137 protein-coding genes, 1 tRNA gene and 1 other RNA gene (1 of these 139 cut by a window edge) are annotated in these 176,771 nt (G+C 61.2%); 51 read left to right on the plus strand and 88 right to left on the minus strand.

All coding sequences use genetic code 11. The annotated features are described in order from the left end of the window. From T370_RS0100525 to allE, 8 genes are all read right to left on the minus strand, one after another. Nucleotides 1–812: the 5' portion of an ABC transporter ATP-binding protein gene (locus T370_RS0100525; protein ID WP_029434373.1), read on the minus strand. 172 nt of this gene lie to the left of the window's left edge; the window shows 812 of its 984 coding nt (coding positions 1–812); its start codon is at nucleotides 810–812; its stop codon lies off the left edge, out of view. A 36-nt stretch (nucleotides 813–848) separates the two neighbouring features. Then, entirely contained in the window at nucleotides 849–1,724 is an 876-nt protein-coding gene (locus tag T370_RS0100530; protein WP_005026443.1) for an ABC transporter permease, read from the minus strand. Nucleotides 1,725–1,726: 2 nt separating this feature from the next. Beyond that, entirely contained in the window at nucleotides 1,727–2,707 is a 981-nt protein-coding gene (locus tag T370_RS0100535; protein WP_029434374.1) for an ABC transporter permease, read from the minus strand. A gap of 136 nt (nucleotides 2,708–2,843) precedes the next feature. Beyond that, nucleotides 2,844–4,436, minus strand: coding sequence for an ABC transporter substrate-binding protein (locus T370_RS0100540; protein WP_029434375.1), 1,593 nt, complete (start codon nucleotides 4,434–4,436; stop codon nucleotides 2,844–2,846). Between the two features lie 50 nt (nucleotides 4,437–4,486). Next, nucleotides 4,487–5,836 (minus strand): allantoinase AllB, encoded by a 1,350-nt coding sequence (gene allB, locus T370_RS0100545; protein WP_029434376.1) that lies wholly within the window; start codon nucleotides 5,834–5,836, stop codon nucleotides 4,487–4,489. A gap of 263 nt (nucleotides 5,837–6,099) precedes the next feature. After that, nucleotides 6,100–7,053: a carbamate kinase gene (locus T370_RS0100550; protein WP_029434377.1), complete on the minus strand. Its 954-nt coding sequence runs from the start codon at nucleotides 7,051–7,053 to the stop codon at nucleotides 6,100–6,102. Between the two features lie 156 nt (nucleotides 7,054–7,209). Continuing rightward, a complete protein-coding gene (locus tag T370_RS0100555) occupies nucleotides 7,210–8,235 on the minus strand; it encodes an aspartate/ornithine carbamoyltransferase family protein (protein ID WP_029434378.1) in 1,026 nt (341 codons plus the stop codon). Between the two features lie 75 nt (nucleotides 8,236–8,310). Beyond that, nucleotides 8,311–9,087 (minus strand): (S)-ureidoglycine aminohydrolase, encoded by a 777-nt coding sequence (gene allE, locus T370_RS0100560; RefSeq protein WP_029434379.1) that lies wholly within the window; start codon nucleotides 9,085–9,087, stop codon nucleotides 8,311–8,313. A gap of 487 nt (nucleotides 9,088–9,574) precedes the next feature. Between allE and T370_RS0100565 the strand changes: the two genes are divergently transcribed. Then, nucleotides 9,575–10,276, plus strand: coding sequence for a FadR/GntR family transcriptional regulator (locus tag T370_RS0100565; protein ID WP_005026419.1), 702 nt, complete (start codon nucleotides 9,575–9,577; stop codon nucleotides 10,274–10,276). A gap of 198 nt (nucleotides 10,277–10,474) precedes the next feature. Here the strand turns inward: T370_RS0100565 and T370_RS0100570 are convergent, their stop codons facing one another. From T370_RS0100570 to T370_RS0100625, 12 genes are all read right to left on the minus strand, one after another. Next, nucleotides 10,475–11,647, minus strand: coding sequence for an aminotransferase class I/II-fold pyridoxal phosphate-dependent enzyme (locus tag T370_RS0100570; RefSeq protein ID WP_029434380.1), 1,173 nt, complete (start codon nucleotides 11,645–11,647; stop codon nucleotides 10,475–10,477). Beyond that, complete coding sequence (locus T370_RS25330) at nucleotides 11,599–12,141, minus strand: hypothetical protein (protein WP_029434381.1); 543 nt, start codon at nucleotides 12,139–12,141, stop codon at nucleotides 11,599–11,601. Before T370_RS25330 ends, T370_RS0100570 begins: the two co-directional genes overlap by 49 nt. Further along, nucleotides 12,134–13,345 carry a beta-ketoacyl-[acyl-carrier-protein] synthase family protein gene (locus T370_RS0100580; protein ID WP_029434382.1) on the minus strand — a complete coding sequence of 404 codons (1,212 nt, stop codon included), beginning with the start codon at nucleotides 13,343–13,345 and terminating at the stop codon, nucleotides 12,134–12,136. The genes T370_RS25330 and T370_RS0100580 overlap by 8 nt, the downstream gene beginning before the upstream one ends. Continuing rightward, entirely contained in the window at nucleotides 13,338–13,724 is a 387-nt protein-coding gene (locus tag T370_RS0100585; protein ID WP_005026410.1) for an acyl carrier protein, read from the minus strand. Before T370_RS0100585 ends, T370_RS0100580 begins: the two co-directional genes overlap by 8 nt. A gap of 7 nt (nucleotides 13,725–13,731) precedes the next feature. Next, the gene (locus T370_RS0100590) at nucleotides 13,732–14,460 is read right to left on the minus strand and encodes an SDR family NAD(P)-dependent oxidoreductase (protein WP_029434383.1); all 729 of its coding nucleotides are present in this window, start codon (nucleotides 14,458–14,460) and stop codon (nucleotides 13,732–13,734) included. Further along, nucleotides 14,457–14,825, minus strand: a complete 369-nt coding sequence (locus T370_RS0100595) for an ApeI family dehydratase (RefSeq protein WP_029434384.1) — start codon at nucleotides 14,823–14,825, stop codon at nucleotides 14,457–14,459. The genes T370_RS0100590 and T370_RS0100595 overlap by 4 nt, the downstream gene beginning before the upstream one ends. Before the next feature lie 238 nt (nucleotides 14,826–15,063). Next, nucleotides 15,064–16,332 (minus strand): TRAP transporter large permease, encoded by a 1,269-nt coding sequence (locus tag T370_RS0100600; protein WP_005026405.1) that lies wholly within the window; start codon nucleotides 16,330–16,332, stop codon nucleotides 15,064–15,066. Nucleotides 16,333–16,335: 3 nt separating this feature from the next. Next, entirely contained in the window at nucleotides 16,336–16,845 is a 510-nt protein-coding gene (locus T370_RS0100605; protein WP_029434385.1) for a TRAP transporter small permease, read from the minus strand. Between the two features lie 235 nt (nucleotides 16,846–17,080). Continuing rightward, the gene (locus T370_RS0100610; RefSeq protein WP_005026399.1) at nucleotides 17,081–17,494 is read right to left on the minus strand and encodes a hypothetical protein; all 414 of its coding nucleotides are present in this window, start codon (nucleotides 17,492–17,494) and stop codon (nucleotides 17,081–17,083) included. A 347-nt stretch (nucleotides 17,495–17,841) separates the two neighbouring features. Further along, nucleotides 17,842–19,302, minus strand: coding sequence for an SLC13 family permease (locus tag T370_RS0100615; protein WP_005026397.1), 1,461 nt, complete (start codon nucleotides 19,300–19,302; stop codon nucleotides 17,842–17,844). 179 nt (nucleotides 19,303–19,481) lie between these two features. Further along, nucleotides 19,482–21,170 carry an FAD-dependent oxidoreductase gene (locus tag T370_RS0100620; protein ID WP_029434386.1) on the minus strand — a complete coding sequence of 563 codons (1,689 nt, stop codon included), beginning with the start codon at nucleotides 21,168–21,170 and terminating at the stop codon, nucleotides 19,482–19,484. Nucleotides 21,171–21,251: 81 nt separating this feature from the next. Next, nucleotides 21,252–22,919, minus strand: a complete 1,668-nt coding sequence (locus tag T370_RS0100625) for an FAD-binding protein (RefSeq protein WP_029434387.1) — start codon at nucleotides 22,917–22,919, stop codon at nucleotides 21,252–21,254. A gap of 160 nt (nucleotides 22,920–23,079) precedes the next feature. On the opposite strand from T370_RS0100625, the gene T370_RS0100630 reads away from it, so the two are divergent. Beyond that, nucleotides 23,080–24,015: a LysR family transcriptional regulator gene (locus tag T370_RS0100630; protein WP_029434388.1), complete on the plus strand. Its 936-nt coding sequence runs from the start codon at nucleotides 23,080–23,082 to the stop codon at nucleotides 24,013–24,015. 255 nt (nucleotides 24,016–24,270) lie between these two features. Here T370_RS0100630 and ppdK read toward each other — a convergent pair whose 3' ends face one another. Beyond that, on the minus strand, nucleotides 24,271–26,919 hold the full coding sequence (ppdK, locus tag T370_RS0100635) for a pyruvate, phosphate dikinase (RefSeq protein ID WP_029434389.1): 2,649 nt from the start codon (nucleotides 26,917–26,919) through the stop codon (nucleotides 24,271–24,273). A 421-nt stretch (nucleotides 26,920–27,340) separates the two neighbouring features. On the opposite strand from ppdK, the gene lipB reads away from it, so the two are divergent. The 3 genes from lipB (at nucleotide 27,341) to T370_RS0100650 (ending at nucleotide 30,034) form a co-directional block, all read left to right on the plus strand. Further along, nucleotides 27,341–27,985 carry a lipoyl(octanoyl) transferase LipB gene (gene lipB, locus T370_RS0100640; RefSeq protein WP_029434390.1) on the plus strand — a complete coding sequence of 215 codons (645 nt, stop codon included), beginning with the start codon at nucleotides 27,341–27,343 and terminating at the stop codon, nucleotides 27,983–27,985. Then, complete coding sequence (gene lipA / locus T370_RS0100645) at nucleotides 27,927–28,862, plus strand: lipoyl synthase (RefSeq protein ID WP_029434391.1); 936 nt, start codon at nucleotides 27,927–27,929, stop codon at nucleotides 28,860–28,862. The genes lipB and lipA overlap by 59 nt, the downstream gene beginning before the upstream one ends. A 221-nt stretch (nucleotides 28,863–29,083) precedes the next feature. Further along, nucleotides 29,084–30,034, plus strand: a complete 951-nt coding sequence (locus tag T370_RS0100650; protein WP_029434392.1) for a glucokinase — start codon at nucleotides 29,084–29,086, stop codon at nucleotides 30,032–30,034. Between the two features lie 15 nt (nucleotides 30,035–30,049). Here the strand turns inward: T370_RS0100650 and T370_RS0100655 are convergent, their stop codons facing one another. The 15 genes from T370_RS0100655 to T370_RS0100725 all read right to left on the minus strand — a co-directional run bounded on the left by T370_RS0100655 (nucleotide 30,050) and on the right by T370_RS0100725 (nucleotide 57,843). Then, nucleotides 30,050–30,589, minus strand: coding sequence for a methylated-DNA--[protein]-cysteine S-methyltransferase (locus tag T370_RS0100655; protein WP_005026376.1), 540 nt, complete (start codon nucleotides 30,587–30,589; stop codon nucleotides 30,050–30,052). Between the two features lie 13 nt (nucleotides 30,590–30,602). Further along, nucleotides 30,603–30,902 carry an MGMT family protein gene (locus tag T370_RS0100660; RefSeq protein ID WP_029434393.1) on the minus strand — a complete coding sequence of 100 codons (300 nt, stop codon included), beginning with the start codon at nucleotides 30,900–30,902 and terminating at the stop codon, nucleotides 30,603–30,605. Nucleotides 30,903–31,440: 538 nt separating this feature from the next. Then, the gene (locus T370_RS0100665) at nucleotides 31,441–33,174 is read right to left on the minus strand and encodes an ABC transporter ATP-binding protein (protein ID WP_029434394.1); all 1,734 of its coding nucleotides are present in this window, start codon (nucleotides 33,172–33,174) and stop codon (nucleotides 31,441–31,443) included. Further along, complete coding sequence (locus T370_RS0100670; protein WP_029434395.1) at nucleotides 33,167–34,918, minus strand: ABC transporter ATP-binding protein; 1,752 nt, start codon at nucleotides 34,916–34,918, stop codon at nucleotides 33,167–33,169. Before T370_RS0100670 ends, T370_RS0100665 begins: the two co-directional genes overlap by 8 nt. 1 nt (nucleotide 34,919) lies before the next feature. After that, on the minus strand, nucleotides 34,920–35,819 hold the full coding sequence (gene epsC / locus T370_RS0100675; RefSeq protein ID WP_016360809.1) for a serine O-acetyltransferase EpsC: 900 nt from the start codon (nucleotides 35,817–35,819) through the stop codon (nucleotides 34,920–34,922). A gap of 47 nt (nucleotides 35,820–35,866) precedes the next feature. After that, nucleotides 35,867–36,964: an adenine nucleotide alpha hydrolase family protein gene (locus T370_RS0100680; protein ID WP_029434396.1), complete on the minus strand. Its 1,098-nt coding sequence runs from the start codon at nucleotides 36,962–36,964 to the stop codon at nucleotides 35,867–35,869. 93 nt (nucleotides 36,965–37,057) lie between these two features. Then, complete coding sequence (locus tag T370_RS0100685; RefSeq protein WP_248604180.1) at nucleotides 37,058–41,485, minus strand: acyl-CoA dehydratase activase; 4,428 nt, start codon at nucleotides 41,483–41,485, stop codon at nucleotides 37,058–37,060. Then, nucleotides 41,482–42,651: an SDR family oxidoreductase gene (locus T370_RS0100690; RefSeq protein WP_029434398.1), complete on the minus strand. Its 1,170-nt coding sequence runs from the start codon at nucleotides 42,649–42,651 to the stop codon at nucleotides 41,482–41,484. Before T370_RS0100690 ends, T370_RS0100685 begins: the two co-directional genes overlap by 4 nt. 2 nt (nucleotides 42,652–42,653) lie before the next feature. Then, nucleotides 42,654–43,082 carry a hypothetical protein gene (locus tag T370_RS0100695; protein WP_029434399.1) on the minus strand — a complete coding sequence of 143 codons (429 nt, stop codon included), beginning with the start codon at nucleotides 43,080–43,082 and terminating at the stop codon, nucleotides 42,654–42,656. After that, on the minus strand, nucleotides 43,079–44,182 hold the full coding sequence (locus T370_RS0100700) for a saccharopine dehydrogenase NADP-binding domain-containing protein (RefSeq protein ID WP_029434400.1): 1,104 nt from the start codon (nucleotides 44,180–44,182) through the stop codon (nucleotides 43,079–43,081). Before T370_RS0100700 ends, T370_RS0100695 begins: the two co-directional genes overlap by 4 nt. Continuing rightward, nucleotides 44,179–46,575 carry an efflux RND transporter permease subunit gene (locus T370_RS0100705; protein WP_029434401.1) on the minus strand — a complete coding sequence of 799 codons (2,397 nt, stop codon included), beginning with the start codon at nucleotides 46,573–46,575 and terminating at the stop codon, nucleotides 44,179–44,181. Before T370_RS0100705 ends, T370_RS0100700 begins: the two co-directional genes overlap by 4 nt. Before the next feature lie 128 nt (nucleotides 46,576–46,703). Then, nucleotides 46,704–48,827, minus strand: a complete 2,124-nt coding sequence (locus tag T370_RS0100710; protein ID WP_029434402.1) for a TonB-dependent receptor — start codon at nucleotides 48,825–48,827, stop codon at nucleotides 46,704–46,706. After that, complete coding sequence (locus T370_RS0100715; protein WP_248604181.1) at nucleotides 48,824–55,114, minus strand: non-ribosomal peptide synthetase; 6,291 nt, start codon at nucleotides 55,112–55,114, stop codon at nucleotides 48,824–48,826. The genes T370_RS0100710 and T370_RS0100715 overlap by 4 nt, the downstream gene beginning before the upstream one ends. 18 nt (nucleotides 55,115–55,132) lie before the next feature. After that, nucleotides 55,133–57,100, minus strand: a complete 1,968-nt coding sequence (gene feoB, locus T370_RS0100720; protein WP_029434404.1) for a ferrous iron transport protein B — start codon at nucleotides 57,098–57,100, stop codon at nucleotides 55,133–55,135. Between the two features lie 2 nt (nucleotides 57,101–57,102). Continuing rightward, nucleotides 57,103–57,843: a FeoA family protein gene (locus T370_RS0100725; RefSeq protein WP_029434405.1), complete on the minus strand. Its 741-nt coding sequence runs from the start codon at nucleotides 57,841–57,843 to the stop codon at nucleotides 57,103–57,105. Nucleotides 57,844–58,226: 383 nt separating this feature from the next. Between T370_RS0100725 and T370_RS0100730 the strand changes: the two genes are divergently transcribed. The 4 genes from T370_RS0100730 to T370_RS0100745 all read left to right on the plus strand — a co-directional run bounded on the left by T370_RS0100730 (nucleotide 58,227) and on the right by T370_RS0100745 (nucleotide 62,050). Next, nucleotides 58,227–58,946 carry a 4'-phosphopantetheinyl transferase family protein gene (locus T370_RS0100730; protein ID WP_237911061.1) on the plus strand — a complete coding sequence of 240 codons (720 nt, stop codon included), beginning with the start codon at nucleotides 58,227–58,229 and terminating at the stop codon, nucleotides 58,944–58,946. 14 nt (nucleotides 58,947–58,960) lie between these two features. Next, on the plus strand, nucleotides 58,961–59,749 hold the full coding sequence (locus T370_RS0100735) for an outer membrane lipoprotein-sorting protein (protein WP_009378992.1): 789 nt from the start codon (nucleotides 58,961–58,963) through the stop codon (nucleotides 59,747–59,749). Nucleotides 59,750–59,751: 2 nt separating this feature from the next. Beyond that, nucleotides 59,752–61,056, plus strand: coding sequence for a DUF1302 domain-containing protein (locus T370_RS0100740; RefSeq protein WP_029434407.1), 1,305 nt, complete (start codon nucleotides 59,752–59,754; stop codon nucleotides 61,054–61,056). Between the two features lie 64 nt (nucleotides 61,057–61,120). Then, complete coding sequence (locus T370_RS0100745) at nucleotides 61,121–62,050, plus strand: helix-turn-helix transcriptional regulator (RefSeq protein ID WP_029434408.1); 930 nt, start codon at nucleotides 61,121–61,123, stop codon at nucleotides 62,048–62,050. A gap of 135 nt (nucleotides 62,051–62,185) precedes the next feature. Here the strand turns inward: T370_RS0100745 and T370_RS0100750 are convergent, their stop codons facing one another. Continuing rightward, nucleotides 62,186–62,950 carry an SDR family NAD(P)-dependent oxidoreductase gene (locus T370_RS0100750; RefSeq protein WP_005026345.1) on the minus strand — a complete coding sequence of 255 codons (765 nt, stop codon included), beginning with the start codon at nucleotides 62,948–62,950 and terminating at the stop codon, nucleotides 62,186–62,188. 416 nt (nucleotides 62,951–63,366) lie between these two features. On the opposite strand from T370_RS0100750, the gene galE reads away from it, so the two are divergent. Beyond that, a complete protein-coding gene (galE, locus tag T370_RS0100755; RefSeq protein WP_029434409.1) occupies nucleotides 63,367–64,371 on the plus strand; it encodes a UDP-glucose 4-epimerase GalE in 1,005 nt (334 codons plus the stop codon). A 38-nt stretch (nucleotides 64,372–64,409) separates the two neighbouring features. Continuing rightward, a complete protein-coding gene (locus T370_RS0100760) occupies nucleotides 64,410–65,558 on the plus strand; it encodes an iron-containing alcohol dehydrogenase (RefSeq protein ID WP_029434410.1) in 1,149 nt (382 codons plus the stop codon). 149 nt (nucleotides 65,559–65,707) lie between these two features. Here T370_RS0100760 and T370_RS0100765 read toward each other — a convergent pair whose 3' ends face one another. Next, on the minus strand, nucleotides 65,708–66,133 hold the full coding sequence (locus T370_RS0100765; RefSeq protein WP_005026336.1) for a hypothetical protein: 426 nt from the start codon (nucleotides 66,131–66,133) through the stop codon (nucleotides 65,708–65,710). A 217-nt stretch (nucleotides 66,134–66,350) separates the two neighbouring features. Further along, complete coding sequence (locus T370_RS0100770; RefSeq protein WP_029434411.1) at nucleotides 66,351–67,586, minus strand: aromatic amino acid transporter; 1,236 nt, start codon at nucleotides 67,584–67,586, stop codon at nucleotides 66,351–66,353. A gap of 725 nt (nucleotides 67,587–68,311) precedes the next feature. Here T370_RS0100770 and T370_RS0100775 point away from each other — a divergent pair. Continuing rightward, a complete protein-coding gene (locus tag T370_RS0100775) occupies nucleotides 68,312–69,745 on the plus strand; it encodes a DHA2 family efflux MFS transporter permease subunit (RefSeq protein ID WP_029434412.1) in 1,434 nt (477 codons plus the stop codon). 194 nt (nucleotides 69,746–69,939) lie between these two features. Here the strand turns inward: T370_RS0100775 and T370_RS0100780 are convergent, their stop codons facing one another. The 7 genes from T370_RS0100780 to T370_RS0100810 form a co-directional block, all read right to left on the minus strand. Then, nucleotides 69,940–71,229 (minus strand): (Fe-S)-binding protein, encoded by a 1,290-nt coding sequence (locus tag T370_RS0100780; protein WP_029434413.1) that lies wholly within the window; start codon nucleotides 71,227–71,229, stop codon nucleotides 69,940–69,942. A gap of 245 nt (nucleotides 71,230–71,474) precedes the next feature. Then, a complete protein-coding gene (locus T370_RS0100785) occupies nucleotides 71,475–72,866 on the minus strand; it encodes an FAD-linked oxidase C-terminal domain-containing protein (protein WP_029434414.1) in 1,392 nt (463 codons plus the stop codon). A 45-nt stretch (nucleotides 72,867–72,911) separates the two neighbouring features. Next, on the minus strand, nucleotides 72,912–74,156 hold the full coding sequence (locus tag T370_RS0100790) for an NAD(P)-dependent malic enzyme (RefSeq protein WP_029434415.1): 1,245 nt from the start codon (nucleotides 74,154–74,156) through the stop codon (nucleotides 72,912–72,914). A 448-nt stretch (nucleotides 74,157–74,604) separates the two neighbouring features. Further along, entirely contained in the window at nucleotides 74,605–75,489 is an 885-nt protein-coding gene (locus T370_RS0100795) for an HpcH/HpaI aldolase/citrate lyase family protein (RefSeq protein ID WP_005026329.1), read from the minus strand. 55 nt (nucleotides 75,490–75,544) lie between these two features. Then, complete coding sequence (locus tag T370_RS0100800; RefSeq protein ID WP_005026327.1) at nucleotides 75,545–76,441, minus strand: succinate--CoA ligase subunit alpha; 897 nt, start codon at nucleotides 76,439–76,441, stop codon at nucleotides 75,545–75,547. Between the two features lie 48 nt (nucleotides 76,442–76,489). Beyond that, nucleotides 76,490–76,777: a hypothetical protein gene (locus T370_RS0100805; RefSeq protein ID WP_005026326.1), complete on the minus strand. Its 288-nt coding sequence runs from the start codon at nucleotides 76,775–76,777 to the stop codon at nucleotides 76,490–76,492. Between the two features lie 4 nt (nucleotides 76,778–76,781). Continuing rightward, nucleotides 76,782–78,059, minus strand: a complete 1,278-nt coding sequence (locus tag T370_RS0100810; protein ID WP_029434416.1) for an ATP-grasp domain-containing protein — start codon at nucleotides 78,057–78,059, stop codon at nucleotides 76,782–76,784. 828 nt (nucleotides 78,060–78,887) lie between these two features. Between T370_RS0100810 and trpS the strand changes: the two genes are divergently transcribed. Then, a complete protein-coding gene (trpS, locus tag T370_RS0100820) occupies nucleotides 78,888–79,982 on the plus strand; it encodes a tryptophan--tRNA ligase (RefSeq protein ID WP_029434418.1) in 1,095 nt (364 codons plus the stop codon). Nucleotides 79,983–80,138: 156 nt separating this feature from the next. Here trpS and T370_RS0100825 read toward each other — a convergent pair whose 3' ends face one another. The 4 genes from T370_RS0100825 to T370_RS0100845 all read right to left on the minus strand — a co-directional run bounded on the left by T370_RS0100825 (nucleotide 80,139) and on the right by T370_RS0100845 (nucleotide 83,660). After that, nucleotides 80,139–81,260: an MBL fold metallo-hydrolase gene (locus T370_RS0100825; RefSeq protein ID WP_029434419.1), complete on the minus strand. Its 1,122-nt coding sequence runs from the start codon at nucleotides 81,258–81,260 to the stop codon at nucleotides 80,139–80,141. Nucleotides 81,261–81,390: 130 nt separating this feature from the next. Next, entirely contained in the window at nucleotides 81,391–82,362 is a 972-nt protein-coding gene (locus T370_RS0100830; RefSeq protein ID WP_005026319.1) for a DUF362 domain-containing protein, read from the minus strand. A 195-nt stretch (nucleotides 82,363–82,557) separates the two neighbouring features. Beyond that, entirely contained in the window at nucleotides 82,558–82,992 is a 435-nt protein-coding gene (locus tag T370_RS0100835; RefSeq protein ID WP_034505463.1) for a (R)-mandelonitrile lyase, read from the minus strand. A gap of 581 nt (nucleotides 82,993–83,573) precedes the next feature. Then, nucleotides 83,574–83,660 (minus strand) — tRNA-Leu (locus tag T370_RS0100845). Nucleotides 83,661–84,089: 429 nt separating this feature from the next. Between T370_RS0100845 and T370_RS0100850 the strand changes: the two genes are divergently transcribed. Beyond that, nucleotides 84,090–85,493 (plus strand): M23 family metallopeptidase, encoded by a 1,404-nt coding sequence (locus T370_RS0100850; protein ID WP_029434421.1) that lies wholly within the window; start codon nucleotides 84,090–84,092, stop codon nucleotides 85,491–85,493. A 214-nt stretch (nucleotides 85,494–85,707) separates the two neighbouring features. Here T370_RS0100850 and T370_RS0100855 read toward each other — a convergent pair whose 3' ends face one another. Continuing rightward, on the minus strand, nucleotides 85,708–86,262 hold the full coding sequence (locus T370_RS0100855; protein WP_029434422.1) for a nucleoside deaminase: 555 nt from the start codon (nucleotides 86,260–86,262) through the stop codon (nucleotides 85,708–85,710). A 367-nt stretch (nucleotides 86,263–86,629) separates the two neighbouring features. On the opposite strand from T370_RS0100855, the gene T370_RS0100860 reads away from it, so the two are divergent. From T370_RS0100860 to ssrA, 10 genes are all read left to right on the plus strand, one after another. Further along, nucleotides 86,630–87,565 carry an ABC transporter substrate-binding protein gene (locus tag T370_RS0100860; protein ID WP_029434423.1) on the plus strand — a complete coding sequence of 312 codons (936 nt, stop codon included), beginning with the start codon at nucleotides 86,630–86,632 and terminating at the stop codon, nucleotides 87,563–87,565. Continuing rightward, nucleotides 87,562–88,332: an ABC transporter ATP-binding protein gene (locus T370_RS0100865; RefSeq protein ID WP_029434424.1), complete on the plus strand. Its 771-nt coding sequence runs from the start codon at nucleotides 87,562–87,564 to the stop codon at nucleotides 88,330–88,332. Before T370_RS0100860 ends, T370_RS0100865 begins: the two co-directional genes overlap by 4 nt. After that, nucleotides 88,320–88,820 (plus strand): AbrB family transcriptional regulator, encoded by a 501-nt coding sequence (locus tag T370_RS0100870; RefSeq protein WP_009379015.1) that lies wholly within the window; start codon nucleotides 88,320–88,322, stop codon nucleotides 88,818–88,820. The genes T370_RS0100865 and T370_RS0100870 overlap by 13 nt, the downstream gene beginning before the upstream one ends. Nucleotides 88,821–89,062: 242 nt before the next feature. Beyond that, a complete protein-coding gene (locus tag T370_RS0100875) occupies nucleotides 89,063–89,821 on the plus strand; it encodes an ABC transporter permease (protein WP_005026275.1) in 759 nt (252 codons plus the stop codon). After that, nucleotides 89,821–90,195, plus strand: coding sequence for a fluoride efflux transporter CrcB (gene crcB, locus T370_RS0100880; RefSeq protein WP_029434425.1), 375 nt, complete (start codon nucleotides 89,821–89,823; stop codon nucleotides 90,193–90,195). The genes T370_RS0100875 and crcB (T370_RS0100880) overlap by 1 nt, the downstream gene beginning before the upstream one ends. 13 nt (nucleotides 90,196–90,208) lie before the next feature. Continuing rightward, nucleotides 90,209–90,616: a fluoride efflux transporter CrcB gene (crcB, locus tag T370_RS0100885; RefSeq protein ID WP_029434426.1), complete on the plus strand. Its 408-nt coding sequence runs from the start codon at nucleotides 90,209–90,211 to the stop codon at nucleotides 90,614–90,616. 80 nt (nucleotides 90,617–90,696) lie between these two features. After that, entirely contained in the window at nucleotides 90,697–90,978 is a 282-nt protein-coding gene (locus tag T370_RS0100890) for a hypothetical protein (protein WP_005026269.1), read from the plus strand. Nucleotides 90,979–91,248: 270 nt separating this feature from the next. Then, nucleotides 91,249–92,268 (plus strand): AI-2E family transporter, encoded by a 1,020-nt coding sequence (locus T370_RS0100895; protein WP_009379019.1) that lies wholly within the window; start codon nucleotides 91,249–91,251, stop codon nucleotides 92,266–92,268. Nucleotides 92,269–92,894: 626 nt separating this feature from the next. Further along, entirely contained in the window at nucleotides 92,895–94,337 is a 1,443-nt protein-coding gene (locus tag T370_RS0100900; RefSeq protein ID WP_029434427.1) for a DegQ family serine endoprotease, read from the plus strand. A 260-nt stretch (nucleotides 94,338–94,597) separates the two neighbouring features. Further along, nucleotides 94,598–94,951, plus strand: a transfer-messenger RNA (tmRNA) gene (gene ssrA, locus T370_RS24030). A 462-nt stretch (nucleotides 94,952–95,413) separates the two neighbouring features. Here ssrA and gltX read toward each other — a convergent pair. The 5 genes from gltX to T370_RS0100930 all read right to left on the minus strand — a co-directional run bounded on the left by gltX (nucleotide 95,414) and on the right by T370_RS0100930 (nucleotide 102,402). After that, entirely contained in the window at nucleotides 95,414–96,808 is a 1,395-nt protein-coding gene (gene gltX / locus T370_RS0100905; protein WP_005026263.1) for a glutamate--tRNA ligase, read from the minus strand. 18 nt (nucleotides 96,809–96,826) lie between these two features. Next, nucleotides 96,827–98,329: a small ribosomal subunit Rsm22 family protein gene (locus T370_RS0100910; protein WP_248604182.1), complete on the minus strand. Its 1,503-nt coding sequence runs from the start codon at nucleotides 98,327–98,329 to the stop codon at nucleotides 96,827–96,829. Next, nucleotides 98,326–99,504: a phosphoglycerate kinase gene (locus T370_RS0100920; protein WP_005026260.1), complete on the minus strand. Its 1,179-nt coding sequence runs from the start codon at nucleotides 99,502–99,504 to the stop codon at nucleotides 98,326–98,328. Before T370_RS0100920 ends, T370_RS0100910 begins: the two co-directional genes overlap by 4 nt. An 89-nt stretch (nucleotides 99,505–99,593) precedes the next feature. Continuing rightward, nucleotides 99,594–101,246 (minus strand): ASKHA domain-containing protein, encoded by a 1,653-nt coding sequence (locus T370_RS0100925; protein ID WP_029434430.1) that lies wholly within the window; start codon nucleotides 101,244–101,246, stop codon nucleotides 99,594–99,596. Then, nucleotides 101,239–102,402 carry a tRNA nucleotidyltransferase/poly(A) polymerase-related protein gene (locus T370_RS0100930; RefSeq protein ID WP_034505467.1) on the minus strand — a complete coding sequence of 388 codons (1,164 nt, stop codon included), beginning with the start codon at nucleotides 102,400–102,402 and terminating at the stop codon, nucleotides 101,239–101,241. Before T370_RS0100930 ends, T370_RS0100925 begins: the two co-directional genes overlap by 8 nt. Between T370_RS0100930 and T370_RS0100935 the strand changes: the two genes are divergently transcribed. The 4 genes from T370_RS0100935 (at nucleotide 102,401) to ispG (ending at nucleotide 112,392) form a co-directional block, all read left to right on the plus strand. Beyond that, nucleotides 102,401–103,465, plus strand: a complete 1,065-nt coding sequence (locus T370_RS0100935) for a biotin--[acetyl-CoA-carboxylase] ligase (RefSeq protein ID WP_051643705.1) — start codon at nucleotides 102,401–102,403, stop codon at nucleotides 103,463–103,465. The two genes, T370_RS0100930 and T370_RS0100935, sit on opposite strands and share 2 nt — an antisense overlap. 149 nt (nucleotides 103,466–103,614) lie before the next feature. Then, nucleotides 103,615–107,325: a pyruvate carboxylase gene (locus T370_RS0100940; protein ID WP_029434433.1), complete on the plus strand. Its 3,711-nt coding sequence runs from the start codon at nucleotides 103,615–103,617 to the stop codon at nucleotides 107,323–107,325. A gap of 44 nt (nucleotides 107,326–107,369) precedes the next feature. After that, the gene (locus T370_RS0100945) at nucleotides 107,370–110,939 is read left to right on the plus strand and encodes a PEP/pyruvate-binding domain-containing protein (RefSeq protein WP_029434434.1); all 3,570 of its coding nucleotides are present in this window, start codon (nucleotides 107,370–107,372) and stop codon (nucleotides 110,937–110,939) included. A 373-nt stretch (nucleotides 110,940–111,312) separates the two neighbouring features. Beyond that, nucleotides 111,313–112,392, plus strand: coding sequence for a flavodoxin-dependent (E)-4-hydroxy-3-methylbut-2-enyl-diphosphate synthase (gene ispG / locus T370_RS0100950; RefSeq protein WP_029434435.1), 1,080 nt, complete (start codon nucleotides 111,313–111,315; stop codon nucleotides 112,390–112,392). A 163-nt stretch (nucleotides 112,393–112,555) separates the two neighbouring features. Here ispG and T370_RS0100955 read toward each other — a convergent pair whose 3' ends face one another. From T370_RS0100955 to T370_RS0100965, 3 genes are all read right to left on the minus strand, one after another. Continuing rightward, the gene (locus tag T370_RS0100955; protein WP_005026245.1) at nucleotides 112,556–113,563 is read right to left on the minus strand and encodes an ABC transporter permease; all 1,008 of its coding nucleotides are present in this window, start codon (nucleotides 113,561–113,563) and stop codon (nucleotides 112,556–112,558) included. Further along, on the minus strand, nucleotides 113,563–114,321 hold the full coding sequence (locus T370_RS0100960) for an ATP-binding cassette domain-containing protein (protein WP_016360799.1): 759 nt from the start codon (nucleotides 114,319–114,321) through the stop codon (nucleotides 113,563–113,565). Before T370_RS0100960 ends, T370_RS0100955 begins: the two co-directional genes overlap by 1 nt. Nucleotides 114,322–114,680: 359 nt before the next feature. Continuing rightward, nucleotides 114,681–115,655 (minus strand): sugar ABC transporter substrate-binding protein, encoded by a 975-nt coding sequence (locus tag T370_RS0100965; RefSeq protein ID WP_005026239.1) that lies wholly within the window; start codon nucleotides 115,653–115,655, stop codon nucleotides 114,681–114,683. A gap of 1,047 nt (nucleotides 115,656–116,702) precedes the next feature. On the opposite strand from T370_RS0100965, the gene tmcD reads away from it, so the two are divergent. The 12 genes from tmcD (at nucleotide 116,703) to T370_RS0101025 (ending at nucleotide 128,206) form a co-directional block, all read left to right on the plus strand. After that, nucleotides 116,703–117,947, plus strand: coding sequence for an electron transfer complex subunit TmcD (gene tmcD, locus T370_RS0100970; RefSeq protein WP_029434436.1), 1,245 nt, complete (start codon nucleotides 116,703–116,705; stop codon nucleotides 117,945–117,947). Nucleotides 117,948–117,974: 27 nt separating this feature from the next. Further along, nucleotides 117,975–118,634, plus strand: a complete 660-nt coding sequence (tmcC, locus tag T370_RS0100975; RefSeq protein ID WP_005026235.1) for a TmcC family electron transfer complex membrane anchor subunit — start codon at nucleotides 117,975–117,977, stop codon at nucleotides 118,632–118,634. Between the two features lie 15 nt (nucleotides 118,635–118,649). Then, a complete protein-coding gene (gene tmcB / locus T370_RS0100980) occupies nucleotides 118,650–119,966 on the plus strand; it encodes an electron transfer complex ferredoxin TmcB (protein WP_005026233.1) in 1,317 nt (438 codons plus the stop codon). A 106-nt stretch (nucleotides 119,967–120,072) separates the two neighbouring features. Next, entirely contained in the window at nucleotides 120,073–120,441 is a 369-nt protein-coding gene (gene tmcA, locus T370_RS0100985) for an acidic tetraheme cytochrome c3 TmcA (protein ID WP_005026232.1), read from the plus strand. A gap of 9 nt (nucleotides 120,442–120,450) precedes the next feature. Next, a complete protein-coding gene (locus T370_RS0100990) occupies nucleotides 120,451–120,969 on the plus strand; it encodes a hypothetical protein (protein ID WP_005026230.1) in 519 nt (172 codons plus the stop codon). A 4-nt stretch (nucleotides 120,970–120,973) separates the two neighbouring features. After that, nucleotides 120,974–121,891, plus strand: coding sequence for a universal stress protein (locus T370_RS0100995; RefSeq protein ID WP_005026228.1), 918 nt, complete (start codon nucleotides 120,974–120,976; stop codon nucleotides 121,889–121,891). A gap of 1 nt (nucleotide 121,892) precedes the next feature. Then, nucleotides 121,893–122,300 (plus strand): response regulator, encoded by a 408-nt coding sequence (locus tag T370_RS0101000; RefSeq protein WP_005026226.1) that lies wholly within the window; start codon nucleotides 121,893–121,895, stop codon nucleotides 122,298–122,300. Nucleotides 122,301–122,322: 22 nt separating this feature from the next. Continuing rightward, nucleotides 122,323–122,712: a DVU0259 family response regulator domain-containing protein gene (gene divK, locus T370_RS0101005; protein ID WP_005026224.1), complete on the plus strand. Its 390-nt coding sequence runs from the start codon at nucleotides 122,323–122,325 to the stop codon at nucleotides 122,710–122,712. A gap of 51 nt (nucleotides 122,713–122,763) precedes the next feature. Continuing rightward, a complete protein-coding gene (locus T370_RS0101010; protein WP_248604183.1) occupies nucleotides 122,764–124,626 on the plus strand; it encodes an ATP-binding protein in 1,863 nt (620 codons plus the stop codon). Between the two features lie 14 nt (nucleotides 124,627–124,640). After that, on the plus strand, nucleotides 124,641–125,822 hold the full coding sequence (locus T370_RS0101015) for an ATP-binding response regulator (protein ID WP_029434439.1): 1,182 nt from the start codon (nucleotides 124,641–124,643) through the stop codon (nucleotides 125,820–125,822). Further along, nucleotides 125,819–127,732 (plus strand): hybrid sensor histidine kinase/response regulator, encoded by a 1,914-nt coding sequence (locus T370_RS0101020; protein WP_029434440.1) that lies wholly within the window; start codon nucleotides 125,819–125,821, stop codon nucleotides 127,730–127,732. Before T370_RS0101015 ends, T370_RS0101020 begins: the two co-directional genes overlap by 4 nt. A gap of 63 nt (nucleotides 127,733–127,795) precedes the next feature. Continuing rightward, entirely contained in the window at nucleotides 127,796–128,206 is a 411-nt protein-coding gene (locus T370_RS0101025; RefSeq protein WP_029434441.1) for a cytochrome c3 family protein, read from the plus strand. A 275-nt stretch (nucleotides 128,207–128,481) separates the two neighbouring features. On the opposite strand, the gene T370_RS0101030 is transcribed toward T370_RS0101025, so the two are convergent. The 3 genes from T370_RS0101030 to T370_RS0101045 form a co-directional block, all read right to left on the minus strand. Beyond that, nucleotides 128,482–129,546 carry a nucleoside hydrolase gene (locus T370_RS0101030; protein WP_029434442.1) on the minus strand — a complete coding sequence of 355 codons (1,065 nt, stop codon included), beginning with the start codon at nucleotides 129,544–129,546 and terminating at the stop codon, nucleotides 128,482–128,484. Between the two features lie 277 nt (nucleotides 129,547–129,823). Further along, nucleotides 129,824–131,917, minus strand: a complete 2,094-nt coding sequence (locus T370_RS0101040) for a diguanylate cyclase domain-containing protein (protein ID WP_029434444.1) — start codon at nucleotides 131,915–131,917, stop codon at nucleotides 129,824–129,826. Nucleotides 131,918–132,211: 294 nt separating this feature from the next. After that, the gene (locus T370_RS0101045) at nucleotides 132,212–132,694 is read right to left on the minus strand and encodes a type IV pilin protein (RefSeq protein ID WP_029434445.1); all 483 of its coding nucleotides are present in this window, start codon (nucleotides 132,692–132,694) and stop codon (nucleotides 132,212–132,214) included. 346 nt (nucleotides 132,695–133,040) lie between these two features. Here T370_RS0101045 and T370_RS0101050 point away from each other — a divergent pair, with 346 nt between their 5' ends. Next, entirely contained in the window at nucleotides 133,041–137,420 is a 4,380-nt protein-coding gene (locus T370_RS0101050) for a PAS domain-containing hybrid sensor histidine kinase/response regulator (RefSeq protein WP_029434446.1), read from the plus strand. Between the two features lie 170 nt (nucleotides 137,421–137,590). Here the strand turns inward: T370_RS0101050 and T370_RS0101055 are convergent, their stop codons facing one another. The 3 genes from T370_RS0101055 to T370_RS0101065 form a co-directional block, all read right to left on the minus strand. Continuing rightward, nucleotides 137,591–138,154, minus strand: a complete 564-nt coding sequence (locus T370_RS0101055) for a flavodoxin family protein (RefSeq protein WP_005026204.1) — start codon at nucleotides 138,152–138,154, stop codon at nucleotides 137,591–137,593. 81 nt (nucleotides 138,155–138,235) lie between these two features. After that, the gene (locus T370_RS0101060) at nucleotides 138,236–138,763 is read right to left on the minus strand and encodes a macro domain-containing protein (protein WP_029434447.1); all 528 of its coding nucleotides are present in this window, start codon (nucleotides 138,761–138,763) and stop codon (nucleotides 138,236–138,238) included. A 349-nt stretch (nucleotides 138,764–139,112) separates the two neighbouring features. Further along, nucleotides 139,113–140,465 carry a sodium-dependent transporter gene (locus tag T370_RS0101065; protein WP_029434448.1) on the minus strand — a complete coding sequence of 451 codons (1,353 nt, stop codon included), beginning with the start codon at nucleotides 140,463–140,465 and terminating at the stop codon, nucleotides 139,113–139,115. Nucleotides 140,466–140,733: 268 nt separating this feature from the next. Here T370_RS0101065 and T370_RS0101070 point away from each other — a divergent pair, with 268 nt between their 5' ends. After that, nucleotides 140,734–141,252, plus strand: a complete 519-nt coding sequence (locus T370_RS0101070; RefSeq protein ID WP_005026199.1) for a rhodanese-like domain-containing protein — start codon at nucleotides 140,734–140,736, stop codon at nucleotides 141,250–141,252. 353 nt (nucleotides 141,253–141,605) lie between these two features. Here T370_RS0101070 and T370_RS0101075 read toward each other — a convergent pair whose 3' ends face one another. Continuing rightward, nucleotides 141,606–142,106 (minus strand): hypothetical protein, encoded by a 501-nt coding sequence (locus tag T370_RS0101075; protein WP_005026197.1) that lies wholly within the window; start codon nucleotides 142,104–142,106, stop codon nucleotides 141,606–141,608. Nucleotides 142,107–142,353: 247 nt separating this feature from the next. Between T370_RS0101075 and T370_RS22520 the strand changes: the two genes are divergently transcribed. The 6 genes from T370_RS22520 to T370_RS0101105 all read left to right on the plus strand — a co-directional run bounded on the left by T370_RS22520 (nucleotide 142,354) and on the right by T370_RS0101105 (nucleotide 147,663). Continuing rightward, nucleotides 142,354–143,040, plus strand: coding sequence for a DUF134 domain-containing protein (locus T370_RS22520; protein ID WP_034505472.1), 687 nt, complete (start codon nucleotides 142,354–142,356; stop codon nucleotides 143,038–143,040). A gap of 7 nt (nucleotides 143,041–143,047) precedes the next feature. Beyond that, nucleotides 143,048–143,935, plus strand: a complete 888-nt coding sequence (locus T370_RS0101085; protein WP_005026193.1) for a 4Fe-4S binding protein — start codon at nucleotides 143,048–143,050, stop codon at nucleotides 143,933–143,935. Further along, nucleotides 143,928–144,812, plus strand: coding sequence for an ATP-binding protein (locus T370_RS0101090; protein WP_005026190.1), 885 nt, complete (start codon nucleotides 143,928–143,930; stop codon nucleotides 144,810–144,812). Before T370_RS0101085 ends, T370_RS0101090 begins: the two co-directional genes overlap by 8 nt. A 54-nt stretch (nucleotides 144,813–144,866) precedes the next feature. Further along, entirely contained in the window at nucleotides 144,867–145,247 is a 381-nt protein-coding gene (locus tag T370_RS0101095; protein ID WP_005026188.1) for a NifB/NifX family molybdenum-iron cluster-binding protein, read from the plus strand. Between the two features lie 189 nt (nucleotides 145,248–145,436). Further along, entirely contained in the window at nucleotides 145,437–145,796 is a 360-nt protein-coding gene (locus T370_RS0101100; RefSeq protein ID WP_029434450.1) for a response regulator, read from the plus strand. 244 nt (nucleotides 145,797–146,040) lie between these two features. Beyond that, nucleotides 146,041–147,663, plus strand: a complete 1,623-nt coding sequence (locus tag T370_RS0101105; protein ID WP_005026183.1) for an RNA repair transcriptional activator RtcR family protein — start codon at nucleotides 146,041–146,043, stop codon at nucleotides 147,661–147,663. A gap of 275 nt (nucleotides 147,664–147,938) precedes the next feature. On the opposite strand, the gene T370_RS0101110 is transcribed toward T370_RS0101105, so the two are convergent. From T370_RS0101110 to aroC, 16 genes are all read right to left on the minus strand, one after another. Beyond that, the gene (locus tag T370_RS0101110; RefSeq protein WP_005026181.1) at nucleotides 147,939–148,565 is read right to left on the minus strand and encodes a LysE family translocator; all 627 of its coding nucleotides are present in this window, start codon (nucleotides 148,563–148,565) and stop codon (nucleotides 147,939–147,941) included. 230 nt (nucleotides 148,566–148,795) lie between these two features. Then, nucleotides 148,796–149,398, minus strand: a complete 603-nt coding sequence (locus T370_RS0101115; protein ID WP_029434451.1) for an indolepyruvate oxidoreductase subunit beta — start codon at nucleotides 149,396–149,398, stop codon at nucleotides 148,796–148,798. Nucleotides 149,399–149,411: 13 nt separating this feature from the next. Continuing rightward, on the minus strand, nucleotides 149,412–151,280 hold the full coding sequence (gene iorA, locus T370_RS0101120) for an indolepyruvate ferredoxin oxidoreductase subunit alpha (protein WP_029434452.1): 1,869 nt from the start codon (nucleotides 151,278–151,280) through the stop codon (nucleotides 149,412–149,414). Between the two features lie 111 nt (nucleotides 151,281–151,391). Then, nucleotides 151,392–152,624, minus strand: coding sequence for an MFS transporter (locus T370_RS0101125; RefSeq protein WP_005026175.1), 1,233 nt, complete (start codon nucleotides 152,622–152,624; stop codon nucleotides 151,392–151,394). After that, entirely contained in the window at nucleotides 152,621–153,694 is a 1,074-nt protein-coding gene (buk, locus tag T370_RS0101130) for a butyrate kinase (protein ID WP_029434453.1), read from the minus strand. The genes T370_RS0101125 and buk overlap by 4 nt, the downstream gene beginning before the upstream one ends. Nucleotides 153,695–153,711: 17 nt before the next feature. Then, nucleotides 153,712–154,617, minus strand: a complete 906-nt coding sequence (locus T370_RS0101135) for a phosphate acyltransferase (RefSeq protein WP_029434454.1) — start codon at nucleotides 154,615–154,617, stop codon at nucleotides 153,712–153,714. Between the two features lie 262 nt (nucleotides 154,618–154,879). Continuing rightward, nucleotides 154,880–155,869, minus strand: a complete 990-nt coding sequence (locus T370_RS0101140; protein ID WP_029434455.1) for an NAD(P)-dependent oxidoreductase — start codon at nucleotides 155,867–155,869, stop codon at nucleotides 154,880–154,882. 147 nt (nucleotides 155,870–156,016) lie between these two features. Beyond that, on the minus strand, nucleotides 156,017–157,933 hold the full coding sequence (locus tag T370_RS0101145; RefSeq protein ID WP_029434456.1) for a TRAP transporter large permease subunit: 1,917 nt from the start codon (nucleotides 157,931–157,933) through the stop codon (nucleotides 156,017–156,019). A gap of 66 nt (nucleotides 157,934–157,999) precedes the next feature. Continuing rightward, nucleotides 158,000–159,088 carry a TRAP transporter substrate-binding protein gene (locus T370_RS0101150; protein WP_005026166.1) on the minus strand — a complete coding sequence of 363 codons (1,089 nt, stop codon included), beginning with the start codon at nucleotides 159,086–159,088 and terminating at the stop codon, nucleotides 158,000–158,002. A 75-nt stretch (nucleotides 159,089–159,163) separates the two neighbouring features. Further along, entirely contained in the window at nucleotides 159,164–160,324 is a 1,161-nt protein-coding gene (locus T370_RS0101155; RefSeq protein WP_029434457.1) for a pyridoxal phosphate-dependent aminotransferase, read from the minus strand. A gap of 4 nt (nucleotides 160,325–160,328) precedes the next feature. Then, complete coding sequence (locus T370_RS0101160; protein ID WP_005026162.1) at nucleotides 160,329–161,300, minus strand: hydroxyacid dehydrogenase; 972 nt, start codon at nucleotides 161,298–161,300, stop codon at nucleotides 160,329–160,331. Nucleotides 161,301–161,311: 11 nt separating this feature from the next. Further along, nucleotides 161,312–161,524 (minus strand): 4Fe-4S dicluster domain-containing protein, encoded by a 213-nt coding sequence (locus T370_RS0101165; protein ID WP_005026161.1) that lies wholly within the window; start codon nucleotides 161,522–161,524, stop codon nucleotides 161,312–161,314. A 28-nt stretch (nucleotides 161,525–161,552) separates the two neighbouring features. Continuing rightward, nucleotides 161,553–163,202, minus strand: coding sequence for an FAD-binding protein (locus T370_RS0101170; protein ID WP_029434458.1), 1,650 nt, complete (start codon nucleotides 163,200–163,202; stop codon nucleotides 161,553–161,555). A 693-nt stretch (nucleotides 163,203–163,895) separates the two neighbouring features. Then, nucleotides 163,896–165,383, minus strand: coding sequence for an NlpC/P60 family N-terminal domain-containing protein (locus tag T370_RS0101175; protein ID WP_248604184.1), 1,488 nt, complete (start codon nucleotides 165,381–165,383; stop codon nucleotides 163,896–163,898). Beyond that, nucleotides 165,380–167,611, minus strand: coding sequence for an SF1B family DNA helicase RecD2 (recD2, locus tag T370_RS0101180; protein ID WP_005026158.1), 2,232 nt, complete (start codon nucleotides 167,609–167,611; stop codon nucleotides 165,380–165,382). The genes T370_RS0101175 and recD2 overlap by 4 nt, the downstream gene beginning before the upstream one ends. A gap of 3 nt (nucleotides 167,612–167,614) precedes the next feature. Next, the gene (gene aroC / locus T370_RS0101185; protein ID WP_005026157.1) at nucleotides 167,615–168,697 is read right to left on the minus strand and encodes a chorismate synthase; all 1,083 of its coding nucleotides are present in this window, start codon (nucleotides 168,695–168,697) and stop codon (nucleotides 167,615–167,617) included. Nucleotides 168,698–168,924: 227 nt separating this feature from the next. Here aroC and T370_RS0101190 point away from each other — a divergent pair, with 227 nt between their 5' ends. Further along, nucleotides 168,925–170,205, plus strand: coding sequence for a homoserine dehydrogenase (locus T370_RS0101190; RefSeq protein WP_029434460.1), 1,281 nt, complete (start codon nucleotides 168,925–168,927; stop codon nucleotides 170,203–170,205). 396 nt (nucleotides 170,206–170,601) lie between these two features. Here the strand turns inward: T370_RS0101190 and T370_RS0101200 are convergent, their stop codons facing one another. Beyond that, nucleotides 170,602–171,444 carry a DMT family transporter gene (locus tag T370_RS0101200; RefSeq protein WP_009379242.1) on the minus strand — a complete coding sequence of 281 codons (843 nt, stop codon included), beginning with the start codon at nucleotides 171,442–171,444 and terminating at the stop codon, nucleotides 170,602–170,604. A 220-nt stretch (nucleotides 171,445–171,664) separates the two neighbouring features. On the opposite strand from T370_RS0101200, the gene T370_RS0101205 reads away from it, so the two are divergent. Next, nucleotides 171,665–172,405: an alpha/beta fold hydrolase gene (locus tag T370_RS0101205; protein ID WP_009379244.1), complete on the plus strand. Its 741-nt coding sequence runs from the start codon at nucleotides 171,665–171,667 to the stop codon at nucleotides 172,403–172,405. A gap of 231 nt (nucleotides 172,406–172,636) precedes the next feature. Here the strand turns inward: T370_RS0101205 and rimM are convergent, their stop codons facing one another. The 5 genes from rimM to T370_RS0101230 form a co-directional block, all read right to left on the minus strand. Beyond that, a complete protein-coding gene (gene rimM / locus T370_RS0101210; protein ID WP_211250445.1) occupies nucleotides 172,637–173,161 on the minus strand; it encodes a ribosome maturation factor RimM in 525 nt (174 codons plus the stop codon). 21 nt (nucleotides 173,162–173,182) lie between these two features. Beyond that, a complete protein-coding gene (locus T370_RS0101215; RefSeq protein ID WP_005026147.1) occupies nucleotides 173,183–173,413 on the minus strand; it encodes a KH domain-containing protein in 231 nt (76 codons plus the stop codon). Nucleotides 173,414–173,661: 248 nt separating this feature from the next. Then, nucleotides 173,662–173,913: a 30S ribosomal protein S16 gene (gene rpsP, locus T370_RS0101220; protein WP_005026145.1), complete on the minus strand. Its 252-nt coding sequence runs from the start codon at nucleotides 173,911–173,913 to the stop codon at nucleotides 173,662–173,664. Nucleotides 173,914–174,064: 151 nt separating this feature from the next. Further along, nucleotides 174,065–175,603 (minus strand): signal recognition particle protein, encoded by a 1,539-nt coding sequence (gene ffh, locus T370_RS0101225; RefSeq protein WP_029434462.1) that lies wholly within the window; start codon nucleotides 175,601–175,603, stop codon nucleotides 174,065–174,067. A 70-nt stretch (nucleotides 175,604–175,673) separates the two neighbouring features. Continuing rightward, complete coding sequence (locus tag T370_RS0101230; protein WP_029434463.1) at nucleotides 175,674–176,075, minus strand: winged helix-turn-helix transcriptional regulator; 402 nt, start codon at nucleotides 176,073–176,075, stop codon at nucleotides 175,674–175,676. A gap of 112 nt (nucleotides 176,076–176,187) precedes the next feature. Here T370_RS0101230 and T370_RS0101235 point away from each other — a divergent pair, with 112 nt between their 5' ends. Further along, complete coding sequence (locus tag T370_RS0101235; protein ID WP_005026139.1) at nucleotides 176,188–176,706, plus strand: nitroreductase family protein; 519 nt, start codon at nucleotides 176,188–176,190, stop codon at nucleotides 176,704–176,706. Nucleotides 176,707–176,771: the final 65 nt, after the last annotated feature.

Consider the following 176,771-nt stretch of genomic DNA (forward strand, 5'->3'; position numbering starts at 1 on the left):
CGCCCGCTTGTGGGCGTCCGCTGGAGGTGCGGAATACAGCCCTTGAGCGCTTTCGTATACGGATGCTGCGGGTTGAACAGAATCTGCTCGACCGAGCCTTCCTCGACCTTGCGGCCCGCGTACAGCACGGCGACCTTGTCGGACACCTCCGCGACCACGCCCAGATCGTGGGTGATCATGATGATGGACGCGCCCACGCGGTCCTGCATCTCCCGCAGCAGGTCGAGGATCTGCGCCTGCACGGTCACGTCGAGGGCGGTGGTGGGCTCGTCCGCGATGAGGATGTCGGGATCGAGGCACAGGCTCATGGCGATCATCACGCGCTGGCGCATACCGCCCGACATCTGAAACGAATAGTCGTGCATCCGCTTCTCGGGGGAAGGGATACCCACCGCCTTGAGCATGTCGACGCTCTTGTCCCACGCGTCCCGCCTTGTCATGTCCTCGTGCCGCAGCAGCGTCTCGACGAGCTGATTGCCCACGGTGAACACAGGGTTCAGCGAGTTCATGGGCTCCTGAAAGATCATGGCGATCCGCTTTCCCCGGATGTCGAGGATGGCGTCTTTCTCCAGTGTGAGAAGGTCGGTCCCGCGGTACAGGATTTCGCCTCCGGCGATCCGGCCCGGCGGGATGGGCACGAGCCCCATGATCGAAAGGGCCATCATGCTTTTGCCGCACCCGGATTCCCCGATGATGCCCACGGTCTGCCGGGGATCGACTTTCAGGTTCACCTTGTCGAGGACCCTGACGATCCCCATCTTCGTCGAGAACTCCACCTGAAGGTCCCTGACTTCAAGCAACGTATCTTCCATGGTTCGCCTCGTTTCGAAATCGGTTTGCGGGCCGCGCTAGCGTCGCCGCAGGCGGGGGTTGAACGCATCGTTGATGCCGTCGCCGATCAGCCCGATGGCAAGTACCACAAGGAAAATGGCCAGGCCGGGGAACGTGACCGCCCACCAAGAATTCATGATGTAATCCTTGTTGGAGCCGATGATCATGCCCCATGTCATGATGTTGGGGTCGCCGAGGCCAAGGAAGCTCAGGCCAGACTCGAACAGGATGGCCGACGAAATGGTCAGGGTGGCCACGATGACCAGCGGCGGGATGGCGTTGGGCAGGATGACCCGGCACATGATGGTGGCGTTTCCCGCGCCCATCGTCCTCGCGGCGGCCACGTAGTCCATTTCCTTGATCCGCATGAATTCGGCGCGGGTGACGCGGGCGACCTGCGGCCAGCTCACAATGCCGATGGATACGGCCACGCTGGTCAGCGAGGGGCTGAACAGGGCCACCACAACCATCGCAAGCAGAAGGGGAGGCAACACCTGAAAGAATTCCGTGGCCCGCATGAGCAGTTCGTCCCAGATGCCCTGCCGGTATCCGGCCAGCGCCCCGATGGTAATGCCGATGCACAGCGTCACCAGCGTGGCGAAGCCGCCCACCGCCATGGTGGCCTTGCCCCCGGCGATGATGCCCGCGAAGATGTCGCGGCCCAAGTAATCGCTGCCGCAGATCAGGCCATATTCACCGGGCGCGCTCATGGGCGGAGCGACCATCTCGAAGGGATCCACCGGGTAGACCAGCGGGCCCACGCAAGTGAGCAGCAGGACGGCCCCGAGCAGAACCAGCCCAAGCACGGCGGCCCGGTTTTGCAGGTACATCTTCCACGCTTCACGCAGGGGGGACTCTTCCTTGTATTCCCAAGCGGCGCTTTGTTCGGACATGGCTACCTCCTCCCCACTCTCATTTTGGGATCAAGAAACCGGTAGGCGAAGTCGGTCAGGACGTTGGCGATGATGACCACGAACACGGAGCAGAAGAGGATGCCGAGCAGCGTGGGATAGTCCTTGCGCAGGATGGACTCGTAGGCGAGCCGCCCCATGCCGGGCCAGTTGAATACCGTTTCCACGAGCACGGCCCCGGCGAACACCTGGCTGAATTGCATACCCGCCAGCGTCACCACCGGGATGAGCGCGTTCTTCAAGGCGTGCTTGTACACGACCGTCCGTTCTCTCAGGCCCTTGGCCCGTGCCGTGCGGATGTAGTCCGTGCCGAGGATGTCGATCATGGAGGCGCGTTCCATGCGGCTGTACTGGGCGATGTAGAGGATCGCCAGCGTCACCACCGGCAGGATGAGGTGATGGGCCACGTCGAGGACATAGGCGAACCCCGTGTAACCCGCGCCGATGGTCGTCATGCCCGACACGGGCAGGATGGGGATCCACGATGCGAACAGGATGAGCAGCATCATGCCGGTCCAGAACGCGGGGGCGGAAAAGCCGATCAGGGCCACGATGGTCACCAGATGGCTGGTCCAGCTGTTCGGACGCCGCCCGGCCTGCACGCCGAGGCAGACGCCGATGAGGACCGCCGCGCACACGGCGGTGACCACGAGCAGCAGCGTCGCGGGCAGGCGATCCTGAATGAGTTCCATCACCGGAAGATTGAAGAAATAGGAGTAGCCGAGATCGCCGTGCAGCACCTTGCCGAAATAGGCGACGAACTGGTTGAACAGGCTCTGGTTCAGCCCGTACTGCTCACGGATGGAGGCAAGCAGTTCGGGGCTGGCACCGCCCATTTCGCCAGCGATGGTCACCGCCGGATCGCCGGGAGCCAGCCGGATGAGGAAGAAGTTCAGGCACAGTACCAGAACGAGCAGGACGGCCGCCCAGAACAATCGTTTTCCTACGGCACGCAAGAACGTCATAAGAACTCTCCGCGTATGTTGCGAATGGGCCGGGGCCCCATTCCGAGAATTGACAGACAGGCACGTCCGGAACAGCCCCTGTCCGGGAGGACGCCGGGCCGCGCAAAGTTTCCCCGCCCGGCCCGGTCAAGCGCGGCTACTTCTTCAGGTAAACGTCCATATACGGAGCGAGGAAGCCCCAGATGGACGCGGGCACGTTGCCGACACGCTTGTTGTAGATGGTGTGGTAGGCGGTGGTGGTCATGAAGTAGATCGGCACGTCGTTCATGACGATCTGCTGGAATTCCTTGTACAGCTTCGCGCGCTTCTCGTTGTCGACCTCGGAGGCCGCCTGTTCCATGATCGCGTCGACCTTGGGATTGCGGTACTGCTGGGTATTGGAGAAAGGAACGCCCTTCACGATGTTGGCGGAGGAATACGTGCGGTGCACGCCGATGACGGGATCGCCCCAGTTGAACACGTTGTCGGTGGTGATGTCGAAGTTGTAGTTGGACACCCGTTCGGCCCACGTGCCGAAGTCGGGAGAAATGCGGATCTTGGCGTCGATGCCGACCTTGGCGAGCTGCGGCTTCAGGTATTCGGCCATCATCCTGGTGGTGGGGGAACCGGGGGCGTAGTCCACGGTCACGGTAAAGCGGGTGCCGTCGGCCTTGACCGGATACCCGGCCTCGTCGAGCAGCTTCTTGGCCTTTTCGAGGTTCACGTCATACATGTTCACGTCCTTCGTATAGAAGGGGCTGAACGGCGTGATCGGGGTGGCGGAAGGCATCACAAGGCCCATCATGATGACCTTGGCGAAAAAATTGCGGTCGATGGCGTAGGCCGCTGCCTGACGGACCCGCACGTCGTCGAACGGCTTCTTGCCTGTGTTGAAGGCCACCCAGTCGAGGGAGCCGATACCGGCGTAACCCTTGTTGGTGACCACGAGGTTCTTGTCGCCGGAGAGACGCTTCACTTCGCGGAGGCTGTCAAAGAAGGGCATGGCGTCCACTTCGCCGCGCTCGACGGCCATGACGCGGTTGTTCATATCGGGAATGATCTTGATGATGACGCGGTCGACGTGCGGCTTGCCCTTAATGAAAAAGTCCTTGTTCTTCTCGAGCATGATGTAGTCGCCGGGCTTCCATTCCACGAACTTGAACGGCCCGCTGCCGATGGGAGCCTTGTTCGCGGGATTTTGGCGGATGTTGGGATCGGTGTCGTAGACGTGCTTGGGCATGATCGGGCACAGCACCGGGGACATGCACAACAGGATGGCGGGATGCGGCTTGGAGAGCCGGATGACCGCGGTGTACGGATCGGGCGTATCCACGCCGGATACGGGCGCGTACATGGCCTTGAAGGGATGGTTGGCCTTGATCGCCATGATGGAGAACGCCACGTCCTCGGAGGTGATCGGCGTGCCGTCATGGAACTTGGCCCCCTTGACCAGATGCAGGGTCAGGCTCAGGCCGTCGGGGGCCATCTCCCACTTTTCGGCAAGGTAGGGATGCGGATTCCACTGGTCGTCGTACTGGAGCGGGCTCGCAAAAAGCTGCGCGCCGGGGATGCCCGAGGAGATGCCGGAACTCAGGCCGGGGTTCAGCGAAACGGGGTTCTGCGCCCAGGTCACCGTGAACGTGCCCCCGTCGGGGATGGCTTCGGCCTTTGCGGGCACCGCCGTAAAGAGCATCGCCGCCGTCAGCGCGGCAGCGGAAAAGAGCTTCCAACCGTTCGTGAGACTTGCCATCGTTGTACTCCTTATGAGTTAGCGTTGCCTTGGCAACGGGTGGGACGCACTCAGGGCTTGCGGGGCTGGAAAAGGCCGTGCCCGAACGGGGCCAGTACATTGCCCTCGCGGGCTACCACCCTGCCCCGCACGACCGTGCAGACGGGGAGCCCGACGCCCTCAAGCCCTTCGAAGGCCGAGAACGGATTGAGATACCGCAGGGAATGAGCGGTGATCGTCCAAGCCCTGCCCGGATCGATCAGGACGGCGTCCGCGTCGAGCCCGACGCCGAGCGCGCCCTTGCGGCCGTCGAGGCCGAACACCCTCGCGGCGGAGGAGGCGAACCGGGCCAGCAGGCTCGGGCTGCACCCGCGCCGGGTCACGGCCTGATCGAACATGACCTGCACGAGGCTCTGGAGACCGCTGAGGCCGCCCCACGCGCCCATGACGCCGTGTACCGCCTCGTCCTTTTCGTCGGGACGCGACGGCGAATGATCCGAGCCGATACAGGACAGGGTGCCGTCCAGCACGTATTCCCAGAGCCCGTCTCGGGCCTCGGCGGTCCGCAGGGGCGGAGCACACTTGAAGACCGTACCGCATGACAAGAGGTTTTCTTCTGTAAAAACAAGGTAATGTGGGCAGGTTTCGCCAGTGACGGACAAACCATCGGCCTGTGCCCGGCGGACGAGTTCGGCCACGCGGGGATGGCTGACGTGGCAGATGTGCACGCGGGCCCCGGTTTCGCGGGCCAGTTCGATGACGTTCGCCGTGGCGATGACTTCCGCGACCACGGGGCGGCTGTCCAGAAAGGCCCGTCGGGTCCCGCCCCCGGCCTTCGCTTTCGCTTCACCAGCGCAGATAAGCGCGTGATCCTCACAGTGGAACCCGGCGAGGCCGCCGAAAGCCTTGATCCGGAACAACGCCTCACGCGCCAGCCCCATGTCCACACTGGAATACCCGAGGGACACGGGCGCGATGAAGGCCTTGAAGCCCACGGCCCCGGCCGCCTCCATGCCCGCCAGTTCGGCGGCGTTGTCGGTCACGAGCCCGCCCCAGAGCGCATAGTCCACGAGGCTGCGGCCCTCGAACACGGCCAGCTTGTTCGCGAAGGCATCCGCGGAGGTCAGGGGTGGCGTGTTTTGGAGAGGCATGTCGATGAGGGTCGTCACCCCGCCCACCGCCGCCGCTTCCGAGGCGTGCGGCAGGTCTTCGCGCCAAGTGAAGCCGGGATCGTTGATATGGGCGTGACAGTCCAGCATACCGGGCAGCACATACAATCCGGCGGCATCCAGCTCCTCGCGCGCCGGCAGCGTTCCGTCATCGGAGATCGCCGCGATTTTCCCGTTCCTGACGTACAGATGCCCGCCGAAAACCCTATCGGCGGTGACCAACATTCCGTTCCTGATCGCTAAATCGAACATGCGGGCTCCGAGAGGCGGCGGCAGGCGCCGGAGAGATGTGCAGAGGGATCGTACGCCTACATAGTAAGATGGTTAAGCTGTCTGACCAGCTTAAATAAAACAAAAAATTACAGCAAGTTATTTATCTATTTTGGTTTATCATAACGTATTAGCCCTCTCTCCGCAACCCCTTGCCGTTTTTTCTCCTCATAAAACCTTCCGGAGCGTTCCCGAGACGCGCAAGGCGCGGCAGACATCCGTCCTCTCGAAAGATTGGGCACCGATCAGGGGACGATATGCGTCCCCTTGCCTTCCACGACCGCGGCGCGGACGTTTTCCGGCGAGGTGATGATGGCCTCCTTGCCGGTTGCCTTGACGAAATCCACCGCCGCCAGGACCTTGGGAAGCATACTGCCCGGAGCGAAGTACCCGGCTTCCACGCAGGCCATCGCCTCTGCCACGGTCATCCGGGAAATATTTTCCTGCTCGGGCGTTCCGAAATGGATGGCGACGTTGGACACCGCCGTGGAAATGACAAACAAGTCGCTCTTGATGCGTTTGGCGAGCAGGCAGGAGGTCAAATCCTTATCCACCACGGCATCGACGCCCTCATAGCCCCCTTCCGTACGGAACACCGGGATACCGCCGCCACCGCCCGCGATGAGGTGCAGGCCCGAGGCAAGGAGCGTTTTCAACCCGGCCTCCTCGACGATCTCCAAAGGGCGTGGAGAGGGTACGTAACGCCGGAAGCCGCGCCCGGCGTCTTCCCTGAGCACCCACGAGGGATTTTCGCGGCGGAGGACCTCGGCCCGCTCGGGCGGGTAGAATTCGCCCACGGGCTTCGTGGGATTCCGGAAACCGGGATCGTCCTTGTCCACGACCACCTGCGTCAGCACGGCGATGGAATCCTCGCACAGGCCGCGCCGGAGGAACTCGTTCTTCAGCGTCTGCTGAATCTGGTACCCAATGCCGCCCTGCGTGTCCGCCACGCAAGTCACCAGCGGCAGGCCGTGCAGCCCGGACGTGGCGTGCGCGACTTCGCTCCGCCACAGCAGGAAGCCCACCTGCGGGCCATTTCCATAGGTGACAACCACCTGATATCCCAACTCCACGAGGCTCACGATATGCTTTCCGGTGACGCACAGGGCCCTGTACTGATCCTGTACGGTCTGGGCGTCCTTACTAAGGATGAGCGAATTTCCCCCGATGGCGATAACTGCGACCTTGCGTGTCGGCATGTCTGCTTCTCCCGATGGCGGGTCCCGGGATACGGCCCCACCGGCTGATGGATAAAAAGGATCCGGACGAGATGGCGACCGGCCCGGAAGCGGGCCTCACGGAAACGTGCCGGGGAGGGAGGCCGCCGAAAACGGCCCCGCATCTCCCGTACAAGGCTAGTTCACGCCGCAAATGGACGCGAGCAGAGCCATGCGCAGTGGGATGCTGAACCCGATCTGCTTGAAATACAGTTCGAATTCGCTCTTATCGAGGCTCTGTTCGAACTCGAAGTCGTTGCGCGGCAGGGAATGCATGATACCGACCACGCGCCCGGTCTTCTTCTTGATGTATTCGAGATCGTTGAGGTACAGATAATGGTTGGCGACCTTCCGCATGAAGTCCTCGCGGTTGGGATCTTCCTTCTTCAGGGAGCTGCCGGGCAGGTACAGCAGATCGGCCCTGGCCATGAGCTCGACATTTTCGTCGTGCGTCAGATCGAAATGTTCCTCAAAGCTCGCGCCCATGCTCTTCAGCTTGTCGATCAGGACCTGCGGGGTCCGCAGCCCGCTTGAGCCAGTGTAGATGATGTGCGCACCCATGCGGGCCGCGCCGAGGGCGAAGGATTGCCCGGAACGTGCGCGGGACAGGTCAGGCGTGGAAATGATGATGCGCATGTCCTCAAAGGGCTTCTTCAGGGCGCGCAGGGCGGTGTACATGTCCAGCAGGCCCTGCGTGGGATGGGTCACGTGCCCGTAGCCGCCGGAAATGATCGGGCAAGCGTCCGAACCGAGGCGTTCCAGCGTGGACAGGACCTGTTCGCTGTCCCCGTGGCGCAGCACCAGCACGTCGGCGTACTGGGAAATGACCCGGATGCCGTCGTACAGGGATTCATTCTTCGCCATCGCGGAATGGCCCATCGGATCAGTCTCGGTGATCACGCGCCCCCCGAGGCGGTGCATGGCTACCTCGTGGCTGCACCGGGTACGCGTGCTCGGCTGGAAAAACAGTGTATACAGGAGCTTGTTGGCAAGCAGAGGAATCTGGTTCCTGGAGTACGGCTCCAGCAGTTCGGCGGCCTTGAAGAGATGCCCGAGCTCCTCCTTGCTGTAGTCGTCGAGGAAGGTCAGGTTTTTGCCCTTCATGTTGGCGGCTTCAAGTTCGTCACGAAGGTCCAGCGGCTTGAGGCTTGCGGAAATGGTCATGATAACGCTCCATTGTATGACGGCGGTGTTGTGGGGAAAGCGGCCCGCCGCCGGAAACGCGGCGGGCCTCCGGCATCAAATCTCCGCGTCGCGGTGGCAATCCTTGGAGTAGATGTAGGAAAGGCGGGTGAGGCCCACACCGTAGCAGCACTGCTTGCAGTACGCGCCCATCCAGATGAAGTCTTCAGCTTTGACCGGAACCCAGTCGTCGTTCAGCAGGTACAGGCCCTCCCCTTCGTACAGGTACGCGCCGTGCTCCTGCACGTGCGTTTCCACGAAGGGATGGCAGCCGCCGGGCGCGAAGGACAGGATGTGCATGTTCATGTCGAAGCGTTCGTCCACGGGCAGCAGATCGCGCACGAACACGTTTTCCATGTTGTCGTAGATGCGTTCTTCGATGTCGTTGGTGTTGCCGAACACGGCGTAGGGTTGCATCGCGGGATCGGGATGCGGGATGTAGCGCTGCTTGTAGAGCAGGAAGCGCAGGGGCTTGTCCGTCTCGTTACGGAAGGAGATGCCCACCCCGGCGGGCGCATAGGCATAGCCGCCCTGCGGCATGACTTCGGTGCGTCCGCCTACAGTGACGGTCAGCGAGCCTTCACCGTCAAGCACGTAGATAAAGGTTTCGATCTGGCCGGACGCTCCGTAGGGCACGGTGGTCCCGCCGCCGGGCAGGGCCGTGCCGATGTGCTGGACGAAGCCCGCACCCATTTTAGGGGTGCACAGGATGGTCATCCGGCAGCCTTCGATGCCGGGGATCACGTTGAACACACGGCCTTCCGGAGGGATGATCGCGTACATGCCCGGCTTCACCACGGCTCTGGAACTCAACAGATCGCTCGGATACCCCATACTCTTCTCCTTCCGCGGGCGGCCCGCTCGCCGCGTCCCGCCCGGTTGCGCCGCCCGCGCCTTCGCGGGGGCCTGTTCCCTTTCGCACGCGCCGCGGCATCGGCGTATGCAGTTGGTTTCCGGATGTCCCATCCACTGTTTCCTGCCTTCCGGGGCAAGGCATACCCTCCGGAAGGCCGCCTTTGACGTTTTATTGGACAGATGGTCTTACCAAAAACAGCAATAGCCCCCTGTACAAAATCTGTCAATCTTCTTTTGATATTTTTTCCGTTACCAGTTCATAAAAACATATATTTCAATATGTTTCATAAAATATACTCTATTTGCTTCTTCCCGGTAAAACTGGACTCTTCCCGCCTGTTCCGATAGGATGAAAGACAGCATCCCGCTCCGCCACCCACCCAGGCGGGCCGGAACAGCGTTTTTCCCGACGGCCAAAAAACGTTGGCCCCGTCATCAACCTTTTGGACTCAAAAAAGAGTGGGATATGTTCGATAAAGTCGTCAAAAGCACCGTTCCGGGGCAGGTCATTGAGCAGATCAAGGAACTGCTGGTCAAGGGAGAACTCAAACGCGGGGATCGCCTCCCGCCCGAACGCCAGCTTGCGGATATGCTCGGCGTGAGCCGCCCTTCCCTCCGCGAAGCCCTTCGTGCGCTGGAATACGCCGGTATGCTGGAAACCCGTGTGGGCGAAGGCATCTTCGTGGCCGACGGGGACAGCATTATGATGAACAATCTCCTGATGCTGCACCTCATCAAACAGTACGCCCTCGAAGAGATGATCGAGGTCCGCAAGGTCCTTGAGACGTCCAACGTGCGTTTTGCTGTGCTCCGGGCACGCGACGAGGATCTCGCCGCGCTCAAGGAAATTCTCGAACAGTCACGCGGCCAGATCGCTAACAAGGCGGCCTTCATCAAATCCGACTACGCGTTTCACCAGGCCATCGCCGTGGCGTCCGGGAACAGCATCCTTGCCACCATGCTCCAGACCATGCGGACAATGATGAGCGACTTCAACTCGCAGCTCCTCACGTCGCAGGAAGGCCGCCAGCAGGTCTACGCACACCACAAAAAAATCGTCGAGGCCATCCTTAACCGCGACGAGAAAGCGGCTCAGGACGCCATGTTCCTGCACCTCGAAAACGTCGTCCAGAGCATGAAGAAGGCCTCACCCAGCAAAAGCAAATAACCCGAATGGGGCTCGTTCCCCCGCTCCGGCAACGATGCCGCCATGCACAATTTGCCATGACGAACTCGGACACGACGCCCCGGCTTACATGCGCCCGCGGCCTCATTTCCGAGTATCGTCATGCCAGCATTATAATACTGTAATATCCGTTCATTTTTTTGTGAAACGGATACTGAAACAGCCATCTCCTCCGTATACTTACCCCCACAGATCCGCAAGGAGGCGGGCCGTCCGCTCCAACATGCCCTGCGTATGCAAGGCGGTGAGCCCAAACCGCAGCAAACCGTCGCCGTAGGGAACCGTAGGATAGCGGGCCGCCAGTGCCAGCACGCCCCTTTCCGCCAGCTGTTCCCCAAGATGGGTCGTCCTTGCTTCCCCGCCTGTAGGTACCGCAACGATATGAGCGGTGCCGCGTGTAGGAATCCCAAGCTCGCACAGGCGGGTGCGAAAAAACACGGCATTATCCCGAAGCCGGGCACGTTCAGCGTCAAGCAGCGGCAAGCGTTCCAACAGCTTCAAAACAGCCGCAGCATGGGCCGGAGGCATGGCTGTGGAATGCATGACCGCCGAGGAAAGGCTTTCGAAAAAGGCGGCAAACCCCTTGGGGAGCAGCAGGAACGAACCGAACAGCCCAAGCGATTTGCCGAATGTTCCCAAGACGATGTCCGCCGTACCCGGCACCCCGGCGCACAGCCCGCGCCCTCCGGGGCCGAGCGCGCCCACCGCATGGGCCTCATCCACCATCAGGAAAAAACCATACTTGCTGCGGAGTTCAGCCATACGGGACACATCGAGTTCCGTACCGTCCATACTGAACAAGGACTCCGTCATCACCAGCGGCTGTACCGTGGCGGGAGGGGCGGAAGCGAGCCGCCGTTCCAAATGCCCATAATCCGCATGGGCATATGTCCGCACATCGGCTTTCCCCAATACGAGCCCTCGGGCGATGCTGGCATGTACCCGGCGATCCACAAAAACGGGCTGTCCAGCATGGATCAACGCCATAGCGCAAGCGAGGTTGCCCTGATAGCCGCTCGGCAGGAACAGGCATTCGTCAAACCCGAAATACGCCGCAACCGCCTGCTCCGCTTCTTCGGTGATCCGGCTCCGTCCGCCGGCCAGACGTGACGCCGAAGCCGACGGCGGGAACGCCGCGAAACACTCCCCGACCTCAGCGCGCCATTCCGGAGATGAGGCCAACCCCAGCCCGTCGTTGAGCGTAAAATTCAGGAAGGCCCTGCCCCCCATGTGCACGACAGGGCCTTCGCCCGCCATGTCCAGCAAAGGCGGCCGCCGTTCAAGCCCTCGGGCCCGGCCTTCCTTCAGCCTTTCATCGAGACATTCGCGGAGGGTGCGTTTTGCGTCAGCCATTGAAAAAGCCGCCTGTATCGAGGTTCCAACATATCCCTTCTAAAGGTATCGTCATAAGGAGCCAGCCCGATGCCGAGGGAAACCGACCATGCCGGAACAGCCTCTTTCCCACATTCCATTCCGAAAAGGCCTTTCTCCGTTTTCGCCGCACTCCACGTTTCCGACAAAGGGAGAGAGCACGCCGGACAAACATCCACCCGATACGTTGCCGCCCGTAAGGACCGCCCCAGCAAAACCGCACGGAATACCATCAAGCCATCGAGCGCATCTGTGGGGAACCGGCATTCATCCACCGACAACAGGAAGGCATGGCACGAGAATCCCGCAAGGAACCGCTGATGCAGGGCGGCGGCCTGTGCCGCGGCCTCCAGCCCTTGCCACATGGGGGCTGATCCGAAACGGCGCCACGCGGTGAGGTGATCCGGTTCTGCCGCGCTCACCCCGTCCAGCAGGACAAAGGGCCGGGGTGCGTCTCCGGGAAGGGCATCAGTCATCGCCGCACCGTACTACCAAGGCCGCGTTTTGCCCGCCGAATCCAAAATTTTCCAATACCCCCACCGGGCCGGGAAACGGACGCGTTGCAACGGCAAAGTCCAACAGCCCGGAACAAGGTGCGCGCAGGTTCCGGATGGGCGGCAACCGCCCGGATCGCCATGCGGCGAGCATCAAGGCCAGCTCCATCCCCCCGCAGGCGGCGGAGCCATGCCCGATCCATGACTTGAGGGCGGTTACGGCGGGGCGCGCCTCCGCCTGCGCAAAAACCCTCTCCAGCAATACGGCCTCACTACGGTCATTAAGGGGAGTCCCAGTACCGTGTGCGGAAACCCAATCAACGGCATGGGGCTCAAGGCCCGCATCGGCAAGCGCCCCCCGTACCGCCTGCTCCGCAAAGCGGGCCGATTCGTCAGGCGCGGTGAGCGCACCTCCGTCCAGAGAAGCCCCAAACCCGAGGAGCTCCGCAAACACCGCCGCCCCGCGCGCCCGCGCCGACTCCAAGGATTCAAGCACGAATGCGGCTCCACCCTCGCCGGGAACAAAACCGTCACGGGCCTCGTCAAAGGGGCGGGACGCTTCCGATGGCACGGGGTTCCGGCTGAGCGCGTGGGCTTTGGCATACCCGAGCATCCCGCCGCGGGAAAGGCGGGAATCCCCGCCTGAGCAAAGGACGGTTTCCGAAAGGCCGTACCGCACGCGCCGGAAGCCCTCCCCTATGGCCTGCAGCGCGGACGCGCACGCCGTCCCGAGCACGAGGCCCTCTCCGTGGATATCGAGAAAACGCGCCAACGCGGTGTTTCCGGTATTAGGCAGCCAACGCAAGAGCCATAGGGCGTCGAGCGCCTCAGAATCCGCTGGAGGAAGCCCGTTTTCCCGATCGAAATCCAGCATGGGGCCGGATGCCCCTATCAGGCAGGTCTGTGGAGGCATGTGCGGATCGAATCCCGCCGAAGCCGCCGCCCGGAGGCCGGACAAGACGGCAAACGCCGCACCCCGGTTCAGATAGCGGCGGTGCCGCCATGCCGAAAAACGGGAATACGCCGCATCATCTCCCAAATCGGAAACGGGGCAGGCAGAATACCCCGGCAAGGCTTCGCTTGGGGCGAACGCCGGGCATCCGCCGGCAAACGCCCGCGCGATGCCGCCCTGCTCCCATCCGAGGCTGGTACAGCAGCCTATGCCGGTGATGACGACCCTATTCATATTCCTGCGAAGGCAGCGCCGCGCGGATGTACGCCGCAATGTCATCAAGGCAGAGCTGCGGGACGGCATCCGGGTTGGACAAGCCAAGGGCGAGCGCCTTTACGCGCTCCGGGGAAAGGTAGGGATATTCACGGCGGATAACCGCTTCCGGTTCTCCGCCATGCGCCACGTGGTAACGCAGGGAACGCAGAAACACCACGTCGTCATCAATCAGAATGTGGAATGTCTGGCCCAGCCGCGCGCCGATCTCCAACAGGTCGATGGATTCACAAGGCAAATCCGTCATGAGCCGGGTTTCGCCGGAAAGCGCCCGGGGGTCGCATTCAAAAATATCGGCAACAATGCCGCACACCTTATCCGTTATTTCCGAGTAATCCATTCTATCCTCAAAATGTGGTTTTCGTCGCCGAAAGCCCGCCGTCCAGCGTCACTACAGTGCCATTGACCGAGGATGCCGAAGCTGAAAGCAAAAACAACACTGTTTCAACGGCCTCATCCATGCGGACCAGCCGTCCGATAGGCATCCGTTTTTCTACGGCCTCCCTCCTGCGCTCCAAAAATACCGCGCCCCGCCCGGCATCCAGCCAGCTCAGGCGCAAGGAACAGGCGGTGACTCCCCTTCCGGACAGCTCCACGGCAAGGCTCCGGTACAGAGCCTCGCCAGCCAGTTTGGCGGCCGCATAATACCCCTGTCCTTCAGCCGGGCACTCGGCGGCGCTGGATGAAACGAACACGCAACGCCCGAACCGGCGGGCCAGCATGGAGCGTCCCACCGCGCGGACGAGGCGGGCACGCAAGCCGATATCCACGGCGGCCCATTCCATAATCGCTTCCGGCGCGGCTCCGGCAATCAGGCTTTCGAAGCGCGAATGCATCAGGTCGACCAGATGGGCGGGCGGTTCACCGAGCAGCCCCCGGCATCGTTCCGGCAGGCTTTCCGGTTCATCAAGGGGAAGGCAGGAAAGCCCCGCTTCCCCGCAATGTGCGAGCCCTTCGGACGAACGGCAAACGGAAAGCGTTTTCGCGCCTTCCTCCCGGAGAGCACGGGCCAACGCCATACCGAGCTGGCTGCTTCCCCCCGTAATGATGACCGGCCCTTTGAAAAGCAACTTCATGCCTCCCCCCGCGCAGGATCCGCCGCAACAAGGAGCGTGCCTTCGGCCATCCGCCGCTCGCCGGACAGCAAGACGCACCGGATCGCCGCCGCATCGGGTTGAGGGGTAAACGCGTAATCATACGCCCCCGGCTCAATGAAATGCCGAAAACGGAACCGCTTCACGCCCAGAACACGCCAGCCGGGGAAGAGAGCTTCCGCCCCGGCCCGCATGGCCTCAATGACGAGCGTCCCCGGAACCCTTGGGGCACCGGGGAAATGTTCATCAAACAGAGGGTGTTCCCCAGAAAACCGCCATGTGCCCCGCACCTCGCGGTTCCCGGAACCATCCACCCGTCCGCCGGGAATAGCCTTTTCATTTTCCATGCTTTTCGTGTACCCATACCAATCTGAAAAAGCAATCCGTCCCCCGCATACCCCAGAAATCCGGGATACGTATTCCATCCGGCCCCGTTTGCCCCATGCCGCTAAAGCTTGGGCAAGCGGCTCAAGCCCTCCATGAACTTCCATTCTCCTGAAAGTGCGAACCGGAAACATCCGGTTCGCACTTTTATTTGCTCATACAGCATCTGCCCATGTCAGGCAGACATCGCCGCAGGCTTGATTACATCAAGAGCCGCGGCAGGAACATGACGAAGTCCGGGCAAGCCGCGACAACGATGATGAGCAGCCACATCGCCAGGAGATAAGGGAACGCCCTCAACGCCACTTCCTCAAGCTTCACATCCGTAATCTTCATGGTAATAAACAGGTTCGCACCAAAGGGAGGCGTCAGGAACCCGGTTTCGCAGCATACCACAAACAGGATGCCAAGCTGGATCGGATGGATGCCGAGGGCGTTCGTGATGGGCAGGAACACCGGCGCGAGCACCACGACCATCGCCAGCGTGTCGGCCACGAAGCCGCACAGGAAGATGAAAAACGCGATGAGCAGCAGGGTGATCGTCGGGTCCGTGGAGATGGAACCGAGGAACGCACCCACGGTCTGGGGGATATGGTACAAGGTGAGCAGCCGCGAGAAGGCCATCGAAACGCCGACAAGGATGGTGGCGGAACCGGCAAAGGCCGAGGTACGGATAAGCGCCGAGGAAATGTTCTTCCACGTCAGCTTGCGGTAAACGAACAGGCCGACGAACAGCGTCCAGAGTACGCCCACTTCGGCGGCTTCGGTGGGAGTGAACACGCCCCAGTAGATGCCGCCAAGGATGATCGCCGGGGTCGCCAGCGCCCACTTGCCGTCCCAGATGGCCTTGCACAAGCCGACAATGGAGAACTTTTCGTTCGTGCCCTGATAGCCGCGCTTCTTGGCGATGCAGTACGCGGTGATGCACATAAGGCTCGTCAGCACGAAGCCGGGGATAAATCCGGCCATGAACAGCCCGGCGATGGATGTGTTTGCCACGACGCCGTAAATGATCATCGGGTTGCTCGGCGGGATCAGGATGCCGAGCGTACCGCCCGTGGCGGAGACGGCCGCGGCGTCGTCCTTACGATATCCGGCGGCGATCATGCCGGGGATCATGATGCTGCCGATGGCGGCTGTGGTGGCGGGGCCGGAGCCGCTGAGCGCCGCGAAGATCATGCAGGCGAGGATGGTCACCATGGCGAGGCCGCCGCGGATGTTGCCCACCGCCTTCTTGGCGACTTCAATGATTTCACCGGTGATCCCGGCGGGTTCCATGAGGAACCCGGCCATTACGAAACCGATGGTGGCGATGAGCGGGAACTGGTCCATGCCGGTGTACAGGTTCTGAGGGATGAACTCCATCGGGAACGGCATCCCGATCATCGAGATGATGGAGGCCAGACCGATTACCCCAAACAGGGGCAAGCCAAGCAGCATGAAGACGACGAAGGATATGACGAGCAACATGGGTTAGTCCTCCCGGCTTTCGAACTCAAGCGTGTTGTTCCGGATATCGCGGTACAAGCCCTGAAGCGTCCGAAAGATGGTGAGGGCCATGCTGATCGGAATGATGAGATACGCGTACATGACGTTGATCTCGAGGGCGGCGGAAACCTGCTTGAACCGGATCATATTCTCAAGCATACCAAGGCTGTAATAGAAAACCAGGGCGCAGAATACGGTGAACGTGAGCTCGGAAACGACGTACAGGATCCTGACCAGCTGCGGGAAACGCTTCTTCAGCACATCCATGAACATAAGGATGCGCAGCTGCTCCTTGTGCTTCACGGCGATGGCGACGCCGATATAGGATGACCACACGAACAGATAGCGGCACAGCTCCTCCATCCACGAGAACGACTTGCCGAGCAGGAAGCGCGAGAACACTTCCATGCCGAGCAACAGGACGAGCAAAGCCAACATGACGGAAACACAAAACTCTTCAGCCCAATCATCGAGCCAGCGCAATATTCCTGACATGACTTCTCCAATAAACGGATTCCGTTTGAAGAATGTGGGGAAGGCACCGTCTTCGGATCACTGGAAGGAGGGTACGAGAGAAGACTCCGGGCGCAATCCGGGATTCCCGGCAAACATCCCTGCCCTGCCATGACGAAAGATGGCATGGAGGAGAAAATGCCGCAGGATACCCGCCGCAATCCTTTCGGACCGGGTCCGCTCCTTCAATGACCGAAGCGTGGGAGACAGAGACGGATCAGGAAAAACACAAGCCGGACGGGGGAGCGAGAGGAAGGGGCAGCATTCCTCTGATGTCCGAGAGATGGGGTACGAGGAGGGACTCGGAAAAACGCGTCCGCAGAACCTTTGTACACAGAGGGAAGAGAAGCAGAAGAAAAACGACAAGCCGCATATTCGGCAACTTGTTGGGTACGGCCTCCGTTGCGGACAGGACAGCCTTGCCTTCTCCAATGAGCTGTTCGGCGGCTTCCTGATGCATGGGGAAGAAACTGGACGTATCACGAATCATGAAGTTCGTGATGCTGATGTCAGGAATGGTGATCTGCTTCGCCTGAATCATCCACGGGCCGTACAGAAGCATCAGCAACAGCAAGATGCCCCAGCACCCGAAGATAAAAAAGCGAATGTATCGCAATACCTGACTCTGCATACGATCTCTTCCCTTTGATTTGAATCCAATCTATAGCCTGCTGTTTTTTCTGTCAATATAATTGTGATTTAAAGAACGCTTTCTTTTCCATTTTCCATCGAAAAACAACGACCCCGTGCCATTCATAACGTATTTCCCCTTACTCTCCCGATACCGTCCATCTGAGGCAATGCGCTATCCTCCTCTTTCCAAAGAAGTTCTAAAAATATTCTGCCATCACCAATGGCCTCTGAACAGTTCCGATACAATGTCGACAAAGGAAAAAACTGCCTCCGCATTCTTTTTTCCAAACGAAAAACGCCGGGGAAAGCTCCCCGGCGCCCTTCATTGCCTTAGAGGGGCCATGCCTAGAACAGCACTCCGCCCAACACGACGGTCACAACCGCAATCGCTATCCACGACAGCAGGATAACCAGGGGTGCCGTCTTCCAGATGCTTCCCGAATCCGACCACTCGTTGCCGTGCAGGAGCGCGGCGCTGGCGCTGGCGGCGGGCGTCAGGAAGGCGAGGTGTACGCCCATGACGACCATGATGAGCGGCAGCTCGGGGGCCACGTTCATGCTTGAACAATAGCTGAAGATGACGGGCATGAGGGCCACGCCGACGGCGCCGTTGTTCATGACCTGCGTGAGCGCGGTGGCCACAAAGCCGATGAACAGCGCGAACACGACGGGAGAACTGCCGCCGAAAATCGGCTCGACGATCATCATGAGGAAGTTCGTGATCCCGCTCTCCTGCGCGGCCATGGCCCCGGAAAGCGGCTGCACCACGGCGAGCAGGAGGATGATGCCCCACGCGACCCCGGAGTCGATCATGGCCTTGAACTTCAGCAAAGGCTTGCCGTCCACCTTGAGGAAACACATCACGGTGACGAGGAACACGCAGATCCCCGTGTTGCCGATGGACTTCAGGAATTTGGAAATGAACAGGTCGGCGGGCAGGAAGTTCGGGAGCAGCAGCAGGGCGACCAGCGCGAAGAGGAAACAGAGGATGAGCTTCTGCACCTTGCTCAGCTTGAGCGCGCCGTCGGTGTCCAGCTTGCTCGCGTCCAGCTTCTTGAGCTTTTCCATGTCCGGCTTGAACACGTACTTGCCGAGCGCGATGAACAGGAGCGAGCACAGCACACAGGAACAGGCCGCTATGAGCATGTACTTGGCGTAGTCGATCCCCACGCCGGACATGGTCTCGTAGGCGCTGAACACGGTGAGGGCGGCCTGCTTGAAGGGGATCAGGGACATACCCACCTGCGACGCGAAGACGATGCCGAACACCATCATGGTCGGATAGCCGTCCCCCTTCTTGTAGCCGCATACGTCACAGATCCCGTACAGGATGCTCCAGCCGATGATGGCGGCGGGCGAAGCGCTGGTCAATCCGCCGAGGATGAACATGGAGGCCAGGAACGTAAAGGTGAATACCCACGGCCTGCCCGCAACGAACTTCCGGGTGATGAACCACAAGGAGATGAACCGCGACAGGCCATAATGGTTGATGGTCGCGCAGAACACGAAGATGAAGAACATCATCACCACGATGGGATCGCCGAAGCTGCGGTTGAGCAGCGCTACGGGCTTCATGCCGCCCACCAGCATGAGCGCAAGCAATCCGGCCATGCTCGGCCAGACGATGTCGATAAAAATCCAGCCGTACAGCAGGCCGAGAAAAATCCCGATCAGCCTCATGCCGAGCGCCGTCAACGGCTCGACAGGCGGCAGTTGACCAAAGCCGAACATGATCAACAGGCAAAGAAAAGAATGCACATAATACATGGCATCGCCTTTTGCCGTCATCTGAGCATTCGCGGACATGGCGTCATCCTTCTTTCGATTCGGTTACATTCGATTCTGGAGAAACGGAGGCGGGAACCTCTCAGCGCACCGGTCTTCTCATAGAGAGAAGGAGCATCCCCGCTCGACACGATTCCCCGGCACGCCCCAGCATTTCCCGTGGAACAGGGGCTTCCCTCATGAGGAAAGCCCCCGCGTCCTCACACCTGCATCCGCAACGGGAACGAGAAGCCGATGGCCCCGCAGGGGCAGCTGGTACGGCAGTTGGCGCAATGCCAGCATTCGTCCCCAAAGGCCACTTCCGGACGATCCCGCTCCTCAAGATGCTTCAGCTCAAGCACATAGCCGGGGCAATCGTCCACGCACGTCCCGCACCCCTTGCAATGCCCGCAGTGCATACAGCGCGCAGCTTCGTCCCGCGCCTGTTCCGGCGTGTAGCCTTCGTTGATCTCCCGAAAGGACAGCCCTTCCCGGATGCCCTGACGCTGCGGTTCGGCCCGCCCGTACTGCGCCACCCCGTAGATTTCCTCAAAGGGCACCACATAGGGAGGCTGAGATGCGGCGAGGCGGTCGCGCGCCTCGATCCGGCCTTCTTCATTGATGATATAGACTCTGGAGTTTTCCCCGGTCAGGTAGGCATGAACGCCGAAAGCGGCCCTGCGCCCTGCCCCGACGGCCCCTGCGATGGACGACGGCCCCGAAGCCACGTCGCCCGCGGCAAACACACCCTCAAGCGACGTCTTCTGGGCGGCGTCCGCCACAATCCACTGGCGCGGAGTACACTCCGGCACTTCACCCTCAAAAAAACCGAGGTCCGTCTTCATGCCCACGGCGAAAATCACGGTGTCGCAGGCAAGGACATGCTCCCCACCGGGAACAGGGATGAGCGACAGGCGGCCCTGTTCGTCGAAACGGCATTCCTGCACATCGAAATAGTCCACACCGGAAACGCGATCGCCGTCCTTGCGGACGCCGGACATCGTACAGCTGTTATGGACATGGACACCTTCCCGGCGGGCCTGTTCCAGATCCTCTTCCGGGGCGCGCATGGCGCCTTCCGCCTCAAGGCACAGCACATGCACATCGGCCGCGCCGAGGCGCCGGGCCGTGAACGCACAGTCGAAGGCCACCCCTCCGCCGCCCATGATCACGACCGTCCTGCCCACGTCGGGACGCTGGCCGAGCGCGGCCTTGCGCAGGAATTCCACCGCTTTGAGGCCGCATTCCGCGTTGGGTATGGGCAAGGCGTTCTCTTTGGGCGTGCCGGTGGCGACGACAACGGCATCCGAGGAAGCACGCAGTTCCGCGAAAGAAATGTCCTTGCCCACGGTGACGTTGACACAGGCGCGTACACCCGTTTCCAGTATCCAGCCGATCTCGCGGTCAACCACGTCGCGGGGCAGACGAAAATCCGGGACGGCGTAGCGGGGAATCCCCCCAAGCACGGGGCCGGATTCGTACACGGCCACGTCATGCCCGAGGAGGGACAGGAAATAGGCCGCCGTCATCCCGGCGGGACCGCCGCCCACCACGGCGACATGCTTGCCCGTTTCCGGCGCGCGGGTGAAAGGTTCGATGCCCTTGGGGGCGTGATCGTAGGCGGCGCGTTCCAGCGCCCGCGTGTTCACGCAGCCTTCCAGCCGATCCCGGTTGCACTTCGCCTGACAGAAGTGGGGGCACACCCGCCCGGTCACGCCGGGGAACGGGTTTCTGGCGCGCAGATAGCGCAACGCTTCACCAAAGCGCCCCTTTTCCACAAGGGACTGCATCTTCTGGATCGGGTTTCCCGCAGGACAGGACACCTCGCAGGGAGACGTGCGGAACTGGTCCTTGAGGCTGTCGCCCATGACGATGGGCTGTTCGATTTCTCGGCTATATCTCGGGGGCATAAAAAACTCCTTGGCGCTCAGGGCGCATTCGACGACATCCGCGCATCGGCCTCCCCTGCGGGAGACGGCGCGCCATGAACCTTACAGAAGCGGGGCCTTGCCCCACTGATAGACCGGGCCATTCTCGCCGCGCATCAGCAGGAGCGGCTTCGCCATCTCGGGATTGATCTCGGGATAATCGGTCAGGCGGTAGACGCAGCGCCCCGACTCCTTGCGCTCCATGGTGGCCTGAATGGCCAGCTCGCATATGGTGAGCACATCCTTCGCCTCGTGGCAGCGCATGAGATCGCGCAGCGTATCGGCGTGCAGTCGGGAAGCCTGATCGGACAGGAAGCGGATCTTTTCCAGCGCGCGGGCCATGCCGCTCATGGAGCGGCGGAATCCCATGTAATAATTCATGACATTGCGGGCGGCCTCTTCCAGTTCCTTATAGGAAAGCGTCTCCTCGTTTCCGAGCGGCGCGAAGATTTCGTCACGCACGCGGGCGGCCAGAGCCTCGTCCACCGCGCCAGCCGCGGACATGCCGGACGCCTTCAATGCAGCCTGCCTGCCCGCCTCGAACCCGCCGCACATCGCGCCAGAACAGTAGAGGAAGATGCTGCCACAGAACAGGCCGGGCACGGACGTCTCAAACTGGTCGTTCACGGCGATGGTCCCGCCGAAGATCAGTTCGCCGATTTCCACTTCGAGAAGCTTGTGCTGGAAGTCGGTGCCGGTGCATTCCGCCCAGTCGCCGAACGTGGCCTTGTCGCCGGGCATCAGGATGTCCTGCAGCTCGCGAACCACGGCTTCGTCCACATGCCGCATATCCATATAGAAAGGCGGGCCGGACCCTTCGAGCTGTTCCTGGAAGGTGCCCTGAATCTGGTTGTTGCGCACGCCGTTTTCCCACATGGGGTCGTACTTGCCCATGAAACGCTCGCCGAGGGCGTTGATTTCGTGCGCGCCGGAGCTGTTGATCCCGTTCATGCCCGGACAGCCGTAGCCCTTGGGCAGCATGGTCGCGCGCTGGTAGGTATCCAGCTCCGTCACGGCTGCCCCGGCGTCGTAACCGAGCACAACACCCGCGCTGGTGTTGTAGGGATACATCCACACGTTGTAAGGATTGTGCGTGGAGTTGTCGGTGCCGCGCGTAGCGGAGCGGCCCTGCGCCGACACAACCGTCTTCGCACGGATGATGTGGAATTCTCCGGTACTCACGTTCCAGCCGAGCGCGCCGCAGGCCTTCCCGCCGTCCGTGAGGATCTTGACCGCCATCACGCGGTCGAGCACATCCACCCCGCTCTCCCGGACGATCCGCGCCATCACGCGCTTGATGGTCATGCCGTTGGCGATGTGCACCCACCACGTCCCCGGCTGCCCGAAGCCCTGCGTGCGGAGGTAGCGGCCGTCCGGCGTCCTGCCGAATTTGACGCCCGCCGCCTCCAGCTTTTCAAGCATGGGCCTCATGTGGGCGTACCAGCCGTTGCGCAGCATGGCTGGGGTCCAGCCGTTCAAAGGCTTGGCGTAGAACTTGATCAGATCCTCGGCGGCATCGTGCGCGACGCCTTCCTCATCGAGGACCGCCATATAGTGGTCATTCCCGCCGCCGATGCAGCCGGAGCTTTCCAACTTGCCCTTGTCCATGAGGAGGACGCGCAACCCCTGCTCGCGCGCGCCGAGAGCCGCGCCGCAGCCGGACGCACCGGAGCCGATGACGAGCACGTCCGTTTCGATGAGCGTACCGAGAGGATGAGTTGAGGTATTCATGGTTCCTTCCTGTTGTGAGGTTCGCTGCGGGGGCGGGCCGCGCCGAGGATCGGCGGCATCCCACGCCTCCTTTTGTGAAAAAAACATCATCAAAAACACTTGTATTGTCAAATCGAAAAAAAACACTTATCATTCGAAAAATTCATACAGTGAGACCGCCATGATTGAAGAGCTGAACGGCGATTTCCTCCAATGGCTACGAGGCTTTTACTACGTCTCCCAAACGGGGAGCATCCGCCGGGCCGCCCAGATGATGAACAGGAACCCTTCGACCATCAGCTATCAGATCCGGTCGCTGGAAGAGGAACTCAACACTGTCCTCTTTGATCGCTACAAGAAAAGCCTCCGGATCACTCCAGAGGGTAAAAAACTTTTTGAATGGACTGTTTACACGTTTGAAACGTTGCGCGGACTCCGTTCAGAGGTCGGAACGCTGAGCGGAAAACTGCAAGGGACGGTCACGTTTTCCAGCAATTTGCCCTTTGCCGCACAAATTGTCGGGATCATCTCCGGATTTCGGGAGCGGCACCCCGACGTCAACATCCGCATCAGGCGCGCCCTGACCTACGAAGTGGTTGACGACGTGGAAAGCTCCAAGGTGGACTTCGGCCTCACCGGAGTTACGGTTCTTCCCGAGAACAGTGAACTGGAAGAACTTTTTCAAGCGCGTCCCCTGCTCATCGTCCACCGGGACAACACCTATCACCTTCCCAAGAAACCGAAACTCAGCGATTTGGAACGCCTGCCCTTCGTTTCGTTCCTCTCGGAACGAATGGACGACAGCGGCGAACCCTACTTTGAAAACATGGACGCAACCCTTTTCGTCAAAAACACCGTGCTCAGCGTCAACAACTACCACTTGATGCTGCGCTACGTCCTCCACGGCGTAGGGGCGGCGATCATGGATGAAATGTGCCTCAAGGCCAGCTCCTACGGGACGGACTGGCGGCCTCTCGTCAGCTATCCGCTGGACGAATTCCTCCCCACAGTCCGCTACGGCATCCTTGTCCGCAAACGCAAACACCTGAGCCCGCAAGCCAAAGGGCTCATCGAGAATATCCGTGAAGAGCTGGCAAAAACGAACCTGCCCGCGTAATCCCGTTCCTCTTCCTTTCTACCCGCACACAAAAAAAGAGCCCCGAACATACGTCCGGGACTCCTTTTAGAGAGTAACTAAACCTTGAAAGAGGTATAACCAGATAAAAACGGAAAACCTTCTCCCTGCCGGGACGAACTCCCTCCGCGCCGCCTCCCCATCAGTCGAAAGTCTTAGGAAAGGTTGGGGGGTCCGGGGGGAGGGAAACCCTTCTCCAGAAGGGTTTCCCTCCCCCCGGTTCCTTCAAAAACGCACTCACCCCACCGGGCGGGGATGCTTCAAGGCCGCCTGCGCGGCGGCAAGGCGGGCGATGGGGATGCGGTACGGCGAGCAGCTTACCAAATCCAAACCGATTTCGTGGCAGAACTCAACGGAACTGGGGTCGCCGCCGTGTTCGCCGCAAATACCGATCATCAGATCCGGCCGCGTCTTACGGCCTTCTTCCACCGCAATCCGCATCAAACGGCCCACGCCCTCGCGGTCGAGCACGGCAAAGGGGTTGTCCTTCAGGATATGCTGGTGAATATAGGCCGGGAGGAACTTGCCCTCGGCGTCGTCACGGCTGAACCCGAAACATGTCTGCGTGAGGTCGTTGGTCCCAAAGCTGAAGAACTCCGCCGACTCCGCGATTTCCCCGGCCAGCAGGGCCGCGCGCGGCAGTTCGATCATGCTCCCGCACAGGTAGGTGAAGGAAACGCGGTGCAGCTCCATGCACTCCCTGGCGATCCGGTCGCACCGCCCCTTCAGGATCTCCATCTCCGCCTTGCTGATGGTCAGCGGAATCTCGATTTCCGGCAACACGGTGTACCCGTCCCGCGTCAGGCGGGACGCCGCGTTGAAGATGGCGTGCATCTGCATCTCGTAGACTTCGGGATAGGTGATCCCAAGGCGGCAGCCGCGATGCCCCATCATGGGGTTGGCCTCGTGCAGCTTGACCACCTGCGCGAGAAGGCGCTCCTTCTCTTCCAGAAGTTGCGGATTGTCCTTGCGTATCCGAAGCTCGGTCGTCTCGACCAGCAGCTTTTCCAAGCTCGGCAGGAATTCATGCAGCGGCGGGTCCAGCAACCGGATGCACACGGGCAAATCGTGCATTGCCTTGAGGATGCTGTAAAAATCGTTCTCCTGCATGATCCTGAGCGGCAGGAGCGCACCCATGCGCTCCTCGGTGGTCGTCGCCAAAATCATCCTCTGGACGTAGGGAAGCCGTTCCTGCGCCATAAACATGTGCTCGGTACGGGTCAGGCCGATGCCCTGCGCACCGAACTTGCGGGACTTTTCCGCGTCTTCCGGCGTGTCCGCGTTGGCCCGGACCTGTAACGTCCGCACCTCGTCCGCCCATTCCAGAATCGTCTGGTATTCCTTGGAAAGTTCCGGGTCCTTCAACGGCACGGCCCCCAAAATGACCTGCCCCGTGGTCCCGTCGATGGAAATAAGCTCACCCTTCCTGACGACTGTCGAACCGACCGTGAACAGCTGTTGCTCATAATCGACCTTGATGGCCTCGCAGCCGCACACGCACGGCTTGCCCATGCCACGGGTCACGACCGCCGCGTGGCTGGTCATGCCTCCCCGGCTGGTCAGGATGCCCTGTGCCTGCACGATGCCGTGGATGTCGTCCGGCGTCGTCTCCACACGCACCAGAATCACCTTGGAGCCGATACGTCCCAAATGCTCGGCCTCGTTGGCGTCGAACACCACGGATCCGAACGCCGCGCCCGGAGAGGCCGCCAATCCGGCGGCAAGCACCGTGAGGTCCGCAGAACTATCGATCTGTCGGTGCAGCACGTGGGCCAGATGCTCCGGATCGATGCGCAACAGGGCTTCCTTCTTGTCGATTAACCCCTCGCCCACCATGTCGTGCGCGATCTTGAGGGCCGCCTGCGCCGTACGCTTGCCGTTCCGGGTCTGGAGGATATACAGCTTGCCGCGCTCAATGGTCAGCTCAATGTCCTGCATGTCCCGGTAATGTCGCTCAAGCTTCTCGGCAATGGACCGGAACTGTTCGAAAATCTCCGGCATATCCTCGCCGAGTTCGGCGATGGGCCGGGGAGTGCGCACGCCCGCCACCACGTCCTCACCCTGCGCGTTGATCAGGTATTCGCCGTACAGCTTCCTCTCGCCGGTGGAAGGGTTGCGCGAGAAGGCCACGCCGCTGCCCGAGTCTTCGCCCATGTTGCCGAAGACCATTGTCTGGATATTGACGGCGGTCCCCAGATTGTGGTCGATCTTGTTCAGATTGCGGTAGACGATGGCCCGGTGGTTGTTCCACGAGCGGAACACCGCCTCAATGGACAGGAAAAGCTGCCGCGTCACGTCTTCCGGAAAATCTTCTTCGATTTCCTGCCGATACAGCGCCTTGCTCTTATCGATGACGGCAAGCAGCGACTCGACGCTGAGCTCCTGATCCTGCGTGACGCCTTGCGCGGCCTTCTGCTCCTGCAGGATATGCTCGAACTTGTCCTTGGGGATTTCCATGACCACATCCGAGAACATCTGGATAAACCGCCGGTAGGTGTCGCAGGCGAACCACATGTTTCCGGTATGCCTGGCCAGCGCCTTGAACGTGGCGGCGTTGAGGCCGAGGTTCAGGATGGTGTCCATCATGCCGGGCATGGAGAAGACCGCACCGGAACGGACCGAGAGCAGCAAGGGATCATCCTCGTCCCCGAAGCGCTTGCCCGCCTCCGCCTCGATGGCCTTCAGATTCCGTGTGACCTCTTCGACGAGCCTTTCCGGCAACTTCTTGCCGTTGTTGTAATACTCCCGGCAGGCGTCCGTCGTGATCGTCATGCCGCAGGGAACCGGCAGGCCGATGTTCGTCATTTCCGCAAGGTTGGCCCCCTTGCCGCCCAAAAGCTCCTTCATCCGCGCATTGCCTTCATGAAACAGATACACGTACCGCATGGGCGATCTCCTCATTGATGAAGACGACAGGTTTTTTCTTTTTGTATACGAAACACGGCGCATTCGGTCAACATCACTTCGAAAAAAAACGGAAACGTGCACCATCCGTTCCCGTCAGGCCCATTTCCGGCGGCCTTTCCGCAACCATCACGCGACACGATGCGTATCATGCCCCGACGGAATCCGTTTTTATACATACCGTGAAACCCGCTCCGGGCACTATGAGAAAGAATACAGCCGTATGTTCCATGCACATAAAAACGGCCTTGCCTTCATTTCTCCGATAAGATGTTGCCCGGGCATATTGACACCATACGAGGATTATTGCAGGTCATCCCGTGACACTAGGAGACGCATGGAAAGGGCGGCGGGCCTCGGCCGTTTCCGTGCAACGGCACTTACGTAACGCAGGCAAGGCAATGTGAACATCGTCGATCTGGGCGTGATGCCCTACAGCGAAGCGCTGACCGTTCAGCTCGAATGCCATGAGCGCGTACGGCAAGGCGAAGAAGATACGTTATTTCTGGTGGAGCACCCGCCCGTGATCACCTTCGGACGTCACGGCGGCGAGGAGAACCTGCTCCTCGGCCGGGCGGAACTGGCGGCACGCGGCGTCGAAATCGTCAAGACAGATCGCGGCGGCAACATCACCTGCCATTTTCCGGGCCAGCTCGTAGCCTATCCCGTGTTCCGCGTCGGCAAGCGCACGAACGGGCTGCACGGTTTCGTCCGCACGCTGGAAGAAATCGTCATCCGCTCCGCCGCCGCGTTCGGGGTCGAGGCCGCCCGCTGGGAAGGCCGCCCCGGCGTATGGATCGGCAACCGCAAGCTGTGCTCGCTCGGCATGTGCGTGCGCCACTGGGTGTCCTTCCACGGCTTCGCGCTCAACGTGGGGAACGATCTTTCCCTTTTCAGCGCCATTACCCTGTGCGGCCTCCACGATGCCGAGGCCACATCCCTGTCCCGCGAGTGCGGCGACGATTCCCTTTCCATGCAGGAGGTCAAAGATGTCTGCACCCGAGAATTCCAAACCCTCTTTGCGGATCCCCCCGTGGCTCCGTGTTAAGCTGCCCTGCAACCACACCTTCTCCGATACCCGCGCCCTCGTGGAAGGGCTTGATCTGCACACGGTCTGCCACAGCGCCAAGTGTCCGAACATGTTCGAATGCTTCTCACGCAAGACCGCCACGTTCCTCATCCTCGGCAACACCTGCACCCGCAACTGCGCCTTCTGCAACATCGGCGGCGGCATCATCCTCGCGCCCGATCCCGGAGAGCCCGCCCGCGTGGGCAAGGCAGCGGCGGCCCTCGGCCTGCGCCATGCCGTGGTGACGTCCGTGACGCGGGACGACCTGCCGGACGGCGGATCGGCCCACTTCGCGGCAACCATCCGGGCTATCCGGGACAGCGGCGAAACCTGCCCCACCATCGAAGTGCTCATCCCCGATTTTCGCGGCAGCCGCGAGGCCCTGCGAACCGTCATGGACGCCGAGCCCCACATCATCAACCACAATGTGGAAACCCCTCCCGCGCATTACAGCCGCATCCGGCCTCAGGCCGACTATCAGCAGAGCCTTGAGCTCCTGCGCCGCGTCAAGGAAGCCGGGCGCGTCAGCAAGAGCGGCCTGATGGTCGGGCTTGGGGAAACGGATGAGGAAGTGCACGGCGTACTGGCCGATCTCGCCGCCGCGGGATGCGACATCGTGACCATCGGGCAATACATGCGCCCGTCCCAGAAGCACCACCCAGTGGAGCGCTACGTCCATCCCGACATCTTCGAAAGCTATGCCCAAAAGGGGCGGGAACTGGGCATCCCCTTCGTCTTTTCGGCCCCGCTGGTCCGCAGCAGCTACAACGCGGAACAAGCCTACGCGTCCCTGCTCAACCGGCAGCAACACATGCCGTCCGAAGCGGCGGAGCCGCGCGGCAGCGAACAGCCCTAAAGGGTCCCGAGCAACCCGGGGCTCCCGTTGCGGAAGATTTCAGCCCGCCACAGGCCCTCTTTTGCGGGCATTCCGTATCGTTACGGGGTGCCCGCCTGTTTGAGACGCCCACCCGCCCCCATCAGGGGGCACTCTCTACCCGCTTGTCTCCGGCCCGCATCAGCTGGCATACTTCCCTTTATGCTTCGGGGTTGCCACGGCAATCCCAAGAGGAGGCCCCCATGCCGTACATTATGGCCGTCGATCTCGGCGGCACCAATTGCCGTTTTGCCGGGTTCACGCTGGACAAGGGGATCCTCTCCCTGCACCGCATGGGCAAGCGCAAAACGGCGGAACTCCCGGACACGGGCGCACTCATCAGCGCCTGCGGAACGGCCTTGGATCGGCATCCCCGCACCGCCGACGCGTTCGTCGTCGGCATGGCTGGCCCCGTCGCCGATCCGCTGAAAGCCCGGCTGACCAACGCGCCTCTGGAAGTGGATCTGACCGACGCCGGGGAGCGGTACGGCATCCGCTCTTGCCGGATAATCAACGATTTCACGGCGGAAGCCTGCGCGTGCCTGACCGAAGCCGGTTCGAGCGCCCATTGCGTGCTCGGCGCTCCCGGCCCCCGTCCCGCCGGGCCCATCGGCATTATCGGCGCAGGCACGGGGCTGGGCACGGCCTCGCTCATCCGGGACAGCCACGGCTCATGGCTCCCCCTTCCAGCCGAGGGAGGGCATGTCATATTTCCTTTCATCGGCAAAGAGGAGGCGGCGTTTCAGGATTTCGCGGCGCGGGAACTCGGGCTCGCCTGCTTGAGCGGCGATGATGTGCTGTCAGGGCGCGGGCTTCGCCTGCTCCATCTGTTTCTCACCGGAGAACGCCGGGAGGCTCACGAAATCGCCGCCGAAGCGCTCGGGAGCGAAACCGGGACGCTGCGCTGGTACGCCCGTTTCTACGCCCGGGCCTGCCGGAACTGGGCGTTGTCCACACTTTGCACGGGCGGGCTGTTCATCACCGGCGGCATAGCCCTCCGCAACCCCCTCGTGACCGAGTGCGCCGCTTTCCGGGAAGCCTTTTATGAAGGCCCGCACCGGAGGCTGCTCGAACGCATCCCCGTACGCCGTTTCACCGACATGAACAGCGGGCTGTGGGGATCGGCATGGTTCGGGATGCGGATGACAGCATAGCGCGAAACCAGTGGGTTATGGGGCGGTACTCTTTTTCGGCACAAAAAAGCTTTCCGAATATGCCCCCTCATGGGTCAGCAGTTTTATTTTTTTATCGATCCCACCGGCATAGCCTGTCAAACTTCCGTTAGCCCCGACGACACGATGGCAAGGAATGATGATGGAAATGGCATTGTGCCCCACTGCGCCGCCTACCGCTTGCGCGGACATCCGTTCCCTATTGTGGAGCACGGCCATTTTTTGGGCCAGTTCCCCATAGGTTACGACTTCGCCATAGGGAATCTGGCAGAGGGCTTCCCATACCGCCTTCCTGAATTCACTTCCTGCCGGCTCAAGCTTCAACTCTGATATACGAGGTTTCTCGCCGGCAAAATACCGATCGAGCCATTCCTTGGCCTGAACGAACACCGGGAAATCGTCCTGTTCCCGGGCTTCCCCTTTCAAGCCATCCGCGAAATATTTCTGGCCTTCAATCCAGAGTCCGGCAAGAGCATCGCCTTTCGCCGCAAGCATGACCCGTCCCAAGGGCGTTGTGTGGTACGTTATGCGGTTCACCGTCCCCTCCTTTTCAGTAATCCCATCGGCATTTTTTCAAGTCCACATGCCTGTCGTCCTTCATGACGACCTGTTCCGCTTCCAGTAAAAGACGCTGTTCCAGCCATCCGGGTACAAGACGCCCCGCATGATTGACGACCCTGTGACACGGATAGTCACCATAATATTCCGCCATGCTCAGGACCTTTCCCACCAGCCTGGAGTTCTTGTCCCTGCCGATCAGCCGCGCAATCTGGCCGTACGTGGCAACACACCCTTCCGGTATTTCCTCAACAACAGAAAGTATCTCGTATATCAAATCCTTGTGTACCATGCGGCACCCCACGGCATATTCCCTACCCTTGACGGGAACAGGGCGTTTTTCCTTACCCCCTCAATCTCCACCAATCTGCGTTTTTTGTCCACGCCGACCAAATACCCGGTAGCGTATCGGGGGCTACGGGTTGCCACGTTTACGACACATCAGCAGCGTACCCGTTATTTACTGGAGAGACATGATCTGCTCCAAATTCCCGGTGGAGGTAACGGACCGTACACTTTAACAGAATGAAAATTTTCCCGAAAAAAGCCCCCATCAGATTTTCAACGTCGCGCCGCGTCAGGCCCGCGTTGCCTATCCGATGGGGGCATCGCCCCTTCTTCCCTGTTAGCGAAAAGCCCGGCAAACCCGTTTATGCCGTTCCCTTCAACCGGAACCGGCTTATCCGTCCACGCTGGGCGAGGTTCCATGCGTTCTTTTCGGCCGTCTGCCTTCTCTCTTTGGTTGGCGGAAGCCCAGTTACGTTTAAAGATAAAACAGAAGGCGGCTCACCGGGGGGGAGGCTTCTACCCCTTCCAAGCATTGCCCAAGCTCACAGCGACCAGCCGACAGCCTGTTCCCTGATGCGGATGAAGTCCGCATAGAGGCCGCCCTGCTCCATAAGCTCCTCATGCCGCCCGCGCTGGATGATCCGCCCCTTGTCGAGCACGAGGATCTGATCCGCCTTGCGCACGGTGGAGAGACGGTGCGCGATCATGATGACCGTCTTGTCGCGGGTCAGGGCTTCAAAGGCTTCCTGAAGCTGGCGTTCGTTTTCGGGGTCCACGCTGGCCGTGGCCTCGTCCAAGATGATCACGGGCGCGTCCTTCAGCATGGCGCGGGCCAGCGAAATGCGTTGCCGTTCCCCGCCGGAAAGCGATACGCCCCCCTCGCCCACGGGCGTCTCATACCCTTCGGGCAGGGCCATGATGAAGTCATGGCAGCGGGCCTTGCGCGCGGCTTCGCGGACTTCCTCCATCGTGGCGTCGGGCTTGCCGAAGCGGATATTGTTCAGGATGGTGTCCTCAAACAGGTATACGTTCTGAAACACCATGCTGATGTTGCGCAGCAGGCCGTCGCAGGTGTATTCCCGCACGTCGCGCCCGCCGAACAGCACCCTGCCCTCCTGCACGTCCCAGAACCGGGCGATCAGGCTGCACAGGGTCGTCTTGCCGCTGCCGGAAGGCCCGACGATCGCGGTGGTCGTCCCCTGCGGGATCACAAGATTGATCCCTCCGAGGAGGCGCGTCTCGTCGTAGGAAAACACCACATCCTCCATGCGGATGTCGAAGGACTCCGGCACGAAATCTTCCCCGCGCTCGTCCAGAAGCGGGGCATTCTTCAGGGCTTCCATGCGATCCAGCGCTACGGAAATGACGCGGGACAGCGCGGAAACGCTGCCCATCATTTCGATGTGCGCGTACAGCATGAAGCTCGAAACCATGAGCAGCAGGCATTTGATCAGATCCATATCGCCGCTCAGGTACAGCAGTCCCGAAGAGAGGAGCACGCCGAACGCCGCCACCTTGAACACCAGCTGGTAGGCTGCGGCCAACGTGGAGAAGGAACGCTCCAGATCGGTGTTGCTGGCGCAGCAGGCTTCGATGGCCTCGTCCACCGCCCTGTTGGAGCGGTCCCCAAGCCCGAACGCCTTCACCACGGCCATACCCTGAACATATTCCAAAACCGCCGCCACCAGCCTCGACTGCGCCGCCTGGCGTACCGGGGAGAGCTTCCTGCCCTTCCGCTGCATGGCCCCGTATACGAACAGGGACACCACGAGCCCCGCCGCCGTGATCAGGCCGGCGTGCCAATCGTACCACGAAATCAGCAGAGTGATGGCCACCGCGTGCACGAAGCCGTTCGCCACCTTGTCGAGGATTGCCACGGCGTTGGTTTCGATCTCGCCGAGCGTGGTGGTGAGCGTGGCTGTCAGCTCACCGAGCCGATTCTGGCTGAAATAGCCGAGCGGCACGCGCTTGAGGATTTCCCCCACTTCAATGCGCTTGTCCGCGCACATATCGTAGCTGGCGAGCATACGGCGTTCCGTGGCCCTCTTTCCGAATACGATTTTCCCGGCGACGCTCAGGCCCATAAGCCCGCCCGACGCGGCAACGGCGAACCAGCCACCGCCAGACGGGGACAGCACGGCCTCCAGCGCCACCACGATGGCGAGCACCGGAATGACTTCCGAAACGGAGTACAGCACCCCGTAGCCAAAGGCACACAGCAAATCCGTGCGGCAACGGCCTGAAAAATCGAGCAGCCTGCGGATCGTCTCAATCATGTTCCGCTCCTTCGGCATCCCGTGCCCCGGTATGCGATTCCCAGAGTCGCCCGTACAAAGGCGAGGTTTGCAGCAGTTCCGCGTGCGTGCCCACGGCGGACACACGGCCCCCGTCCATGACCACAATGCGATCCGCGCGGACGATGGTGGAAAGGCGGTGCGCAATGACCACCAGCGTCTTGTCCTTGACGAGGCGGCTGATCGACTCCTGAATGAACGCCTCGTTTTCGGGATCGGCAAAGGCCGTCGCCTCGTCCAGCACCACGATGGGGCTGTCCTTGAGCATGGCCCGCGCAATGGCGATGCGCTGGCGCTCGCCCCCGGAAAGGCGCGCCCCGGCATCCCCGGCAGGCGTATCATATCCGCCGGGCAATGCCTTGACGAAGCCGCACGCGGCAGCCTCCGCAGCCTCTTCCACTTCCCTGTCCGTGGCGTCCGGCCTGCCGAGGCGGATGTTTTCCCGCAGGCTGGCGTTGAACAGGAAATTGTCCTGCGAGACATAGGCGACGGACTGCATGACCTGAGACAACGGGAGATTGCGGACATCCACTCCGCCGAGCAGGATGCGCCCGCGATCCGCTTCCCAAAAGCTGACCAGCAGCTTGGCGAGCGTGGACTTGCCCGAGCCGGACGGCCCGACGATGGCGGTCATGCCGCCTTCCACGATCTTGAAAGACACATCCTGCAAGACCTCCCGCCCCGTCCCCGTATAGGCGAACGACACCTGATCAAACTCGATCCCATGCCCGCGCAACGGCACGCAGTTGGAAGGGCGCACCATTTCCGGCCTGCCCAGCAAGTCGGAAACCTCCTTGAGGGTGCTGTCCATCATGGCGAGGCTGTCCGTGTAGCCGAGCGCCTGCAAAATCGGCTGGATGAGCCCGAGCGACAGGATAAAGCAGGTGATCGCGGCGGGGGCGTCCAGCGTTCCGCTCATGTGGAAGTATATCCCGGCGGGCAGCACGGTGATCAACGAGGCCGGGGCAATGGCCATCCCCGCGACGTAATAGCCGTTGGTGGCGCGGAACCAGTCTTTCATGGCGTCCCGGTTGGCCCTGACCGCCACTACGAATTTCCCGTAGGAGGCCGAGGACTGGTTGAACGCCTTGATGACCTCAATCCCGTTGATATATTCCACAATGGCGGCGTTCATGCCCTTCCCCGCGTCCTGAACCGTGGCGTAGCGCTCCGCGTAATCCTTGGTCATGGCCATGTAGCAAAACAGCCCCACCGGGAACGTGGCCAGCGCCAGAAGCGCCATGCGCCAGTCCAGCCAGAACAGGTAGGCGGCCATGAACAACGGCACGAGCAGATTCGAGGTCAGTTCGGGGATGAGGTGCGCGAGGGGCACCTCCATCTTTTCCACCGTATCCACGATGAGCGTCTTGAGCTTGCCGGAGGGGGTCTCGATCACGTTGCCCAGCGGCATACGCGACAGCTTGGCCGCGATGTCCGTCCTGATGCCTTTCAGGATGGCGAAGGCCGCGCGGTGGGAGAGCACGGTGGACGCCGTGCCGAGCGCCACGCGCCCGGCCTGCCCCAACAGGGCTATCAGGGCGAAGAGGAACAGGCTTTCCGGCGTCGCCGTACCCGCATACAGATCCACGATCATGTATGATACCGCGAAATACGGCACCATGCCCGAAGCCACGCCGAGCACGGCAAGGCCCACCGAGGCGGCGAGAAGCCTGCGGCAAGGCCGCGCGAAGGACAGCAGCAGGCCGAGGCTGTTCGTGTTTTCCATGTCAGTCTCCCGAAACGACTTTACTGTTGCGGGGCACGTCCCGCGTGACCCATGTATTCGCGCCGATGACCGATCCCGCCCCGATGGTGATGTTGCCGAGGATGGTCGCGCCCGCGTACACGGTCACGTCGTCCTCCAGCTTCGGATGGCGGGGGATGCCCTTGATGAGCACCCCGTCGGCCCCCTTGGGGAAGGACAGCGCGCCGAGCGTAACCCCCTGATACAAGCGGCATCCCCTGCCGATGACGCACGTTTCCCCAATGACCACGCCGGTGCCGTGATCGATGAAGAACGCCTCCCCGACGGACGCGCCGGGATGGATGTCGATGCCGGTGATGGCGTGGGCCATTTCGCACAGGATGCGCGGGATGATCGGCACTTCGAGCAGGTACAGCTCGTGCGCGATGCGGTAGTGGATCATGGTCAGGATGGACGGGTAGCAAAAAATGGTTTCGCCCGCGCTGGTCGCAGCCGGGTCGCCCTGATAGGCGGCCCTTGCGTCCGTGGCGAGCAGACGCCGGATGTGCGGAAGCCGCTCGATGAACTCAAGCGCCTTTTCCCGCGAGATACGCTCGCACTCAAGGCACTCCTGCGCGTATTCCGCGCACGCAAAGCACGCGCCGCAGCGGATCTGCTCCGCCAGCTTGCGGAAAATGGAATCGAGGTTGGCGGAAAGATGGTAGCGCATGGACTCCATACGCACGTTGGACATGCCGAAGTAACCGGGGAACAAGGCTATCTTCAGGCGCGACAGGATTTCTCCCAGCACGTCCAGCGAAGGCATGGGCGCATCGTGGAGCGGGCGGTGGAAGACCCCCTCCAGCGACGAGGGGGCGCACAACTGCTCGACCACGCGGTCAAGCTCAGGCATGGCAAAAGGTGACAGGAATATCTGGCTCATCGGACATCCTTTCAGAATCATAAACGGTTTACGGAAGAAGGAATGCGTCAAGGAAGCAACCGGAGCAGCGCTTCCGCCTTCTCTCCATAAGGGGTCAAAAGCGCCTTCATGGGCCCGGCCATGTCCAGCTCGGCAATGAGCTCCGCAAGCTCCTCGTAATCAATCTCGGCCTGCTCGTAGAATTGCCGCACCGTGTCCGCGGAAAGCGTGCCGTTGCGGATCTGGTTGCAGAATTCAAAATCGACGTAGCTGTTGGTATTGTTGAGATAGGCCATGTACGCCCACAGCTTTACGAGGCGGCACCCTGAGGCGATGTACGTCTTGGAGAACCGCTTGATCGGCAGCCACTGGAGGCGTTCGCGCACGTGGCGCATCATGGCTTCGGGGCGGTAGGGGAAATACTGGAACGGGAACAGCAGTTCCGTCCCCTCCACGTGGATGGAATCCGGGAACAGCGGCAGCTCCGGCTCCCCGTAGCTCTCCCGCCAGCGGGCCAACGCCTTGCCCGTCTCCTCGGACAGCGTTTCCATGAGAAACTCGATAAGCACATCCTGCTCCGGGGTGTTGTGGATGCTTTCGCCCATGAGGAAAATCTGATCCGGGTTGTGCCCCGAAAACACCAGCGGGATGCCCATGCGCCGGGCGAACGCGCACGCCGAATGGATGAGGAAGCGCCCGCAGAACGTGCACACCTGCCCGCCGTCCGGCTGGAGCAGCGCCTTCTCGGTGAACAGGAAGCGGTAGTAGCGGCGCATGGCCTCCGGTTCCTGACGGAAGACGACATAGGGCAGATCCAGCTTCCGGGCGATGGTCTTCGCGTTCTCGAACGTCTCCGGGTACTCATAGTTGATGTCGATGATGAAGCCGAGAAGCCGCATTCCGTAGGTCTCCTTCAGGAGATCCGCCAGATACGCGCTGTCCTTGCCGCCGCTCATCATGATCAGGCCCTCGTAGGGCCGGGTGCCGCGCACGCGGTCCAGATAGGCGGCAAAGCGTTTTTCCAGCGCATCCCAATCGCGCCGGGCCTCTTCCGGGGCCGGTTTGGCGCACAGGGAGCACACGCCGTCCTCATTGAGCGTGACCTTGTGGAAGGGATCGTTCTGGAGGAAGCATTTCTTGCAAACGTGGTTCGTATAGCGAAACATGTCGTTCCTTGTTCGGCGGCGCGGCGGCCGCAGCCTGATTCCGGGGGACAACCCCGCCGGAGGGCGGCCAACCGCGCCGTGAACGGGTAAGGGTTACATTCTGGCGGCGTGCCCCGGGGCGAGGCTCCGGCACTGGTGCACCAGCGCTTCGAGACGGATGCGGACGCCGAGATCGGCCTGCCCGCTGAACCCTACGGTCATGAACGGGATGCCGGGGAACAGCGAACGGAAGCGCCCCTCAAGGCCCTGGATCACCGTGCCCGGCACGCAGTTGAAGGGAATGGCGTGGATGATCCCGCTGATGCCGCTCCGGGCCATTTCCACGGACGCCCCGAAACCGAGGCCCGCATCGAGGCTCAGGCCGCTCTGCCCGATGACCTCCCAGATGGGCTTTTCATACGGATCGGGAAGCACGGAGGCCGCATGGCGGCGCATCTTGCGCTCAATGCGGTTTAGGATGCCGTGCTGGACGCGGTGGATGAACGCCTTAACGCGGTGCCGCCCCAGTTCCTGAAAGTACCGCTGCTTGTAGAGCGAGTACCACAGCACCTCCATGATCGCGGGCATACGTATCTCCCCGCCCATCTGCTCCACACTCTGGATGATGTTGTTGCTGGCGTAATCCACGTTGCGGAGGTACGCCTCGCCCACGAGCCCGATGAGGGGACGCGGCCTGCTCCGATCCACGGGCACGGCGCGCATGGCTTCCACCATGCCGATCACGGCCCGCTCCACGTCGCCCTTTGCCTCCACGACCTCCACGAGCCGGTCGAGGCAGGCGTAGTAGGCCCTGTCCGTGTCCCCCGCCCCGGTCTCGTAGGGCCGGATGTGCAGGCGCAGCTTTTCCAAGATGTCCGCCGCAATAAAGCCGCGCCACGCCAACATGCCGCAGGAGGCCCCGGACATGATCGCGTGGAGCTTGCGGTTTGCACCCTGATACTCGTCCACAAGCGCCGCCCCGCCGAGCCCCATATCCTCAAAGACGATCTGCTGGAGCGTATTGAAAAGGTCGTAGCGGCAGCTCCCGCACGAGCCGGGCATGAAGAACGCGGCCTTCGCCGGGTCCACGCCGTCCTCCTTGATCAGACGCACCATATCCCCGGTCATGAGGGTGCAGGGCAGACACTCCTTCCCGTCGAGGCAGCGGCGGCCCCATTCGAGGCTCCGCTTGTCGGGCGGCGGGAGGAGTTTGGCGTTGATGCCGTGCGCCCTGAGCGCGGCGGCCCACACCGCCATGCCGTTGGCGGCATGGGGCAGGTACAGCACGCGATCACCGCCGGGATCGAATTCGATCTTGCGCGTGCGCCGGGGCGCGATCTCCCGCGCGGCGTCGAAGTTCGCCACAGCATCAAGGAACGCCTCGCAGCGCGTGACCACGCCCGCCTCGGCGGAATGCTCGTCGATCTCAAGCAGCAGGAACGGCTTTTCGCCCATTTCCCTGCCAAAGAAACGCGGGTACATGGAATCGTTGACGCAGCCGAAATTCGCCAGATAGATGGCGTTGAGCCGCGCGTCCCGCCGGATGATGTCGGCGGCGGCAAGCGTGCGCTGCCCCATCGCAAGCGTCATATTGCGCCACGCCTCGCCCACATCCGGCGAATGGAACAGATCCAGCAGATCGCTGGGGATGGTCTGGATGCCCATGCCCCGCAGGATGCGGGCAAGGTTCAAGTTGGTGCCGGGATCGTGGATGTTGTGGGCCTTGCCCACCAGCACCACGGCCTTGCCGTCCGGCCCCAGAGCGTCGAGCGCCTCCCTGCCGAGGGCGTTGCGGGCCTCGCGGAACCGGGCCTGCGCGGCATAGGCCTCATCGCAGGCGCGCCGCACCTCCGCCCTTGAAGAGACGCCGAGGGACGCCGCCGTACGTTCCAGTTCGCGCAGCACCTGCTCCCGCCCCATGCGGAAATGCAGCGCCGGACGGATCAGCCGGATGCCGGACGCCTCCAGTTTGAACGCCTCATTCACCAGATCGGGGATGAACTGGATGTAGCTGCAATGGTTGGCATAGGGATGCGCCTCGGCGGTGGGGAACGTTTCCCGCAGGGACGGGATAAGCATGGCCCCGGCCTTGCCTTCCAGCACGGCCTCCTTCATCCACGCCGCATGTCCGTGCGCCACCTTGGTAGGGAAGCAGGCGGCGCTGGCCACCCCGGAAACGCCCCGCCGGACGATCTCCGCGTTGGTGGGCGGCGAAAGCAGGAGCGAAAAGCCCAGTTCCGAGAAAAAGGCCTGAAAGAACGGGTAATATTCATGGAAAGTCAGCATACGGGGATAGCCGATGACGCCCCTCGAGCCCGCCTTGTCCTTCGGCTGGTAGGCCGACATGAGCAGGCGTTCGCGCTCCGCGAACAGATCCCGCAGGCCCTCGCCCCCCGAAGAGCGCCGCACCTCGTAGCGTTCGCACCGTCCGCCATAAAACAGGGGCCGATGCCCTTCGACCAATATCTTGCTGATATCGCACTGGTTCGCGCACAAATTGCACTGGAAGGATTCCTGCCGGTACCCTTTTTCGAGCACCCCAAACCCTGTGAACCCGGTGGCGAACCCCGGCGTTTCCAGCATCTTGCGCCGCGCGATGAGGCAGCACCCGATGGCCCCCATCACCTCATTGTGCGGGGGTACTGTGATCGCCTTCCCGGTGAGCCGCTCAAAGGCCGCAAGCACCGCCGTATTGAAGGCCACCCCGCCCTGAAACAGGATATGATCGCCCACGGGCCGCTTTTCCACGACCCTGTGCAGATAGTTGGTGGCGATGCTGTAGGCGAGGCCCCCGGCGATGTCGCTGACCGGCGTGCCCCGCTGCTGGTGGCGCACCACCTCGGAGTCGATGAACACGGTACACTGCTCGCCGCAGTCCACGGGGTGCTCAGCGGCAAGGGCCAGACGCGCGAAATCCCGCTTGATGCTGATGCCGAGCTTTTCCGCCTGTTCTTCAAGGAAGCTGCCCGTCCCGGCGGCGCAGGCCTTGTTCATGGTGAAATCCTTGACGAGGCCATTCTCCAGCCGCACGTACTTGGAATCCTGCCCTCCGATCTCGAAAATGGTGTCCACCTCCGGGCAGATGAACGCCGAAGCCGTGGCATGGGCCGTGATCTCGTTGACCACCACGTCCGCCCCGGCCAGATCCCCGATGAGGTGGCGCCCCGAACCGGTCACGCCCACGGCCTGCACGTCCGCAAGCTCCCCGTACCGTTCAAGGATATCCCGGAACCCCGTCCGCACCGCCTCGATGGGACGGCTGGCGGTCATGAGGTAGTACTTCGCCACGACCTCACGGTTTTCATCCATGAGCACGATATTGGTGGAGATGGAACCGATGTCGATGCCGAGGAACACCCGGGTACGGCGCTCCAGCGGCAGGCACAGGCTGCTCCGGATCGAGTCGCCGTCGTCCGCCGCGAGCGGGGAAGCCGCCGGCTCGCGGGGTGCGGAGGACGGAGAGCCGCCCTCCGGGATGCGCGCCTCGGGACGCCCCGGCAGACCGCGCGTTCCCGCTCCGTCCGGCAGGGAGGAGGCGGACGGACGGAGCGGCGGCATGAATCCCGCGGAAACCTTCGGCCCTTCATCCGACGCTCCCCGGCATCCCGGAGGAGACACGCTGACGGGCTGCAACGGAACCAGCGTTTTCATGGGCACCCGCTGCCGGAGCCCTTCCCGGAACGCGGCCAGCCCCTTGTAGGGTACGGCTTCCCCCTGCCCTCCAAGCAGGAACAACGCCGCGCCGAACGCGCCGGAAAGCGCGAAATCCTCGGGCACGAACAACCCATCCTCCTCAAGGTGCAGGACGGAACGCAGGGCCTTGACTACGCCCGCGTTGGCGGCAACCCCGCCGACCAGCGCCACGGGCAGTTCCAACGCCTTCACACCCACCACGTTGGCCTTGAAGCTGCGGGCCAGCGCGTGGCACAGCCCGGCTACGATGTCCTCTACGGGGGTGCCCTTCTGCTGGAGGTGGATCATGTCCGACTTGGCAAAGACCGAGCAGCGCCCGGCAATACGGGCGGGAGCCCGCGACCGGAGCGCGGCCTCCCCGAATTCGGTTTCGATGTCGAGGCCGAGGCGGGTAGCCTGCTGATCGAGGAAGCTGCCCGTGCCGGACGCGCACATGGAGCTGACCGAAAAGTCCTTGAGCCGCAGGCCGTCCCCCTCCCCGGCGGGCTCAAGCTGGATGTACTTGCTGTCCTGCCCGCCGATGTCGATGACGGAACGCGCCTGCGGGTAGCGGGACGAAGCCGCCGCCACCTGCGCGATGACCTCGTTTACAGCGCACGCGCCGAGCAGACGGCCCACACGATCCGCGCCCGTGCCCGTGACCGCCGCGGCGATGCCTGCGTGCGTCCGCTCCAGCGCCTCAAGCTCGGCGCACAACACCTTATCCGGCTGTCCGTGATGACGGACATACCGGCTGTACAGGGGTGTCCCCAACCCGTCGAGAAGGACCACATCGACACTTATTGAACCAATGTCCAAGCCAAGAATGCGGGCATCCGCGGGAAAACCGGAAAAAGACGAAGCGCTCATGACCATTCAAGCCCGCCAAGCGTTGAGGGATGCGGCAGGAAGCCGATGTCGACGCAATAGTCCAGATAGCGGCGCAGCAGGGCCGGATCGGGCGGCGGGCAGCTTATGCCCGATCCCTTGAGCCGCCGCAGCGTTTCGCTGGCATCAAAGATAGCGGGGGACTTCTCGTAGTCGCCCAGATAGACGATCACGCTTTGCAGGCCGCGCAAGAAAAGTTCGTCGTCCGAATCAAGCACTTCCTCAAGGTAACGCTCCGCTGGCACGGTGCGCACGGGGAACCCGTAGTCACGGATGATGTCCCAGATCTGGGACTTGAGGATGGGCTGCGGGTTGCACACATGATACGTGCCCGGAGGCGTGTCCGGCTGGAACGCGATGTGGACGATGGCCGCCGCGGCATAATCCACCGGAGTCAGATCCATGTAGTCGTCGTCATACAGCGGCGGGGCCGTGCGCATGAATATGTGCCCCTGAAGGTGCAGATACTGGGCGTCGGACGTGATGTGCTTCTTGAAGCGGCCCGTCTTCGAATCGCCCATAATAAAGCCCGGACGGAAAATCCGCACAGCGTGCCCGGCGAGCATGGCGGGACGCAGGCGCTTTTCCGCCTCGTATTTGGTTTCGACGTACACGTTGGGGCATTCCATGCTTTCGTGGAAGTCCGCTTCCGTGAACAGGTTCTTTGGGTTGTCGCAGCGCCGCCCGCTCACCGCCAGCGTCGAAATGTGGTTCAGCGTCTTGGGCATTCCTGCCGAGCAGAAGGCGAGCAGGTTTTCCGTGCCCTGCACGTTCACTTTCAGGAACTGTTCCAGCTTGCCGAAATGCCAGAGCATGGCGGCGGCGTGGAAGACCGCGCCCGTGCGCTCCGCGAGCTCCGCATATCCCGCTTCGGAAAGTCCGAACCGCTCTTTCGCCAGATCCCCTTCCACGATGGCGATGCGCTCAAGCGGCCACGCTTCCACGGCGTCCGCACCAAACAGGAAATGCAGGTTGTCCATGAGCCGGGCCCGCGCGCCGAGCGTGCCGTCCGAACGGGTCAGGCAATAGATCGGCATTTCGGTACGCTCGACAAGTTCCTTGAGGAGATAGCCGCCGAGAAAACCGGTCGCGCCGGTGAGCAACACGCCGGGCCGTCCGTAAGCCGGGGCAGAGGCAAGATTCGTCATGTTCAACGCTCCTGAGAAAGGGAAAACGCCGTCCAGTACCGCCCATGCCGGAACGCGAGCAGCAGCATCAGCGCCCCGAGGATCAGCCCGGCGGACATGAAGATGAAAATGAACCATTTTGCGGTAATGGGGGCTGGCTGCACGCCGAGCAGGTCAAGCAGCGCCTCCAGTGCGGCCTGACCGAAGGCGAGGGCCGTATAGCCGCCCACAGCCGCCGTCCAGAGCCGATTGCGCGAGGTGCGGCACAGGAAGCCCACAAGCTGCGAGAACAGCGCCAGCCCGTACAGGAAATCGACGATGTACACGGTGGGCCAGTTCCACGGGCGCGGGTCCGGGGCGACGGCGCCGAGCAGGATCAACGGCAGCGACAGGGTGCACACCGCCGCGATGGGGAACCCGAGCGCGACCACGAGGCGGGCATACAGTTTCATAGGCGCCCCCATTCTCCGGGAAGAGCGCCCCCGGTAATCACATATCCCTGCGCCAGAAAATGCCGCATGAAGGCTTGCGGATCCGGCATCTGCGCCGCCCGGAACACATCCGGCTCCATACCCTCCGCCGCAAGGCGCGCGCCGATGGCGGCGCACAATCCGGTGGCCCGATAGGTATCCTCAAGGAACAACGTCCTGACCACGCTCCGGGGCTGGCCCCGCAGCGTCCCGCGCATACGCAAGTGCAGCATGAACCCCGGCTTCCTGCCGCGCATGTCCAGTTCCGCCGCCCGCATGATCAGCCGGGCCGACTGCGCCAGCCGCCGTTCCGTGCCGTACCATCCGGCCAGCCGTACCAGCACCGTGGCAAGAGTTACCCAGCGCCCCCAGTTGTTGCCGTACACGTGCGCCTCGCTGATGCCCGACTCCTCGACAAACCGCTGCAAGTCATCGCGCATCAGCCGGAAGACCGTATGCCTCCCCACGGGCGCGGGAAGATCCATGCGCCTGCCCGAAGCGAGCAGCCCGGCCTGCCTGCGCACGCCCTGTTCGTAGTAGACGGGCGCTTCGCCGTTGCCGATGTTGCCGACGCCCCACGCGATGTCCCACGCGGACGGGAACGTCCAGCGATCCCGCCCCACGCACGCGTATTCAAAGCCTTCCACCTGATCGAAGCACGTCCGGGCCACATACACGGGGAAGAGTTCGGACAGGCCCGGCAGGATGCCGAGCGTGAGCAGGAACGTCAGCCGCTTGGCGCGGATTTCCGGCCTCCGGGAAGAGAGTATCGGAAACAGCGGCGTATACCCGCCCGGATCAACGTAATGGCAGCCGCCGGCCAGCGCAGCGGCGGCCACCCGTTCCCGGACGGCGGAAGCGGGCCCCGCGCAGTTGATGACAAGGGAGCATTGTCCGCAAAAACGGGCGAGCGAAGCTTCGTCAAAGACATCCACGGACAGGAAGGAACCGGGAAGCGCTTCCCTCGGCGGCTTCCTCCCGCCGATGAGCAACCCGAACGCCGTGTTTTCATGCAGATAGCGGAGACATTCGCGCCCCACCCGGCCAGTACCGCCAATCACCCCGATCATACGGCCGTTCATACGCCCCTCCGCGCCGTCTCCCCGGAAAAAGGAGGGTTGGAAGGGGCTTTAAGCGGACGGAATGTCAGCAGTATGGCGGGTACGAGAAAATAATCCGCGAACAACGCCCAGCCAAAGGCGAAGCAGCCGAGCCCCCCAAACTTTACCACGCCCACCATGTCCGAGAACAGGAGCACGGAGAACCCGCACAGCATGGTCATGGTCGTGAACAGCATGGGCCGCCCGGTGGACAGCAGCGTCTCTTCAAGCGCCTTCTCATAGGAGCCGGTGCGGGCGAAGGATTCGCGGTAATGAAACAGGAAGTGTATCGTGTCGTCGACCACCACCCCGATGATGATCGCGCTGAAGCTCATGAGCGGCATGTCCATGTAAATCCCGGACACCCCCATCAGGCCGAGGGTGACGAATACCGGGAAGATGTTGGGCAGCATACTGAGGAGGCCGAGCCGGAGGGAACCGAGCGCGAAGCACATGATCACGCTCACGACCAGCAGGGCCGCCAGAAAGCTCTGGCGCTGGCCATCCGCGAGGAGGTCGTTCATGGACTTCGTCCAGTCGAGGTTCCCCGCCATGCGCACCTTGACCGTGTCCCCGAACACGCCCCGCGAGAAGGCGGCGACGTCCTCGGACAGGCGGCGCACGTCCCCGGTGCCGAGGGTGCGGGTCTTGGCGGTCAGGCGGGCCACGCGGCTGTCGAAGCTCACCAGCTTGTCCAGCTCGCGCCCGTCGGACATTTCGTACAGCAGCAGATATTGGGCGATGGCGGCATCGTCCCCGTCGGGAAGCGCATAGGCCGCCTTGTCCCCGCCATGCATGGACTCGTTGATTTTCTTGATGATATCGAGGACGCTGACCGTTTTGGTGACCAGCGGCGATACATCGAGGTGCTGCTGGAGGCGCTCAAGCCCGCGCAGGAACGCCTGCGACTTCACCCCGTTCTCCCGCCCGGTGTCGAGCATGATCTCGACGGACATGGAACCGCCCATGCGTTCATCCACAAAGTCGTAGGCCTGCCGCAGCGGGAGGGACTTCGAGAGCATCCGGGCCGTGCCCGTCTCCACCTCAACCAAGGTGTATCCGTAGACGGACACCCCGAGCAGCACCACAAACAGCGCCAGCAATACTTTGGGATACCGGACATTGATCAGGTAGACCCTGCCGAGGAAACGGTCGAAGATGTCCGGCGTTCCGATCCGGATCGGCGTTGACGGGGAAGCAGTACGGGCGGGCGCACCGGGCATCCCCGGAGTGGGCGCGGACGGCGCCTTATCCCTCTCAGTACTGTAAAGGAGCAGCACGACGAGGATACTGAGGATATAGGCCATGAGCGCGCCCACGGACGCGTAGACGCCCATTTCCCGGAACGGCTGGATATCCGCCGCGCAGAAACCGAGGAATCCCGCCGCCGTGGTCAGGCTGGTGAGCAGGCACGGCATACCCGTCTCGGACATGGCCTGCCGCAGGGCCGCGACGACACCGAGCCCTCCCCGGCGGTGCTGGTTATAGATGGCGATGATGTGCATGGAATCGCCGATGCACACGCAGATCAGCAGGGTCGGGATCAGGATAATGAACAGATTCAGGGTAAAGCCGAGCACCTGAATCATGCCGAGCGTCCAGATCACGCTCAGCACCACCACGGAAATGGGGCCTATCACGCCGCGCACGCCCTTGCCGAGCCAGAACAGCAGAACCATCTGGATGAGCAGGCACAGCCCGAAAAAGGTAGCGGATTCCTTGAAGGACAGCTCGTTGTAGTCGTTGTGCAGGATGGGCTGGCCCACGGCGTGGATCGAAAATCCGGCATACTCCGGCTGCGCCAGCACCTCGCGCAGCGCATGGGTCACTTCCGAGCGCGGCTCCACGCTGTCCCTGGGATACGTCCGCATTTCAAGGAGCATCCCCACGGTCTTCCCGTCCGAGGAAATGAGGTTGTCCCGATAGTTCTTCTCGGCCAGCGCCCGCCGCCGGAGTTCCGGCATGGACGCGGCGTCGTACGTTTCCGGATCGATGAAATCCGAAACGACGATCCCCTCGGCGTCGGCTTCGATGCGCTCGGCGTTCCCAAGCCAGGTCACGTCGCGCAGGTACGGGACCTTTTTACGGATATCGGACACGAGATCGGAAAGCAGGCGCAGCGATTCGGGAGAGAACAGCGTGTCCGCGTCAAACACCAAATAGACGAAATCGTCGTTCCCGAAGAGCTTGTGAAACGTGTTGATGCGCTCCAGCGAGGGATCGCCCTCGGAAAACCATATCTCGTTGGAATTGTCGAATTGCAGATCCTGCATCTTCCACAGGAAAAACGCCGTCAACAGCACGATCAGGACGGCAACCGCGCCCCGTCTGCGGAGGACCCAGTCGGTCAGGCGGCCAAAGAAAAAGGAGGACATACTCACCTGCGGATAGTCGGCGGGGCTTCCCGCCGGATTGCGTCTGTGGAGAGGAACCGGGGCCGATCAGCGGATCGGCCCCGGGCGGCAGAGCCGCTCCCGGACAGGCCGGGAACGGTGGGTACGGCTTAGAAATCGGCCCGGAAGGTCACGCCGAAGGAGCGCGGGGCCCCCACCTGCGCGAGCGCCGACGAGCCGGAGAAGGCGAAGGCCACGCAATTGTACTTTTTGTCGAACACGTTCTTCGCCCAGAACGTGATGGAATAATTGTCCGTTTCCAGCCCCGTGCGCAGGTTCACCAGCTCATACGGATCCTGCTTGAGGGTGTTGGCGTCGTTCCAGTAGAACTTGCCGACGCCCTGCAGTTCGGCGCGGGTGATCCATGTGAGCGAGTCCTCCTTGTGGAAGAAGTCGAAGGACTCCAGCAGCGGCAGACTGTACTGCAACGCGAGGTTGTAGGTGTATTCGGGGGCCAGAGGCGTGCGGTTGCCCGCGTAGTCCATGCCGGAAACCTTGTCCGAATAGCGGCGGTACTTGGCGTCCGTATACCCGAAGCTGCCCTCGAAAAGCAGGCCCTCCGTGATCAGCGCGGAGGCTTCCACTTCAAAGCCCATGCTTCTGGATTTGCCCGCGTTACGGATGACCGTGTTCGCGGTGGGCAGCACCTGCGTCACCTGCTGGTCGCTCAGGTCGATGTAGAACAGCGAGGTGTTGAAGTTGACGCGGTTGTTGAACCACGAGGACTTGAAGCCAACCTCGTAGTTCCAGCTGTATTCGGGATCAAAGGCCAGATCCGACACATCGAGGAAACTCGTGTTGAAACCGCCGCTGCGGTAGCCGCGCGACACCCCGGCGTAGGTCATGAAGTCCGGCGTCCAGCGATAGGCGATCTGCGCCTTGGGCAGAAACACGTCGTCGTGCTTCCGGCCTCTGATGTCCGAGCTCATGCCGGGGACGACCATCCCGCCCGCGAGATAGTCCGAGGCGTAGTCCAGCTTGTTCTTCTCATACTCGTAGCGGAGCCCGGCGGTCAGATCGAGCTTGTCGAACAGCGTATAGGTGGCTTGCCCGAACACGGCGTAACCGTAAGTCTTGATGTCCGAATCCGCCGTGTTGGTCATCGCCATCGGAACCATGCCCATGTCGGCGGCGCCCTGCCCGTAGTTCAAATCCAGCGTGTGATCCTGATGCTTCTTGTAGAGGTACAGCCCGCCAAGCCACTTGAGCGGCCCGGAGCCTTCGGGCGATGCGAACCGGAATTCCTGCGTGAACTGGCGATCCTTGATATCCTCCCTGGCGGTGATGAGGTCATAGGGCGTGAAGTCCTGATCGTTCCGGGTCACGTCGTTGTATCCCCGGTAGGCGGTGATGGAGGTCATCTTGAACCACGGCGCGTCGTAGGCCACGCGCAGCGAGGAGCCGAGCGTGTCGCGCTTGTCCCTGCCCTCGTAGTTATAGGAGACGTGGTGCGGGTTCTTGTCGGCCTGATCCATGTCCGTCAGCGGGAATACGCCGTCGTTGACCTTTTCCCCGTCCACGTTGGCCGTGACGTCCAGCTTGTCCGTGGGCATCCAGCGCAGCTGCATCCTGCCGTTGAGGCCCCGGCGGCGATCCACCTTCTTGTCCAGAAAGTCGTTTGTGTTGTAGCCGTCCATCTGCTCCGACGTGCCGGATACGCCGAAGAAGAGCTTGTCCTTGATGAGCGGCGCGCGCATGTAGAGCGTCGTCTCGTAGAGGTTTTCATTGCCGACCGTCTGCTCAAGACCATAATGAAATTCATTGTCAGGTTTTTTCGTGACGATGTTGACGACGCCGCCAAGGCTGTTCCTTCCGTACAACGTCCCCTGCGGCCCGCGCAGCACTTCGATCCGCTCGATGTCGAACAGGTTGGTGTCGAACACGCGGGAGTCCATATAGTTCACGTCGTCCACATAAAAGCCGATGGCCGGGTCGTTGTTGACGGCCCCGATGCCGCGTATGAAGGCGTACGAGTTGCCCCGGAACCCCCAATTGGCGATGAACAGGTTCGGAACCTGCCGGGCGACATCCTGAATCGAGCGGATGCCCGAATCCTTGATCTGCTGCTCGGAAATGGCGGTCACGCTGACCGGCACGTCCTGCACGTTCTCCGTACGCTTTTCGGCCGTGACCAGCACGGGATCGAGTTTATAGGTTTCCTCCGCCCCAGCGGGCAGCGACCACGCCGACAGCAAAACCGCCGCAAGGATACCCGCTATGCCGTTTCTCTTCATGCCTTCCCTTCCCTTTTCAACAGCTCGTTCATGAAATGCCTGACCTTCCCGGCCAGTTCCTCCGGATGCGTCTTGATCAGCATGTGCGCGCCTTCCGTCCGGTCATGGGACGGGTTGGCGAACACCGCGTTCCACGCCTCGGCCATCGTCTTCAGCTCTTCTTCCTCTTCAAGCGTGCCGACGAGGTTCAGCATGGGGGCTTCCACGGCGGCCCCGAAAGCGAAATCAAGCATCGCCTGCGTGTCCACCCGGAGCGTGTTCAGATAGTCCCGGCGCTCGGCTTCGGTCATCTCCGCGAAATCGTAATGATAGACCTCCTTCGAGACGCGCACGATCTCGTCCTCCGAGCTGTCGATGATTGCCCGCAGGCCGCCGATCACGCCCGGAGGCGGGCTCGCCACCAGCACGACCCCGGCGACGGGGCGCCCCTTTTCCTCAAGCCGCCGCGCGATCTCGTAGGCGAGGAACCCGCCGAACGAGTAGCCGAGCAGGAACAGCGGCGTGCCGTCGTTGAAGGCCGCAAGCTGCTCCACGCACAGGGCCGCCATTTCGGGAATGGAGCGCATGGGCTCCCCGGCCTTGCCGTGTCCGGGCAGGTTCGCGGCGAGCACGGCGTAGGATGCGGGCAGCAGCCTGCCGAACTGCCGGTACATGGTAGGGTTGCCGCACGCGTAGGGCAGGCAAAAGAGCCTTGCTTCAGGGCGTTCCACATCCGTCAGCGCCACGATGCCCGCCTCTTCCGCCTTGCCTTCGCCCTTGCGGAGGATGCGGCTCACGATGGAGGCGACCGTCTGGTATTCGAAGGCTTCCTTGAGGCCGAAGTCGATGAAGCCTTCCTTCTTCATGCGCATGATGAGGCGCATGGCCTTGAGCGAGTCGCCGCCCACGTCCCAGAAATTGCTGGTCATGCCGAGATCCGTGACGCCGAGCACATCCTCCCAGATGGCGGTGATGCGCTTTTCCAGTTCCGTCACCGGGCGGATCACGGCGGCGTCTCGTTTCCCGGCCTCGATCACCACGTCGGGGAGCCGGTTCTTGTCCAGCTTGCCGCTCGGCGTGCACGGCATTTCGCCGAGCAGCTCGAAGTGGGCCGGGATCATGTATTCGGGCAGCCGTTTGGCGAGATGGTCGCGCAGGGCCGCCGCGGGAACCTCGGAACCGGTATGGAAGGCCACCAGCGTGAGGCTTCCCGCCGTGTCCTCGCGGGGCACGACCACAGCCTCGGTCACGGACTCGTGCTCGCGCAGCGCGCTTTCGATCTCGCCCGCCTCGATGCGGTAGCCGCGCAGGTTGATCTGGTGATCCTCGCGGCCGAGGAATTCGAGGTCGCCGGTGTCGAGCATCCGCACCACGTCTCCGGTGCGGTAGAGCCTGTCGGACGGATCAGCCGGGTTGAAGGGATTGGGCACGAAGGCTTCGGCGTTCTTCTCCGGCTTGTTGTGGTAGCCCCTGCTCACGCCCATGCCGCCGATGTACAGTTCGCCGGGCACGCCGGGCATGCAATGCTCGCGGAAACGGTTCAGGATGTAGATCTGGGTGTTGTAGACGGGCTTGCCGATGGGCACCACGGGCAGATCCACCTGATTGTCCGCGTTGACCGGGATCCTGAAGTACGTCGAGGCCACGGTCGCCTCGGTGGGGCCGTATTCGTTGATGAACCGGTGGCCGGGGTAAAACTTCAACCACTGGTTGAGGTCTTTGGTGCTGATCACCTCGCCGCCGAGCATAACCCGCATGGACTCCGGCAGGGGGATGTCCGCATCGGCGAGGAATTCCCGCGCGCTGGAGAGCAGCGAGAAATGCGAAGGCGTGATGTTCAGGAACGTGATGCCCTTCTCGCTGATGAAGCGCAGCAGATTGTTGACGTCCTTGGTCTTTTCCTCGGACAGCACATGCAGCGAGGCCCCGACGAGGAACGGCGTCCAGTTGCTGGTCATGGTCATGTCGAAGGCGTAGGAGGTCACGAAGGCCAGCCGTTCCGCCGCCGTGATGCCTAGTTCCTCCTTCACCCACGTCAGGAAGTTGACGATGTTCCGGTGGGTGATCATGGCCCCCTTGGGCTTGCCCGTGGAACCGGAGGTATAGATCATGTACGCGAGGTCGTCCGGCGATCCGGCGGGCAGGGCCACGTCCGGGCGGTCAACATAGATGCCTGACGGCATGACGACCCGTTCCCGGAGCGATTCCGGGATGGCGGCGGCGCTTGCGCCCTCGTCCATGACGAGGATGTGCTCCACCCTGCCGAGCGCGCCTTCCAGTTCCTTGAGGTGTGCGGACTGGGTGAGCAGTACCCGCGCCCCGGAGTCCTCCAGCATGTAGGCGACACGATCCGTGGGATAGTCAACCCCAATGGGCAGGTAGGCGGCCCCGGCCTTCATGATGCCGAGCTGTCCCGCCAGCGTGTCGAAGCTGCGGTTCAGGAACAGCGCGACGAACTCGTTGGAAGAGACGCCGAGGTGCCGCAGCAGCCCGGCCACCTGATCGGCCCGCTTCCCGAAGGCCGCGTAGGAGAGGCTCCGCCCTTCGTAGGTCAGGGCCTCGCTGTCCGGGGTACGCCGGATCTGCTCTTCGATCAGGCCGTGCAGCGTGGACTCGGGAATAGCCGCTTCGGTACGGTTGAGCGACGCGATGAGCGAACGGTACCGCTCCGGCACGATGTCCTCGCCGGAGAACGGATGATCCGGCTCATTCCGATAACGGATGAGCTGTTCGAGCAGGATGTGGTACTGCTTCGCCAGCGTCTCGATGAATTCGCGGTCGAAGAGATCGCGGATATAGTTCCAGTTGAAGTAGAAGACGTCGTTGTCGTTGCGGCGCACGCGGTAGTCGTAGATCACGAGATCGATGAACGTGCCCGGCGCGCCGGTACGGAATTCGGGCGTCTCCAGCTTGATGGTCTTCATGCCGCTGACTTCGCCCGCGTACATCCCGATGGAGTTGCTGAAGATGATCGAGCTCATGGACGTGGCGCGCAGGCCCTGCCGCTCGAACAGCTCGCGGGAGAGCTCGATGGAGGAGACGGGCACCTCAAGGAGCTTGCGGGTGAACGCCTCGGCCTTGCGGGCGATCTGGACGATGGGCTCGTCGAAGTGGGTCTGCAGGCGTACCGGGAAGATGTCGATGAAGCTGCCCACGGTCTTGCGGGCCCCGGCGAAATACTGTTCGCGGTTGAACACCGGCATGTTGATGATCATGTCGTCCTGATGGCACCACACGTTCATCAGCTTGAAGTAGGCCGCGAGCAGCAGGGCGTTGAGGCTGATCTGCTCCTCGGCGGCAATGGCGTTGAGGCCCTCGATGATTTCGGGCCGGATCTCCTGATAGAAGGTGTCGAAATACACTTCTTTCAACAGGGCCGGGTTGCGCTTGGTGGGCAGGAGGGCCTTGGAGGGCAGATCCTTGAACAGCCCGAGCTGGAACTCCAGCGCGTTCTTGTATTCCTGCGTGCGCTGGCGCAGGTTTTCCACACGCACATAGTCGCCGAAGGTCATGGCCGCTTCGGGCAATTCCCACGGCTCGCCGAGCACCATGCGGTCGTAGGTGTTGAACAGTTCGTCGAACACCTGCATGTAGCTGAAGCCGTCCACGAGCATGTGGTCGATGTTCATGGCGAACACATAGCGATCATTGGCGAATTTCGTGATCTCGCAGAAGAACAGGGGCCATTCGCCCAGATCGAAACGGTAGTCGTTGAGTTCGAGGCCGCGCTGCAGGATGTAGGCCCGTTCCTCCGAAGGCGGCAGATGCGACACGTCGATATGTCTGGCGTGCACTTCGGGCACCGTTTTGAAGACCTTGAAACGGGGCTTCTCGCGTTCCTCGTCGATGACCGAGCGCATGATGGGATGGCGGCCGACCACATAGTTCAGCGCCTTGTCAAACACGTCGGGCCGGAAGTCGCCGTCCATGCGGGCGTTGAGGTAGATGTAGCAGCTCAGGCCGCTCGGCTCGTTCTGCACGAAGCCTTTGCGGTGGAAATACAACGTTTCCTGAAAATGCATCAGCGGAAAGTAGGCCACGTCGCCGTCCGCGTGCGTTTCGCAAAAGACGCGGGGCCACAGGTAGTCCGCCATCTGCCGGATGGTGGTCAGACGCAGGAAGTCCTCGCCGATCTCCGCTTCCGCAAACACCTCGCGGATAGCGTCGAACAGGGCGAACGCCTTGGAGATGTCCCCGATGAGGGGCATGAGTTCCGCGCTGACGCTCACGGCTTCGGCTTTGATGCCGAGGCTGGAAGCCACGATCTTCTGAAGAAGCGCCTCGATCTCGTTCTGAGGCGGCTCGATGCTGAAGTCGCGGGTGCGGAAATACTGCACCTGCTGCTCCACCGTGGGGAACAGGTAGCAGAAATTGCTTTCCATCTTGGCCCGGTAGATGTCCTCAAGCCGCGCCTGCATACGCATGGCCCGGATGGAATCCCCGCCGAGGCGGAACAGGTTCTTCTTCCTGCCGATGGCGTCAACGGGCAGTTCAAGCACGTCGCTCCACACGCCGAGCACGATCTGCTCGTGATCCATCGAAGCGGGATCGAGGACGGGCTCCTCATGCTCAAGCACGGTGATCTTGCCGTCGAAATCGCCGTTGAGGTAGCCCTCGCACAGCGCCTTGCGCATGACCTTTCCGCTGGACGTGCGCGGGATGTCGCCCTGCCGCGCGGCTATGAAGCGGTCGACGGAGAACCCGGCGAGTGTGGAAACCTGTTCGTTCATGCGGTGCAGGAGCTGCGCCAGTTCCGCATCAGCGCCCTTTTTCGCCGGGATGTAGAACATCAGGATGATCTCGCGGCCTTCCCGGGGATCGTACACGCCGCACGCTACCACGAGCCGGAACGCCTTTTCCATGCCGGACAGGGCGATGTGCTCGATGTCGGCGGGGTAATAGTTCTGCCCGCGCACGATGATGATTTCCTTGGAACGGCCAACGATGCACAGGTCGCCCTCGGCGTCCATGAAGCCCATGTCGCCGGTGGAGAACCACTCCCCGTTGAACGAGGACTCGGTCGCTTCGGGATTGTCGAAGTAGTCGGAGATGACGTTGTCCCCCCGGATTTCCACCACGCCCACACGGTCGGCGGGCAGGGGCTTGCCGTCCTTGTCGGCAATGCGGACTTCGCAATACTGGACGGGCTTGCCCACGCTGGTGAACTCGGCCGCGTCTTCGCCTTTGGGCACGTAGCGGACAACCTGCTCCGACACCATGAGCCTGCGGTCGAGGGTGAACGTCTTCACCGGGGTATTGCGAGGGTGGCACGTCGCCACCAGCGTCGTCTCGGTAAGCCCGTAGCCGGGCATGAGCAGGTGCGGGGCGAGGCCCATCGGCGCGAGCTGCTCCTGCAGGATGCGGCACGATTCGGCGGAAATCATTTCCGCGCCCACCGTCCACACTTTGAGGCACGAGAGATCCACTTCGGGCAGCCGGTCGGCACGCAAGCCTATGTATGCGGAAAGATGCTCGATGCCGGTATTGGTGGCGGAGGTGATGGTGCCCCGGTGCTCGTGGATTTTTTCCATCCACAGGAACGGGCGCTGGGCGAACTGGAACGGGTCCATCTTGATCTGATCCATGCCCGCGAGCATAGGCATGAGGTGGCATCCGAACAGCCCGAAATCATGGAAGTACGGCAGCCACGTCACCAGCCTGTCCTCGGATGTGCCGCCTTCGATGGCCCGCAGGGCGCGGATGTTCGCAATGAGGTTGCGGTGCGTGAGGCGCGCGCCCTTGGGCATACCCGTGCTGCCGGAGGAGAACTGGAGCACGGCGGAATCGTCATGCTGCGGGATGTAGCGGTCGTCCTCCTGGAAATCGACGATGCGGGCCTCCGTGATGAGGTCTTCGCTGGCTATGAGCGTGGCCCCCGTCCCTTTGAACATGTCCGTCAGCACGGCAAAGGCCCGCTCGTTGGACGAATCGGCCACGATGGGAGCCTTGATTGCCTCCCAGACGTGAAAAATCTTCTGCGCCTCCATCGAATCCGCTTTGGGCGTGCGCATGTGGGCGAGCGGCGCTGGCAGGACGCCGCTGAACAGGCATCCCCAAAAGATTTCAAGGAACGTGCGCGAAGCGTCCACCGAAAGGATCAGCGGCGTACGGGGCCGGAGCCCGCGCCGGTACAGCACCTGCGCCATCTCCTTGGCGTTGCGCAGCAATTCGGGGTAGCTCTGGAACTCCTCCGAGGTGTCCCCCGACGCGACATGGAAAATGCCATGTTCGGGATACCGGGCCGCCGTCTCCTCCAGAATGTCGACGAGCGTGCCCGAAAGCGGTTCGGGATGGATCTGGTTCATCATTGTCCTCTTGTAAAATGGTTAAACAAATACGGCTATATGATAGACCGCGCACGCCATGCCCATCGCCAAGGCGAACATGGCTGCCAGCAACGCCAGCGTCCTGCCCCAGCTCCCCAGTTCACTGCGCAGGACGCTGATGGAGGCGATGCACGGAATGTACAGGTTGGAAGCCACGATGAAGGCCAGCGCTCCCGCCGGGGTGATGGAAGCCCGCAGAGCCTGCACGACGGCCTCATGGTCGGTCGCTCCCACGGAGAACAGGACCGCCAGCGTCCCCGCCGTCGTTTCCTTGGCGACGAAGGAACTCAGCAGCGCGACCGTAAACCGCCAGTCAAACCCCAGAAACGAACCGAGGGGTTCCAGCCACCGCCCGAAACGGTACAGCCAGCTCGTCTCCACCGTGCCGCCGGGGAACGTGCTGATCGCCCAGACGACGATCAGAGCCGCGAAGATGTTGACCGCAGCGCCGCGCAGGAACAGCACGGCACGGGTGCGCACGTTGCCGAAGATCGTCCTGAAATTGGGGCGGTGGTACAGCGGAAGCTCCATGATGAGGCCGTTGGCGTAGCGGCCGGGAAGCGTTGCGTGCATGATCCTGCCCACAGCCCCGGCCATGAACAGGTTAAGGCAACTCACGCCGAGCACCACGAGCAGGGCCGTACCCGCAGGGAACAGGGCAAAGGCGAACAGGAAGGCCACGCCCATCTGCCCGCTGCACGGGATAAACGGCAGCATACATAAGGTAATGAGGCGGCGGCGCGGCGAATCCACGACCCGGCTCCCGGCGATGGACACCGTGTTGCACAGGAATCCCATCATCAGAGGGATGGCGGATTTCCCGTCAATGCCCAGACCGCTGAGGAAGGAATCCATGAGGTACGCCACCCGCGCGAGGTAGCCGGTGTCCTCCAGAAAAGAAAAAATGGCGTAGAGCGCGCTGATCATGCTCAACAGGGCGACCACCCACCCGAAGGCGGGCAGCAGGGCATCGGCGGCGAGGCTCCCCAGCGGGCCGGGATAGGCCGCCTTGAGATCGGGAGCCCACGCCAGCACCGCGAACAGCACAAGGCCGCCGGTCATCATGCCAAGCGCCGCGCCGAGCACGCAGCCCGCCGGGATGACCAGAAACGCGGCCAACCGTCCCCATAGCGGATGAAGGAGAACCCGGTCCCAGCGCTCGGTCAGCCCCCGGCCCGTACCGGATGTACGGACGGCCTTGCCACATGCGGCGTCGATCCATGCCTGCCGGGACGCGTACAGCTCCGGTGCGACCGAGGGGTCGCCCAGCAGCACACGGATCGCCTCCCGCTTCTCCCCGGAAAGGGTTTCCGTCCGGGCCAGCAGCCCCTCGTCGCCCTCGAACAGCTTGCACGCCGCCCAGAGCGGGGCGTACGGCAGGGCCGCCCCGATGATCTCCGCGAGCAACGCCACCTTGGCGGGCACGGCGGGCATACTGGCTGGGCGAGATGCCTCCGTAAGCGCCCGGAGCAGCGCATCCACGGCGGTCCCGTCCGCCGACGTGCCCACCAGCGGGATCACGGGCAGGCCAAGAGCCGAAGACAACGCAACGGCATCCACAGCCCTGCCCTCCTGCTCCGCAACGTCGGTCATGTTGAGCGCAACGACCACAGGCAGGCCGAGCGCCACCAGCTCGGACACGATATACAGGCTCCGTTCCACGCTCGCCGCGTTGACCACGGCGAGCACGGCGTCGGGTCCGCCGGAAAGCAGGTAGTCGCGGGCAACTTCCTCTTCAGGCGAATGCGGGGTCATCCCGTAGCAGCCGGGCAGATCCACGAAGGTAAAGGCCACGCCATTCCAAAGGGCCGCGCCTTCCTTGCGATCCACGGTCTTCCCCGTCCAGTTGCCTACACGCTGGTTCAGCCCGGTCAGCCGGTTGAACAGTGTAGACTTCCCGGTGTTGGGCTGGCCCGCCACCGCGACAGTCAAGGATTTCCCCGCCGGATGATTCCGTAAAGCGCCCATGCTCAACCCTTCCTCGCCGCAACAATGCCCGACGCGATCTCTCGCCCGAGGGCCACCCGCGTATGCCTCGCCAGCACGAGCAACGGCCCACGCTTGGCGTTACGCAGCATCCGTACGGCGACGCCCGGCAGAAAGCCGAGAGAGGCAAGGCGCCCGGCAAGGCATGGATCATCCGCCCGCTCATACAGGCAGGTTTCACCCGTCCGCACGGCGTCCAGCGTGGCGACACGTTCCTTTTCCTTTCCGGGGCGGCGATTCCGTCCCAAAAGCAGGTGAATTCCTGTCACGCACAGCAGAATGAACAACGGCTGAAAGGAAAGCTTGAGCGCGGCCCCCAGTTCAGGGCTGAGCCACGCCAGCCCGTTCTTTTCTTCGACCAGTTTGGCCGAATCAAAGGCCCGCTCACGCGCCTCACCAGTACGGACGTCGTAGGTCACGGACACGTACCGCCCGGCGTCGCGGACAACCCACGAACCCTCCTTCGGTAAAAAAGTCACCGTATCGGGCGTCAACGGTTCGCCGTCCACCCGTTCGTGACTGAAGCGATCCAGCACATCCTGTACGGACACCGCAGGCGTTCCCACGGAGGATACGGCGGGGGATGGGGACGCAACCTCGAACCGCGGCTCGTAGACAGCGGGCAGGAGCGCCATTTCGCCCAGCCAAAGCAGGGTGACGGCGCTCAGGTAAACGCCCGCCCAACAGTGGGATTTGCGGGACCAGAACAACAGGGAGTGCTTCATGACCGTTCCAAAAACTGGTGTAAAAATGAATTTGAATTTCATTTTCATTATAAACAGGGCTTACGCCGTCCGATGAGGCCAACTTAAGACAACTCACGCCCGCTTACTTTCATCTGCGTATCTTTTTTTTTGTATTTGCGGCAGAAAAAACGCCCGATTATAAGGCCACCCGCTTCTCCAGCCGTGCGGTTCTGTTGCTGTAACAGGTAAATTTCACTGAGAAAAACCATTCCCCTTTGTCAGCTTTTGATCCCGTTTCTGCATGTACAAAAATTTTTCGGGAAGTTTGACAGCGTTCCCCGTCCTTTATTATCAGATATTGAAATTCAAATTCAATAAGAGGTTTCCCTGTGTTCTCTCCCACCCCCCTTTCCGCAAATTCCGTGACAGCCTCGCCCCCCACGCCTCCTTGCGAGGACGGCAAACCTTCGGACGGGTTCCGGCTCCTGCTCCTTTCCGGGGACGCCGCTGCCCCGCCTGCGGATTCCGATTGCGTCCATGTCTGGAGCCGCCCCTTAACCGGCCCGACACAGTCCGGTTTCCGGGATCTGCTCTCCGAGGAGGAATGCGCGGCCGCTTCCCGCTTCCACACCCCGGAGCTGGCGGAACGGTACCGGCAGGCCCACGGCTGGATGCGCTCCGTGCTGTCCCGCTATCTGGATACCCCGCCCGAAACGCTCCGGTTCCGCTCCGGTCCGGACGGCAAGCCCCGGCTTGCGCACGGTTCGCTGCACTTCAACCTGGCGCATTCGGATTCGCTGGCCCTGCTCGCCGTGCGCCAAGACGCCCCGGTAGGCGTGGACGTCGAACCCGTGCGCCCTCTGCCCGAGGCCATGCTCATCGCCTGCCGCTGGTTCTCGGCCCCCGAGATCCGTTGGATCGCCGCGTCCGACGATCGGGATCGCGCCTTCCTGCGTTGTTGGGTCTGCCGCGAAGCCTTCCTCAAGGCCACGGGCGAAGGCCTTGGGCGGCCTCTGGACAGCTTCGCGCTCCACCCATGCGGCGATACGCTCCGTCTGGACGGGGCGGCCCTCGCGGAATGCACTCCCCTTGCAGGCCACGTCGCCGCCGTGGCCTGCGAAACCCTTTTTCCTTCATGCTGATACGAGGAGATTCCATGCAGTTCATGTTTTCACGGAAATCCGGCATCGTCCTCGCCGCCCTGCTCGGCGTCCAGCTCATCCTCCCCGCCTCGGGCTGGGCGCTCACCGGCAGGGATGTGGCGCTCAAGGCGGATCAGGTGGACACCAGCCGTACCTCCGACATGTCTATGGCGATGATCATCAAACGCGGCGATCAGCAGCTTGTCCGCTTCATGGCCATGAAGAAAAAGAAGTTCCCCGATTCGGAAAAGCAGCACATCCGCTTTCTCGAACCGGGGGACATCCGGAATACGGCCTATCTCACGTGGAGTTACAGGGATATCAACAAAGACGATGACATGTGGGTCTACATGCCCGCCGAGTCGCTGGTCCGCCGCATCAGCGGAGGCAGCAAAAAGGGCTCCTTCATGCGCAGCGACTACGCCAATGAGGACATTTCACGGCGGGAAGTCGACAAGGACACCTATACCCTGTTGCCCGACGAAGCCCTCTCCGGCGTGGACTGCCACGTGCTGGAGGCGAAAGCTGTCTTCCCAGAAAAGACGAACTATTCCAAACGGATTATCTGGATCAGGAAAGATATCTGGCTGCCCGCGAAAATCGACTTCTACGATCAGGGCGGGAACCGGTGCAAGGAGCTGGTTTTCGGCGGCTACAAGGAGATACAGGGCATCTGGACCGCCACCCGCCAGCGCATGCGCACCGTGGGATCGGACTCGGAAACGATCATGGAAATACGGGAAGTGGCCTACAACACGCCGATCGCCGAAGATATCTTTCTGCCGCAGGATCTCAAGAGGTAGGCATGAAAACCCTGTTCCGGGCCTGCGCCGTCTGCCTCTTCTGGTTCGGTTTCGCCCATGCCGCCGTGGAGGGCGATCCCTTTTCGGACGGACAGGCCTTTTCCGATCTGCATGCGATTGAGGCTTCCGATACATTCCTGCTCGGAGGGTTCGCGGAATCGCGCAACCAATTTTCCCTGAACGATCCAGAAACCCCGATTTCCCTGCGGCAGAAAGTGCAGGTCGAGGCGCTCTGGCGGCGCGACGTCTTGTCGCTTTTCGGCAGCCTTGAAGGCAGCTACGAAGGGGCCGCCCACACGTGGCCGGGCGACCATTCCCCGTGGAAAGCCGATCTCCGGGAATTGTATCTGACCTATGATACAGACAATATAGATATCTTTCTCGGGCGGAAGACTCACCGATGGGGGACGGGCGACGGCATCAACCCCATGGATCTCATCAATCCGCTGGATACGCGGGACCCGGTCACGACCGGGCGTGCCGACAACCGGCTCCCGGTATGGCTGTTCAGCGGCACGGTTTCGGGGAACGGGATCAGTTTCGAGGGAGTGCTCCTTCCCAAGGCCGAGGTCAACGCCCTGCCCCGCTCCGGCAACCCGTGGGAACCGCGCGCCCTGCGCGAACTCCGGCGGCAGCGGGACGACGGCCTCTTCACGATCACGGCTCCCGACGAACCGGACAGATGGTTCCGGGATGTGGAATACGGCGGGCGCCTCTCCGCCAATCTCGGGGGGTGGGATCTGGCGCTCATGGCCTTCCACGGTTTTGTCGACAACCCGATGTTCGTAAGCAGGAACAACGGCTGCAGGATGCGCTGGACCGCCGAATACCCCCGCTTCACGGCTTTCGGAACTTCCTTCGCAAAAGGCTTCGGCAGCCAGACCGTCCGGGGCGAGGTCGCCTATAAGCCGCGTTTTCCGGTACAGGGGAGCTTCGGTTTTCACCGGGCCGATCTGTGGCAGGGCGTCCTCGGCTGGGACTACGACATCGACAGCAAGTATTACCTGAACTTCCAGCTTTTCGGGGACGTTCAGGAAGGCTCGGAAGCTTCCGGCAGCCGGACATGGCACGGCGCGACCTATGAAATCAGCGGCAAATGGTTCCGGGACGCGCTCAAAACGGGGGTCCGGGGCAAACTCTACACCAGCGGGGAGGGCACGCTTACCGAGGTATTCCTCGAATACGAATTGGATGATCATTGGAAGGCATCCACGGGCGTCATGTTCTGGACAGGCGGGGAGGACACCATCCTCGGCGAATACACGGACAACGATTTCGTCTACCTGACCCTGCGCTACGCCTTCTGACGTATCCCGACACGGCGCGGCGACGCGCCTTTCTTCGGAACATCTCCGAAACCGAGTGAGACTGATGACGCCTACGAGTATCCACTCCACCTGCACCTGCCGCTTTTTCCATCAGGGGCAGTGCTCCTGCCCCGACGTGACCCTGTTCGTCATTGATGACGACTCGCACGCCGCGGGCCCGTTCCGCCTGCAACAGGACGGGGCACGCATGACCTTCTTCTATTGCCTGAACGGACAGGCACGCATCGACGCGCAGGCCGCCGATGGAGAGGCCTTTTCCGAAGAAATCGGCAAGGGAAACAGCCTGCTTTTTTGCCTGAACGGAGGCTTTTCCATCTCACGCGCCGGGAAGCGGATTCAGGCCGTGGGGCTCCAGCTCCGTCCGGAATGCCTGCGCCTGTTTGCCTGCCAGCTCGGTTTTGTCCACGATGGGCTCAGGAAAAGCTCATCCCGGACGCTCAAAGGAGACATCCCGCTGCACCTTCGCATTCTCCTTGAGCAGATCCTCAACTGCCGGGACGACGGCCTCTTGCGAGACGTATTCCTGGCGCACAAGAAATACGAACTGCTCTATCATCAGATCGAACTCTTGGACAGGGAAAACAGCCACAAATGCGTCAGCCCGGCGGAGTGCCGGGCCGCGCACCGAGCCTATGCCATACTGCTTCAGGATATCGGAAAGCCGCCGAGCTTGCCCGAACTGGCAGCCGCCGTGGGGGTCAACCGCACACGGCTGACGGCCTTGTTCAGGATGCTCTTCGAGGACACTGTCTTCGGCATCCTGCGCCGGGAGCGTCTGGAGTGCGCCCGAAGGCTTCTCAACGAAAAGGGAAAAAACATCACCGAAATAGCGTATCTGTGCGGATTTTCCAGTCCGAGCCATCTCACCAAGGCTTTTTCCGCCCAATTCGGGATCTCCCCAAAGCAATACCAGATTGCCAGGCGGCACGGGCACCCTGCCGCTCCCGTTTCATGCGGCGAGCAGCATACATGAGCCCACCCTGCCGATTTCTGACCTACCATACACCTTATATTGGATCTTCGTCGGCTTTCCCGCTTGCAAAGCCCCCCTCCCCATCCCGTTGTTCCGCGCAAGCGGGATTTCCGGAAGAGGAAACGCCGAAGCGGCCTACACGATGGTATAGCCTCCGTCAGCCATCCACAACGCTCCCGTGACGAAACTGGCTTCATCGCTGGCAAGGAAGGCGATCACCGAGGCGATTTCCTCCGGTTTGCCGAAACGCTTGAGCGGCTGCAGGGCCAGAAAGCTCGCCATACCTTTGGCCTCGTCGCCGGTATCCCTTGCGCCATCGTGCAATCCGGGGGTTTCCGTGGTCCCGGGGCCGACAGCGTTGACGCGGATATTGTGCGGCATCAGGGAAATCGCCGCCGCCCGCGTAAACGAGGCCACCCCGCCCTTGGAAGCATGGTAGGCGACGTATCCCGGAGATCCCACCACCGCGAAGGTCGAGCAGACGTTGACGATGGCCCCGCCCGTCTTCTGGGCAATGAACATATTCGCCGCCCCTTTCGTGAACAGGAACATGCTGGTCAGATTCGTATTCAGTACGGCGTTGAATTCTTCAGCCGTCGTTTCCAAAAGCGTCTTGTTGAGCTGCCATCCGGCATTGTTCACCACAATGTCCAGCTTCCCGTATGTACGGGCCGCCGTGTCCAAGGCCGCCTGCACATCGGCTTCATTCCCCACATCGCACAGGCAGAATGCAGCTTCGCCTCCCTCTTTGACAATGGCTTTTGCTACCTCATGCCCATTGGCTTCATCCTTGTCGGCCAAGACGATCCGAGCGCCTTCGGCGGCGAAACGGCGGGCGGCGGCAGCGCCGATGCCTTTGGCCGCTCCGGTGATGATGGCTGTTTTCCCTTGCAGTTTCATGGCTCTCTCATTGTTTGTTGCTGTATCCGGAAAGTTTTTTCCTTATACGCGTTCGGATATCCCTGACAAGCACGGCTCCAAAACGAAAATCCGCAGGAAAGCCCCTACCGCTTGGCCCCCTGTCCCTTCAACCGGCGGCCGGGGCGTATCGGCCCCGGCGCTGCCGGAACATCTTCTCCAATAAAGAAAATGGATTGGCAAAGCGGGCAGCGCCCCAATGCTGTCATCGGCAATGGCATCTCGCTTTGGCCCTCCTTATCTTCCTATGGCAAAACATCTTTTCCGATACGTTGTTGTGCAAACGTCACCCAATCGCCGGCAGAACCCCACCGCCGGCTCTTGCGCGGATCGCCCGGCTGGATTAAGCAGCAAGAGAGATTCAGCCCGGACAGACCGGGCGTTAGGAGAAAAACAATATGGGTAAGATTCTCGTCACCGGCGGAACCGGCTATCTCGGCACGCACATGCTTGTGGAGCTCGTCAAGCAGGGCTACGAGCCCCTGTGCGTGGACAACCTCCACAACAGCAATCCGTCCGTCCTCCTCGCCGTGAAGGAAATTTGCGGCAAAGAAATCCCCTTCATCAAGGCCGACGCGGGCGACGTCGCCGCCATGCGCGCCTTGTTCGCCGAATACCAGATCGACGCGGTCATCCACTTCGCAGGCCACAAGGCCGTAGGCGAATCCGTGGCGCACCCGCTCATGTACTACCGCAACAACTATGACTCCGCGCTGACCATTCTTGAAATGTGCCTCAAGCACGGCAGCGCCCTCGTCTTCAGCTCGTCCGCCACGGTGTACGGCGTGCCCCACTTCCTCCCCCTCACCGAGGACCATCCCCTCAGCGCGGTCAATCCCTACGGCCGCACCAAGCTGTACATCGAAGAGACCATCCGTGACGTGGCGCTGGCGCATCCCGAGTTCAACGTCTCCATCCTGCGCTACTTCAACCCGGTCGGCGCGCACGAGTCCGGGCTCATCGGGGAAAACCCCAACGGCATCCCCAACAACCTCATGCCGTTCGTCTGCCAGACGGCGGCGGGCATCCGCAAGGAATTGCAGGTGTTCGGCGACGACTACGACACGCCGGACGGCACGGGCGTGCGCGACTACATCCATGTGACCGACCTCATCTCCGGGCACATCGCCGCACTGAAAAAGCTGGAAACGAAACCGGGCTGCATCATCCACAACCTCGGCACGGGCAACGGAACCAGCGTCCTCGAAATGGTCCACCGCTTCGAAGCCGTCAACGGTGTAAGCGTACCCTACCGCATCGTTGCCAGACGTCCCGGCGACGTGGCGAGCTGCTACGCCGATCCGTCCAAGGCGTTTGAGGAGCTGGGCTGGAAAGCCGTGAAAACCCTCGACGACATGGTCCGCGACAGCTGGATGTGGCAGTTGAAGGGCGCGAAGAACTAACCCGGACGCGATCGAACCGACGTAAGGAGGGGATTCCCATGCATTGCCACTTCCACAACCCCGTCAGCATCCATTCCGGCCCCGGTATGCGCCGCCAGATCGGGGCGCTGGCCGCGAAATACGGGAAAAAGGCGCTCATCGTCACCACCGGCAGCGCGCACTCCCGGGCGCTCGCCGAAGAAGCGGGCGCTTCGCTGGAAGCCGCCGGGCTCGGCTGGGCGCACTACAACGGCATCCGTCCCAACCCGTTGGGCTCCATGGCGGCCGAGGGTGCTCAGGCGGCCCGCGACAACGGGTGCGACATGGTCATCGGGATCGGCGGCGGCAGCGTCATGGACGCAAGCAAGGGCATCGCCTTCGCCTATTACAACGACGCGCCGATCTTCGAATACATCTACGGGCGCAAACAGGGCGGGCAGGCCCTGCCCATCCTGCTCATCGCCACCACGGCGGGGACGGGCAGCGAGGGCAACTGGACCGCCGTGTTCACCGACACGGACCATGTGAAAAAGGGATTCGCCCTGCCCGCCCTGTATCCCAAGGAAAGCATCGTCGATCCGGAGCTCATGACCACGCTCTCCAGCAGGGGCATCGCGGGGCCCGGCTTCGACGCGCTGGCCCACGCCATCGAGTCGTTCCTCTCCGTCCGCGCCAATCCGTTCAGCAAGCTGTATTCGCGTCAGGCAATCCTCTGGCTGAGCGAAGGCCTGCCCAAGGTACAGGCCAACCCCTCCGATCTCGAAACATGGGAACGGGTGGCGCTGGGGAGCACGTTCGCGGGCATCGCCATAGGCAACGCGGGCTGTACCGCCCCGCACGGCATCGAACATCCGATCAGCGGCCTGCTCAACGTCGCGCACGGCGAAGGGCTTGCCGCCATTTACCCGGAATACATGCGGTTCATGCGCCCCCACGCGCAAGCGGATTTTGCCGAACTGGCCCGGCTTCTGGGCGCGGAGACTTCCGGCCTTACGGAAGAGGAAGCCTCGCTGCGCGCCGTCGAGCAGGTGGACGCCCTTCTGAAAACGCTGGGGATCGCCTTCACCCTGTCCGATCTCGGCGTGCGGGAAAGCCAGCTCGACTGGCTGTCCCGAACGGCACTGGACAGTATGCCAGCCGTATTCGCCAACAATCCCGCGGCGATGACTTCCGACGACGTCAAGACCATCCTGGAACGCCGCCTGTAAGCTTACACGGTTTCACAACCGAGCGGCCCTGAAATCCTTGGATTTCAGGGCCGCTCGGTTATCCGGCTCTTCACCGGAGGCTCCCGCCTGCCAGAACAAAGAAGGTACGGGGAACGGGCCGTCTTTGCCTCTCTCCCCCGCTTCCCGTCTTACGAAAAATCTTTCCACACCTGTACGCCGGTATAGCATTCCACGGCGACAAGAATGATCAGAAGGACATTGATGGTCCCGTGGATGAGGGGCAGGATCTTCCGCTTCTTCTTGTAGCGGTTCATGATGTACCCGGTGATCAGCCCAAGGATGGCCAGCCCGATGATCGGCCACGCCAGTTCGGCGTGCAGTCCGGTAATGTGGGTGCTGCCGAACAAATCCAGCGTCACATAAAAACCGAGCGCCCCAAGAATCCATAAAACGAGGGCCAACGTCCCGAGCTTTACATGCTGCTTCCACGGGAAAAGCGTCTTCTTGCCAAGCAGCATCGCCACCCGCTTCAGCCCCTGCCACATGGCCCATACCCCGAGAACGGCGGCGCATACCTGCATCAACGGATGCATCCACAACAGAATATCACTCATGCCTGCTCCTCTCTGAACCGCCCTATTCGGAAAGCGGTATCTAGTAATAGTTACTGACAGCAGACTATTAGATCATTTATTTCCGAGAAGCAAGGCTTTTCCAACAAGGCTCATGCCAGACAGACAGACCGCGCATCCCTGAAAACGTCCACGGCACCCATAAAAAAGTCCTCCCGATCGACCGAACGGGAGGACGAAAAACGGATATGCGGAAGCCCTATTCGTACATGGGCAGATAGTGCAGCACGAAAAGGATATGGCACACGGCGGTAATGCAGCCGTATACAAGCAGGACATAAATGGTCAAAGAGCCGCCCGGGGCGCTATAGGCCGCCGCCGGGAACTTCTTGCGGCTGGCCCGCAGCATGAGGGCCGGGACGATGACCGACCAGATGGTTGCGGCGAGGCCCGCCCATCCGATGGCGGCGAGGAAGCCGTCCGGCTTGATGAGCCCGCCGAGCAGGGGCGGCAGGAAGGTCACGAGGGTCGTTTTGGCCCTGCCCATGACGGAGTCATCGAACTTGCACAGGTCGGCCATGTAGTCGAAAAGTCCGAGCCCCGCGCCAAGGAACGAGGTCGCCACCGCGAAGAAGGAAAACGCCTCCAACATGCGGAGGATGAAGCTGCTGTCGATACCGGAACCGGCTGCACGGATGAGGTCCCCGACATTGCCGCCCGCGGCGATGACGGCCTTGAACTGCCCGCGCGAGATGATCCCGTCGGCGGCCACAATCCACGCCACATAACAGACAAGGGCAATCAGCGTACCATAGCGCAGGCACTTGTTGATGTCGGCCGGCCTTTTGCCGAAATACTTGACCAGACTGGGCACGGAGGCGTGGAAACAGAACGAGGTGAGGTAGGTGGAAAGCGCGCACCAAATGAAAATGACCGCCCCGCCGCCGGAACCGTTTTCGCCCAGGTCAAGCAGTACGGGCAAACGGATCTGCGACAGCATACCGGTCATGGACAGGATGAAGGTCAACACCATGCCGCCCATCAGGATAACCGAAAGCCGATCCACGAACCGAGTACTCCACCAGACACAGGCCATGAGGATCAGCGAGAAAAACAGGCTCGAGCCCATCATCCCGGGATCGTTGCCCGTCACCGCCATGACGGTCTGCTGCACGGTGGACCCGCCGCCGCTGACATAGGCATACACCAGAATATACAGGACGAAGGCCACGGCAAGCCCGTTGATCGTGCTCCAGACTGGACCGAGCGTATCCTGAACGAGCGTGTGGAAGCTGCTGCCCGGCTCGTAATGCAGATTCACTTCCAGAATCGCCTGGCTCGCACGCAGCATCAACATCCACGTAAGGACCATCAGCAATAGGGACCAGTAAATCCACATGCCCGCCGAAATCATCGGCAGCGCCAGCATCCCGGCGCCGATAGCCGTCCCGGCGATGATCATCGTGCCGCCCAAAACATTGCCTTGAGAACCCATGCCTTCTCCCGTTTGTTCCTGCATCACGGCAGGTTTTGGGGTGAATTTTCTCCGGCGGCATCGGATCTCCATGCCGCACGGACTGCTTTCCCCTGTGGGGCATCCCGGTTACAAAAACGATAGAGGGGAGCGAGTATCCTCTAAAACAGGCGATAGGTCCATATATGCAGCGGGCCCGCCGTCCGCCAAAGCTGGCGGGGATCTTCCAACCATGCGCCGCCACAACACTTGCCGCGTCAAAAAACATTCCTCCCTCCGTAGGGTATCGCCAACCCTCGCCAACGGTACATAAAAAAAGGCCCGCCGCCCCATCCTGCATCCCCGCGTATGCCTCGCTCCATACGCACAAAAAATCAGGTTGAGCGCCGCCTTGGGCATGTAGCATCTATCGGTTTTCCCTACGCGGGAGCATCTTCGCCCATCGTATGCAGCCAATGGAGTGCGGCGCGGGTTGCCTCACGCGAAAGGGCCTTCCCCTTCTCCTCCGAACCGCGCTTCGGCTCCGGGCCATTCCTAATATTCAAGGGGAAAAGGGCGCGTTCCTCAGGCACCAGCCCCCTCCAGAAGAAGAACGGAAGCGATAAGAAGGGCTACAGATACCTCCCGGAACAGCTTGAAGGCAACATCTTTTCTCGCTATGTAAAAGGGATACAAACGAAAGCGAGCATATTTCCGGACCATCGGACACCCACAGCGCGAACTGTGAAGACAAGGCAGCGTACGTTATGACCTTTTCCTTACACAAACTGGTTGGACTGCCTGCCATCGCGGCGGCCGCCTTTTTTATGCAGGCACTGGACGCCACTATTCTTAACACGGCACTCCCCGCCGTGGCGCGCAGCCTCGACCGTTCCCCGCTGGCCATGCAGCTCGCCGTGGTGGGCTATACCCTCACCGTCGCCATGCTCATCCCCGTGAGCGGCTGGCTGGCCGACCGGTTCGGGACACGGCGCGTCTTCATCTCCGCCGTGAACTTCTTCATTCTGGGTTCCCTGCTCTGCGCCCTGTCCACCTCGCTTCCCATGCTCGTCGCCTCGCGGGTGCTGCAGGGTATCGGGGGAGCCATGATGATGCCTGTGGCGCGCCTCGCCGTGCTCCGGGCTTACCCGCGCACCGAGCTGGTCGCCGTACTCAACTTCATCAGCATTCCCGGCCTCGTCGGCCCCGTGGTCGGCCCTCTGCTCGGCGGCTGGCTGGTGACGTATGCCACATGGCACTGGATCTTCCTGATCAACATCCCCATCGGGCTCATCGGCATCCTCTACGCCTACCACATCATGCCGGATTTCACGGCTCCGCGCCGCCCCTTCGACTGGATGGGCTTTTTCCTGTTCGGCCTGAGCCTCGTTTCCTTTTCCAGCGGCCTTGAAGTCTTCGGCGACAGGGTCGGCCCCGATTTTCTCCCCCCCGTACTGCTCATCAGCGGCATAGCCCTGCTCGGACTGTACATCCGCCATGCCCGGCGGCATCCCTCCCCGCTTATCAGGCTGTCGGTTTTCCGCACGCGCACCTTCTCCGTGGGCATCGGCGGGAATATCCTGTCCCGCCTCGGTACGGGCTGTGTACCGTTCCTCATGCCGCTCATGCTCCAGGTCGGGCTCGGGTACCCCGCTCTGGTGGCCGGGGCCATGATGGCTCCCACGGCCATAGGCTCCATCACCGCCAAAACTTTCGCCATGAAGATCCTCAACCGGTTCGGCTACCGGGTGACCCTCACGGGCGTCACCGTCTGCATCGGCCTCATGATTGCCCAGTTCGCCCTCCAGACGCCCACCCTGCCCCTGTGGATGCTCATTCTCCCCCTGTTCATGCTCGGCATGGCCATGTCCACCCAATTCACGGCCATGAACAGCATCACCCTCGGAGACCTTTCCACCGAAGACGCCAGCACCGGAAACGGCTTGCTCTCCGTAACCCAGCAGCTTTCCATCAGCTTCGGCGTGGCGAGCAGCACCGTGGTGCTTCGGTTCTACAACTCGTTCGCCTCGGGGACGCTGCTCGATCATTTCCACTATACGTTCATCACCATCGGCGGGATCACCATGATGGCCGCCTTCGTTTTCATGCTCCTCCGCAAGGACGACGGCGACAGCCTGCTTCCCGGACGCAAGAAGCCCGTCTTCGAGACGACAAGCAGTCCCACCCCGCGCAACCCCTAACCATCCACGTTGAACGGAAAGCCGCCGGGACAAGACGCGAACCGTACTGGCGGATCAGCCCGTATCTCGCGGTGTGCAGAGGCGACGCGTTTGCCGGGGTCCGGAGCCGAACCCCGCTTATATCATCGGCCGCAAAAAAAGGCGCCCCCGTCCGTTCACGGAGAGCGCCTTCAGCAGGGAGTGGGAGGCAATGGTTACAGTGTGTCGGCGTACAGCTCGATGGTGTGCCTGACCCGTGCGCGGTCGCCGTTCCGTGCCAGCATGTCGGACAGTTGCATCATGCACGCCGGGCACCCTGTGGCGACGACGTCGGCCCCTGTGGCAACGATGCTGTCACGCTTCTTCTGGCCGATCTGCTGCGAAATGTCGTAGTGGGTCAGCGTGAAGCTGCCGCCGCAACCGCAGCAGCGATCAGGCTCCACCATCTCCACCAGTTCGCAGTTCTTGTTCATGTTGATAAGCTCACGCGGCTGCTTGCTGACGCCGAGGGATTTCTTCAGGTGGCAGGATTCGTGGTACGTCACCTTCAGGCCACCCTTGGCGGGCCCTTCGGGGTGCACGCCCAACACGTCCACGAGGAACGCGTTGATGTCTATGGCCTTGGCGCCAAACTTCTTGGCGGTTTCCTGCACCGAAGCGGGCAAATTCCGCGACATCTCGGGCCAGTATTCCTTGATGGTCATCGTGCAGGACGAGCACGGCGTCACAATGTAGTCGAAGTGGGTCCGCGAAAGGATGCCGAGGTTATGCTCGATCATCTTTTCAACGCCCTCGCGGTCGCCGGACACCAGCGCGGGGATGCCGCAGCAGGCAAAGTTGTCGGACAGGAACACCCCGACACCGTGGTGCTCAAAAACCTTGAGGCAGGCTTCCGACACGCCGGTATAAATCTTGTCGCCCATACAGCCTGGGAAGAACGCGACGCGCAGGCCGCTCTTTCCGGCGGGTCTGTCCACCTTCCCAACCTTGGAACGCAGAGGCTTGTCCGCCAGCAGCGGCATGTGCCGATCCCCGAACAGGCTCTTGAGCAGCGGCGCGCAGGCGGTCTTCTGGGGATTTTGCTCATCTTTCAAGAGAAGTTTCTGGAACGGCGAACCGGCGCGCAGGAGCGTATCCACCACGCGCGGGTTGGGAAGAAGTTTTCTGAAAATGGCCTTCTTGACCGGGGACAATCCCAGATAGGCCGTGACGATGGCCCGCGCTTCCATAAAGATTTCCAGCGTCGGCACGCCGGAAGGGCAGCTGAACTGGCACCCGCCGCACAGCAGGCAGCGGGACAGCTTTTCGTTCACCGCTTCCGGGTCCTGAATGATGAGATGCGCCAGATTCTCGACCAGCGCGATTTTGCCGCGGGTCACGTCCCCTTCCTTCCCGGTGGTGTCGAAAACCGGACAGAAGGCCTGACAGAAACCGCATTTCATACAGGAAGCCAGTTTGTCGTCCAGAACCATCAACGACTTGGCAAGACTTGAAATCTCATCCATGAATCAGTCCCTTTCCCGGACGCCCGCCGGGGGTGGTCGCCCGCTTCCTTCAAGGCGCGGGCGGTTCTGTGCCGGATTCGGAAGGTTGACCGGAGAGGAAACGGCAGGGCCCCTGTCATTGGCCACGGAGCAGCGAAAGCGCCGTTCGGCCACCCCCTTCATGCCGCCTCCCCTGCCGTTCAAATCCTTTGAAGGGCCGGGAGAAGCCCGCTTTCCAAAGCCCTCCTCCCGTTCCCTTCCTACAGCTAGTCCCCGAATCCCACGATCTTGCTCGGGTTGAACAACCCCTTCGGGTCAAACGCCTTGCGCAGGCGCCGCGAGAACATGATCGTCCCGTGGGAGGTTTCCTGCTCCAGCCATTTGATTTTGGCGGTGCCGATGCCGTGCTCGCCGGACAGCGTGCCGCCAAGCTCCAACGCGGCGTTGAAGAGGTCGTCCACAGCCCGTTCCACGCGCGAGAACTCTTCCTTGTCGCGGCGGTCGCAGAGAATGGACGGATGCAGATTGCCGTCACCGGCATGGCCGAAGGTGGCGATGGTGACGTTGTGGCGGGCGGCGATCTCGTCGAGGGCCTTGATCATGGCCGGGATCTTGGAGCGCGGCACCGTGGCGTCTTCCAGCATCAGCGTGGGACGGCAGCGGGCCAGAGCGGGAATGGCCACGCGGCGGGCTTCCCAAATCCGGCTCTTTTCCGCGGCGTCGCGGGCGACCACGATTTCCGTGGCGCTGTTGTCGCGCAGCACCTTTTCCACGATCACGGCTTCGTCCTCGACCTGCGCGGGGTGGCCGTCCACCTCGATGAGCAGCATGGCCCCGGCATCACGGGGGAGGCCGATTTTCACGTAGTCTTCAATGTAGTTGATCGAGGCGTGGTCAAGGAATTCCAGCGTGCAGGGCACCACATGGGCCGCGATGATCCCGGCGACGGCCTGTGACGCGCCGTCCATGTCCTTGAACAGGGCCATCATGGCCTTGGAAGCCTTCGGCGGCGGAATGAGCTTGAGCGTAACCTTGCTCGTGACCGCGAGGGTGCCTTCGGAACCCACCAGCAGCGGCGCAATGTTGTAGCCCGTGGCGCATTTCACGGTGCGGGAGCCCGTCTTCACCAGATCACCGGTGTTGGCGAAGACTTCCATGCCCATGACGTAATCTTTGGTCGTGCCGTACTTGAGGCCGCGCAGACCGCCTGAGCTTTCCGCGACGTTGCCGCCGATGGTGGACACGGACATGGAGCCGGGATCCGGAGGATAGAACAAGCCTTTGGCGGCCACGGCGGCGGCGAATTTCGCCGTGATCACGCCGGGCTGCACGGTGGCGTACAGATCCTCCGTGTTGATTTCAAGGATCTTGTTCAATCCCGTCGTCAGAATGACGATGGTGTCGGAACAGTCCGGGATGGTGCCGCCGGTAAGGTTCGTGCCCGAACCGCGAACGGTCATGGGGATGCCTTCCTCGTAGCAGCGTTTCACCACCTGCCCGAGTTGTTCCACCTCGGTGGGGCGCACCACAAGGCTGGGGATCATGGGCTTCAAAACCGCCGCGTCATACGCGTAACTCTGGCGATCCGCCTCGCTGCTGAAGACGTTTTCCTTGCCGACAAGCTGTTCAAATTCCTTTATGAGAGAAGCGCTAGGCATTGATGAACTCCAAAGGTTGAACGTAAAGGAAAGGGTTCAGGCCGGTTACGACAGGCGCTTGCGGAGGTTTTCCGCCACGGACTGCGGGTCTACGGGATTACGGGCGATGCCGCTTTCGATAGCGGCCCGCGCCGTGGCAGCGGCAACGGCGGGCGCGACGTCGGGATCCGTCGCGGGCGGGATGATGTAGTCCGGGCTGAGCTTTTCGGGCGTAACCAGATCCGCGATGGCGTGGGCGGCGGCGATCTTCATGGCGTCGTTGATGTCGGTGGCGCGCACGTCAATGGCGCCGCGGAAAATGCCTGGGAAGGCCAGCACGTTGTTGATCTGATTCTTGATGTCGGAACGGCCCGTGGCCACAACCTTCGCTCCGGCCTGCGTCGCGCGCTCAATGGGCCAGATTTCCGGAATGGGGTTGGCCTGCGCGAAGATGATGGGGTCTTTCGCCATACTGCGGATCATGTCCTCATTCAGAGAATCCGGCACGGAAACGCCGATGAACACGTCCGCCCCCTTGATGGCGTCGGCAAGCGTGCCCTTCACCTTGTCGGGATTGGTCGCCTTGGCGATGAAGTCCTTATACTTGTTCATGCCCTCGGGGCGGCCTTCCCAAATGGGGCCCTTGGAGTCGCACATGATGACGTTCTTGAGCCCGACGGCCATGAGCAGCTTGATGATCGCCGTTCCGGCAGCGCCCGCGCCGCTGGTCACGACTTTGATGTCCTCGATGTTCTTGCCCACAATCTTGAGGGCATTGAGGAGGCCCGCAAGCGTCACCACGGCGGTCCCGTGCTGGTCGTCATGAAAGATAGGGCCTTTAAAGACGCCGCGCGCCTTCAGGCTGTCCTCGATCTCGAAGCACTCGGGGGCCTTGATGTCCTCAAGGTTCACGCCGCCGAACGTGGGGGCCACAAGCTCCACCAGCTCGACAATCTTGGCGGTATCCTTGGTGTCCACGCACAGCGGGAAGGCGTCCACGTCGCCAAACCGCTTGAACAGCAAAGATTTGCCTTCCATGACCGGCATGGCGGCACCCGCGCCGATGTCGCCGAGCCCAAGCACGGCGGTCCCGTTGGACACCACGCACACGAAATTCGAATGGTTGGTGTAGACGTCGAGCATGGCGGGATCTTTGTTGATTTCCTTGCACGGCTCGGCCACACCGGGCGAGTAGGCAAGCGTCAGGTCATCGTTGTCGCGCGCGGGAACCTTGATCCGGATGTCGATCTTGCCGACGTTGTCCTTATGCAGGGCCAGAGCTTCTTCACGGAGATTTTTGATACGTGACATGGGGAGCCTCTTCATTAGGGTAACGGCGGAGCGCCGAAAAAAGGGTACGACAACAGAGCACCGTCCCCCACGGCGTTACACCTTTGTGTTCGGAGAGCGGATCTCCCGTACAGGGCATGATCCGAGATCTTGAAAAATAAGGGAGCAATTCCGCAGCCCTTTCCGATCCTGCCGGAAAGCGCGAACGTATCAGGGAGTCATGAACAGAGGAAACGGACTGTCGCTGTGAACCGGCCTTGACGGTATGAAGAGACGTTCCGGGAATCCGGCGCAGTCCCGAAGGAGGCCCCCACCTCCCCGGAAAAACACCTGCTTCCGGAGGCGGCCCATCCCTGCACACGAAAGTGCCGGAACGGGCAAACCCGCTTGTCGCGCCGCAACGCCCAAAACGTCCTTTCAAACCGTCAAGGGGCGGGGCATGTCCGACGGACATGCCCCGCGTAACAACCTATTTCTTTACCTTGGCGTCGATTTCGGCCTGAGCGGCCAAAATGTCCTTCGCGTTGAGATACACCGGGGTATCGACCATCTTGCCGAGGTAGGAAACGGCGGCCTTGCCCTTGGCGAGCCCCTCTTCCTCAAACACCTTCACAACGCCATTGGCCCATTCCACGTCGGCGGGATCGGGAGCGTAGAGGCGGTTGGAGGGTTCCACCTGGCTGGGATGGATGATCATGCGGCCTTCATAGCCCATCTGCTTGCCTTCCATCACGTTGCGTTCGAAAGCCGGGATATCCTGATAGGCCACGAACGGGGCGTCGATGGCGACGATGCCGGCGGCGCGGGCGGCGATGGCCATCTTGGCGCGGCCCCACATCTGTTCGACGGCTTCGGAGGTCAGCTTCACGCGCATGTCGCGGCAGTAGTCCACGGCGCCGAAGATGGCGTTCACATTGCGGGAACTGGCCATGCAGCATTCATAGGCGTTCATGATGCCCTTGGCGGTTTCGAGCAGCATGGAGATCTTCACGGTCCCGACCGGGATACCGCGGCGGCGTTCCAGTTCTTCGAGCTTCCAGTCAAGACGCTTGACGTCATCCGGATGGCCGGTCTTGGCGAGGGTTACGCCGTCAAGGCCTTCCCACACGACGGCTTCGAGGTCGTCGTTGGTCATTTCGGTTTCCCAGTTGTTGATGCGGACGTACACCTGAGCGCCGCCGGAACCGGCGTATTTAAGCTTTTCGGCAACGAGCTTGCGGGCCGCTTCCTTTTCGGACGGGGGCACGGAGTCTTCGAGGTCGAGGGTAATGATGTCGGCGGGGATGCTGGGAGCTTTTTCAACCATCTTGGGGTTATTACCGGGAACATACATGATGGAACGCATAACGGCCATGGGAATTCTCCTTTGAGGAAAAAAGTTGGTTGAAAAGATACCAATCGGACCGAAGCTATTTCTTCAATTTCTCGTGCAGGATGACCGGGATGTCGGTAGGCGTCATGGCGACGTACCCCCCGGCTTTCGTGATCGCGTCCATTTTGCTCTTGGCCGAACCGCGACCGCGCTCCACGATATTGGATGCATGGGAGAAGCGCTGGCCTTCGGGGGCCCATGCGCCGGAAACGTACACCACGAAAGGCTTGGTGAACTTCCCGGAGGCGATGACCTCGGCGCACTCCTCTTCCTGCGAACCACCTATTTCGGCATAAACCGCCACGCCTTCGGTTTCGGGATCTTCCTCGAACAGCGGAAGCAGATCCGCCATCGAGGTGCCGAGAACCGGTTCCGTGCCGGTATGGATGACCGTGCTCACGCCGAAGCCACCTTCGCGGAGCACCCACGGGATGGTTCCCGACTGGCCGCCGCTGCGCGAGAACACGCCGATGGACCCTCTTTTGAAGAAGGTATTGGCCCATTCCACATTGCCGCCGAGCCAGCCGACCACGGCTTCTCCCGGCGTGATGATCCCGATGGAGCCGGGCCCGAGCAGGCGGGTCCCCTTGGCCTTGCAGTAGGCGATCATCTCCATGATGTCGTGGATGGGGGTGCCTTCCACGCAGGGGATCACGTTCTTGACGCCCGCATCCGCCGCCTCCATGACCGCGGTCTTGAGCACATGCCCGGGCACGAAGATGACGCTGAAGTCGATCTCGCCGTGTTCGCGGGCGATTTCCTTCACCGTGTTGTAGACCGGAACGCCGTGAACGTCGGAGCCCTTCTTGCCGGGGCTGGTGCCGCCGACGACATGGGTTCCGTAGCTTTTCATGTATTTCGTGCGCACGGACCCTTCACGGCCCGTGATGCCCTGAACGACCACTTTCGTATTCTTGTTGATCAGTATGCCCATACCCCAATCCTTTTGGTCAAAGATGGTTGCCCGACCCGACGCGACGCGTCAGGCCAATCCGCGCTTGGCCAGATATTCCGGCAGCCCGGCGACAGGGACATCGATGGTGATGGCCTTGTTGCCGTGGAAGGTACAGGCGAATTCACAGGCAAGGCATTCCGTGCCGAGACGGAGCACTTCTTCCGCCGTCAGATGCTCGACCGAGGGCACGCCGTCCTTCAATTCAAGGATGCCCCGCGCATATTTTTTACAGGCGGCGACGCACGCCTTGGTCTCGCAGGAGAGGCACTTGCTGACATCGATCGAGACAGTCGAGGATTTTTCTTTGATTTCCAAGGATCTACCCTGCCTTCTGAGAGGTTTTCTCAGTGCTGTATTCCTTGCACAGAGCAAGCAGCCGTTCGCCGATGAACTTCGTGTCCGTGACGTGTTCCCGCCCGTAGATCTCGATGCGCCTGCCGATGCCGTCCGGGGTCATCATGTCGGCGAGGCCGGTACGCAGTATCTCGAGGGATTCGTCTTCACGGTTGCCGCACAGCAGCAGCACGCAGGGGAAGCCGGGCTTCTTGGGCAGCATCTCGCGCAGCACCTTGACCAGCGCGTGGGCGTGGTGCCACTGCTCCTGATTCGCCATCATGAAGCCGCCGAGCAGATACCCTTCAATGTTGGGCTGGGAGAGGGTCGCCTTGGCGACGCGGTAAATCTTGGCAGCAACGGGGTTGCCGCTGGTGTCGGCGTAGTTGGCGGCCTTGAGGCCCACGGCGTTCAACGCGTCGAGGCCCATCATGGCGGAGCCGCCGCCGATGGGATGGTAGCCCACGTAGCCGGGGCTCACTTCATCGTAGCCCATGTTCATGAGGAAGCCGGTGCCGCGGGCGTCGGTTTCTTCGATGCCCCAGCCGATGACGTCCAGATCCGTGGGCTGGCCGGGCAGGTCGCGGGCGATCTTGATCCCGAAATCGGGGTGACGGAACACGGCGCTGTTGTCGATCTCCATCTTGCAGTCGGCACAATAGAGGCTGCCGTCCCCGGTCATCACGAAGGGATTGATTTCAAGCGTCTGGCAGTCGTACTTCTTGTAGAGCTTGGACAGTTTGGTGAGGAAAGAGGCGAACTTGGAGAGGTCTGCCGGAGCAATCCCGGCCTGGGTGCAGACATCGATGGCGTCGTAGGACTGGAGGCCATACTGCGGATCGATGTTCAGCCTGAACAGCAAGCTTTCGTCAACGCTTTCGATGTCCATGCCGCCTTCCGTGCTGAACATCAGCATGGGGCAGCGGGCTTCGCGGGCGTTGTTGATGACGAATGAACAGTAATACTCTTTCTTGATGTCCAGTTTTTCTTCGATGAGGACTTTCTCGACCGGAAGCCCCTTTACGGTCTTGGCGAGGATTTCTTCAGCGAGGGCACGCGCTTCCTCGGGCGTATCGGCCAGCTTGACGATCCCGGCCTTGCCGCGCCCGCCAGCCTGTACCTGCCCCTTGACGGCTACGGGGCCGCCGATCCAGCGGGCGGCTTCCTCCGCTTCTTCAGGAGAAGATGCCACTCGCCCTTTTGGGACGGGCATCCCGCCTTTCGCGAGCCATTCCTTGCCCTGATATTCCAGAAATTTGGCCATGTGATGCCCCTTCTTCAGGAATTCATGTTCTCAATGCCACCATCAACTCAACATTCCTTTGTTCTTCAAACCAGAAAACCAATTCATAAAGCCAGTCCAACGTGACGCGATAAAGGAAACATCGGCTTTTTCCGCCTTGCGTTTTCCTCGTGAGGCTATTTTTAGTTTTATCTAAAAAGAAAGTCAAATAGATATTTTTTATTTTTTTCATAAATAAAAATTGATTTTCCTTTCGAAAACGTAAATTGATTAATGAAACAGTCGATTGATGAATTGTATTTTTCCGCCTTGTGATATTTTGTACATTAACAATAACTGTCTTTCTTTAAAAGAGATATGGATAAAAAGCATTTTTGCACAAATAACTATAAGTGTTCGAAGCATTTTCATGCATTATTCAGGATTATATCAAGCACATTTCCAATAGAAAAATATTAAAAAGAGGGATTTTTTTATAATACTATAAACTATTTCTTTTTTTCATAAGCAATATTCCGTTTTGGAATAAGAAAAGTTTATTCAAATATGCATTCACCATTAAGAAAGAGGCCGTCTTCCCTATATCGACATAAGCGAGGCGGAATGCGGGCTCCGGGGCGGCGAGGCCCGCTGGCGCAGCGCAAAAAAGGTATGAGGAGGCTGCTGCGAGGCCCCGCCCCCTCCTCCATCCAAGGGTAACACTGGGCGTTTGAACTTCATCGCCCTATCATGTATGAACAGAAACCGTTACGAAGCGGAGCCCGGATATGGAGAGACGCGCTACGACGCCAACCGCGCACGCCTCAAGCGTCAACCGAAAAAAACGAAACAGGCGAAAGGAAAGCTGTAATGGAACAGATTATATTGACTGGAGATCGGCCCACCGGAAGATTGCATGTCGGCCACTACGTCGGTTCGCTGAAGCGCCGGGTGGAGCTCCAGAACTCCGGCAAGTACGACAAGATTTTCATCATGATCGCGGATGCGCAGGCGCTGACAGACAACGCCGAGCATCCCGAAAAGGTGCGCCAGAACATCATCGAAGTCGCCCTCGACTACCTCGCCTGCGGCCTTGATCCGGTAAAATCCACGATGTTCATCCAGTCGCAGATCCCCGAACTCTGCGAACTCTCTTTCTACTATATGAACCTTGTGACCGTGGCCCGGCTCCAGCGCAACCCCACAGTGAAATCCGAAATCCAGATGCGCAACTTTGAAGCCAGCATCCCGGTCGGTTTCTTCACCTACCCGATCAGCCAGGCGTCCGACATCACGGCCTTCAAGGCAACGGCCGTGCCCGTGGGCGAAGATCAGGCCCCGATGCTGGAGCAGACCAAGGAAATCGTCCGCAAATTCAATGCGGTTTACGGGGACACGCTGGTCGAGCCCGAGATGCTGCTCCCGGACAACAAGGCCTGCCTGCGCCTGCCCGGCATCGACGGCAAGGCCAAGATGAGCAAGTCGCTCGGCAACTGCATCTATCTGGGCGAGGACGCGGACGAGGTCAAAAAGAAGGTCATGTCCATGTTCACCGACCCGAACCACCTCCGCGTGGAAGACCCCGGTCAGGTCGAGGATAACCCCGTATTCATCTATCTGGACGCTTTCAGCCGCCCCGAACATTTCGAGCGCCACTTCCCGGACTATCAGAACATCGAAGAAATGAAGGCCCACTATACCCGTGGAGGCCTCGGCGACATGAAGGTCAAAAAGTTCCTGAACAACGTCCTGCAGGACGAACTGGAACCTATCCGCAATCGCCGCCGGGAACTCGAAAAGGATATTCCCGCCATCTATGACATCCTCAAGGAAGGCAGTATGCGGGCCCGCGAAGCCGCCGCCCGGACGCTGGATGACGTAAGACGGGCCATGAAAATCAACTATTTTGAGGATATGGATCTGATCAGCGAACAGGCTAAAAAATACGCCCGCTCATGTGGATGAGCTCTCAAGCCGTGTGAAGAAATTGTGGAAGGGAAGGAAAACGGAAAACGTTTCTGAAGAAAAGTGAGCCCTCCCTTCCATAAAGAAGAAAGGCCCCGCATTCCCTGCTCAGTCAAGGGAAATGCCGGGGCCTTTTCGCCCATCAATGAAGCCGTGTCACCGTCCGGCCTCCCACCAGCGGAGGATCTCACCGTCCGAAGCGATGGGCAGGGCGACGGGCTCACCGATCAGGGGCAGGAGAAGCCGATACGGCTTGCCTCGGCTCGCCGCCACAATCCGTTTGAACGGATCATCCCACGTATGGTAGGCAATGGCGAACTTCCCCACGTGGCCCGGGAGCAGCGCGCGGGCACGCAAATCTTCCGCGGCCTGCGCCGTGTCTTCCGGCATCATATGGACGTACCGCCAGTTCTCGTCGTATTGCCCGCAGTCGAGCATAGCGAGATCAAACCCGCCGAAGCGTGCGCCGATTTCCACGAAATGCTTGCCGTATCCGCTGTCTCCGCTGAAAAAAATCCTGCGTTCAGGGGTAACAAGGGCAAAGCCCGCCCAAAGGGTCTTGTTCCGGGTCAGTGAGCGGCCCGAAAAATGGCGGGCGGGCAGGATGTGGATGGCGAAGCCGCCTTTCCCCTCAAGGACGGAATACCAGTCTCCCTCGAAAACCGTTTCCTTGCCGTAGCCCCAAGCCTCAAAATGGGCCCCGACGCCGAGGGGGCAGACGACCTGCCCCACCTTGGACCGAAGCGCCGTTGCCGTGGCATAATCCAGATGATCCCAGTGGTCGTGAGAAATGAGCAGATAATCGATGTCCGGCATGTCCTCGGCGGTGTAAAGGTTCGTCCCCTCGAACGCCCTGTTGGCGAAAAAGACCGGCGAAGCATAGGTACTGAACACGGGATCTATCAAAAGGCGTCTGCCGCCGAGCTGCACGAAGTAGGTAGAATGGCCGAGCCAGACGACGGTATCCGTATTCCTGTCGAGCCCCCGCAGGTCGGTTTTCGCTGAAGGCATGGGACGAGTCGGCTTCTGGCCTTCCGTTGACGAAAAAACGTATTTCATCAACGCGCCCACAATGCCGCCGTTCCCCTTTATGGGCGGCAGCGGCTCCGTATTGCGAAAGGCACCGCCCTCATAGTGAGGCGACTGCGATATCGCGTCAAGGCGGTCACCTTCAGGCAACTTGCCGAATGAAGCCTGCGACATGAAAGCATACCCTCCCCCGATAAGAATACAGACTAAAAGGACCAGACCGAGCGCCACGCGCATACCCCTTTTCATAGAATCTCCAGACATTCTCTCTTTTCAGACGCGGACGGGATACGGCAAGGCGGCCCCGACTATTCCTCGGAACCGCCCTACCGTCCCCCGCCGATGCCCTTCGCGCGCATCGGCGGAGATCCCGAATACCTTACACGGTGATCAGATCGTATTGATTGTTCCCCATGCCTTGAAGCTTCATGTACTCGAGTTGGCGCAGGCCACTGCGGGACTCAATGCGTTCCACAAGGTCGCGCCGCTGCGCTTCGGGCAATGCATAAACCATGTCCACCGAAGCCTGATCGACGGCCAGAATATCCGTCGAGGCAATGATCCCCAAATCCGGCGTGGTGGGTGCCGCCGCGCCGAGCCCGGCGCAGTCGCAATCCACGGACATGTTCCGGAGCACGTTGATATAGGTAATATGTTGCCCAAAATGATTGGTAATGGCTTTGCCGCCTTCCACCATCCGTTCCATGAACAGCGGGCCTCCCGGCCAGGTCCCGTCGCCCGGCAGCTGATGGATCTGTTGCTTGCCCAGTTTCCCTGAGGCGCAGCCGATGGAAATGTTTTTGAGCGAACCGCCGAAACCGCCCACAGTATGGCCTTTGAAGTGGGTCAGCACCAGCATGGCGTCATAATTCAGGATATGTTTGCCGACGGACAGTTCCGTAAGCCATTTCCCGCCGGGAATGGGAAGGCTTACGTCCCCGTCCTCATCCATGATGTCGACGGGGCAGAAGGTCCAGCCGTTGGTCCTCAGGGTTTCACGATGCCCTTCCGTGGTCTGCCTCGGACTGGGATACAAAACATTGCATTCCACAATGCTGCTGTCCGGAATATTCGCTTGGAATCCCCTGACCATTTCGCGGGGCAAAATATTCGGACCATGCGGTTCGCCCGTATGCAGCTTGATGGCGATCTTGCCGCTCATGCCATGATTGACGCGGGCATAGACCTTCATCAACCCTTCGAGGCTGATGTCCTTCGTGAAAAAGACCTTGGCCTTTTCCTGCGGCGCGGCCATAGCAGTATCGATCCTGGGGAAGCCCCCAAAAGCGAAGGCCCCTACAGTGAGCGCTCCGCCCTTCAGAAAACTCCGGCGGGAAAACTGTTCAGCCATATTATGAACTCCTTGATTGCCTCTCCGCAATGATGCTTGCAACCTTTTTATTCATTCTTCTTTCAAAGAACTCTTATGACAACCTGCAGCAGGATGACGGGAAACATATACACACTGCATATGTTCTCCGTGTTCCCAACGCACGGTACACATAAGGCATTGCCCCGCACAATCCGGCCTTTCGGAACAACGGCTCTAATTTCCCGTGTATTGCTCTTCCGTTACTTTTTCCAGCCACTCGACGTTGTTCCCACCCTCTTCTTCAGCCACGGAAATATGGGTCATGGCAACGCCGGGAGCGGCTCCGTGCCAGTGTTTGACGTATGGAGGGAACCAGACCGTATCGCCAGGGCGGACCTCCTGAATCGGCCCACCCTGCACCTGAACCCTGCCGACCCCAGCCGTGATGATCAGAGCCTGCCCCAGAGGATGGGTATGCCATGCCGTACGGGCTCCCGGCTCGAAAGTGACGTAAGCGCTTGAGGCACGTGCCGGCGTATGGGCCGGAAACAGGGGATCGATGCGGACCGTGCCGGTAAACCATGCATCCGGCCCCTTGATGGAAGGCTGCGAACCGTTGCGCAGGATGACCGGTTCGCTCACGGCGGTGGAAAGCATATCTTTTTCCATATGACGGACTCCTTTGCCGACAATTTTTTCTGTAAGAAACATATCCGGTCACTATGCCGAAGAACAGATACGATCCTCTTTTATTCTTGCCTTATTCTCTCAGTGTAGCCTGCCAAGGAAAAACGACGCCTGAGCCTTCCGGAACCCGCCTCAGTTTCGAAACGCACAGGACAGGCGAGTTCCGCAAACGTCCCAGGAGCTTCAAAACAAGACATTCAACACATGGTGAAAGTACAAAGGATCCTGCTGAAAAAAGGGCGAAAAAAAGCGCCGAACTTCTCTCATCAAGAATTCCGGCGCGTTGAAAAATCTCGCGTGCAAAGGCTGGAAACAGCCCAATCTCATTCACTCATCGCATACCTAAAAAGGCCTCAAGTTTGGGGCCGACAATAGCGAGAACGATTCGAACGCACATAAAAAACATGGCCACTCTTCTGAACGCCCGCAGATCACCGACAGTACGTCTATTGTCCGGCATCGGTTCCTCCATGAGCTTTTGCCAGCGTACAGAGCCTCAAAAGACGATGACGAAAAAACAAAACGGACCGGCAGATTGCTCTGCCAGCCCGTTTACTTTCTTATGGTGCCGAAGGGGAGACTCGAACTCCCATGAAGGAACCTTCACTAGACCCTGAACCTAGCGTGTCTACCAATTCCACCACTTCGGCGCGAAGAAATTTCTAGCGAAAAGCCCCTTCCTTGGCAAGATCTTTTTTCGCTTTCGGACAAAAATTTTTTCTCCGAGAAATATGACCATGCTAACACCGCGTTATTCCGCGTTTTTATCAGAACCAGCATGGTGAATAGCTTCTGTCGTTCCGCACCTCCCCTCACTGCGCCGTTCTCCGTATCGGCTTTCCATACGGCCCGAACAGGCTTCAACGTACTTCCGCTGTTGTGGAACGGATCTGGTGGCAACCACTTTGTAAAAATATTTTTACCAAAAAAACGGTAGGTTGTTCTGTTCGAATAGGGTATGAGGCATGTTTCGTGCCGCGCCGGGGAATGTCCCCTCCGCCGCTTTCCGTCATCCGGGAACGGCTCCGCGCGGCGACCGGCGAACTTCAACTCGTTTGTAATGATTCAGGTGTCTGCCCATGCGACGGATTTTATGGTGCATCATCTCCCTGTGCCTTATCCTTCTCAGCCTCGCGCTGCTTCTCCGGTTCCGTGATGATGCCGCCCCCCTTCCCGCTCCGCTCGAAAACGTGGTTTCCCACGTGGAAGGGCTGTTGTCCTTGTCTCCCGAACATGCCGTGGACGAATTCAAACAGGATGAAGAGGAAGAGGTGCAAAAAGAGGATGGCCAAGAGGAAGACGCCAAGGAAGCCGACGTCTATGAGGCCAATCCGCGCTATACCATCGAACAGGACCCCGAACAGGGAGAAGTCCTCCGCAGCGAGATCCAGAAAGGTGACACGGCGGGAAAAATCCTTGGGGACTGGATGGATGCAAACGACCTTGCCGAGCTGCTCGCGGCGGCCAAGCCGGTATATGCCTTGACCAAGGTCCGTTTCGGCCAGCCCTTCGCCGTTGTCCGAGATCCGCAGACCAAGGCGTTCCGGTGTTTCAAGTACGAAATCAATCAGGAAAAATACCTCATCGTTGAGAAGAAGGACGACCGTTTCGTCGCCCGGCTTGAAGAGATCGACTACCAGACCTCGCTGGCGGTCATCAAAGGAGAGATCAAGAGCACGCTTTCCGGAGCCGTAACCGAACAAGGCGAAAACGTGGCGCTGGCCATTGCCCTTGCGAACGTCTTCGCTTCCGAAATCAATTTCATCAGCGATCTACGGGAAGGCGACGCCTTCGAGGTGCTGGTGGAAAAGCGTTTCCGCCATGATGCGTTTGAGGGGTATGGACGCGTGCTCGGTGCGAAGTTCACCAATCAAAACAAGCAGCATACGGCCTATCTGTTCCACAACGAACGCGGCCGTGAAACATACTACAATGCGGAAGGCGACAACCTCCATCGGGAACTGCTCAAGGCTCCGCTCTCGTTCCTGCGCGTGACCTCGCGCTACAGCATGGCGCGCCGGCATCCGGTCTTCGGCAACACCCGGCCCCATCAGGGCATCGATTACGGCGCCCCTACCGGAACCCCCATTATGGCCGTGGGCGACGGGGTCATTACCAATATCGGGCGGGCCGGAGGCTACGGCAAACAAATCATTATCCGCCACGACAACGGGCTGGAGTCGCTCTACGGGCATATGTCCCGTTTTGCCAAAAGCATGAAGAACGGCAAACGCGTCCGGCAGGGGCAAACCATCGGCTACGTGGGTGCGACCGGCACGGCGACCGGCCCCCATCTCGATTTCCGTATCCGGAAGCAAGGGCAGTTCGTCAATCCGGACAAGCTGATCATCCCCCGCGATCAGGCGCTGGAAAAACGACGCATGGCGGACTACAAACTGGTCGTCCATGCCGTGGACGCCTATCTGACGGGCAAGGATACGGCCAGCTACGATCCCGATACATGGTTCAAGGATGAAGATTAACCGGCCCTCGCATGGCGGTACCGTCTGACAGCGGAGAAGCCCCCCGTACAGGCTATTCGCGGTTCCACCCGTGGGGCGCTGAACGTATTCCCGTTTCTCCGCTCGACCGTTCCAATCCGCGAAAGGAACCATCTTCCCACTAGACCGCTCATAAAAAACGCCTTGCCGAAAAAACATCGGCAAGGCGTTTTTTATGGGTGCGTCTCACAGGCTGCTATGAAAGCACCATCTTCTTTTCTCCAGCCTGATATACGGCGGAGAGTTCCGCATACAGGTTCTTGATGCGCTCGAAACGGGCCGCCGCTTCCGGCGTATCGCACAGGCCCATGATGGGGCGGCTTGTGTAATAGCTGGAATCCTCCGCCGGGCTGGTGCAGTGGAACAGTTCCCGGATCATCTTCTGATCGTGGGGGATATGAAAGTCCTTGCTCGTATTCTCGTAGCCGAACAGATAAAACAGTTCGGGGAAGCCGCTCCACGCGATGGCCGACGCGCACATGCAGCAAGGCTGATGCGTGGCGATGAAAATGCAGTCCTTGGGGGCGGGATGGCCCTGCAACTCCCAGAATTGCTTGATGGCGTAGACTTCGCCGTGCCAGAGCGGGGAAAACGCCTCCATATTGGTTTCGGCGAGGACGAGAGACAGATCGTCCTTCCGCAGCACCGCCGCGCCGAAGACCTTGCAGCCGATGGCGACGCGCTTGCGGGTCAACGGGGCGACGTCGTATTCGATGACGTCCATCAGACGGTTAAACAGCTTTTCCTGCATCGTGTTGCTCCTGTATCCCTGCGGATGGCGCGGGATCATGTTGTTCCGTATTGCCGTTCTCTTCCCTAGCAGATCCGCGCCGCCGGGAAAAGGCCGGACCATGCCCGGCCGGAACCGGAGTCATTTCAGCAGTTCTCCCACAAAAGCTCTGCCTATCCACAGGCAGATCATACGGAGCGCGTTTTGTCCAACCCTTTTTGCCCTCTCCCTTCCATCTTCCTTGATGCGGCGGCATTCTCGCGGAACGGGGCACACTGGATATTTTCCGCAATCCGGTGTAAGGATCGGTTCCGGCGAATCTGCACAACCATCTTTTTTCCATTGAGAATACGCCGGAACCATCACTCTTAACCCAACGGAACTTCACATGATGCGCCGCCTGCTAGTCCTCCTTTCCCTGCTCGTCCTTGCCGCCGTCCAGCCCGCGCACAGCGCCCAGCTCAAGCTTGGCGTCCTCCCCGCCGCCGACACCATCGTCCTGCACGTCGCGGCAGACGAAGGCCTGTTCGCCAAACAGGGGCTGGAAGTGGAGCTTGTCCCCTTCCAGAGCGCGCTGGAGCTCGGTGCCGCCATGCGGGCGGGGGCGCTGAGCGGGCATTTCGGGGACATCATCAACGTCCTCATGCAGAATGAAAGCGGCTCGCCGCAAGCTATTGTGGCGACGACCTCGCACTCCTCGCCGGACAACCGCTGTTTCGGGCTCGTCGTCTCCCCCAAGTCCAAAGCGCAAACTCTGGCCGACCTCAAAGGGAAGGACATTGCGGTTTCCAGCGCCACCATCATTGATTTTCTGCTCGCGCAGCTCCTCCAGCAGGAAGGGGCCGCTCCCGATTTCCTGAACCGGCAGGATATCCGCCAGATCCCGGTACGCCTCCAGATGCTCCTGAGCGGGCAGATCGAATCCGCCCTGCTCCCCGAGCCGCTGGTGTCCCTTGTGGAGGCAAAAGGAGCGCGCACCATCCTGAACGACTGCAAGCTGAATACCCCGCTGGCAGTCATCGCCCTGAAGCGCGACGTGCTCGACGCCCCCGACGGCGCACAGACCGTGGCGAAATTCCGCGAGGCCCTCAGAGAAGCGGCGAAGCGCATCAACGAAACCCCCGATGCCTACCGCCCGATCATGGAGGCCAAGGGCCTGCTGCCCAAGGGAGCTTCCGCCAACTATACGATGGTGCGTTTCGACATGACGCACACGCCGACCGGCCTGCCTTCCGAGGCGGACATCAAGACCTTCGCGGACTGGATGAAGGCCAACCGTATCCTCAAGAAAGACCCCGCCTATGGGGATGTGGTCTTTCAGTGAGCCGTGCATCCGATGCGGGCATCGCCGTCCGTGATCTGAGCAAGGGCTACGGCGAAGGCCCGGTTCTGGACGGCCTTTCCTTTGATCTGCCCTCCGGGGAAACCCTTTCCGTCATCGGCCCTTCGGGATGCGGCAAAAGCACCCTGCTCTACCTCCTCGCGGGGCTGGACAAGCCGGACCGGGGCACGGTAAGTACCGGGGAAGTCAGCAGGCGCGACAAGGGAAGGATTTCGTTCATCCTGCAGGATTATGGGCTCTTTCCGTGGAAGACGGTGCAGGAGAACTTGTCCCTGCCGCTCGAACTCCAGGGAGTCGCACCGTCCACGCGCCGGAAAGCCGTCGCGGACATGCTGGACGAACTGGGGCTGGGCGGCTTGGGGATGCGCTATCCCGCGCAGCTCTCGGGAGGCCAGCGGCAGCGCGTCGCCATAGGCCGGGCCCTGATTACGGATCCAGACATCCTGCTTATGGACGAGCCTTTTTCTTCCCTCGACGCCCTGACCCGCGAACACCTCCAGACGACCGTGCTGTCGCTGTGGCAACGCCGCCGTCCTACCTGCGTCCTTGTGACGCACAATGTTCCTGAAGCCGTGTTTCTTGGCAAGCACGTCATGGTGATGAACGGCCATCCCGCCCGTAACGTCATGTGGCTGGAAAATCCCTGTTTCGGCGACGCGGACCCCCGCGGCGAGGAGCGGTATTTCTCACTGACGAAAAAGGTGTACGCCGCCTTGTCGGAAACGAAGGATTTTTCATGTCCACACTGATCATCCTCTTGCTGTGCGGCGCTGCGGGCGGTTTCATCTTCGAATGGTTCGGCCTTCCCGGTGGGGCCATGACCGGAGCCATCATAGCCGTCATTCTTCTCAAGAGCTTTTCCTCGCTTCCTCAGGCGGCCTTTCCCCGGCCCTTCCAATTCTGTATTTATGCTGGCCTTGGCGTGCTGGTCGGCAACATGTACCGGCCGGAAATGCTGCTGGCGGTCCGGGACACGTGGCCCGTACTGGTGATCAGCACCTTGCTGGTGCTCGTCGCGGGGATGCTCATCGCCATTTTCGTCGTCAAATTCGGCAACCTCGACGTCACCAGCGCCTATCTCGCCACCAGCCCCGGCGGCCTGAACGTGGTGGTCGGCCTTGCCGCCGACATGGGCCCCAACGCTCCCATCGTGCTCGCCTATCAAATGGTCCGGCTTTACACCATCATCCTTACGGTTCCCCTCGCCGCCCGGATTTTGCACAAATTCCTGAGCTGAAGCGGGAAAAACGGAAACGGAAGGGGCGTTTTGAAGGGCCTCTTCTGAAATGTCCGGAGCGCTTCCCGCGAGGATTCCAATGCAGGAAAACACAGGGAATCCCTTTCAGGTACATACCTTATGAAAGCGTGCCGGGGCGTCCGTTTTCCAGGCGCTTGGATGAGGGCATACGGAAACGTGTTCTCTCCCATCACAGGGCTCCGAAGCCTCTTGCAACAGTTATCTACTGATAGGAAAAAATCATGCGTGCCCTCTTCCGTTACCTGCTGGCGCTGGCGGCCTTGTTGGCGATCTGGCAGATCGGATCGCTGGCGCTCGGCGAATTTCTGCTGCCGCGTCCTCTGGACGTGCTGGCCTATTTCGGGGAAGCGCTCACCACAGGCGCATTCTGGCAACATGCCGGGGCCAGCGCCTGGCGGGTGCTCTCCGCCATGAGCCTCGCATGGCTGGTGGCTTTCCCGCTCGGGCTCATTCTGGGCCATGTCCGTTCCGTGGACAATACGTTGTCCCCGATGGTCTTTTTGACCTATCCTCTGCCCAAGATCGTGCTGCTCCCCCTGTTCCTGACCTTGTTCGGGCTCGGGGATCTGCCCCGCGTCCTGCTCATTGCCCTGACCACGGGCTACCAGATCCTCGTCGTCACGCGGGCCAGCGCGCAGGGGCTCGACAAAAAATATCTCGATTCCTTCCGCTCCCTCGGCGGGACGCCGCTGCAGATGCTGCGGCATGTGCTCATCCCCGCCGCCTTGCCCGACGCCATGACCGCGCTCAAGGTCGCCAGCGGCACGGCTGTGGCGGTGCTGTTCATGGCGGAGTCCTTCGCCACGCGGCGCGGCCTTGGCTTTTTGATCATGGATGCGTGGGGACGGGGGGATCAGCTTGAGATGTTTACGGGCATCCTCGCCATGAGCCTGCTGGGGGTGGCCCTCTACGAATTGTGCAATGTGCTCGAAACGCGCAGTTGCCGCTGGCGGAACTTCCACATGGCGGGGAAACGCTGATGATGCCCGCGGAAATGCTCTGCGTGGCGGCTGGCGGGGCGCTTGGCGCGCTGTGCCGCCACGGTGCTTCGCTCTGGTGCGCCGACCGCTTCGGCAAAGCCTTCCCCTGCGGGACGCTGCTCGTCAACGTCTCCGGTTCGCTGCTCATGGGCCTGCTGGCCGGATGCTGGCAGCGATGGGGAACGCCTTCCGCGTTCGCGCTGTTCGCAGGGGCTGGATTCCTCGGCGCGCTGACCACCTTCTCCACCTTCTCAATGGATACCCTCGCCGCTTTCCATGCCGGACATCCCGCCAAGGCAATGCTCAACATCGGGCTGAATACAACGTTATGCCTCACCGCCACGGCTGCGGCCTATTTTCTCATTGTCCCGTAACCGGAATCACGCCATGATCTTCTCCAGAAATGCCCTTGCCGTCATGCTCGGGGGCGGTGCGGGCGCGGTCTGCCGCGTCATGACGGGCTTCGCCGTGATGGAGAAGCTGCCATCCGGATTTCCGCTGGGCGTATTGTGTGTCAACGTGCTCGGCGGGCTCCTGATGGGCCTGCTTCAAGGCTGGATGCGGCGCACGGGCAACACGTTCGCCACGGGTTATTGCCTGCTCGGGACGGGCTTTTTGGGGGGCTTTACCACGTTTTCGACCTTCTCGCTCGACACGTTTCTGCTCTATCGCTCCGGCGATGCATCCTTGGCCGCGCTGAACATAGCCCTTAACATGGTGTTGTGCCTCTGCGCGGTCTGGGGAGGATACGCCCTGCTCGCCCCCCGCCCGGAACGCCCCACCGCGCCCTCTTGAGAAGGATTTCTATACTCTTCCGGCCTTTTCTGATAGAAACTCCCCGTGTATCCCGGAATTCCTCCCGGAAAGGAAACGATATGCGTACTCTGCTGATGCTGCCCCTGCTCCTTCTGCCCTTTACGGCGCAAGCCGCGTCCCTGCTTCCGGGCGGCGACTATCCCGCCCCCGACTGCCGCTCCCCGCTGCGGCCTCTGCCCGGCGACAGCCCGATGGACTGGAGGATGTACCGCTCCGACATGGAAGCCTATCGCCAGTGCGTGGAGGCGTATCTCGCCACTGCCCGGCAAGATGCGGAGCGTATCCGCAAACGGATGGAAAAAGCCGTGCGCGAGTACAATGAAGAGTCAGGGAATCTGTAACAGTACCATCCCACCTCATGCGCACCTGACGTATGGCGGCCCACTCCGACGTGGGGCGAGCAACGCTGAAAGGCGTTCCTCCTTTTCCGAAGCGCCCCGCATATAAGGACCCACCGATTCCAATCTGTTTGATATCTACTCCGAAGCCTTACGGACGGCGCTGCGCCATCCCGCCGAGGCCGGAGAGCCGTTCCCGCGCGACGCTTTGTTCCGCAGCCGGCCCCCTTTATGCAGCAAACCGACCCGCCGTCATACGGCGAGGAGTTTTCCATGACACGAGTGCTTGCCTGTTTGGCCATCGGAGCTTGGGTTTTCCTGCTCTGGCCTTTTCCGATCACGACGTTTATGGCCACATGCATGGCCTGCGTCACCTATCCGGCATACCGCAAGCTGCACCGGAAAATGTCTCCCTCGTGGGCCATGACAACATACACCGTGGGCCTCGCGGCCATCACGATCTTGCCGATCGCCACCGTGGTGTCGCTGGTGACGCCGCAAGCCGTCGCAGGGCTCAAAATTCTCGACGGCCTGCGCGACTCCGGCTGGATACACAGCCCGGAAGCCCAGGCGTGGTTCGCTTCCGTGGACGCATGGCTCAAAAACCTCCCCGGGCTTGAGGGCGGGCTGGATCAGCTTGCCAGTACCGCGGCGGGCCTTGCCGGGACGGCGGCCCGGACCGTGCTTGCGGGCGGCGTGGGCATTGCGGGCGGCGCGTTCCAGGCCGTGCTGGTGCTGTTCCTTTTTGTCATGATCACAATGATGTGCGTAACCCGTGCGGATCTTATCCACGAATTCGCCTGCCGCCTGACCCAGTGGCCTGCCGAGGTCATCGACCGTTTCGTTTCAACCATCCGTAAGGCCATCTTCGGCGTCTTGGTGGGAGTCGTGTTTGTCGCGCTCATTCAGGGGTTCCTTTGCGGTGTGGGCTTCGCCATCGCGGAAGTCCCCCAACCTGCGTTCTGGGGCCTCATTGCCGCGTTCGTGGCTCCCATCCCTTTTGTCGGCACGGCTCTCGTCTGGCTGCCGGTATGCATTTGGCTGTGGCTCACGGGGTCCACGGTGGCCTGCATCGGCCTTGCCATCTGGTGTGCGCTGGTCGTAGCCGGGGTGGACAACCTGCTTCGCCCCTTCTTCCTGAAGACGGGGATCGACGCGTCGGTCGTTACGCTGATCCTCTCCATCCTCTGCGGCCTCGCCGCGTTTGGGCCGGTAGGCGTCTTCGCGGGGCCGGTGCTCGTCGCCGTCGCCATTCAGGCCGGCAACGAGAGTACCCTCTGCCGCAAGCACTGAGCATGATGACGCCATAAATCCGAAAGGCGGGTATCCCCCGCCTTTTTCTTTGGCCGAACGCCACAGACATTTATCGAAAACATATTGAAATATCATCTCAACTCATTGATGGCAGAGAGAAAACCTCTCTAATCATCCCTACAGGCTATTGTTCTCCATTCTCCTTATCATCATAAGAGCTATTCCATCCCCCGGAAACAACTGTTACCTGCGCGTACGGTTCAAACGTTCCAACGCGTCGTTTACCTTCAATAACTTACATATATACAATAGATTACCGTAAAGAATAGCCATCGGAACACGCTTCCGCCATACAACCTCCCCGCGCACAGGAAACCTTCGGAGGCAAGAGGGCTGGGAATAAACCTTTTTTCAAAACCGCCTCTCCTCCCCGTATCTCAATAAACTTATCACTCCCACTCTAAAGCAGTACAAATTTTTCATCTTCAATAAGTTCTTCATTTTGCACGGTTCGGCAATGAGAGAGCCCGAAACGGCTCCAATAAGCCAAAAAGTAAAGAAGTTTGTACCAAATCAAGGTATTTACAACCTTTTGCCTATGGCTATTATGAAGGAAACAGTTTGACCGAGACTGTCCCCACATATGGTATAAAGGAGTTTTTCACATGTTGCACAAATACAAGATGCTGCCACTCGTTGCTGTCATGCTCGTCATGTCATTGGTCTTTTCGGCACAGGCCGCGCCTGTGGTTCCCGACTTCGTCCCGCTGGTCCAGTCCGCCGGTAAGGCCGTCGTCAATATCAGCACCGAAAAAAAAGTCATGCAGCGGGGCGGTATGCCTTCCGAAATGTTCCGCGGGCTTCCCCCGGAATTTGAGCGTTTTTTTGAACAGTTCGAAGGCAACAGCCGCAATGCCAAGCCCCGTACGCAGCGCTCCCTCGGTACCGGCTTCCTCATTTCCTCCGACGGCTACATCGTGACCAACAACCATGTGGTTGCTGGCGCGGATACCGTTCTCGTCAACCTTCAGGGCAGCACCGGCAAGGAGCATTCCCTCAAGGCTCAGGTCATCGGGACTGACGAAGAAACCGACATCGCCCTGCTCAAGGTAAAGGCCGACGCGCCCCTGCCGTTCCTGAACTTCGGCAACTCCGACAAGATGGAAGTGGGCGAATGGGTCCTCGCCATCGGCAACCCCTTCGGCCTGGGACACACGGTTACCGCGGGCATCCTGAGCGCCAAGGGCCGCAACATCCAGTCCGGGCCGTTTGACAACTTCCTCCAGACGGACGCCTCCATCAACCCCGGCAACAGCGGCGGCCCCCTGATCAACATGGAAGGCAAGGTTATCGGCATCAACACGGCTATCATCGCCAGCGGTCAGGGCATCGGCTTCGCCATCCCGAGCAGCATGGCCGAACGTATCGTCAACCAGCTCAAGCAGGACAAGAAAGTCAGCCGCGGCTGGATCGGCGTCACCATTCAGGACGTGGATGAAAACACCGCCAAGGCCCTCGGCCTGCCCGAAGCCACCGGCGCTCTCATCGGCTCCGTGATGCCCGACGAACCCGCCGCCAAGAGCGGCATGAAGGACGGCGACGTGGTCCTCGAAGTCAACGGCCAGAAGATCGACGACTCCAGCGCCCTGCTCCGCGCCATCGCTACGGAAGCGCCCGGTTCCAAGGTCAACATGGTTGTGTGGCGTGACGGCGAACGCAAGAACATCACCGTCCAGCTCGGCGAACGGAACCTCAAGGCCTCTTCCGGCAAGTCCGGCAGCGCCGTTGAACAGGATGCCCCGTCCATAGGCCTGTCCGTCCGGCCTCTGACCAAGGAAGAAGCCCGTACCGCCAACGTCAAGCCCGGCACCGGCCTCCTCATCGTGGGCGTCGAGCCCGGCAAGCTGGCCGCCGAAGCGGAACTCCGGGAAGGCGACATCATCCTGAGCGCCAACCTGAAGCCCATCAAGTCCGTGGAAGAGTTCAGCAAGATCATCCGTGAAGACGCCAAGAAGCGCGGGGTCGTCATGCTCCAGCTCCAGCGTCAGGGGCAGACCTTCTTCCGCTCGCTGGCTCTGAGCGATACGCCCGACGGCGCCAAGAAGTAAATAAACCGCACGTAAACGGATAACCAAGAGGGGGGCAACCCCCTCTTTTTTGTTCCAAGCCCAAGAGAGAGAGAGAGAGAGAGAGAGAGAGAGAGAGACTCGTCCCACGGAAAAAGGATCAAGTGCCGGTAAAAAAGAGCGCCTTCCGGCTCAATAAGAGAGCGCCGGACCAGCCTTGCCTTTTCCGCAGGAATGACTATACTTCATCCTACGCGAATGGGGACTTCGTTGTACGGAGTTCCACGTCTGCCTATCCCTTTGGGGGCGCATTGGTTTCGACGGGGATGTTGAAGCCGAAGTGGCAGGCCGAGGCGCCGCTGGCCTCGTTAAAAGCGGCACCATAGTAATTGGCAACGATTACGAATACGCTTACGCTGCTTAATTAAGCGGCACACCGAACCGGCTCACGCCCGATAAGCTGGCAAGGTGTAAAACTATCGGGCTGGCGTGGCGTTGTGTTTGCCGGGCGACGCGCGAGACTTTACGGTGAACTGGCCGACGGACGCCCTGATTGGGGGCCAAGCCTGAGGCGAGATATGATACCCAACCTAAGCCTGTAGATGCTTCGCGTGAATCTTTCTCGGACGGGGGTTCGATTCCCCCCGCCTCCACCATTCAAAAAATTTGCTGCCCAACGTGGTCCAATGAAGACCGGAATCTCTCCAACACAAAGAGATTCCGGCCTTTCTTGTATCTTTTGGCGTTAAAAATATCCCATTATCATCAAAAACGAAGAAGGGAAAAACGAAGACGACCGCCAAACCTCTCCTCCCTCCCGAACTCTCGTATTCGTTATTCCACGACTGCCCTTTTTGCTGGATGCCCGACCAGAGATTGATTCAGCCCCTAAGAAGACAAGCCGGGATACAGCTACATCCCGGCTTGTCTCGCGGTGTGATAAAGGAACGTTCCTCTCGCTATCAGGCAATACGCCCTCTTACCCCAAAAGGACGGACAGGGAGTCGATAACGCCAAAAATGTTTGAAAGAGGAGGGATAGAGAGTCCGGGGAAGGGAGGGGAACATTTTCTATAGAAGTTTTCCCCTCCCTTCCCCGGTTGCCTCATACTCTCAAAATTACAGGGTCAATCCGCGATCCATGCGGGCGAGCGTCTCATCCTTGCCGATGGCGAGCATGAACTCGGGCAAGCCGGGACCGCCAATCACACCGGTGATCGCCACGCGCACAGGCTGCGCGACCATCTTGAACTTCACGCCGAGGCTTTCCACGTACGAATGGATCACGTGCTCGATGCTTTCCTTGTCAAAAGAAGGAAGCGCCGCAAGCTGATCACGGATGACCTTCACGTGCTCCTTGCCTTCGTCCGTCAGCCACTTGGCAACGCCCGCTTCGTCATAAGGCAGATCGGCGGACTTGTAGAGCAGCTGGGCAATGCCGTCGGCAAGCTCGATAAGGTTCTTTGCCCGTTCGCGGTACAGGGGAACCAGCGGTTCAATGGAAGCTTCCGTCGCACCCGTGAATCCTTTCTGATGAATGAAAGGCAGGACCAGACGGGCCAGGTCGTCAAGCGGCGTCTCCCGCAGGTAATGGGCGTTGAACCACAGGAGCTTGTCGGGATCGAAAGCGGAAGCGGAACTGTTCAGGTTCTTTCCATCAAAAAGATCAATGAGTTCCTGCATGGAGAACAGTTCCTGATCCCCGTGCGACCAGCCGAGGCGGACGAGGCAGTTGACCAGCGCGTGCGGCAGGAGGCCGTCATTCTGGTACTCCACCACGGAACGCGCGCCGTGGCGCTTGGAAAGCTTCTGGCGGTCCTTGCCGAGGATCATGGGCACGTGACCGAACACGGGCAGTTCCCACCCAAGCGCCTGATAGATGAGGATCTGCTTCGGCGTGTTGGAAACGTGGTCGTCGCCGCGAATGACGTGGGTAATCCCCATGTCGTGGTCGTCCACCACCACCGCCATATTGTAGGTGGGCATACCATCACTACGGCGCAGGATCATGTCGTCGAGCTCGGAAACGTCCGTGGCGATATGCCCTTTCACCATGTCGTCGAACACCACACGGCCTTCGGTGGGAATCTTCAGGCGCACGACGCGGCCGGGCCCGGCATCGAGGCCGCGCTCGCGGCAACGACCGTCGTAGCGGGGCTTTTCACCTTTGGCGCGGGCGGCTTCACGCATGGCTTCCACTTCTTCGGGCGTACAGGAGCACCAATAGGCATGACCGCTCTCAATCATCTTGTCGATGACTTCATTATAGCGGTCCGTGCGCTGCGTCTGATAGGTCAGCTCGCCGTCCCAATCCAGCCCAAGCCAGCGCATGGAGGCCAGAATCGCGTCCGTGTACTCCTGTTTCGAGCGCTCGGTGTCCGTGTCCTCGATACGCAGACGGAATTCACCGCCGTAGTGACGCGCAAGAAGCCAACAGAACAAAGCGGTGCGGGCGCCGCCGATATGCAGATGCCCGGTCGGGCTCGGCGCGAACCGGGTGATAATCTTAGACATGAAAGACTCCTGAAAAAATCAGCGTTGAGGTTTTTGTTCCGGCTGCCAAAGCAGTTCAACGGCCCCCGTCTTGGCGTCCTTACGTGGAGACGCGGGACGGCGGCAGGCGACAAGCGCCCCGGAGGGGATGTCCCCGGCTGCGGGGATAATGGCGAACCCGTCTTCCGTACAGGCATAGCGGGCATGTCCCATGCCGGGGACGGGGAAGGACTCGGACAGGATACGGGCAACGACCCCGTTGGGGTCCATCGCCGGAAAAAGAGCTGTCTTGGCGATGGGAGCGGCCTCCGATTCAGGCCGAAGCTGCATGAACGACAAGCTCAGCGAATCCTTGGGCAGCTTGGCGTAACGGGCCAGATCCGCCAGCCATGCCGGAGCCACAGCAAGCTGCGACGCGTGGCACCAGCGACGCTCGCGCGTCTCCAACAGCGGACACGGACCAAGATGCGGACAAGGAGCCACAGGCGTCAGCCCCTCCTCCAGCGCCGTTTCCCGGAGCTTCGCGGTAAGCGTGCCGCCGAGCCGCGTGCCGGGCTCAACGAACAGCGCCGTGCCTTCAGGATGCAGCGTCCGCCCCACGGCGACGGCGAGATCCGCCATGCGTTCATCGACGCTGACGCCCGGCTTGTCCTTCAATTCGTTGAGCACATTGCCCGCCATGAGCAGATACGGAGAGCGCAACTCGCGGAATGACTGCATCAGCGGCGAACGCACCAGACGGATCGTCCAGTTCAGCGGTTCACCGGAGAGTTTCGCCATGTGTTCCAGTATGGAGCGCCCCATTTCCATGGGACGGGGAACCGTATCCACGCAGACCAGCGTCAGCGGCACAGCCCGCCAGTCGGGACGGGACAGCCACAAAGCAATAGGCAGGGTCAGCGGCCCGCTTCCGAGGTCGGCGATGGTCACCGGCGTTTCGGCGTCGCAAACGGGGACGGGCAAATCCAAACCCGGCAAGAGGCCGGTCAGCCGCACAAGATTCCACGGCAAAAAATAACGCAGATATGCCGACACATACCGGGGCGCGCTCCAGTAGGAACGCCCGAGCCCACCGCGCTCATAGGTGAGCATGGCGGACAGGTCACGGATGGCCTCCGGCAAATCGGCGCGGTGGTTGCGGGACAGCGGCATCACCGTATCCAGCGCCTTGGGGAGCTGCGCCAGCGCGTTGCGGCAAAAAGCGTCCAGCGGAGAAAACAACGGGCGGCACATCGGATGCCCTGCCGCGTGCTTGACCGGCGCGGGCATGGGCCTTACCGGGCCGTCGGCACGCGGCGCATCAGGCTTGCGGAAGCCCGCACGCGGCCCACCGGGGCGGCGTTCTCCGGGACCGTTCTTCGGATTGTTTCCGGAACGCCCCTGCCCTGCATGGCTGTTCCGGGCGGGACGTTCCTGATCGGCGCGACTGTCCTGCCGGGGTGCGGGGCGCTTTTCCGCCGGGCCACGGGACGGGGAACGCGGGGCCCCCTTTTCGGAAGTCCCCGCGTTGTTTCTACGTTTAGGGGAGGATGACTGGCTCACGATGCCGCACGCGCCTCAAGAGCGGCCACGGCCGGCAGGGTTTTGCCTTCCAGCACTTCGAGGAACGCGCCGCCCGCCGTGGAAATATAATCCACCTGACTGGCGTAGCCGTACTTCTCGAGGGCCGCGATACTGTCACCGCCGCCGGTAACCGTATAGGCGGACGTTTCCGCAACGGCCTTGGCGATGGCTTCCGTTCCCTTGCCGAACTGGTCGATTTCAAACGCGCCCACAGGACCGTTCCAAACCACGGTGCCCGCCTCGGCGATGATCTGAGCGTACATTGCGGCGGTGGCGGGGCCGATATCGAGGATCATGTCATCAGGGCGCACTTCCTCGACCTTGAGCACGGTCGCCGGAGCGTGTTCTTCCAGCGCCGGGCCGACAACGACGTCGACGGGCAGCGGGATGGCCGCGCCGCGCCCTTTGGCCTCTTCCATGATCTTGGCGGCGGACTCCACCAGATCCGGCTCATACAGGGACTTGCCCACTTCGTATCCGGCGGCCTTCAGGAAGGTATTGGCGATGCCGCCACCCACGATAAGCTTGTCCACGCGCTTGGAAAGATTATTCAGGACTTCAAGTTTGGTCGAAACCTTGGAGCCGCCGATGATGGCGAGCAGCGGATGCTTGGGCGCATGGAGGATACGGGTTACGGCTTCGAGTTCGGCGGCCATGAGCAGGCCCACGCAGGCGACCTTGGCAAAACGGATGGCCCCTTCGGTGGAAGCCTGCGCGCGGTGCGCCGTGGCGAACGCATCCATGACGTACACGTCGCCGAGCGCGGCCAGCTTGCGGGCCACTTCCTCATTATTCTTCTTTTCGCCCTTGTTGAAGCGCACGTTCTCGCACAGGACGCATTCGCCGGGCTTTACGCTGACGCCGTCCAGATAGTCCTTCTCAAGCCTGACCGGAACGCCGAGCAGTTCCTCAAGGCGTTTGGCCACGGGAGCCAGCGAAGCTTCTTCGGAGTAAACGCCTTCTTCGGGACGGCCAAGGTGCGAGAGCACGATGATGCCGGCGCCTTTATCCAGCGCGAACCTCAAGGACGGAATGGCCGCCCGGATGCGCTTGTCGCTGGTGATTTTCCCTTCCTTGACCGGGACATTGAGGTCTTCACGAAAAACAACGGTCTTCCCTTGCAGATCAAGGTCGGACATGAGACGTACGTTCATTGTTCTCCTCCTAAAAAAGAGGTTGCGCTACAGGGTATCGAATACGGAGGCAATGCCACAAAACGCGGCTTCTTGCAAACGGACGGCGCTTATCCGAAAACCATATGCCGCATGTACAGGGCCGTAAAATCGGGACGGGCCGCCAGATCCACAAGCGTACACCCGGAACTCCAGCGGACCAGCCTCTCCCGCAGTTCCGGGCGCGTCAGCAGAAGCGCCGCCCCGCGCAGGGAGGTGTTGCCCTCCGCCACAGTGCGCGCCTGCAGGCCCTGCGGCAGAAAGCCCAGCCGCTCCAGTGCGGTTTCCGGCATGTGTTCCCCGAGCGCACCGCCGAGGCAAACCCGCGCGAGCGCCCTGCTCTCCAGCCCGGACGCCGCCAGCAGGCTTTCCAAAGCCAGCGAAAACGCGGCCTTGACCTTGAGGATTTCCTCCACGTCGGCCCCGGCAAGCTCCATGCCGCCGGGCAACGGCAGGCTCCAGCCAGCGGCCCCGCGTTCGACGGTCCCGAGCAGGCGGGCGGCCAGAGGTGAAACAGAAGCCGACGCAAGGCGACCCGTGGCGTCGAGGAAACCTGTCCGCAACAGCGCATCCAGCAGCGACAAATAGCCCGTGCCGCAAATCCGTTTCGGTTCCGTGTTGCCGATGACCACGGGAGACAGGCCGAACGGACCGAGCCGGAATCCCGAGACGCTGCCCGTATCCGCCACCCCGCCGTAGCGGAGCCCGATGCCTTCCAGCGACGGGCCGAGCGGAACGCTGGCAATGAAGGAGCGTTCCTTATCCAGAGCGAGCACGAATTCGCCGTTCGTCCCCATATCCGCAAGCAGAAAAGGAAATTCCGGCGATTCCCCGTACAGGAGGGCCGCCATGCCCGCGCTGATGTCCCCGCCCACGAACGGGGCGGGCTGCGGGGGGATCCACGCCGGAGGCAGACCGGGCAGCTCCGCCGTGCGGCCTCCCGGCTCCGTCAGCCGGTACGGGGCGGCACACAATCCGGCCACATCTTCATTCAACAGGATGGAGGTCATGGCGGTATTCCCCGCGATGCACAGTTCCGCCACCGGGACGCCCACGTCCGAGACAACGCGTTGCAGGAAGCGGAGCAGGAGATGCCCCAGCCGTTCCCGGCCCTCCTGATTCCGGGCGGCGGCAAGGCGCGACACCACATCGCTCCCCGCGCCCATCTGCGGATTGAGGGCCTGCCCGGACGCAGCCTCATGCCCCGTGCCGTCGAGGAGCCGCCAATGGATGGATGTCGTCCCCAGATCCACGGCCAGCCGGAACGGGCCCGCATCCGGCCTTATGTCCATCCGTTTCCGTTTTTCGGACGGCGGAGGAGGCAACTCAACAACCATACCCGCAACGGCGGCATGGCGGCAGGCCAGCCGCCAGCCGCCGCGCACGGCCTCCGCGCCGAGGATGGCGCTATCCGCGTCGCACGGCTTGGGCGTCCCTTCAAAAAACCGTACCCGGCACGCCCCGCAGCGCCCGAGCCCCGAACACAGCGCGGGCGGGGACAGTTCGCCGGACAGCCAGATCGTTTGGGCAAGCGTCTGCCCCGCTTCCACAGGAAGGATGTGGTTGAGGCCGGATGAAACCACGACACGCACGCCTTGAGCCGCATGGACGGCATCCACGACTACGGCGGCATCCGAATCCACGGCATGTATGCCGCCAGCCGCCCCGGGCTTCCGTCCGCTCACATCCAAAGGCGCACCCGCCATGCCCGCGCCATCAGCCATCGGCATTCTCCCGTTTGCGCTTCGCCATATGCATGGCGAGGGCCTGACAACGCATCGCCCGGAGCCGCCTTCCGGACTCCTTGCCCCTGTCCCGCCACTCCGGAGGCAGTGAAATCCTGAGCAGCACAGCAAGATCGTCATTGACGACAGGACGCAGCGAACGCCCGCTGTCGGCTTCGGCCAGTTTCCAGAACGGCCCGTCCAGCTCGGCATTGTGGACCTGCATCAGCAGATCGCAACGGGTTCCTGCCCGCAGCATTTCATAGATACCGGCTTTCATGTGCAGCTGCGACGACAGCACGCCCGCCGCGCCGTAACGCGCGGGCAAGGCGAGGCGCTTGGCGACATGCTCGGCGGGTTCGGCCCCGCGCAGCTCGTGCCCGTAGTGGTGCGGCAGCAAGGCCGGGTCCGTGCCGATCTTGCCGAGATCATGGCACAGGGCCATCCAGACGCACAGGGGATCGCCCGCCACCGCATCCATCACGTCCATCAGATGTGCCATCACCGAACCTGAATGGTACGCCACGGGGCCCGCCGGAATATCCATCGAAGTTTCCAGCTCCCGGAACCACGGGGAAAGACAATTCCCTTCCGCCAGCACGGACAGCCAGCGCGACGGCTTCGGCGAGGCCAGCGCCTTCATGAGTTCGCGCCCCACGCGTTCGGCGGGAATGCGCCCAAGCAAGCCCTCCCCCGCCACGGCGCGCATCTGCGCCACAGCCTCGGGATGAACCATGAACGACGGCAATTCACAAGCCATGCGGGCCAGCCGGAACACCCGCACGGGCTCATCCCGGAAACTCGTCGGCGAAGCGGGCCGCAGGATGCCTTCCCGCAGATCCGAAAGCGCATGGGGATGCCCGAGAAGGTTGCCGTCCCGATCCTCGGCCAACGCGTTGATGGTCAGATCGCGGCGGCGCATGTCCTCTTCCAGCGTCCCCTCAAGCGGCATAAATTCCTGACCGCGCAACAAAAAGACCGAAACGCTCTTCCCGACCTTGCGGGCCTCGGGATTCCGCTGTAGAAACGTGGCTTCGTCCGCGTCAAACGCGAAATCATATTCCCGAGGCGTCCGCCCCAACAGGCGGTCCCGAACGGCCCCACCCACCAGATAGACCGGTATCCGGCCCGTTTCCGGCCAATTTTCGATTGCCATGACACACGACTCCACTTTTCGTCTCAACGGCACGGTGCGGCTTCTGCACGAAGGCGTCCACTCCGAACGCCCTCCGCACGACCGCCTTGCCGATCCGTTTCCGGCTGATCACGCGGCCGGCTCCGCCCTCTGGAACGGGCTTCCCGAAGCGGCGTTCACCATGCCGGGCACAAGCACGGCCTGCCCGTATCTCGAACAATTCTTCACTGCGCCGGTTTCCCAGACGGGAAACACTCCCGAAACGGCCAGCGTACCGGCGCCAGTGTATCTGTGCGGCTCCGCCACTTCAAGTATGGATGTCGCCCGGGCCCTCGCCGCGCACGGGCAGCTTCCCGTCTGGGGGAGCGTGCTCGCCCTGAGCCAGCGCAGCGGCCGGGGGCAGCTCGGGCGCAACTGGGTTTCGCCAGAAGGCAACGTCTACGCGGCGCTCCGCCTGCCCCAGAGCCACCCGTTCACGGGCACGGCCGCGGCCCCCGCCGTGGGCGGGCTCATCGCCGAAGCGCTGACCCACATGGGTTTCGACGTTCATATGAAATGGCCCAACGACTTGCTGCGGCGCGAGGAACAGGAGGAAGGCCCCGGCTGGTGCAAGGTCGGCGGCATTCTTCTGGAGGAACGCCCCCTGCCCCCGCATAGGGAAACGCCCGCCGAAAACCTGCTTGTCGCCGGGATCGGCCTGAACCTCGTATCCTCCCCCCCGGCCGCCCTCATGCGGGCGCAGCGCGCCGTTCCGGCCGGGCTCCTCTCTTCTGCAACAAAATCCAATGTCTCGCCGCTTTCCGTTGCGGGACTGTGGATGCGACTTGTGAGCCGTATCTTTTTCTGTTATGTCGAAGAGATTGACGCCAAGGGGAAAACCGCGTGGCGTTCACTTGCTGAACGCCACCTCGCCTTCCTCGGGCAAACGGTCCTTCTGACGGACGGCCCCGACGAACAGGAACGCCACACAGGCATTCTTGAAGGGCTGGACGATTTCGGCGGGTTGCGCCTGCGAAATCGTAAGGGAACAAACAGTTTCCTTTCCGGGAGCCTTCGGTTGGACCGCCCTCCCATGCAGCCGTGACGCGAAGCGCCATGCGCGGCGCCGGGAACGGCCTTCCGCAGCGGTGCGGAGGCGGATCACAGGTGTCCCCGATGCCGTTTCGGGGTGCGTCCTGAACAAGACCGGCTCTTGCCGGGTCTAAACATTTCTTTATTGAAAAGGTTGAAAGCATGGCCGCCAAGACGTTTGAACAGGTACTGGACGAAGTTCGGGGCAAGCCCATACTCGTAGCCAACCGGGGCATTCCGGCACGTCGAATCTGCCGGGCCATCCGTGAACGCTTCGCCGCAGTGCCCGTAATGACCGCCACCGACATCGACAAGGCCGCGCCGGCCGCTTCGTCCGCGCAGGAACTGCTCCTGCTCGGTTCCGATCCTCGCGCGTACCTTGATCTCGATCTCATCATCGCCAAGGCGAAGCAGCGCGGTATCATCGCCATCCATCCCGGCTGGGGCTTCGCGTCGGAAGACGAGCGGTTCCCCCAGAAATGCGAAGAGGCGGGCATCACCTTCATCGGCTCCAAAGCCGACTCCATGAACCTGCTCGGCAACAAGGTGCAGGTCCGCAAGATCGCCAAGCGGCTCGGCATCCCCGTGGTGCCCGGCTCGGAAGGCGCGGTCGACGTGCCCGCCGCACGCAAGGTCGTCGACGAAATCACCCTCCCCATCATGCTGAAGGCTGAGGGCGGCGGAGGCGGGCGCGGCATTTTCCTTGTTCGTGAAAAAAGCGAACTGGAAGATGCCTTTTTTAAGGCCTCCGCCATGGCGCAGGCGTCCTTCGGCAACCCCCGCCTGTACGTGGAAAAGTACCTCGAACAGGTCCGCCACATCGAAATCCAGGTCATCGCCGACCAGCACGGCAACGTGTTCGCCTTTGACGAACGCGACTGCTCCGTGCAGCGCAACCACCAGAAGCTCGTGGAAATCACCCCGTCCCCGTGGGCGGGCATCACGCCCGAGCTGCGCGAACGCCTGAAGGAATACTCCCGTATGCTGGTCCGCGAGGTGGGTTATTACTCCCTCGCCACGGTGGAGTTCCTCGTCACCCCGCAGGGTGAACCCTACCTCATCGAAGTGAACACCCGCCTTCAGGTGGAACACGGCATCACCGAAAGCCGTTACGGCGTCGACCTCGTCGAAGAGCAGATCGCCGTGGCCTTCGGCGCGAAGCTGCGCCTGACCGAAGAAAACACCAAGCCGTCCCACTTCGCCATGCAGGTCCGCATCAACTGCGAAGACCCGCAGAACAACTTCGCCCCGAACTCCGGCCTGATTACCCGCTACGTGTCGCCCGGCGGCCCCGGCGTGCGCATCGACTCCAACCTTTCCGCCGGGTACGAGTTCCCCCCGAACTACGACTCCGCCGGTTCGCTTCTCATCGCCTATGGCCGCGACTGGCAGAAAGTGCTCGGCATCATGGACCGCGCCCTGACCGAATACATGGTCGGCGGCGTGAAGACCACGATCCCCTTCTATCGTCAGGTCCTCAAGCACCCGGCCTTCCGGGCGGGCATGTTCGACACGGGCTTCATCCCGTCCGCGCCCGAGCTCATGATATACGCCGACCTCGCGCCGGAAAGCGAACGCCTCGCCAAGCTCATCGCGGAAATCTCGGCCAAGGGCTACAACCCCTTCGTCCAGCTCGGCGAATACCGTTCCCACACCACGCCCCGCCTGCCGCGTCAGGATGTGGTGCTCCCTGCCATCCCCTCCAAAGTACGCAAAGAGCCCTCTCCCTATCCGCACGGCGACCGCGTGGCCCTGCTCGATTACGTCCGCGACAGCGGCCGTGTCCACTTCACGGACACGACCACCCGCGACAGCACCCAATCCAACAGCGGCAACCGCTTCCGCCTCGCCGAAGACCGCCTCGTGGGGCCCTACTTGGACAACTGCGGCTTTTTCTCCCTTGAGAACGGCGGCGGCGCGCACTTCCACGTCGCCATGATGGCGAACATGACCTACCCCTTCACCGAGGCGAAGGAATGGAACAAGTTCGCCCCGAAGACCCTCAAGCAGATCCTGATCCGCTCGACCAACGTGCTCGGCTACAGCCCGCAGCCCAAGAACCTCATGCGCCTGACCGGCGAAATGATCTGCGACAACTTCCAGATCATCCGCTGCTTCGACTTCCTGAACCACATCGACAACATGCGTCCCTTCGCCGAAGTCGCGTTGAGCCGCAGGGACGTGGTCTTCGAACCCGCCATTTCCATGTCGTGGGCCAACGGCTTTGACGTTGCTCACTACCTCGGCGTGGCCGAGAACGTCCTTTCCGTGTGCGGCGATGTGGCCGGCATGAGCGAAAAGGAAGTCTCCCGCCATATCATCCTTGGCCTCAAGGACATGGCCGGCGTATGCCCGCCCCGCTTCATGACCGAAGTGGTCACGGCGCTGCGCAAACGGTGGCCCGAGCTGGTGCTGCACTACCATCGCCATATGACGGACGGCCTTTTCGTTCCCTCCGTGGGCGCGGCTGCCAAGGCTGGCGTCCAGATCGTGGATACGAACCTCGGCGCGTGCGTCCGCAGCTACGGCCAGGGCGACACCCTCGCCACCGCTGCCTACATGGAAGGCGAACTCGGCCTCAAGACCGCCATGAACAAGGATATGGTGCGCGACGCCAACTTCGTGCTCAAGCAGGTCATCCCCTACTACGACCGCTATTGCGCTCCGTACTTCCAGGGCATCGACAACGACGTGACCGAGCACGCCATGCCCGGCGGCGCGACCTCCTCGTCGCAGGAAGGCGCGCTCAAGCAGGGCTACATCCACCTGCTGCCCTACATGCTCAAGTTCCTTGCCGGGACCCGCAAGCTCGTCCGTTACCACGACGTGACCCCCGGCTCCCAGATCACGTGGAACACCGCTTTCCTCGCCGTGACCGGCGCGTACAAGCGCGGCGGCGAAGAAGAGGTCAAATACCTGCTCGGCGTGCTTGATCGCGTCAACGACGTGCCCGACGAAGCCGAACTCAGCGAAGGCACCCGCGCGGCCCGCCTCGCCCTCTATCAGGATTGCAACGACGCGTTCCGCAACCTCCTTTTGGGCAAATTCGGCAAGCTGCCTCTGGGCTTCCCGCCGGATTGGGTGTATGAGAGCGCGTTCGGCAACGCATGGAAGCAGGCCATTGCCGACCGGACCACGCATTCGCCGCTGGAAAAGCTCACCGACATGGACATTGAGGCTGAGCGCAAGGCGTTCCGCGACATCATCAAGCGCGAACCCACGGAAGAAGAAATGGTCATGTACCTGAACCATCCCGGCGACGCCGTGAAGACGGTTCAGTTCCGTGCCAAATACGGCGATCCCAACCGACTGCCGCTGCCCGTCTGGTTTGAAGGCTGCTCCGTCGGCGAGGAAATCAACTTTGTGGATACGTCCGGCAAGCCGCACCAGTTCCTGCTGGTGAGCATGTCCCCGGCCAACGACGCGGGCGAATCCATGGTCCGCTTCGTGCTTGACTCGGAAATCTTCAGCCAGCTCGTCAAGGTCGCCCCGCCCAAGAACGGCGGTGCCGGGGGCGCGGTGATGGCCGATCCTGCGGACAAGTATCAGGTCGGCGCGCCGAGCAACGGCGACCTCTGGGTGATGTACGTCCATCCCGGCGACATCGTCGAGGAGGGCGAAGAACTGTTCAACGTGTCCATCATGAAGCAGGAAAAAGCCGTTCTGGCTCCTGTGGCCGGCATCGTCAAGCGTGTGCTCAAGACCGCCGACTACAAGGAAACCAGGAAGATGGAAACCGTCCGCGAAGGCGAGCTCATCGTGGAGCTCGGGCCGGTTCCGCGCATCTGCACCAACGAGGCGTGCAGTCGTCCGTTGCCCATGAATGACATCGAGTTCTGTCCCTACTGCGGGGAACGGCTCAGCCGGATCTAAGGGACATCAACCGATACGAAGAGAGAGCCTGGGAGGCAATCCTCATGACGAAAACTCCTTCCGCAACCAAAAACCGACAAGACGAGGTTCCGGTGGAAGATCTTCTCAAGCGCTTGGTCCTGACCGGCGCGGACATCGTGCGGATCGGCGAGGACGCCGAGCTGCTGGTGGGTGGCAAAAACTACAACACGGCACTGATCAGCCGGGTTGAAGGCGTTCGCATTCCTCAGTTCCGCGCCATTTCGTCCGTGGCGTTCCACATCGTGCTCGACGAATGCAAGGTGTGCGCGGCGCTGATCCGTTCCATGGTCGACGAAGCCTATAACCGCATCGATTGGGCTTCCCCCGAAGTCACCAAGGATCACGAGTTCCTGCCGAAATTCGTGCGTTCCGTCGCAGCCGAGATCCGCAAGGCTTCCGAAGCCGATCCGGAACTGCCGCATATCCGCCTGCGCACGTTCGTCAACAACGTGGTCGACGGCTTCGCCTCCTCGCAGGAAGGCATCGACCAGCTCCGCAAGCGTTCCGTCATGGTGCAGGCCGCCATCCTGTCCTGCCCCCTGCCCGAACGCGTCGACAAGGCCGTCCGTTCCGCCTACCGCGACATCTGCGCCGAAGCGCAGGAAAGCGACGTGCCCGTGGCCGTGCGTTCCTCCGCCGCCGGTGAGGACTCCCGCAAGAAAGCCTTCGCGGGCCTTCAGGACACCTTCCTGAACATGGTCGGCGACGACGCAGTGGCCACCGCGTACCTGTGGGACTGCGCCTCGGCCTATAACCTGCGCTCCATGATTTACCGCCGGGAAGCCATCCTCGATGCTCTGACCCAGTCCGAAACCACGGGCCAGGAAGAGCTTGCCGCGCAGGCGAAGAAGGAATGGTCCATCGAGAACACGTCCCTTTCCGTGTGCATCATGCGCATGATCAATCCGGTGGTGTCCGGTACGGCGTTCAGCGCCGACACCGCCACGGGTTGCCGCGGCACCGTCCGCAAGGACCTCGTGAGCATCGACACCAGCTACGGCCTCGGTGAAGCCGTGGTGGGCGGCCGCGTGACGCCCGACAAGCTGTATGTCTACCAGAAGGACGACGGCAGCGAAGTCGTGATCCGCTTCATGGGCAGCAAAACCATGAAGATCGTCTATGACGAAAACGGCGGCACCAAGGAAGTGCCCGTTCCGGAACGCGAGTGTATGCTCTGGGCCCTGACCCCCACGCAGGCCGAGCAGGTCGCCAAGGGCGTGCGCGCCGTGAGCAAGGCCTACGACGGCATGATCATGGACACCGAGTTCTGCATCGACTCCAAGGGGATGCTGTGGTTCGTGCAGGCACGCCCCGAAACACGCTGGAATGAAGAACTGGCCCTGCATCCCCACACCATCTTCATGCGCCGCCGCGAAGTGGAGCCCAAGGCCGCCGCTGCCGCCGAGATATTGTTGACCGGTAACGGGGCCTCCCGTGGTGCCGGACAGGGTAAGGTCCGCTTCCTCCGCTCCGCGCTGGAACTGAACCGCGTGGGTAAGGGCGAAATCCTCGCCGCCGAACGTACCGACCCCGATATGGTTCCCGGTATGCGCGTGGCCTCCGCCATCCTCGCCGACGTGGGCGGCGACACCAGCCACGCGGCCATCACCTCCCGCGAACTCGGCATCGCCGCGGTCATCGGCATCCAGAACCCCACGGCCCTTCAGGCTCTGGACGGTCTGGACGTCACCGTCGACGGCACCCGTGGGCGCGTGTACCGCGGCCTGCTCCCGCTGCATGAAGTCGGCGGCGAAATGGACGTGGAAGCCCTGCCCCAGACGAAAACCCGAGTCGGCCTCGTGCTCGCGGACATCGGGCAGGCCCTGTTCCTGTCCCGCCTCCGCAACGTGCCGGACTTTGAAGTGGGCCTGCTGCGCGCCGAATTCATGCTCGGCAACGTGGGCGTGCACCCCGCCGCGCTGGAAGCCTTCGACAACGGCGAACTGGAACGCCTCGTCCAGAAGAAGATCGGCGAACTGGACTCCAAGTTGCGCAAGACCATCCGCGAACAGCTTGACGCTGGCCTCGTGTCGTTGGATCTCCGCCTCCGCGAACACGTCGGCAACATCACCGGCTTCGCGGAAGAACTGGAAAAGCTCGGCAAAAAGGACGATCTCCGCAATCCCGACGAAATCATGGCCGTGTATCGGCGTATGCGCGAAGTTGAAAAGCTGCTGGACGAATACACCGAACGTGCCGCGCGCTTCTACAGCACGCTGGAGACGTCCGCGGATCTGGCCGAACACGTCCGCATCATCATGGGCTACGAGTCCGAACTGCTGACCCTGTCCGGCGATTCCCCCGAAGTGAAGGCGCGCCGCGCCGCCATCGAAAAGGAAATCGGCGATCAGGTCAGCTACGCCGCGCTCAATCCGGCGGTGCAGGAAACCCTGCGCCAGATCGCCGCGCTGCGTGAAGACGTGGGCGCCCGCTGCGGCCTCGCCAAGGAAATCGCCGCCCTGCGTTCCATCCCCGGCGAAATCGGCACGCTCATCCGCGCCCGCGGCCACAAGAACGGCCACGACCACTACGTGCAGACGCTGTCTCAGGGATTGGCCCTGTTTGCGATGGCCTTCTACGGCAAGCCCATCGTGTACCGTACCACCGACTTCAAGACCAACGAGTACCGCAACCTGCTCGGCGGCAACCTCTTCGAAGATCACGAAGACAACCCGATGCTCGGCTATCGCGGCGTATCCCGCGATATCCACGACTGGGAAATCGAGTCCTTCAAGCTGGCCCGCTCGGCTTACGGCGCGCACAACCTCCAGCTCATGTTGCCCTTCGTGCGCACGCTGGAACAGGCCCGTGCCATGCGCGGCTACCTCGACACCGTGCACAACCTGCGCAGCGGCGAGGACGGCCTCAAGATCATCCTCATGTCCGAGCTGCCTTCCAACGCCATTCTGGCGCGGCAGTTCATCCAGGAGTTCGACGGCTTCTCCATCGGCTCCAACGACATGACCCAGATGGTGCTGGCCACCGACCGCGACAACAGCTCGCTCTCGCACATCTACGACGAGGAAGACCCCGCCGTGGTCTGGGCGATTCTGGTGACCATCTTCTCCGGGCAGAAGTTCGGCAAAAAGGTCGGCTTCTGCGGCCAGGGCGTGGCGAACAGCGAAGTGCTGCGCGGCCTCGTGGCTATCAGCGGCATCACCTCCGCCTCCGTCGTGCCCGATACCTACTACCGCACGAAGCAGGACTTCGCGGCCGCCGAAGCCCTGAACATCTCGGCTTCCGGCCTTGGCAAGTGGCTTGGCGAACAGCACCAGGCCAAGCTGGTCAAGCTGCTTGAAGCCGCCGGAAAGGCCGATATCGCCAAGCTCGCCTCCGATCCGGCCAAGATCCGCGCCTGGTACGATGCGGAAACCGCCCGTCTGCACGGCGAACTCCGTGACAGCCTCGGCGGAAGCCGCGAAAACACCGCCCGCAAGGCTCTTAAGACCTTCCGCGCCACGTTCCACAAGCCGGTCATCTATGCCGCGTGGAACTGGAACGAGACCGTCGAGGACGCCCTGCATCAGGCCGGTTTCGCCACCTTTGAGGAACAGGCTGCGGCTCTGGCCGAACAACGCAAGAAGCTGGCGTAACGTGAATACACGCAGGGTGCAGCCCTGCACCTGCTGAGGCTCTGCCTCAGACCCGCCGGGCTGCCGCCCGGACCTGCCCGGGGGGAGAGCCTCCCCCCCGGACCCCGGCAGTTTCGGAAAAACGACCGTCGGGGGATGTTCCTCAGACGGATCATCCCCCGACGGTTTTTGTTGAAACGGTATTGTTAAAAACAACAGCCAGCTATCTTATCCCGACAGAGCATGGCCTCTTCTCTGTATTCCCTCTCCGGCTGAAACGAACTCCTGTCGCGCAGCCTCCCCACCAGTCAACATTTTTGCGGGTGGGGGTCTGGGGGAAGGCGCTTTTTATAAAAAACGCCTTCCCCCAGATTCCTCCCCAAAAGGATAGTATATGGAACTCCCCCGCAAACAGACTCGACAATTGAAACTCGGCTCCGTCCGTATCGGCGGAGGTGCACCCATTGTCGTCCAGAGCATGACGAATACCGACACGCGGGACGTGGAGGCCACCCTCGGCCAGATCAAACGCTTGCACGACGCGGGCTGCGAAATCGTGCGCGTCGCCGTACCCGACGAGACGGCAGCCAGGGCCCTGCGCGCCATTCATGACGCCAGCCCCATCCCGGTCATCGCGGACATTCATTTTGACTACCGTCTGGCCCTCATGGCACTGGAAGCGGGATTGGAAGGCTTACGCATCAACCCCGGCAACATCGGCGAACGCAAAAACGTGGAAATGGTGGTCGATGCCGCCAAAGCGCGGGGCGCGGTGATCCGCGTGGGCGTCAACAGTGGTTCGGTAGAAAAACGGCTGCTGGAGCAGTACGGAGGCCCCACCCCGCAAGCAATGGTTGAAAGCGCACTCGGGCATGTCCGCATCCTTGAGGAACACGGCTTTTACGATACGAAAATTTCCATCAAGTCGTCTTCGGTCCTCAATACCATTGAATGTTACCGGCTATTATCGCAACGCTGCGATTACCCGCTGCACCTTGGCGTCACCGAGGCGGGCGGCGTACTGCGCGGAGCCATCAAATCCTCGGTCGGCATGGGGGTCCTCCTCAGCGAGGGCATCGGCGACACCCTGCGCGTCTCTTTGACGGCTGCCCCGGAAGAAGAGATGACCGTGGCGTGGGAACTGCTCCGCGCCCTCGGATTGCGCCAGCGCGGGCCGGAAATCATCTCCTGCCCCACCTGCGGGCGTACGGAAATAGATCTCATCGGCCTCGCTCAAGAAGTGGAGCGCCGCCTGCGCACGGAAAACGCGCCCATCAAGGTCGCGGTCATGGGCTGTGTGGTGAACGGACCCGGCGAGGCGCGGGAAGCCGATCTCGGCATGGCGGGAGGCCGCGACAAGGGCATCATCTTCCGTAAAGGCGAAGTCATCCGCTCCGTGCGCGGGCAGGAAGCCCTGCTTGCCGCATTCATGGAAGAACTGGATAAACTGCTTGTCGAGCGACGAGACTTGTAGCTGTCCGGCGATAACAAAAGGGAGGTTGAAGCCTCCCTTTTGTTGCTCTTTCCACCATCCGGAACCGAGGTCAGGAAACGCGTTTCCCTGTGTTGTACCGATCAGGCAATGCGCGCCGCTCGCCACTTGCCGCTTTTCTCGGCTCAGTGGCTTTGAAGAGGCTCTACCTTTTTCTCCACCGTACCAGACGCAAAATACGCTCGTCGGCATTCCCTGAGAGAATCGCGTAACTCGATACCGCGACAACGATGACCATGCCGTGCACGGCGCGAGTCCAGAATCCCGACAGGCCGGAACTGACGATGCCCGCCTCGATCATCCCGACGATGGCGATGCCGATCAACGTGCCGTACAGCCTCCCGGAGCCTCCGAATACGCTGGTCCCACCGATGAACACGGCGGCGAACACCAGCAGCATGTACCCGTCTCCCTGTGTGGGCCACCACGACCCCATTTCCATGCATCCGATGGCCCCGGCAAAGCCCGCTATGCCGCCCATGAGCGTGTGTACGCCAAGACGGGCCGCCGGGACGTTGATGCCGAGCCGGGATGCGATGTCCGCCTGCTCGCCCGTAAACCGGATGGCGTCGCCGAGCGGGTGGCGGTTCAGGAGAAGCCAAAGGGCAAGCGCCATTACAATCAGCCAGAGCGATTGCATGGGCAGGAAGCCGCCAAGCCTCCCTGCCAGCACGCTATGCGTGGGGCTTCCCCCCAGATCCGCCAGCCCGAGTGCGAGTCCCTGGCTCAGCAGCATGACAGCGCCGCGCCAGAAAAACTGCGTCCCGATGGTCGCTATGATGGACGGCACGCCGACATACGCGACCAGAAAGCCGTTGCAGAGACCGATCCCCAAGCCGATCAGGATGGCGACAATGACGCCGAGCCAGACCTGCCCCGTGTGTATCGCCGTGAGCGCAAAGCCGAATCCGGCTACCGCCAGCGTCGAGGGGAAACACAAATCCATCTCCCCCGCCGCGACCACCAACGTGAGCCCGAGCGCCAGAAAACCGTACAGGGGCAAGGTTGAAAGCAGGCTCTCGTACATGGGCCACGCCAGAAACGCCCGCGCGCCCGTCATCATGAACAGCGCAAGCAACGCCAAGAACAACCCCGTCAGCCACAGCTGGTTGCGTGTGCTTGCGGGCAACGCCCGCCGGATGCGCCCGCCCATCACGCACCTCTCCCTTCGGCGAGGGACAGCAGCCGTTCCGTCAGATCCGCCGGGGACGTCCCCTCGCGCCGCACTTCACCGACCGTCCTGCCCTTATCCATGAACAGGAACCGATCCGCCACATCATACGCCTGATGCACATGGTGGGACACCAGCAGCACGGAGCGCCCCTTGTCCCGCAGGGCCTGGATGAATTCCAGAACGCGTTTCACCTCTTTTAACGAGAGGGCCGTGGTGGGTTCGTCCAAGATGACCAGCCGCGCCCCGAAATACATGGCCCGCCCGATCGCCAGCGCCTGCCGCTCGCCGCCGGACAACACCCGTACGTCGGCATCGGGGTCCAGCCCCGCCCCGCCGAGCCCGAGCCACTCCCCCAGCATCACCCGGGTTGCCTCGCGTTCGGCGGCAATGTCGATGAATCCCCAGCGCGTCCTCACGTGGCGCCCCACAAACATATTCCTCCAGAGCGACTGCCCCTCGCACAGGCAGCGATCCTGATGCACCGTCTCGATGCCCATATCCCGGGCCTTGCGGACGCTGTATTTCGCCAGATCAACGGGATTCCCCCCAAACCGGAACGTGCCGCCGTCGGGACGCCCGGCCCCGGAGAGCAGGCGGACGAACGTGGACTTGCCCGCGCCGTTATCGCCAAGCAGGGCCACGACCTCACCTTCCGCCATGTCCAGATCGGCGTGCCGCAACGCCGCCACCGCTCCGAACGATTTCCGTATCCCTCTTACACTGAGCAGCATTCCCATAACGCATCCATGTCACTTTGACGCCCCGCATCAGCGGGAGTTCCGCCGCGCAGCCGCTGGAAAAACATCTCTCGACCGCCATGAGACAAGCCTTCCACTTTGACCGCATTTTCAAAGACAATCTGTGCCGGAAGAGACTGCGGGCAAAGATTTGATAGGCACGAACGTCTTTGAAAGGAGAGAGGTTCCGCGCTGGCGGTTTTGGGGAAGGGAAGCGCTCCTCAAGGGAAACGCTCCGCTCCCTTCCCCAATGCCTCTCTATTCTTTCAAAAGTAAAAAAGCGCTAGCCTGCCTGTCCGGAAAAAAGAAAAGGGGATACTTCTTCAGAAGCTCCCTTCTCCCTTTTGGGGGCGTTTCCTCTACCGCAAGCCCTGCTTGGCAAAGGCGGACACCGCGCCGATATTGGCGGCGTCCACGATGCCGCCGCCCGTATCGATGCTGAATCCGGTAAAACCGTACTTTTTGCTCAACACGGTCTGTACGACGCCGAAGTAGCCCATCACATACGGCTGCGCTTCGGAAACAAGCTGGACATAGCCGTTTTCAATGGCCGCCGCCGTCGCCGGAGACAGCGAGAATCCCGCCACATATACCGTATTCGGCTTGACGCCCGCGTTCTTGAGGTGGTTGCCCATCTGCGCGGTCAGGGAGCCGTGATCCACGATGATGACCTTGGTGTCGGGGTGACGCCCGAGCTGCCCCGCCACGACCGGGGCACCGAGCACGGGGTCCTTGTCGATTTCTGGGGTGATTTCCTGATAATCCACGGTCACGCCCGCCTGTTCCAGCATTTCGACGATAGCCTGCGCGCGCCGCCCGCGATCGGGGATGCGCTTCAGGCCCCAGACAAAGGCGCGGTCGCCTTTCTTCAAGTTCGTGCGGCGCAGCACTTCCTCAGCGAGAGCCTTGCCCTGCGTGTAGTTGTCCGTCCCCACATAGCCGAAACCCTTGGCGCGATGCCGAGCCTGCGTTTCCGGCAAGGCCGTGTCGATCGAGGTCACGACGATCCCCTGCTTGACCGCAGCATCGACCAGCGGGCCGAATGCGGCGTCTCCGGGATGCCCCATGACGACGATACCGTCCGGACGTGCGGCCACGGCATTGCGGAAATGCGTGATCATGGTTTCAGGGTTCCAGTCGGAATACAGCAAACGCAGCTCGCACCCCATATCGGCGGCAGCGGCCTTGGCCCCGTTCTGAACGATGGTGCCGTAACCATCCCCTACGGAACCGCCCGTATCAAACCAGATCGTCATGCCTTCGCCCGTTTTGGCGAACGCCGTGCCGCACAGCAGGCTCAGGGCCAACAGGCCCAACATCAGAATACGTTTCATGAGCAACTCCTTTTTCCGATTCTCTTCCGTACCGCTTCCAAAGGCGCGGTCAGCTCTCAAAGCAAACACCGTCGCCCCAAGCGAATCTATGATTTTCCAGCAACAACGACGCCACCGACATGAGCGGCCGGGTAAACCCCATAAGTATGCAAAGGCCTCTTCTGCGCGGCAGTCGCGGTAGGCCCCAAAGGGCCTTCCATTTGTCCGGCATTCCGTAAAAACAGCCCTCAACGCTGCCGGACCCGTCTTCAAGAACGGACCGATAACCGGGCACGCTACGGACGAATGGCCGTCTCCGCAAGCCCCAAACGGGCACGGCATCCAGCGTGGCGGTTGTTCCGCCGGCTTGCTTGGGGTCCAGAGTATGAGGGGCAAGACGCTGGCGGAACTATGGCAAACGCCCGTCGAACTTTCAAGCGGGCCTGCTCCGCCCCCTCTCCACATAAGCCCATCCGAGGGGGGAACGTCCCTTCCCTACCGGACGTCAAAACCATCCGTTTCCGGCAGGCTAGTTCTTAGAAATCGTTCTTAATAAAGAAGATTCAGTATCCGCCACAAAAGACTGCTCTCTTTTTATGGAACAAGAATACGCTCTCTGAACAAAAACTTTTTTTGATTTTTCCTCACTTTACACGCTTTCTTGAGGCAACCTCGTGTTTTCAAAAGTGTTTTCCTCCCTTTCTTCTGAATACAATTTTTTTGACTTTTTTTCGTGTTGCCGATCCGTAACCTCAATCCTGCCTTTTCACAAAATATGCGCCGTTTCGGGGCTCGATTACCCAAAAAAGAACGAGTGTTCTTTCAAGTTATTAGCCTCACTTTTGGTATGGGAAACAAGAAGGGGTGATATCCCGTATTCCTCTAACACGGCATTTTTCCCGTTCTTCACGTTTTTCCTTTGATGCCGGAAAAATCGTGCTGTTCCTTTTAGGACAATGCCCAGTCTGAGCACGGGGTAATACCCGTTCCAGGCGGAGCGCCTTTACAGAACGTGATTTCGCGGTATGCTCCTGCCCAAAAGTAGCTTCACACCCAGTGGGGGACTGTATGGAAGATCAGAAACGGTATGATTGGGAACCTTCTGTCAGAAAGCTCGGGGAAACGGAGATGTTGCCCGAAACGGCATGGCAGGAGGAATGGCAGATTTCTCCGGACTGCGAATCGTTCGCGGCGGTTTCTGCCCTCGAAGACGGCACTTTTACCGTACGCTTGAACGGTGCGTTGTGGGAAACGCGCACCGACAAGATGTATAACTGCCAGTTCGCCCCCGACGGGCGGCTGACGGCTCTGTCTCAGAGCGACGGCGAGTGGGCCATTGTGGTCGACGACGCGGAAAGCGAAGAACACGCCGACTACTTGTGGGGAACCCGGTTCAACAAGGCCGGGACCATCGCCGTGCCCATGCAGACCGGCATGGAATACGGGATGCTGGTCGACGGCGCGCCGTGGGAACAGCTCTACACCGCCGCCACCGATTTCGTCCTTTCGGAAACCGGCAAAACCGCCGCCGTGGTCCAGACCGCCGGGCTTGGCCAGGCCGATCTGGAAGGCTTCAGCAAGGGCATCTATACCATCGCCGTCGACGGCCAAGCATGGGAAGAGTGCTACCTGAACGCGTGGTCGCCCTGCTTCGACAGGGAAGGCCACCGGGTCGCCAGCACCGTGCGCGTCACGCCGTACGAATATACCATTTCCATCAACGGCCAGCGCTGGAGCGAAACCTACCCCTGTGCGTGGGAACCCATCTTCGAGCCCAAATCCGGCGACGTCATCGCGCCCATCCGCAAGGAAGGCAAATGGGGCCTCGCCCGCAACGGCTCCCTCTTCTGGAAGCCCATGTTCGCGCAGTGCTGGGCGCCTCAGGCAGCCGCCACCGACGGCGAATACATCTGGGCCGTCGCCGCGCCTTCCTACGGCACCTTCACCGTGGCCTGCAACGCCACCCCGTGGAACTGCCGTTTCCCGTCCGTGACGGATCTCGTCCTGTCCCCGGACGGCAAGCACGCCGCCGCCCTCGGCAGCCAGAACAACAGCCGGTTCCAGATCGCCGTGGACGGCAAAGTGTGGGACGATGCCTTTGATATGGCGTGGCCCGTCGTGTTCTCGCCCGCCGGGGACCGCGCCGCCGCCAAGGTCCGCCGCGACGGCAAGTTCGCCCTGTACGTCGACGGCAACGCCGTGATCGAAAACCTCGACGGCGTGTGGAACCCCACGTTCAGCCCGGACGGCACAGTCCTGCTGTTCTGTTCCCTCAAGGACGGCGTGTTCTCCCGCCACACCGTGCGGCTCTAGGCATCCAACTGCAACAAGGAACTCATCATGAATGCCCTGTACAATTTTGCGGTAGGCCCGCTGGCATGGATCGCCTTCACGGTGTGCATCGGCGGGATGATCTGGCGGCTGTGGTCGCTCGGACGCCTCGCCCGCCAGCGCGACGCCTCGGCCCTCGCCTACATGAACTGGAAAGACTCGCTGACGTCGATCATCCGTTGGACGCTGCCCTTCTCCACCTGCGGCTGGCGCGAGAACCCGCTGCTGACCGTGGCGAACTTCGTGCTGCACATCGGCATCCTGCTCGCCGTGCTGTTCTACTCGGCCCACAACGTCATGTGGGACTACAATTTCGGTTTTTCCCTTCCTTCCCTGCCCGACGGCTTTATGGACGCCGTCACCCTAGCTACCATTCTGGCCTGTCTGGTCCTCGGCTGGCGCCGACTGGCAGTCCCGGCGTCGAGCTACGTGACCCGACAGGCCGATTGGTTCTCCCTGCTGCTCGTCACCGGCGTCATGGTGACCGGCTTTGCCTCCGCGCATGGGTTCGGAAGCGAAAGCTTCATGGCTCTGCTCCACGTGCTGTTCGGCGAGGCGATCCTCATCTGCCTGCCCTTCACGCGCCTGAGCCACGCCATTCTGATTCCCTTCACCCGCGCCTACATGGGTTCCGAATCCATCGGCGTCCGTCGTACCTGCGACTGGTAATTTTGGAGGCACACGATGGGTATTGAAAAACGCTTAATCGAAGACGCCAACCTGACGCGCGGCATGCAGCTTGCCACGCCGGAGCGCATCACCAAAGTGATCCGCGACGTCCTGAAGGGCGAGGCAGGCGCGCGAGTCAAAGTATACGAACAGACCTGCATGCGCTGCGGCGCCTGCGCCAAGGCCTGCCACTTCAGCCTTTCCCACCCGGACGACGCGTCCTATACGCCCGTCGCCAAGCTCGACAAGACCATCTTCAAGATGGTCCGCGAGAGCGGGAAGCTCAACGCCGAACAGATGCGGGGCATCGCGCAGATCGCGCACACCGAATGCAACATGTGCCGCCGCTGCATCCATTACTGTCCCGTGGGCGTGGACATCGCCTACCTGATGAGCCTCGTGCGGCGCATCTGCAACAAGCTCGGCATCACCCCGACCTTCATTCAGGACACCGCCAACAGCCATTCCGCCACGTTCAACCAGATGTGGGTGCGCGAAGACGAATGGATCGACAGCCTCGTCTGGCAGGAAGAGGAAGCCCGCGAGGAATTCCCCGGCATCCGCATCCCGCTCGACAAGGAAGGCGCGGACTTCATGTACTCGGTCATCGCGCCCGAGCCGAAGTTCCGCACGCAGCTCATCTATCAGGCCGCCGCGATCTTCCATCAGGCGGGCAGCGACTGGACCATGCCCTCCCGCCCCGGCTGGGACAACAGCGACATGTGCATGTTCACGGGCGACTACGAAATGATGGGCCGCATCAAGCGCGCCCACTTCGAGCTGGCCCAGAAGCTGCGCGTCAAGCGCATCGTCATGGGCGAATGCGGGCACGCCTTCCGCTCCGTGTACGATCAGGGCAACCGCTGGCTCGGCTGGAAGGACTCCCCGGTCCCGGTGGTCCATGCCATCGAGTTCTATTGGGAGCTCATCAACGAAGGCAAGATCAAGATCACGCACCAGTTCGAAGATCCGGTCACCATCCATGACCCCTGCAACACCATCCGCGGCCGCGGCCTTGCCGACAAGCTGCGCGACGTGGTGCACTTCCTCTGCGCCAACGTGGTCGAAATGACGCCCAACCGCGAGCACAACTTCTGCTGCAGCGCGGGCGGCGGGATCATCAACTGCGGCCCGCCCTTCAAGAGCGTGCGCATGGAAGGCAACCGGGTGAAAGCCGATCAGCTCCGCAACACCGGAGTCCACACCGTGGTCGCCCCGTGCCACAACTGCCACGGCGGACTGGAAGACATCATCAAGCATTACAAGCTCGGCATGCACACCAAGTTCATCGGCGACCTCATCTATGAACTGATGGAAAAGCCCGAAGTATAGTCAGCCCGCGAGGGGCCTTCCCGGCACCGGGAGGGCTCCCCGCAGCGCTCCGGACCCCGTACACCGCTTTTGGAGGCGCCGCCTCCGTGAATCACTGGAGTGAACTATGCCCCTGCACGCCCTTGCCCGCGCCGGTCTCGCCGTCACGCTGCTGCTTGGCCTCGTCGGGACGGCCCATGCGCTGACCCTGAAATCCGAAGAGTTCAAGACTCACCGCCGCCCCGCCGTCACCTTCGATCACGACAACCATAACGAGCGCGCCAAGATCGAAGACTGTATCGTCTGCCACCACGGCGGCGAAAACGGCGTCATAGACCCCGAGGTGAGCTCGGAAGATCAGCCCTGTTCCGAATGCCACAAGGCCAACATGCCCAGCGGACGCACGCCGCTCATGCGTGCCTACCACAAGAACTGCATCGAATGCCATACGGCCCAGAACAAGGGCCCGACCACTTGCGGCGCTTGCCACAAGTAGGACAGGATCATGGACGCCATCCGGCTGCATTCTGACGGGACGCTTTCGTCCGAAGCCCCATTCGCGGGGCTTCTCCGGATGAGGCTCGAACTCGACGGAGACGTTACGCTGCGCTCGTTCTTCAGGCTGCTCAAGCGGAATCCGCTGGCGCGGGAACTGGTCCCCGGCCTTGGCGACGCCCTCGCCGAAGCCGAAGCCTGCCCCGCCTCCGGCTGCCGCTATCCCGGCCTCGAAGCCCTGCGCCTCGGCAAACGCGTGGAATTGACGGGATTTCCCGGCACGCCCCGCGTGGACGTCTACCTTGCCGTCGAAGGCGTCGGCGACGAACTGCCGGAACTGCGTTTTTTCCGCCTGCGGGACATGCTGGACACCCCGTTGCAAACGGGGACGGCCCGGCATGTCCTGCTCGGCGAGACAGCGACCGCGTTGGACGCGGAAACCAGCTTTACAGTGTTTGATCTGTTGGAAGGCATGGGCTGGGAACTCGGGTTCCAAGGCGGCTCACTCACCTGTAATCTCAAGGAGTAGCGAGATGTTGTTCAAGAACATCCTGTTTGCGAGTTCGGGAACGGCCGGCAGCGACAACGCCGCGAAACTGGCTTTTGGGTTGGCGGAAAAGCAGCAGGCGGAACTGACGCTCTACCATTGCTGCGGCGTCCCCTCCCGTGGGTTCACCACCAACGTCACCGATACCCGCAGCGGCAGCCTTGAGCAGCCGGATGAGGCGTATCAGGAGATGGTGCGCGAAGAACTCAATACGGCCTACGCCTATCAGATTGAAGCCTGTACCCGCCCCTTCCGCATGGAACTGAGCGTGGGTATGCCTTCCACCGAAATTTTGCGCTACGCCCGCCAGATCAAGCCCGATCTCATCGTCATGGGCGCGAGCAGCGCCGCCAGCGATCCCAACGCCGCCCGTATGCGCTCCATCGTGGGCAACACGGTGCGCGCCGTGGCGAAGAAGGCCCCCTGCCCGGTGCTCATCGTCAACCGCCCCTGCACCACCTGCTGGCACCTGTTCTCGAACATCGTCTTCTGCACCGACTTCAGCGAAGCCGCCAACCATGCGTTCCGTTTTGCCCTGAATACCGCCCGCCAGCTGAACGCCAAACTGTACATCACGCACGCCGTCGACATCACGTCCATCCAGGGCATGACGATGGACCAGTCCGAGATCGAGCGCCATACCGAGCAGATGCGCGAGAAGATCGACAAGCTGTACCTGTCCAAGCTCGACGGTTTCGCCAACGCCGAGGTCATTGTGCGCGAAGGCATTCCCTATGTCGAAATCCTTAAGGTCGCCCGGGAGAACGAGGCGGATCTCATCGTCATGGCCCACCATTCCTCGGATCTGTCCGATGACGACGCGGACATCGGCTCCACGGTGGAACAGGTTGTGCTGCGTTCCGCCTGTCCCGTCGCCAGCGTGACCCGGCCCGAGGCCCGGTGACATGGACGGAAGGCGTGCTCTCGTCATTGATGACGAGGTCCATTTCCGGTACTTTCTCAGAGTGCTCCTCGAAAAGGCCGGGTTCGCCGTGAAGATGGCCCGCAACGGGATCGAAGCGCTGGACGTGCTCCGCTCGTGGAGGCCGGACGTCATCACGCTGGACGTCATGATGCCGGAGCAAAGCGGCCTGACCTTTTACGGGGCCGTCTGCCGCGACGAGGACTGGAAACGCATTCCCGTGGTCATGCTGTCCGCCGTGCCGATCTCCGTCCGGGAACATGCGTTCGCCACGATCGGCCTGACGCAGGGCCCGCTTCCCGCCCCCGCGGCCTGCCTTGAAAAACCGTGTACGCCGGAAGCCCTGCTTGAGGTCGTCAACCGGCTCGTTCCCGAACCAACCACCGCCTGATCCGAACGCAAGGAGAAGCCCCATGCCCAAGAAGATCCTGACCATCGACGACGACCCGTATATCGTCAAGTACATCACCGAAGTTCTCTCCGACAACGGCTACGCGACCTGTTCCGCATCCAGCGTCGAGGAAGCCCTTTCCGTCCTCGAAGCGGAAAGGCCCGATCTCGTCACGCTGGACATGGAAATGCCCGACGAATGGGGGCCGCGCTTTTACCGCAAGATGTCCATGAACCCCGCATTCAAGGACACGCCCGTCATCGTGATCAGCGGCCTCCAGGGCATCCACCTCGCCATCCGCAACGCCGTGGCCACCCTCCAGAAGCCCTTCGATCCCGAAGAGCTGCTCTCCATCGTCAACCGGGTGCTTGAGTCCAAGGACGCCGCCCGCAAGGCCATGGACGGGGAATAACCGTTTCCGTTCCGGCGGTTCCCTGCGGACCGCCGGAAACCGGGGTTGACGATGCATAGCCGATTCGGAGCCTACCGCCTCATGGTCAAGACCATCACCATGACGGCGTTGCTGTTTCTCGCCGGGGTGGGGGCCGTTCTGTGGCTGATGCCCTACGAATGGCTCTGGATTGTCCTGCCCGCCGTTACCCTGCTCCTTTGCGCCGTCTCGGTGGCCCTTTATTGGTATGAAGTGCGTCTGCCCATCGGCCGCATGATCGCCAGTATGCAGGCCATGCGCGAAGGGCAGGCCGTCACCCTCGACGACGCCCGCCGCGACGACGAATTCGGCCAGCTCGCGCGGGCCATCGTTGAATTCAGCATCCGCAATCAGCACCACCTCGAAGAAGTGCGCCGCCGGAAGGACGACTTCCAGCGGCTGTTCGACATGGTCCCCTGCGGCATTTCCGTGCAGGACCGCGAATACCGCCTCCTGCGCTGGAACCACAGCTTCGCCGTCCGGTACGATCCGCAGCCGGGCAACACCTGCTACGAGGTCTACAAAGGCCGGACCACCCCCTGCCCCGAATGTTCGGTCCAGCGCACATGGGAGGAAGGGGCCGTCCAGTGCAATCAGGAAAGCCGCGTCAACCCCGACGGGACGCGGGACTACTGGTTCGTGCAGACCGTGCCCCTGTTCGACAAGGACGGCAACGTGTCCTCGGTTATGGAAATGAGCATCGACATGACGCTCATCCATACGCTCCAGCACCAGCTGCAGGCGTCCGAGCGCACCCACAAGGCCATTTTCGACAGCATCCCCAATGCCGTCTTCCTCCTGGACGCCGCCGAGCTCACCATCCTCGACTGCAACCCCGCTTCCGTCAAAATGTACGGGCGCCAGCGGGAAAACGAACTGCTCGGGCGCGGCATCCTCGATCTGTTCCTGCCCGAGGAGCGCGAGCAGTACGCTTCCCAGCTGCGGGCCTTCACCGTCTTTTCCGGCGTGACGAACATCAAGGCCGACGGCACGCCCCTGCGCGTGGACATCCGTTCCGCCTCGGCCATGATCGAAAACCGCCGCGTCCGCATCCTCTGCGCCACCGACGTCACCGAACGCATCGAGATGGAACAGAAATTCATTCAGGCCGGAAAGATGGCGACGCTCGGCGAAATGGCGACCGGGGTGGCCCATGAGCTGAACCAGCCGCTTACCGTCATCAAGGGCGCGGCAAGCTATTTTCTGCGCAAGACCCGCCGCAGCGAACCCATCGCGCCGGAGACGCTCTCCGAGCTGTCCGTGGAAATCAGCGGGCAGGTCGACCGCGCCAGCGACATCATCAACCACATGCGCGCCTTCGGCCGCAAATCCGATCTTGCGCTGCTGGATACGGACATCAACGGCGTCGTGGCGCAGGCCTGCGATCTGTTCGGCCGCCAGCTCGTGGTGCACGGCATCACGCTGGAGACCTCGCTCGCCCCGGCCCTGCCGCCCGTCCTCGCCATCCCCAACCGTCTGGAACAGGTGATCGTCAACCTCATCCTCAACGCCCGGGACGCCGTGGAGGAACGCGTCAAAAGCGCGCCCGAACCGCCCGCCGTCATCGGCGTCTCCACGGTTATGGACGGCAACACGGTGCTGCTGTCCGTCTGGGATACCGGGACCGGCATTCCCGCCCACCTGTTGAATAAAATTTTCGAGCCGTTCTTCACTACCAAGCCCGTCGGCAAGGGGACCGGCCTCGGCCTTTCCATCATTTACGGGCTGGTCAAGGATTTCGGCGGCTCCATCTCCGCCCGGAACCGCGACGAAGGCGGGGCGCTCTTCGAAATCCGGTTCCCCATCACCCGGCGCGGGGATCTCGCCCCGAACGCGCCCGCCGACGGGAACAGGGCCGGAGGCGTTTCCGGCCCGCAACCGGAACAGATTTCTTGAAGCAAGGATACTGCATGGACACTTCCGTTCGCGTTTTGCTCGTTGATGATGAACCCGGCATCCGCCATGTCCTCGGGGCCCTGATCAGGGATTTCGGCTATGACGTCCACACCGCCGAGAGTGCCCGCGAAGCGCTGGAGGCGTTCACCGCCAATCCCTTCCCCATCGTGGTCACCGACATCCGTATGCCGGGCATGGACGGCCTGGCCCTGCTCGAACGGGTACGCAATCAGAATCCCGACACGCAGGTCGTCATGATCACCGGGCACGGCGACATGGACAACGCCGTCGAATGCCTGCGCCTCGGCGCGGCGGACTTCATCGCCAAGCCCGTCAACGACGACCTGCTGGAGCACTCGCTGAAACGTGCCGCCGAACAATACTCCCTGCGCGAACAGATCCGCCGCCACACCGAACATCTGGAGGAGCTCGTCGCCTCGCGCACGCGGGAACTGCTGGAAGCCCACCGGGTCGCCGTCGTGGGCGAAACCGTGGCCTGTATGGCCCACACCATCAAAAACCTCGCGGCGGCGCTCGAAGGGAGCCTCTTTGTCCTCAAGCAGGGGATGGAGTCCGGGAACCGGGAGTATCTCGACGACGGCTGGGCCATGCTCGAAGAAGACATTTCGCGGGTGCGCGACAAGCTCTTGCACCTGCTGCATATCGGGCAGCAGACGGAACTGCGCGAATGCCTTGTGGACCCGGTGCAGCCCGTCCGCCATGTGGTCAAGCGTCTGGAAGGCCGGGCCGCCAGTCTGAGCATAGCGCTCCAGTTTCAGGATGCCGCCGATTCAGACCCCATCCCTCTGGATGCCGAACGCCTCGAAGGCTGCCTGCTCAATCTGGTGGGCAACGCGCTGGAGGCCTTCCCCGCGCCGGGGCTGCGCGCCCGCCCCGCCGAAGTCCGGGTCGAGATCGCCCGCACGCCCGACGCCCTCATTTACGACGTGCGGGACAACGGCACGGGGCTGAGCGCGGAAGCCGCCGAACGGCTCCGGGACGGTTTGTTTACGACCAAAAAAGATGGTACAGGGTTCGGACTGCTCGGAACGCGCAAAGCGCTTTTGGAAATGGGCGGCCGGCTCCTGTGGGAGAACCTGCCCGACAGCGGAGCGCTGTTCCGCATCGTGTTGCCGCTGCGCGTGGAGCGCACCCCCGCTGCCGCCGAGGCGAACCACCTCAGGGAGGACTCATGAAAGAAACCATTCTCCTCGTCGACGACGAACAGGGCATCCGTACCGTCATGGGTCTTTCGCTCCGCGACGCCGGGTACAACGTCATCACCGTGGCCTCGGGGGAGGAAGCCCTGCAGCTTTTCGCGGAACGGCCCATCCCCATCGTGATCACCGACATCAGGATGCCCGGCATGAACGGGCTGGATCTCCTGAAGCACATCAAGATCCTCGCTCCGGAAACCGAAGTCATCCTCATTTCCGGACATGCGGATCTGGAAATGGCGATTCAGGGGCTCAAGCTGGAAGCGTCCGACTTCATCACCAAACCCATCGACGACGATCTGCTGCACATTTCCCTGAAACGCGCCCTTGAGCGCATCGCCATGCGCAACAAGCTCAAAGAATACACGTCGAATCTCGAAAAAATGATCAATGAGAAGTCCGCGCAGCTCGTGGAGGCGGAGCGCCAGCTCGCCGCCCGGCAGGTCGTGGACGGCTTTGCCTTCGGGCTGCACACCCTCGGCTCGTCCATGAGCGGAGAGCAGCAGGCCTTCAACGAGCTGCCCTGTTTCATCGCCATGCACGACAGGTTTATGGAAGTCCTTGCCGTCAACGATCTCTACCGCGAACGCCTCGGCAATCTCGTGGGGCACCCGAGCTGGGAGCCCTATGTCCTGCACAGCAACGAGGCCATGTTCCCCGTGGAGCGGGCCATTGTGGAGGGCCGCGGCGCGCGCAGCGAGCAGATCCTGCGCGACAAGAACGGCAAGGAAATCCCCGTGCTGGTGCATACGGCACCGATCCTCAATAACGAAGGCGAAGTGGAGCTCGTGCTCGAACTGAGCGTGGACGAGCAGGAAAGCCGCCGCCTGCGCGAGGAACTGCGCGTCACCCGCGAACGCTTCCGCCAGCTGTTTGAAGAGAGCCCCTGCTACGTCTCCGTGGTGGGCCGTGATTTGCAGGTGCTTGAAGCCAACCGCGCCTTCCGCCACACGTTCGGTATGCAGAGCGGCAAGCGCTGTTACGAGCTGTTCGCCGGTTCGTCCGCGCCCTGCGACGAGTGCCCGGTGCAGCGCTCCTTTCAGGACGGCAAGCCATGCCATACGGAAAAAGTGGTCATCGACCACGAAGGCCGTCCGGTCAACGTGCTCGTCTGGACCGCGCCTTTGCGCGACACTTCGGGCAACATCACCGAATGCATCGAAATGGCCACGGACATTACGGAACTGCGCCAGCTGCAGGATCGGCTCGCCTCCCTCGGCCTGCTCATGGGCTCCACCGCCCACGGCATCAAGGGTATGCTCACCGCGCTGGACGGCAGCGTCTACCGCCTCGGCTCCGGCATCGACAAAGGCGACGAGGCCCGGACCCGTGATTCCCTCAAGGACATGCGCCAGCTTGTGGCCCGCCTGCGCAAGATGGTGCTCGACATCCTGTATTTCGCCAAGGAACGCAAGCTCGACTGGAACATTCTGGTCGCGGAGGAGTTCATGCGTTCCGTTGTTTCCACGGTCTCGGACAAGGCCGCCGAAGCGGGCATCGCCATGACGCTGGAGGCCGACGGCGATCCCGGCACCTTCGAGGCCGACGCCTCCGCCCTCAGCGCCGCGCTGGTCAACCTGCTTGAGAACGCCGTGGACGCCTGCCGCGCCGACGGCTCCAAGAAGGAGCACTACGTACGGGTGAGCGTCAAGGGGCTTCCCGACGCCGTGGAGGTGCGCATCGAGGACAACGGCATCGGCATGACCGAGGAAACCCGTACCAAGCTGTTCACCCTGTTCTTCTCCTCAAAGGGCAAGGGCGGTACGGGCATCGGCCTGTACGTCGCCCGCCAGGTGGTCATGCAGCACGGCGGCAGGATCGAGGTGGCTTCCGTCAAGGGCGAAGGCAGTACCTTCACCGTCACCATGCCGCGCATTCTGGCGAAGTAACCCGTGTTCCCAAACGGACGCGCCGGCATCGCCGGATCGTCTGAAACCCTATTGGAGGATACCGTGAAAAGACTCATTCTCTGTGCGCTGGCCGTCGCTGGCCTCTGCATCCCGGCCTTGGCCACCGATCCCACGCCCGAACAAAAGGCTCAGATCGAAAAGCCCATGATCATGAACAACACGGGCAACGAGAAGAAACAGGTTATCTTCACCCACAGCGCCCACGCCAAGACGGACTGCGCGTTCTGCCACCACAAGGCCGTGGAAGGCAACATCTATGTCGGCTGCGCCGCCAAGGGCTGCCACGACAACATGGACAAGAAGGACAAGAGCGAGCACGGCTACTACTTCACCATGCACAACAAGAAGTCCGAAAAGTCCTGCATGGGCTGCCATCAGAAGGCTGTGGCGGAAAATCCCGATCTGAAGGAAAAGTTCAAGGGCTGTAACCCTTGCCATACGAAGAACAGCTAGCGGCGTAAGAGGGGAAGGAGAAATCAGTATTGGCGGGGAGGGGGACATCCTTCTGATGAAGGGTCGCCCCCTCACCGCCAAGCCGCCTCTTCTCCAAAGCCTTTGGCGGGGAATGAGATGGTATAAAAGGAATTCCGTTGTATCGGGATGCCTGTTTTTTGGAGACGGAACGTGTCAGACAGGGGAAAACAAAACGCCGGGAAAAACTCCACGGCGTTTTGCCTATATGGAGCGGCCCATCCCTGAACCGGTTCAAAGCCCATCGGTTGAACGGTTCAGCGTGCCGTCAGCATGTTCCAAAAGCGTTCCTGATCGATCGTCATGACGATCCGGGCTTTTTGGCTTCCCTGCGGCCCGTTGTCGGGATAGGCCAGCGCCTGCCCGTAGGATGGCCCGAATTCCGCGTTCACGTCCACGGCGCATGTACGTTCCTCGGTGATCAGGCTCGGATCGATCAGAATCGCGGCTGCCAGCACATCCCAGACGTACTGGCTGAAGGCCTTGTCCTTGGCGAACTGCTGCCCCGCATACGTGGATTCCAAAAGCTTTTTCATCTCCGGGCGTTGTCCGGCAAGGAAAGCCTGATAGCGATCAGAGGAAAAGGGCATTTTCTCGCAGACGTCGAGCCCGACCATGATTTGCTCGCGGAACGGCGTCCGCACAACGATGCGCGCCGCTTCGGGATCGAACCACCAGTTGAACTCGGCGGTCGGGGTCACATTGCCGGGCTTGAAAAACGAGCCGCCCATAAAGATCACCCGCTTGATCAGCGGCACGATGTCAGGGGCCTTGAGCACGGCCAGCGCCAGGTTGCTGCACGGGCCGATCTCCGCAATGGTAAGCTCTCCGGGGTGTTTCCGCACCTCTTCAATGATGAAATCCACCGCATGACGGGGATCGGGGCGCGACTGAGGCTCTTTGCCGTATCGCTCCCGATAAACCTTTTGCCATGATTCCGGTTTTGGGTATCCGAACGCGCCGACCCACGCATCATGCCCCATGCCGAACAGCTGCCGCTCCAGCCCGAACAATTCGTACCGCTGCGGCCTGAACGGACGATCCACGCCCGCAGCCACGGGGATGTTCTGGCCCGCGATTTCGAGCTGGCGCAACGCATAGGCCACGCCGTCGGAAACCCATGTGTTGCCGGCCACGATGGTCACCCCTATCAGCTCGATGCCGGGGGATTGCGCCAGCGCCAGCATGGCGACCCCGTCATCGAAGCCTTCCACCATGTCGCTGTCTAAAATCACTTTTTCTCGGGCGGATACGGGGAAGGCGCACAACAGGGACACTATCACCCCCAAAACAACGTCCCACAGCCGGTTCCATCGTCTCATGCCGTCCTTCCTTTCGCTTGAAGGTGAAAAAAGAGTTACCCGCTTTTCCGATCAGGATGGAACAAGACGCCGTTTCGGACGCCGTGGTTCCAATGTGCGGGAAAACGTTTTCGTGCCCGTGTTTTTTCCTGCCGATGCGCTGGCGGCTCCTCGCGCAAGCCGTATGGCGGATGAACGGCCCTAGGGAAGAGCGTTTCATACGGTGCACAGGCCCATTGGAAAACCGGCGGCGGACGGAGAGAGCCCCACGCGGCTTGAAATGCGAGAATACCGCTGGCTATGCCCCGCTTTCGACTTCGGAGAGCACGGACGGGAACGCCCTGTTGCGGAATGTGACGTCATAGAACGCGAAACAGTTTTTCCCTTTTTCCTTGGCGGCGTACAGGGCCTGATCGGCCTTATGCATCAGATCTTCGTAGCACGCCCCGTCTCCGGGATACAGCGCTATGCCCACGCTGCACGATATGCCGCCATGCGGAATGGCTTCACTGTACTTTGATTTGAAAGCCGCGCAAATCTCTCCGGCTTTTTTGGAAATGGCATCCAGTGAACGGATATTGCGCAGAAACACGATGAATTCATCCCCGCCCACGCGCCCTACAATATCCGACGTGCGGACCGTGCGCCGGATTTCACTGGCAACATGCCGGAGCACCTCATCGCCGAACATATGGCCGAGCGTGTCATTGACGGCCTTGAAATTGTCCACATCAATGAACAGGAACGCCGCCCCGTTCTCCTTGTCATCCTCAAGCGCCTGGGCAATCTGCTCCTCTATGCGCTTGCGGTTGGACAGCCCGGTCAACGGATCGGTATTCGCCTGTTCCCGCCAACGGTTTACTTCGCTCTTCCGTTCGTTGATGTTGGTCAGCTTGCCGAGATAGCCTAGCCTGCTGCCGGAATCAGCATCCCACAAGGCGTTCGCATACACGTCGAACCATTCGTAACCGCCCCCGGAGGTCATAAGCCGGATCTCCATACGGCAGCGGGGGTGCTTCGGCGTGATTCCGGAAAGCCCCTTCAAGACAATCGCCCTGTCATCCTCATGGATGAACGAGGAGCGCAGGAGGGTTTTCCGGGCGTTGGGCACGGTGATGTCCCAGCCGAACACCTCATACCACTTCTCGGAACACTCCAACATGTCCCGCTTCACGTCGTAATTGAAGACGATATCCCCCGAAAGCTCGGAAAGGACGCGGTATTTTTCACGTTCACGCTCTAGCAGCCACAAGGTCCGGGCCGAAAGTGAGTGCTTTTTGTGCGAAGGCTTCGCGGGTGCGGCCGCCCGTTCCCTGAACATGGGCCCGATCTCCCCGTTTTCCAGCCGCGAGGCGACGCTCAGGAAGCTGTTCAGCAGCCGGGGATTGAAGACGCCGCATTCGCCGTTCAGAATCATCGAAACGGCCTGCGCGTGCGTATACGCGGCCTTGTACACGCGCTCGCTGGTCAACGCATCGTACACGTCCGCCAATGAAACGACCTGTGCCCAGATCGGGATGTTATTGCCCGCAAGACCGTCCGGATACCCGCTCCCGTCCCAGCGCTCATGGTGGGACCGGCAGATGTCGTAGCAAAAGCGGTAGTACTCTTCGTCCTGCCCTTCGTTGATGCTTTGCAGCAGTTCGCATCCCTTGAGGGAGTGCGTCTTCATGATCTCGAATTCTTCCGCCGTGAGCCTGCCCGGTTTGTTGAGCACCGCGTCGGGGATGGCGATCTTGCCGATATCATGCATGGAGGCGGCACTGACCATCTTGTCGATGGCGCTGTGCGGAAGGTCGTATTCAGGATATCTGAAAGACAGGGATTCCAGCAAAAGCCGGGTGATTTCGCGGACCCGCCTGATATGCGTCCCGGATTCGCAGCTCCGGAACTCAACGACGGTGCTCAGGGTATCGATAATGAATTCGTTGAAACGGTTAAGCTTCAGCGTCTGCTTTTCAAGGGTTTCCACCTGCTGCCGGACGAGCGCCTCAAGATGGCGCTTGTGCAGGTAGAGTTCGATGGTGTTGTCGACGCGGCGCTTGACGATATTCGGATTGAACGGCTTGTTGATGATGTCCGAAACGCCGAGTTCGTAGCCCTTTAAAAGGGTGTTGTCGGAATTTTCGGAGGTGATGAGTACGACGGGGATTTCTTCCTTCCACGTGCGGTGGGCCATGTTCTGAAGCATCTCGAAGCCGTCCATAACCGGCATGATGATATCCAGAAGCACGATCAGGATAGCATCATGGTGCGCTTCCAGCAGTTCCAGCGCCTGACAGCCGTTTTCAGCTTCAAGGACTTCGTATGAATCCTGAAAAAGTTCGGCGAGGATCGCCCGGTTCAGCTCCACATCGTCGACGACGAGGATCTGCCTTTTTTCCGTTCCCATCATGCCTTCCCATCGCCGGAGGACGTATCCGGTTCCCGCAGACGCACCAAAACAGCGCCCCGTGAGGAACGCCCTTCCCTGCCCTGCTCTTATTCACTCTTTTATGCTACACCTGAACACGGCTATACAATAGTGCTCTCAATAACATTCGCAAAGGCATTCCGCAATCGCGCCGAAACGGCGCAAGCAGCCCCCTCCCGTATAGGGAAAACATACATTGAACATGCATTATGGATTTTCGGACTCAGGAATGGCGTTCCCGGATCAGAGAACGAAAGGGGCCATCGGTTCTGGTCATTTTTCATCTTTGTTTGAGGAATTACACTGGGGTATACGAAGGTACAGGCCGGTTTCGCTCATATCGATCTTGTTCCCATCCGGGTCCTCGAGGAGCCCTACCCGAGTGTCCTCATTGACCGTTTCAAGCTTCTTCGACTCATCGACCCAAAATATCCACCCCCCGACCTTGCCCGCAGTCTTATCTTCGAAATGGGCATCATCATCCCCTATATACAATGAACCGTCACCCTTTCCATCTCCCAACGGGGTCATCAGAAGCGCGGCTATATCCTTACATTCTCCATGATTCAATAAATACTGCGCAAAAGCCAGGTTGATGCGGGCCTGCGCTTCGGATACCGCGGCGGTGGCGGCCTTGATGCGGGCTTCTTCCTGCAGGTCATAGTATTTCGGGAGGGCCACGGCGGCGAGAATGCCTAGAACCACGAGTACGGAAATGATCTCGATCAGTGTGAACCCTTTTTCCTTCTGGTACATGGCACCCCCTTGGGCATTGCAGAGCCCCTTTGTGAAAAATACTGCCCGGCGTATTGATTGTCCAGCGTACACGGCTTGAAGAATTCCCCTTCACCTTGCCCCTTCCTTTTTTTTGAGCTAGTTCAAGGAAAAAACGGGAGTCTCAACGGGTGTCCGCCTGAAATGCCGGAGGCGCCCCACGACACCTTGAACCATCCGGGAAAGCGGCAGAGGGATGCGTCACCGTCAGTATCCGTGCCCCACTCTCCTCTTCGGGCGTTCTCCGCCGTCCCCATGCGGCGTCCGTCCGTTCCTTCCGCTTCCACCGCCGCTCATCCGGCTTTTCTCCGCAACCGCAGGATCAAGAATGAACACGTTGTTTCTGAAGGCTCCCCAACTGACCGCCGAAATCATGCGCGCCCACTATTGCGAACATGACCTCGACAAAATCCTTCCTTTATTTCACGAAACCCTCACGTGGATCGGGGCGGGCGAAGATCAGATCTGCTACGACTACGAGATGATAAAGGACTTTTTTCTCCGTACCTATGCGGAAAAGGCCGTGCCCGACTGCATCATCACCGATGAGGACTACCGCCTTGTTTCGTGGGATGAGCATTCATGCCTCGTCGCCGGGCGCTGCTGGATCGCCACCAAGCCCGAAACAGGCTATGTCCTCCGCGCCCATCAACGCGTGACCTTCTCCTATAAGCTCGTGGATGGAGAGCTGAAAATAACGCTCATCCATATCTCCAATCCTTATGCAGACATGCGGGAAGGGGAAGACTTCCCTGCACAGATCGGCAGGCAGAGCTACGAATACCTCCAGCGCCTCCTTGTGGAGAAGAGCCGCCAGATAGCCCTCCTGAACAGCACCGTCTCCTCCGGCCTCAAGGCCAACTGGGATGACGAATGCTATTCGCTGTTCTACGTGAACGAGGGCCTGTGCCGGATGCTCGGGTATACCGAAGAGGAGCTCATGGCCAAATGCCGCGGCAGGATGACCGAACTCGTCTATCCGCCGGACTTGCCGCAGGCCCTGGCGGATTGCGAGCGCTGCTTCGCCAATTCCCTGACCTACTCCACCGAATACCGTATGCAGCGGAAAGACGGGAAACTCATATGGGTTTGGGACACGGGCAGCAAAAGCAAAAACGAGGAAGGCAAGACCGTTATCAACAGCGTCATTGTGGATATCACGGAACGGCGCCACACCAACGATACCATCCGGCGGCAGAAAGCGTTTTTCCAATCCCTTTATGACACCACGCTGTGCGCGCTGGTCCAATATGATCTCAACGGAACCTTCCTCAACGCGAACGCCTTCACCTTCGATGTCATCGGCTACACCGAAGAGCAGTTCCGCACGGAAACCGGCGGATCGCTCATGAGCATCGTCCACCCCTGCGATGTGGACACTGTGCGGGAACACATCGAGCGCCTCATCGCGGATCTCCGCCCCACCGTCTATAACTGCCGTATCATCCGGCGGGACGGGGCTGTCCGCTGGGTTTGCGCCAGCGCCAACATCATCAACAATATGGACGGAGTACCCGTCATCCAAGCCGCCTATTCAGACGTCACGGAGCTTCAGCGCGTCGAGCGGGAACGCGACTCCACCTATGACAGCATTCCCGGCGGCGTCGCCAAAGTCCTTATCGGGACACAGCTTTCCCTGCTTGAGGCCAACGACAATTTCTTCCAGATGCTCGGCACGGACCGAACCGCATACAAAGGGACGCTCAGTGCCGTCGCCCCGGCGGATCGCGGCGCAATCGTAACCGCGTTCATGGAAGCCGCCGAAACGGATGCGCCGGTAGACATCGAATACCGCTGCCGCCGCTTCGATAACGAGCAGACCATCTGGATCCACCTCATCGCCCGGTTTGTGGAAAACGCGCACGGCGCAAAAGTCTATCAATGCGTCTTCATTGACATCACCAAGCAGAAGACGGCACAGATCCAGCTCTATCGGGAACGCGACCGTTACCGCATCATTATGGAAAACTCCGCGGACGTGATCTATGAGTATGATCGCAAAACGGATACGGTCGTCTTCTATGAGACGATCCGCCGGGGGGACGAAACCGAGATTGCCAAACACGTATCCCCAAACTTCAGCAAGAAACTTTACGATCAGAAAATTGCCCATCCCGAAGATGCGGAAACGGCCATGCGGGTATTCTCGGGCACTCAGGGCGGCTCCGCGGAAGTCCGGCTCCGCAACCTCAAGATCAATGGAGACTATGTCTGGTGCCTCCTGCAAGGCCAACCCGTCTATGAGAACGGCGCGCTTGCCCGCGTGGTCGGCATCATCCGCGACATCACGGAGAATAAACGCATCAGCCAGGAGAAGGAGCGCCTCCAACGGATTTTCGATCTCGAACTGCGCCGCGACTATGAAAGTATCTGCCAGATCAATCCCTCCACAGGCAGATACGTCATGTGGACGCCTTCAAACGCCTCCTATTACGATATACCGACATCAGGCATTTTTTCCGAAGAACTGGCGCACGCCATCTCCCGCATCGTATGCGGCGAGGACCAGGAAACGTGCCTCAAAACCCTGAGCATCGGCAACATGCTCAAAACGCTTGAGGAAGAAAAGGAGGGCACCTGCTACTACCGTGTGCTGACCCCGGACGGGAGCCTGCGGTGGAAATGCGCCCGCTATACCTACTTCGGCGACGACGGTTCCATCCTGCTCAATGTGCGGGACGTCCACGACATCCGCATCGCACAGCAGCAGGAGGAAAACCGCTTCCGGGCCATCCTGCGCGAAACATGCGAATACATCATAGAAACGGATGTGGAGACAAAGAGCTATACCCTCCATCTCCCCACGCTGATCAACCGTTATCCCCTCGAAGCCTGCTCCGACTACGGCTCGCTGATCGCCCGCTACTCCGAACGCTATGTAGCTCCCGAAGACCGGGAGTCCTTCCTGCGGGCGGTCTCACTCCCGGAAGCGCTGAGCCGTATGCGCAGGGAAGGCGGCTCATGCTCCATCAAGTACACGGTGAATACCAACGGCTCCCCGGCCTACAAGACATGGAACATGTCCCTGTACCGTTATGATGACAACCGCGAATACATGCTTTCCTATATCCTCGACATCACCAAGCTGGTGCTGGAGCAGCAGGAAAAGGAACGCGAGGCGGAACGGAACCGGCAAATCATCAAGGACGCCCTGACCGCGGCGGAACAGGCCAGCCGTGCCAAATCCGACTTCCTTTCACGGATGAGCCACGAGATCCGCACGCCCATGAACGCGGTCATCGGCATGACCACCATCGCCGCCGCCTCGCTGGACAACAGGGACAAGCTGACCGACTGCCTCGGCAAGATCGGGCTTTCGTCCCGTTACCTCCTCTCGCTGATCAACGACATTCTGGACATGTCGCGCATCGAGAGCGGTAAAGTATCCATCATCAATGAAGAATTCGATTTCCGGTCTTTCGTGGAGGGCATCAGTTCGCTCATCTATCCGCAAGCGAAAAACAAGAACATTGTCTTTGACCTGAACATCGAAGGCGTGGTGGACGAGCGCTACAGGGGCGATCCCCTGCGCCTCAATCAAGTGCTTATCAATATTCTGTCCAATGCGTTGAAATTTACCCCGGAATGGCGCAGCGTGCACCTCAGCATCCGGGAGACCCGGCGGGTGCGCGATCGCGCCTATCTCCAATTCATCGTGCGCGATACCGGCATCGGTATGGAAAAGGGCTTGCTGGAACGGATTTTCGAACCCTTCGAGCAAGGCGGGGCTTCCATTTCCCACAGCTATGGAGGTTCTGGGCTCGGGCTCGCCATCAGCAGCAACCTCATATCACTGATGAACGGCCACATCTCCGTGAGCTCGACCCCCGGCGTCGGCTCGGAGTTCGTGGTGGAACTCCCCCTGCTCACCGTTCCGGACAATACGCCGAAACAGGACGTTTCCCTCGAAGACATCCGGGTACTGGTTGTGGACGACGATCTTGTCACATGTGAGCACACCACCCTGATCCTGAACAGGATCGGCGTGGACGCCGAGTACGTCACATCAGGAAAGGCGGCCGTCACCCGCGTCAAATCGGCCCTGCAACGGCACACCTGCTACAACATCGCGCTTGTGGACTGGAAAATGCCGGACATGGACGGCGTGGAAACGGCCCGCTCCATCCGCCGCATCGTGGGGCCCGATACGCTGGTGATCATCATGTCGGCTTATGACTGGACGGAAATCGAGGCCAGGGCGCGTGAGGCGGGGGTGGACTTCTTCATTTCCAAACCCATATTCCAATCCGTCGTGCAAGACGTGCTGCTCAAGGCCACGCGCCGCAGACAATCCGCCGACACGCTTCCCGTGCAGAAAGAGGATTTCGCGGGAAGACGCATCCTGCTTGTGGAAGACAATGAAATCAATATGGAAATCGCCCGCACGCTGCTGGAGTTCCGCAACGCGTCCGTGGACGGGGCTTGTAACGGGCAGCAGGCCGTGGAGATGTTCCGCTCCTCGCCCCAAAACCATTACGACGCCGTGCTCATGGATGTGCGTATGCCCGTCATGGACGGCATCGCGGCCACTCAGGCCATCCGGGGCCTGGACCGGGCCGACGCCGCGACCGTCCCCATCCTCGCCATGACCGCCAACGCCTTTGCCGAGGACATTGAGCGGTCGCGCAAGGCGGGCATGAACGAACATCTGGCCAAGCCTATCGAACCGGAGACGCTGTACGCCCGGCTGGCATCGTATTTCCGGTAAGGGAGAAAGGTATCGGGGGAGAGGCCTCTCTGGAGAAAGTTTTCTCCCCCGGCCCCTCCCGTCCCGAGGCTTTCGGCCTTATCGAATCCCTCTCCGCCGCGTTCCCTGTTGCGGAAATGCGGAGGTATTGCGTCGAGGTCGCTTTTTGTTCGGATAAGAGGGATTGCGTGTCAGGATAAAAGGATACGCCCCAACTCGCGGGCCTCATCGAGAAGTTTCTTGTTGGCGAGGATCGCGCCGGGCTCAAGGGCGGTCCCGTACGCCTGCCCTTTCAGCTCCATGCCCGTATAGCGGCAGATATCCTGAAAACAGCGGATAGCATTGATACAGCCGGAATCGAAGGGATCTTCCCCTTCATAGGCCATCGTCACCGCCAGCTTCTTGCCGCGCAGGCCGCGTTTGCCGCCCCCGACGTCCACGGCGATGCAGCGGTCGATAAACGTCTTGAGCTGACCGGACATGTTGAAATAATAAATAGGGGTAGCCATTACCAGCGCATCGGCGGAAGCGATCAAAGGATACAGATCCGTCATACCGTCGTGCTGCACGCAACCCCTGTCGGAACGGGTGCAGGCGAAACAGCCGTGACAGGGATTGATGTTCCGCTCCACAAGCCGGATGACTTCGGCCTTGCCGCCGTGTTCGGCGGCACCTTCAAGCACGGCCTCGGCCAACAGCCCCGAATTGCTGTTTTGCCGCGGGCTGCTCAGAATACACAGGATATTCTTTCCCATAACACGCTCCTTTGCTGTCCGTTTCACCAAACAGGCATTGTGCCCGGTTGTTCCAGAAGGCAACCCCGTTTAACGCCGCTCTCAGCGTGGAGAAAAAAGCGCCTCTTCCATGCCATCAAACATGGCCTTCGCAGCCGCATCGAACGGCAGGCGGCCCGTTCCCGTACCCATGCCCGGAAAAGCTATGGACGCAAATGCTTGTTCAAGCCCCGCACGCATGGCGGCCCGCGCCGAACGCCTCACGGGATCGCCGTCATGAAGCACGGAAGGCCTGCGCATGGTCGGCGCGGAGATCAGCCACGGGATGCCCGTATGTCCGGTAGGCACGATGAGAGCTTCCCCGACCGGCAGTTCCTCCGCGGGAAGCGTACGGATGATTGCCTGCAACCGGCTTTCCACGCCTTCCCCGAAAACGCGGGTATAGACGCCGTCCACTCCGCCGCGCATAAAACCAAACGAATTCGCCGGGGACACGACCGCATCCACCCTCAAGTCCGTAATGCCTCCCGCCACGACCGAACACAGCGCCGCCAGCCTGGGCCGCCGCTCCAGCTCTTTTTCCCACGCTTCACGCATAGCAGGGTTGATGTCGCATAACAGACATTTCATACCTTTCTCCTATCTGAGGGGAACGATGGCCTGCCGCCCTTTTTTCACGCGCACGGCCCCCAATACGCTTCCGGAAACAGACGCTTGGTGCCCACTCATGATAAAAACTGGCACTTTCCCGATATGCCGTTGAAGTCCACCTTCAACATATTGCCCAAAAACAGGAAACGGCTGCAACCGAAGTTCCGCCCTCGTTGCAACCGTATACCAATCTTACGCAATCAACAATGAAATGTGCCCTTCCCGCACCATCTCCCTACTCGGCAAACCTCTGGAAGGAACGGAAGGAGGGCTTTTCTTCAGAAAAGCCCTCCTTCCACACTCCCCATAGCCTCAAAGCGTATCCGCTCTAGAACACCTTCAATCCGTTCAACAGGATAATAACGATAAGAATAGGAGTGACGTAGCGGCACAGGAACAAGATAGCCTTGGCGCAGGCGAGGTTGTGCAGCGTCCCGCCGTTGGTCAGGGCATCCAGCGCGTCGCTGCGGTTCCAGACGTACCCGACGAACAGGCTCAGAAGCAGGCCGTCCAACGGCAGCATCAGGTTGGAAGACAGGAAATCGTACAGGTCGAACAGGGACAGCCCGAATACGGTAACGTCAGATAGCACACTGGTGGACAAGGTCGCGGGAGCGCCGAGCAGGATCAGCGCAAGGGTCATGAGCACGGTTGCGCGGGGGCGGGAGATGCGGAAGGTTTCGGAAAGCCACGCCACCGGCACTTCAAGCAGGGACAGCATCGCGCCCATTGAAGCTACGGCGGACAGGACAAAAAACAACGTGGTGAAAAGCTGCCCGCCGGGCATGGACGCGAACACGGCGGGGATGGTCAGGAACAGCAGGCTTGTCCCGGCCGTGGGTTCAAAACCGAAGCTGAACACGGCGGGGAACACGGCAATGCCCGCCAAAATGGACACCAGCAGATCGCAGACCATCACGCGGACGGCAAGGAACGGCACATGCGTATCCGACCTGAAATAGCTCCCGTATGTGATCATGCAGCCGAACCCGATGGACATTTTGAAGAAAGCCAGCCCCATCGCCATAAGCACCACCGAGCCGTCGATACGCGAGAAATCGGGCATGAACAGGAACTTCAGGCCTTCCGTCGCGTTGGGCAAGGTCAGGCTGCGTATACAGACCACCACAAGCAGAACGAACAAAAGCGGGATCAGGATGCGGGTGGCTTTTTCAATGCCGCCGGACGCCCCCCGCAGGATGACCGAAGCCGTCAGCCCGAGCACCAGCCATTGCCAGAACAGCGACTTCCACGGGCAGGCGAGCAGGGATGAAAAAGCTTCCTTGGCCACGGCGGGATCCTGCGTGTGCACGCTTCCGGTAAGGGCCTTGGGGATATAGGCGAACACCCAGCCCGCCACATCCGAATAAAAGCTCAGGATCGTCACCGCACCGGCAATGCCCAATCCGCCGATAATCCACCAAAACCGGTTCGAGGACAGCGTCTTGAAAGCCTGATATGCATTGGAGCGCGTCGAACGGCCGATGAGCAGTTCCGCGATCATGAGCGGAAGCCCCACAACCAGCGTGGACAGGATATACACGAGGAGAAACGAAGCGCCGCCGTGCTCGCCCGTCAAGGCGGGGAATTTCCAAATATTGCCCAATCCGACCGATGATCCGAGCGTGGCCGCCAACATGCCAAGGCGTGAAGCAAACAGATCGCGAGAGGTTTCCGCCATAATCAGCTCCGATAAAATAAGGGCGTGTCCTAGAAAGGCAGCCGTGAAAAGAAGGCCCGTGAATATCACGCCGACGGGATTGAGGCAAGAAACAGTGCCATTTCATCCCTTTTCCAGTCCAACAGGCCTGTTATCCGCGAGGCCGGCACAACGGATTCGCCGCGCTCCAGCCTCTCTAGTGCCGTACGCTTTTACAGCGTATTGTGCTACGGGAAAAACACCCCACCCAAGACCAGCCGCCTTATGCAGACGCGGCAAAGGAGTCCCCATGCTTCCAGCCATATCCCCGCAAGAAGCTTTCGAGCGTTTTTCCAAGGGCGAAGCCAGGCTTGTCGACATCCGCGAAACCGACGAGTACACCCAAGAGTTCGTGCCGGGTTCCCGGCTGATCCCGCTCTCGATCATCGCCAAACACCCTCTGAAGGACGCCGACGCCCCGGACAAGCCCATCGTCTTCTTCTGCCATTCGGGCAACCGTACCGCCAACGCTTCCGATCTGCTGGAGCGCCTCGCCGGCGACGTGCAGGCCTATCGTCTTGACGGCGGCATCTCCGGCTGGGAGAAGGCGGGGCTTCCCGTGGAGCATATCTCCTCAACCATCCCTCTGTTCCGTCAGATTCAGATCGCGGCCGGTTCCCTGGTGCTCATCGGCGTCATCGGCAGTGCCTTCTGGCATCCGTTCTTCTGGCTGTCCGCCTTTGTCGGCGCGGGGCTGGTCTTCGCCGGGATTTCCGGGTTCTGCGGCCTCGGCGTGCTGCTTTCGCACATGCCGTGGAACCGGCGTTGAACCGGTTATCCGGAAAATAAAAAACAGCGGTGCCCCAAGGCAGCGATACCCTGTGCGGCGTCTTGCCTGTGTGGGCGAACCGTTTCAGCGGGATAGGCTCTTTCAGCCTACGCGCCTTCTGACCGGGGCTTCTTTTCACCGGGAGAAGCTTTCGACACGGCACACCAATGGCTGGGGGACGGGACAAAAGGGAGCGGCCCAAGCCCGCAGCCCATCCGGTTCCCCACCCCATGCCGCTGTTCCCCGGGATTTGGCCCAAACGCATCAAGCCGTCCATACCCTGTTTTGGGGTACGGGCGGCCTGGTCATTCTATGATTAAGCATATGGCTATCCCCATGCGGGGGCGAGGCGGTTACATATCCGTATCCAGCGTAGTGAGCTGCGCCCTGAGTTCCAATTTTCTGGTATAGTTGGAAAGGAAATGGTGCACGTCTTCACCCTCGGGAACTTTTCCGGCGAGCTGCGCCGCAAGGATTGCCTGTGTGGAACGGGCCATTTTTTCCTCGACTTCGCGGATCTGGCTCAACAGGTTGGCCCGCTGCTTAGCCGTGGCATAGGTTCTCTGGCGGCGCTCAGCGTCGAGGATGATCACATTGTCCTCGACCCGTCTCTGCTCCTCGCCGAACGCCCTAACCAGCGGGGCGATATGAACATCATAGCCATCTTTCCCGAACAGCGTGTTTTCCCGACCATCTTCCCAATAAATGACCCCTTGTCCAGCCACCCATTCGATCTTGTGGATAGCCGGATCGAACATACCGGGATCCAGTTCGAAAGCCATGCCGTTGATCACGACTACATGTTCATGCCCGTGTACGGTGATGATGTCCACGCTGATGTTCTCTCTTTCCATATCAGACCTCACCCGGATCTCCGCCGGGCATTGCTTCTTGTAGCAGTCCGGCCACCCATTGCCAAGAGTTGCGGCATAAAAAACCTCGATCCCCCCTTGAAAAGCCGTTTTTCGACGGCCTGCCGTGTGCGGGCTCCGTTTTCGTCGGGATGAGCAGGGCGGCCCTTTTTTGGGATTTCCCTGCGGCTTTTTCTTGACACGGCCTTTTTCTGAGTTATGCTCATTTGAACATTATTCGGAGATGCACATGGCAAGGCCCAGAAATTGTCGCTACGTCGAACGCAAGCCCCACGTGACCTATTTCAAGCCGCGCGGGATCCCCATGACCGAACTCACGGAAACGCTGTTGACCGTTGAAGGTCTGGAAGCCTTGCGCCTTGCCGATCTGGAAGGGCTCACCACCGGAGAAGGCGCTGAACGGATGCGCGTTTCGCGCCACACCTTCGGCCGCACGCTGGCCGAAGCCCGGCGAGCCGTGGCCGATGCGCTCGTCAACGGACGGGCACTGTGCATCGAAGGCGGGACTTACGCCGTCCTGCCGCCCCAACCCGAGGCGGACAAGCCTCACAAGGAGTTTCACATGCAGAAAGTTGCCGTTTCCAGCGAAGGCCCTTCGCTCGACGATATGGTGGACCCGCGCTTCGGGCGGGCGGGCGGTTTCGTCATCGTGAATCCCGAGACGATGGAAACGTCCTACCTCGACAACGGGGCCTCCCAGACCATGGCGCAGGGCGCGGGCATTGAAACCGCCGAGCGCATGTCCGCCGCGGGCGTGACCGTGGTCCTCAGCGGCTACGTCGGCCCCAAGGCGTTTGAGGCCCTCAAGGCCGCCGGAATCAAGGTTTGTCAGGATCTGGACGGCATGACCGTCCGTGAGGCCGTGGAAAAATACAAAAACGGGGACGCGCCCTTCGCCGACGCGCCCAACAAGTAGGCCCGCCATGCGTATCGCCATCGCCAGCGGCAAGGGCGGCGCGGGCAAGACCACGGTTACGGCGTCGCTCGCGTCGGTCTGGGACCGCCCCTTCATCGCAGTGGACACGGACGTGGAGGCCCCGAACCTGCACCTGTTCCTGCCCCCCGCCGTGGAAGCCTCGGAAACCGTCGGACTGGAAGTCCCCATCCTCGATCCCGAGCGCTGCACCCTGTGCGGAGCCTGCCGCGCCATCTGCCGCTACAAGGCCATCGCCCAGTTCGCTTCGCGCCTCACGATCTTTACGGACATGTGCCACGGCTGCGGCGGCTGTTTCGCCGTTTGCCCCTCCCAAGCCCTTACGCCCGGCAGCCGCGAACTCGGCGTGCTGGATCAGGGGACCGTACTGGAAGGCCGGGGCCGCTTCCTCATGGGGCGCTCCCGCATCGGGGAAGCCATGACCCCGCCGCTCCTGCGCGCCCTGCGTAAAAAACTGGATCTGATGCTCACGGCGATCCCCGCCGACGCCCTCATCGATTCGCCCCCCGGCGTAAGCTGTCCCGCCATGACCGTTGGCCTCGACGCCGACGCCGTCCTGCTGGTGGCCGAGCCCACGCCGTTCGGATTCCACGATTTCCGGCTGGCGCATCAGGCTTTCCGGCAGATCGGAAAGCCCGTGGCCGTAATCATGAACCGGGCCGCCATGCCGGGCAATGCCGAGGGAGACGGCGCGCTGCGCGCGTATTGCGCGGAACAGGGCCTTCGCGTGCTCGGCGAGCTGCCCTTTGATCGCGCCGCCGCCGAAACGTACGCAAAGGGACGCCTCATTGCCGCAACCTCGCCGGAATGGAGGGTGCGGTTCGAATCCCTGCGCGATGCCGTGCTGACGTTCGCCGAAGGAGCCTGTCATGCGTGAGATCGTCGTCATCAGCGGCAAGGGCGGCACGGGCAAAACGTCCGTCTGCGCGAGCCTTGCCCATCTGGCCCAGAACAAGGTCGTCTGCGATCTCGACGTGGACGCGCCCGACATGCACATCCTGCTTGATCCGCAGGTCCACACCCGCGAGGCGTTCGTCTCCGGCAACGAAGCCGTCATCGACAGGGATGCCTGCCGCCGTTGCGGGATCTGTTTCGAGCACTGCCGTTTTGATGCTGTGAAAAAGGACGGAGACGTCTACGGCATCGATCCCCTGCGCTGTGAGGGCTGCGGCGTGTGCGTGGCGCTCTGCCCGGCCAAGGCCATCGCCTTTCCCGAAAAGGAGTGCGGCGAGTGGTATGTCAGCGACACGCGCTTCGGCCCGTTCGTCCACGCGCAGCTCTATCCCGGACAGGAAAATTCCGGGCGGCTCGTGACCCTGCTCAAACAGCAGGCCCGCGAGCTCGCCAAACGGCAAGGGCTTGATCTCGTCATTTGCGACGGTTCGCCGGGCGTGGGATGCCCGGTCATCAGCTCGCTCTCCGGCGCGAGCCTCGCCGTGGCTGTGGTGGAGCCCACGCCTTCGGGCCGTCACGACTTCGAGCGCGTCGCGGCCCTGTGCGACCACTTCCGCATCCCGGTCGCGGTCCTCATCAACAAGGCGGACCTCAACCATGAGGAAGTACAGGCCATTACCCGGCTTGCCGACGACAAGGGCTACACCGTCGTGGGAGCACTGCCCTTTGATCCGGCGGTAACGGGAGCCATGATCCGGCGCAAGGCGCTGACCGAGACGGATTCGCCGCTCGCGTCCACGCTCTCCGCCATCTGGGGCCGTATCCGCGAACTGGCTTACGCACCTCGAAAGCGCGGCTGATCCGCCCTGCGGCAGCGGCGTTTGCCAATACTTTAACCAACAGGAGTCAATCCAATGAGCACGTCTACTCTCGCTATCCCTTCCGCACTTCCCGGTGGCCTTGAAGCCGGTATGGGTATGCATTTCGGCCACTGCGACATCTATACCATCGTGCAGATCGAGGACGGCGCGATCAAATCCGTGGGCACCCTGCCCAACGTGCCCCACCAGCAGGGCGGCTGCCTCGCCCCTGTGCAGCATCTTGCCTCACACGGCGTAACCGCGCTCCTCGCCGGTGGCATGGGTATGCGTCCGCTCATGGGCTTCCAGCAGGCGGGCGTTTCCGTCTACTATGCGGGCAATTATCCCACCGTCGGTTTGGCCGTGCAGGCGTTCCTCGACGGCAAGCTCCCCGCCTTCTCCACCGAATTCACCTGCGGCGGCGGGAATCACTAGGGCATTGGGAATTGGAGGGGGTGCGGGAGATCCTTTCTCCGGAAAGGTTCTCCCGCACCCCCTCCAAACCTCCCCCCCACCCTCTCCAAAGACTTTCGCGCTTATCGAATCCCTGTCCGCAGTTTTCCCGGGAATCGAAGAAGGGAAGATCCCCTTTACCATTATTGTTGCATTGTATGAGGAATCATTATGGAACTGCTGCTCGTCACGCCTCGCCCCGAAGTCTGGAATGAATGCCTGCCGGTGTTTCAGCGCGGGGGCAACACGCTCCAACAGGCCGCATCGCTGGAAGATGCCGCGCCGATCATCCGCCACACGCCGCCCGTTCTCGCTATCCTCGATCTGGAGCTTGAAGGAAAGGCTCTCCGTCAGGCCGTCATCGACATCATGATGATCAACGCCAGCGTCCACACCGCCGTCGTCAGCGACATGGACCCCGACGAATTCCACGAAGCCACGGAAGGGCTCGGCATCCTCATGCCCCTGCCCACTTCCCCCAAGGCCGACGATGCCGAACGCCTCCTCAAGGCTCTTGCCGGGGTCATGTAGGGTCGCCGTACCGCGCCCCCTATGGCGAAACGCCTTGTGAGGGGCATGCGCCTTCGGCTCCGCTGGAGCGGAGGGCGCTTCTCCGTTGGGAAGAGTACGAACATCAGCTTATTGCCGTTTCCGCTCCGACCAGACGGGACCTCTTTGAACCCGATTCATATCCGCCTTGAATACCAAAGGGATGGACAGCACGCCCACGTGCTGGTAACCAAAGGGGAAACTCCGTATCCGGGCGGGAGGGCACATGCGTTCCATCGTATTCAGCACGGTTTCCCATCTAGATATGTACACCGGCGAAGATCGGAAAGACCGCTGGCGCCCTCTGCTGGAGCTGCTGCGCATTCACGACTTCAAGGTGGACAGGCTGTATTTCTTCATCAGCCACCTGTACCGGCACATCGTCCCCACGCTGGTCAAGGACATGAACAACGTCTGCCCGGAGACCGAGATTGTCCCCGTGATCACCAACCTCAACGGCGTGCTCACCTACGAGGACATCGCCCCGGCCTACAAGGTGTTCAGCGCCTACTTTGAACAATACCGCTTCGATCTGAGCAACGAGCGGTATTTTTTTCATCTGGGGCCGGGCAACCTGTTCCAACATGCGCTCATGCTGATCATGCTGTTCCACTTCAAGCGCCTGCCCTTCCAGATGCTCCGTCTGGCCCCCAACCCGGAAAAGCCGGGCGACATCATCATGGAGATCTACGAGGGGGATATCCGCAAGTGGATCGCCAGCATCGCGGATTCGGAAAAACGCAATGTCGCGGCCCAGACATTCCTCAAGTCGTGCATCGAAACCCGAAACCCCGTATTCAACAAGCTGATCGAAGAAATGGAGCATGTGGCCACCCACTCCACCGCGCCCGTCCTGCTTTCCGGCCCCACCGGCTCCGGCAAATCCCATCTTGCCAGAAAAATTTACGAACTCCGCTACAATAAAGGACTAGTCCCGGGTTCCTTCGTCGAAGTGAACTGCGCGACACTGCAGGGCGAAAGCGTGCTTTCCAACCTGTTCGGCCATGTGCGCGGCTCCTTTACCGGCGCGACGACAGTGCGTCAGGGGCTGCTCAAGACGGCGCATGAAGGCATCCTCTTCCTTGACGAAATCGCGGAGATCCCGCTCCAGATACAGGTGATCCTCCTCAAGGCCATCGAAGAGAAAAAATTCTACCCCTTCGGATCGGATACGCCGGTACACAGCGACTTTCAGCTTATCTGCGGCACGAACCGGGATCTTGCCGAAGAAGTCCGGCAGGGGCGCTTCCGCCTCGACTTGTTGTCACGCATCAACATGTGGCATTTCCGGCTTCCCGCACTCAGGGAACGGTTGGAGGACATCGAGCCGAACATCAACTACGAACTTGACCGCCACACGCGGCTGAAAGGCTTCAAGGCGGATTTCCTGCCCGAAGCGCGGGAACGCTATCTGAACTTCGCCATGTCGCCCGAAGCCATCTGGCCGGGGAACTTCCGCGACTTGTCCTCGTCCATCGAACGGATGCAGAGCTACGCCCTCGGCGGCATCATCAACGAGGAGCTTGTGGAGGAGGAGATCATCCGGCTGCGTGCGATATGGCATACCCCGGCCCTCGCCGAGCTTCCCGCCCCGAAACAGGGGGCCCCGCTGCTGTCAAGGCTGTTCACCCCCTCCCAGCTTGATCAGATGGATCTGTTCGACAAGATACAGCTGGAAAACGTCATCAGGGTATGCTGTGACTGCTCCACACGCACGGAGGCCGGACGTAAACTGTTCGGCGTTTCGCGTGGCCGAAAAAAACATGCCGACGATACGACCCGGCTCAACAAGTATCTCAAATCGCAAGGCGTCACATGGGAGCAGATCCAGTCGTTGCGGTACCGCTGACCCGGACGGCTTGCGCGGGCATTGTTCCCGAGGCCTAAAAAAGTTGCGGCAAGGCACGGGAACCGCTTCCGTGATGCGGGGATACCTTCCATGACACGAGCGGCAAGGCAATCAGGGCGGGAGGCAATCTTCTCAGCAGGAGGATGCTTCCCGCCTTTTGGCTGGAACGGGGAAGTTGCCCGGCGGCCCTCCATGAAAGGGGTCTTTGTAGCGGAAGGGGTATCTTCCTTTACGGAAGGCCGTCGGGGTATGGGGGGGAAGTATCGGGGGAGCGATCAACGGGAAGAGACAAGCAGCATGACCGCCAGCCCGGTGAAAACGCAACCGGCGGCACGGTTCAGGAACAGCTGCCCCTTGACGGAACTGTTGAAACGCCCGGCGACCCGCCCCGCAAGCAGTGACACGCAACCAAAGACCAGCAGCGTGGCAAGCTGGAACAGCGCGCCAAGGGCAATGATCTGCGCCGTAAGGCCGCCCCGCGCGGGATCGGCGAACTGAGGCAGGAAAGCAAGGAAGAACAGCGTCACCTTGGGGTTGGTGATATTCATGATCACCCCTCTCCGGTACAGCGTGCCGTATCCGGGGAATTGCGCCTTCTGGAGCGAAGCCTTTGAGGTTCCGCTGCGGAAAGAGAGCCACGCCAGATACAGCAGATAGGCGGCCCCCGCGAATTTCAGCACATTGAACGCCGTTTCCGAACTCTGGAACAGAGCGGCGACCCCAAGCGATACGGCGGTGATATGTACGAACAGACCGGTGATCAGCCCGCAGGTTGTGGCGAACCCCGCACGCGCGCCGTACAGCGCCGATTGCGTCAGCACAAAAAGGATGTCCGGTCCGGGGGCGAGCCCCATGACCACCGATGCAACAAAAAAAGCCCCTAGCGTTTCAACTGGCGGCATAGCCTTTCCTTTACTTGCTCAGGCGGGAAAAATTCCGCCCTCTTCTCTTCAGGCGAGGTGTTGCGGGATTCTAGGGTTCCAGTGTTTTCCGGCCCGTGCCGGTCGCCCCGTGTAATGCCGGACAGCGAACCTTCAGGTGGAAAACACAGCCGGACAATCAAAGACCACCCGCAACACATCTCGTGAAAGCCGGGAGGAGAGCCTCCCCCCGGCGGATTTTACAGAGCGGATCAGTCCTTCGCCGTTTCCTCGGAAGCGGCCTTGAAACCGCGCTCGAAGCAGTTCAGGTTGCTTTCCACAAAGGCGGGCTTGCCGTTCTTGCGGATCGCCTCCATCTGGCTCTCCTTCGTAAGCGGCATGTCCGCGGCCCCGTACAGCGCACCGAGCATGACCATGTTCAGGCCGAGCGGGTTGCCCGCTTCCAGCGATTCCTTGCGGGCGTCGAACGCGATCACGCGGCCCACTTTGGCGCGCAGGCAGGCAAGCAGCTCATCGACGGGGGGATATGCCGCCGAACCGCCGGGAATGAACGGCACCACAGGCGCGGTGTTGGTGATCACGATGGTGTCGGCATTGGCCTTGCTCAGGGCGCGCACGGCTTCCATCGGCTCGAAGGCCAGCAGGATGTCCGCGCAGTTGTCGGAAATGGTGGGGCTCTGCGCGCCGCCGAGCACGACCGTGGACTCCACCACGCCGCCGCGCTGGGCCATGCCGTGGGTTTCGCTCATGAGGACGGGCACGCCCATGCTCAGAGCGGCCTCGCCGATCATTTTGGAGGCCAACACGTTGCCTTGCCCTCCCACGCCCACAATATAGATTCTCAAGGTATTCATGACGGCTCCTTACTTATTTTTGGGGACGGATCGCATTGTTCGGGCAAACTTGGGCACATACGGCGCAGCCGATGCACTGGACGGGATCGATGGACACATTGCCGTCCCGAAGCTGGAAGGCCGGACAGCCGAACGTGTCCACACAGGTATGGCAGTTGACGCAGCGTTCCCCGTCGATGCCGAACACGGGTTTCTTGGCCTTGGACAGGCGGCGCATGTGCAGCGGGCAGGGTTCGCGGCAAATGATCACGGAAACGCCGTCGTGATTCAGCGCGGCGCGGGTCGCTTCCGCCACCTTCTTAAGGTTGGTGGGCCGGACGGTCTGGATGTGCTCCACGCCGAGCGCCCTGATGACGGCTTCCATGTCGATGCTGGTCAGCGGAGGCGTGCCCGGAGCCTGCGGCAGGGACGCGTCGCGGCCCGGTGAAGGCTGATGCCCGGTCATGGCCGTAACCATGTTGTCGAGGACGACCAGCACGAAGCGGTGGTGGTTGTAGACAGCGTTGGCGATCCCGGTCAAACCGGAGTGGAACAGCGTGCTGTCGCCGATGAAGCCGACGATGCGCTGTTCCGCCCCGACCGCCAGTTCCAGACCGGCGGGCATGGAGGCCGCCGCGCCCATGCACACGCCGATGTCGGCCATGCGCAAGGGCGGCATGAATCCGAGGGAGTAACACCCGATGTCCGTGGCGAAGATGACGTCCCGGCCTTCGCAGCCGAGTTTCACGCCATAGTAGGACATGCGGTGAGGACAGCCCGCACACAGGGACGGAGGACGGTTGACCAGCTGCGGGGCATCCGTGAGATCCAGCGGCGCGGGGGTCACGTCGGCGACGCCGAAGGCTTCGGCTACGGCGGCGCTCACACGGGCGGGGGTATATTCGTACAGCGTGGAAAGGTCGGAGGTTCCCTTGCCGAGGATGGTCAGGGTTAGGCCGTTCTTCTGCGCCATCGCGCGGAGGGCTTCCTCAACCAGCGGCTCCAGCTCCTCAAGCACAAGCACCGTATCCTTGCCGCGCAGGAATTCCAGCAGGGCGTTTTCAGGCAGAGGCCACGCCATGCCGAGGCGGAACACGCCCACGGTATCCGAAAGGCCGCATTCCTTCACGGCATCAAGCACATAGTTGACCGCGGCACTGCTGGCGACCACGCCGAGGCGCGTATCCGCCGGGCCTTCCACACGGTTGAACGGGCTGGCGTCGCTCACCGGAACCAGGCTGCGCATACGCTCGACCAGACGCTTGTGATGGCGCACGGCATTGCCCGGCAGCGGCACGAACGCGTAATCCTTTTCATAGTGGCGCGGCCCAGCCTTGGGACGGATGTCGCCAAGCTCCACCACGCCGCGGCTGTGCGCCACGCGGGTAGTCGCCCGAACCATCACGGGCATCCCCATTTGCGCCGAAAGTGCGAACGCCGCCACGGTCATATCCTTCATTTCCTGCGCGGTGGCGGGTTCGAAGCAGGGAAGCCCGAACAGGCGGGCATACTGCCGATTATCCTGCTCGTTCTGGCTGGAGAACATGCTCGGGTCGTCGGCGCTGTACACCACGAGGCTCCCGCGGACGCCGAGATACGTCAACGTGCCGAGCGGATCGGAGGCGACGTTGAGGCCGACGTGCTTCATGGCGGTCAGACAGTTCAGGCCGCCCATGGACGCGCCCGCAACGGCTTCCATCGCCACTTTCTCGTTGGTGGCGAAATCCATGCGGAAACCGCCCGCACCCTGCAATTCGTACAGCAGGTTGCTCACTTCCGAGGAAGGGGTGCCGGGATAGCAGCTCGCGTAGTCGAGCCCGGCTTCATACGCGCCCCGCACGAGCGCCTCGTTGCCCATGAGCAACGCCTTTTTGCCGATTTCACGTTCGAGAAGCACTGACATAACGTCTCCTTTATCGTGTTGATTCCATACATAGTGTTATGGGGTTCCGCCTGCGGCTGCCTGCGCCCTTTCGAGGCGCGGAGGCCTTCGCCGCCGACCTCCTTCCACCCATCAACCATTCTGAGAAGAAAGGGAGGCGGGGGAAGGGCAGCCCTCCCGTGCAACCGATTCTCTCTTATGGGCCTTTTCCCTGAGCACAACCGCCGGGGCGACGCCCAGCAGGGTTATGGCCGCAGCCACATAAAGGGCCACGAGGTAATCTCCGGACCATGCCCGGATCAGGCCGCCGATGAACGGCCCGCACACCGAGGCGACCATGAGCGGGCTCGTGCTGAACCCGTAGTTCACCCCGAAGTGGCGCGGCCCGAAAAAGGCCATGATCAAAGCCGCAAGCTGGGGAATGGTCCCGCCGAACGCCAGCGCCACCGGAACCGCCGCAATCAGGAAGCCCGCCATGCCGAACCGGGACGGCAGCACCGCCAGCAGCACCAGCCCGCATCCCATGAACACGGCGTCCAGCCCCATGCCCCACGCCCGGCCGAACCGATCGTGGACGTATCCGAAGAACAACCGGCCCACGCCGTTCGCTATCGCGTACACGCCCATGCCGAGCCCGGCCTGAGCCGCGGTCAGCCCGCATTCCAGCGCATAGGGAACGATGTGCCCGATGATCATCAGCCCGCCGATCTGGATCGTCAGCATCCAGCCCCAGATCATCCAGTAGGACGGCGTATGGAGCATGTCCCGCAGGCCGACGCCGTCGCCCTCTTCCTTGCCGGGAGCCGCTTCGGGCATACGCAGGAACAGTGAGCCGAGCACAATGATGCCAAGGAAGAGCACCGCCAGCGCCATGAACGTGCTGGAAACGCCCACCTTGCCGATGAGCCAGCCCGCGCCGACCGTCCCGAACAGGAGCGTGCCGAGCGCAAGGGCCATCGTCAGCAGGCCGCTCACCAGCCCCTTGCGCTCAGGATACCAGCGCAGGCATACGGCGGCGGGGACAAGGTTCACGATGCCGATGCCGAACCCGGACACCACCCCGTAGCTGAGGTAGAGGCCGATCACGGAGTCGATGCGCGACGCCCACAACAGCCCGACGCACAGCAACGCGCCGCCGATCTGCACCGCACGGGCGGGCCCGAACCGGAGAAGCTTTCCCCCGGCGAACATGCCGAGTGAGAAGAAGGTGATCATGAAAGTGAAGGTCAGGGACGTCTCGGGACGCTGCCAACCAAAAGCCTGTTCCAACGGGACCACGAAAATCGACCACGCATACAGAACGCCGCAGACCGTGCACAGCACAAGCCCCGCCAACAGGATGATCAGACGGCTCGGCGTTTTCATGATGCCTCCGTCCGCTCCGCAAAGGTATGCGCTTCTTCTTCGCCGCGCAGGACGCGCAGCACGCCGAGGGCGAGGGATTCCATCTCGTTTTCGCCGGGCAGCACATGCACCGGAGCGAGGAAGGACACACGCTCCGCCACCCAGTCCGTGAGCATCCGGGAGCGGGCGACGCCGCCCGTAAGCAGAATGGCGTCGAGGCGGCCCCGTGTCACCACGGCGAGCTTGCCGATATTTTTCGCCAGATTGTGGGCCATGGCCTCGTAAACCAGCGCGGCCTTCCCGTCACCCTCGTGGATGCGGCGCTCGATTTCCCGCGCGTCGGACGTCCCGAACCAGTCCATCAGCCCCCCCTTCCGCTGCATCCGGCGCATCATCTCGGGGAAGGTGACGCCGTCCTGCGTCGCCATTTCCGCAAGCTGGAAGCACGGCAAGCCGCCGGAACGCTCGGGCGCGAACGGCCCTTCATCGTCGGAAATCATATCCACGACACGCCCGCCCACATGCAGGGAAAGGGTGATCCCCCCGCCCATGTGCGCGACAATCAAGGATAGATTGGGGTATTTCGCATTGTTCTGCGTGGCGTAGCGCAACGCGCAGGCCCGCATGTTGAGCATGTGCCCCACGCTCTTGCGCTCTATGGACGAAAACCCGGTGATGCGGGCGATGGGATCCATTTCGTCCACGGTGACGGGATCATAGATGAACGCCGGGATGCCGAGCGGCCTCGCCACAGCGTCCGCAAGCACGGCCCCAAGATTCGAGGCATGTTGCATGACCGGACGGTGGCGCAGCACGTCGAGCATGGCATCATTGACACGATACGCCCCGGAACGCACCGGCGGCAGCAGCCCACCCCGCCCCACACAAGCGTGCAGGGACGCGGGATCAATGCCTTTTTCCGTCAATACGTCGAGCAGCAGGCGGTGGCGCAGCTCAAACTGCTCCATGACCGCCGGGGACAGTTTGGCGGTATCGTGGTCGCGGCTTTCCACAAACAGCGGGGCCTCGTCCTCGTACACGGCGATTTTGGTCGAGGTGGACCCCGGGTTGATCACAAGAATGCGAAACATGCTGACCTCACAGGCAATTAGGCGTTCCGGGCGGCGAGGCATCCCAACGCGGTGGCATACAGTTTGGCGGACGGCGGCTCCGAGCGCGAAGTCATGACCACGGGCGCGGCTGCCCCGAGGATGAGCCCGGCCACCTGACTGCCCTTGAGGAAGTGCAGCAGCCCCTTGATCGTCACGTTGCCCACTTCCATGATCGGCATGAGGAAAATATCGGCGTCGCCGGAAACCCGGCTTTCGATGCCCTTGTGCAGGGCGGATTCGCGGTTCAGGGCCACGTCCATGGCAATAGGGCCTTCAACGATGCATTGCGTGGGGAACTCGCCCCGTTCCCATGCCTCGACCAGCCCGGCGGCGTCGATGGTCGCGGGATTATGCGGATCGACGCGCTCGTTGGCGGCGAGGCAGGCGACCTTGGGGCATTCGTAGCCCCACGAGCGCAGAGCCAGCAGCGCGTTGGCGAGGATGTCCTTCTTGGCGGCAAGGTCGGGATTGATGTTCATCCCGCCGTCGGTACTGTAAATGAGCTTGTGATAGCCCGGCAGTTCCACGGCGGCGATGTGCGACAGCCTCCGGCCCGTGCGCAGCCCTTCTTCCTTGTTCAGCACACCGCGCAGGAAGTCCGAAGAGTTGAGCATACCCTTCATGAGTACCCCGGATTCCCCGCCGCGCACCGAGCGCACGGCCTCCCGCAGCGCCGTCGCGGGATCGGCGGCATGGCGGAGTTCGGCCCGGCCTTCGATGCCCGCCTGTTCAACCAACGGGCGTACAACCGCCTCATCACCGTACAGGATAACGTCGGCCAGCCCTTTATCCAGAGCCATGCGCGCGGCTTCCACGGTTTCACTGTCCGCGTTCGCCACGCACACCACTGTCCGGGGCATGGCCTTCACCTTGTCGATCAGTTCCGAAAAATGTTGCAGCATGAAAAGGCTCCTGTGGAAGAAAGCGGGAATACGGGAAAAGGAATGCTCTTTGAGAACGGCGTTCCGCCCTCCTCCCTGCGTCCCTTCCCCCACCGTCCAAAACGATTCGGGCGACGGGGCCTGGACAAAAACTTTCTTTGTAATTTATTGTTTTTATTAATTATTTTATCTTAACAAAGGGTACAAAGCTCCTACCCTCCCCAAAAAGGAGGGAACAAACAGCGAGACACCGGCCCACAAAGGGGACGTCAGCCGCGCAAAGCTAATCGGAATAGTCGGCCAACACGCCGTTCACCACGAAACGGGGCGGCTGGCCATGAACGAGCACACGCTCCAAGTTTTCAAGCGCCTGAGAGAGCATCCGTCCGAACGCGGCGCGGGTTACGCCCGCGAGATGCGGCGTCAGCAGGACGCGTTCGGCGGGAATGGACAAGAAAGGATTTTCGGCGCGCCCGTCGTCCGCAAAGCAGTCGAGCGCCGCGCCGCGTATCCGCCCTTCCGCGAGGATACGGGCGAGATCCGCTTCCACCACCACACCGCTCCGGGCCGCGTTGATCAACAGGGCATGGGGCTTCATGGACGAAAGCAGGTTGTAATCCACAAGGTTGCGGGTACTGCCGTTGAGCGGGCAATGCAGGGAAACCACGTCGCACTCGGCGAACAGCTCCGCCACATCCATACGCTCGACCCCGTTTTCAGCCGCGAACTCTTCAGGCCAGAAGGCGTCGCAAGCGGCCACGGAACACCCAAAAGCCTTGGCGAGCGGGACGACCGCGCGCCCGATATTGCCGAGCCCGAACAGCCCGATCCGGCATCCGCGCAGCTCAAGGCCGCCCTGCTCCAGAAGTTCGGCACGCGAAGCCGCATAGCGTCCGCGGCGGATTTCCCCATCGGCCCATGCGAGGCCGCGCTGGAGGTTCACAATGGCGGCCATCACGTATTCCGCGACCGAGGACGCGTTCATGCTCGGCGAATTCGATACCGGAATACCGAGCTCCGCCGCCGTGAGGTGGTCAACGGAATCAAAGCCCGCGCCCGTGGTCTGGATGAAGCGGATGGACGGCATCCGTTCGAGGCAGAAGGCGTCCACATACGGCTGGGACGGCGGGAGCAGAAGCGCCTGCGCGCTCTCTGCCGCCGCGATCAGGACGTGGCTGCCGTTGGGAGGCAAAAAATGCAGAGAAAGGGTTTCCGGAAGGGTCATACCGGATTCCGTAAACCGGGAACGGGGGAGCAGGCTGAGGACCTTCATGGCGTTCTCCTTTTCGCCTCTTGAACGGCAACGTCTTTCGCGCTTCGCGACGACACGCTTTTTGTTTCGCTTCCGGGGAAAGCGCCGCAACGCCTCCCCGAAAGCATCCGGGGACGGAACCCCGCCATGCGGGGATCCCTTTTTCACTTACCGCATCATGGCGGGCAGCCACGTGCTCAGCGGCTCAAAGGCGATGCAGAAGCCGAGGCACAGGAAGAACGCAAGGACGAAGGGTATCGAGGAGCGGTACACCAGCGAGAGCGGAACATCCGCCAGTTCCTTGGCGACGAACAGGCTGACGCCAAAGGGCGGGGTCATGCCGGCCATGGTCACGAGGATATTGATGATGACGCCGAACCAAATCAGGTTCCAGCCGAACAGCGCGGCGAGCGGCAGGAAGATGGGCACACAGATGAGCATCAGCGGGATGGCCGGGATAAAACAGCCGAGCAGGCTCATGCACACGATGATGGCGAACATGACGGCCATGGGCGGCATGTTCATGGAGGCGATGACGCCGGCGAGGATCATGGGGATCTTGCTCATGGTCATGAAGTAGCTGAACACGCCCGCGCCGCCGAGGACTGTAAAGGCCATGCTGATCGTCTTGCCGGTATCGTTGAGGCCGCTGGTGACGATGGACCAGCTCAGGCGGCCCATGACGAGGGCGAGGAACACGGTCGTGAACGCGCCGATGCCGCCGCCTTCCGTGGCCGTGAACATGCCGGCGTAGATGCCCCCGATGACCACGATGAAGATGATAATGATGGGCAGGCCGGTCTTGAGCGAAACGAGCCGTTCATGCATGGGCACGCGGGGCAAGGCGGGGGCCAGCTCGGGATTGCGCCAGACCATGATCATGATGACGACGATGAAACAGGCCATGCACACGAGGCCGGGGAACACGCCGGCGATGAACAGGTCGGCGATGCTCTGTTCCGCAAGGACGCCGTAGATGATGAAATTCGAGCTCGGCGGGATGAGGCTGCCGATGCCGCCGGAACAGGCGAGCGTGCCGATGGCCAGCTTGTCGTCATAGCCGTGCCGCCGCATTTCGGGCAGGGCGATGGTCATCATGGCGATACAGCCGACCAAGGCGTCGCCCACCACCGCGCCGAGGGCGGTACAGGCGCACACGCTGGCTATGGCGAGGCCGCCGCGGAAATGGCCGCACCAGTTGCGGGCCGTGCGGTACAGGTCTTCGCCGAACCGGCTGTAGAAACAGAGGAAGCCCATCAGCAGAAAGAACATCAGGGGCGCCCACGTGTAACTGCTGCACGTGGAGAACCATGCCGTCCCGAACAGGTTCAGAGCCGCCGTCAGGCCGCGCAGGCTGGCGATGAAGACGAGCGAGGTCCCCATGAGCGCGAAGGCCACGGGCATCCCCAAGAAAAACATGGTAAACATATACACCATGCCGATGACGCCCTGCGCGGGCGCGCTGATGCCGGGCAGACGCTCGACCGCCACCCAAACCGACAGAGCCACGCCGAGCAGGCCGATGCCGAGCATCAAAAAAGCCGACCCCATCCCGCCGCCCCGGATAATGGCGGCAAGCTGATCCAAAAGATGGCTGAGCATGGCAAGGAACAACAGGACGCATCCGAACACGGCGAACCAGATGAACGGCTTGTAGGACATGTTCCATACCGAGGTGGTGTCGGTGGTGGTCATGGCGTACTTGCCCATGCAGGTTATGCAGAAAAAGACGACCGCAAGGCTCCAGACCGTGGTGATGGCCCCAAGCCGGTTCTTATTGAGTTCGCTCAGCTTGCCGGTCACGATGTCCATGCTGACGTGCCCGCGCCTCCAATAGGTATAGGCCACGGAGGAAAACAGCACCACGGACATGAGCATTTCGGTGATTTCGATGCTGCCGCTGATCGGCGCTCCGATAACATAGCGCAGAAGCACATCCGCGAAGGTCAGGATGACCAGACCCATAAAGATATACATGCCGACAGCGCTTATCCTCTGGCAAAACGGTTCCGTGCGCCGTATCAGGGCAGATAGCGATTCCAGCTGGGCGGCCAACGGGGGCGTTTCAATGGCGTTGCTGCTCATAAGTTCAGACCTTGATTGGGGAGGTTGGGCGGCGGGGACCCCCCGCCGCCGTTCGGAACCGATGGCTTACTGCTGCTTGACGTAACGGTAGGCTTCAGACTGACGCCACGGCGTGAAATACTTGGCTTCCAACTGGTGGAAGGTCTTCTCCAGTTCGGCGCCCCGATAGCCGGCCTTGTCGAGCGACTTGAACCACGCCTGCGCCGGGACGGCGGCCAGCTTGTCGGCGCGGGCATAATCCTCGTCGGACAGGACATGGACGGTGCCGCCCATTTCCTTGATCCACTTGTCGAGGCTGCCGTACACGTTTTCAGCCCAGAACTTTTCCAAAAGATTGGGGCCGTAATTCTGGGACATATCGTCGACGATGGCCTTGAGGTCGTCGGGCAGGCTGTCGTAGCGTTCCTGATTCATGACCACGTAAAAGGCGGTTCCGGTGATGTTCAACAGCGTGACGTGCTTGACTTCCTCACCGTAGCGCCGGGAAATCAGCGGATCGAAATCCATGACGATACCGTCGATGATGCCGCCCTGCATGGCCTGATACAGATCGGACATGTTCATGCCGACCACGGAAGCGCCGAGGGCCTGCATGGTTTCAAAGCGCAGGCCGCCGCCTTCAAAGCCGAGCTTCTTGCCCTTGATGTCGTCGAGCTTCAGGATGGGCGCGGACTTGGTCATGACACAGTCGCCCACGGGGTAGGCGTGGATGAACATGAGCTTGACGCCCTTGATTTCCTTCTTCAGGACTTCGGGATGGGCCTTATAGAAATCGCTCAGCATCTCATAGGCATTGCCGAGAGCCATGCTGGGGTTGGCGGCGGAAAAAATCTGAGAATGGAAGGGGAACGCGCCGGGGTTGGAGCTGAAAGGCGCTTCGGCCAAGTCCGCTATGCCGGTGCGGACGGAGTCCATGGCGTCGGAACGCTTGCCAAGGGCGTTGGCGAAATAGGGTTCAATCTTGATGCGCCCGTTGCTGCGCTTTTCGAGCTCGTCGCACCAAGGCTTGATGGCATTGACCCACCGCTGATGGATAGGCGGCATCCCAAGGTTGAAAGTCAGCACGATGGGTTCTTCGGCGGCACTCTTCTGCGCGAACAGAGCGGGAAGGCACAGCGCCGCGGCCAACGTCAATGTCAATAATGTCCTCTTCATGGCGTCTCCAGTCGGGTTATACAGTTCCTGTCCTTGGAGCAGAGCCGGAGGGGCCGCCCCTCCGGCCCATTCACACTACAGTGAGGCGACCATCTTCCGGATGCGGTCGACACCTTCCAGACAATCGTCCAGCCCGGTGGCGCAGGAAAGACGGGTGTTGCACCCCGCGTACGGCCCGTATTCGGAACCGGGCACGCAGGCCACATAGTATTCGTCGAGAAGCTTCGCACAGAACTGCACGGGGTCCAGCCCTGTCTTCTCGTGGTTCAGGTAGATGTAGAACGCGCCCTTGGGAGCCGCGAAGGACACGTTGGGTATGGTGGACAGGGCTTCCATCATGGCCTTGCGCCGGATGTCGAACTGCTGGCGCATTTCCTCAACGCAATCCTGCGGGCCGGTCATGGCTTCCACGGCGCCCCACTGGGCGAAGCTGTTGACGGAGAGCACGAAGCTCTGCTGCAACAGGGCCATGCCGCGGATGACTTCGGCGGGGCCGGCAAGGTAGCCGATGCGCCAGCCGGTCATGGAATAGGTCTTGGAGAAGGAGCCGAGGATGACGGTACGGTCTCGCATACCCGGTTCGGACGCGATGGAACGGTGTTCGAGGCCGTCATACAGCAAGCGGTCATAGGCTTCGTCGGAAACCACCAGCAAGTTGTTGGCCTTGGCGAAATCGGCGATCTGGCCGAGCTCTTCCTTGGAAAGAACCGCGCCGGTGGGGTTGTGCGGGCTGTTGATGAACAGCATCTTGGTGCGTTCGCCCGCTTCCGCGCCGCCCCAGCCGAAATCGGGGGCCTTGAGCGCATAGGCACGAACCTGCGCGTCGGCGATGGCGGCACAGTTGTAATACAGGCCATAACCGGGAGACGGCAGCAGCACTTCGTCGCCGGGCTCAAGCACGGCCTTCATGGTCAGGAGGATGGCCTGCTGCCCGCCGCAGGTGATCATGACCTCGGTCTTCGGGTCATAGCTGACGCCGGTCTGCCGCTTGATGTGCTCGGCGACGGCTTCGCGCAAGGGCAGGATGCCCATGTTTGGGGTGTAGTGCACGTATCCCTTGTCCAGCGCGGCCTTGGCGGCTTCCTTGATGTGGGCGGGCGTATCGAAGTCGGGGCGGCCGATACTGAAAATGACCACCTTCTTGCCTTCACGCCGGTAGGCTTCAGCCTTCTGGGTGGCGGCATGGATGCTGGAACTGGGGATTTGGCGCGTCATGGCGTTCAAAAAGGATGGCATGACTTTACTCCGCGGTAACGAGGTTGTCGGGCGTGGCGCCGTCCACGTATTGGAACAACTGGTCAACGGACATGCGGGACATGGCGTTGAGCGCATCCGTAGTGAAGGCCCCGGCGTGCGGGGACAGAATCACGTTGTCCAGCGAGAACAGCGGGGAAGCGGTGAGCGGCTCCTGCGAATAGGCGTCGATGATCGCGCCGGAGATGACCTTGCCGCGCAGGGCTTCGTACAGGGCGTCCTCGTCCACGATGCCGCCGCGGGCCATATTGACGAGCAGCGCGGAGGGCTTCATGAGCGCCAGTTCCGCCTTGCCGATGAACCCGGCGGTGGTTTCGTCGAGGGGGCAATGCACGCACACGATGTCCGACTCGGCGAGCAGCTCGTTCAGTTCCCGGCGCTCGATGCCGTACTTGGCGGCAAGGGCTTCGGGCCAGCAGGGATCGGTCCCGAGGAGGCGGGCTTCGAACCCGGCCATCCGGGAAGCCACGCGGCTCCCGATGTTGCCGAGGCCGATGATGCCCACGGTCTTGCCGCAGATTTCACCGCCCATGGTCCGGGCCTTTTCCCACTGCCCGGTCCGCACGGCGTTGTCGCACTGCGGCACGTTGCGCAGGTAGCCGAGCAGCAACGCGAAGGTATGTTCCGCCACGGCCACGCTGTTCGCGCCGGGCGTATTGCAAAGCAGGATGCCGCGCCGGAGCACGGATGGGATGTCGATCATGTCCAGCCCGGTGCCGAGCTTGGCGATCAGCTTGAGGTTGGGGAGCTTTTCCAGCAGCTCGTCGGTGATGGTCAGGCTGTTGCCGGTGACGGCGATGTCGGCGGTGGCCAGCGCTTCAACGAAGCCGGGCGTGTTCACGCGCTTCCCGCGCCAGTCCAGCACTTCCAGGCGTTCGTCATCAAGCAGGCGGCGCATCTCGGCGTCGGAGAACTTGGCGAACGGCGGGGCTTCCACAAAAACGGTATGCTTGCTCATGTCCGCTCCGCCTAAACGAGGGTGTATAAGGGGAATTCAAAGGAAACGGCCTGATGGGGGCAGCTGATGCGGCAGTTGCCGCAATGCCAGCACTCACGCTTGTATGCTTCGATGACGTGAGGCGTTTCGTCGTGTTCCTTATCCAGTTCCAGAATGTAGCCGGGGCAATCCTTCACGCAGCGGCCACACTTGACGCATTTCTTGGAATCAAAAACCGGAGGCATGTCGTTTCTCCTTGTGAAAGATGCGGGATCACTCCGTCCAGCCGAACTGGAACGCGCCGTCCTTGCGGGTGAGCACCAGCCCCTTGGCGAGTTCGGGGTCCTTTTCGGGATAATCGGAGAGCTGGTACATGCCCCGCCCGCTTTCCTTGCGCTGGAGACAGGCTTCCAGATGGGCCCGGCACAGTTCGAGCAGGTCGAACGCCTCGTGCAGGCGCATCAGCTCGTGGTTGTTGGTGGCTACAACGCGATCCGTGTAGCTCTCCACAAGGGCGAGCTTTTCGAGAGCGAGACGCATACAGGCCATGTTCCGGCGGTACTTGGCGTAGTAGTCCATGATCTGACGGATGGGATCTTCAAAGTCGTTGTACTTCAGAAGGTTGGTTCCCTTGCGCTCCCAAGGGGCGAGGATTCGGTCGTGTTCGGCCTGCGCTTCCGCGTCGTCGATGACGCCCATCTCGGTGGACGCCGCATCGTTCGCGGCATGGAACGCCGCCACGTAGCCGCAGCACATCGCGCCGGAGAAACTCGTAAAGTTGCTGCCCGCGAACAGGCCCTTCACCGTGGTTTCCAAGCGATCGTCGGCGAGGAGCATCCCGGAAACCGTCATTTCGGAAACTTCCACTTCCAACGGAGCCTTCTTGAACTCGATGCCGCGGGCCGCGCAGTAATCAAGGTAGGTTTCCTTGTCCGCGGGCATGAGCACGTACTGGAGGTGATGCACGTCCTCGTCGCTGAAGTGGGTCATATCCATATAGAACGGCGGACCGTTGCCCTCGACCTGTTCCTGCCACGTGCCCATGACCTGATTGCGGCGCTTGCCGTTTTCGCCCATCGGGTCATACTTGAACATGAACCGTTCGCCGAGCGCGTTGATTTCCTTGCCGCCCATGTTGTTGATGCCGTTCATGCCGGGCGCGCCCCAACCCTTGGGGATGAGCGTCGCGCGACCGCTGATGTCGATATTGACCAGCGACGCACCGATCTGCATGGGCAGGACGAAATAGCTGCCGGTGTTGTACGGCATATGCCAGCAGTTGTAGGGGTTGCCGGTGGAGTTGTTGGTCAGGCGCTGGGGGTGCCAGCCGAGGGAACAGATGGCGGTTTTGCATTCGATGGCGTACACTTCGCGGGTCAGGACGTTGAAGCCCATGCACCCCATGATGTGCCCGCCGCGCTCGAACAGGCGGGTGATGTGGAAGTCGTCGAGGATGTTGACGCCGGACTTGCGCACGCGGCGGGCCAGATGCCGCTTGATGGTCGTGCCGTTGGTGATGTGCAGCCACCACGCGCCGGGCTGGCCGAAGCCGACGGAACGATACCGCTTGCCGTCCTTGATCAGGAATTCCGTATCGACTTCCTCAAGGATTTTCACGCAAGGCTTGATGGCGTCGAACCACTGGTTGAGCTGGGCTTCGCGGTAGCCGAAAGCGGACTTCATGAAGAAGCCGACAAAGGCTTCGCGGGTGTCGTTGGGTTCGTCGGTGCCGAGCGCCGCCATGAAATGGTCGTTGCCGCCGCCGAGGCAGCCGGAGCTTTCCAGCCGCCCCTGCCCCACCATGAGCACGTCGGCCTTAAGTTCCGCCGCGCGCAGGGCTGCACCGACACCTGAAGCGCCGGTTCCGAGGATGAGCACGTCGGTCTTGATGCGCTTTCCCCAAGCTGTTTCTGTAACAAGCATGGTTTCTCCTTGGCTTCACTGAATAAAAAGGAAAGAAAAGGCCACTTATGCAACCGGAGTATCCGGTGTTTTCCTATTTCTTGTTCAGCAAAGGACATGCCAACGCATTATATTCGACTAGAGCTGATATTCTAATATGTTAGAGGAGAACACTCCACACAAAACGTCAATAAACAGAAAAATACATGATTCTATCAGAATATTTTCTGAATACAGAAATATTTCTGAAAAAATCCACCATCCGATAACCAAACACCATGCTCAAATGGCCTGATCTCCCGCCACAAGCACGCTGAAGCCGCAAAAAAGATTCCATTCGGGCAAAGCGAATCTTTCTCTCTTGCGAAAAAACACCCAAACAAAAAGGGGAGCACGGCCAATCAATCGCCTGAACGAAAGGGAATCCGGCAATCCCGCTGCCCCTCCGCCTCTTCTGCCCACTGAAGGCCCCTTCCCCACCCCCACCGCACAATGCTGTGCGCGCACAACAACGTACGGGCACAAATAAAAAAGCCGCCTCCCAAACGGGAAACGGCTTTTTCTCGCCCTCAACAGACGTTCTTGAAACAATGTGCCCTGCCCCAAAGCAAGAAATCAAGTCACAGAAGAAACCACGTTACGCTCTCAAGAAACGCCTTACGGAAGAATGACCGCGAAAGGGCACCCCTTCCGGGGCCTTCTCCCCCGCATTCCTCAATCATACCGTAGAACGCTCATCCCCTGCAGCCGGGAAAGAATCAGATTCTCGCGGCGGACGTTGGGAAGTTCAGCTCCGGGCTGGAGGGAGGTGACGACGGCCCGCCCGATAATGTGCCGGCCTTCGCCGTTCCCGTCATTGGTACGAACTCCCCAGACGTTGTGGAACATAACGGGCTCGCCCTTGTACTCCCCTATATATAAGGTAATGTGCCCGCGCAGCCAGAGCAGCGTGGCGAACGGAACCCCTTCGTCCTTGATGATGCTTTCCTTACCCGAGGGGGACGCCTTCACGAAGCTGATGAACTGCCATGCCTTGGCCTGCGCCGATGAGTTGCGTGGCAGCCACACCCCAAAAGGGACGAAAAGATCCCTCATCGCCAGCGAGCAGTCCCGATTGAACAGGTATCCGCCCCAGCCGTAGGGCTGCCCCATCATGCGGTTGCCGATCTCGGCCGCCGCCCTTGCCGTCAGGGGAATGGGCTTGCGCACCGCATCGGAGGGAGACACCCGCACGGGTACGGCCACGGCACGGCCCTGCGGATCACGCACAGGGACCAGCAGCCTCAGCGAGGATCCCGATCCGCCGGACAGAGGCAACATGGTCCCGAGGCTCCCCGTGGTAACATAACGCCCCAGCTCATCCACCAGCGGGACGTCGTCACGGACGATGACCGCATACGTCCCGTTCTCGTAGCGCGAGCGGAACGGCGCGTCCGTCACAGCCGTATCCTCCGTGGGAACCCAGCCGGATACGAGCCCCGTCTCCACGAACACCCATGCGCCATCGGCGGAGGTATGCACGACAAGCAGCGGCATCCCCACCGGAAGCGTGGAGTACATGAACATATCGAAGGGATACCCTTCCCCGGCCTCGGCAGGGTTCCCGAACCGGGGCTTATGGGTGGGCGCTTCGCGCAGCACCGTGGGCCGCACGGTAATCGCCTTGTCGAACCGGGACGGGTACACATCCCGAGCGGCGTTCGCCGTCAGCTTGTCCCAATTCTCCTGCGTCCACGGCAACAGGTTTTCCGCCCATCCCCGCGCCTTGCTCCGCTTCTTCTGGCCGCCGAAAATGGCGAACGCCTCGGAGGCGGAAACGGAGGAGCGTACAGCCTCCCACGGGCCAAAGAACAGGCTGTTGAACCGGGCGTCCTGCCGGGCCTGCTCCGCAGCCGACATGAGGGGCTTGTCCGGATTGCCCTGCCGGGCATAGACCAGCAAATCCTGCGGCAACCGCCGCAAATCCGCAATGCTCCCTTTCGGGCCTTCAAAGCTGCCGGACTCGGCCGGAGGCAGGCTCCCGCCCTTGCGTCCGCCGCCGCAGCCGCCGAGCGCAAGGGCGCAGCACAGCAATACGCCGAGAGCAATCAGACGGAGGCTTCTCCCTTTCACCATTTGGGGGACAGAGACAACGCCCCGCCCCCCGAGCCTTTCATACGGCGGCACACCCCAAAAGCCCTTGCGGGCACCAGAAACCATCATGTGCGTTCACCCTCAGTTTGCGGACCGGCGGCCTCCGGGGCCGCCCCCAAACGTCGGGCCAGCCACGTATACCGCTTCTGCATCCGGTTGTTTTTAACGGCCATCGCCAAAGCGCGGGGCTCTCCCACCAGTACGACGAGACGCTTGCCCCGCGTCACCCCCGTATAGATGAGATTCCGCTGCAGCAGCATATAGTGCTGCGTCATCAACGGAATGACGACGGCAGGATATTCCGAACCCTGTGATTTGTGAATGGAAATCGCGTAGGCCGCCACTATTTCGTCGAGTTCTTCCCAATCGTACCCGACATAACGGTCATCATACCGGACAACAAGGCATTTTTCCTGTACGTCCACACTGGAAACCCGCCCGATATCGCCGTTGTACACATCTTTCTCATAGTTGTTGCGGATCTGCATGACCTTGTCGCCGAGCCGGTAGAGCCGCTCTCCGCGCTGCAGGGCCTCCCCTTCGGGATTGAGCGCCTGCTGAAGCCGCAGGTTGAGGTTCGCCGCGCCCACGGTGCCCTTGTGCATGGGCGAAAGCACCTGGATTTCATCGAAAGGATCAAGCTGGAAACGGCGGGGGATGTGGTTCTTGACCAAATCCACGATGATGTCCGCCGCGCGATCGGGATCGTCCTGCCGCATGAAATAGAAATCGGAAAGACGATCCTTTGAGGATTCGAGGCGTGGCAGCTCGCCCCGGTTGATCAGGTGGGCGTTGCACACGATTTCGCTTTCCGCCGCCTGCCGGAACACCTCCACCAGCTCGACCACGGGCATGGCCCCGGAAGCGATGAGATCCCCGAGCACATTGCCCGGCCCCACGGACGGGAGCTGATGCACGTCGCCCACGAACACGATGGTCGCGCCGAGCGGAGCCGCCTTGAGCAGGTGATAAGCCAGCATGGTGTCCATCATGGACGCCTCGTCCACCACAAGCAGCCCGCAGGCCAGAGGGTTATCCTCGTTGCGGGCGAACCCGTCGTCCTTGGGCGTGTATTCGAGCAGGCGATGGATCGTGCGGGCTTCCCGGCCGATGGCCTCGGACATGCGCTTCGCCGCCCGGCCCGTGGGCGCGGCCAGCAAAATCTTGGCCTTGTTTTCCGCGAAAACCTGAATGATCGCGTTCAGGATGGTGGTCTTGCCCGTACCGGGGCCGCCGGTCAGGACCATGACCTTGGACGTCGCCGACGTGCGCACGGCCTCAAGCTGTTCCTCGGCCAGCGTAATGCCGAGCCGGGACACGACTTTCTCCACCACTTCGTCGGCCTTGGGGAACCGCACCGACTTCGGCGAGGCGAGGATGCGCCGCAGGTAATAGGCAATCTTCGATTCGTAATGATGGAACCGGGTCAGGTACACGCCGATCTCGTCGTCGAGTTCCTCCAGCACCACACGTTCCTCACGGGCGAGGCAGTCCACGGCCTCCTCGACGAACTCTTCCGCGATGCCGAGCTGGGAGCAGGTCTGTTCCACCAAGGCCCGGCGGGGATAATAGACGTGCCCGTCGTCGATCTGCTTCATCAGCGTGTACAGCGTGCCCGCCTGAATCCGCAAAGGGTGCTCGCTTTCAAAGCCGAGCTTGGCCGCCAGCGCATCCGCCGTCAGGAAGCCGATGCCCCTGATGTCCATCGCCAGCCGGTAGGGGTTCTCCTGCACGATGGACAGCGCCTGCGGGCCGTAATGCTTATAGATACGGACGGCGAAGGAAGCGCCTATATCGTGCGGCTGGAGGAACTGCACCAGATTGCGCACGCCCTGATGCTCGGTCCAGCACTCGACGATGGTCACCAGCTTCTTCTGGGTGATGCCGGAAATTTCCAGCAGACGCTGCGGCTCCTCATCGAAAATCCTGAGCGTGTCTTCGCCGAACGCCTTGACGATGCGCGCCGCGATGCTCTTGCCGATGCCCTTGATCAGCCCGGAGGCCAGATACAGCTTGATGCCCTCGGCGGTGGCGGGGAGCAGGCTTTCAAAGGAATCCATCTGCACCTGCCTGCCGAAGCGGGCGTTGTTCACCCACCGGCCCTTGATGCGCAGGGACGCGCCCGCCTGCGGGCTGCCCATATGCCCGACCACGGTGACGAGATCCACCTCGTCCTTGCCTTCCGGCCTGACCCGGAACACCGTGTAGCCGTTTTCCTCATTATGGAAGACCACACGCTCCAGCGTGCCCTGCAATTCCACCGTATCATTGAGGGATGAAAGAGAAAGCTGCGTCATGCCCTACCCCATCCGCCGCTGCAGCAGCAGAGCGTCGGCCACGGTCAAGGCGGCCATCGCCTCAAGCACGGGATTGACGCGCGGAATGGCGCAGATGTCGTGCCGTCCGCCCACACGCAAGGATACGGGGCTGCCTTCGGCGTTCACGCTTTGCTGTTCCTTGGCGATGGAGGGGATGGGTTTGATCGCCACGGTCATCACCAGCGGCTGGCCGGTCGAAATGCCGCCGAGGATACCGCCGCAATGGTTGGTCGCGGGATTGCCCGGCGTCGATCCGGCCCCGGCCGGACGGTAGGCGTCGTTATTGAAGCTCCCCCGGCTGCGGGCCGCGGCGAAACCGTCGCCGATCTCCACGCCCTTGACCGCCCCTACGCTCATGAGCGCCTGCGCCAGCACGGCATCCAGCTTATCGAACACGGGTTCGCCCAGACCGGAGGGCACGCCGAGCACCTCCACCCGGACGATGCCGCCGAGCGTGTCGCCCTCGCCGCGTACGGTACGGACCAACGCCTCCCACGGCTCCACGGCGGCCTCACACGGAGCGCAGTACGGACGGGACGCCGCGCCCGCCATGTCTTCCGGCGTAAAAGCCGGGGCGGGCATACCGCCGATTTCCAACGTGCAGGAACGCACCGAAATCCCCTGCGCCGCGAGCAGCGCGCGGGCAATGGCCCCGCCGGCCACACGGGCGGCGGTTTCGCGGGCCGAGGAACGCCCCCCGCCCCGGAAGTCGCGCACGCCGTACTTGGCGTCATAGGTCATATCCGCGTGCCCCGGACGCCAGACCGCCGCCAGCGGCCCGTAATCGCCGGAGCGCTGGTTGGTGTTCTCGATTTGGAAGCCGATGGGCGTTCCAGTGGTCGCGCCTTCAAAAACGCCGGACAGCAACCGGACAGCGTCCGGCTCCTTGCGCGTGGTCCCGGCCGTGCCGCCGCCGGGACGCCGCCGGTCGAGCTCCTTCTGGAGCAGTTCCTCCGAGAGGGCGATGCCCGCCGGGCAACCGTCCACCACGCCGCCGAGCGCCGGGCCGTGGGATTCCCCGTAGGTGGTCAGACGAAAAAGACGTCCGAAAGTATTTCCGCTCATGAATGCTCTTTCCTCCGTGTGACTCCCGCCATCAAAACACGATTCGTTTTCGGCGTCCAGAGACGAACCCCCAGGCGGAGCATGACTTTTTTCGCTTCCGCCTCCGCCGCCGCGCGCTTCCCTCCCTTTACAGACGGCGCCGTTCCCTACTATAGATACAAATTCACGCTACGGACAGGTACTTCCGTCCCTTCCGCGAAGACTTCAGCCCAAAAGGACATCTGTTGATGAATACGACCCTGAATATCGGACTGGCCGGACTCGGAACCGTCGGCGGCGGCCTTGTGCGCCTGCTGTCCGAAAACGCCGAAGAAATCCGGGCCCGCTCCGGCTGCGACTTTAATCTGAAGGCTGTCGCCGTCCGCAATCCGAACCGTAAACGCGATCTTCCGGAGGGCGTGCGCCTGACGACCGATCCCATGACCCTTGCCGACGATCCCGACATTGACGTGGTCATCGAGCTGATGGGCGGCATCGACACGGCCAAGGAGCTCATCACGCGCAGCCTCGCAAAGGGCAAACAGGTCGTCACCGCCAACAAGGCCCTGCTCGCGGAAGAAGGCGAAAGCCTGTTCCGGCTGGCCGACGAAAAGGGCGCCACCCTGCTCTATGAAGCCAGCGTGGCGGGCGGCATCCCCATCGTCCAGACGCTGAAGGAAAGCCTTACCGGGAACCATATCACTTCGCTCGAAGGCATTTTGAACGGCACCGGCAACTATATCCTTTCGGAAATGACCAGCAAGGGCGTCAACTTCGCCCCTGCCCTCGCCGAAGCGCAGGAAAAGGGCTACGCCGAGGCCGATCCCACGCTGGACATCGACGGGTTCGACACCGCGCACAAGCTCGTGCTGCTTATCCGCCTTGCATGGGGCGTGGACTATCCCTATACGAAAATGCCCATCGAAGGCATCCGCAACCTCGACAAGATGGACATCGACTTTGCCCGCGAGTTCGGCTACCGCATCAAGCTCCTCGGCCGCGCCCGGATGCGTGACGGCAAGCTCGAAGCGGGCGTCTTCCCGACGCTGGTGAACCACACCTATCTCCTTGCCCGCGTGGGCGGCGCGTACAACGCCGTGCGCGTGGAAGGCAATGCGGTCGGCTCCCTCTTCCTGCACGGACTCGGCGCGGGCAGCCTGCCCACGGCCAGCGCGGTGCTCGGGGACCTTATTTCCATCGCCCGCCAGAACAACAAGCTGAACTCCGGCTTCGTCAAGCAGGTGCTCCCGCAAGCCGACATCCTGCCCCCGGAAGAAGCCTGCAGCACCTATTACATGCGCTTCATGGTCAAGGACGATCCCGGTGTCCTGCGCGACCTTTCCGGCGCGCTCTCCGATCAGGGCGTCAGCATCGCGCAGGCGATCCAGAAGGGACAGAGCGAAGCGGGCGTGCCCCTCGTCTTCATGACCCACGAAGCCCCGGTTTCCGCCATCCGCAAGGCCGTCGAAACCATGCGCAAGAGCGATTTCCTCCTTGCCCCGGCTATTTGTTATCGGGTCATGGGGTAAATGAAGCTATTGGGTTTGGGGAGGGGAACCTTTCTGGAGAAAGGTTCCCCTCCCCCTCCCTAACCCCCACCCCCTCCTCATCCCAAGACTTTCGACTTTATCGAATCCCTCATGGCGATTGTATCCGGCTTGAAAATTGTTGCCCATCAGAGAAAAAGAAGAGTATCCGTATGCGGATGCTCTTCTTTTAAGAACCTCTTTAAAAAATTGAAGGAAAAGGATGGGTGGGCATAGAATTATGCTCATAAAAACAGACAGCCCCATATCGGGAATGCCCTTTCAAGAAGCGAGCCTACGGAACTTCCGCCGCGCGGCCTTCCACCAGTCGATCTTTTTGAGGATGGGGGGCCGGAGGAGTTTTTTGTAAAAAACGCCCCCGGTCTTCTTTCCTCAGCCCTATCCTCTTCGAAATGCCGTCGCAAAGAAAATGCCGCCAAGGATGGCCGCGGAACTAAGGGCAACGCGCAGCGTAATGGGTTCGTTGACGAACAGCACGCCGCCGATGGCGGTGATCACGGGAACGCTCAACTGGACGACAGCCGCAACAGTGACCGTGAACCGGACCACAACCATGTACCAAATCACATAGCCGCTAGCGGAAGCCAGCGCGCCGGCCGCCAGTGCGTACCACATGCCGGGATTATCGAAACTCACCTGCGAAGGCAGGCAAAGCATCATGAGCAGGGTGAAGGGAACGGCCTTCATGAAGTTTCCGGCGGTCGATGCGGCGGGATCGCTCACGCCTTTGCCGCACAGGCAATAAACGCCCCATGCCGCACCGGATATAAAAATGATCAGGGAGCTGAAAAACGGCGGAGCGGTCAATCCCGGCAACAGCAGGAAGACAAGGCCGACCAGCGCAATGCCGATGCCGATGCCCTGTTGCCTGCTCGGGCGCTCGCCGGAGAAGAATCCGAAACCGATCATCGTGGTCTGCACGGCCACAGCGATGATCAGCGTTCCCACGGCGGTGGGCAGCTCGACATAGGCCCACGAAAAACACGCCATATAGCTAAACAAGGACAGCGCGCCGGGCCATGTCCCGGACTTGAACACGTTCTTGTGGCGCACGGCCATGATCAGCCACAGCATCAGCGCGCCGGAAATGAGACGGACCGCCGTATAGGTCACGGGCTCCATTTTGTACTCAAGCAGCGCCAAACGGCACAGCACTGAATTGCCGGCGAAAAGCGTCATGGAAAGCAACGTCAACAACGCCGTACACATCGTACTATTCATGAAACCCCACCTTACAAGAAAACGCGGCCGGAAAGAGGCCGAAAAAAGGAACGCGCCGCAAAAAATCCGCGCATAAGCGCGGCTCAACGAACATAGCATCAGCCCAGCGAGATGACAATATACCGCCCCTCCGCGCTTCTCAGGGAAAACCAGTTGACCGGAGCTCCGTTCTTGGTACATCTTCTCAAAGGCGAAACGAACTTCTACAGGCAGGTCAGCAATGGATACCACGGAAACGCTTTTGGGACGGAAACCGGCTTTTGTTCTCGTGCCCGGATCATGGTGCGGGGCATGGTGCTGGAAGCCGGTGGCGGACAGGCTCCGCAATGCCGGGCATACGGTTTTCCCCATGAGCCTCACCGGGCTTGCCGAGCGCTCCCATCTCCTTTCCGACCGGATCACGCTGGAAACCCACGTCATGGATGTGGTCAACCTGATCAAGTACAATGACCTGCGAGACGTTGTGCTTGTGGGGCACAGCTACGCGGGGATTGTCCTGACGGCGGTCGCCGAGCGCATCCCGCAATGCCTCCGCCATATCGTCTATCTCGACGCAATGGTCCCCAAACCCGGCGAATGCGCAATGGATCTGATCCCGAACGACGAAGCCGAGCAGCGTGTCCTCCGGGCGCGCCATGACGGCGGGATCAGCATTCCCGCCCCGACTCCGGGACATTTCGCCACCGAGGCCATGCGGGAATGGTTCAGAGACCACATGACCCCGCAGCCCATCAAGCCCTATTTCGATCGCATCGACGTCCGTGTCCCCCAGGGCAACGGCGTTCCCGTAACCTATGTTTCCTGCACGCCCGTGAAGCTTCACCCCATCGCCCTTTCTGTGGAGCGTGCCCGCAGGCTCCCCCTCTGGCGCGTCGTCGAAATCGCCTCCGGCCACAACGTCCATCTCCACCGCCCCGATGATGTCGCGGAAATCCTTATGGAGTGCGCCGAAAGAGCATGATGCCCCCATTCTGGCGGCTGAAAAACTCTTTCGTGGAACACCTACCCGTATCAAACCGGAGCCGTTTCTTTCCCTTGAAAACAGAAAAGGCCGCCCTTCCGGACGGCCTTTTGGTGTCGTTAGATCACCGACGTACTGAAGCGGTATGCCCACGGCCCCAAAATCCCCTTAGAGGAAATGACCAGCTCTCAACGGCGAGATGAGAGCGTACGGTAAGCGGCGGTGAAGGCGCTACATATAGAGTTCGAGCAACCCTTCAGGCGGGGTGATGCGGATGATCTCGGTATCGAGATCGATGTCCGCGACAAATTCGGGCACGGCGGGAAGCAGGATTTCCTTGCCTCCCGGCGTGAGGATAGACCAAAGTTCCTGCTCTCCGTGGAAAAGGACGTGATCCAGCACGCCGAGCTTTTGCCCCGTCGCGTCAAGCACCACGGAAAGCCCGAGCATATCGTGCAGATACACCTCGTCCTCATCAAGTTCGGGCAACGCGGATTCGGGAATGAGAAGCGTCTGCCCGCGCAGGAATTCGGCGGCCGTGCGATCGGGGGCCTCGACAAACCGGATCAGCGGCATCCCCTGATGCATACGGACGGTGTCGATCTCCATCTTTCTGGGAGGCTTGTTCCCGGCCTGAAGATACACCACATCCCCGCGCAGGAGCTCCAACGAGTCGGCATAGTAATTGACGCGGATTTCGCCACGGATGCCGTGGGGACGGGCGAGCGTGCCTATTTCGACCAGATCGGCCGGGATGTTGCGCTGTTCCGCCACGAACTACTCCACGATTTCCAGCATGACGCGACGATGGGCCTTGGAAGAGGCCGCGCCGAGCAGCGTACGGAGCGCACGGGCGGTCCGGCCCTGCTTGCCGATCACCTTGCCGAGATCTTCCTTGGCGACGCGCAACTCAAGGACGGCGCCCTGTTCCCCTTCCACCTCGACGACCTGCACGTCTTCAGGCTTGTCCACAAGCCCTTTGGCGACAAATTCCACAAAATCTTTCATAGCGTACCTGTCCTGTTCGGTGAGGGAAAACAGCTCTCAGCTGCAGAGGCTTTCGGGAAAACATGTGTTCTCCAAGCGTGCCGCCGGAATTTTTGACGCGGAGCCTCTCCACCCATCAGCAAATGCGGAGTAGAGAAAAGAAGGGCGCCTACCGTTCTCTTCACAGCAACATAAAAAAAGACAAACGACCCGAGCCGACCCGCAGAGGCCGACCGGGTCGCTGAAAAGCTAGACAACCGAAAGGCGAACTAGGCGTCGGCCTTCTTGGCATACTGCTTCATGAGCGAGCGCACGGTGTCGCTCATCTCGGCGCCGAGGTCCATCCACTTCTGCACCTTGTCGGTGTCGATCTTGATGTCGGCGGGGCTGACCTGCGGGTTGTAGTAGCCGAGGAATTCCAGCGGGCGACCGTCACGGCGGCTGGCGGTGTTGGTGGCCACGATGCGGAAGAAGGAACGCTTCTTGTTGCCCATGCGGGTAAGTCTCAGTTTAACGGACATTGGAACACTCCTATTGGTATCGTATAAAGTTGTTGCTCAAGGACAAGGGGAATGCCTTGCGACCTGCACGACTGGGCCGGAAACTCGCCACCAGCCTTTCGGCCGGGGAATAACCGACCGGGTGCCGACGCGGCCCGCAAACGGAAGAGGATCAACGCTTTTTCTTGCGCTTCTGCCGTTCCGTCTTTTTCTTTTTCGTGGCGGATTTACCGCTGCCCGGAGCTCCGGGCAAACCGGGCATCCCGCCCATGCCGGGGAGTCCGCCCATACCGGGCAACCCACCCATCCCGGAAAGGCCGCCCATGCCGGGGAGCCCTCCCATACCGGGCATACCGCCCATTCCCCCCATCCCTTTGGGCAACGGAGGCATCTTCGGCCTGCCGCCCTTGGCTTTGGGGTTCATCACCTGCTGCATCATCTGACGCATCTGGGTAAACTGGCGCAGGACCTGATTGACCTGTGCCACGGTCGTGCCGGACCCGGCGGCGATGCGCTGCCGGCGGCTGCCGTTGATGAGATCCGGATTCCGGCGCTCTTTCATGGTCATGGAATTGATGACGGCTTCAGTGCGCGCCATCTCCTGTTCCGGGGCCTTCAGATCGCCGAGCTTGGAGGTCAGACCGCCAAGTCCGGGAATAAGCTTGAGGATATTTTCCAGCGACCCGATCTTTTTCATGCGGCGCATCTGGGTACGGAAATCCTCAAAATCGAACGTGGCCTTTTGCAGCTTCTTGGCCATGGCTTCGGCTTCTTCCGCCTCGAAAGAGCTTTGCGCCTTTTCGATGAGCGTGAGCATATCGCCCATGCCAAGAATACGCCCCGCCACGCGCTCGGGGTGGAACACCTCGAGATCGGAAAGCTTTTCACCGACGCCGACATACTTGACCGAAGCGCCCGTCACCGACTTGATGGACAGGGCCGCGCCGCCGCGGGCATCGCCGTCCATCTTGGTCAGGACCACACCGGTCAGGGCCAGATCCTTGTTGAAGGCTTCGGCCACGGTCACGGCATCCTGACCGGTCATGGCGTCGGCCACGAACAAAATTTCCTGCGGCTGTACGGCGGACTTGATGTCCACCAGCTCCTGCATGAGCGGGGCGTCGATGTGCAAGCGGCCCGCCGTATCGAGGATGACCACGGTGCACTGCTTCTCTTTGGCGTCTTCGAGCGCGGCGCGGACAATGTCCACGGGCTTCATATCCGCCGAAGAAGCAAAGCAGGGGATGTCGAGCTGCCGGGCGAGCGTGCGGAGCTGATCGATGGCGGCGGGACGGTACACGTCCACGGGAACGAGATAAGGCCGCATTTTCTGCTTGCGCAGGAGATTGGCGAGCTTGCCCGCCGATGTGGTCTTACCGGAACCCTGAAGGCCCACCATCATGATGACGCCGGGCTGCGCGCCGCGCAGGTTCAGTTCGGTTGTTTCGCCGCCGAGCAGGGTAACGAGTTCGTCATGCACAGCTTTGACGAGCTGCTGCGTGGGGGTCAGGCTTTTTTCGACTTCCTGGCCGAGCACGCGCTCACGCACACGCTCCACTAACTCCTTGACGACCTTGAAGTTGACGTCGGCTTCCAACAGGGCAAGACGCACCTCGCGCAGGCCATCGCGGATATTTTCCTCGGTGAGCTGCGCCCGGCCGCTCAGGGAGCGGAACGCGCTGGACAACCTGTCAGATAAACTTTCGAACATGAACTTCTCCGTGATGCAGGAACTTCACAATTTGTAAGCCCCAGAGCGTTACCCATCTTTATCCCAAAAGTCAAGCTTCCGCGAAAGATTCCGCCGCGCCGGGCAAATCCTTTCCGTCCCTAGAGGGCGGCAGCGGGGCAAGCGTAATGCCCTTCTCCACGGCGTATTTTCCCGACCATGCGCACAAGCCCCGCAGCACCGGGGCGAGCTCCATCCCCCTCTCCGTCAACGAATATTCCACATGGGGCGGGATGACCGGATAAACCGTCCGGGTAAGCAGCCCGGCAGCCTCCAGTTCACGGAGCTGGAGGGTCAGCATCTTCTGGGTGATGTCCCCCAACTTGCGCTTGATTTCGCTGAACCGCTTGGTTCCGCTCAGCAGGTGCCACAGAAGAACGAGCTTCCATTTGCCGCCCACCAGTTCCATCGCCAGTTCCAACGAGCAGTTGTATTGCGGTTTGATCTGCTTCATGCCGCAAGCCGTCCCCTTAGTATCTTTTTAGGAACTATAGGATAAAAATGTGCGTACTTGCAAGAATGAATCGTACCTCTATAGTACAGGTAAACAACTTTGGAGGTTTGCCATGAACGATTTCCTTTCGCTTGCCCAAAAAAGATATGCCGTCCGCTCGTATCTCCCCAAACCTGTTGAGGCAGAAAAGCTTGAGCGCATCCTTGAGGCGGGGCGCGTAGCTCCAACGGCGAAAAATACCCAGCCGTTCAGGTTCCTCGTCGTGCAGCACCCTGAAAGGCTGAAAAAACTTTCCGCCTGCACCAACGTGAAAGGCTACCCGCTGGCGATCATCGTCTGCAGTGTTGCTTCCGAAGTCTGGGTGCGTCCCTTTGACGGCAAGAGCAAGCCCGACACCGACGCGGCGATAGCGGCGACACACATGCTTTTGGAAGCGACGGATCTGGGCTTGGGCAGCTGCTGGCTCATGCATTTCGATCCCGCGCCCATACGCGAGCAATTCCGCATCCCCGAAGGGACAGAGCCTGAATACATCCTCGCCATCGGTTACCCGGCGGAAGATTCGCACCCCTCCGAGCGGCACACCAAGCGCAAGCCGCTGGAGGATCTTGTTGTTGAGGAATCTTTCTAGGAAAAGATTGGAGGGGGAGAGGCCCCTTTCTGGAGAAAGGGGCCTCTCCCCCTCCAAACCTTTCC

This window comes from Bilophila wadsworthia ATCC 49260 (assembly GCF_000701705.1).
Classification (GTDB): domain Bacteria; phylum Desulfobacterota; class Desulfovibrionia; order Desulfovibrionales; family Desulfovibrionaceae; genus Bilophila; species Bilophila wadsworthia.

Bases quoted from the DNA above. Each gene is read 5' to 3' on its own strand.
- T370_RS0100530 (WP_005026443.1), bottom strand. From the start codon at position 1,724: ATGTCCGAACAAAGCGCCGCTTGGGAATACAAGGAAGAGTCCCCCCTG.
- T370_RS0100535 (WP_029434374.1), bottom strand. From the start codon at position 2,707: ATGACGTTCTTGCGTGCCGTAGGAAAACGATTGTTCTGGGCGGCCGTC.
- T370_RS0100540 (WP_029434375.1), bottom strand. From the start codon at position 4,436: ATGGCAAGTCTCACGAACGGTTGGAAGCTCTTTTCCGCTGCCGCGCTG.
- allB (WP_029434376.1), bottom strand. From the start codon at position 5,836: ATGTTCGATTTAGCGATCAGGAACGGAATGTTGGTCACCGCCGATAGG.
- T370_RS0100550 (WP_029434377.1), bottom strand. From the start codon at position 7,053: ATGCCGACACGCAAGGTCGCAGTTATCGCCATCGGGGGAAATTCGCTC.
- T370_RS0100555 (WP_029434378.1), bottom strand. From the start codon at position 8,235: ATGACCATTTCCGCAAGCCTCAAGCCGCTGGACCTTCGTGACGAACTT.
- allE (WP_029434379.1), bottom strand. From the start codon at position 9,087: ATGGGGTATCCGAGCGATCTGTTGAGTTCCAGAGCCGTGGTGAAGCCG.
- T370_RS0100565 (WP_005026419.1), top strand. From the start codon at position 9,575: ATGTTCGATAAAGTCGTCAAAAGCACCGTTCCGGGGCAGGTCATTGAG.
- T370_RS0100570 (WP_029434380.1), bottom strand. From the start codon at position 11,647: ATGGCTGACGCAAAACGCACCCTCCGCGAATGTCTCGATGAAAGGCTG.
- T370_RS25330 (WP_029434381.1), bottom strand. From the start codon at position 12,141: ATGACTGATGCCCTTCCCGGAGACGCACCCCGGCCCTTTGTCCTGCTG.
- T370_RS0100580 (WP_029434382.1), bottom strand. From the start codon at position 13,345: ATGAATAGGGTCGTCATCACCGGCATAGGCTGCTGTACCAGCCTCGGA.
- T370_RS0100585 (WP_005026410.1), bottom strand. From the start codon at position 13,724: ATGGATTACTCGGAAATAACGGATAAGGTGTGCGGCATTGTTGCCGAT.
- T370_RS0100590 (WP_029434383.1), bottom strand. From the start codon at position 14,460: ATGAAGTTGCTTTTCAAAGGGCCGGTCATCATTACGGGGGGAAGCAGC.
- T370_RS0100595 (WP_029434384.1), bottom strand. From the start codon at position 14,825: ATGGAAAATGAAAAGGCTATTCCCGGCGGACGGGTGGATGGTTCCGGG.
- T370_RS0100600 (WP_005026405.1), bottom strand. From the start codon at position 16,332: ATGTTGCTCGTCATATCCTTCGTCGTCTTCATGCTGCTTGGCTTGCCC.
- T370_RS0100605 (WP_029434385.1), bottom strand. From the start codon at position 16,845: ATGTCAGGAATATTGCGCTGGCTCGATGATTGGGCTGAAGAGTTTTGT.
- T370_RS0100610 (WP_005026399.1), bottom strand. From the start codon at position 17,494: ATGCAGAGTCAGGTATTGCGATACATTCGCTTTTTTATCTTCGGGTGC.
- T370_RS0100615 (WP_005026397.1), bottom strand. From the start codon at position 19,302: ATGTCCGCGAATGCTCAGATGACGGCAAAAGGCGATGCCATGTATTAT.
- T370_RS0100620 (WP_029434386.1), bottom strand. From the start codon at position 21,170: ATGCCCCCGAGATATAGCCGAGAAATCGAACAGCCCATCGTCATGGGC.
- T370_RS0100625 (WP_029434387.1), bottom strand. From the start codon at position 22,919: ATGAATACCTCAACTCATCCTCTCGGTACGCTCATCGAAACGGACGTG.
- T370_RS0100630 (WP_029434388.1), top strand. From the start codon at position 23,080: ATGATTGAAGAGCTGAACGGCGATTTCCTCCAATGGCTACGAGGCTTT.
- ppdK (WP_029434389.1), bottom strand. From the start codon at position 26,919: ATGCGGTACGTGTATCTGTTTCATGAAGGCAATGCGCGGATGAAGGAG.
- lipA (WP_029434391.1), top strand. From the start codon at position 27,927: ATGTCTGCACCCGAGAATTCCAAACCCTCTTTGCGGATCCCCCCGTGG.
- T370_RS0100650 (WP_029434392.1), top strand. From the start codon at position 29,084: ATGCCGTACATTATGGCCGTCGATCTCGGCGGCACCAATTGCCGTTTT.
- T370_RS0100660 (WP_029434393.1), bottom strand. From the start codon at position 30,902: ATGGTACACAAGGATTTGATATACGAGATACTTTCTGTTGTTGAGGAA.
- T370_RS0100665 (WP_029434394.1), bottom strand. From the start codon at position 33,174: ATGATTGAGACGATCCGCAGGCTGCTCGATTTTTCAGGCCGTTGCCGC.
- T370_RS0100670 (WP_029434395.1), bottom strand. From the start codon at position 34,918: ATGGAAAACACGAACAGCCTCGGCCTGCTGCTGTCCTTCGCGCGGCCT.
- epsC (WP_016360809.1), bottom strand. From the start codon at position 35,819: ATGAGCCAGATATTCCTGTCACCTTTTGCCATGCCTGAGCTTGACCGC.
- T370_RS0100680 (WP_029434396.1), bottom strand. From the start codon at position 36,964: ATGTTTCGCTATACGAACCACGTTTGCAAGAAATGCTTCCTCCAGAAC.
- T370_RS0100685 (WP_248604180.1), bottom strand. From the start codon at position 41,485: ATGAGCGCTTCGTCTTTTTCCGGTTTTCCCGCGGATGCCCGCATTCTT.
- T370_RS0100690 (WP_029434398.1), bottom strand. From the start codon at position 42,651: ATGACGAATCTTGCCTCTGCCCCGGCTTACGGACGGCCCGGCGTGTTG.
- T370_RS0100695 (WP_029434399.1), bottom strand. From the start codon at position 43,082: ATGAAACTGTATGCCCGCCTCGTGGTCGCGCTCGGGTTCCCCATCGCG.
- T370_RS0100700 (WP_029434400.1), bottom strand. From the start codon at position 44,182: ATGAACGGCCGTATGATCGGGGTGATTGGCGGTACTGGCCGGGTGGGG.
- T370_RS0100705 (WP_029434401.1), bottom strand. From the start codon at position 46,575: ATGTCCTCCTTTTTCTTTGGCCGCCTGACCGACTGGGTCCTCCGCAGA.
- T370_RS0100710 (WP_029434402.1), bottom strand. From the start codon at position 48,827: ATGAAGAGAAACGGCATAGCGGGTATCCTTGCGGCGGTTTTGCTGTCG.
- T370_RS0100715 (WP_248604181.1), bottom strand. From the start codon at position 55,114: ATGATGAACCAGATCCATCCCGAACCGCTTTCGGGCACGCTCGTCGAC.
- feoB (WP_029434404.1), bottom strand. From the start codon at position 57,100: ATGGGCGCTTTACGGAATCATCCGGCGGGGAAATCCTTGACTGTCGCG.
- T370_RS0100725 (WP_029434405.1), bottom strand. From the start codon at position 57,843: ATGAAGCACTCCCTGTTGTTCTGGTCCCGCAAATCCCACTGTTGGGCG.
- T370_RS0100735 (WP_009378992.1), top strand. From the start codon at position 58,961: ATGCAGTTCATGTTTTCACGGAAATCCGGCATCGTCCTCGCCGCCCTG.
- T370_RS0100740 (WP_029434407.1), top strand. From the start codon at position 59,752: ATGAAAACCCTGTTCCGGGCCTGCGCCGTCTGCCTCTTCTGGTTCGGT.
- T370_RS0100745 (WP_029434408.1), top strand. From the start codon at position 61,121: ATGACGCCTACGAGTATCCACTCCACCTGCACCTGCCGCTTTTTCCAT.
- T370_RS0100750 (WP_005026345.1), bottom strand. From the start codon at position 62,950: ATGAAACTGCAAGGGAAAACAGCCATCATCACCGGAGCGGCCAAAGGC.
- galE (WP_029434409.1), top strand. From the start codon at position 63,367: ATGGGTAAGATTCTCGTCACCGGCGGAACCGGCTATCTCGGCACGCAC.
- T370_RS0100760 (WP_029434410.1), top strand. From the start codon at position 64,410: ATGCATTGCCACTTCCACAACCCCGTCAGCATCCATTCCGGCCCCGGT.
- T370_RS0100765 (WP_005026336.1), bottom strand. From the start codon at position 66,133: ATGAGTGATATTCTGTTGTGGATGCATCCGTTGATGCAGGTATGCGCC.
- T370_RS0100770 (WP_029434411.1), bottom strand. From the start codon at position 67,586: ATGGGTTCTCAAGGCAATGTTTTGGGCGGCACGATGATCATCGCCGGG.
- T370_RS0100775 (WP_029434412.1), top strand. From the start codon at position 68,312: ATGACCTTTTCCTTACACAAACTGGTTGGACTGCCTGCCATCGCGGCG.
- T370_RS0100780 (WP_029434413.1), bottom strand. From the start codon at position 71,229: ATGGATGAGATTTCAAGTCTTGCCAAGTCGTTGATGGTTCTGGACGAC.
- T370_RS0100785 (WP_029434414.1), bottom strand. From the start codon at position 72,866: ATGCCTAGCGCTTCTCTCATAAAGGAATTTGAACAGCTTGTCGGCAAG.
- T370_RS0100790 (WP_029434415.1), bottom strand. From the start codon at position 74,156: ATGTCACGTATCAAAAATCTCCGTGAAGAAGCTCTGGCCCTGCATAAG.
- T370_RS0100795 (WP_005026329.1), bottom strand. From the start codon at position 75,489: ATGGCCGTTATGCGTTCCATCATGTATGTTCCCGGTAATAACCCCAAG.
- T370_RS0100800 (WP_005026327.1), bottom strand. From the start codon at position 76,441: ATGGGCATACTGATCAACAAGAATACGAAAGTGGTCGTTCAGGGCATC.
- T370_RS0100810 (WP_029434416.1), bottom strand. From the start codon at position 78,059: ATGGCCAAATTTCTGGAATATCAGGGCAAGGAATGGCTCGCGAAAGGC.
- trpS (WP_029434418.1), top strand. From the start codon at position 78,888: ATGGAACAGATTATATTGACTGGAGATCGGCCCACCGGAAGATTGCAT.
- T370_RS0100825 (WP_029434419.1), bottom strand. From the start codon at position 81,260: ATGAAAAGGGGTATGCGCGTGGCGCTCGGTCTGGTCCTTTTAGTCTGT.
- T370_RS0100830 (WP_005026319.1), bottom strand. From the start codon at position 82,362: ATGGCTGAACAGTTTTCCCGCCGGAGTTTTCTGAAGGGCGGAGCGCTC.
- T370_RS0100835 (WP_034505463.1), bottom strand. From the start codon at position 82,992: ATGGAAAAAGATATGCTTTCCACCGCCGTGAGCGAACCGGTCATCCTG.
- T370_RS0100850 (WP_029434421.1), top strand. From the start codon at position 84,090: ATGCGACGGATTTTATGGTGCATCATCTCCCTGTGCCTTATCCTTCTC.
- T370_RS0100855 (WP_029434422.1), bottom strand. From the start codon at position 86,262: ATGCAGGAAAAGCTGTTTAACCGTCTGATGGACGTCATCGAATACGAC.
- T370_RS0100860 (WP_029434423.1), top strand. From the start codon at position 86,630: ATGATGCGCCGCCTGCTAGTCCTCCTTTCCCTGCTCGTCCTTGCCGCC.
- T370_RS0100870 (WP_009379015.1), top strand. From the start codon at position 88,320: ATGTCCACACTGATCATCCTCTTGCTGTGCGGCGCTGCGGGCGGTTTC.
- T370_RS0100875 (WP_005026275.1), top strand. From the start codon at position 89,063: ATGCGTGCCCTCTTCCGTTACCTGCTGGCGCTGGCGGCCTTGTTGGCG.
- crcB (WP_029434425.1), top strand. From the start codon at position 89,821: ATGATGCCCGCGGAAATGCTCTGCGTGGCGGCTGGCGGGGCGCTTGGC.
- crcB (WP_029434426.1), top strand. From the start codon at position 90,209: ATGATCTTCTCCAGAAATGCCCTTGCCGTCATGCTCGGGGGCGGTGCG.
- T370_RS0100890 (WP_005026269.1), top strand. From the start codon at position 90,697: ATGCGTACTCTGCTGATGCTGCCCCTGCTCCTTCTGCCCTTTACGGCG.
- T370_RS0100895 (WP_009379019.1), top strand. From the start codon at position 91,249: ATGACACGAGTGCTTGCCTGTTTGGCCATCGGAGCTTGGGTTTTCCTG.
- T370_RS0100900 (WP_029434427.1), top strand. From the start codon at position 92,895: ATGTTGCACAAATACAAGATGCTGCCACTCGTTGCTGTCATGCTCGTC.
- gltX (WP_005026263.1), bottom strand. From the start codon at position 96,808: ATGTCTAAGATTATCACCCGGTTCGCGCCGAGCCCGACCGGGCATCTG.
- T370_RS0100920 (WP_005026260.1), bottom strand. From the start codon at position 99,504: ATGAACGTACGTCTCATGTCCGACCTTGATCTGCAAGGGAAGACCGTT.
- T370_RS0100925 (WP_029434430.1), bottom strand. From the start codon at position 101,246: ATGGCTGATGGCGCGGGCATGGCGGGTGCGCCTTTGGATGTGAGCGGA.
- T370_RS0100935 (WP_051643705.1), top strand. From the start codon at position 102,401: ATGACACACGACTCCACTTTTCGTCTCAACGGCACGGTGCGGCTTCTG.
- T370_RS0100930 (WP_034505467.1), bottom strand. From the start codon at position 102,402: ATGGCAATCGAAAATTGGCCGGAAACGGGCCGGATACCGGTCTATCTG.
- T370_RS0100940 (WP_029434433.1), top strand. From the start codon at position 103,615: ATGGCCGCCAAGACGTTTGAACAGGTACTGGACGAAGTTCGGGGCAAG.
- T370_RS0100945 (WP_029434434.1), top strand. From the start codon at position 107,370: ATGACGAAAACTCCTTCCGCAACCAAAAACCGACAAGACGAGGTTCCG.
- ispG (WP_029434435.1), top strand. From the start codon at position 111,313: ATGGAACTCCCCCGCAAACAGACTCGACAATTGAAACTCGGCTCCGTC.
- T370_RS0100955 (WP_005026245.1), bottom strand. From the start codon at position 113,563: ATGGGCGGGCGCATCCGGCGGGCGTTGCCCGCAAGCACACGCAACCAG.
- T370_RS0100960 (WP_016360799.1), bottom strand. From the start codon at position 114,321: ATGGGAATGCTGCTCAGTGTAAGAGGGATACGGAAATCGTTCGGAGCG.
- T370_RS0100965 (WP_005026239.1), bottom strand. From the start codon at position 115,655: ATGAAACGTATTCTGATGTTGGGCCTGTTGGCCCTGAGCCTGCTGTGC.
- tmcD (WP_029434436.1), top strand. From the start codon at position 116,703: ATGGAAGATCAGAAACGGTATGATTGGGAACCTTCTGTCAGAAAGCTC.
- tmcC (WP_005026235.1), top strand. From the start codon at position 117,975: ATGAATGCCCTGTACAATTTTGCGGTAGGCCCGCTGGCATGGATCGCC.
- tmcB (WP_005026233.1), top strand. From the start codon at position 118,650: ATGGGTATTGAAAAACGCTTAATCGAAGACGCCAACCTGACGCGCGGC.
- tmcA (WP_005026232.1), top strand. From the start codon at position 120,073: ATGCCCCTGCACGCCCTTGCCCGCGCCGGTCTCGCCGTCACGCTGCTG.
- T370_RS0100990 (WP_005026230.1), top strand. From the start codon at position 120,451: ATGGACGCCATCCGGCTGCATTCTGACGGGACGCTTTCGTCCGAAGCC.
- T370_RS0100995 (WP_005026228.1), top strand. From the start codon at position 120,974: ATGTTGTTCAAGAACATCCTGTTTGCGAGTTCGGGAACGGCCGGCAGC.
- T370_RS0101000 (WP_005026226.1), top strand. From the start codon at position 121,893: ATGGACGGAAGGCGTGCTCTCGTCATTGATGACGAGGTCCATTTCCGG.
- divK (WP_005026224.1), top strand. From the start codon at position 122,323: ATGCCCAAGAAGATCCTGACCATCGACGACGACCCGTATATCGTCAAG.
- T370_RS0101010 (WP_248604183.1), top strand. From the start codon at position 122,764: ATGCATAGCCGATTCGGAGCCTACCGCCTCATGGTCAAGACCATCACC.
- T370_RS0101015 (WP_029434439.1), top strand. From the start codon at position 124,641: ATGGACACTTCCGTTCGCGTTTTGCTCGTTGATGATGAACCCGGCATC.
- T370_RS0101020 (WP_029434440.1), top strand. From the start codon at position 125,819: ATGAAAGAAACCATTCTCCTCGTCGACGACGAACAGGGCATCCGTACC.
- T370_RS0101030 (WP_029434442.1), bottom strand. From the start codon at position 129,546: ATGAGACGATGGAACCGGCTGTGGGACGTTGTTTTGGGGGTGATAGTG.
- T370_RS0101040 (WP_029434444.1), bottom strand. From the start codon at position 131,917: ATGGGAACGGAAAAAAGGCAGATCCTCGTCGTCGACGATGTGGAGCTG.
- T370_RS0101045 (WP_029434445.1), bottom strand. From the start codon at position 132,694: ATGTACCAGAAGGAAAAAGGGTTCACACTGATCGAGATCATTTCCGTA.
- T370_RS0101050 (WP_029434446.1), top strand. From the start codon at position 133,041: ATGAACACGTTGTTTCTGAAGGCTCCCCAACTGACCGCCGAAATCATG.
- T370_RS0101055 (WP_005026204.1), bottom strand. From the start codon at position 138,154: ATGGGAAAGAATATCCTGTGTATTCTGAGCAGCCCGCGGCAAAACAGC.
- T370_RS0101060 (WP_029434447.1), bottom strand. From the start codon at position 138,763: ATGAAATGTCTGTTATGCGACATCAACCCTGCTATGCGTGAAGCGTGG.
- T370_RS0101065 (WP_029434448.1), bottom strand. From the start codon at position 140,465: ATGGCGGAAACCTCTCGCGATCTGTTTGCTTCACGCCTTGGCATGTTG.
- T370_RS0101070 (WP_005026199.1), top strand. From the start codon at position 140,734: ATGCTTCCAGCCATATCCCCGCAAGAAGCTTTCGAGCGTTTTTCCAAG.
- T370_RS0101075 (WP_005026197.1), bottom strand. From the start codon at position 142,106: ATGGAAAGAGAGAACATCAGCGTGGACATCATCACCGTACACGGGCAT.
- T370_RS22520 (WP_034505472.1), top strand. From the start codon at position 142,354: ATGGCAAGGCCCAGAAATTGTCGCTACGTCGAACGCAAGCCCCACGTG.
- T370_RS0101085 (WP_005026193.1), top strand. From the start codon at position 143,048: ATGCGTATCGCCATCGCCAGCGGCAAGGGCGGCGCGGGCAAGACCACG.
- T370_RS0101090 (WP_005026190.1), top strand. From the start codon at position 143,928: ATGCGTGAGATCGTCGTCATCAGCGGCAAGGGCGGCACGGGCAAAACG.
- T370_RS0101095 (WP_005026188.1), top strand. From the start codon at position 144,867: ATGAGCACGTCTACTCTCGCTATCCCTTCCGCACTTCCCGGTGGCCTT.
- T370_RS0101100 (WP_029434450.1), top strand. From the start codon at position 145,437: ATGGAACTGCTGCTCGTCACGCCTCGCCCCGAAGTCTGGAATGAATGC.
- T370_RS0101105 (WP_005026183.1), top strand. From the start codon at position 146,041: ATGCGTTCCATCGTATTCAGCACGGTTTCCCATCTAGATATGTACACC.
- T370_RS0101110 (WP_005026181.1), bottom strand. From the start codon at position 148,565: ATGCCGCCAGTTGAAACGCTAGGGGCTTTTTTTGTTGCATCGGTGGTC.
- T370_RS0101115 (WP_029434451.1), bottom strand. From the start codon at position 149,398: ATGAATACCTTGAGAATCTATATTGTGGGCGTGGGAGGGCAAGGCAAC.
- iorA (WP_029434452.1), bottom strand. From the start codon at position 151,280: ATGTCAGTGCTTCTCGAACGTGAAATCGGCAAAAAGGCGTTGCTCATG.
- T370_RS0101125 (WP_005026175.1), bottom strand. From the start codon at position 152,624: ATGAAAACGCCGAGCCGTCTGATCATCCTGTTGGCGGGGCTTGTGCTG.
- buk (WP_029434453.1), bottom strand. From the start codon at position 153,694: ATGTTTCGCATTCTTGTGATCAACCCGGGGTCCACCTCGACCAAAATC.
- T370_RS0101135 (WP_029434454.1), bottom strand. From the start codon at position 154,617: ATGCTGCAACATTTTTCGGAACTGATCGACAAGGTGAAGGCCATGCCC.
- T370_RS0101140 (WP_029434455.1), bottom strand. From the start codon at position 155,869: ATGAAGGTCCTCAGCCTGCTCCCCCGTTCCCGGTTTACGGAATCCGGT.
- T370_RS0101145 (WP_029434456.1), bottom strand. From the start codon at position 157,933: ATGAGCAGCAACGCCATTGAAACGCCCCCGTTGGCCGCCCAGCTGGAA.
- T370_RS0101150 (WP_005026166.1), bottom strand. From the start codon at position 159,088: ATGAAGAGGACATTATTGACATTGACGTTGGCCGCGGCGCTGTGCCTT.
- T370_RS0101155 (WP_029434457.1), bottom strand. From the start codon at position 160,324: ATGCCATCCTTTTTGAACGCCATGACGCGCCAAATCCCCAGTTCCAGC.
- T370_RS0101160 (WP_005026162.1), bottom strand. From the start codon at position 161,300: ATGAGCAAGCATACCGTTTTTGTGGAAGCCCCGCCGTTCGCCAAGTTC.
- T370_RS0101165 (WP_005026161.1), bottom strand. From the start codon at position 161,524: ATGCCTCCGGTTTTTGATTCCAAGAAATGCGTCAAGTGTGGCCGCTGC.
- T370_RS0101170 (WP_029434458.1), bottom strand. From the start codon at position 163,202: ATGCTTGTTACAGAAACAGCTTGGGGAAAGCGCATCAAGACCGACGTG.
- T370_RS0101175 (WP_248604184.1), bottom strand. From the start codon at position 165,383: ATGATGGTTTCTGGTGCCCGCAAGGGCTTTTGGGGTGTGCCGCCGTAT.
- recD2 (WP_005026158.1), bottom strand. From the start codon at position 167,611: ATGACGCAGCTTTCTCTTTCATCCCTCAATGATACGGTGGAATTGCAG.
- aroC (WP_005026157.1), bottom strand. From the start codon at position 168,697: ATGAGCGGAAATACTTTCGGACGTCTTTTTCGTCTGACCACCTACGGG.
- T370_RS0101190 (WP_029434460.1), top strand. From the start codon at position 168,925: ATGAATACGACCCTGAATATCGGACTGGCCGGACTCGGAACCGTCGGC.
- T370_RS0101200 (WP_009379242.1), bottom strand. From the start codon at position 171,444: ATGAATAGTACGATGTGTACGGCGTTGTTGACGTTGCTTTCCATGACG.
- T370_RS0101205 (WP_009379244.1), top strand. From the start codon at position 171,665: ATGGATACCACGGAAACGCTTTTGGGACGGAAACCGGCTTTTGTTCTC.
- T370_RS0101215 (WP_005026147.1), bottom strand. From the start codon at position 173,413: ATGAAAGATTTTGTGGAATTTGTCGCCAAAGGGCTTGTGGACAAGCCT.
- rpsP (WP_005026145.1), bottom strand. From the start codon at position 173,913: ATGTCCGTTAAACTGAGACTTACCCGCATGGGCAACAAGAAGCGTTCC.
- ffh (WP_029434462.1), bottom strand. From the start codon at position 175,603: ATGTTCGAAAGTTTATCTGACAGGTTGTCCAGCGCGTTCCGCTCCCTG.
- T370_RS0101230 (WP_029434463.1), bottom strand. From the start codon at position 176,075: ATGAAGCAGATCAAACCGCAATACAACTGCTCGTTGGAACTGGCGATG.
- T370_RS0101235 (WP_005026139.1), top strand. From the start codon at position 176,188: ATGAACGATTTCCTTTCGCTTGCCCAAAAAAGATATGCCGTCCGCTCG.